At 29.7% G+C, this 230686-nt stretch carries 258 protein-coding genes, 2 pseudogenes and 1 riboswitch (3 of these 261 only partly in view); of the genes and pseudogenes, 94 read left to right on the forward strand and 166 right to left on the reverse strand.

Going from position 1 to position 230686, the window contains the following annotated elements; all coding sequences use genetic code 11:
- From P8F83_RS06860 to P8F83_RS06890, 7 genes are all read left to right on the forward strand, one after another.
- Positions 1-414 carry the 3' end of a PTS ascorbate transporter subunit IIC gene (locus P8F83_RS06860; RefSeq protein WP_326514018.1) on the forward strand. 855 nt of this gene lie to the left of the window's left edge, so only the last 414 of its 1269 coding nucleotides appear in the window; its start codon lies off the left edge, out of view; it ends in the stop codon at positions 412-414.
- A 71-nt stretch (positions 415-485) separates the two neighbouring features.
- Positions 486-2615 carry a BglG family transcription antiterminator gene (locus P8F83_RS06865; RefSeq protein ID WP_326514019.1) on the forward strand — a complete coding sequence of 710 codons (2130 nt, stop codon included), beginning with the start codon at positions 486-488 and terminating at the stop codon, positions 2613-2615.
- 104 nt (positions 2616-2719) lie between these two features.
- A complete protein-coding gene (locus tag P8F83_RS06870; protein WP_326514020.1) occupies positions 2720-3169 on the forward strand; it encodes a PTS sugar transporter subunit IIA in 450 nt (149 codons plus the stop codon).
- 19 nt (positions 3170-3188) lie between these two features.
- Positions 3189-4019 carry a transketolase gene (locus tag P8F83_RS06875; protein ID WP_326514021.1) on the forward strand — a complete coding sequence of 277 codons (831 nt, stop codon included), beginning with the start codon at positions 3189-3191 and terminating at the stop codon, positions 4017-4019.
- Between the two features lie 2 nt (positions 4020-4021).
- Entirely contained in the window at positions 4022-4960 is a 939-nt protein-coding gene (locus tag P8F83_RS06880; protein ID WP_326514022.1) for a transketolase family protein, read from the forward strand.
- 82 nt (positions 4961-5042) lie between these two features.
- Positions 5043-5957 carry a DMT family transporter gene (locus P8F83_RS06885; protein ID WP_326514023.1) on the forward strand — a complete coding sequence of 305 codons (915 nt, stop codon included), beginning with the start codon at positions 5043-5045 and terminating at the stop codon, positions 5955-5957.
- Between the two features lie 122 nt (positions 5958-6079).
- On the forward strand, positions 6080-6592 hold the full coding sequence (locus P8F83_RS06890) for an STM3941 family protein (protein WP_326514024.1): 513 nt from the start codon (positions 6080-6082) through the stop codon (positions 6590-6592).
- 118 nt (positions 6593-6710) lie between these two features.
- Here the strand turns inward: P8F83_RS06890 and P8F83_RS06895 are convergent, their stop codons facing one another.
- Positions 6711-7025 (reverse strand): hypothetical protein, encoded by a 315-nt coding sequence (locus P8F83_RS06895; protein ID WP_326514025.1) that lies wholly within the window; start codon positions 7023-7025, stop codon positions 6711-6713.
- A gap of 232 nt (positions 7026-7257) precedes the next feature.
- Between P8F83_RS06895 and P8F83_RS06900 the strand changes: the two genes are divergently transcribed.
- The 11 genes from P8F83_RS06900 (at position 7258) to P8F83_RS06950 (ending at position 15270) form a co-directional block, all read left to right on the forward strand.
- Positions 7258-7983 carry a CTP synthase C-terminal region-related (seleno)protein gene (locus tag P8F83_RS06900; RefSeq protein WP_326514026.1) on the forward strand — a complete coding sequence of 242 codons (726 nt, stop codon included), beginning with the start codon at positions 7258-7260 and terminating at the stop codon, positions 7981-7983.
- Entirely contained in the window at positions 7976-8314 is a 339-nt protein-coding gene (locus P8F83_RS06905; RefSeq protein ID WP_326514027.1) for a hypothetical protein, read from the forward strand. Before P8F83_RS06900 ends, P8F83_RS06905 begins: the two co-directional genes overlap by 8 nt.
- Positions 8315-8618: 304 nt before the next feature.
- Positions 8619-9266: a GntR family transcriptional regulator gene (locus P8F83_RS06910; protein ID WP_326514028.1), complete on the forward strand. Its 648-nt coding sequence runs from the start codon at positions 8619-8621 to the stop codon at positions 9264-9266.
- Between the two features lie 9 nt (positions 9267-9275).
- The gene (locus tag P8F83_RS06915; RefSeq protein ID WP_326514029.1) at positions 9276-10265 is read left to right on the forward strand and encodes an asparaginase; all 990 of its coding nucleotides are present in this window, start codon (positions 9276-9278) and stop codon (positions 10263-10265) included.
- A gap of 82 nt (positions 10266-10347) precedes the next feature.
- The gene (locus tag P8F83_RS06920) at positions 10348-11124 is read left to right on the forward strand and encodes a transporter substrate-binding domain-containing protein (protein WP_326514030.1); all 777 of its coding nucleotides are present in this window, start codon (positions 10348-10350) and stop codon (positions 11122-11124) included.
- Positions 11125-11202: 78 nt separating this feature from the next.
- Complete coding sequence (locus P8F83_RS06925; protein ID WP_286906195.1) at positions 11203-11868, forward strand: amino acid ABC transporter permease; 666 nt, start codon at positions 11203-11205, stop codon at positions 11866-11868.
- Positions 11849-12589, forward strand: coding sequence for an amino acid ABC transporter ATP-binding protein (locus P8F83_RS06930; protein WP_286906196.1), 741 nt, complete (start codon positions 11849-11851; stop codon positions 12587-12589). Before P8F83_RS06925 ends, P8F83_RS06930 begins: the two co-directional genes overlap by 20 nt.
- Before the next feature lie 157 nt (positions 12590-12746).
- The gene (locus P8F83_RS06935; protein ID WP_326514031.1) at positions 12747-13295 is read left to right on the forward strand and encodes a DUF1697 domain-containing protein; all 549 of its coding nucleotides are present in this window, start codon (positions 12747-12749) and stop codon (positions 13293-13295) included.
- A gap of 11 nt (positions 13296-13306) precedes the next feature.
- A complete protein-coding gene (locus tag P8F83_RS06940; RefSeq protein ID WP_326514032.1) occupies positions 13307-13828 on the forward strand; it encodes a GNAT family N-acetyltransferase in 522 nt (173 codons plus the stop codon).
- Between the two features lie 56 nt (positions 13829-13884).
- Complete coding sequence (locus P8F83_RS06945; protein ID WP_326514033.1) at positions 13885-14061, forward strand: aspartyl-phosphate phosphatase Spo0E family protein; 177 nt, start codon at positions 13885-13887, stop codon at positions 14059-14061.
- A 69-nt stretch (positions 14062-14130) separates the two neighbouring features.
- On the forward strand, positions 14131-15270 hold the full coding sequence (locus P8F83_RS06950) for a hypothetical protein (protein ID WP_326514034.1): 1140 nt from the start codon (positions 14131-14133) through the stop codon (positions 15268-15270).
- Between the two features lie 27 nt (positions 15271-15297).
- On the opposite strand, the gene P8F83_RS06955 is transcribed toward P8F83_RS06950, so the two are convergent.
- Entirely contained in the window at positions 15298-15546 is a 249-nt protein-coding gene (locus P8F83_RS06955; protein WP_021802012.1) for a CPF_0552 family protein, read from the reverse strand.
- A gap of 460 nt (positions 15547-16006) precedes the next feature.
- Here P8F83_RS06955 and P8F83_RS06960 point away from each other — a divergent pair, with 460 nt between their 5' ends.
- The 3 genes from P8F83_RS06960 (at position 16007) to P8F83_RS06970 (ending at position 19659) form a co-directional block, all read left to right on the forward strand.
- Positions 16007-17446, forward strand: a complete 1440-nt coding sequence (locus P8F83_RS06960; protein WP_326514035.1) for an aminotransferase class I/II-fold pyridoxal phosphate-dependent enzyme — start codon at positions 16007-16009, stop codon at positions 17444-17446.
- Between the two features lie 155 nt (positions 17447-17601).
- Entirely contained in the window at positions 17602-18324 is a 723-nt protein-coding gene (locus tag P8F83_RS06965) for an EcsC family protein (protein ID WP_326514036.1), read from the forward strand.
- A 465-nt stretch (positions 18325-18789) separates the two neighbouring features.
- Positions 18790-19659: a CPBP family intramembrane glutamic endopeptidase gene (locus tag P8F83_RS06970; protein ID WP_326514037.1), complete on the forward strand. Its 870-nt coding sequence runs from the start codon at positions 18790-18792 to the stop codon at positions 19657-19659.
- Positions 19660-19694: 35 nt separating this feature from the next.
- On the opposite strand, the gene P8F83_RS06975 is transcribed toward P8F83_RS06970, so the two are convergent.
- Positions 19695-20111 carry a hypothetical protein gene (locus P8F83_RS06975; RefSeq protein ID WP_326514038.1) on the reverse strand — a complete coding sequence of 139 codons (417 nt, stop codon included), beginning with the start codon at positions 20109-20111 and terminating at the stop codon, positions 19695-19697.
- Between the two features lie 105 nt (positions 20112-20216).
- On the opposite strand from P8F83_RS06975, the gene P8F83_RS06980 reads away from it, so the two are divergent.
- Positions 20217-21080 (forward strand): GNAT family N-acetyltransferase, encoded by an 864-nt coding sequence (locus tag P8F83_RS06980; RefSeq protein ID WP_326514039.1) that lies wholly within the window; start codon positions 20217-20219, stop codon positions 21078-21080.
- A 45-nt stretch (positions 21081-21125) separates the two neighbouring features.
- Here P8F83_RS06980 and P8F83_RS06985 read toward each other — a convergent pair whose 3' ends face one another.
- Both P8F83_RS06985 and P8F83_RS06990 read right to left on the reverse strand, forming a co-directional pair.
- Positions 21126-22181, reverse strand: a complete 1056-nt coding sequence (locus P8F83_RS06985; protein ID WP_326514040.1) for a UvrB/UvrC motif-containing protein — start codon at positions 22179-22181, stop codon at positions 21126-21128.
- Between the two features lie 8 nt (positions 22182-22189).
- Positions 22190-23065, reverse strand: coding sequence for a radical SAM/SPASM domain-containing protein (locus tag P8F83_RS06990; protein WP_326514041.1), 876 nt, complete (start codon positions 23063-23065; stop codon positions 22190-22192).
- A gap of 263 nt (positions 23066-23328) precedes the next feature.
- Here P8F83_RS06990 and P8F83_RS06995 point away from each other — a divergent pair, with 263 nt between their 5' ends.
- From P8F83_RS06995 to P8F83_RS07020, 6 genes are all read left to right on the forward strand, one after another.
- Positions 23329-24228, forward strand: a complete 900-nt coding sequence (locus P8F83_RS06995; RefSeq protein WP_326514042.1) for a DMT family transporter — start codon at positions 23329-23331, stop codon at positions 24226-24228.
- 287 nt (positions 24229-24515) lie between these two features.
- Positions 24516-24839 carry a PTS sugar transporter subunit IIA gene (locus tag P8F83_RS07000; RefSeq protein ID WP_073016260.1) on the forward strand — a complete coding sequence of 108 codons (324 nt, stop codon included), beginning with the start codon at positions 24516-24518 and terminating at the stop codon, positions 24837-24839.
- A gap of 45 nt (positions 24840-24884) precedes the next feature.
- Complete coding sequence (locus tag P8F83_RS07005) at positions 24885-25196, forward strand: PTS sugar transporter subunit IIB (RefSeq protein ID WP_021802022.1); 312 nt, start codon at positions 24885-24887, stop codon at positions 25194-25196.
- Between the two features lie 109 nt (positions 25197-25305).
- Positions 25306-26628, forward strand: coding sequence for a PTS sugar transporter subunit IIC (locus P8F83_RS07010; RefSeq protein ID WP_326514043.1), 1323 nt, complete (start codon positions 25306-25308; stop codon positions 26626-26628).
- A gap of 97 nt (positions 26629-26725) precedes the next feature.
- Complete coding sequence (locus P8F83_RS07015; RefSeq protein WP_286906221.1) at positions 26726-27022, forward strand: hypothetical protein; 297 nt, start codon at positions 26726-26728, stop codon at positions 27020-27022.
- Positions 27023-27123: 101 nt separating this feature from the next.
- Positions 27124-27549: a hypothetical protein gene (locus P8F83_RS07020; RefSeq protein WP_326514044.1), complete on the forward strand. Its 426-nt coding sequence runs from the start codon at positions 27124-27126 to the stop codon at positions 27547-27549.
- A 56-nt stretch (positions 27550-27605) separates the two neighbouring features.
- Here the strand turns inward: P8F83_RS07020 and fabF are convergent, their stop codons facing one another.
- Positions 27606-28844: a beta-ketoacyl-ACP synthase II gene (gene fabF / locus P8F83_RS07025; protein WP_326514045.1), complete on the reverse strand. Its 1239-nt coding sequence runs from the start codon at positions 28842-28844 to the stop codon at positions 27606-27608.
- A gap of 120 nt (positions 28845-28964) precedes the next feature.
- Between fabF and P8F83_RS07030 the strand changes: the two genes are divergently transcribed.
- The gene (locus P8F83_RS07030; protein ID WP_326514046.1) at positions 28965-29846 is read left to right on the forward strand and encodes an AraC family transcriptional regulator; all 882 of its coding nucleotides are present in this window, start codon (positions 28965-28967) and stop codon (positions 29844-29846) included.
- A 46-nt stretch (positions 29847-29892) separates the two neighbouring features.
- Here P8F83_RS07030 and P8F83_RS07035 read toward each other — a convergent pair whose 3' ends face one another.
- A complete protein-coding gene (locus tag P8F83_RS07035) occupies positions 29893-31566 on the reverse strand; it encodes a flavin monoamine oxidase family protein (protein WP_326514047.1) in 1674 nt (557 codons plus the stop codon).
- 431 nt (positions 31567-31997) lie between these two features.
- On the opposite strand from P8F83_RS07035, the gene P8F83_RS07040 reads away from it, so the two are divergent.
- From P8F83_RS07040 to P8F83_RS07065, 6 genes are all read left to right on the forward strand, one after another.
- Positions 31998-32987, forward strand: a complete 990-nt coding sequence (locus P8F83_RS07040; RefSeq protein ID WP_326514048.1) for a polysaccharide deacetylase family protein — start codon at positions 31998-32000, stop codon at positions 32985-32987.
- A 197-nt stretch (positions 32988-33184) separates the two neighbouring features.
- The gene (locus P8F83_RS07045; RefSeq protein WP_073016242.1) at positions 33185-33655 is read left to right on the forward strand and encodes a chemotaxis protein CheX; all 471 of its coding nucleotides are present in this window, start codon (positions 33185-33187) and stop codon (positions 33653-33655) included.
- A gap of 210 nt (positions 33656-33865) precedes the next feature.
- Complete coding sequence (locus tag P8F83_RS07050) at positions 33866-35875, forward strand: sensor histidine kinase (protein WP_326514049.1); 2010 nt, start codon at positions 33866-33868, stop codon at positions 35873-35875.
- Between the two features lie 46 nt (positions 35876-35921).
- A riboswitch (TPP riboswitch) is annotated at positions 35922-36020 on the forward strand.
- An 85-nt stretch (positions 36021-36105) separates the two neighbouring features.
- The gene (gene tenA, locus P8F83_RS07055) at positions 36106-36774 is read left to right on the forward strand and encodes a thiaminase II (protein WP_326514050.1); all 669 of its coding nucleotides are present in this window, start codon (positions 36106-36108) and stop codon (positions 36772-36774) included.
- A complete protein-coding gene (locus P8F83_RS07060) occupies positions 36775-37536 on the forward strand; it encodes an ABC transporter ATP-binding protein (RefSeq protein ID WP_326514051.1) in 762 nt (253 codons plus the stop codon).
- A gap of 1 nt (position 37537) precedes the next feature.
- Positions 37538-38305, forward strand: a complete 768-nt coding sequence (locus tag P8F83_RS07065) for an ABC transporter permease (protein ID WP_326514052.1) — start codon at positions 37538-37540, stop codon at positions 38303-38305.
- 131 nt (positions 38306-38436) lie between these two features.
- Here P8F83_RS07065 and P8F83_RS07070 read toward each other — a convergent pair whose 3' ends face one another.
- Positions 38437-39459 carry an IS6 family transposase gene (locus P8F83_RS07070; RefSeq protein WP_326511720.1) on the reverse strand — a complete coding sequence of 341 codons (1023 nt, stop codon included), beginning with the start codon at positions 39457-39459 and terminating at the stop codon, positions 38437-38439.
- 120 nt (positions 39460-39579) lie between these two features.
- On the opposite strand from P8F83_RS07070, the gene P8F83_RS07075 reads away from it, so the two are divergent.
- From P8F83_RS07075 to P8F83_RS07120, 10 genes are all read left to right on the forward strand, one after another.
- A complete protein-coding gene (locus P8F83_RS07075) occupies positions 39580-40584 on the forward strand; it encodes an ABC transporter substrate-binding protein (RefSeq protein WP_326514053.1) in 1005 nt (334 codons plus the stop codon).
- 261 nt (positions 40585-40845) lie between these two features.
- A complete protein-coding gene (locus P8F83_RS07080; RefSeq protein ID WP_286906245.1) occupies positions 40846-42315 on the forward strand; it encodes a family 1 glycosylhydrolase in 1470 nt (489 codons plus the stop codon).
- 77 nt (positions 42316-42392) lie between these two features.
- Positions 42393-42821: a GTP pyrophosphokinase gene (locus tag P8F83_RS07085; RefSeq protein ID WP_326514054.1), complete on the forward strand. Its 429-nt coding sequence runs from the start codon at positions 42393-42395 to the stop codon at positions 42819-42821.
- A gap of 223 nt (positions 42822-43044) precedes the next feature.
- Positions 43045-43473, forward strand: a complete 429-nt coding sequence (locus P8F83_RS07090) for a hypothetical protein (RefSeq protein ID WP_073016227.1) — start codon at positions 43045-43047, stop codon at positions 43471-43473.
- A 151-nt stretch (positions 43474-43624) separates the two neighbouring features.
- Positions 43625-44548 (forward strand): aldo/keto reductase, encoded by a 924-nt coding sequence (locus P8F83_RS07095; protein ID WP_326514055.1) that lies wholly within the window; start codon positions 43625-43627, stop codon positions 44546-44548.
- 224 nt (positions 44549-44772) lie between these two features.
- On the forward strand, positions 44773-44928 hold the full coding sequence (locus tag P8F83_RS07100; RefSeq protein WP_326514056.1) for a hypothetical protein: 156 nt from the start codon (positions 44773-44775) through the stop codon (positions 44926-44928).
- Between the two features lie 160 nt (positions 44929-45088).
- Positions 45089-45397, forward strand: coding sequence for a winged helix-turn-helix transcriptional regulator (locus tag P8F83_RS07105; RefSeq protein WP_073016223.1), 309 nt, complete (start codon positions 45089-45091; stop codon positions 45395-45397).
- 235 nt (positions 45398-45632) lie between these two features.
- Positions 45633-46334: a pirin family protein gene (locus P8F83_RS07110; protein WP_326514057.1), complete on the forward strand. Its 702-nt coding sequence runs from the start codon at positions 45633-45635 to the stop codon at positions 46332-46334.
- 46 nt (positions 46335-46380) lie between these two features.
- Complete coding sequence (locus P8F83_RS07115) at positions 46381-46980, forward strand: nitroreductase family protein (RefSeq protein ID WP_326514058.1); 600 nt, start codon at positions 46381-46383, stop codon at positions 46978-46980.
- 123 nt (positions 46981-47103) lie between these two features.
- Positions 47104-47577 (forward strand): hypothetical protein, encoded by a 474-nt coding sequence (locus tag P8F83_RS07120; RefSeq protein ID WP_326514059.1) that lies wholly within the window; start codon positions 47104-47106, stop codon positions 47575-47577.
- A 24-nt stretch (positions 47578-47601) separates the two neighbouring features.
- Here P8F83_RS07120 and P8F83_RS07125 read toward each other — a convergent pair whose 3' ends face one another.
- The 5 genes from P8F83_RS07125 to P8F83_RS07145 all read right to left on the reverse strand — a co-directional run bounded on the left by P8F83_RS07125 (position 47602) and on the right by P8F83_RS07145 (position 52283).
- Positions 47602-48696 carry a GerAB/ArcD/ProY family transporter gene (locus P8F83_RS07125; protein ID WP_326514060.1) on the reverse strand — a complete coding sequence of 365 codons (1095 nt, stop codon included), beginning with the start codon at positions 48694-48696 and terminating at the stop codon, positions 47602-47604.
- Positions 48697-48715: 19 nt separating this feature from the next.
- Positions 48716-48928, reverse strand: a complete 213-nt coding sequence (locus P8F83_RS07130) for a hypothetical protein (protein WP_326514061.1) — start codon at positions 48926-48928, stop codon at positions 48716-48718.
- Between the two features lie 2 nt (positions 48929-48930).
- Entirely contained in the window at positions 48931-50076 is a 1146-nt protein-coding gene (locus P8F83_RS07135) for a Ger(x)C family spore germination protein (RefSeq protein WP_326514062.1), read from the reverse strand.
- On the reverse strand, positions 50066-51592 hold the full coding sequence (locus P8F83_RS07140; RefSeq protein ID WP_326514063.1) for a spore germination protein: 1527 nt from the start codon (positions 51590-51592) through the stop codon (positions 50066-50068). The genes P8F83_RS07135 and P8F83_RS07140 overlap by 11 nt, the downstream gene beginning before the upstream one ends.
- Before the next feature lie 109 nt (positions 51593-51701).
- Positions 51702-52283, reverse strand: a complete 582-nt coding sequence (locus tag P8F83_RS07145; RefSeq protein WP_326514064.1) for a hypothetical protein — start codon at positions 52281-52283, stop codon at positions 51702-51704.
- A gap of 391 nt (positions 52284-52674) precedes the next feature.
- Between P8F83_RS07145 and P8F83_RS07150 the strand changes: the two genes are divergently transcribed.
- The 10 genes from P8F83_RS07150 (at position 52675) to P8F83_RS07195 (ending at position 62192) form a co-directional block, all read left to right on the forward strand.
- The gene (locus P8F83_RS07150) at positions 52675-53316 is read left to right on the forward strand and encodes a DUF3794 domain-containing protein (protein WP_073016208.1); all 642 of its coding nucleotides are present in this window, start codon (positions 52675-52677) and stop codon (positions 53314-53316) included.
- A gap of 115 nt (positions 53317-53431) precedes the next feature.
- Positions 53432-54091 carry an SIMPL domain-containing protein gene (locus P8F83_RS07155; RefSeq protein ID WP_326514065.1) on the forward strand — a complete coding sequence of 220 codons (660 nt, stop codon included), beginning with the start codon at positions 53432-53434 and terminating at the stop codon, positions 54089-54091.
- 118 nt (positions 54092-54209) lie between these two features.
- Positions 54210-54722, forward strand: coding sequence for a YcxB family protein (locus tag P8F83_RS07160; protein WP_326514066.1), 513 nt, complete (start codon positions 54210-54212; stop codon positions 54720-54722).
- Positions 54723-54824: 102 nt separating this feature from the next.
- Positions 54825-55253, forward strand: coding sequence for a hypothetical protein (locus P8F83_RS07165; protein ID WP_073016203.1), 429 nt, complete (start codon positions 54825-54827; stop codon positions 55251-55253).
- 180 nt (positions 55254-55433) lie between these two features.
- The gene (locus tag P8F83_RS07170; RefSeq protein ID WP_326514067.1) at positions 55434-56177 is read left to right on the forward strand and encodes a nucleoside/nucleotide kinase family protein; all 744 of its coding nucleotides are present in this window, start codon (positions 55434-55436) and stop codon (positions 56175-56177) included.
- Between the two features lie 65 nt (positions 56178-56242).
- On the forward strand, positions 56243-57802 hold the full coding sequence (locus tag P8F83_RS07175) for an FAD-dependent oxidoreductase (RefSeq protein WP_326514068.1): 1560 nt from the start codon (positions 56243-56245) through the stop codon (positions 57800-57802).
- 84 nt (positions 57803-57886) lie between these two features.
- Positions 57887-58843, forward strand: a complete 957-nt coding sequence (locus tag P8F83_RS07180; protein WP_326514069.1) for a methyl-accepting chemotaxis protein — start codon at positions 57887-57889, stop codon at positions 58841-58843.
- 133 nt (positions 58844-58976) lie between these two features.
- Positions 58977-59969 carry a sulfide/dihydroorotate dehydrogenase-like FAD/NAD-binding protein gene (locus P8F83_RS07185; protein ID WP_326514070.1) on the forward strand — a complete coding sequence of 331 codons (993 nt, stop codon included), beginning with the start codon at positions 58977-58979 and terminating at the stop codon, positions 59967-59969.
- Positions 59966-61243 (forward strand): FAD-dependent oxidoreductase, encoded by a 1278-nt coding sequence (locus P8F83_RS07190; RefSeq protein ID WP_326514071.1) that lies wholly within the window; start codon positions 59966-59968, stop codon positions 61241-61243. Before P8F83_RS07185 ends, P8F83_RS07190 begins: the two co-directional genes overlap by 4 nt.
- A gap of 91 nt (positions 61244-61334) precedes the next feature.
- Positions 61335-62192 (forward strand): N-acetylmuramoyl-L-alanine amidase, encoded by an 858-nt coding sequence (locus P8F83_RS07195; RefSeq protein ID WP_326514072.1) that lies wholly within the window; start codon positions 61335-61337, stop codon positions 62190-62192.
- A gap of 26 nt (positions 62193-62218) precedes the next feature.
- Here the strand turns inward: P8F83_RS07195 and plsY are convergent, their stop codons facing one another.
- The 3 genes from plsY to P8F83_RS07210 form a co-directional block, all read right to left on the reverse strand.
- Positions 62219-62815, reverse strand: coding sequence for a glycerol-3-phosphate 1-O-acyltransferase PlsY (gene plsY / locus P8F83_RS07200; RefSeq protein ID WP_326514827.1), 597 nt, complete (start codon positions 62813-62815; stop codon positions 62219-62221).
- 133 nt (positions 62816-62948) lie between these two features.
- Positions 62949-63971: a branched-chain amino acid aminotransferase gene (locus tag P8F83_RS07205; protein ID WP_326514073.1), complete on the reverse strand. Its 1023-nt coding sequence runs from the start codon at positions 63969-63971 to the stop codon at positions 62949-62951.
- 101 nt (positions 63972-64072) lie between these two features.
- Positions 64073-64456 carry a PadR family transcriptional regulator gene (locus P8F83_RS07210; RefSeq protein WP_073016059.1) on the reverse strand — a complete coding sequence of 128 codons (384 nt, stop codon included), beginning with the start codon at positions 64454-64456 and terminating at the stop codon, positions 64073-64075.
- 153 nt (positions 64457-64609) lie between these two features.
- On the opposite strand from P8F83_RS07210, the gene P8F83_RS07215 reads away from it, so the two are divergent.
- Positions 64610-64834 (forward strand): hypothetical protein, encoded by a 225-nt coding sequence (locus tag P8F83_RS07215; RefSeq protein ID WP_238904556.1) that lies wholly within the window; start codon positions 64610-64612, stop codon positions 64832-64834.
- 40 nt (positions 64835-64874) lie between these two features.
- Here the strand turns inward: P8F83_RS07215 and P8F83_RS07220 are convergent, their stop codons facing one another.
- A complete protein-coding gene (locus P8F83_RS07220; RefSeq protein WP_326514074.1) occupies positions 64875-65690 on the reverse strand; it encodes a TIM barrel protein in 816 nt (271 codons plus the stop codon).
- Between the two features lie 160 nt (positions 65691-65850).
- On the opposite strand from P8F83_RS07220, the gene P8F83_RS07225 reads away from it, so the two are divergent.
- The 8 genes from P8F83_RS07225 to P8F83_RS07260 all read left to right on the forward strand — a co-directional run bounded on the left by P8F83_RS07225 (position 65851) and on the right by P8F83_RS07260 (position 74197).
- Positions 65851-66561, forward strand: coding sequence for a pseudouridine synthase (locus P8F83_RS07225; protein WP_326514075.1), 711 nt, complete (start codon positions 65851-65853; stop codon positions 66559-66561).
- Positions 66562-66576: 15 nt separating this feature from the next.
- The gene (mnmM, locus tag P8F83_RS07230; RefSeq protein WP_326514076.1) at positions 66577-67119 is read left to right on the forward strand and encodes a tRNA 5-(aminomethyl)-2-thiouridylate-methyltransferase MnmM; all 543 of its coding nucleotides are present in this window, start codon (positions 66577-66579) and stop codon (positions 67117-67119) included.
- A gap of 92 nt (positions 67120-67211) precedes the next feature.
- Positions 67212-68114: a MurR/RpiR family transcriptional regulator gene (locus P8F83_RS07235; RefSeq protein ID WP_021802066.1), complete on the forward strand. Its 903-nt coding sequence runs from the start codon at positions 67212-67214 to the stop codon at positions 68112-68114.
- Positions 68115-68219: 105 nt separating this feature from the next.
- Positions 68220-69434 (forward strand): BaiN/RdsA family NAD(P)/FAD-dependent oxidoreductase, encoded by a 1215-nt coding sequence (locus P8F83_RS07240; protein WP_326514077.1) that lies wholly within the window; start codon positions 68220-68222, stop codon positions 69432-69434.
- 73 nt (positions 69435-69507) lie between these two features.
- Positions 69508-70164: a (d)CMP kinase gene (gene cmk / locus P8F83_RS07245; RefSeq protein ID WP_390888093.1), complete on the forward strand. Its 657-nt coding sequence runs from the start codon at positions 69508-69510 to the stop codon at positions 70162-70164.
- Between the two features lie 16 nt (positions 70165-70180).
- Positions 70181-72076 carry a bifunctional 4-hydroxy-3-methylbut-2-enyl diphosphate reductase/30S ribosomal protein S1 gene (locus P8F83_RS07250; RefSeq protein WP_326514078.1) on the forward strand — a complete coding sequence of 632 codons (1896 nt, stop codon included), beginning with the start codon at positions 70181-70183 and terminating at the stop codon, positions 72074-72076.
- A gap of 103 nt (positions 72077-72179) precedes the next feature.
- The gene (locus P8F83_RS07255) at positions 72180-73172 is read left to right on the forward strand and encodes a hypothetical protein (RefSeq protein ID WP_326514079.1); all 993 of its coding nucleotides are present in this window, start codon (positions 72180-72182) and stop codon (positions 73170-73172) included.
- Positions 73173-73363: 191 nt separating this feature from the next.
- Positions 73364-74197, forward strand: a complete 834-nt coding sequence (locus P8F83_RS07260; RefSeq protein WP_326514080.1) for a GNAT family N-acetyltransferase — start codon at positions 73364-73366, stop codon at positions 74195-74197.
- Positions 74198-74230: 33 nt separating this feature from the next.
- On the opposite strand, the gene P8F83_RS07265 is transcribed toward P8F83_RS07260, so the two are convergent.
- Complete coding sequence (locus tag P8F83_RS07265; RefSeq protein ID WP_181603805.1) at positions 74231-74404, reverse strand: hypothetical protein; 174 nt, start codon at positions 74402-74404, stop codon at positions 74231-74233.
- A 112-nt stretch (positions 74405-74516) separates the two neighbouring features.
- On the opposite strand from P8F83_RS07265, the gene miaB reads away from it, so the two are divergent.
- From miaB to P8F83_RS07295, 6 genes are all read left to right on the forward strand, one after another.
- The gene (gene miaB, locus P8F83_RS07270; RefSeq protein ID WP_326514081.1) at positions 74517-75896 is read left to right on the forward strand and encodes a tRNA (N6-isopentenyl adenosine(37)-C2)-methylthiotransferase MiaB; all 1380 of its coding nucleotides are present in this window, start codon (positions 74517-74519) and stop codon (positions 75894-75896) included.
- 45 nt (positions 75897-75941) lie between these two features.
- Entirely contained in the window at positions 75942-78551 is a 2610-nt protein-coding gene (mutS, locus tag P8F83_RS07275; RefSeq protein WP_326514082.1) for a DNA mismatch repair protein MutS, read from the forward strand.
- A gap of 16 nt (positions 78552-78567) precedes the next feature.
- Positions 78568-80439, forward strand: coding sequence for a DNA mismatch repair endonuclease MutL (gene mutL / locus P8F83_RS07280; RefSeq protein WP_326514083.1), 1872 nt, complete (start codon positions 78568-78570; stop codon positions 80437-80439).
- A gap of 1 nt (position 80440) precedes the next feature.
- Positions 80441-81385 (forward strand): tRNA (adenosine(37)-N6)-dimethylallyltransferase MiaA, encoded by a 945-nt coding sequence (gene miaA / locus P8F83_RS07285; protein WP_326514084.1) that lies wholly within the window; start codon positions 80441-80443, stop codon positions 81383-81385.
- A 48-nt stretch (positions 81386-81433) separates the two neighbouring features.
- Positions 81434-81667: an RNA chaperone Hfq gene (gene hfq, locus P8F83_RS07290; RefSeq protein WP_021802076.1), complete on the forward strand. Its 234-nt coding sequence runs from the start codon at positions 81434-81436 to the stop codon at positions 81665-81667.
- Positions 81668-81735: 68 nt separating this feature from the next.
- Positions 81736-83025 carry a methionine gamma-lyase family protein gene (locus P8F83_RS07295; RefSeq protein ID WP_326514085.1) on the forward strand — a complete coding sequence of 430 codons (1290 nt, stop codon included), beginning with the start codon at positions 81736-81738 and terminating at the stop codon, positions 83023-83025.
- Between the two features lie 44 nt (positions 83026-83069).
- On the opposite strand, the gene lexA is transcribed toward P8F83_RS07295, so the two are convergent.
- Complete coding sequence (gene lexA / locus P8F83_RS07300) at positions 83070-83669, reverse strand: transcriptional repressor LexA (RefSeq protein ID WP_073016030.1); 600 nt, start codon at positions 83667-83669, stop codon at positions 83070-83072.
- Between the two features lie 138 nt (positions 83670-83807).
- Between lexA and P8F83_RS07305 the strand changes: the two genes are divergently transcribed.
- Positions 83808-84200 carry a hypothetical protein gene (locus tag P8F83_RS07305; RefSeq protein ID WP_326514086.1) on the forward strand — a complete coding sequence of 131 codons (393 nt, stop codon included), beginning with the start codon at positions 83808-83810 and terminating at the stop codon, positions 84198-84200.
- A 184-nt stretch (positions 84201-84384) separates the two neighbouring features.
- On the opposite strand, the gene P8F83_RS07310 is transcribed toward P8F83_RS07305, so the two are convergent.
- Complete coding sequence (locus P8F83_RS07310; RefSeq protein ID WP_326514087.1) at positions 84385-85374, reverse strand: tyrosine recombinase XerC; 990 nt, start codon at positions 85372-85374, stop codon at positions 84385-84387.
- 243 nt (positions 85375-85617) lie between these two features.
- Between P8F83_RS07310 and P8F83_RS07315 the strand changes: the two genes are divergently transcribed.
- The gene (locus P8F83_RS07315) at positions 85618-86511 is read left to right on the forward strand and encodes a coiled-coil domain-containing protein (RefSeq protein WP_326514088.1); all 894 of its coding nucleotides are present in this window, start codon (positions 85618-85620) and stop codon (positions 86509-86511) included.
- A 27-nt stretch (positions 86512-86538) separates the two neighbouring features.
- Here P8F83_RS07315 and purB read toward each other — a convergent pair whose 3' ends face one another.
- Positions 86539-87975: an adenylosuccinate lyase gene (purB, locus tag P8F83_RS07320; RefSeq protein WP_326514089.1), complete on the reverse strand. Its 1437-nt coding sequence runs from the start codon at positions 87973-87975 to the stop codon at positions 86539-86541.
- 143 nt (positions 87976-88118) lie between these two features.
- On the opposite strand from purB, the gene P8F83_RS07325 reads away from it, so the two are divergent.
- Positions 88119-88340 carry a DUF378 domain-containing protein gene (locus P8F83_RS07325; RefSeq protein ID WP_021802083.1) on the forward strand — a complete coding sequence of 74 codons (222 nt, stop codon included), beginning with the start codon at positions 88119-88121 and terminating at the stop codon, positions 88338-88340.
- Between the two features lie 27 nt (positions 88341-88367).
- Here P8F83_RS07325 and P8F83_RS07330 read toward each other — a convergent pair whose 3' ends face one another.
- From P8F83_RS07330 to P8F83_RS07515, 38 genes are all read right to left on the reverse strand, one after another.
- Entirely contained in the window at positions 88368-88628 is a 261-nt protein-coding gene (locus tag P8F83_RS07330) for an HPr family phosphocarrier protein (RefSeq protein WP_021802084.1), read from the reverse strand.
- Positions 88629-88729: 101 nt separating this feature from the next.
- Positions 88730-89923 (reverse strand): pyridoxal phosphate-dependent aminotransferase, encoded by a 1194-nt coding sequence (locus P8F83_RS07335; protein WP_326514090.1) that lies wholly within the window; start codon positions 89921-89923, stop codon positions 88730-88732.
- Positions 89920-90762: a PHP domain-containing protein gene (locus tag P8F83_RS07340; RefSeq protein WP_326514091.1), complete on the reverse strand. Its 843-nt coding sequence runs from the start codon at positions 90760-90762 to the stop codon at positions 89920-89922. The genes P8F83_RS07335 and P8F83_RS07340 overlap by 4 nt, the downstream gene beginning before the upstream one ends.
- Before the next feature lie 118 nt (positions 90763-90880).
- Complete coding sequence (locus P8F83_RS07345; protein WP_073016013.1) at positions 90881-91141, reverse strand: stage V sporulation protein S; 261 nt, start codon at positions 91139-91141, stop codon at positions 90881-90883.
- Positions 91142-91310: 169 nt separating this feature from the next.
- The gene (rny, locus tag P8F83_RS07350) at positions 91311-92843 is read right to left on the reverse strand and encodes a ribonuclease Y (protein WP_315113311.1); all 1533 of its coding nucleotides are present in this window, start codon (positions 92841-92843) and stop codon (positions 91311-91313) included.
- A 249-nt stretch (positions 92844-93092) separates the two neighbouring features.
- Positions 93093-94157 (reverse strand): recombinase RecA, encoded by a 1065-nt coding sequence (gene recA, locus P8F83_RS07355; protein ID WP_073016010.1) that lies wholly within the window; start codon positions 94155-94157, stop codon positions 93093-93095.
- 141 nt (positions 94158-94298) lie between these two features.
- Positions 94299-94886, reverse strand: a complete 588-nt coding sequence (gene pgsA / locus P8F83_RS07360; protein WP_073016007.1) for a CDP-diacylglycerol--glycerol-3-phosphate 3-phosphatidyltransferase — start codon at positions 94884-94886, stop codon at positions 94299-94301.
- On the reverse strand, positions 94873-96207 hold the full coding sequence (gene rimO, locus P8F83_RS07365; protein WP_326514092.1) for a 30S ribosomal protein S12 methylthiotransferase RimO: 1335 nt from the start codon (positions 96205-96207) through the stop codon (positions 94873-94875). Before rimO ends, pgsA begins: the two co-directional genes overlap by 14 nt.
- Positions 96208-96285: 78 nt before the next feature.
- The gene (locus tag P8F83_RS07370) at positions 96286-98577 is read right to left on the reverse strand and encodes a DNA translocase FtsK (protein ID WP_326514093.1); all 2292 of its coding nucleotides are present in this window, start codon (positions 98575-98577) and stop codon (positions 96286-96288) included.
- A gap of 92 nt (positions 98578-98669) precedes the next feature.
- Positions 98670-99413, reverse strand: a complete 744-nt coding sequence (locus P8F83_RS07375; protein WP_326514094.1) for a ClpP family protease — start codon at positions 99411-99413, stop codon at positions 98670-98672.
- Positions 99414-99463: 50 nt separating this feature from the next.
- Entirely contained in the window at positions 99464-100663 is a 1200-nt protein-coding gene (dapG, locus tag P8F83_RS07380; protein WP_326514095.1) for an aspartate kinase, read from the reverse strand.
- Between the two features lie 20 nt (positions 100664-100683).
- Positions 100684-100962 carry a YlmC/YmxH family sporulation protein gene (locus P8F83_RS07385; RefSeq protein WP_073015996.1) on the reverse strand — a complete coding sequence of 93 codons (279 nt, stop codon included), beginning with the start codon at positions 100960-100962 and terminating at the stop codon, positions 100684-100686.
- A gap of 68 nt (positions 100963-101030) precedes the next feature.
- A complete protein-coding gene (locus tag P8F83_RS07390; protein ID WP_326514096.1) occupies positions 101031-102311 on the reverse strand; it encodes a M16 family metallopeptidase in 1281 nt (426 codons plus the stop codon).
- 43 nt (positions 102312-102354) lie between these two features.
- Positions 102355-104460: a polyribonucleotide nucleotidyltransferase gene (locus P8F83_RS07395; protein WP_326514097.1), complete on the reverse strand. Its 2106-nt coding sequence runs from the start codon at positions 104458-104460 to the stop codon at positions 102355-102357.
- Between the two features lie 89 nt (positions 104461-104549).
- Positions 104550-104813, reverse strand: coding sequence for a 30S ribosomal protein S15 (gene rpsO / locus P8F83_RS07400; protein ID WP_021802097.1), 264 nt, complete (start codon positions 104811-104813; stop codon positions 104550-104552).
- Positions 104814-104932: 119 nt separating this feature from the next.
- Entirely contained in the window at positions 104933-105865 is a 933-nt protein-coding gene (locus P8F83_RS07405; RefSeq protein WP_326514098.1) for a bifunctional riboflavin kinase/FAD synthetase, read from the reverse strand.
- Between the two features lie 20 nt (positions 105866-105885).
- Positions 105886-106761 (reverse strand): tRNA pseudouridine(55) synthase TruB, encoded by an 876-nt coding sequence (gene truB / locus P8F83_RS07410; protein ID WP_326514099.1) that lies wholly within the window; start codon positions 106759-106761, stop codon positions 105886-105888.
- Positions 106761-107717 carry a DHH family phosphoesterase gene (locus tag P8F83_RS07415; RefSeq protein ID WP_326514828.1) on the reverse strand — a complete coding sequence of 319 codons (957 nt, stop codon included), beginning with the start codon at positions 107715-107717 and terminating at the stop codon, positions 106761-106763. Before P8F83_RS07415 ends, truB begins: the two co-directional genes overlap by 1 nt.
- Positions 107714-108064: a 30S ribosome-binding factor RbfA gene (rbfA, locus tag P8F83_RS07420; RefSeq protein WP_021802101.1), complete on the reverse strand. Its 351-nt coding sequence runs from the start codon at positions 108062-108064 to the stop codon at positions 107714-107716. The genes P8F83_RS07415 and rbfA overlap by 4 nt, the downstream gene beginning before the upstream one ends.
- 12 nt (positions 108065-108076) lie before the next feature.
- Positions 108077-110137, reverse strand: a complete 2061-nt coding sequence (infB, locus tag P8F83_RS07425) for a translation initiation factor IF-2 (RefSeq protein WP_326514100.1) — start codon at positions 110135-110137, stop codon at positions 108077-108079.
- Positions 110138-110157: 20 nt separating this feature from the next.
- Complete coding sequence (locus P8F83_RS07430) at positions 110158-110478, reverse strand: ribosomal L7Ae/L30e/S12e/Gadd45 family protein (protein WP_326514101.1); 321 nt, start codon at positions 110476-110478, stop codon at positions 110158-110160.
- Entirely contained in the window at positions 110471-110737 is a 267-nt protein-coding gene (rnpM, locus tag P8F83_RS07435; protein WP_326514102.1) for an RNase P modulator RnpM, read from the reverse strand. The genes P8F83_RS07430 and rnpM overlap by 8 nt, the downstream gene beginning before the upstream one ends.
- Positions 110738-110750: 13 nt before the next feature.
- Positions 110751-111803: a transcription termination factor NusA gene (gene nusA / locus P8F83_RS07440; RefSeq protein ID WP_073015984.1), complete on the reverse strand. Its 1053-nt coding sequence runs from the start codon at positions 111801-111803 to the stop codon at positions 110751-110753.
- A gap of 18 nt (positions 111804-111821) precedes the next feature.
- A complete protein-coding gene (rimP, locus tag P8F83_RS07445) occupies positions 111822-112283 on the reverse strand; it encodes a ribosome maturation factor RimP (RefSeq protein WP_315113291.1) in 462 nt (153 codons plus the stop codon).
- 218 nt (positions 112284-112501) lie between these two features.
- Positions 112502-116824 carry a PolC-type DNA polymerase III gene (locus tag P8F83_RS07450; RefSeq protein WP_326514103.1) on the reverse strand — a complete coding sequence of 1441 codons (4323 nt, stop codon included), beginning with the start codon at positions 116822-116824 and terminating at the stop codon, positions 112502-112504.
- Between the two features lie 107 nt (positions 116825-116931).
- Positions 116932-117984, reverse strand: a complete 1053-nt coding sequence (ispG, locus tag P8F83_RS07455) for a flavodoxin-dependent (E)-4-hydroxy-3-methylbut-2-enyl-diphosphate synthase (protein WP_326514104.1) — start codon at positions 117982-117984, stop codon at positions 116932-116934.
- Between the two features lie 11 nt (positions 117985-117995).
- Complete coding sequence (gene rseP, locus P8F83_RS07460; RefSeq protein WP_326514105.1) at positions 117996-119006, reverse strand: RIP metalloprotease RseP; 1011 nt, start codon at positions 119004-119006, stop codon at positions 117996-117998.
- 13 nt (positions 119007-119019) lie between these two features.
- Positions 119020-120174 (reverse strand): 1-deoxy-D-xylulose-5-phosphate reductoisomerase, encoded by a 1155-nt coding sequence (locus P8F83_RS07465; protein WP_326514106.1) that lies wholly within the window; start codon positions 120172-120174, stop codon positions 119020-119022.
- A gap of 116 nt (positions 120175-120290) precedes the next feature.
- On the reverse strand, positions 120291-121085 hold the full coding sequence (locus P8F83_RS07470; protein ID WP_286906357.1) for a phosphatidate cytidylyltransferase: 795 nt from the start codon (positions 121083-121085) through the stop codon (positions 120291-120293).
- A 13-nt stretch (positions 121086-121098) separates the two neighbouring features.
- Positions 121099-121860 carry an isoprenyl transferase gene (locus P8F83_RS07475; protein WP_326514107.1) on the reverse strand — a complete coding sequence of 254 codons (762 nt, stop codon included), beginning with the start codon at positions 121858-121860 and terminating at the stop codon, positions 121099-121101.
- A gap of 52 nt (positions 121861-121912) precedes the next feature.
- Entirely contained in the window at positions 121913-122470 is a 558-nt protein-coding gene (gene frr, locus P8F83_RS07480; protein ID WP_073015976.1) for a ribosome recycling factor, read from the reverse strand.
- A 17-nt stretch (positions 122471-122487) separates the two neighbouring features.
- On the reverse strand, positions 122488-123198 hold the full coding sequence (gene pyrH / locus P8F83_RS07485) for a UMP kinase (protein ID WP_073015975.1): 711 nt from the start codon (positions 123196-123198) through the stop codon (positions 122488-122490).
- A 65-nt stretch (positions 123199-123263) separates the two neighbouring features.
- Positions 123264-124178 (reverse strand): translation elongation factor Ts, encoded by a 915-nt coding sequence (gene tsf, locus P8F83_RS07490; RefSeq protein ID WP_326514108.1) that lies wholly within the window; start codon positions 124176-124178, stop codon positions 123264-123266.
- A 68-nt stretch (positions 124179-124246) separates the two neighbouring features.
- A complete protein-coding gene (rpsB, locus tag P8F83_RS07495) occupies positions 124247-124948 on the reverse strand; it encodes a 30S ribosomal protein S2 (RefSeq protein ID WP_073015973.1) in 702 nt (233 codons plus the stop codon).
- A gap of 233 nt (positions 124949-125181) precedes the next feature.
- Complete coding sequence (gene codY, locus P8F83_RS07500) at positions 125182-125958, reverse strand: GTP-sensing pleiotropic transcriptional regulator CodY (protein WP_073015972.1); 777 nt, start codon at positions 125956-125958, stop codon at positions 125182-125184.
- A gap of 169 nt (positions 125959-126127) precedes the next feature.
- A complete protein-coding gene (gene topA, locus P8F83_RS07505) occupies positions 126128-128218 on the reverse strand; it encodes a type I DNA topoisomerase (protein WP_326514109.1) in 2091 nt (696 codons plus the stop codon).
- 39 nt (positions 128219-128257) lie between these two features.
- Positions 128258-129325 carry a DNA-processing protein DprA gene (gene dprA / locus P8F83_RS07510; protein ID WP_326514110.1) on the reverse strand — a complete coding sequence of 356 codons (1068 nt, stop codon included), beginning with the start codon at positions 129323-129325 and terminating at the stop codon, positions 128258-128260.
- A gap of 2 nt (positions 129326-129327) precedes the next feature.
- Positions 129328-130842 (reverse strand): YifB family Mg chelatase-like AAA ATPase, encoded by a 1515-nt coding sequence (locus P8F83_RS07515; protein WP_326514111.1) that lies wholly within the window; start codon positions 130840-130842, stop codon positions 129328-129330.
- A gap of 93 nt (positions 130843-130935) precedes the next feature.
- Here P8F83_RS07515 and P8F83_RS07520 point away from each other — a divergent pair, with 93 nt between their 5' ends.
- Positions 130936-131301, forward strand: a complete 366-nt coding sequence (locus P8F83_RS07520; RefSeq protein ID WP_326514112.1) for a YraN family protein — start codon at positions 130936-130938, stop codon at positions 131299-131301.
- Here P8F83_RS07520 and P8F83_RS07525 read toward each other — a convergent pair whose 3' ends face one another.
- The 20 genes from P8F83_RS07525 to pta form a co-directional block, all read right to left on the reverse strand.
- On the reverse strand, positions 131302-132120 hold the full coding sequence (locus P8F83_RS07525) for a ribonuclease HII (RefSeq protein WP_326514113.1): 819 nt from the start codon (positions 132118-132120) through the stop codon (positions 131302-131304). It abuts the gene before it with no gap.
- Between the two features lie 10 nt (positions 132121-132130).
- Complete coding sequence (gene ylqF, locus P8F83_RS07530) at positions 132131-132973, reverse strand: ribosome biogenesis GTPase YlqF (protein ID WP_021802121.1); 843 nt, start codon at positions 132971-132973, stop codon at positions 132131-132133.
- A 281-nt stretch (positions 132974-133254) separates the two neighbouring features.
- A complete protein-coding gene (gene rplS / locus P8F83_RS07535; protein ID WP_021802122.1) occupies positions 133255-133605 on the reverse strand; it encodes a 50S ribosomal protein L19 in 351 nt (116 codons plus the stop codon).
- A 122-nt stretch (positions 133606-133727) separates the two neighbouring features.
- Positions 133728-134438: a tRNA (guanosine(37)-N1)-methyltransferase TrmD gene (trmD, locus tag P8F83_RS07540; protein ID WP_326514114.1), complete on the reverse strand. Its 711-nt coding sequence runs from the start codon at positions 134436-134438 to the stop codon at positions 133728-133730.
- Entirely contained in the window at positions 134428-134925 is a 498-nt protein-coding gene (gene rimM / locus P8F83_RS07545; RefSeq protein WP_238904480.1) for a ribosome maturation factor RimM, read from the reverse strand. Before rimM ends, trmD begins: the two co-directional genes overlap by 11 nt.
- 52 nt (positions 134926-134977) lie before the next feature.
- Entirely contained in the window at positions 134978-135205 is a 228-nt protein-coding gene (locus P8F83_RS07550; protein ID WP_021802125.1) for a KH domain-containing protein, read from the reverse strand.
- A 44-nt stretch (positions 135206-135249) separates the two neighbouring features.
- The gene (gene rpsP, locus P8F83_RS07555) at positions 135250-135498 is read right to left on the reverse strand and encodes a 30S ribosomal protein S16 (protein WP_021802126.1); all 249 of its coding nucleotides are present in this window, start codon (positions 135496-135498) and stop codon (positions 135250-135252) included.
- A gap of 31 nt (positions 135499-135529) precedes the next feature.
- Positions 135530-136903 (reverse strand): signal recognition particle protein, encoded by a 1374-nt coding sequence (gene ffh / locus P8F83_RS07560; protein ID WP_073015965.1) that lies wholly within the window; start codon positions 136901-136903, stop codon positions 135530-135532.
- Between the two features lie 10 nt (positions 136904-136913).
- Entirely contained in the window at positions 136914-137252 is a 339-nt protein-coding gene (locus P8F83_RS07565) for a putative DNA-binding protein (RefSeq protein WP_073015964.1), read from the reverse strand.
- Positions 137253-137330: 78 nt separating this feature from the next.
- Positions 137331-138239, reverse strand: a complete 909-nt coding sequence (ftsY, locus tag P8F83_RS07570; RefSeq protein WP_073015963.1) for a signal recognition particle-docking protein FtsY — start codon at positions 138237-138239, stop codon at positions 137331-137333.
- 11 nt (positions 138240-138250) lie between these two features.
- The gene (gene smc / locus P8F83_RS07575) at positions 138251-141811 is read right to left on the reverse strand and encodes a chromosome segregation protein SMC (RefSeq protein ID WP_326514115.1); all 3561 of its coding nucleotides are present in this window, start codon (positions 141809-141811) and stop codon (positions 138251-138253) included.
- Positions 141812-141821: 10 nt separating this feature from the next.
- On the reverse strand, positions 141822-141917 hold the full coding sequence (locus P8F83_RS07580) for a DUF4044 domain-containing protein (RefSeq protein ID WP_197283172.1): 96 nt from the start codon (positions 141915-141917) through the stop codon (positions 141822-141824).
- A 126-nt stretch (positions 141918-142043) separates the two neighbouring features.
- Positions 142044-143075 carry an elongator complex protein 3 gene (locus P8F83_RS07585; protein ID WP_326514116.1) on the reverse strand — a complete coding sequence of 344 codons (1032 nt, stop codon included), beginning with the start codon at positions 143073-143075 and terminating at the stop codon, positions 142044-142046.
- Positions 143068-143757, reverse strand: coding sequence for a ribonuclease III (gene rnc, locus P8F83_RS07590; protein ID WP_286906387.1), 690 nt, complete (start codon positions 143755-143757; stop codon positions 143068-143070). The genes P8F83_RS07585 and rnc overlap by 8 nt, the downstream gene beginning before the upstream one ends.
- A gap of 98 nt (positions 143758-143855) precedes the next feature.
- Positions 143856-144089, reverse strand: coding sequence for an acyl carrier protein (acpP, locus tag P8F83_RS07595; RefSeq protein ID WP_021802133.1), 234 nt, complete (start codon positions 144087-144089; stop codon positions 143856-143858).
- A gap of 112 nt (positions 144090-144201) precedes the next feature.
- On the reverse strand, positions 144202-145194 hold the full coding sequence (gene plsX, locus P8F83_RS07600; RefSeq protein WP_326514117.1) for a phosphate acyltransferase PlsX: 993 nt from the start codon (positions 145192-145194) through the stop codon (positions 144202-144204).
- A 53-nt stretch (positions 145195-145247) separates the two neighbouring features.
- Positions 145248-145430 carry a 50S ribosomal protein L32 gene (gene rpmF, locus P8F83_RS07605; RefSeq protein WP_021802135.1) on the reverse strand — a complete coding sequence of 61 codons (183 nt, stop codon included), beginning with the start codon at positions 145428-145430 and terminating at the stop codon, positions 145248-145250.
- A 2-nt stretch (positions 145431-145432) separates the two neighbouring features.
- Positions 145433-145939 (reverse strand): YceD family protein, encoded by a 507-nt coding sequence (locus tag P8F83_RS07610; protein WP_326514118.1) that lies wholly within the window; start codon positions 145937-145939, stop codon positions 145433-145435.
- Between the two features lie 96 nt (positions 145940-146035).
- A complete protein-coding gene (locus P8F83_RS07615) occupies positions 146036-147226 on the reverse strand; it encodes an acetate kinase (protein ID WP_238904470.1) in 1191 nt (396 codons plus the stop codon).
- A gap of 23 nt (positions 147227-147249) precedes the next feature.
- Positions 147250-148251 (reverse strand): phosphate acetyltransferase, encoded by a 1002-nt coding sequence (pta, locus tag P8F83_RS07620; RefSeq protein WP_238904468.1) that lies wholly within the window; start codon positions 148249-148251, stop codon positions 147250-147252.
- A gap of 209 nt (positions 148252-148460) precedes the next feature.
- Here pta and P8F83_RS07625 point away from each other — a divergent pair, with 209 nt between their 5' ends.
- A complete protein-coding gene (locus P8F83_RS07625; protein WP_326514119.1) occupies positions 148461-149693 on the forward strand; it encodes a nucleotidyltransferase in 1233 nt (410 codons plus the stop codon).
- Positions 149694-149733: 40 nt separating this feature from the next.
- Positions 149734-150771: a sporulation integral membrane protein YlbJ gene (gene ylbJ / locus P8F83_RS07630; RefSeq protein ID WP_326514120.1), complete on the forward strand. Its 1038-nt coding sequence runs from the start codon at positions 149734-149736 to the stop codon at positions 150769-150771.
- On the opposite strand, the gene P8F83_RS07635 is transcribed toward ylbJ, so the two are convergent.
- The 6 genes from P8F83_RS07635 to P8F83_RS07660 all read right to left on the reverse strand — a co-directional run bounded on the left by P8F83_RS07635 (position 150761) and on the right by P8F83_RS07660 (position 156496).
- Positions 150761-151300: an ATP synthase subunit B family protein gene (locus P8F83_RS07635; RefSeq protein ID WP_315114888.1), complete on the reverse strand. Its 540-nt coding sequence runs from the start codon at positions 151298-151300 to the stop codon at positions 150761-150763. The genes ylbJ and P8F83_RS07635 overlap by 11 nt on opposite strands.
- A gap of 12 nt (positions 151301-151312) precedes the next feature.
- Positions 151313-151795 (reverse strand): pantetheine-phosphate adenylyltransferase, encoded by a 483-nt coding sequence (gene coaD, locus P8F83_RS07640; RefSeq protein WP_238904462.1) that lies wholly within the window; start codon positions 151793-151795, stop codon positions 151313-151315.
- 1 nt (position 151796) lies between these two features.
- Positions 151797-152354 (reverse strand): 16S rRNA (guanine(966)-N(2))-methyltransferase RsmD, encoded by a 558-nt coding sequence (gene rsmD, locus P8F83_RS07645; RefSeq protein ID WP_073015952.1) that lies wholly within the window; start codon positions 152352-152354, stop codon positions 151797-151799.
- 66 nt (positions 152355-152420) lie between these two features.
- Positions 152421-154454, reverse strand: a complete 2034-nt coding sequence (gene recG / locus P8F83_RS07650) for an ATP-dependent DNA helicase RecG (RefSeq protein WP_326514121.1) — start codon at positions 154452-154454, stop codon at positions 152421-152423.
- 45 nt (positions 154455-154499) lie between these two features.
- Positions 154500-156134: a DAK2 domain-containing protein gene (locus P8F83_RS07655; protein WP_326514122.1), complete on the reverse strand. Its 1635-nt coding sequence runs from the start codon at positions 156132-156134 to the stop codon at positions 154500-154502.
- 14 nt (positions 156135-156148) lie between these two features.
- On the reverse strand, positions 156149-156496 hold the full coding sequence (locus P8F83_RS07660; RefSeq protein ID WP_021802146.1) for an Asp23/Gls24 family envelope stress response protein: 348 nt from the start codon (positions 156494-156496) through the stop codon (positions 156149-156151).
- A 192-nt stretch (positions 156497-156688) separates the two neighbouring features.
- On the opposite strand from P8F83_RS07660, the gene rpmB reads away from it, so the two are divergent.
- The gene (rpmB, locus tag P8F83_RS07665) at positions 156689-156880 is read left to right on the forward strand and encodes a 50S ribosomal protein L28 (protein ID WP_021802147.1); all 192 of its coding nucleotides are present in this window, start codon (positions 156689-156691) and stop codon (positions 156878-156880) included.
- Between the two features lie 82 nt (positions 156881-156962).
- Here the strand turns inward: rpmB and spoVM are convergent, their stop codons facing one another.
- The 22 genes from spoVM to P8F83_RS07770 all read right to left on the reverse strand — a co-directional run bounded on the left by spoVM (position 156963) and on the right by P8F83_RS07770 (position 175504).
- Positions 156963-157046, reverse strand: a complete 84-nt coding sequence (spoVM, locus tag P8F83_RS23550) for a stage V sporulation protein SpoVM (protein WP_139259290.1) — start codon at positions 157044-157046, stop codon at positions 156963-156965.
- Between the two features lie 49 nt (positions 157047-157095).
- Complete coding sequence (locus P8F83_RS07670; RefSeq protein WP_238904455.1) at positions 157096-157731, reverse strand: thiamine diphosphokinase; 636 nt, start codon at positions 157729-157731, stop codon at positions 157096-157098.
- Positions 157731-158384, reverse strand: coding sequence for a ribulose-phosphate 3-epimerase (gene rpe / locus P8F83_RS07675; protein WP_286906408.1), 654 nt, complete (start codon positions 158382-158384; stop codon positions 157731-157733). Before rpe ends, P8F83_RS07670 begins: the two co-directional genes overlap by 1 nt.
- Positions 158378-159247, reverse strand: a complete 870-nt coding sequence (gene rsgA, locus P8F83_RS07680) for a ribosome small subunit-dependent GTPase A (RefSeq protein WP_326514123.1) — start codon at positions 159245-159247, stop codon at positions 158378-158380. Before rsgA ends, rpe begins: the two co-directional genes overlap by 7 nt.
- A 359-nt stretch (positions 159248-159606) precedes the next feature.
- Positions 159607-161514, reverse strand: a complete 1908-nt coding sequence (pknB, locus tag P8F83_RS07685) for a Stk1 family PASTA domain-containing Ser/Thr kinase (RefSeq protein ID WP_326514124.1) — start codon at positions 161512-161514, stop codon at positions 159607-159609.
- A 1-nt stretch (position 161515) separates the two neighbouring features.
- On the reverse strand, positions 161516-162232 hold the full coding sequence (locus P8F83_RS07690; protein ID WP_326514125.1) for a Stp1/IreP family PP2C-type Ser/Thr phosphatase: 717 nt from the start codon (positions 162230-162232) through the stop codon (positions 161516-161518).
- Between the two features lie 17 nt (positions 162233-162249).
- Complete coding sequence (gene rlmN, locus P8F83_RS07695) at positions 162250-163281, reverse strand: dual-specificity RNA methyltransferase RlmN (RefSeq protein ID WP_326514126.1); 1032 nt, start codon at positions 163279-163281, stop codon at positions 162250-162252.
- Between the two features lie 8 nt (positions 163282-163289).
- On the reverse strand, positions 163290-164606 hold the full coding sequence (gene rsmB / locus P8F83_RS07700) for a 16S rRNA (cytosine(967)-C(5))-methyltransferase RsmB (protein WP_326514127.1): 1317 nt from the start codon (positions 164604-164606) through the stop codon (positions 163290-163292).
- A gap of 7 nt (positions 164607-164613) precedes the next feature.
- Complete coding sequence (locus tag P8F83_RS07705; RefSeq protein ID WP_073015942.1) at positions 164614-165297, reverse strand: zinc metallopeptidase; 684 nt, start codon at positions 165295-165297, stop codon at positions 164614-164616.
- Positions 165298-165309: 12 nt separating this feature from the next.
- A complete protein-coding gene (gene fmt / locus P8F83_RS07710) occupies positions 165310-166245 on the reverse strand; it encodes a methionyl-tRNA formyltransferase (RefSeq protein ID WP_326514128.1) in 936 nt (311 codons plus the stop codon).
- A gap of 11 nt (positions 166246-166256) precedes the next feature.
- Positions 166257-166700 (reverse strand): peptide deformylase, encoded by a 444-nt coding sequence (def, locus tag P8F83_RS07715; protein ID WP_315115472.1) that lies wholly within the window; start codon positions 166698-166700, stop codon positions 166257-166259.
- A gap of 9 nt (positions 166701-166709) precedes the next feature.
- Positions 166710-168911: a primosomal protein N' gene (gene priA, locus P8F83_RS07720; RefSeq protein ID WP_326514129.1), complete on the reverse strand. Its 2202-nt coding sequence runs from the start codon at positions 168909-168911 to the stop codon at positions 166710-166712.
- A gap of 51 nt (positions 168912-168962) precedes the next feature.
- Positions 168963-170153 carry a bifunctional phosphopantothenoylcysteine decarboxylase/phosphopantothenate--cysteine ligase CoaBC gene (gene coaBC, locus P8F83_RS07725; RefSeq protein ID WP_326514130.1) on the reverse strand — a complete coding sequence of 397 codons (1191 nt, stop codon included), beginning with the start codon at positions 170151-170153 and terminating at the stop codon, positions 168963-168965.
- 2 nt (positions 170154-170155) lie between these two features.
- On the reverse strand, positions 170156-170374 hold the full coding sequence (gene rpoZ, locus P8F83_RS07730) for a DNA-directed RNA polymerase subunit omega (RefSeq protein ID WP_073015937.1): 219 nt from the start codon (positions 170372-170374) through the stop codon (positions 170156-170158).
- The gene (gene gmk, locus P8F83_RS07735) at positions 170355-170993 is read right to left on the reverse strand and encodes a guanylate kinase (RefSeq protein WP_021802160.1); all 639 of its coding nucleotides are present in this window, start codon (positions 170991-170993) and stop codon (positions 170355-170357) included. Before gmk ends, rpoZ begins: the two co-directional genes overlap by 20 nt.
- Entirely contained in the window at positions 170993-171262 is a 270-nt protein-coding gene (gene remA, locus P8F83_RS07740; RefSeq protein ID WP_021802161.1) for an extracellular matrix/biofilm regulator RemA, read from the reverse strand. Before remA ends, gmk begins: the two co-directional genes overlap by 1 nt.
- Before the next feature lie 14 nt (positions 171263-171276).
- The gene (locus P8F83_RS07745; protein WP_326514131.1) at positions 171277-172158 is read right to left on the reverse strand and encodes a YicC/YloC family endoribonuclease; all 882 of its coding nucleotides are present in this window, start codon (positions 172156-172158) and stop codon (positions 171277-171279) included.
- A 152-nt stretch (positions 172159-172310) separates the two neighbouring features.
- Positions 172311-173909, reverse strand: a complete 1599-nt coding sequence (locus P8F83_RS07750) for a putative bifunctional diguanylate cyclase/phosphodiesterase (protein WP_326514132.1) — start codon at positions 173907-173909, stop codon at positions 172311-172313.
- Between the two features lie 18 nt (positions 173910-173927).
- Positions 173928-174101 (reverse strand): Spo0E family sporulation regulatory protein-aspartic acid phosphatase, encoded by a 174-nt coding sequence (locus P8F83_RS07755; RefSeq protein ID WP_315115461.1) that lies wholly within the window; start codon positions 174099-174101, stop codon positions 173928-173930.
- 131 nt (positions 174102-174232) lie between these two features.
- Positions 174233-174787: a hypothetical protein gene (locus P8F83_RS07760; RefSeq protein WP_326514133.1), complete on the reverse strand. Its 555-nt coding sequence runs from the start codon at positions 174785-174787 to the stop codon at positions 174233-174235.
- Between the two features lie 101 nt (positions 174788-174888).
- Positions 174889-175080, reverse strand: coding sequence for an aspartyl-phosphate phosphatase Spo0E family protein (locus tag P8F83_RS07765; protein ID WP_021802167.1), 192 nt, complete (start codon positions 175078-175080; stop codon positions 174889-174891).
- A gap of 172 nt (positions 175081-175252) precedes the next feature.
- Positions 175253-175504, reverse strand: a complete 252-nt coding sequence (locus P8F83_RS07770) for a phage holin family protein (RefSeq protein WP_326514134.1) — start codon at positions 175502-175504, stop codon at positions 175253-175255.
- 194 nt (positions 175505-175698) lie between these two features.
- Here P8F83_RS07770 and P8F83_RS07775 point away from each other — a divergent pair, with 194 nt between their 5' ends.
- Positions 175699-175947, forward strand: a complete 249-nt coding sequence (locus P8F83_RS07775) for a hypothetical protein (RefSeq protein WP_326514135.1) — start codon at positions 175699-175701, stop codon at positions 175945-175947.
- Between the two features lie 207 nt (positions 175948-176154).
- Here P8F83_RS07775 and P8F83_RS07780 read toward each other — a convergent pair whose 3' ends face one another.
- Both P8F83_RS07780 and P8F83_RS07785 read right to left on the reverse strand, forming a co-directional pair.
- Positions 176155-177183 carry a sugar ABC transporter substrate-binding protein gene (locus P8F83_RS07780; RefSeq protein WP_326514136.1) on the reverse strand — a complete coding sequence of 343 codons (1029 nt, stop codon included), beginning with the start codon at positions 177181-177183 and terminating at the stop codon, positions 176155-176157.
- A gap of 225 nt (positions 177184-177408) precedes the next feature.
- Complete coding sequence (locus P8F83_RS07785; RefSeq protein ID WP_326514137.1) at positions 177409-178005, reverse strand: peptidoglycan-binding domain-containing protein; 597 nt, start codon at positions 178003-178005, stop codon at positions 177409-177411.
- 156 nt (positions 178006-178161) lie between these two features.
- On the opposite strand from P8F83_RS07785, the gene P8F83_RS07790 reads away from it, so the two are divergent.
- On the forward strand, positions 178162-178530 hold the full coding sequence (locus P8F83_RS07790) for a hypothetical protein (protein WP_326514138.1): 369 nt from the start codon (positions 178162-178164) through the stop codon (positions 178528-178530).
- A 168-nt stretch (positions 178531-178698) separates the two neighbouring features.
- On the opposite strand, the gene P8F83_RS07795 is transcribed toward P8F83_RS07790, so the two are convergent.
- The 4 genes from P8F83_RS07795 to P8F83_RS07810 form a co-directional block, all read right to left on the reverse strand.
- Positions 178699-178977, reverse strand: a complete 279-nt coding sequence (locus P8F83_RS07795; protein ID WP_326514139.1) for a hypothetical protein — start codon at positions 178975-178977, stop codon at positions 178699-178701.
- A 54-nt stretch (positions 178978-179031) separates the two neighbouring features.
- Positions 179032-179286, reverse strand: a complete 255-nt coding sequence (locus P8F83_RS07800; RefSeq protein ID WP_073015925.1) for a hypothetical protein — start codon at positions 179284-179286, stop codon at positions 179032-179034.
- A 467-nt stretch (positions 179287-179753) separates the two neighbouring features.
- Complete coding sequence (locus P8F83_RS07805; RefSeq protein WP_326514140.1) at positions 179754-180266, reverse strand: hypothetical protein; 513 nt, start codon at positions 180264-180266, stop codon at positions 179754-179756.
- Positions 180267-180403: 137 nt separating this feature from the next.
- On the reverse strand, positions 180404-180610 hold the full coding sequence (locus P8F83_RS07810; protein WP_326514141.1) for a hypothetical protein: 207 nt from the start codon (positions 180608-180610) through the stop codon (positions 180404-180406).
- Positions 180611-181132: 522 nt separating this feature from the next.
- Here P8F83_RS07810 and P8F83_RS07815 point away from each other — a divergent pair.
- Positions 181133-181450 (forward strand): hypothetical protein, encoded by a 318-nt coding sequence (locus tag P8F83_RS07815; protein WP_326514142.1) that lies wholly within the window; start codon positions 181133-181135, stop codon positions 181448-181450.
- 270 nt (positions 181451-181720) lie between these two features.
- Here P8F83_RS07815 and P8F83_RS07820 read toward each other — a convergent pair whose 3' ends face one another.
- A complete protein-coding gene (locus P8F83_RS07820; protein ID WP_326514143.1) occupies positions 181721-182299 on the reverse strand; it encodes a hypothetical protein in 579 nt (192 codons plus the stop codon).
- 951 nt (positions 182300-183250) lie between these two features.
- Here P8F83_RS07820 and P8F83_RS07825 point away from each other — a divergent pair.
- Positions 183251-183601, forward strand: a complete 351-nt coding sequence (locus P8F83_RS07825) for a hypothetical protein (RefSeq protein WP_326514144.1) — start codon at positions 183251-183253, stop codon at positions 183599-183601.
- Positions 183602-183963: 362 nt separating this feature from the next.
- On the opposite strand, the gene P8F83_RS07830 is transcribed toward P8F83_RS07825, so the two are convergent.
- The 42 genes from P8F83_RS07830 to P8F83_RS08035 all read right to left on the reverse strand — a co-directional run bounded on the left by P8F83_RS07830 (position 183964) and on the right by P8F83_RS08035 (position 214853).
- Positions 183964-184467: a hypothetical protein gene (locus P8F83_RS07830; RefSeq protein ID WP_326514145.1), complete on the reverse strand. Its 504-nt coding sequence runs from the start codon at positions 184465-184467 to the stop codon at positions 183964-183966.
- A gap of 299 nt (positions 184468-184766) precedes the next feature.
- The gene (locus P8F83_RS07835; RefSeq protein WP_326514146.1) at positions 184767-185639 is read right to left on the reverse strand and encodes an N-acetylmuramoyl-L-alanine amidase; all 873 of its coding nucleotides are present in this window, start codon (positions 185637-185639) and stop codon (positions 184767-184769) included.
- Positions 185640-185691: 52 nt separating this feature from the next.
- Positions 185692-185871, reverse strand: coding sequence for a hypothetical protein (locus P8F83_RS07840; RefSeq protein WP_326514147.1), 180 nt, complete (start codon positions 185869-185871; stop codon positions 185692-185694).
- 20 nt (positions 185872-185891) lie between these two features.
- Positions 185892-186095: a BhlA/UviB family holin-like peptide gene (locus P8F83_RS07845; RefSeq protein WP_181601390.1), complete on the reverse strand. Its 204-nt coding sequence runs from the start codon at positions 186093-186095 to the stop codon at positions 185892-185894.
- Between the two features lie 58 nt (positions 186096-186153).
- Complete coding sequence (locus P8F83_RS07850) at positions 186154-186405, reverse strand: hypothetical protein (protein WP_326514148.1); 252 nt, start codon at positions 186403-186405, stop codon at positions 186154-186156.
- 12 nt (positions 186406-186417) lie between these two features.
- Complete coding sequence (locus tag P8F83_RS07855) at positions 186418-187836, reverse strand: hypothetical protein (protein WP_326514149.1); 1419 nt, start codon at positions 187834-187836, stop codon at positions 186418-186420.
- Positions 187837-187863: 27 nt separating this feature from the next.
- A complete protein-coding gene (locus P8F83_RS07860; protein WP_326514150.1) occupies positions 187864-190410 on the reverse strand; it encodes a hypothetical protein in 2547 nt (848 codons plus the stop codon).
- Between the two features lie 33 nt (positions 190411-190443).
- The gene (locus P8F83_RS07865) at positions 190444-190836 is read right to left on the reverse strand and encodes a hypothetical protein (protein WP_326514151.1); all 393 of its coding nucleotides are present in this window, start codon (positions 190834-190836) and stop codon (positions 190444-190446) included.
- Complete coding sequence (locus P8F83_RS07870) at positions 190823-191071, reverse strand: hypothetical protein (protein ID WP_326514152.1); 249 nt, start codon at positions 191069-191071, stop codon at positions 190823-190825. Before P8F83_RS07870 ends, P8F83_RS07865 begins: the two co-directional genes overlap by 14 nt.
- Before the next feature lie 15 nt (positions 191072-191086).
- Positions 191087-191437, reverse strand: coding sequence for a DUF6711 family protein (locus P8F83_RS07875; RefSeq protein WP_326514153.1), 351 nt, complete (start codon positions 191435-191437; stop codon positions 191087-191089).
- A gap of 15 nt (positions 191438-191452) precedes the next feature.
- On the reverse strand, positions 191453-194185 hold the full coding sequence (locus P8F83_RS07880) for a hypothetical protein (protein WP_326514154.1): 2733 nt from the start codon (positions 194183-194185) through the stop codon (positions 191453-191455).
- A complete protein-coding gene (locus tag P8F83_RS07885; RefSeq protein ID WP_326514155.1) occupies positions 194185-194499 on the reverse strand; it encodes a hypothetical protein in 315 nt (104 codons plus the stop codon). The genes P8F83_RS07880 and P8F83_RS07885 overlap by 1 nt, the downstream gene beginning before the upstream one ends.
- 56 nt (positions 194500-194555) lie before the next feature.
- On the reverse strand, positions 194556-194918 hold the full coding sequence (locus P8F83_RS07890) for a DUF6096 family protein (protein ID WP_326514156.1): 363 nt from the start codon (positions 194916-194918) through the stop codon (positions 194556-194558).
- Between the two features lie 28 nt (positions 194919-194946).
- Positions 194947-195369 (reverse strand): phage tail tube protein, encoded by a 423-nt coding sequence (locus P8F83_RS07895; protein ID WP_326514157.1) that lies wholly within the window; start codon positions 195367-195369, stop codon positions 194947-194949.
- A gap of 18 nt (positions 195370-195387) precedes the next feature.
- The gene (locus P8F83_RS07900) at positions 195388-195744 is read right to left on the reverse strand and encodes a hypothetical protein (RefSeq protein ID WP_326514158.1); all 357 of its coding nucleotides are present in this window, start codon (positions 195742-195744) and stop codon (positions 195388-195390) included.
- The gene (locus tag P8F83_RS07905) at positions 195741-196229 is read right to left on the reverse strand and encodes an HK97-gp10 family putative phage morphogenesis protein (RefSeq protein ID WP_326514159.1); all 489 of its coding nucleotides are present in this window, start codon (positions 196227-196229) and stop codon (positions 195741-195743) included. The genes P8F83_RS07900 and P8F83_RS07905 overlap by 4 nt, the downstream gene beginning before the upstream one ends.
- A complete protein-coding gene (locus P8F83_RS07910; protein WP_326514160.1) occupies positions 196226-196546 on the reverse strand; it encodes a hypothetical protein in 321 nt (106 codons plus the stop codon). The genes P8F83_RS07905 and P8F83_RS07910 overlap by 4 nt, the downstream gene beginning before the upstream one ends.
- Positions 196530-196859 carry a phage head-tail connector protein gene (locus tag P8F83_RS07915; protein ID WP_326514161.1) on the reverse strand — a complete coding sequence of 110 codons (330 nt, stop codon included), beginning with the start codon at positions 196857-196859 and terminating at the stop codon, positions 196530-196532. The genes P8F83_RS07910 and P8F83_RS07915 overlap by 17 nt, the downstream gene beginning before the upstream one ends.
- Positions 196860-196889: 30 nt before the next feature.
- Complete coding sequence (locus tag P8F83_RS07920) at positions 196890-197153, reverse strand: hypothetical protein (protein ID WP_326514162.1); 264 nt, start codon at positions 197151-197153, stop codon at positions 196890-196892.
- A 16-nt stretch (positions 197154-197169) separates the two neighbouring features.
- On the reverse strand, positions 197170-198108 hold the full coding sequence (locus tag P8F83_RS07925; RefSeq protein WP_326514163.1) for a hypothetical protein: 939 nt from the start codon (positions 198106-198108) through the stop codon (positions 197170-197172).
- A gap of 31 nt (positions 198109-198139) precedes the next feature.
- Complete coding sequence (locus tag P8F83_RS07930; protein WP_326514164.1) at positions 198140-198865, reverse strand: DUF4355 domain-containing protein; 726 nt, start codon at positions 198863-198865, stop codon at positions 198140-198142.
- Between the two features lie 104 nt (positions 198866-198969).
- Complete coding sequence (locus P8F83_RS07935) at positions 198970-199458, reverse strand: DUF2829 domain-containing protein (protein WP_326514165.1); 489 nt, start codon at positions 199456-199458, stop codon at positions 198970-198972.
- Between the two features lie 156 nt (positions 199459-199614).
- Positions 199615-199857, reverse strand: a complete 243-nt coding sequence (locus P8F83_RS07940; protein WP_326514166.1) for a hypothetical protein — start codon at positions 199855-199857, stop codon at positions 199615-199617.
- A gap of 98 nt (positions 199858-199955) precedes the next feature.
- Complete coding sequence (locus P8F83_RS07945) at positions 199956-201035, reverse strand: minor capsid protein (protein ID WP_326514167.1); 1080 nt, start codon at positions 201033-201035, stop codon at positions 199956-199958.
- On the reverse strand, positions 201025-202410 hold the full coding sequence (locus P8F83_RS07950; protein WP_326514168.1) for a phage portal protein: 1386 nt from the start codon (positions 202408-202410) through the stop codon (positions 201025-201027). The genes P8F83_RS07945 and P8F83_RS07950 overlap by 11 nt, the downstream gene beginning before the upstream one ends.
- Before the next feature lie 4 nt (positions 202411-202414).
- Entirely contained in the window at positions 202415-203695 is a 1281-nt protein-coding gene (locus P8F83_RS07955; protein WP_326514169.1) for a PBSX family phage terminase large subunit, read from the reverse strand.
- Complete coding sequence (gene terS / locus P8F83_RS07960) at positions 203688-204407, reverse strand: phage terminase small subunit (protein WP_073021890.1); 720 nt, start codon at positions 204405-204407, stop codon at positions 203688-203690. The genes P8F83_RS07955 and terS overlap by 8 nt, the downstream gene beginning before the upstream one ends.
- A 41-nt stretch (positions 204408-204448) precedes the next feature.
- Positions 204449-205063, reverse strand: coding sequence for a recombinase family protein (locus P8F83_RS07965; protein WP_326514170.1), 615 nt, complete (start codon positions 205061-205063; stop codon positions 204449-204451).
- Positions 205064-205631: 568 nt separating this feature from the next.
- Complete coding sequence (locus P8F83_RS07970) at positions 205632-206258, reverse strand: tyrosine-type recombinase/integrase (RefSeq protein WP_326514171.1); 627 nt, start codon at positions 206256-206258, stop codon at positions 205632-205634.
- Between the two features lie 10 nt (positions 206259-206268).
- Complete coding sequence (locus P8F83_RS07975) at positions 206269-206475, reverse strand: hypothetical protein (protein ID WP_326514172.1); 207 nt, start codon at positions 206473-206475, stop codon at positions 206269-206271.
- Positions 206476-206548: 73 nt separating this feature from the next.
- Positions 206549-207577: an Ig-like domain-containing protein gene (locus P8F83_RS07980; protein WP_326514173.1), complete on the reverse strand. Its 1029-nt coding sequence runs from the start codon at positions 207575-207577 to the stop codon at positions 206549-206551.
- Positions 207578-208077: 500 nt separating this feature from the next.
- Complete coding sequence (locus P8F83_RS07985; RefSeq protein ID WP_326514174.1) at positions 208078-209475, reverse strand: Ig-like domain-containing protein; 1398 nt, start codon at positions 209473-209475, stop codon at positions 208078-208080.
- Between the two features lie 17 nt (positions 209476-209492).
- Positions 209493-210524: an Ig-like domain-containing protein gene (locus P8F83_RS07990; RefSeq protein ID WP_326514175.1), complete on the reverse strand. Its 1032-nt coding sequence runs from the start codon at positions 210522-210524 to the stop codon at positions 209493-209495.
- Positions 210525-210888: 364 nt separating this feature from the next.
- The gene (locus P8F83_RS07995) at positions 210889-211353 is read right to left on the reverse strand and encodes a sigma factor-like helix-turn-helix DNA-binding protein (RefSeq protein ID WP_326514176.1); all 465 of its coding nucleotides are present in this window, start codon (positions 211351-211353) and stop codon (positions 210889-210891) included.
- 100 nt (positions 211354-211453) lie between these two features.
- A complete protein-coding gene (locus P8F83_RS08000; RefSeq protein WP_326514177.1) occupies positions 211454-211696 on the reverse strand; it encodes a hypothetical protein in 243 nt (80 codons plus the stop codon).
- Between the two features lie 26 nt (positions 211697-211722).
- Positions 211723-212379 (reverse strand): DUF998 domain-containing protein, encoded by a 657-nt coding sequence (locus tag P8F83_RS08005; RefSeq protein ID WP_326514178.1) that lies wholly within the window; start codon positions 212377-212379, stop codon positions 211723-211725.
- 122 nt (positions 212380-212501) lie between these two features.
- On the reverse strand, positions 212502-212741 hold the full coding sequence (locus P8F83_RS08010; RefSeq protein WP_326514179.1) for an AbrB/MazE/SpoVT family DNA-binding domain-containing protein: 240 nt from the start codon (positions 212739-212741) through the stop codon (positions 212502-212504).
- A 2-nt stretch (positions 212742-212743) separates the two neighbouring features.
- Positions 212744-212869 carry a hypothetical protein gene (locus P8F83_RS08015; RefSeq protein WP_326514180.1) on the reverse strand — a complete coding sequence of 42 codons (126 nt, stop codon included), beginning with the start codon at positions 212867-212869 and terminating at the stop codon, positions 212744-212746.
- Positions 212854-213051: an aspartyl-phosphate phosphatase Spo0E family protein gene (locus tag P8F83_RS08020; protein WP_326514181.1), complete on the reverse strand. Its 198-nt coding sequence runs from the start codon at positions 213049-213051 to the stop codon at positions 212854-212856. Before P8F83_RS08020 ends, P8F83_RS08015 begins: the two co-directional genes overlap by 16 nt.
- An 82-nt stretch (positions 213052-213133) precedes the next feature.
- Positions 213134-213367 (reverse strand): hypothetical protein, encoded by a 234-nt coding sequence (locus P8F83_RS08025; protein WP_326514182.1) that lies wholly within the window; start codon positions 213365-213367, stop codon positions 213134-213136.
- A 12-nt stretch (positions 213368-213379) separates the two neighbouring features.
- The gene (locus tag P8F83_RS08030) at positions 213380-213760 is read right to left on the reverse strand and encodes a single-stranded DNA-binding protein (protein WP_326514183.1); all 381 of its coding nucleotides are present in this window, start codon (positions 213758-213760) and stop codon (positions 213380-213382) included.
- The gene (locus P8F83_RS08035; protein WP_326514184.1) at positions 213753-214853 is read right to left on the reverse strand and encodes a hypothetical protein; all 1101 of its coding nucleotides are present in this window, start codon (positions 214851-214853) and stop codon (positions 213753-213755) included. The genes P8F83_RS08030 and P8F83_RS08035 overlap by 8 nt, the downstream gene beginning before the upstream one ends.
- Before the next feature lie 511 nt (positions 214854-215364).
- Here P8F83_RS08035 and P8F83_RS23560 point away from each other — a divergent pair.
- Positions 215365-215619: pseudogene (locus tag P8F83_RS23560) on the forward strand (hypothetical protein); the annotation flags it as partial.
- Here P8F83_RS23560 and P8F83_RS23565 read toward each other — a convergent pair.
- A pseudogene (locus P8F83_RS23565) lies at positions 215577-216020 on the reverse strand (GTP pyrophosphokinase); the annotation flags it as partial. The pseudogenes P8F83_RS23560 and P8F83_RS23565 overlap by 43 nt on opposite strands.
- A 649-nt stretch (positions 216021-216669) precedes the next feature.
- Between P8F83_RS23565 and P8F83_RS08045 the strand changes: the two are divergent.
- Positions 216670-216987, forward strand: coding sequence for a hypothetical protein (locus P8F83_RS08045; RefSeq protein WP_326514186.1), 318 nt, complete (start codon positions 216670-216672; stop codon positions 216985-216987).
- A gap of 127 nt (positions 216988-217114) precedes the next feature.
- Here the strand turns inward: P8F83_RS08045 and P8F83_RS08050 are convergent, their stop codons facing one another.
- The 5 genes from P8F83_RS08050 to P8F83_RS08070 form a co-directional block, all read right to left on the reverse strand.
- Positions 217115-218110, reverse strand: coding sequence for a ParB/RepB/Spo0J family partition protein (locus tag P8F83_RS08050; protein WP_326514187.1), 996 nt, complete (start codon positions 218108-218110; stop codon positions 217115-217117).
- Positions 218094-218843 carry a ParA family protein gene (locus P8F83_RS08055; protein WP_326514188.1) on the reverse strand — a complete coding sequence of 250 codons (750 nt, stop codon included), beginning with the start codon at positions 218841-218843 and terminating at the stop codon, positions 218094-218096. The genes P8F83_RS08050 and P8F83_RS08055 overlap by 17 nt, the downstream gene beginning before the upstream one ends.
- A 236-nt stretch (positions 218844-219079) precedes the next feature.
- Positions 219080-219271, reverse strand: coding sequence for a hypothetical protein (locus P8F83_RS08060; RefSeq protein WP_021801668.1), 192 nt, complete (start codon positions 219269-219271; stop codon positions 219080-219082).
- Between the two features lie 80 nt (positions 219272-219351).
- On the reverse strand, positions 219352-219813 hold the full coding sequence (locus P8F83_RS08065; RefSeq protein WP_326514189.1) for a helix-turn-helix domain-containing protein: 462 nt from the start codon (positions 219811-219813) through the stop codon (positions 219352-219354).
- A 219-nt stretch (positions 219814-220032) separates the two neighbouring features.
- The gene (locus P8F83_RS08070; RefSeq protein ID WP_181600534.1) at positions 220033-220245 is read right to left on the reverse strand and encodes a hypothetical protein; all 213 of its coding nucleotides are present in this window, start codon (positions 220243-220245) and stop codon (positions 220033-220035) included.
- Between the two features lie 152 nt (positions 220246-220397).
- Between P8F83_RS08070 and P8F83_RS08075 the strand changes: the two genes are divergently transcribed.
- The 4 genes from P8F83_RS08075 to P8F83_RS08090 all read left to right on the forward strand — a co-directional run bounded on the left by P8F83_RS08075 (position 220398) and on the right by P8F83_RS08090 (position 223637).
- Positions 220398-220766, forward strand: coding sequence for a helix-turn-helix domain-containing protein (locus P8F83_RS08075; protein WP_326514190.1), 369 nt, complete (start codon positions 220398-220400; stop codon positions 220764-220766).
- 116 nt (positions 220767-220882) lie between these two features.
- On the forward strand, positions 220883-221338 hold the full coding sequence (locus P8F83_RS08080) for a hypothetical protein (RefSeq protein ID WP_326514191.1): 456 nt from the start codon (positions 220883-220885) through the stop codon (positions 221336-221338).
- A 222-nt stretch (positions 221339-221560) separates the two neighbouring features.
- Entirely contained in the window at positions 221561-222055 is a 495-nt protein-coding gene (locus P8F83_RS08085; RefSeq protein WP_326514192.1) for an ImmA/IrrE family metallo-endopeptidase, read from the forward strand.
- Positions 222036-223637, forward strand: coding sequence for a recombinase family protein (locus P8F83_RS08090; protein WP_326514193.1), 1602 nt, complete (start codon positions 222036-222038; stop codon positions 223635-223637). The genes P8F83_RS08085 and P8F83_RS08090 overlap by 20 nt, the downstream gene beginning before the upstream one ends.
- Before the next feature lie 607 nt (positions 223638-224244).
- Here P8F83_RS08090 and P8F83_RS08095 read toward each other — a convergent pair.
- From P8F83_RS08095 to P8F83_RS08110, 4 genes are all read right to left on the reverse strand, one after another.
- Positions 224245-224541 carry a hypothetical protein gene (locus tag P8F83_RS08095; protein ID WP_326514194.1) on the reverse strand — a complete coding sequence of 99 codons (297 nt, stop codon included), beginning with the start codon at positions 224539-224541 and terminating at the stop codon, positions 224245-224247.
- A 291-nt stretch (positions 224542-224832) separates the two neighbouring features.
- The gene (locus P8F83_RS08100) at positions 224833-225231 is read right to left on the reverse strand and encodes a DMP19 family protein (protein ID WP_326514195.1); all 399 of its coding nucleotides are present in this window, start codon (positions 225229-225231) and stop codon (positions 224833-224835) included.
- 265 nt (positions 225232-225496) lie between these two features.
- Positions 225497-225859 (reverse strand): hypothetical protein, encoded by a 363-nt coding sequence (locus P8F83_RS08105; RefSeq protein ID WP_326514196.1) that lies wholly within the window; start codon positions 225857-225859, stop codon positions 225497-225499.
- A 56-nt stretch (positions 225860-225915) separates the two neighbouring features.
- Positions 225916-226389, reverse strand: coding sequence for a hypothetical protein (locus P8F83_RS08110; protein ID WP_326514197.1), 474 nt, complete (start codon positions 226387-226389; stop codon positions 225916-225918).
- 261 nt (positions 226390-226650) lie between these two features.
- On the opposite strand from P8F83_RS08110, the gene P8F83_RS08115 reads away from it, so the two are divergent.
- Positions 226651-226938, forward strand: coding sequence for a hypothetical protein (locus P8F83_RS08115; protein WP_326514198.1), 288 nt, complete (start codon positions 226651-226653; stop codon positions 226936-226938).
- A gap of 140 nt (positions 226939-227078) precedes the next feature.
- Positions 227079-227465: a hypothetical protein gene (locus tag P8F83_RS08120; protein ID WP_326514199.1), complete on the forward strand. Its 387-nt coding sequence runs from the start codon at positions 227079-227081 to the stop codon at positions 227463-227465.
- Positions 227466-227632: 167 nt separating this feature from the next.
- On the forward strand, positions 227633-228433 hold the full coding sequence (locus P8F83_RS08125) for an ABC transporter substrate-binding protein (RefSeq protein WP_326514829.1): 801 nt from the start codon (positions 227633-227635) through the stop codon (positions 228431-228433).
- A 148-nt stretch (positions 228434-228581) separates the two neighbouring features.
- A complete protein-coding gene (locus P8F83_RS08130; protein ID WP_326514200.1) occupies positions 228582-229343 on the forward strand; it encodes an ABC transporter ATP-binding protein in 762 nt (253 codons plus the stop codon).
- A complete protein-coding gene (locus tag P8F83_RS08135) occupies positions 229333-230142 on the forward strand; it encodes an ABC transporter permease (protein ID WP_326514201.1) in 810 nt (269 codons plus the stop codon). The genes P8F83_RS08130 and P8F83_RS08135 overlap by 11 nt, the downstream gene beginning before the upstream one ends.
- A gap of 182 nt (positions 230143-230324) precedes the next feature.
- Positions 230325-230686 carry the 5' portion of a CidA/LrgA family protein gene (locus P8F83_RS08140; protein WP_021801653.1) on the forward strand. It continues 7 nt past the right edge of the window, so only the first 362 of its 369 coding nucleotides appear in the window; its start codon is at positions 230325-230327; its stop codon lies beyond the right edge, outside the window.
- A protein-coding gene (locus P8F83_RS08145) for an LrgB family protein (RefSeq protein WP_326514202.1) crosses the window boundary here: on the forward strand, position 230686 shows a 1-nt sliver of it. Its footprint extends 713 nt past the window's final position; just 1 of its 714 coding nucleotides falls inside the window; the start codon is cut by the window's right edge — 1 of its three bases falls inside, at position 230686; its stop codon lies off the right edge, out of view. The genes P8F83_RS08140 and P8F83_RS08145 overlap by 8 nt, the downstream gene beginning before the upstream one ends.

Genomic DNA, 230686 nt, shown 5'->3' on the forward strand with positions numbered 1-230686 from the left:
CCTGCATTTAGAGGAATTGCAATGACAATAGTTCCTAATGCTAAACCAGCCTTAGATTGTCCAGTAGTTTATCCTTACGCTCCTAATGCTGTACTTATAGGATTTTTATCAAGTTTAGTTGGCGGAGTTTTAGGAATGTTTATACTAATAGGCCTAAAGGCAACCGTAATATTACCTGGAGTTGTTCCTCATTTCTTCTGTGGTGCTACAGCTGGTGTATTTGGAAATGCCACTGGTGGTAAAAGAGGAGCAATACTTGGAGCATTTATTCAAGGTCTTTTAATAACCTTCCTTCCAGTACTATTAATGCCTGTACTTGGTGGATTAGGTTACGCAGGTTCAACCTTTAGTGATGCTGACTTTGGCGTAGTTGGAATAATACTTGGAAAGATACTTCAATTATTTGCACATTAATATTTATAGCAGCTTTGATTTTGTCAAGGCTGTTTACTCTTGTTTAATTAAAATAAATTGGGAGGTTAACTATGGAACTTAATAAAAGCTGTACTGAAATTATAAAGTATTTGAGAGAAAAAAATGATTATGTTAAAGTTCAGGAGTTAGCTGAAAAATATAAGCTCACTGATAGAGCTATAAGGTATAAGCTTGATAAAATAGAATCCTTCCTTGTTAAAAATGGCTTTCAATATTTAGACAAGCAGCATTTAAAAGGTATTAAAATTGTTAATGAGCCTAAACTCCAAGAATTTTTAGATGGATTTTTAGGAACTCATACCCCCTACAAATATGTTTATTCAAAAGATGAACGTTTCGAATTTATGCTTATGAAAACCATTCAGTCAAATAAACCTACAAAACTTTCTTATTTTGAAAATAAACTCTGTATCTCTAAAAATACAGTTTCAAAGGAGTTTGAAACCATTGAAGCCTGGCTTTATAAAAGAGGCCTTAAAGTAATTAGAAAACCAAAGGTTGGAGTTATTATAGAGGGTGATGAAAAAGCTAAAAGAGATGCAATAATGGAGATTACATCAGAAACTATTACTACAGAAGACATAGTTAACTATGTAAATAAAAAAACATCAAAGTCAAAAATAAATGATCTTCAATTTGAAACCTTATTTTCTAATATAGATATTGATTTTATAGATAGATTAATAAAAAATGCTGAAATAGAATTAAATAAAGAATTTAGTGATGAAGCTTATGGAAGCCTAATTACACATATAGCCCTTATGATAAAACGAATTGAGCTTAATACTAACGTAGCGCTTCCTCCACTAAAATTAGATAATTTAAAAGATAATAAAGAGTATTTAACTTCACAAAATATGCTGATTAAAATTGAGGAACATTATGAAATAAAGGTTCCAAAAGAAGAAATTAGTTATATAACCCTTCATTTATTAGGTGCTCGTGTTCTAAAAACAAATGATCTTTATAAGGATGAATGTAACTCAGATGATTTATATAACATATGCAAACTCATGAGTGAAGAGATAGAAAAAATATATAATGTTAATTTTGGTATTAAAAGAAACAAAATCATAGAAGGACTTGTCTTACATTTAAGACCAAGTATTTATAGAATTAAATTTAATTTAAATCTTATAAATCCTCTTTATGATGAAATCCGTTTAAATTATAATGAATTATTTTTAAATACTAAACTAGTTTCAATATATTTAGAAAATTATATAGGTAAAAAAATTGATGACCATGAAATTTCTTATATGGCTCTTCATTTTGGTGCTGCAATTCGAAATGCAAAAGAAAATAAAATAACAAAGATTGTTTTAGTTTGCGGAACTGGTGTTGGAACAGCAAAGATGATTGCTTCTCAAGTTGAAGATAAATTCAACGTAAAAATAGTCGATACTGTAGCAAGTAGAATGGTTACTAAATTAAATACCATGGAATATGATTTGGTTATAAGTTCAATTGATATTCCAGAAATGAAAAATGATACTTATATAAAGATAAGTCCTATTATGACTAAAAAAGACTACGATAAACTTAGCAAATATCTTAGTGTGAAGCTAAAAAAAGAGAGTAGTTATGAGGATGATATAAATCTTGTAAATAAACTTATGAGTATAGTTAATAAATACTGTACCATAAATGATAAAGAACAGCTAAAATACGAGTTTATGTATGAACTTAAAAAAGAGAAACAACAATTCCCTAAAGATAACTTTAGTTATAATTTAAAGGATTTACTTACCGCTGAATTTATTAGTTTAAATGTTGAGTGTAGATATTGGGAAGAAGCTATTAGAAAGGGTATGAGTGTACTTTTAGAGAAAAATTTTGTTACGAATACCTATGAGGAAGCCGTGATTAATAGTCTAAAGAAAATTGGTCCGTATATGGTAGTTGCCCCTGGAATAGTTCTTTCTCATAGTACACCTGAAAATGGAGTTAATAAGTTATCTATGAGTTTAATGACAATTAAAAATCCTGTTAAGTTTGGTAGCGAATTTAATGACCCAGTTAAACTTTTAATCACCATTGCTCCAAAAGACAGTGAAAGTCATCTTAAAGGCTTATCTCAGCTTATGGCTTTGTTTACAAATAGTGAAGATTTAAAAAAGGTTATGAATGGGAAAAGTAAAGAAGACATCATTAAGATTATAAATAAATACTCTAAATAAAGTGGTTTATTTTTTCCGAATCTCTTAGAAAAAGAATGGAGCTTAGGTCTATTTAAAGTAGATTTAAGCTCTTTTATAATTTAAGTATGGAAGGAGGACATTAAATGCTAAAAAATTTACTGACAGAGGATTTAATAAAACTCAACATTGAATGTAGTAATTGGGAAGAAGCTATTAAAGAGGGTACTACTCTTTTGATGAAAAAAAACTTTGTAAATAGCTCCTATGAAAATGCTATAATTAAAAATTTTTATGAACTAGGACCCTATATGGTAATAGCTCCCGGCATAGTATTGTCACATGCAAGACCTGAAAATGGAGTAAATAATCTTGCTTTAAGTCTAATAACCCTTAAATCACCTTTAAACTTTGGTAATGATGCTAATGATCCTGTAAAACTTATATTAACCCTAGCAGCTATAGATAATGAAGGGCATGTTAATGTCCTAAAAGAATTAATGGATCTTTTGATGGACGAAAATGATTTAAATTTATTAATGAACTCAGACGATACTGTGGATGTAATTAAAATAATAAATAAACATTCCTATTAAAAATCTAGGAGGAGAAAGTATGAATGAAAATGAAATTAAAAATCTTAATGAAAAATGCAGGCATATACGCAGTCTCATTATTGAAGAGATTGGTGAGCTTGGAGTAGGTCACGTTGGAGGAAGTCTTTCTATTGTAGAAGTACTGGTTGTTTTATATAACAAAGTCATGAATATAAATCCTGATAACCCATATTTTGAAGGAAGAGATAGATTTGTACTATCTAAAGGTCATGGAGGCCCTGGTCTTTATGCTGTACTCGCTGATAGAGGCTTTTTTGATATTGAAGAATTATCTACTTTAAATAAACCAAACACTAAACTTCCAAGCCATTGTGATATGAATAAAACTAAAGGAGTAGACATGACTGTAGGATCCTTAGGACAAGGTATTTCCTGTGCTGTTGGCATGGCTAAAGCATCAAAAATAAAAAAAGATAATGCTTATATATATTGTATCCTTGGTGATGGTGAGTGCCAAGAAGGAGAGGTATGGGAAGCTTCAATGTGCGCAGCTCATTTTAAACTTAATAATTTAATAGCTTTTATTGATTATAATAAAATGCAAATAGATGGATTAACTAAAGATGTAATGAACTTAGGAGATATTAATAAAAAATGGGAAGCTTTTGGTTGGAATGTTTTAGATGTAGACGGTCACAATGTAGCTGATATTTATGAAAAGATTATAGATGGAAAAAAATCTAAAGACAAACCAACTATGATTATTTTAAATACTATTAAAGGAAAAGGTATTTCTTTTATAGAAGAGATGGGCTATAAAAATCACAGCATGAATGTAACTGATTATCAAAAATCCTTAGCTTTAAATGAGTTAAGATGGGAGGAATAGAAATGTCTGAGCATATGGAAATGAGAAAAGTTCTTTGTAATGAACTTCAAAAACTTATGGAAATAGATGAAAGGGTTGTTGTAATTGACGGTGATCTAGGAACTGCTATGGGAACCTCAAGCCTTAAAGAAAAATTCCAAGATCGAGCTTTTAATGCAGGAATAGCTGAGCAGAATATGACAGCTATGGCTGCTGGAATGTCAGCCTACGGATTTATCCCTTTTATATGCACTTTTACGGCCTTCGCTAGTAGGAGAATCTGCGATCAAATATGTGTTTCTATAGCTTATGCTAAAAGAAATGTAAAAATAATTGCAGGGGCTCCTGGTATTGCAGCTCAATTAAATGGTGGAACTCATATGAGTTTAGATGATATAGGAATTTTAAGAAGTATTCCAGATATGATTATATTTGAAGCTGTAGATGCTGTTCAGCTTTCAAAGGCTCTTCCACAAATATCTAATCACTATGGACCTGTATATCTAAGATTATTTAGAAAAGCTTCTCCTAAAATCTTTGATGACAACTATAAATTTGATTTATTTAAGGCTGATATTTTAAAAGAAGGAAAAGATGTAAGCATATTTGCTAGCAGAATAATGGTTTCTGAAGCTCTTAAAGCTTATGAAACACTAAAAGCAAAAGGAATAGATGCGGAAGTTATTAATATTCATACCATAAAACCAATAGATAAAGATACAATTATTTCCTCTGTAAAGAAAACTGGATGCGCTGTTACCTGCGAAAATCACAATGTTATTGGTGGACTCAAAAGTGCAGTAGCTGAAGTGCTAATCGAAGAATGTCCTGTACCTTTAAGATCTATTGGTACAAAAGACCACCATGGAGAAGTTGGAACAATAGATTTTTTAAAGGAAAAGTTTCATATGAAGGATAGTGATATAGTTAATGAGGTCTATTCGCTTCTAAGCAAAAAATAGCCTAACTTTATTTATAAAAGATTATGTTATAATTATCTTTATATGTTTAATATAAGATAATCAAGAAAGTGGGGCAAATAAAATGAATCTTAAGCCAAGGATAAAAGGAATAATATTTGTTATACTCGGAGCTACTCTTTGGGGAGTATCAGGATCTGTTGCTCAGTTTTTGTTTAAAACCAAAGGTTTTAATACTGAGTGGCTTGTTACAATTCGATTGTTAGCATCAGGAATACTCTTACTTCTATATTCATACTCAAAATCTAAAAATGATATCTTTAAGGTATGGAAGAATAAAAGAACAGCCTTAGGGTTAATAGTTTTTAGTTTAGTTGGAATGTTAGGATCTCAATACACTTACTTTGCTGCAATAAATCATGGAAATGCTGCAACTGCTACAATACTGCAATATTTATCGCCTGTTTTTATAACATTATACATGATTGTAAAAAACAGAAAACTTCCAAGTATAAAGCAAATAGGTGCAATAGCTTTAGCTATGCTAGGAACTTTTTTCATAATTACTAATGGTAATATTAATGAAATAAATATATCTAAGTCAGCTTTATTTTGGGGAATTGCTGCAGGAATTACAGCTGCTTTTTATACTCTTCAACCTAAGAAGTTATTAGCTGAGTTTGGATCAATACTTCTAGTAGGGTGGGGTATGCTTATAGGTGGAATCTCATTTAGCTTCATACATGCGCCATGGAACTTTCAAGGAGAGTGGACAACTTCTTCTTTTCTAGGGGTATTCTTTGTAGTAATCTTTGGAACCTTGATTGCTTATAACTGTTATTTAAACAGCTTAAAATACATTGAACCGACAGAAGCAAGTATCTTATCTTCTTCAGAACCTCTTTCAGCTGCATTTTTATCCGTCATATGGCTTAAGGAAGTTTTAGGACTAGCTCAGTGGATAGGTACTATATGTATTATTATTACAATTGTGATGTTATCCACAACAAAAGGTAAAACTTCTGAATCAAAATGTTAAAAATCCAAATAGCTTATAATAAAAAAGCCAGTAAATTCTCTGGCTTTTTTATTATTATTTGGTAATTATATGAAGATAATGTTATAATATTTGTAATAATTTATGAAATTGGAGAAGAAAGCATGGATGAAATTATAATAAGAGAAAATTTATCAAAAGTCATAAAAACTATAATTTTTGCTACAATAAATATCTTTTTATGTTTTTGGTATTTTTTTAATGGTACAGTAAATAGTATGATTCTAAATTTAATACTTGGGATACTTCTTTTGCTTTTATGTCCTCTAAGCCTAGCTTTCATAATAAAAAACGTAATTTACAAAAGAGCCTTATTAAAAATAGACGATAACGGAATTACTGTTATATCCTCTTTATCTAGTATAGGTTTTATTGATTACAATAACATTAAATCAGTTTATGCATTTGAGAAGTTAAAACAAAAGTTCTTAGCTATAGATTTAATTGACTTACACAAAGTTATTAATAATATTTCTCCATTTAAAAAGTTAATAATAAAATTCAATCTTAAATTGAAATATCCTGTTATCTGTATTAATCTTGATACTTCTGATATGGATCTTGACGAGGTTTTAAGAATAATTAATGATAGATTAGAAGACAACTTAAAGCCATAGAGTATATTTATTTAAGACGTTTTAATGACATAAAAGTAATTATAGACATTAGTAGAGATATAAATACTAATATTATAGATGAAATTAAAAAACTCCCTGTAAAAAAATTAATCCCATACTATTGTCCTAAAAGCAATATTACAAAAATCAACGCCCAGTTTACAGTTGCTCCACTTACATTGATATAAATAGTTAAAAGTGAAAGTACTAGCATTCCAATTCCAAATACCAGACAATATCTTAATACACTACGATTTTTAAATTTGATGCTTATTAACAATATAAATATCCAAATCAATAAGTAGGAAGAAGTGACTATTAAACTTTTATAATTTGCAGGGCCCCCCATTAAAAATTCTTGAAAATTTAGAAATCCACTTCCAATAACAGCCACAATAGATACTATAACTAATAATAATGTACTAATTCTCATTTTTAACCCCTACCATTCAAATAATTTATAAAGTCCTTTAATATATGACTTGCTTATATTTTAGATGCTTTTTCTATTAAATCCCATAACATATTGTGTATATTATGGTAATTATGTTATAATTTATATCAAATATACTTCGTATTAATAAACCAATCTCAAAGGAATCCTTTCTTTTACATACCTTAATCTAATATCATTATTATATAAAATTTATGGGGTGGGCGATATAATGGATAAAAAAACAACAAACTCAATAAAAATAGGAATAATCGGTGATTATGATAGTGAAAGAATATCACATATAGCTACAAATGATGCTTTAGTTCATTGCGGTAAAGCCTTAAATATACATGTTGAATTTAAATGGATATCTACTGACAGCCTTGAGAAGGATGTAGAAAAACAACTACGTGAATTCAATGGATTATTTTGTGCACCTGGAAGCCCGTACAATAGCCTTAAGGGAGCGCTAAATGGAATAAAATTTGCAAGAGAAAATAACTATCCCTTTATAGGTACTTGTGGAGGCTTTCAACATGCTGTTATAGAATACCTTGTTAATAAACTAAACTTAGGTGATTTAAAAAATGATGAGGAAAAAAGCATATTTATTACTCCCTTATCATGTTCTTTGCTTGGAGAAACCAGTAAAATTTTAATAGATAAAACATCAAATTTATATAATTGCTATAAACAAGAAGAGATTGAAGAAAGATATAACTGCAATTTTGGAGTTAATCCTGAATATGAAAAACTCTTACATAAAGATGGGTTTAGAATAGTTGGAAAAGACCTTTTAGGAGAGGCAAGAATACTTGAACTTCCTAATATGAAATTTTATGTAGCGACTTTATTTCAACCACAATTAAGCTCAATTCCAGAGAATCCTCATAAACTTATAATAGAATATTTAAAATCAGTTATACAATTTAAGGAGACAAATATAAATGAATAGTACAATTATTGATTTCATTAAAGTACTTGGAATTGCTACAATTTTTATGTTATTATTTAGCTTTATTTTTGGTGTACTTAACAACATGATTCTTAATCCTTTTAGGCCAATACAAAAAATCATTGGCAAGTTAAAATATAGGAATAAACTCTATATAATCTTTATTTCTATAGTTATATTTACCCCTGTTGCAATAAAAGATTGGTTAGATTTAGGTGATTTGGGTTTTGGAATTCTATTCGGCTTTCTATATGCTGTAAATGAGTTTCTTTTTTCTAGAAGATGTCAGGTTAACGATAATGAAAATATTATAGATAATGCGGGAATCTAGGATCAACAAATAGCAAAATGAAGGCTACAGCTTCACTTTCTTGCAAAAAAGAAATAAGTTCTTGCAAAAATGAATTGCCAATTATTTTACTTAACAGCTATTTAATTATTAAATTATCACTAATTATGCAAATATAATATATTAACTCATTATTTTTAGACAAAAACTTGACAATTAGTAATTTTTAAAATATACTTTAGTAAGTGAAAGCAATGAAGCTTTAAACATCGTAAGACTTCTTTGCTTTTTTTTATTTACATTTACTGATATATCAGTGGGATTTCAGTGAAAAGGAGGGGAATTTTTGGTACAAGTTGATAAATCATTTGCAAAAGATATTTATGACAAAATTAAATCCGATATATTAGGATTAAAAATAAAGGATGGAGACTTTTTAACTCTTGCTGAACTTGCTAACAAATATAATGTTAGTAAAACACCAGTTAGAGATGCACTTGGCGCTTTAGAAATAGAAGGTTATCTTACTTCATTACCTAGAAAAGGGTATTTAGTAAAACCAGTAACAAATACTAATATCAAAGAGTGTTTTCAAATGAGATTAATTTTTGAAAAAGCAGCAGTGCATTTGCTTTCTAAAACTGCAACTGAAGCAGAATTAAACAAAATTTTACAACTTGCTATGAATTTTCCCGATATACATAAAAAAGATACCTTCAGTGACTTTAATTCCCTAAATGACAGTTTTCATATGTCTATAATAAAAGCCACGCATAATTCTTTATTTACTGAAATGTTTAAAAATATTATGGAGAATCTTTCAAGAATTCTTATTATAGATAGTCAACATTTAATATATAAAGATGAAATTGAAGAACATATAAGTATAGCTAAAGCTTTGATTGATAGAGACAGTAAAAAAGCGGAAGAGCTTATATATAAACATATTTCACATTTAGAAAATAGAGTTTATAGTAGTCAAAGCGCTATTTAGGAGGACAAAATGAAAAAGATACTTTTATTAACAACAGGAGGAACAATAGCTTCTGTAAAAACCGATAAAGGTCTAGTTCCAGGCTTAAGTGGAGAATGGCTAGTAGAGAAGATCCCTGAGGTTAAAACCTTATGTGAAATAACTGTAAAACCTATATTAAATATTGACAGCTCAAACATGTCTTCATCTGATTGGTTGGTTATAGCTAATGCTATACACGAAGGTTTAAATAATTTTGATGGCATTGTAATAACTCACGGTACTGATACTATGTCATATACAACATCTATAGTTTCTTATATGCTTAGAAACTTAAATAAACCAGTTGTATTTACAGGTTCGCAACTACCTATAGATGCTGAGGGTAGTGATGGTGTAATAAATCTATTCCAATCCTTTCAAGTAGCAACTTCTGATTTCAAAGGAATTTGTCTTGTATTTAATGGAAGGATTATAAAGGGAACTAGAGCATTTAAAATACACTCTATTAGTGAGGATGCTTTTGTAAGTTGTAATTATCCATACCTAGGAAAGTTCCAAGATGGTAAAGTTGTTTTAGAACAAAATGAGGAAATTCCTGATAAGTTAGAGTTTTCACCAAAAGTGTGCGATGAAGTGTTTTTGCTAAAAGTAATACCTGGTATAAAACCATCTATAGTTGATTACATAGTTAGTCAGTCTTACAAAGGAGTAGTTGTAGAAGCTTTTGGACTTGGTGGAATTCCTTCTGAATACACAGACTTACTAGAAAAATTTCAAACTATGACATGTGTTCATAAAATACCTGTTATTGTAGTTAGTCAATGTCTTTACGATGGAACTGATTTAAATATTTATAATGTTGGTGTTAGGGCTGAAAAAGCAGGACTTATTTCTGGAAAAGATATGACTACTGAAGCAGCAGTCACAAAGCTTATGTGGGCTCTTGGTCAAACTGAAGAGTATGAAGAAATTCAAAAAATCATGCAGAAAAACTTATCAGGTGAAATTAGTATTTAATAAAATTTAAATAAGTTACAAACTAATAATGTATATCAATTTTATTTTATTATATTTTTTAGATATGAAAGGGGACATAAAAATGAAAAAGAAATCAATAATAGGGCTAGTTCTATCAGCTGTTATGGCTTTTGGTGTATTAGCTGGATGTCAAAAAGCAGATGCTTCTAAGGAGGATGCAAGTAAAAAATACATAATTGCTTGTGATTCAAAATACGCACCATTTTCTTTTGAAGAAGGCGGAAAATATAAAGGTATAGATGTAGAACTTTTAGAAGCTATAGCTAAAGCAGAAGGTTTTGAGTATGAATTAAAACCAATGGACTTTAGTGCAATAATCCCAGGTCTTACTTCTAACCAATTAGATGGAGCTATTGCTGGAATGAGCATAACTGAAGAGAGAAAGAAAGCTTTAGATTTTTCTGAAGGATATTTTGAATCAGGATTATCAATAGTTGCAAATGCTAAGAACTCTTCATTAAATGGATTAAACGACTTAAATGGTAAGTCAGCTGCAATTAAAAAAGGTACAGCAGGATCTCAATTTGCAGAAGATAATCAATCAAAATATAGTCTAAAACTTAACTATTTTGATGATTCTCCAACAATGTTCTTAGATGTTGAAAATGGAAACTCTGACTTCTTATTAGAAGATTACCCAGTTATAGCTTACAAAATAAAAGTAGACGGATCTTCTAAATTAAAGATTGCTGGAGATAAATTATCATCAGTTGATTATGGTTTTGCAGTAAATAAAGGTAAAAATGCAGAATTACTTAAAAAATTCAACGATGGACTTAAAAAGTTAAAAGAAAATGGCGAATACGATAAAATCGTTGGTCAATATATAGGTAAATAATTATTTTTGATAATGATAGGGAATGGATTTTAATTCATTCTTTATCATTAATTATCATTTTAGTAAGGAGAGGAAAATATGCAGCTTTTGGAAATACTAAAAGAAAGTTTGCCAAGCTTAACTACAGGTATTTTAGTTACAATTAGAATATCAATAATATCTTTGATACTTGCATTTATATTAGGAATTATTTTAGGAATCTTTACAATAAGTAAATCAAAGATATTAAATGCAATATCAACAGTATATATCTACATAATAAGAGGAACCCCTTTAATGGTTCAAGCCTATTTCATATACTTTGGTATAGCACCATTAATTGCACAAAGGTCAGACCCAATGGTATGTGCTATTATTGCAATTACTTTAAATGCTAGTGCATATATGTCTGAGATTTTCAGAGCAGGTATACAAGCTATTGATATTGGACAAATGGAGGCTTCTAGAAGCTTAGGACTTGGTTATTTTAAAACTATGCAAAAAGTTATACTACCACAAGCTATTAAAATAATGATTCCTTCTATTATAAATCAATTTATAATAACAATTAAGGATACATCTATTTTATCAGTAATAAGTATACGTGAACTTACAGCTAGTGGACAAATAATAGTTGCTAGAAACTTTAAACCACTTGAAACATATGCTGCAGTTGCTCTAATGTATTTAGTTTTAATTACTTTACTTACTTTATTATCTAAGTATATAGAAAGGAGACTTCATCGTGGTCATAAAAGCGTCTAATGTTAAAAAAAGGTATGGTAAACTAGAAGTTTTAAAAGATATATCACTTGAAATTACAGAAGGAGAAGTTGTATGTATAATAGGTCCATCTGGTTCAGGTAAAAGTACTCTTTTAAGATGTTTAAATAGATTAGAGGAAATCCAAGCTGGAAGTATATCTATCTTAGGAGAAGAACTAGTAAACAACAAAAGCATAGATACACTAAGACAAAATATAGGCATGGTTTTTCAACACTTCAATCTATTCCCTCATCTAACAGTATTACAAAATATGATTTTAGCTCCAGTTGAGTTAAAGAAAATGAACAAAACAGAAGCAACAAAAAAAGCTATTGATTTATTAGATAAGGTTGGATTAAAGGATAAAAAAGATGTTTATCCAGACACTTTATCTGGTGGACAAAAACAAAGAGTAGCTATAGCTAGAGCTTTAGAAATGAATCCTAAAATAATGTTATTTGATGAACCAACATCAGCATTAGATCCTGAAATGGTTGGAGAGGTTCTTAAGGTTATGAAGGACTTAGCTAAAGAAGGAATGACTATGGTAATAGTTACTCACGAAATGGGCTTTGCAAGGGATGTTGCTGATAGAGTAGTATTTATGGATCACGGCTATATATTAGAAGAAGGCGAACCAGATAAAATATTTACAGCACCAACTAGTGATAGATGCAAAGAATTTTTAGATAAAGTTATTAATGCTAATTCAATTGCATAATAAAGCTAAAAAAACTAAAGTTATTAATTTAATTAATGCTTTAGTTTTTTTATTTAACTAAAATCGGTTATTATAATATTATAATGATTGGTTGATCGGTTGACCAGACAACCAGTTGGGTTGTCTGGTCAAGTAATTTAGGTAAAGGAGTTTTTTGATGAATTATATAGCACTACTTAGAGGAATCAATGTTGGTGGGAAAAATATAATCAAAATGGCACAGCTAAAAGCAGTTTTTGAAGATATAGGATTTCAAAATGTAAAAACCTATATTCAAAGTGGTAATGTATTGTTTTCTTCAGATAAAAGTGAAAGCGTCCTTATTAATAAAATTGAAGAAAAAATATATAAAGATGTGGGGTTTAAAGTTTCAGTAATATTACGAAGTGAAGAAGAGTTTAATAACCTTATAAAGAATTGCCCTTTCTCAGAAAAAGAAATATTAGAAGCTCAAGGAAATACTTCTAGCGAGGTACTGTATGTAGCATTTTTGAAACAAGAGCCTTTAGAAGAAAATATTGATAAATTCAGTGTTTATGAAACTGGTGAGGATAAATATAAAATAATAGGCAGAGACGTGTATTTATTATTTCATGACAGCATAAGAAATTCAAAACTTGGGAACAACCTAGGTAAATTAGATAACTCTGCGACTACACGCAATTGGAAAACAATAAATAAGATTAGTGATCTAGTTAATCGTTAGGAGAGTATTATATGAAAGAATTTTTTCTAAAAAGTCTGAGGATAGGATTTTCAACATGGAATATTAAAGATTCGAAAGATGCAATAGAACTTTGGGGTAACCCAGAAGTTACAAAGTTTATTACTTCAACTGGAGTAATGTCACATAAAGATATAGAGCGTAGACTACAAAAAGAAATAGCTACATATAATATTTACAAGGTTCAATACTTTCCAATATACCTCCTTAGTAATCTTGAAAATATTGGTTGCTGCGGGTTAAGACCTTATGATATAGAAAACAATATATACGAAGTAGGAATTCATTTAAGACCAGAATATTGGGGCTTGGGACTTGCTTCTGAAGCATTAAATTCAATAACCCATTATGCTTTTAATAGCTTAAATATAAAAGAATTATTTGCAGGTCATAATCCTTATAATAAATCCTCAGAAGCTCTTCTTAAAAAGATTGGATTTAACTATTTAAGAGATGAGTTTTACAAGCCTACAGGTCTATATCATCCTTCTTACAGTTTAAAAAATGATGAATAACTGAATCGAAATCACCTTCATTGGTAAGAATATATATTAATGGAGGTGATTTATATATGTCAGAGTTAGAGGATTTACTGAAAGATATAGATATCCTCAGAAAGCAATTGGAAGAATTAATAACTTTCAAAGATGGAAATCTAGTAGATCATGAAGTTGTAACAGCAAGTAAAATCTTAAATGCTGCATTAAATCAATACAATAAATTTATAAAAGAAAAAATTACTCCATAAGTTTAATTTCTAAATATTTACTCCTTATTATGTTATAATAGTTCTTATATCATATTGAAAGGAGTCTATATGAGTAACAAACTCAAAAAGTATTCAAAAACAATAAAAAGCCTTATTTTAGGTGCTTTAATCGGACTATTTTTGGCAGTTTTCATTATTAAATCTCTGTCACCATATATAGAAAGTGAAAGTGGATTATTATTTATATTTAAAATCTATGCGCTAATAGGAGCAGTTTTTTTCTTCTACCTAGTTCATATAATAATTCACGAAGCTGGTCACTTAATATTTGGCATTTTGACTGGATATACTTTTGTATCTTTTAGGATTGCTTCTATTACTTTAATCAAAGAAAATAATAAATTTAAGATAAAAAAGTTTAGCATTCCAGGCACAGCGGGTCAATGCCTTATGATGCCACCTAAGCTTAAAGACGGAAAATATCCTTTTATAATATATAATCTAGGTGGAGGATTAATGAACTTATTAATCGCTTTCACTAGTATATTAATAATTATAATTACTGAAAATAGAGTATCTACGCTAAACTTAATACTTACTTTAGAAAGTATATCAGGAATTATAGCTGGCTTGACTAATATTATTCCTCTTAAGGTTGGTGGGGTGGCAAATGATGGTTATAATATCCTATCGATGCTTAAAGATGAATATGCTAGATATGGTTTTTATACTCAACTTAAAACTTATGCTCTTTTAACTAAAGGATATAGAATGAAGGATATCCCATTTAAAGATATTGAGTGTAAAGAAGGGGTTGACCTTAGTAACCCTCTAGTAGCTTCTCTTAAGCTTTTAGAACACTCTTGGTATTTAGATAAGATGGATTTTGATAATGCCAAACTTTGTTTAAAGGCCTTTGATTCAAATACTGATTTAATACCAATTATTAGGTACGAAATAAACTGCGAAAAAATCTTCTTAGAGCTTATAGGTGATTTTGATAAATATGTAGTGGATAAATTATATGATGATAACTTAAAAAAATACATTAAGGCTTCAAAATTTTCTATTAGTAAAAAGAGATTCCTAATGGCCTATGAAGCTTTTTACGAAAAAGATTTAGATAAAGCCCTTGAATATTTTAAAGAAGGCGAAGTATTAGCATTAAAATATCCTGTAAAAGGTGAAGCAGAGATGGAGTTAATGCTTATGAATTGGATAAAAAATTCTATAATAGAAACAACCTGATAGGTACATGCTATCAGGTTGTTTCTATTATAAGGTCATATATTTAACCTTTACTCCATCTATATCTATAAGCTCATCTTCAAGTTCCTTTACCTCTTTTAAATCTGAGCTAAGATGTAAAAGAATTAACCCCTTTTGGGAACAAGAATCTTCACTTGCCTCATGTAATCCTAGTCTAGTTTTTATAGAGCAACCATGTTTTGTTAATACAGTTTGAACTTGCGGTGCATGAGCAGTTCTAGGATCGATGCTTAATGCCATTATTGTTGTTTCCATAAATAATCCTCCTAAATAAAACTTCACTTGATATCATTACCATTATCTATAAAAAAATTCTGATTTTTTTAATCTATTTAAATTTTTTATAGAAAATTTTAGGTTCAAAAATATAGTTATGTATAAATATTTATTTTTATTTATAAATATACGTAAGACCGCTAAAGACATGGGTTTGCGACTATTTTTTAATAGTAATTTTTTCTTAAAACCTAGATTAAAACGATAAAAAAGCCCTTCAAAAACTATATTTTTTTTAAAATACCTTATATATTAAAAATTATTTGTGAACAATACGACAAAATAATATATTATGCTTTACTTTTTAAAAGTTTTGCTGTTAAATAAATGTTGTCGTAATTTTTTATTTTAATTTATACATAATATTATTAAAATTTCTAGTTTCAATTAAATATACAATTGAATATACTAGACTAATTAAATTTAGGGGGACTGATAAATGTTAGAGCAAGAAAGCGTTCCGATTTTGAATGCACTAAAAGAGTATATAAAAGATGATGTAACTCCCTTTGATGTACCTGGACACAAAAATAGAGGGAATGATAATGAATTAAAAGATTGTCTTGGTGAAGAGATATTTAAGTATGATGTTAATTCCAAGATAAATTTAGATAATTTGATAAAACCTACTGGAGTTATTAAAGATGCTCAAAAACTAATGGCAAATGCTTTTGGCGTAGATGAGGCATTGTTTTTAGTTAATGGTACCACAATAGGTATTCAATCCATGATTATGAGCGTTTGTAGACCTGGAGAAAAATTAATAATACCAAGAAATGTTCATAAAAGTGTATTGAATGCATTAATACTATGTGGAATAATTCCAGTTTTTATAGAACCCGAAATAAGCACTGAATACGGGATTTTCATGAACGTTACTGAAGATAAGATGATTAATATAATAAGAGATAATCCCGATGCTAAAGCAGTTTTAGTAATTAACCCAACTTATTATGGCGTAACTACAAACCTTGAACCTATAGTTTATGAAGCTCATAAGCATAATATGCTAGTTTTAGCCGATGAAGCGCATGGAAGTCATTTCTATTTTAATGACAAGTATCCTGCTCCTGCAATGAGGATGGGAGCCGATATGTCTTGTGTAAGCCTTCATAAAACCGGTGGTTCATTAACTCAAAGTTCAGCTTTGTTAATAAATTCTACTAAAGTTGATCCTAAGAAAGTAAAAGCTACTCTTAACTTATTACAAACTACTAGCGGTTCATATTTATTGATGGCAAGCTTAGATGTTGCTAGAAAAAATTTAGCCCTTACTGGAGAAGCTAAATTAGATAAAGTAGTGGAAATATGTGTTGAAGGTAGAAAAAAAATAAATGCTCTAGATGGTTATCATGTTTTGGATGAACAAGAAATAACTAAACACAATATGAAGTCAATAGACTTAAGTAAACTTTGTATATGTGTAAAAGATACTGGACTTAGTGGATTTGAAGTTGTTAACCTTCTAAGAAGTGAATGCAGGATTCAAATGGAACTTGGCGATATGTACAATATATTAGCTGTTATAAGTTTAGATGATACAACTCAGGATTTAGATAAACTTGTAAAAGCTCTTAAGTATATAAGAGAAAATCATAGTAAAGATACAAAATTAAATTTTGATTTTAAGAGCTTAAGCATACCTAAAACCTTATTAAATCCAAGAGATGCATTTTTTAGTGATAAAAAGTATGTAAACCTAAAAGATGCAGTTAACAAAATAAGTGGAGATACTATAATTGTTTATCCTCCTGGAATTCCTATAGTTAGCATTGGCGAAGAGATAAACAAAGAAATTGCTGACTATATTGAGGACATGTTTAATCAAGGCGTAGAGATAATAGGCATGGTTGATGATACTATAGCTATAATTGAATAATAAATTTAGAGTAGAAAGGCACCCTAAGTAGTTAGGGTGTTTTTCTATGGGTTTAAAATACATATTTATTTATAAAATTCTAATAAATATCTAATAATTGTGTAGTAGTATAAGAATTGGTATATAATATAGTAAAAGTTAAGAAGGAGGATTTTATGTCTGAATATAAAAAATCATTAATACCTGAATTAAGTAAATGGAAAATTGAAATGATGAAAAAACCCTCGATTTTTAATAAAGCATCCAAGGGTATTCAAAATAAATTTAATGATATTTTACCTGAAAAATATCATGAAATAATGACAGTTGCAATTAAAAACATGATTAAAGCTGTCTTAGTTGGATCAGAATTTATCGCTAAAGATCCTATTAGAAACTTATCTTTAGAGGAAAGAGATAAACTTGCAAGAGAAAAAATAGAGTTTTATAAGACAACAGCTATCGTTGAAGGAGCTAGTACAGGTGCAGGAGGGTTTTTATTAGGCTTAGCTGACTTTCCATTATTACTTAGTATTAAGATTAAGTTTTTATATGAAATAGCTGCTATATATGGATATGATGTAAAAAACTATAAAGAAAGAATTTATATACTTTATATATTTCAATTAGCATTTTCTAGCCAATCTAAAACTAACAAAGTATTTTTAGAAATGGAAAACTGGGAAGAGACTTCTAGTAAACTTCCTAGAGACATAAATGACTTTAATTGGCGTGATTTTCAACAAGAATATAGAGATTATATAGATTTAGCAAAATTACTCCAACTAGTTCCTGTTATTGGTGCATTTGTTGGAGCTTATGCTAACGCAAAGCTTTTAGATAAACTCGGAACAACCTCAATGAATTCATACAGAATGAGATTATTTCCAAATTTATAATTTCTATAAAATAAAGCCTTCTCAAAATCATGAGAAAGCTTTCTTTTTTTTGCAAATAAGAGGAGGTAGTTATGTTATATGCCGAATTTAAAGAAAAGTAAGGATATAGTACCTTTCTTTGTAAAATAACATCCATTTTGAGAATGTTATTTAAATTATAGACAAAATATAATTAATATATTCATTAATTACTAAATTTAAATATGAGAAGTCTCTTTTGAAATATATATTAAGTTTAAATCAGAAGAAAACTCAATGGCTTTTCATATTTGTACAAAAGAGACTTCCCAAGTATTATATGAAAATTTATATGCAAGCGTTAATTGTTTTTGAACTAAATTCTAAAAATAAAAGAGGAATATTATCCCTGAGGAAGAATATTATATACACATCATAAATTATCTATTCTTTACAAAGATTAATTATTCAATCTTTGTAAAGCTTAAAAAGTTGGGGGGCTTACTAATGTTAATTTTTAAAAACCGGTATAATCAGCTTCGAAGTGGCTGGAAGATCGCTATTTCATTTTTAATTTTATTCATAACAATATTTATTTTATCAATAATAATCGGAGTTTTTGGTGGTATATTCTCTATTAGCCGTAATAATCCTATTTATTCACTGTTAAACATGGGGGTTAGCACAATATCTTTTATTTTGGTTTCTTTGATTTCTTGGAAACTTGTTCAGAAAGAACCTTTTAGAAATATGGGGTTAACTTCAATAAAAAGAGATGGCTTTGATTTATTATTTGGATTATTTTTAGGTGCTCTGTCTATAACCATAGTATTTTTTATACTAATAGCTACTAATAATGCAACCTTGGTTACTTCTTTTCTTAAACCTAATTTTTCTTACGAAATACTTTTAGGTATAGTACTATTTATATTAGTTGGTTTTGGGGAAGAAATGTTTTTTAGAGGATATTTGATGTCAGTATTAAAACAAACAAATAACAGTTTCCTTATAGTTTTAGTATCTTCATTAATTTTTTCTCTGATGCATGCTAGTAATCTTAATGCTAATCCTTTAGGTTTATTTAACATCTTTTTAGTAGGAATAGTTTTTGCATATATGTTTATTAAATCTTCAAGTATATGGATGCCTATAGGTTATCATATAACTTGGAACTATTTTCAAGGGTATGTCTTTGGATTTCAAGTTAGTGGAAACCCTACAAACGGATTATATGAAGCTACAGTAGCTCAGAATAATCTAATAAATGGTGGGGCATTTGGTCCAGAGGGAGGGGCTGCTGTTACCTTTATTTTAATTGTAAATCTTGCTATTTTATATCTTTATTACAGAAGAAAGAAAACCATAAAATATGTATAAAATAAAAGGATGCACATAAAAGCATCCTTTTATCTTTAAGAGGTAATATTATTATTAGCCATTAAATTATGTTCATCTAACTCATTTTTAATTAAGTACACAAATATCAGAATTTTTATTATTGGAATACCAGAACTATTAGAAATCTCTATGTCTTCTATAAAATATTTAGCTCTTATAAAAGTAATAATTTCAAATAGAATATTAGAAATATTTATTATATAGAATATAAGTAAAGCTTTTCTTTTTCCAGTAAAAATAAGAATAGGTGATAAGCAAAATAGTATTGAAATAATAAAAATTATAACTTTAACATTAGTATTAATAGATATATCTGTCCAATTGACTACTAAGTTATTCTTTATTGACTGATACATGAAAAGTGATCCTATAATTCCGCCTATTAAATTAGATATAGCAATAATGTATAAAATCACTCTTTTTTTACTCATATAATCCCCCCTAAAAATTTAAATCATACAACACTATTATAGTACAATAGTATATAATAGTAAAATATTGATATAGATTTATACATAATTAAGGAGATACTTAAAATGATTAAAGAATATATTAATTTAAATGAAGAAGAAAAAAAACTTGCTTTTGATTTTGTAACTAGAAATGACAACAGCATGACTTGGGACAAGTTTAATACCATGTTTGGTTCAAAAGTTTATGATTATGGAAGAGGTGTTCTTTTTTATTTTAATAATGGAAAAGTAATTGGTAAAATTAATATAGTCCTTGAAGTAGTTGAAAAACTAAAAAGTGTATATATACACTTTTTAGATTTACTAGATGTTTCTGAAGAAAAAATTAATATTGCAAAAAAACTTATAGAAAAAGCTATATTAATAGCAAATAAATATAATGCTGAAAGTATACTTTTAGGAGAAAGAAATGTTATTCAACTAAAGCTTTTAGAAAAATTAGGCTTAAATAATTCCTATAGATCTCTTAAAATGAATTTAGATGATGTATCCTTAAACGCACCTCTTTTAGATTTAATTCCACTTACACATGATAACAAAGAAAAATATTTAGAAGTTTTTAACGATTCTTTTAGTGATATGCCTCATGGTACTTATTCAGATATTAGTGGAGTAGAAGAATATATAAAAAAATCAGATGATTGTAACTATTACTTTATGGTCAGCATAAATGATATGATTATTGGGTTTATGAATTGTTCTATAGAGAATAAAGAAGGTTCATTTGATATTGGGCTTTGCAAGGAATACAGGGGAGTTGGTTATGGTAAATCACTTTTAGAAACAGCCATAAACTTCCTAAACAATAAAAATATAGATAAAATCTTTCTAATAGTCATTGAGGAAAATTCTAAAGCTTATACTATGTATAAAAAGAGAGGTTTTAAAGAAGATTCAACATTGAGTTATTGGATTAAAATCAAATAATAAAGGTGTAAGAAATATTACATAAAGTATTTCCTACACCTTAGTTTATTCAAATATTTTTTTAATCTCTCTATTTATGTACTTTGCATCGGATATAAATTCATCAGGAATTACTATAAACTTTAGATTATCTGATTTATTATTTATATAGTTATAGATTATTTGCGCCTCATCTACCTCGTTTTTACCTATAAAAGTCCCATCATTAAGATTAAACTTTTTATAATGCTTTATTATATTTTGAGCTAAGGTCGTTAGTTTAATAAACGCGCCTTTTTCCTTGAATATAACTTTATTTCCCTTTATAAAGAATATCTTTATGTTTTCATTATCCAAGTATTCTACTAAAATTATATTTTTATTTTCTTCAGTAAAATCAACCGCTTTAATACCCACAACTAAATAGTTTATAAAAGTTAAATAATCCCTGTATTTAGCAGCTCTCTCAAAATCAAAGTTTTCAGATGACTGCCTCATTGCTTCTTCGATTTCATTTAATATAGATGAGTCTTTACCTTCTAATAAACTTATAACCTTATTAATTACGTCCATATAATAATTTTTTTTTGAGTCACCTGCACATAATCCAACACAAAGACCAAGAGAGTAGTTTAAACATGAACCTTTTCTTTTAAAGTCATTAGAGCATAATATTTTATAAAATTCCTTGATTCCTTCAACAGCCTTTCCAGGAGAGCTTTTGCTTACGTAAGGTCCAAAATAAAGCATACCATCTCCCGAAGTTATTTCATCCACTATTTTAAAATCAGGATATTCTTTGTTTAGATTTACATGTACATACTTATAAGACTTAGGACTTTTCATAAGCCTATTATAAGCTGGTTTTATATCTTTTATTAATTTACATTCCAGCATAAATGCTTCAAACTCAGTATCCGTAAGCACAAAATCAAAGTTTTTTAAGTTTTTTACTAATTTTAAAGTTTTAGGTGAATGTGCTTTAGAATTAATAAAATATGAACCAACTCTATTTTTAAGATTTTTAGACTTTCCTACGTATATGATATTGTTCAGAGAATCCTTCATTAAATATACACCTGGTGAAGAGGGGAGTCCTTTTACTTTTTCCTTAATATCCATTTATAAAATTACCTCCCAAATCGCTTTCTATACCCACACTTTCTGCAAAGCTCCTCAACAGCTCTTCTATTTGAAAATCCTTCTGTAATATCCTTAGCTCTAGAGCTTTCTATTATTTCTGAAAAACTACTGTTATTTATATTTCCTAAATCTATAATTCCATTTCCATCTAAACAACAAGGAACTACGGTTCCGTCTACTAATATACCAATTTGGTTTCTAAGCCCATGACAAAAACCTATACCATCATCCTCATCCTCCGTTAAAGCAGGCCAATTAAATTCATAATCTTGATTTAGATATATATATTCTAATATCTTAAATCCTCTACATTCGCTTATTTTGTCTTCAATTTTATATTGAAGATTAAATTCTCTCTCTATAATTTCTAAAATCTCTTTGTTTTTATTTAACTTAAGATTTGTATTATTGTTTTCATTTAAGTTCCAAAGTCTAAGTCCAGTTATAATCTTCTTTTCTCTAGCTTCCTTTGAAAATTCAATAACGTTATTAATATATTCTTCTTTATTTACAGCTTTTTCATTACCATCAAAACTATGAAGAGAAATGTTAATCTGCCTTAGAGCAGGGGCATTTAGTAATATATCTTTTACTTTAGTTATAAGCGTTCCATTTGTTGTTAAATTAACCTTGAATCCTTTTTTAAAAGAAATATCTAATAAAGTTTCTAATTCTGGATGGAGTAGTGGTTCCCCTTTTATATGAAAATATATATATTCACCATAAGGCTTTATATCATCTAGTATTTTAGAAAAAGCATCAATCTTTATAAACTCAGGTTTCCTTAGAGTTTCAGGACAAAAACTACAAGAAAGATTGCATACATTGGTTATTTCAATATAGATCTTCTTAAATTTTTTCATTTGTTATACCTCGCTAACACATATATAAATGAGAATATCACTTTTTTTAACTAAAGGAAAGCGGATTCTTTCACTCGTTATAAAAATTCAAGCAAAAAAGCACTTCATACCTACATACTTGAATATCTGCATATCACTGTAATACCATAATTATGGTATTACAGTGATATGCATGTATGGAGATATAATATTGAGTAATAAATGAATTTATAGTATACTTACTCTTTGTAGTTAAATTCAGCTTCAAGAAAGGATACTAAAATATGAAAATAGACAAAAAAATTATTCCGTATTTCACTGCATTAATTACTAATCTTATCTTTGGGCTAAGCTTTTTATTTACCAAAAAAGCTTTAATGGTATCAAACCCTATAACCCTAGTCGCTTTTAGATTTTTATTAGCTTTTATTATTATGAGCTTACTTATAGCATTTAAAGTAATTAAAGTAAATTATAAAAATAAACCTATGAAATGGTTAATAGTTTTAGCTATTATAGAGCCAATAATTTATTTCATTTTTGAAACCTATGGACTTCAAAGGACTTCAAGCTCCTTAGGTGGACTTATGATAGCCCTTATTCCTATAGTAGTAACAATTCTTGCTATATACCTTTTAAATGAAAAACCATCACGAAAGCAAGTATTAAGTATTATTTTATCTGTATCTGGAGTTGTGTTAATCATACTTATGGATGGATCAAAAAACTCTGGAAATTCTATTTTAGGTGTATTATTTTTGAGCGTTGCAGTATTTTCAGCTGCATTTTTTAATATAATAGCTAGAAAAATATCTAAACATTTTACAGCTATAGAAGTTACTTACTTTATGATGTTTTTAGGAGCAATCTTTTTTAATATAGTTTCTGTAAGTAATCATATCTTAAATGGATCATTATCCAATTACTTTGAGCCTTTAAAAAGTTCAAGCTTTGTTTTATCAATTTTGTATTTAGGAATATTATCATCTATAGTAGCTTATTTTCTTGCTAATTTTACATTGTCTAAAATGGAAGCCTCCAAATCGGCTGTATTTGCTAATATTTCTACAATAGTATCAATATTAGCTGGGGTTATTTTCTTAAAAGAGAATTTTCATTTATACCATACAATAGGATCTGCCATGATTCTAATGGGAGTATGGGGGACAAACTATTATAAATAATAAGTCTTTAAAGTCTAAATTTCATTTTACAAAGAAATTTAGACTTTTTTTCATGTAAACAGATTAAATATAAATCCAAACACTTGTAAACATTATCATCTTTTTCGCTAAAACATCTAAACACTATTTAAAATTCTTTAAACACTGTCTTATTTTTCAAAATAATCTTTAAACATTTATAAATTTCTTTTTCAATAACCCCATTATCTTCTACACTTTAGTGTTTTGGCATGGAAATTGCTGTAATTAATTGCATAGGTGTCAAATATTTAATTAGGAGGTTTAATATGGAGGAGTTAGAGAAAATTATAATGGACATCATAATAAATTCTGGTGATGCTAAAGCTTATTCCTATGAAGCCCTTACCGCAGCAAATGATCGAAAATATGACGAAGCAGATGAATTAATAAATAAGGCAAATGAAGTTCTTGAGTTAGCTCACAATTCTCAGACAAGTTTATTACAAAAAGAAGCCGCAGGTATTAAAACCGAAGTTTCAGTATTATTTGTTCATGCACAAGACCATTTAATGACAACTATATCAGAAAAAAACATGATCGAGCAAATAATTGAATTAAGAAAGATAGTTAATGAATTACTAGATAAATAATAATTTGGGTTAATATGAAATTAATTTATTAAGGAGGAAAAATAAATGATTAAAATTACATTATTTTGTGCTGCAGGAATGTCAACAAGTGTTTTGGTGGAAAAAATGAAAGCGGCAGCTAAAACTAAAGGAGTAGAGGCTGTTATAGAAGCTTTCCCAGAATCAACTATGTCAAAAAAATTAGAAGAAGGTATCGATGTAGCTTTACTTGGACCACAAGTTAGATATAAGTTACCTAATGCAAAAAAATTATGCGGTGCAAAAGGAGTACCAGTAGATGTAATAAATTCAGTAGACTATGGAATGATGAAAGGCGATAAGGTTTTAGATTTTGCTTTAAAGTTACTGAATAAATAATGCAATATAGATAATAGTTTTAAGAATTTATTTATAAGAAATTCAATGAGTTAAGCTACAAATTATATTTTAATTTGTCTTATAAAAAAATTTTAAGGAGGACTTATAAATGTCAGAAACACGTGGAGAAAAACTTATAAGTATCGTAATGAAATTTGTTGAACTCAAAGCTATTGTCGCACTAAAAGATGGAATAATATACACTCTACCTATGTCACTAGTAGGATCAGTATTTTTATTATTAGCACAAATCCCATATAAGCCATTTAATGATTGGATGGCTGGAATCTTTGGAGCAGGGTGGACTGAACCATTGTTCCAAGTTTATAACTCTACAATGCAGATTATGGCTATAATAGCCGTAATAGGTATAGCATATACTTATGCTAAAAATGAAGGTCATGAACCATTAGGATCAGGAATCATAGCTTTTGCAGTATTTTTAATAACTTTAAATCAATATACAACATCTGCAGCAGGAGAAGTTGTGTCAGGTGTTATACCTAGAACTTGGCTTGGTGGACAAGGTATGGTTACAGCTATAATTATAGGACTTTTAGTTGGATTCGTTTACTCATGGTTCCTAACTAAGAAAATAACTATAAAGATGCCTGCTGGAGTTCCACAAGGTGTATCAAATCAATTCTCAGCACTTATACCTGGACTTGTAATAATAACAGCTACAATGTTTGTATACATGTTCTTTAGATATGCACTTAATACTACTTTAATAGATTTTATATTTAAAGTATTACAAACTCCACTACAAGGATTTACAGATTCATTAATAGGCTTAATAATTACAACTGCACTTGTACCTTTCTTCTGGTGGTTTGGTGTTCATGGTGCTACTATAGTTGGTGGCGTAATGAGTGGACTTACTGCTGCTAATAGATTAGATAATCAAGCAATTATAGATGCAGGTAAAGAGTTAACTATAGCTAATGGAGGACATATAGTAACAGATCAATTTGGCGCAAGCTTTGTTACTGTAACTGGATCAGGGTTAACAATAGGTTTAGTAATTTTAATGCTTACTATAGCAAAATCTGAGCAAAATAAAGCGTTAGGTAAACTTGCTGTAGGGCCTGGTATATTTAATATAAATGAACCAATACTATTTGGATTCCCAATGGTTATGAATCCATTGATGTTTATACCATTTATATTAGCTCCAACAACAGCAGCTGTTGTTGCATATCTTGCTATGAGAGTTGGATTGGTTCCATTATTTACTGGAGTAACTGTTCCTTGGACTACACCTCCTATAATCTCAGGATTTATCTTAGGAGGATGGAGAACAGCCTTAATGCAAATAATTTGTATAGGAATTTCAGTTGTTGTTTATTTCCCATTCTTTAAAAAGATAGATGCTATGAATCTTAAAAACGAACAACAAGCAGAAGCTGAGGCATCAGGCTTAAATGTTTAGTATGTTATAAAAATTTATGTAAGAACTAAGTATCATATTTATGGTACTTAGTTCTGTTTTATAAAAAATATAATAAAATTAAAGGAGAATAGAACAAATGAAAATGTATAAATTAAGAATTAGAGGAAGCTTGAGTGACTTTAAAATTAGTTATTTATATTCATTAAATTATCTAGATTTTAATGAACTTGATTATGAAGGTTCTGAACAGCAAAAATATTCTTGCTTTGTAAAGGAAATTAAAAATAATATAGCTCCCCAACCCGTATATGTGGATATTAGAATGAGTGATTGCCATTTAGATAGAGTTATATCCAGAAAACAAATTAGCGAAATAAATGAAGTTACTTCATTCATAAATATACTACCAATTTTTATTTGGCATAAAGGGTAAACTTGAGTAATATTCTTATTAGTTAAAAGTATATTACTAGTATTTATCAAATAAATTATGTTATTATTAATTATATAATTTGTATTAGTGAGGTATTTAAAATGGGAGAGGTTCAATTACAACAGTTATTAAACAAAGATAATAAAGTTCAACTTTGCACTCTTGATTTTCCTGAAGATATACTTAATTTAGATAGGAAAAATGAATTTGGTATAAGTTTAATATCTTTAGATGAAGATGTTAGAAATGAGCTTGAACCAAATTCTCCTTCTTATTTAGAAAGAATTAGTTGCTTAAAGGATCTTCACGATTCTGGATTTAAAACATTTGTAAATCTCGAAATTAATCCTAAAATAAAACTTGAAAGTGCAGCTTTAAGTAAGTTGCTTAAAATAGTTTCTTTTGTCGATAAAATTCTGATAAAAAAATCTTCTTTTGACATTGATGGTATTGTTTTTAATGGTTATTACAACACAATAGTAGATTATTGTAACAAAAATTATATAAAATATTCTATATTAGATTAATGTATAAATGCTTTAGTAAGATTTTAAAATCTTGCTAAAGCATTTATATTTTTCAACTAATCTTTATATTTTTTTAAAACTAAGCTTGCATTATGACCACCAAATCCAAGAGAATTAGTAATTCCATATGATATAGCTTTAACTTTTCCTTTATTAGGAGTGTAGTCTAAATCACAGTTTTCATCTGGAGTAGAATAGTTTATTGTAGGCGGAATAAATCCCTCTTTAATTGATAAGGCTGTTATAATTGCTTCTACAGCCCCAGTAGCGCCTAACATATGTCCTGTCATAGACTTTGTTGAGCTTATAGATATATCATAAGCATAATCTCCAAATACAGTCTTTATTGCAGCTGTCTCATTTTTATCCCCAACTTCTGTAGAGGTTCCATGCGCATTTACATATCCTATATCTGTTGGACTTATTTCAGCATCTTCAATGGCCATTTTCATACACCTAGCAGCGCCTTCCCCTTTTTCAGCAGGTGAAGTTATATGATAAGCATCATTAGTACAGCCATATCCTACAATTTCTGCTATTATATTTGCATTTCTTTCTAAAGCTTTACTATATTCTTCAAGAATAAGCATTCCAGCGCCTTCTCCCATAACAAACCCATCTCTATTTTTATCAAATGGTCTAGAAGCTGTTTCTGGATTTTCATCTATTGTCATAGCTTTGCTTGAAGAAAAACCAGCAAGACATAACCTAGTAATGCAAGCTTCGGCGCCTCCGGCAATAATTACATCTGCATCACCTCTTTGTATTACTTTAAACGCATCTCCAATAGTATTCGTAGAAGTTGCACAAGCAGTAACAGCACATTCTACAAAACCTTTAGCTCCATATTTTATAGCAATAAGCCCTGAAGCCATATTAGATATCATCATAGGTACTAAAAATGGACTTACTCTTCCAGGCCCTTTTTCTAGAAGTACTTTATGTTGATTCTCCAAGGTTTCAATTCCCCCTATTCCTGAACCAACAATAACTCCTAGGCGTTCTTTATTTATTATGTCTAAATCAATTTTAGAGTTTTCTATAGCCATTTGTGCAGCTGCTATAGCATATTGCGAAAATCTATCAGTCCTTCTAATTTCTTTTTTGCTTATGTATAACTCACCATTAAAATCCTTAATTTCAGCTGCTACCTTTGTTGGTATGTCAGAAACATCAACTCTTTCTATTTTGCTTATTCCACTTTTACCTTCTTTTATATTATTCCAAAACTCTTCTGTTCCCATTCCTACAGATGATACAACACCCATCCCTGTTATAACTACACGTTTTTTCAAGCTAAAAACCTCCATAAATTTCAGATTTTTATAGTATTATTTACATAAATAAAAATATCATATATAATTTACTCAAAATGAACAGTTATTGCTTTCTACTAGTAATTTATGAGGAGTATTATGCTGAATTTAAAAGATACGTTAGAGGTTTGCGTAGAGTATATTGAAAATAATATATACAATAAAATAACTTTAGATGACCTATCAAAAGAAACGGGTGTATCTAAATATTATCTCCACAGGATGTTTAAATCATTAACAGGGGAGTCCATTATAGAATATGTTCAATCAAGAAGATTAACTTTAAGCATTAATGAATTAGTTTATACTAACAAACGAATAATTGATATAGCTATGGATTTTGGATTTAACTATGAACAATCCTATATAAGATCATTTAGAAAGAAGTTTGGATATACACCCCTTAAAATACGCTCAAAAGATATATCAGTTATTATTACAGAGAAGATTAATACTGATGAAATTCTAACTATAGATAACTCAATTACATATAAACCTTTTTTTGTATTTAAAAAAGGGTTTAATATTATAGGAACAGAACATAAGATTTTAAGTAAGTCTGGGGATAATTCAGCTAATGCTTATGGGCGTGAGTTTTTCTACAATAATAAGAATATCATTGAGAATCCTATTAATCCACATATATATATTGGATATACTGATTGGAGTAAAAATCCAGATGGATACATATATTATATGCCTTCTGTACAAGTTGAAAATCTAAAAAATATTCCTGAAAATATGAAAGGAATAGCAATTCCTGATCATGAATATGTTGTATTTAAATTTATAGGATTTTTTAAGCCTGACTATATTAAGGGCAAACATATAGGAAGAATTTTAGCACACTTATATAGAAAATGGATTTTTCAATCGGACTTTAAATTTGCAGACTCCTTTAGACTTGAATATATAGATAATTCTTTGTCTAAAGATAATTATTGTGAGCTTCACATATATCAACCTATAAAACGTGTATAAACGTAAAATGGAGTCTTGATTAAATAATAATCAAGACTCTAAGAAATTAACCTTTGTTTCTAGCTACCTTAGCTAAATCGTTAGCTGCAAGCTTACCAGTATATAAAGATCCTTGAATCCAGCTAGGGGTTGATGAAATATGCTCTCCGGCAAAGAAAACCCTACAATTGTATTCTGATTTTAATAAACTATCTCCAAATATTCTTTTTTGTTCTGGTGAATATTTGCACACAGCCCCTCTAGACCATTGCTCATTATTCCAAGTTAAATATTTTGAATCCTGAACTATAGAATCTAAATATTCATTTGGTAATCCATGCACAATCTCAACCTGTCTCTTAACAATTTCATTATGAACCGCAGGATCAGTATTCCCCAAATAAATAGCTTCTCTTGCTTGATTATATGATGCTATTAGTACACCAGGATCACTTGACTCTCCACCATAAGCGTGATCAGATGGATATATTATATTAATTATAGACATGTCGGTAAGTGAGTTCCCGCCATTAATCCCTCCATACTCAGCATCTTCCTCCCAAAAACGGCTCTTACACAAAAATAGCGTTTTTTGACTATCTACATAATTTAATTCTTTAATTGCTTGCATTTTTATATTAGAAAATACAGGATTAATTTCTACAGTCCTAAGAGTAGAGTAAGGAATAGCACAAATAACGTAATCAAAATTTTCACAAGATTTTTCTGTAGAGTTTTTATTATTATATTTTATAAAAACTTTATCGCTATCTTCAGATTTATATATCCCAGATACCCAATATCCAAGCTTCCATTTAACAATTCCCAAGCTATCCAATTCCTGATTAGTATATTCTTTTGGGGTTTCTGTAGTTAAAGAATTATAAAATGCTAGAGGAAGATTTGACAAGCCACCCTCAATTCTATATACATATTCTAAATCTACAGGATAATTTTGCGATAAAAGATGATTATACGATATATCCATAAGAGGAGATAAAGTTGGATCAACACTTGTTATAAGTTGAATAGCTCCAGGGCTAAGACCTAAAAATTCAAAATTCTGACGTAGGCTAATATTTAATAGTGGAGCATACTCTGGATTATATACAGATAAAATCTTCAGTATTTCACTTCTTACATAAGGAGATAAGTTTTTCATTGGACTATTCATTGCATAATCATAAAGCTCTCTCCAAGAAGTATTTCTTTCAGTTGGAGTTAAATTAAACTTTGGATAAAAGTGTTTTTCAATTTCTCCATGATAATTTCTAATTCTAGTATTTTTAACATATATAAATCCATTTGGATCTCTTTGAATAAAAACATCTGTATTAAGTTTAAATAAATTGATGTAGTGCCAAACACTTTCATGGGATACTGGGATTCTCATAGCTCCAAGTTCACCGTAAAGTTTTTTTGCCTCATCAAAATAATGAGTATAAATTCTTCCACCAATTCTTTCATCATTAGCTTCAAATATCGTAATATCGCACCCAAGTTTTCTAAGTTCAAATGCGGCCGCCATTCCAGCAATTCCAGCACCAATAACACCTATTTTTCTTCCTTTTAAACTTCCAGCTGGCGAATAATTCAAAATATCAGGCGGCGGACTTAGAAGTTTAATTATGTTCTCAAAGTCTTCTTCTCGTCCTGCTGTTGATAAAGCTCTTTTAAGTAGCTTATATCTGGCTTCATCACTTGGATTTGGAGGTTGATTTATAAAATGATTTGTTTCCATGTACTCAGATTACTCCTAATAATTACTATATTAATAGATATTATTTAAAAGTAATTATTAGACTTAAAATTTCTGTTTTTGATATAATTTTGCCTTTATATTTTTTAATTCACCATTAACTTAATTAAGCATAAAATAAAAAAAGAAATAATCTCTAACCCGATATAGAGATTATTTCTTCTTGACATCAATTGATGTCTTCTTTATCTTACAATAAAGAAAATGTTTAGTATATGGGGGACTAAACTAATAAAGAAAGTAATTTAAAATTTAATATTTTTAGGAGTAACTTTCTCTATTAGCTTTATTATAGCCCTAAATTTTTACATTTATTCAAATAATCAAATATTTATTAAAATTTAATTTTTATGTAATAATAATTTATAATAAAAGGAGTATAGTATAATTATATCATTTTTAGGGGGATAATCATGAAAAGAAGGTCAAAAGCAAGAAAAAAGAAAAAAATTATAGCTAGGTATGTAGTATTTTGTTTATTATTAGTAATCGTTGGTTTTTTTAGTGGTAAATACTTGTTAACAAAGTTTTATTCTCCAAGTAGTCAAGAAGAAACAGTTCTTGCTGGAAACTCTTCTACAGATGAAAAAGATTCATCTAATGACGATTCAAAATCCAATTCAACTGATAAAGATACCAAGTCTTCTAATGAAGAAGCGAACAACAATATTAAAAATGGAGATAAATCTCCTTTAAACCAAAATAATCTACAAGAAATAGATCCTATTTCTGATAGTAAAAAAGTTAAGGACATGCTAAAATCAGGAGTTTATACAAGCAAAGAAAAGAAAATCGCTTATCTAACTTTTGATGATGGTCCTTCAGTAACTGTTACTCCAAAAATTTTAGATATTCTAAATCAAAATAAAATCCATGGGACTTTCTTTATTGTGGGTAGTGAATTAGATAAGTCAGATAAAGCAAAAGATTTATTAAAAAGAATAGTAAATGACGGGAATACTTTAGCTAATCATACTTATTCTCATAACTATAAAACTCTTTATCCAGGTGGACATGTTAATGCAGCTGCCTTTATGGATGAAGTTGAAAGAACAAACAAACTAATAACTGATGTTGTTGGAGAAAAACACAAGCCTAGAGTAGTTCGTTTTCCTGGTGGACACGCTTCTTGGAAGGGTACTGAAGAAGTAGACAGACTATTAGATGAAAAGGGTTATGTTTATATAGATTGGAACTCCTTAGTTGGAGATGCAGAGGGCAAGCATAGAAATAAAGAGGAACTTATTCAAAGATTTAATCAAACCAAAACTGAAAATGCCAAAAATGGAGATTTAGTTGTGCTTATGCATGACACTTACGGAAAAGAATCTACTGCAGAAGCTCTTCCTCAATTAATAAATGAATTGAGAAATGAGGGTTATGAGTTTCATACCTTAATGTAATCTATAAAGATGATTATTTCAAATAGTAATCATCTTTTTTATTTTCTTCAACTTTTTTACAGCATATTGAGACATATTAACCATTCTAGCCTATTTTTTCTTTACATATTTTATTGAGTTATACTTAATTATTTTATATAATTAAATATAACTATAAAAGGAATTAAAAGAGTAGAATTTGAATGAGGTGAAACTGGATGAATGCTAAACATATAGATCCCTTTGTAGAATCTTTTGTTAATGTGATGCCGCAAATAGGTTTATGTAATGTTGAAAAAAAAGGAATAATACTTAAAGATAATTTTATATCAAGTCCAGGAGTTATGATTGTTTTAGATATAATTGGTGATATTAAAGGAAATGTTATTTACGGAACAACTGTAGATAATGCTAAAAAAATTGCTTCTATTATGATGATGGGTATGCCTGTAAATAACTTTGATGAATTAGCTCAAAGTGCCATATCAGAACTTACTAATATGCTTACAGCCAATGCAGCCACTAACTTATCTTCCCAAAACATTTCAATAAACATTTCAACTCCAACCTTAATTGATGGAGACTTTAAGTCTAACTCAGACTTAGCAAAATTAATATCTGCTGAATTGGCAATAGATAATATGGATTTTCAAGTTAGTATTTCTTTGGATCATGGGTATATAAATTAAGCTATAATAGTGGAGAAAAATTTCCACTATTTTTTATTTTATAAATATCTTTCCTAAAGTTTAAATATTCATATAAAATGAAAAATTTACATTATTTTATTATAATTTGTTGTATTTTTGTTATATTATAGAAATAAGTGAGTATATATAATATTATTAATGATGAATTTAAGTTCATACATTAAAATATTTGCTTTAGGGGGTTATAATATGGATAACATCGTAGAAACATCTTATATTATAGAGAACAATGGGATATTAGAATATATAAGTGAAGATTTTTTATGTTTATCAGATTTTAGTAGAGAGGATCTAATTTCAAAAAAAATTTTAGATGTATGGGACAATAAACTTAAAATTAATATAAAACTTGAAACTCTAGGTGAAGTACAAGAAGCCTTTCTATTTACTAAAAACTTAGAGGTTAGATTTGTAGTTATTACTAGAGCCAAAGATAAATTAACGGATGGAACTAAATATTCTATCTCCGAAATACCAGAATCAAGATTTGAGCATAATAATATGTATTTAGAAGAAATATACAAATCCAATATATCTGGAATAGCTGTATATAGTATACCAAACATGATACTTATTAAGGCAAATGAGAAGTATTTGGATTATCTTGAGGAACCCTTTAACAATAAATATATAAGCTTTGGGAAAAAAATTGAATATATAAATACAGGATGGAAAGGCAGCCAACTAGAGAAAACTTTTAAAGAGATCATTGATACTAAAAAAACAGTTCAAATTAAAGAATATCTTCATAAATGTTTCCATAAAGATGCAACATATTGCGATTTAATTATCACCCCCTTATGTGCTAGTGGTGAACTAAAATATTTAGTGATAAATACTTTTGATGTTACTACTCGGGCATTAAATAGGCTAAAAATTTCCGAACAGTTAAATACAATAAAACTTAAAAACTTAGAGCTTATAAAAAAAGAAGAGGAATTAAACCTAAAAAATGAAACATTAAACTCAATATTAGACAATATTTATGATTGTTTAGCAGTTATAGATGGTAATGGTAGATATTTAAGTTTAAGCAAAACTTTAAGAGATTATATTTACTCAACAACAAATAAAGACCTTACGTATATTGGCGAAACTTTAGATAACGGTTCTGAATACTATGACATACATGGCAACCTACTTTCAAAAGAGGATTTACCAGTTTCGAAAGTCATAAAAGGAATAACAGTAAAAAATCAAATAGTTTTAGTAAAAAAAGATGATAAAAATTCTTATTTAAATTTTACTGCAATACCTATTTATAAGGATAAAGATAATATAAAGTTCTGCATATTAGTTTGCTCCGATGTTACTAAAACCTTTGAATATGAGGTTCAATTAAATATAAAAAATAAAACTCTTCTAAAAGCAGAAAAAGAGAAAAACCTTATTTTAGAGCAGTCTATGAAAATAAAAGATGACTTTCTTTATTTTATTACGCATGAGTTTAAAACACCTATGTCTGTAATAAACTTAGCTATACAAGCAATAGAATCTATTTGTAAAAATGATCTTACTCTTAGAATAAATAATTATTTAAAAGTAATTAAGCAAAATACCAATAGGCAACTAAGATTAGTAAATAACCTTCTAGAAGTTACAAGAATTAATTCTGGTTATATTAAAATACACGAAGATACCTTTGATATTGTATATGTACTAAATTCTTTAGTTAACTCAATACAACTATACGCAAAACAAAAAAATATACACCTTATCTTCATATCGCACATCTCTTCAAAAAATGTATTATTAGATGAAGAAAAATTAGAAAGAATTTTATTTAATCTTTTATCAAATGCTCTAAAATTTACTCCAGAGGGTAAGTCTATTACAGTAAATTTATCTTCAGAAGTTATATCTAAAGAAGAATTACTTGTTATTGAAGTTAAAGATGAGGGCATAGGGATACCTAAAGAAAAACAAAAAGTTATTTTTGAACGTTTCGGACAAGTTGATAGTAGTTTATCGAGTCAAGCAGAAGGGACAGGTCTCGGACTTTATCTTGTTTGTCTGTTGGTTAAAGCTCTTAATGGAAACTTGAAATTAGAAAGTGAGTTAGGAAAAGGGAGTACCTTCACAATAAAATTGCCCATTAATTCGTCTGTACCTAAAGAAAACTTTAATGATTCTTTTGTCTCAAGCGATAGCAGAATAATACAAGCTACAGAAATTGAGTTTTCGGATATTTATTTCTAACTTATACAGATAACTTGACATATTTATCTTTAGAAGGTAAAATTTTATTGTGCACTAGGGGAGCTATTAAGGCTGAGATGAATTTATTCAGACCCTTGAACCTGCACTGGGTAATGCCAGCGAAGGGAAGTGAGAAGTAATATGAAACTTAATCTATCTTAGATTAGTTATTAGATTATTAACTCTTTTCGAAGTGGTATTATCACTACTGCTTTGAAAGGAGTTTTTTTATGCAATTTTCTGAAAGATTATTTTTAAAAGGAAAACCTATATGGAATTCTTGTTTAGAGCATCCATTTTTAAATGAGCTAAGCCAAGGTATACTTCCAGAGGACAAGTTTTGTTTTTATATAAAACAAGATTATGTTTATTTAATAGACTATATAAAATTATTTGCTTTAGGAATGGTTAAATCTAGTTCACTTAAAGATATGCAAGCTTTTTCAAAATGTGCACATACTATAGTAAATATTGAGATGGATGGTCATATCGAGTTTGCTAAAAAATTTAGTATATCAAAAGAAGACTTAGAAGGTACAGAACCCAATTCTAGCAATCTATCTTATACTAAATTCATGCTGCAAGTATCAACAGAAGGCGGTCTTCCAGAACTTACTGCTGCTTTGCTTCCATGTATGTGGAGCTATGCTTATATAGGTAAAGCTTTAATCAACAATAAAAAAGCATTAGCACATCCTCTTTATAGGGAATGGATAATGACATATGCAAGTGAAGAGTATAACAATGAAAATAATTGGTGTATAGAGCTTATGAATAGAATATCAGAAGGATTGCCTGAGAGGCAACTACTAAAATTAGAAGAAATTTTTGTATTATCCTCTAAATATGAGTACATGTTTTGGGATTCATGTTACAAAAAAGAAAGTTGGAGCATTTAGATGAAAGCCTTAGAAATAGAAAATCTAACATTTAAATATAATGATACAAATAAGCTAATCCTAGAAGATTTATCTTTTAATATTAATAAAAATGAGTTTATAACAATAATAGCGCCAAGCGGCACAGGTAAAAGTACTCTTTTTAGACTTATTTTAGGCCTTCTAAAACCTAACAGTGGCTCAATAAGAGTTAGTGATATCAAAGGTAAAAATATAATAGGATACATGCCGCAAAAGGATTCTTTAATGCCTTGGAGAACAATCTTAGATAATGCTGCTATAGGTTTAGAGCTAAATGGACTTAGTAAAAAAGAAGCTAGAAATAAAGTTTCTACATATTTTGAGAGCTTTAACTTAAGAGGCACAGAAAATCTATATCCTCATGAATTATCTGGTGGTATGAGACAAAGAGCTTCTTTTTTAAGAGCGATAGTTAATAATCCTTCATTACTTCTTCTTGATGAACCATTTTCTTCATTAGATGCTCTAACAAGGAGAAAAATGCAAACTTGGTTACTAGATCTATGTCAAAAAGAGAAAAATACTGTTTTTATGATAACACATGATATAGATGAAGCCTTACTTTTGTCAGATAGAATACTAATATGTACAGAGCTTCCATATACAAATTTAAAATCCATAGATGTAAGATTACCTAGACCTAGGAATTATGATACAACTTTGACTCAAGACTTCTTAACTTTAAAAAAGCAAATTTTAAATATTTTAGATAGTTTTGAAAACATTAAGGAGGAGTTTTAAAATGACTATTTTTAAGAAAACTTTCCTCCCTTTTATTATTGGAACCTCTATACTCTTAGCTTGGGAGTTTTTAGTGCCGTTTTTTGATATACCAAACTTCATTTTACCAAGATTCTCAAAGGTAATAGAAGCTTTATGGAATCAAAAGGAGATATTATATAAGCATTCATTAGTAACTTTAGGAGAAGCATTATTAGGTCTTAGTATATCAGTAGTAATAGGTGTATTCTGTGCTTTTTCTATATATTCTTCTAAAAGTATTAGTAAAATATTATATCCTATTATTGTGATTTCTCAAACCATACCTATAATGGCCTTATCGCCAATTATGGTAATGTGGTTTGGATATAGTATATGGTCAAAGGTTTCGGTTGTTATTTTATTTTGTTTTTTCCCAATTGTAGTTAGTACCTTAGATGGACTAAATAGTGTAGACAAAGATTTAGAAGATGTCTTAAAAGCATTGGGGGGAAGCAAAACCCAAATATTTATAAAACTTCACATGAATTCAGTACTACCAAACTTTCTAAGTAGTTTTAAAATATCAGCAACCTACAGTATTGCTGGTGCCAGTATAGGAGAGTGGTTAGGTTCTGATAAGGGACTTGGAATTTATGTAAAAAGAGTAGCTGGTATGCTTCAATCGGATGCAGTTTTTGCTGGTATTTTGGTTTTATCCTTTTTAGGATTGTTTTTGTTTTCAATTGGTCTTTTATTGGAAAAGATTTTATTAAAATATAGAAGAGGAGATTCTGTTAGGTTGTTATGAAAAAATAGCTTAACATTTCGTAGAATTACTCGTTCTTTGAAAATTATATAAGTTTGAATAAATTTTTGTATGGCAAATAAGCCTACAAAAAGTTAGATTTTTGCAGGTTAATCAAAGATATTAAGTTGAGATTAAGCAGCGACAAACCAAGATTTACGATCAATGCTATTGCTAGCGAAGCCTGCAACTTCAGCAGGTGTGAGATTATTTAATGAACCATGAGGCCTAATGAAATTATAGTGAAAGACAAATAAGTATATTAAGTTATTTGCTTTCTCAAAAGAGTTAAACCCTTTTTTAGCTTTATACCAAGCTTTAAATGTTTTGTTAAAAGACTCAATTAAATTGTTTGATATGTCGCTAGACATAGGAGCAACAGGCACATGCTTGTTTTCGCCCAATAGCTTCGCTACAGCTTGGTTATATGAAGGTAGTCTATCAGTTATAAAGTTTGATGGCATTCCAAATTGTTTAGCTTGGTTTACTAGTGTAAATGCTGAATCCTCACTACGTGATTTGGTTAGATGAAAAGCTAAAATAAATCTCGTTTCAGAGTCAATAGCTAACCATAAATAATAGCGTTCACCATTTATAAAGACCACTGTTTCGTCAGCATGCCAATCGTCAGATTGGAGATCTAGCTGCTCTTTAAACTTATCAGCTTTTTGTTTGAAAAAAGGTGCAAACTTTTGAGTCCAACTAGCTATTGTGACATGAGAAACCTTTATATTTGAAGTTACGAAAAGGAACTGTGAAATAGTTCTTGTTGATGAGTTGTTTAAAAAATATAAAGTTAATGCAGTCAGAATAGTATGGAGTGGAAAACGCATACCTTTCATAGAAAGGGAACCGGTTAGGTTTTCACTGGAGGCATCATCTATATTTAGGTTATGGTGATGAACAATGATATGATTGCACTTCTTATTACCACATTTATAGCGATTATAGTGTTTATAGATGTGATGCAAGAAAGTTGCTTTACCACACTTTGGACATCTTGGATATTTAGATGTTACCCGCTTTCTGACGGAGTCAGGTGCGAATTGTCGCTTACACTTTTTACATTGATATTTTTGATTAGCCTGCTTATCTAAACCAAACTTATATAGTTGGTCAGAGTTACAACGAGGACATTTTACTTTTGTTTTGTTCATTGCGCTTCTCCTTTCAAGGGGGACATTTAGTTCTAGTCAAACTTATTGTATTTCCTAGGATTGAGAAGAGCAATGTTCATATAACTTAACAGAACGGAAGAGGAATAAAGGAGAATACTTATGAAATTAAAAAAATTTAGTCTTATTTTATGCTTAATCATGTTAGTAAGCTTTACGTTATTGTCTTGCACTAAAAAAGATTCAGAAAAAAATACTGATAACTTAACTGAAATGAACATACTTCTAGATTGGTATCCAAACGCAGTTCATTCTTTCCTATATGCTGCAGAAGAGCAGGGATACTTTAAAGAAGCTGGCTTAAAAGTTAATTTAATAACTCCAGCTGGTACAGAAGACGGGATTAAGCTAGTAGCTACTAATAAAGCTGATTTAGCTATAAGCTATCCAAAACAAGTTATTTTATCTAGAGGAGAAGGAATCCCTGTTAAATCTGTTGGAGCAATTGTTAGAAGTTCTCTAAATCAACTTATGGTTCGTAAAGATTCTGGAATTAAAACTTTAAAAGATCTAGAAGGTAAAAAGATAGGTTTTCCTTCTTTTGAAATTGATAAAGAGACAATTAAAGAAATGGCTAAAAAGGCTGGCGCAGATCCTTCAAAAATAGATTTTGTAGATGTTGGCTATGATTTAATGGCATCTATGCAAACTAAAAGAGTAGATGGAATTATAGGCGGATATATTAACCATGAAAAGATACTTTTAGAAAAAGAAGGTATAGACCTTTTAACTTTTAATCCAGTAGATTATGATGTACCTAATAACTATGAATTAGTATTTATCTCAAGTGATGATTCCTTGACTAAAAACAAAGACAATATCGAAGCCTTCCTAAAGGCTGCAAAAAAGGGATATGACTACACGGTAGCTAATCCTAGCAAATCATTAGATTTAGTTCTTAAAATTCAAAATGAAAGTTTTCCATTAGAAGCGGATATAGAAAAACAAAGCTTAGATATATTAATGCCTTTAATGGAAGATAAATCAGGAAACTTTTTAACACAAGATGAGGAAAACTGGGAAAAAAATATTAAATGGTTAGAAGATAAAAATTTACTTAAAGGTACAATAAATCCTAAAGATGTATATTCTGAACTGACAAAATAAAAAATAGGAGATAGTTGAGCTATAAGTTTCAACTATCTCTTATATATTTCACATAAACTTTACATAGTTATCACATTCGTGAAACATCATAATGATTTAATATATATGTACGTGAGTAATATTTTTTATGATCCCCCTCATAAATATATATTAATAAAAAGCAATTAGAAACAATAACTAATTGCTTTTTATATTTTGAAAATAAAATAATATAAATTATGTTATAATTAATGTAAAAGATTACTTAAAAGGAGATTTACTATGGGATTTTCAAAAGAGTTTTTATGGGGTGGAGCAACTGCTGCTAATCAATATGAAGGTGGTTATTATTCTGATGGTAGAGGATTAGCTACTTCTGATGTTATAACAGAAGGTAATTTACACACTCCAAGAAGAATTACATTTAAGCTTGAAGATGGAACTACCTCTTCTGTTCCACGATTTGATGCTTTACCGGCAGGGGCTATTGGTTATATTGACAAAGACTTTTATTATCCAAGCCATGTAGCAACTGACTTCTATCATCATTATAAGGAAGATATTAAATTACTTGCAGAAATGGGTTTTAAGTGTTTTAGAATGTCTATAAGTTGGACAAGAATTTTCCCTAATGGAAATGAAAGTGAACCAAATGAAAAAGGATTAAAATTTTATGATGAAGTATTTGATGAATGTTTAAAATATGGGATAGAACCTGTAGTTACTATATGTCATTTTGATATTCCTAAATACCTAGCTGACAAAATGGATGGATGGTTAGATAGAAGAGTTATAGACTACTTTGTAACCTATTCAGAAACCTTATTTAAACGTTATAAAAATAAAGTTAAGTACTGGATGACTTTTAATGAAATTAATTTATTAAATGGATATACAACATTAGGTACTAGAAACACAGATGAACAAACTCGTTTTCAAGCAATTCATCATGCATTTATAGCTAGTGCTAAAGTTGTGAAATTAGGACATGAAATAAATCCCGATTTTAAAATTGGAATGATGTTAGCTTATATATTATCCTATGCAGAAACTTGTAATCCTCTAGATGTTCAAGAAGATATTTCTGGCTCTAGAGATCTTAAATATTTCTTTAGCGATGTACAATGTAGAGGTTATTATCCTTCCTATAAACTAAAGGAATTTGAAAGAAAAGGTATTATTATAAAAAAAGAACCTGGAGATGATGAGATACTTAAGGAGGGAACCGTTGATTATTTAGCTTTTAGTTATTATAACTCTCATGTATCTTCTTCTAATAAAGATTTAGAGACTACTGAAGGAAACATATTTAGAGTAGTTAAAAATAAGTATCTTAAAGAATCAGAGTGGGGCTGGCCTATAGATCCAGTTGGAATAAGAGTTTCTTTAAATTATTTATATGATAGATATCAACTTCCTTTATTTATTGTTGAAAATGGTTTAGGTGCTACAGATGTAGTTGAAGCTGATGGTTCAATAAATGATGATTACAGAATCAAATATTTAAAAGAACATATAGAAGAAATGAAAAAAGCTGTTGAAATTGATGGTGTTGACTTAATGGGCTACACACCTTGGGGTTGTATAGATCTAGTATCAGCTGGAACTGGTGAAATGAAAAAACGTTATGGGTTTGTTTATGTTGATATGGATGACAAAGGAAACGGAACTCTTAAACGTAGTAAAAAGAAATCCTTCGGATGGTATAAAAAAGTAATTGCTTCAAATGGTGAAGATTTAGAAATGATTTAATATAAAGTAGGATCTATTCCTACTTTTTTCTATTTTCATTTATGCTATAATTAGCCTTAAGAGGAAGTGATTAATTAATGATTTCTTTATTAGAAAAATCCATAATTATTGCAACAAGGGCTCATAGTGGCCAATTTGATAAAGGTGGAAATCCCTATATTCTACATCCTTTAAGGGTAATGCTTTCTTTAGATAATGATGAGGATAGGATAGTCGGAATACTTCACGATGTATTAGAAGATACAAGTATAACTTTACGACATTTAGAGGATAATGGGTTTCACGGTGAAATAGAAATTCTTGATGCATTAGTTAGCATCACAAGAAAATCAAATGAGTCTTATAAGGACTTCATATTAAGAGTTAAATTAAATCCTATAGCTCTTAGAGTAAAATTAGCTGATCTTAGAGACAATATGGATATCTCAAGAATTAATAATCCAACTGAAAAGGATTTTGCAAGAATAGAAAAATATAAAAAAGCATATAAGCTTTTAACTGATTAAATTAAAATAATAATGGGATATTTCCTAAATAATTAATCAGAAATATCCCAAAACTTTCTAACTATTTTTTGTAGTTTTCTTTTATGCTTACCTTTGCTTAAACAAAATTTTTGAGCGTCCTTATTATTTTTACAAGAATTTAATTTATTATTCTCGCTTTGATTCTATATCTTTTGTTATAATAATTAGATAAAGATGTAAAATTTAATATTAGGAGGAAATTATGAAGCTACTTTATAGAATTCTATTTATATTACATTTAATCATTGGAATTGGCGCTATGTTTGGTGGACTAGCTGCTATTACCAATCCTAATAATCCCGTTGGAGTACCAACTTCAATTCTTAAAAACTCTCCTTTTTCTAACTTTTTGATACCTGGCATAATCTTATTTACAGTTATTGGTCTTGGAAATCTTTTAAGTGCATTAACTCTTTCTTTAAAGTCTAATTATCAAGGATATATAAGCAGTACTTTTAGCTGGGCTTTGGTGATTTGGATTATTGTACAGTGCATTATGCTTGGAGATATTGTTTTCTTACATGTTCTATTTTTTACACTAGGATTAATCCAAGCCATTTTATCAGCCATTATACTATTTAATAAAAATCAATTCCCAGCTAATATAATTAATAACTTTTTATCAAAATAATTTGATTAAATCTAATGTTTTTAAAAACAACTGATAAAATTTATTGGTTGTTTTTATTTGCTTATATATTAAGTATTAAAACCCTTTACATCCATCTGAATATATTGGTAAAATAGTAAAGATGAAATAAAATAACAAGGAGGGTAAAATAATGAAAAATATTAATATTGGTAATGGAAAAGTTCAAGGCTCAGAGATTGCTCTTGGATGCATGAGAATGGGTGCACTTAATAAAGATGAAGCAGAGAACGTAATTAAAACCTCACTTGAAGAAGGAATAAACTTTTTTGATCATGCGGATATATATGCAGGTGGGAAATCAGAAGAAATTTTTTCGGAGGCTATTAATTTAACCTCTGATTTAAGAGAAAAAATCATACTTCAAACGAAATGTGGTATTGTTCCAGGAAAAATGTTTGATTTTTCTAAAGAACATATATTAAATTCTGTAGATGGAAGTCTTAAAAGACTTAAAACCGATTATGTAGATACTTTGCTTTTACATCGTCCAGATACTTTAATGGAACCTGAAGAGGTTGCAGAAGCTTTTTCAAAATTAAAAGAGAGTGGTAAGGTTAAACACTTTGGTGTGAGTAATCAAAATCCAATGCAAATAGAATTACTTAACAAATATTTAGGTGACAATTCTATAATAATCAACCAACTTCAATTTAGCATAATGCATACTGGAATGATTGATTCCGGAATAAACGTTAATATGAAAGTAAATAATTCTATAGACAGAGATGGAAGTATATTAGAATATTGTAGGCTTAAAGATATAACACTCCAAGCCTGGTCCCCTTATCAATATGGATTTTTTGAAGGTGTCTTTTTAGGAAACGAAAAATTCCCTGAACTAAATGATGCTATTGATGAATTAGCTGAGAAAAAAGGAGTAACCAATACTGCCATTGCTACTGCTTGGATTTTAAGACATCCAGCAAAAATACAAACTGTTGTAGGTAGTATGAATTCATCAAGAATAAAAGATATATGTAAGGCATCTAGAATAGATTTAACAAGAGAAGAGTGGTATAAAATCTATTTAGCTGCTGGAAATAAGTTGCCTTAATAAATTATAATAACCTCATAGTTTAAAACTATGAGGTTATTATAAATATTTACTTTACATAAATCCTAATTGTTAACAAGAAACTAAAAAATTCATATACTAGTATTAATAAATAAATCAACAAGCAGATTGTTTTTAGCTCTGCGAGCTTCTACAGCAATAAGGTGTATAAATAATTCATATTATGGGGATGATTATGAAATAATATGAAAAGGAGATTTATTATGAGTAATATAGAGAAAGTATTAGAAAATGAAATAGAACAATTAAAAAAAAGTTTATATAATTCTAATGATAGATTAAAAATTCATTATGAAATCGAAGAAAAAAAACATGAGTTGATTACCTTAAAGTCTGAAAGTAACATCTGTTGCAAATAAAATTTTATCTATCTTTCATTAAAGTCATTTAATCTTCTGGGATCAGTATATTATAATATTATTTGGTAAATTAATTAAATTTTGCATATTACTATAATATAATAAGACACTTACTTTTATACAGTTAATATGCTATACTGAAACTAGGTGGTGATTTAATATGGAAAAATACCATATGTGTCCCAAATTTGAAAATGCTTTTGAATTATTGGGAAAAAGATGGACTGGATTAATTATTCGAACATTAATGAGTGGGCAAAAAAGATTTTCTGATATTGCAGATGCAATTCCTAATATGAGTGCTAGAATGCTTACAGAACGTTTTAAGGAGTTGGAAAAAGAAGGAATAATTACTAGAAAAGTTTATCCTGAAATTCCTGTTCGTATAGAATACGAACTATCAGAAAAAGGTAAAGAATTAGAAGCTACTATGGATGAAATTCAAAAATGGGCAGAAAAATGGAACTAAGTTTTTTCTATGATGTAAATAAAAGATAAAAGATATTCTTAAAATTAAAGAATGTCTTTTATTTTTTATTTTTGATAATTACTATTGACTAATAATTAACCTTATGGGATAATAAACATAAAGATACTTACTTATAGTAACTAAATACTTATAATAAAGTTAGTGATTAATTGTTTATTTATAGATATTTGAGTATTATTTTATAATTAAATGTTTAAACTAAGGAGAGATTTTCATGATAAAAAAAATTGAAAATAAAAATATGGGTAGAAGTAATCTTGGTTGGCTTCAAAGTATTTTCCACTTCTCTTTTGCAGAATATTATAATCCTAAGAACATGAATTTTGGTTCTTTAAGAGTATTGAATGACGATCTTGTAAAAAGTAATACAGGATTTCCAACGCATCCTCATAAAGATATGGAAATAGTATCTTATGTGGTAAAAGGAGCTCTTACTCATGGGGATAGTATGGGAAATGAAAATACTTTAACTCGTGGGCAGGTTCAGTATATGAGTGCTGGTACTGGAGTATATCATAGTGAATATAATCTAGACGATGATACATTAAGATTTCTTCAAATATGGATATTACCTGATAACACAGGATATAAACCCAATTATGGCGATTACAGATTCACTTGGGAGGAAAGAAAAAATAAATGGCTTCACATGGTATCTAGTAAGTCCGGAAATGCACCCATAAAAATCAATCAAGATTTCAATATTTATTCTATAGAATTAGATAACAATGAAGAAATTGATTTTCCTGTAAATAAAGGAAGGCAAGCATATATACTTCAAGTTGAGGGTAGTTCTAGTATAAATGAATTACTTCTAAATGAAAGAGATGCGGCTGAAGTAATTGAGGAAAATATATATATCAAAGCAAAAAACACTTCTCATATTTTAGTTCTTGAGATGAAGAAAGACGAATAAAATTAGAAAATAATAATAATTTATATTATATTGGAGGTAATTTAAAATGGAAAAAAATTTTTATGATGTAGTTAAAGGAAGAAGATCTTATTATGGAATAGGTAAAGACGTTGTAGTATCTCATGATAAAATACAAGAAATTGTAGAACATGCCGTAAAATATGTTCCATCGGCATTTAATTCTCAAACTACTAGAGTATTAGTACTTTTAGATAATGCTCATGATGATTTATGGAATTTAACAATGGAAGCTTTAAGAAAAGTAGTTCCTACAAATCAGTTTAGCTCCACTGAAGATAAAATCAACTCTTTTAAAGCTGGATATGGAACACTTTTATTCTTTGAAGATAACAGCATTGTTGAATCTCTGCAACAACAATTTGCTCTATATAAGGATAATTTCCCTGTATGGTCTCAACAAACAAGCGGTATGCATCAATTTGCTATATGGTCTGCTTTAGAAGCTGAGGGTTTAGGAGCATCCCTACAACACTATAATGAACTTATAGAACAAGATGTTAAGTCAAAATGGAGTGTACCAAATAGTTGGAAACTAATCGCTCAAATGCCTTTTGGAAACCCAACAACAGAACCTGGTGAAAAAGAATACCAACCACTAAAAGATAGAGTTAAAATTTTTAAATAATACAAAATTTAAATCGTAAGATTCAATTCTTACGATTTTTTTATATTTCTAATTCACAGTTTTTTCTCTTTATTCATATTTATAATTACTATCGATATAATTTTTATAGAGAGGAGTAATAAAATGCCTGTAAGTAAAAAAAGAAAGAAGCTAGGTAAGAAAAAAACAGATTACAATAAAAATAAAATAAATAAAGTAATTAAAAATTACAGCAAATTATTAGATAATTACATTCCATTATTAATAGATCTACCTGTAATAGAGCAAACCCCTTATAATTTAAGCAAGCTACATGGACTTGGAGAATTAACTTTAAGCTCACCTCAACTGTCTGCAGTTGTAAAACCTTTAATTAATAATAAATCTTTAGATTTTGAAACTATTCAAAGCAATCTTAAGATTAGAACAATCTTAATGCTGTCAATTCATATACTTTTAGATATAATGCCAGATGATATTGAAGAAAATAACTTTATAGATAAACTAAAATATTATTATTCATTAGTAGACACTTTCTATAAATTAGATTCAATACCATTTACCAAAAACCCTGAAAATACTACTTTTTTTATAAAAGATTTATATTTATCTAAATAGGATAGTTTACGTAGAGAAATAGACTTATTTGGTTTTAAGTTTATTTCTCTTAACTTTTATTTCTATTACTATTAACATTATTAATGGAATTATTATTTGAAACGGGAAGGCATAATACTTATATATCTTTGTTGCCCAATAGCTCATTTCCATTATGCTATCATAAATAAAATAAGCTAAATAACTCATGATTAATCCTGTCTGTATTACAACTGATCTATAGTCTTTTAAATTAAAAAGCTTAGCAATACCATTACTAGCAGCTAAAAGACATAAACTTATCTTTACAAAAACACCTGCTGCAAAAACTATGGATACCGAGCCCTCGACTCTTTGAATAAAATCTCCAATATTTATTTTACTAACAGCTAAATATGCAGGGAAATATAAAGAACCAACAACACTTTCACCTAAAACAAATAAATTTCTAAGGGCAATTACTATTATAAATATCCCTGCCATAATCACACTACTTATGTATATCTTATAGACTAAATCCTTTTTTTCTATACAATATAAAGCTCCCATAAAAACTATACTTTCAGCATATGGAAATGATATAGTAGAAAATGCTCCATCTATTATAGGGATCCATCCATTCTCTACCATAGGTTTAATATTGCTAATATCTAAAATTGGTATAGTACAAAATTGTATTATAATTATTACAGCTATACATGTTATAAATAACACTTTTGAAGTTCTTGCAAGCACTTCTATTCCTGACTTTGCTACCCATATACACAAAACCCCTATACATATAATTGAAATAAAAATAGGTGTTTCTGGCATTGCCAAAACATTCATGAATTCTCCAAAATTACGCATAACTAACGAACCAAGATGAAGAAAGTACCAAACGTAAATTATTGTTAATATATTGCCAAATATTTTTCCAAACAGCAATTCAAATATATCAAATATAGTTTTTCCTGGAAATGTAGTTGCTATTTTAGAGTAAGCAGAAACTATAATTATTGAAACTAAAGTTGCTATAATTATAGCAATCCATGTATCTCTTTTAGCTTCAGGAGCAGTTCCTAAAATTAACGTACTCCCCATTATAAATAAAGTTAACATGCTAAAACCTTCAGTAAATGATATTGTTTCTTTTCTCATTAAAAACTCATTCCTTTATCTATAGTTTTCCTAAAAAAAATTTTACTAAACTTTCAATTGGTTTTGCAGGGCTATATATAGGGATTTTTAATGCTAATAAAACTGCTATAATGAAGGAAATCAAACACATTACTGCACTTACATAAAAATCTCTTTTTTCTCCACTTTTAAATAAAGTAACTTGATCTATAAATACTATAATTATGTATACTATAATTACAATTGCTACCATGTTTATTCTCCCATTATAGGTTTTGAAGTAGTTGCACTATTTTTTATTTGTACCTTTGATATTACCTCAACCTCTAAATTTTCAAAGTTATATTCCCAATTATCCGACAAGTCTTTCCAGACTTTAGGATAATATTTATGTAATGTAATTCCAAATCCGAAAATATCTGATTTATATTCTTTTTGTATCATCTTTATGGAATTGTAAATACTTTCTTCAAGCATATTAGCCAATTGCTTCTCTATTACTTCTTTTTCTTCGCAGGTATTAAAAGGCTGCTGAGCTTGATACTCTGCAATTGATACTGTAGTATCTGTAAAAACTTGAACTTTAATTTTACCTTCATCAAATTTATATTTTTGTTTTGTACGATTTTTAAAAATCTCAAAAGAAATAGGTTCTGAAGATTTCCTTCCCAGTACTAGTATCCCTGTTTTTATTTCATCAGTAGTAAATAGTACATATTTAGCTATATTTCCGTCAACCATACCTACAAGTTTATCCCCTTTAATTAAAGCCATTCCTTCAATTCTCGGAACTTCTTTTTCTCCACTTTTATCTATAAATATCAATGGAAGTGCTGTATTTGCCTCTTTTTGCTTCAAGATATCAAGAAAATCCCATAAATCTACTTTAGGAGCAGTTGAAACATTTTTTTCATTTTGTATTACTTTTGCTAAATCAAAAGAAACTATCATATTTTCTTTTCTTTTAGACATAAGTACCTCTTTTGCCGTTTTTTCCTTTGATATTAGTAAATATATGTCTGTTCTAGTTTCAGCATCTCTAGTATACCAATCAATAGCTTTACTCAAACTCTCAGTTGCTAATTCCTTACTTATAATTACAATTTTAGCGTGAGCAAAATAAAGTCTTCTACTTGATACTGAAATCATGTTTCTAATAATATCAAATAGACTATCTCCGCAAAGAGTTATATATTCCGAGCCAGTATCTACATCACTTCCCTTTTTTATATTAACTATCTCAATAGTAACCTCATATTTACCATTAAGTTCATTTCTATCTATTGCTATCCCGGCTACCACTGAAAGATTGTTGATTTCCCTATAATTCCAACAACCAGTAAAAAGATATGCACTTATAATAACTATAATTATAGATTTAACTTTTCTTTTATTTTTCATCTCTAGTACCTATCTTTTTCCCTTTTAATGTAGTTTTAATTGTAACTTTGTAAGAGTTTAAATTAAGATACCACCATGGACTACGTATAAAAGTGTCTTTGATATTTTCCATTTTTATTGTTCCAACCTTTAGCATGTATGGGACTCCAAAAGAGCTTAATCCCATTGTGTATATCAAAACACCAATTATTCCAAATACAATTCCATACAACCCCATAAAAGATGCTAGAAATAAAAATATGAACCTTAAAAATAAGTTTACACCTTTCATTTTTATATTTAAAAGTGCAACGATACCTGTTAATCCAACAACAATTACTATAGGAGCACTAACAATTCTGGCTTCTACTGCCGCTTGCCCTAGAACTAGAGCTCCAACAATACTTACAGCCTGCCCCATGTCTGACGGAATCCTTGTTCCAGCCTCTCTAAGTATTTCAAATATTATTAACATAGCTAATGCTTCTACTATTGTTGGAAATGGTACACTTTCTCTAGCAGAGGATATTCCTAAAAGTAGAGGAGTGGGCAACATTTCTTGATTATAATTTACTAGAGCAACATATAACGAAGGTACACTTACAGAAAAGAAAAAGCTTAGTATTCTTAATAATCTATTAAAAGATGTGAAGAAAAAATTAGCATAGTAATCCTCATTAACTTGAAAATACTCCATAAATAGAAATGGCAATGTTAATGCAAATGGTGTTCCGTCAACAAGCAAAGTAACTCTTCCTTCGAGTACCTTGCCTACAATAACATCTGGACGCTCAGAGCTTCCAATTGTCTCAAAAGGAGATAGTGGATTATCTGTTATCATTTCTTGAATATACTCAGAATCTAATACTCCGTTTATATCTATTTTATCTAACCTAGAATTTAACTCATCTAAAATTTTTTGTGGAGCTAATCCTTCTATGTAGCATATGCATATTCTTGTATTTGTTTCACTACCAGCTTCCCTAAACTGAAATCTTAAATTAGGATTTCTAACTTTTCGTCTTATTAAAGATATATTTGTTATTAGTGATTCTGTAAAGCCTTCCTTTGGTCCTCTTAATGTTTTTTCAGTACTAGGCTCAGTTATATTTCTCATCTTCCAACCCTTAGTATTGATTACCATGCAATCAGAAAAACCTTCCAAAAATACAAGGGTATCTCCAAGTGTTATTGCTTCTATAATTTTTTGAATATCATTTGTTATTTCAATGTAAGTAGATATTATTATTTCATTTTGTATTAAATCGAATAAGTTTTTGTCACTATCAAAATCTGAAAAATTACAATTCATAATAGGTTCAATTACTGTTGCACTAATAAAGCTATTATCTATCATCCCCTCAAAATATATAACACAACATTGTAATTCTTTATTAAATCTATTTTTAATAGTTCTAACTTTAAACGTACCATCGTCCATAAAAATATCAGAAAATAACTTCATGTTATGTTGTATAGATTTTGTTAAACTAGATTCTTTAGAATTATACTTCGTTTTTTTACTTTCTTTAACCATTACATCACCCAATAATTTTATTATCTAAATTAATATGATTTTATAATTTCCTATATAACAAAAAAATATCCTAAAATAGAAGTGTTTTTTCTATTTTAGGATATATTAACTAACTATTAGGTATTTTTAGTTCTTTTTTTCCTGTTACTGAACTCTTTTCATCCATTTTAAAAGTTGATTGAGCCTCTTCATTTACAAAATATATATTGCCGTCAACTTTTGCATCAACAAGCTCAAAGTTTTTTGAAGCTACATATAAATCTCCTTTGAAAGTACCGCTCTGTATTCTAGCATTTAAACTATTTATAGCTAATTTAGGTGCTGTAAGAGTATATCTAGCAGTAACTTTCTTATTAGCATCTTGAGCATAAAGAGCTAGTTTACGTTGGTATGTTTCATTTCCTTGTTCATCCTTTTTACCATTTTTAAAATCACCTTCTAATGCTATATCATGATCAATAGTTAAATCATTAAGAATAGCAATAATCCATGTTCCATTTTTACTTATTGCTTTATCAAAATCTTCTTCCTTATTAACTATTGAAGGAGTTGTTACTACATCTGTAGTTTCATCCTTTTTAGTATCTTCAGTTTTCGTATCTTTACTTGTATCTGTATTAGCTTTACCACATCCCGCCAATATAGATAAACTTAATACCAATGTTGCAATAATACTTAATATCTTTTTCACTATAAATTCCTCCTCATATTTATATTTATTAATCCTTATTAGGGTTTACTGCCCTAATATTGTGTGAATATGAAACCGGCATTATACATTCTTTTTTATTCTTTAGATATTTGTTACGGAAGTTCTTTAAAAAAAGTTCTTAAACTCATTACATTTTAATACTAAATTAACAATTATACTTAAAGCGGTGATTTAACCAAAAGCATATTATAGCTATATTTGGTAATTTAATACAATTAAAATTATTAAAAAAATTTGTTTTATAAAACATATAATTTGTGTCATTTACGACACCTGAGAATATAATGTAATATAAATAGCTAATGACAAAATTCGATAAAAACTCTTTTATTTTATCGAGACATTATTTTATATGAGGAGTGAAATAATTATGGCATGTAATACAAATCAATGTTATAGAAGTCAATATACTCAAAGAGGAAAATGTCAGCCTAAAAAACCAGAATGCAAAAGATTAATCCAAACTCCAGTTGTTATAGGTTGGGGTGAAAAACAAGAATTAGTTATAGCAGATTTACTAATATCACCACCAAGTCCATCTGTTTTCCGCATAATAGGTGTTGATGAATTTGTTGTTATAACAAGCACAAAATTAATACCAATTTGCAGCAAAAAGGGTGAACATTCTGCAAAAGTAATCGTTGATGGATATATAGATAAAAACATCAACTATAAAACTATAACAGATTTCACTGCAGCTGATATAAACGGTCCAGTATATCACTTTACTACAAGAATACCTTTTAGCACTTTTGTTGAAGTAAAAACATGTGAACCTGTAAGTGATTATTCTGATGCTTACGGAGCAAACTGTAACAAATGCCATCACAGAGAGCATTATGACGTAGAAATATTGGATGCATTTGTTGAAGGAACATCAGATGAATTATTGGATCCAAATCCAGTAGCTGCAGGTGCTCCTGAATGGGCTGTAACCTATAACAGAATTCTTGAAAGAGTTCTTGTTCGTGTAGAATTAAAAATCACAAAAGATTCCCATTTATCAATATAATTGTTTAATACTATTTTTAGGTAGTCTTCGGACTACCTTTATTTTTTAAAATCTCGTATTTTTACAAAGAAATAGCATATTATTTAATAGTTATTTATAAAAAGGAATGGTGAGCATGTATAATTATAGATATCCTATAGATAATTTTGATTTAAAAAAGCCTGGCAATATATTAAAAGTAATGGGTGAGGGCATTGTAAATGTAAAGCCTGATATAGCTCAGGTAGTTATAGGCGTTATAACAGAGAACGTAAAGTTAAAAGAATCTCAAAATGAAAATACTCGAATAGTCAACGGAATAATTTCATCACTAACTAACATGGGAATTAAATCTAGTGATATACAAACTACAAATTACACTGTAAGAATAAAAAACGACTATGTAGATGGAAAAGAAATCTTTAGAGGCTACGAAGTAAGTAACTATTTAAAAATTTCAGTTACAGACATAGATTCTGTAGGTGAGGTTATAGATGTTTCTGTAGATAAAGGGGCTAATTTTATAGATAAAATTAATTTTGTTATTTCTGATACAACAAAATACTACAATCAAGCTTTGAAACTAGCTATTGAAGATGCTCAAAATAAAGCTATTATAATGTCTAGTAAACTAAAAGCAAAAGTTAATATATTACCACTAAAAATAGTCGAAAAGACTCATATAAGTAACGAATTCTCACCATCATTAGCATTAAAAACATCAAGTTCTACACCTATAGAAGCAGGGGAGACTTCTATACAAGCCCTTATAGAAGCAATATTTGTTTATATTTAAAGCCTTTACAAAAGTATTTAGTTTATATGTACTAAATACTTTTGTTTATTTAATTTAGTATCTATGATAAAATCTACTTGTATTTAGCAATAATAATTTTACAAGGAGAGTAGTTAAATTGGATTCAAAAAAAGATATCAAAATTAAAGGAACCTTATCTCTAACGGATTACAGTGATCTTAATAAAATTTATATGCGTAATATTTTCAAAAGGATGGTAGCTATTGTATTTATATCATTTCTAGTTATGTATGGTATTTTATTTTATAAGAGATATGGCGTTACGTTTGTTGTTATAGCTTCTTTATTGGGTTCTGTATTCGTTTATATAGCAATATATATAGCTACAAGCATTAAAACAAAAAGAAGTTTTAAAAAGAATTCTTCAAATAAATTCAATTACATATACACTATAAATAAGAATGGAATACATGTTCAATCAGAGTCAGGCGGCCGTCAGTATTATTGGAAGGATGTAACTGATTCTGTAAGATACAATAATTTATACATATTTTATGTTAGTAGATCTCAAAGCATATTAATTCCCGAAAGATTTTTTAAAGATCCAACTGAGCATGATACATTTAAAAATTTTCTTTTTGCTAACTTTGAAAATCCACAAATAGATTAATCAATAAGAGACCATTTTTTTGCTGAAAGTGGTCTTTTAATTATTTTCTGTGAGAATAAATTTAACTAATTTAGTTAAAATTATTTTTGGAGGTGATTTTATATGGATGGAAATATAGAATTATTAAATTATATCTATCAAAATTCTGAAATGGGAAAAGATACATTAACTCAGCTAATAAAGATGACTACAGATGAAAATTTTAAAAACAACCTACAGTCTCAATTAAATGAATATAATAGTATCTTTAATGAAGCAGATGAAAAATTAAAATCTAATAACAAAGAATCAAAGAGCATAGGTACATTAACTAAAGTTTCTACTTATATATCTATAAACTTTAATACCTTAATAAACAAAACTCCTTCACATATGGCAGAGATGTTAATCCAAGGTAGTACTATGGGCATAATTGATATAACTAAAAAAATTAAAGAGTATAAGAGTCAAGATCAAACAATATTAGGTTTAGCTAACAAGTTACTACAATTTGAACAAAAAAATATTGATGAGTTAAAAAAATTTTTATAAAAATTCTAAAGCTATGCAAATAGTTTATTGCATAGCTTTTTGAATAAAATATGATCAGGGGTCTCAAACCCGTATGAACACTATATATAGTTATATAGTTATCTATATATATTCCTCGAAATTGAAAGATCACTTTAATCTAGTACAAAATTAAAATATTTGATAAACGAGGTAGGTATTTTGAATTTAGAATTAGAAGTTAATGGCTTTAAGTATAATATTACTTATTCAGAAAGTGAAATAAAGAAAATATTTATTCCTTTATTGAATAAATTAATATCCATACGGAGACAACGTAATAATCGTATTATTGTGTTTCTAGCTGCACCACCAGCTACAGGTAAATCTACATTGGCTTTGTTTTTAGAGCAGTTGAGTAAAAAGCTAACAGATTTTTTTTGTGTGCAAGCTCTATCTTTAGATGGATTTCATTATACTAATAGCTATTTGAAAAATCATAAAGCTACAATTAACAGCAAAGAATATATTCTACATGATATAAAAGGTATGCCTGAAACTTTTGATTTTGAGAGTTTATATAAGACTATTAATACTCTTAAAAATAAAAATTTAAAATGGCCTATATATGATAGAACTTTACATGATCCAATATCTGATGCTATTGAAGTAACTTCAGATATAGTTATTATCGAAGGTAACTGGCTTTTACTAGCAGAAAATAAATGGGACAAACTAAAAGAATTATGTGATTATAGTATCTTCATTGAGGCAGATGGTGATATATTAAAGGATAGATTAATTAAACGAAAATTAAAAGGCGGAAGTACCTATAAGCAAGCACTGGAATTCTACAAAAGAACTGACAGTAAAAATGTAAATAGAGTTATGGAACATAGGCTAAGTTCTGATGTTACTCTAAATCTCTTAGAATCTGGGGAATATTCTTTAAAGACAGAGTTATGAAAAGGTTAGTGAATAATTTGGCAAGACAATCAAATAATAACTATAATTATGAAAGGAGTAGTACTATGAAACATACTGAATTGCCAAATGCTCATGAATACCTAAAATCTTATTGGATAGATTCTACTGATACTACTAATTATCTATCACTTCAAGAAGATATAAATGTTGATGTCGCTATTATTGGTGGTGGAATAGTTGGAATAACTGCAGGATATCTATTAAAAAATAAAGGAGTTAACTTTGCTATACTTGAAGCCAGTCAAATTGTTCAAGGAACTAGTGCCTTCACTAGCGCAAAAGTTACTTCTCAACACAATCTTATATATGAAACTATTAAAAATTCCTCCGGCATAGAACACGCAAAACAATACGCAGACGCAAACCAATCTTCTATAAACTTTATTGAAGATACAATAAATCTTCATAAAATTGAATGTGATTTTGAAAGATTACCAGCATATGTATACACAAATGATGATTCATATATTAAGAAAATAGAAAATGAAGCAGAGATTGCCTCTAGTATTGGAATAGAGGCTAAAGTAACTAATTCCCTTCCTATAAATATTCCTATTAAAAATGCTCTAGTATTTGAAAACCAAGCCCAATTCCATCCTAGAAAATATCTTCTAGCGTTAGCTAACTATCTATCAAAGGAATGTAATTGTATTTTTGAAAATACAAGTGTTTTAGACATAGAAAAAGGGAACTCTATCGTAATAACTACTCGTGAAGGAAAAAAAGTAACTGCGTCTAAAGTTATATTATCCTCACATTTTCCATGTTATGATGGGTTAGGTTTGTATTTAGCAAGGCTTAGACCTGAAAGATCTTATATTATAGCCGCTAATATAAAAGAAGCTTTTCCTAATGCCATGTTTATAAGCGCCGAAAAACCAACACGTTCTTTAAGATACCAAAATAACAAAGGAAAACAACTAATACTAATAGGCGGAGATGGACATAAAGTCGCTCATGGAGAAAACTTCAGCACTCATTATTCTAATTTACAGAAATTTGCTCAAGATACCTTTAAAGTTGAAGATTTTTTATATAATTGGTCAGCCCAAGATTATATTACTCTGGATAAAATGCCTTATGTTGGTAATCTATCTTTATCAGATAAAAACATATTCGTGGCTACAGGTTTTGGTAAGTGGGGTATGACAAATGGAACAGCTGCCGCTAGAATACTTGTAGATAAAATTCTATCAGAAAACAATCCTTGGGAAGAAGTGTATAATCCATCTAGATCACTAACTTTACGTGCTTATAAAAACATCGTTACAGAAAACTTTGATGTTGCTAAAGAATTAGTTATGGGAAAATTAAAAAATGGAGAAACTAAGGTTACTTTAAAAATAGGGGAAGGCAAGGTTGTTGATATAGATGGTAATAAATACGGTGCATACAAAGATGAAAATGAGGTGCTTCATCTAGTTGATGTAACTTGTACGCATTTAGGATGCGAATTAAAATGGAACGACGCAGAAAAATCTTGGGATTGTCCGTGTCACGGATCAAGATTCTCATATAATGGAGAAATATTAGAAGGTCCTGCTACCCACAAATTAAATCATTATAAAGAAGGTACCAATAAAATACATCCTAATTTTGTATAATTATTTTATTAATGTGATATGAATCATATTTATAAACTTTTTAAAGCATTATACTATTTCTTATAGAAATATGGAGGAAGTAGTATGCTTATAAATTTTATTAAACCCAAAAAGAAATCTGTTTCTAAGGAAGAACTCAAAGAAACAACTAAAGTCACAGAAAAAAAAGATAGTGATATAGTTGCTTTTATAAAATCTATAAAAGCTTTATTAGAGAAAACTGTAAGTCAACATCATGTTGTAAATAACCAACATAACTCATTATCCAAACTTGCAGACAAGATAAAATTACATATGAGTAACTTATCTGGTTTAGGCGATAAAACAAATATATCAACTCAAAATCTTCATTCTGAAAGTAAGAATTTAGATATCACAACTAATGCTTCAGTGATTAAATCTAAAGAAGGAAAAATTGCCATTGAAGAGATGTCAAGCATAATAAAAACTCTTCAATTAGAAAATCAAAACAGTATGGGCAGCATAAATCAACTAGTGTCTAGATTCAATAAGGTTAATGAAATAGTTAGTTTAATAACTAACATAGCTACTCAAACTAATCTTTTGGCTCTTAATGCAGCTATAGAAGCAGCTAGAGCAGGTGAACATGGAAAAGGATTTTCTGTTGTTGCAGTTGAAATAAGAAAATTATCAGAAATGACTAAAAAAAGTACTACTGATATATCCCTTTTAATTGAAAGTATAAAAAGTGATACTAAAACGGTGTTAAACAACTCCTATAAATCCAGTTCAGTAATTCAAGAAGGTGTAAAAGCCTCTAATATTGCTGTAAATAAGGTTGATGAAAGTTTATCACATATATATTTAGTAGATGAAAGAGTAAAAGAGGTTATTAAAACTCTTAATTCTCAAATAACAAAGATAGAAGATATGCATCTTGAAATTAATGATATTTACGATATTCTCAAAATAACTACTGATACTATACTAAATCATATAGATGAAGCTAGCTTAGTAGATGCTCAGCTTTTAGATATAAAGGAGAAGCTATCTTCTTATGAAATTAATATTGTAAAATAAATAACTACCACCTAAACTAGGTGGTAGTTATTTATTTTATGTCAACTATCTCATTTAAGCTGTATTGAAATTTTTGTAACAATATCTTTTTATTTAAATAAATTATTAATAGAGTACTCTCTATGGAGGAAAAATGAAAGGTGAAAAAATAGATTGTATAGATTCAGGCACAAAATTTTGTCCTTGTCATTTAGCTGAAGCTGGGGAATGTATCTTATGTTCACAACTTCATGGTGAATGCTTTTGTGATTGTTTAAATTGGAAAGGAGTATGTATATATCAAGGATGGATAGCTAACGGAGAAAAAGCAAAAGAAGGAAGAAAAACTTATACTTGTAATATATTAGAGACCGAACTTTACGAAAAAGACTTATTATATATAAAATTTTCTTTACCTGAGGATTTATCTTTAGATTTAATGAATCCAGGTAGTTATATATTCCTAAGAACTGATGAAAATTTCTATTTTGATGTTCCTGTATCTATAATGGACTGCAATATAGATGATAATACTGCCTCTATATTAATTGAAGTAAGAGGAATTAAAACTAAGAGATTATTAAATGCTAAAGCAAATGATCCATTAGTTATTAGAGGCCCCTATTGGAATGGTGTATTTGGATTAAAAAATATAAAAAACACTGTAAATTCTAATTGTTTAATACTTGCCAGGGGTATAGGTGTAGCTCCTATGATACCTGTTATAAAAGCACTTCAAAAACAAAATAATAACTTAAATATTATAATTGATAGAGCTCCTTATAAAGAAGTATATGTAGATGATTTATTATCGTCTTTGAATCTAACCTATACGGAAGCTAATCTTTTGGAAACAGGAAAACTTACTGACAAATGTAAAACTATTATAAGAGATTCTATAGAAAAAGATAATGTTAATCTAATACATTGTGGTGGAGCGGATATACTCACTTTCAATGTTATGAATTTCTTAGATAATATAAAAGCAGATGATGTTAGTTTATCTTGTTGCAATAATTCCAAGATGTGTTGTGGTGAAGGGGTTTGTGGAAGTTGTACCGCTCGTTTTGCAGGTCACGTAGTTAAAAGACTATGCAAAGTACAATCTGATCCAAGAAATATTTTTGAAGGAAGGAGATTTATATGAAAGTTCTCGTTATTGGCGGTGGATGGGCTGGCTGTGCAGCTGCTATTACAGCTAAAAAGGCTGGAGCAGAGGTTCATGTTTTTGAAAAGACAGATTTGTTATTAGGATTAGGAAATATAGGTGGAATAATGCGAAACAATGGTAGGTTTACTGCTGCTGAGGAACTTATAGCATTAGGTGCTCCTGAGCTTATACATTTATGCGATAAAAATTCAAATCATAAAAATATAAAATTTCCTGGCCATGAACATGCCTCTCTTTATGATGTTACATCCATTGAACCCGATGTTAGAAAATTATTAACTGATATGGATATTAAACTTCACCTAATTACTAGGGTTACTGATATAGAACAAAATGAAAAAATAATTAAAGGAGTTCGTCTATCTAATGGAGATTATATAGAAGGTGACGTAATTGTTGAAACCACTGGTTCTACTGGTCCAATGGGAAACTGTCAAAGATACGGAAATGGCTGTGCAATGTGTATCTTAAGGTGTCCATCTTACGGACCTAGAATATCAATTAGTGAAAGAGCTGGAGTTAAAGATTTTTCTGGTGAAAGAAATGATGATAAGCTTGGAGCTTTTTCTGGTTCCTGTGAAGTTGCTAAAGACAGCTTATCAGAAGAGTTAAAGAATCAGCTAGAAACAACAGGAGTAGCAGTCCTTCATGTTCCGTCAGAAGATGTAAATTATGATAAGCTTGAAGCTAAAGTTTGTCAACAATATGCACTTAAAGAGTTTGCTGAAAATCTTGTAATGTTAGACACAGGACACGCGAAGCTAATGACCTCATATTATCCACTTGATAAATTAAGAAAAATACCTGGATTAGAAAAAGCAAGATATGTAGATCCTTTAGCTGGATCTCAAGGTAATTCTATTAGATATCTATCCGTTGCTCCTAGAACAAATGATATGAAAGTAATAGGAGTTGACAATTTATTCTGTGCAGGTGAAAAGTCAGGTTTATTTGTTGGACATACTGAGGCTATTTCAACTGGAAGCTTAGCTGGACATAATGCAGTAAGATTTTGTATAGGTATACCTTTATTGACTCTTCCTTCCTCATTATCCATAGGTGATATTATATCCTTTGCAAATGAAAGATCTCAAACAAGAGAAGGTAGAAAATCGAGATATACTTTTGCTGGATCAGATTACTTTAAGAGAATGAAAGACCTTAATCTATATTCTATAGATATTAAAGAAATAGAAAATAGAGTTAAGAAGGTTAGCCTAGATAACGTATTTAATCAGAAATTAGTCTAAATTAAACTTTTATGTTGTCGAAAACAGTCTCCAAAAATAGTACTTAATAATAGAATGTATTAAGTACTATTTTAAAAGGGGGTATGCATAAATGAAATATGCAATAGCTGTCGGGCATACTTTGTCAGGAGCTGATTATGGTGCTGTCGGATATCTAATCGAAAGCATATGTACTAGACAAATCGGAGAATTAGTTCAAAACTATCTCTTAGCACAAGGTCATACTGTTGTATTTTGTAGAATTGATAATGCTAGCTCAGTTGGGCAAAGCCTATCTTATAGAGTTAATAAAGCAAATTCAGAAAATGTTGATTTATATGTTGAGATTCATCTAAATGCAGGTGGAGGAACTGGTTCTGAAGTATGGATTTACAGAACCGGAAGTACTGCAGAACAATATGCAAGAAATGTTGTGAATAGTCTAGCAGAACTAAATTATCCAAATAGAGGAGTAAAAACAAGCCAAAATCTCTATGTTTTAAGAAATACGGTAGCTCCTGCTATATTAGTTGAATGCTGTTTCGTTGATAATAGAGCTGATGCTGACAGATACAATGCTGATAGCATAGCTAGAGCCATAGTAAAAGGACTAACTGGAACAAATTCAAACACCTCTCCTGAACCATCAATACCGGTTACTCCTCCTAGTACACCAAATGGCGGTAATAGCAATATAAGAACCCTTCAGCAAGAAATAAATACACAGTTTAATTCTGGATTAGTAGTTGATGGAATTGCTGGCCCTAAAACGTTAGCAGCTGCTCCTATGGTTAGTCAAGGGGCTCGAGGTAATATAACTAAGTGGATACAACAGAATTTAGGAATTGCAGCAGATGGTATATTTGGTCCTCAAACTAGACAGTCAGTTATAAGTTTCCAAAGATCTAATGGATTATCTACTGATGGAATAGTTGGTCCAAATACATGGAGAAAATTATTAGGTTTGTAAATTAAAAAGCAGCACAATTGTGCTGCTTATATATTTTCCTTACTAAATAACTGTTTTATATTGCCCTTATGCCTATAAATTAATATGATTCCTGAAATAGTAGTTGTGACTATTATTGGTAAAGGTAATCTCATTATAACACAAGTTAGTGGAATTATTACTCCTAATATTATAGATCTAATAGCTACTATATCTGTAACTTTCTTTAAAACTATATGAAATATAGCTCCTGTAATTACTGGAATAGGGGCTATTAATACAAATGCACCAAGTGTAGTATTTACACCTTTTCCTCCATTAAATGAAAGAAAGGGAGTAAAATCGTGACCTAATATACTTGCTAAAGCTACCACTGAAATATATACTTCTTTATTTATAGATAAATTAAATTTTGTCCATATTAAAATACTAATTAGAACTGGAAGAAGTCCTTTTAATATATCTATAACTTGAGTTATTAGTGATATCTTAGTTCCTGCAATTCTTTTTACATTTGTTGAACCTATATTTCCACTGCCTTTTGTCCTTATATCTATCCCATAAATTCTTTTAATAATAAGATATCCTGTTGGTATAGAACCACACAAAAATGCAACTAAAAAACTTACAATAATAATCATTATGCACCTCAAATAAATAATTTTCATCTTCTCGAGAACTTATTATAGCACACATTACTTAAATATAACATAATAAAAATAATTGTCACAAATTCAATTAAAATCTCAATTAATTTTGTGACAATCTTAAAGTTATCTATTTAACTTTATATATCCATCCTTCTGGTGCATCTATATCACCTACCTGTATACCGCATAAAGTCTCATATAACTTTTTAGTAACAGGTCCCACTTCAGTTTCACTATAAAAAACATGAAGTTTATCATTATAATCTATTCCCCCAATAGGAGTAATTACAGCAGCTGTTCCACATGCACCAGCTTCTTTAAACTCATCCAAATTATCTATTAATACGTCTCTTTCCTCAGTTTCAAGCCCTAAATATTCTTTAGCTACATGTAATAATGAATATTTAGTTATACTTGGCAGAATAGACGGTGAAACTGGAGTAACAAATTTATCATCTTTAGTTATTCCAAAAAAGTTTGCCGATCCAACTTCTTCAATTTTTGTATGAGTTGCAGGATCTAAATATATACAATCTGCATAACCTTTTTTTGCTGCAACTTCATGTGGATATAGGCTTGACGCATAGTTACCACCAACTTTTGCACCACCAGTTCCATAAGGAGCAGCTCTATCATAATCCGATACCATAAAATTAACTGGTGTCATACCACCTTTAAAATATGGACCAACAGGTAAACAAAATACACAGAATATGTATTCTGGAGCTGCTTTAACTCCTATATTGTCTCCAACACCTATTACAAAAGGTCTCAAATACAAAGTTGCTCCAGTTCCATAAGGAGGAACGTATGCCTCATTAGCTTTAACAACCTGCATACACGCGTCTATAAAAGTTTCTACAGGTACTTCAGGAATTAATAGCCTTCTACAGCTTCTATTCAATCTTAAAGCGTTTTGATCTGGTCTAAACAACTGAATTTCGCCATCTTTAGTTCTATAGGCTTTTAATCCTTCAAAACATTGCTGTCCATAATGAAGCGCTGTAGAAGCTTCGCTTACTTTTAGCATATTATCTTCTACAAGATTACCCTCATCCCATTTCCCATCTTTCCAGTTAGAAATAAAACGAAAATCTGTTTTTAAATATGAGAACCCCAAGTTACTCCAATCAATATCAACTTTTTTCATATAAATTACCCCCTTTAGGATTTGTTAGTTTTTTAAATAATTTTATTCTACACCAAAATTCCATATTTTTATATGAAAATTTAAAAAACTTGTTTAAATATTTATAAAAGCATACCTATCATTATGTCTAATATACCTTTGGTCTTCTTTAAATTATCAACATAATCACTTATGTTGTTTTTATAATAATCAATACCTGAATCAGTGATAGTGTATATTTTTTTACTTCTTTTGTTTAAAAACTCATCGCCAAGCCACTTCGAATTAACATACCCACGTTCTTCTAAATCATAAAGGGTATCATATACAGTTGATGAAGAAACAGGATAGGGGAGTGATGCATTTTCAAATTTGTTTCTAAAATCCTCTAAAATCTTGTTACCAAAAACCTCTTCTCCTTTAGATAGTTTTTTTAATATATAAAAAATATATAATTGTTTTGTATTAACTACATTTCTAGGAGCTACAAGTCTATTTCGCTGCATAAATTATCACCTCTAGATTATATTATACTCCAAAAAGATACTGTGGCAAATTTACTCTTATTCTTCACTAAGTAGACAAAGTTTTATTCTTATTAACATTTTATGGTATAAGTGAATAACATATATTATACAAAAGAGATTGGAGTGATTAACATGTCAAGAAGAAGATGTGGCTGTTGTTCTACCACCACTAGAGACTGTTGTACCACAAGAAATCAGGGTATATGTAATCCACCATGTGCTTATAACTCAGGATGTTCACAAGGATTTGGATGCGGTTACCCTTATAACTCAATTTTTGGTACCAATTGTTTCTTTAATAATCCAATGCTTATTTGGTTATTAGTGCTTGGAAGAGGTCGTTTTTTCAACTTTTAATACTAAAAACTCCTTGCTTTAATGCAGGGAGTTTTTAATATTACAATGAATTATATAAATCCTTCATATATAAAGCATCTTTTTCTAATATAGGACTTTCACATATTATGCAGCCTTTTACATTATAGTTAACAAATGCTTTTAGGCAAGCTTTAATATTAAAGTCGCTTTCAGCTAATGGAAGATGATTTCTTTCTCCCTTGTCGGTATAATTTATTCCTGATAAATGAATATGTAAATCCTCTAAAGCATTTTTTCCTAATTCCTCACTTATATATTCAAGAATTTCTGCAAAATCTTTATATTCCTTTAATAAGCCGACACCTCTAGCATGAATATGTGAAAAATCAATACATATGTTACAGCTAGAAACAGCTTTTGCTATGTCTACAAGTTCTTTTATGTCTCCAAACTGTGATGCCTTTCCTGTAGTCTCTAACCTATATGTAACTAAATCTTTAGGTAGAGTTTTAAGTTCATTTTTTATTTTATCTAAAGTGGTCTCTTTAGTAGACTTAAGATAATAACCAGCATGAAAAACTAAGCTCCTACCTCCAACTGAAGCTAAAGCTTCTGCACCTTTTATTATTCTCTCCTTAGACTTATCTATTTTTTCCTCTTCATCTGCATTTAAATTAACGTAGTAGGAACCATGGGCAGACAGATAGAAATTATATTTTTCTTTCATTTTAATTATGTTCTCTCTATTTTTATTGGTAACATTAACAGATCTTACAAAGGGAAATTCCATTGCATCTAATCCAATACTACTAAGATATTCTATTCCACTTGCATAATTAAACTTTTCTCCATTACCTAAAGGTATTCCAGATATTCCAAACAATAATTTATCCATAGCTTTACCACCTATAATTTTTATTTACTCCATAGTATATCAAAAAGTCATATATCTCTTCAAGAATAATTTCCCTGGAAATTCCATTTGGTAATAAATTTGCTTTATTTATTTTTACTTAATATAATTTATTAAGAGAATATAAAGTTAGGTGATGATTATGGAAGAAAGATTACAAAAATATATGGCTAGGTGCGGCGTTGCATCAAGACGAAAATGTGAAGAATTTATTTTAGCCGGCAAGGTGAACGTAAATGGAGTAACGATACTTGAATTAGGTACAAAAATAGATATAAATAGAGATAAGGTTTATTATAACGGTAACTTAATTAAACTTGAGGAAATTAAAAGATATATAATGTTAAATAAACCAACTGGAGTAATAACTTCTGTAAAAGATGAAAAAAATAGAAAAACTGTTATAGATTTAATAAATGTAGAAGAGAGAATTTATCCAATAGGAAGACTGGATTACGATTCATCAGGGTTGCTTTTATTAACAAATGATGGTGACTTATATAATAACATCATACATCCAAGAAAAAATCTCTATAAAACTTATATAGCAAAAGTTGTAGGCTCTTTTACTAATTCAGAATTAGAAAAATTTAAATCTGGCGTCGATATAGGCGGTTATATAACCGCACCTTGTAAAATTTCTGTTTTAGCTTCTGATAATAAGTATAGCAAAGTAAAGATAAGCATAATGGAAGGTAAAAATAGACAGATTAGAAAGATGTGTTTAGCTTTTAATCATGATGTTATAGAATTAAAAAGGATCTCAATTGGAAACATAAAACTTGATAAACTTGAAGTAGGTAAATGGAGAGAGTTATCTACTCAAGAAGTAGACTATATAAAAACGCTCTAAGAAATAGGAGGAAGTATGTTTAATTTAGTTAAAGACATAAGTTCTATATCTCATGATATTATATTTAAATACACTCAGAATAAAGAAATAGCTATTGACTGTACTTTGGGAAATGGTCATGATTGTGATTTTTTGAAAAATGTTTTTAAGAGAGTAGTAGCTTTTGATATACAAGAAATTGCTATAGAGAACTACAAAGCTAAAGGATATGATAATGTAGAGTTAATATTAGATTCTCACGATAAATTAGATTTTTATGTTAATGAAAAAGTTGACTGTATTATTTATAATTTAGGTTACTTGCCTGGAGGAGATAAAAACATAACTACAGTTTCTGAGACAACTTTAAACTCAATTAAACAAGGACTTAATTTACTAAAATCAGGTGGAATAATGACAATTGCCGTTTATTATGGACATTATGAAGGGTTTCTAGAAAAAACTTGCATTTTAAATTATTTAGAAACCCTACCTAAAAATAAATATGGTATTATGAAATTAGAGTATGTTAATAGAGATAATAACCCACCGTTATTGTTAATTATAGAAAAGAAATAAAATTGCTATTTCTTTGTTGTAGGAATTGTAAATAAATGATAAAATGAATTTATATTAATTAATAATTGCAAAAATGATGGGAGTAAAACAATATGGATTATTTTCAAAAACCTAATGAAGAAAATCAAGATTTGATGAGAATCATTCAAATAAAATTTTCTAGAATGAGCAAAGGACAAAAGTTAATTGCTGAATATATTCTAAAATATTATGATAAAGCAGCCTTTATGACAGCTGCAAGACTTGGAACTTCTGTTGGAGTTTCTGAATCTACTGTGGTTAGATTTGCAAATGAACTTGGATTTTCAGGATATCCAAAACTTCAAAAAGAATTACAAGAATTAATTAAAAATAAATTAACTACTGTTCAAAGATTAGAGTTATCAAATGACTATATTTCTGAAGAAAACGCTTTAAAAGGTGTTCTAAAGGCAGATATAGAAAACATAAGAGCTACCTTAGAAAAAATAAATCACAAAACCTTTGAAGATGTTGTTAGATCTATTTTTATGGCAAAAAGAATTTACATAATAGGTTTAAGAAGTTCCACTGCCTTAGCTGAATTTTTAGGATTCTACTTAAATGTAATTTTAGACAATGTTAAAGTTGTAGGTTATGGAATTTCAGATATATTTGAACAGATGATTAATGTTGGTGAGGGTGATTTAGTGATAGGAATTGGATTCCCAAGATATGCAGCTAAAACTATAGACGCTTTATCTTTTGCCCACTCAAGAAAAGCTAAAGTTGTAGCTATTACAGACTCACTGTTATCTCCTTTGGCTACACAATCAGATTTAACTTTAATTTCTCAAAGTAATATGGCTAGTTTCGTAGATTCATTAGTAGCGCCTTTATCTGTTATAAATGCACTTATTATAGCCGTAGGTATGAGAGAAAAAGATAAAATCACAAATACTTTTAACGATTTAGAAGAAATATGGAAAGACTACAATGTGTATTCCTACAATAGAGGAAAGATTTTAGAAGAGTAGCACTTAAATCAGCTTTATTTATGTGAAGCTGATTTTATTATTTATTGACAATATAACATTTTAACATTTATTATTAACATGATTTTATTTATAGAGGTGATTATTTTGAAAAATATAGTAGTAATCGGTGCTGGTCCAGCTGGTATGATGGCAGCTATTTCAGCAGGAAAGCATCACAAGGTTACATTAGTTGAAGGAAACGATAGATTAGGCAAAAAGCTTTTTATAACAGGTAAAGGAAGGTGTAATGTTACAAATAAAAAGGATATTTCAGAATTTTTTAATTATATACCTGGAAATCCATACTTTCTTTATAGTGCTTTATATGGTTATACAAATGAAGATGTCATTAATTTCTTTGAAAGCAAAAGTATCAAACTAAAAGCTGAGAGAGGGGATAGGGTGTTTCCACTATCAGATAAAAGTTCTGATATTATTAAAGGATTAGAGTCGGCTCTAAGAGAAGCAAATGTTAATATTTTATTATCTAGTAAGGTTAGGGATATAAACTTTTCTAACAACAGGATTGATTCTATTATTTTAGATAATAATCAAAAAATATGCGGAGATCATTTCATTTTCTGTACTGGTGGACTTTCTTATCCTTTAACAGGTTCAACTGGAAAAGGTCTTTCTTTATCTAGAAAATTAGGGCACAACATTATAGAACCCAAACCTTCCCTTGTTCCTATTGAAACCATAGATGCTTGGGTTAAAGAATTAATGGGATTAAGTTTAAAAAATGTAGAATTAAAAGTTCTAAAAGATAATAAAGCTGTATTTAAGGATCAAGGCGAAATGCTATTTACCCACTTTGGAATATCTGGACCATTAGTTTTAAGTGCATCTCGTTATGTAGATATGTCAAAATCTATGGAGGTCTCAATTAATCTTAAACCAGCTTTAACAGAAGTAGAGCTAGATAAGAGAATACAAAAAGATTTTCAAAAATATCTTAATAAAGATTTTAAAAATTCTCTAGATGACTTATTACCTAAAAAGTTAATTCCAGTAATCATAAAGTTATCCAAAATCGATGAAGATAAAAAGGTTAATTCTATAACTAAAGAGGAAAGAAAAACCTTAGTTTCTTTACTACAGAATTTAAAAATGAAGGTAAAAGGACTAAGACCTATTGAAGAAGCTATAGTTACTGCTGGTGGAGTTGATACTAAAGAAATAGACCCCTCTACAATGAAATCTAAATTAATTCAAAACCTATCCTTTGCTGGAGAAATTGTAGACGTAGATGCTTTTACTGGAGGTTATAACGTTCAAATTGCATTATCAACAGGCTATTTAGCTGGAAATTCCATATAGAATAAATTAATTTATTTTTGTCATTATTATGATATAATATCTTAGAATACTAATATTGAAAAGGAGAATTACTTTGAATATTTCAGTTGCAATTGATGGTCCAGCAGGAGCAGGAAAAAGTACCATAGCCAAAATCATAGCTAAAAGATATAATTTAATGTATATAAATACTGGAGCAATGTATAGAGCTGTAACCCTTGTAGCTATGAATCAAGATATATCTGTTGATAACATATCTAAACTCATGTCCTTAATGGAAAGTATGGAAATGCATTTTGAAAACGATAATTTAATACTAAACGGTGAAAATATTCAATCACTATTAACTACACCTGTTATAAGTAATAATGTTTCAAATTATGCTCAGATTCCTGAAGTTAGAAAAAATCTAGTTAAACTTCAAAGAGAAATGGGTAAACAGTACAACGTTATAATGGATGGTAGAGACATAGGCACTGTGGTTTTAAAAGATGCAAAATTCAAATTCTTTTTAACCGCTTCTCCTGAAGAAAGAGCTAATAGACGTTATGAGGAATTAAAAAATAATGGTTTAGATGTTAAGTATGATGATATTTTAAGTGATATAATAAAAAGAGATTACATAGATTCTAATAGAGAAGTTGATCCTCTAATTAAAGCCCATGATGCTATAGAAATTGACACTACTGGATTAGATATAGATGGCGTTGTTAATAAAATTTCTAATTATATTAATGGTAGTGTAAAATAAATATAAAGGTGATAAAATGAGAAGAATATTACTAGCTCAAAATGCAGGATTCTGCTTTGGAGTTAAAAGAGCTGTTGACGAAGCTATTAAAAACAAAGAAAAATATAACAAAAAAATTTATACCCTAGGACCTTTAATACATAATAATGACGTGGTATCGATGTTAGAAGATAATAATATCTATGCAATTAGTATGGATGATATTAAAAATTTAACTTCCGACGATGTTGTATTAATAAGATCTCACGGAGTTTCTAAAAAAGTAATTGAAGAACTCGAAACTCATGGAGTTACTACTGTTAATGCCACCTGTCCTTACGTAACTAACATACAAAAAAAAGCTGATAAATATAATAAAGAGGGTTATAAGGTCATTATAATGGGTGACAAAAATCATCCTGAAGTTATAGGAATAAATGGATGGGCTGATGATAATGCCTTAGTTACTAAAGATGGTAATATCGTAGAACCTATACCCGATAAAGTGTGTTTATTATCTCAAACCACAGAAAAACAAGAAACTTGGGAAAAAACACTATCCTATGTTTCAGAACATTCTAAAGATGTTTTAGCTTTCAATACTATATGTTCTGCTACAGAAGTTAGACAAAAAAGTGCAATGGAAATATCAAAAGAAGTTCAAGTGATGATAGTTATTGGAGGTAAAAATAGTTCAAATACCACAAAATTATTTGAAATATGTAAATCTAACTGTTCCAAGACCTATCATATTGAGAACGCTTCAGATATTCCATTTGAATTAATAAATAATAAAAGTATAAATTTAATAGGAATTACTGCAGGAGCCTCAACTCCTGATTGGGTAATTAAGGAGGTAGTTGAAATTATGGAGAATGAAAATTTAGTACAAGAAAATCAATTAGATCTAATGAATTCTATGGATAGAAAACTTACTATAGGTGAGGTTATTGAGGTAGAGGTTTTAAAAGTAGATCACGACGCTGCTTATGTAGCAATTCCTGGTTATAAATTAGATGGAAAAATCCCTAAATCAGAATTTTCTTTTGACAAGGTTGATAACTTTAGTGAATTGGTAGTTGTTGGTCAAAGCATAAAAGCTAAGGTGTTAAGTTATAATTTTGAAGGTTATGTATTACTATCTAGTAAGGAGCTTCAAAGAGAAATAGCATTAGAAGAATTAGCAAAAGCTAAAGAAGATGAAGCTACTCTTGATATAACAGTATCGAATTCTGCAAAAGGTGGATTAGTTTCATACTATAAAGGAATAAGAATATTTATACCTCAATCACAAATATCAGTTGCTTTTGTTAAGAATTTAGAAGCATATTTAAATAAAACTTTAAAAGTTAAAATTCTTAATATTGAAGAGGGAAATGTAATAGCTTCTAGTAGAGTTATCGAAGAAGCTGAAAAGAAGGTAGTTGAGGATGCAGCTTGGAGCGCTATTAATGATGGTGATGTTGTTAAAGTTAAGGTTTTAAGATTTGCAGACTTTGGTGCTTTTGTTAATGTACATGGTGTAGATGGACTTATACCACTTTCATTAATGAGCTATGGAAAAATATCAAAAGCTTCAGAGGTTTTAAAAATAGGTCAAGAGATAGAAGCAAAAATAGTTGCATCAAATAGAGACGAAAATAAGTTAACTTTAAGCATAAAAGATTTAATTGAAGATCCATGGACTAATATAGAAGAAAAATATCCAGAAGATACCATCGTAATAGGTAAAGTAGTGAGACTATCCGATTTTGGTGCTTTTGTAGAATTAGAAAAAGGGGTAGATGGATTATTACACATCTCTCAAATATCTAGAAAGAAAATAAATCACCCATCAGAAGTACTTAAAGTTGGAGATGTAGTAAAAGCAAAAATAATCAATGTTGATAAAGAGAAAAGAAAAATTGGATTAAGTTCAAAAGTTTTAGAGTAAGTCTTAAAAGAGTTCTTTCTAAGTTTTTAGAAAGAACTCTTTGTTATTATCTTCAAACTAATAGAATATACTTAAATAAGGGAAGCAATAGGAGGTACTATTAGTGGAGGATTATTCAAAAATATTGTCTAATTATAATATAGAAGGATATAGTATAAGCTTTAAAGGTAATGACTATATAGTTGACTGCAAAAGCGAAATGTTTATGCTTCATACATATAGAAGCAAAAAAACACAGTTAAAAGACTTTCTACAATTTTACGAAGATTTATATAACAATGGTTTTAGAAAAATAGGTAAAATCATTAAAACTAATAACGGGAACAAGTATATTAAGGCTAGAGATACTTCATATTTTCTTACATCATATTTTAGAGAAGATACTGATTTCGTTTATAACATAGATTTTTTTAAAAATTCAATATTATTACTAAATAAATTCCATAGATGTACCATAGAATTACATCCTGAGAAATATAATTTTAAAAGGGAATATACTAAATATATAAAAAGGTATTTGAAAAGAATAGACTACATGCTTAATTTAAAAAATACTATATCTAATAACATAATTAAATCTTACTTTGATAATCAGGTTTTAGATATTCTAGTAAATTACGATGAAGTACTTACTAACTGCAAAAAGATTTTTAGTAACCTATCTACCATTAAAAATAAAACTCCTCATCGATATAAGTTTTCTGCAAGTGGAATCACAATAGATGATTTTACTAAATCAGATAATAAAATTAAATTAAAGAACATAAATAGGATTAAATATAGTTATTATCATATGGATATAGGATCTCTTTTAAACAGCATTTTAAATCAACCATCAGTAAATTGGGATTACCAAACTTTTAATGACTTAATAGAGATTTATAAGAAAAATTATAATTTTTCTCTTGAGGATATTTATTTGATTTTAGGCTTTACTGCATTCCCCTATAAGTTTTATGATATTTGCAGGGATATTTATAAAAAACACTCTCATAAAAATATTTCAGAATATAAGTTAGAGCTAAATAATATATTATCACAGAATGAAAATGTAAATACATGGTTTAAATTTTATGTAGAAGCTACCGATATATAGATTAAAGTGGATTTCCATATGTAAATGTTAAATTATTCTAAAGAGCTATTTATATGTTTATTAATATAGAGTAAAATTAATGATGGGGCTTGGGAAGAAGCTCCTACAGATTAGCGGTTAAAAGGAATTTAATGGAGCTTAGAAACGCTCCTACAGATTATATGTGTGCACAATATAGGTGGTGATTTAAGATGAAGACTGAAAGACTAAATAAGAATAATAGACCCTTAGTTGAAAAGGCTATTAAAGAAGCTATTAAAGTTAATCCTTTAAATGAAGATTTTTTATCTGAATATGATTCTAAATCTTTTGTGATGAAATTTTTATTAAAGTCTTCTTTTGATATATATATTTTAAATGATTCAGTAGGATATATATGGTATGAACATTTAAGCAATAATGTATTTAATATAAAAAGCTTATATTTTCCGCCTAGTTTTTCTGAACTTCCTATATCATTTTTTACTAAAAATCATTCTTATAGTTATGAAAGTATTGCAAATGAGGATAGTATTTCTTTACTTAAATCATTGGATTTTAACATTTATTCTGAGAGCTATATTCTTGAAAAAACTATTGAAGACTTTTCTTTTAATGATATCGAAGATATTAGTTTTAGATATGTTAAAACTAAAGAAGATATAAATGCTAGAGTTACATTGCAAAACATTATTTTTGATGAGGATAGTAGAATCCCTTTAGAAACTTCTGATATACTTTTTGATATGAAGCAAGAATATTATATTAACGATTTAGCTATTATCATGTATTTTAAAGATAAGGCTATAGGCTATGGACAAATAATAAAAAATAATACTTATACTGTTGTAAACTTTGGAATCTTGCCCGAGTATAGAGGACAGGGCTTAGGCAGACATTTTCTTAATTACATTATATCTCTTGCTAAAAGAAAAAACATTAAAGAACTTTCTATACGTGTTTCTCCTAATAATGTAAAGGCCATGAACCTTTATAACTCTGTAGGTTTCTATTTTAAAGAACATATATTGACTTGGAACAAATAGTATTATTTTAAAACCTAGAGAAATCTCTAGGTTTTAAAATAATCCTTCTGTTGGTACATAAGAACTTTTTGTATACATCAATGAGGGCGTAAGCTTCTCATTGTAGTAACTTCTATCTGCAATAAAGTTCACATCTTTATTACGCAGATGTCCGTTATTAGGATTCATGTATTCATCATTATTCTCTAGTGATTTTAAATCATACATTTAAATCCCTCCTTTTTTTTTAGTTTTCTCAAATTTATAATTTTTATTACTAAATTTTTTATTTTTATGTTATAATTTATATTTGATAAAATACTATTGGAGGAAACAATACATGACTAATTCAATATATATTGATAAGATACAAGGTGAAGAAAATTTATCAACTAATTTAACTCAAACCTTTCATATTTCCACTTATGGATGTCAAATGAATGAAGAAGATTCAGAAAAAATATCAGGAATGCTTAAAAGAATAGGTTATTCAAATACTGAAGTTAAAGAAGATGCCGATATCATTATATTCAACACATGTTGTGTTAGAGAAAATGCAGAAAATAAGGTTTTCGGAAATTTAGGTCAATTAAAGAAACTTAAAGAAGAAAGACCAAATCTAATTATAGCTATTTGCGGATGTATGATGCAGCAAAAAGGAATGGCTGATAAAGTCCTTAAAACTTTCCCTTTTGTAGACATAATTTTTGGTACACACAACTCTTATAAGTTCCCTGAATACCTAGATAGAGTTCAAAAAGATGGCGTTCAAGTAAAGGAAATTATAAATAAAGAGGATGGCATAGTAGAGGGACTCCCTATAGATAGAAAAAGTGATGTTAAAGCATTTGTAACTATAATGTATGGTTGCAATAATTTCTGTACTTATTGCGTAGTTCCTTATGTAAGAGGTCGTGAAAGAAGCAGAAAACCAGAAGATATAGTGAAAGAAGTAGAAGAATTAATCTCTCAAGGATATAAAGAGATAACTGTACTAGGCCAGAATGTTAATTCTTACGGTAAGGATTTAAATGATGGAATGTCTTTCGCAAAACTACTTAGAACTTTAAATGAAGTTAAAGGACTTGAAAGAATAAGATTTATGAGTTCTCATCCTAAGGATTTAACTGATGATGTTATTTTAGCTATAAAAGAATGTGATAAGGTATGTGAGCAAGTACATCTACCAGTTCAAAGTGGCTCTTCAGCTATACTAAAATCTATGAACAGGCATTACACTAGAGAACAATACATCGAGTTAGCTAAAAAGATAAAAGCAGAGATTCCTGAGGTTTCTATAACTACAGATATCATAGTTGGATTCCCTGGTGAGACTGATGAAGACTTTGAAGATACTTTAGAGTTAGTTAAAGAAGTAGAATATGATTCTGCCTTTACATTTATATATTCAAGAAGAAATCATACTCCTGCTGATAGAATGGAAAATCAAATTCCAGAAGAAATAAAGCATGAAAGATTTAATAGATTAGTTAAAACTTTAAACGAAATAGTAGAGAGAAAAAATAAAGCATACGAAAATAAAACTGTTGAAGTTTTTGTAGAAGGTACAAGTAAAAACCAAGAATCAAGACTTACTGGAAGAACTAGAAACGGTAGACTTGTAAACTTTGAAGGTTCAAAAGAATCAATAGGAAAATTAATCAATGTAAATATAACTAAAGCTGGTTCATTCTCATTAACTGGCGAGGAATGTAAATAAAAGCTCTTATTTTAAGAGCTTTTAAACTAATTTAGGAGGGTAATTATGGCTTTAACTCCAATGATGCAACAATACTTTGAAATAAAAGAAAAGTATAAAGATTGTATCTTATTTTTTAGATTAGGCGATTTTTATGAAATGTTTTTTGAAGATGCTGAAGTAGCTTCAAAAGAATTAGAACTTGTTCTTACAGGAAGAGACTGCGGTTTAGAGAATAGGGCACCTATGTGTGGTATACCTTATCATGCTGCTAACTCTTATATTGGAAGACTTATTTCTAAAGGCTACAAGGTAGCTATAGGGGAGCAGGTAGAAGATCCAGCTTTAGCTAAAGGAATAGTTAAAAGAGATGTAATAAAGGTAATAACACCAGGTACATTTACAGATACAGCTTTTATTGATGATAGTAAAAATAACTTTATTATGTCTATATATAAATCTAAAGAAAACTTATGTGCTATATCTTCAACAGATATTTCAACTGGTGACTTCTACTGTACTAGTTTTACATATGATATTTCTTTAATTGGAGATGAAATATCTAAATATAAGCCATCTGAAGTGATATTAAATGATGATTTTAGAGATCACACTTCTGAATTTGCTTTAATATATAATGGACTTATATCTTTTAGAGACAATATGTATTTTGAGAATGACTATAGCTATCTTTATGATCAATTCAAAGATATAGAGTTTAACTTAGTTCAGGATGAAAAAAAATCTTCAATTAATTCATTAATAAAATATATTATAGATACTCAAAAAATGTCTTTGTCTAATATTAATACTATAAACTTCTATAATATAGAGGACTTTATGACAATAGACGCCTCTTCAAGAAGAAACCTAGAGTTAACTGAAAATATTAAAGATAAAAATAAAAAAGATTCTCTACTTTGGGTATTAGATAAAACTAAAACCTCTATGGGGTCAAGAACCTTAAGAAGATGGATAGATGAGCCCCTAATTTCCTTAGAGAAGATTAACCTTAGGCTAGACGCTGTAGATGAGCTTCGTAATACCTTGATTGATTTAGAAGAGCTTAGAGAAGCTCTAAAGACCATATATGATATAGAAAGAATAATAGGTAAGGTATCTAATAAAAATGTATCAGCTAAAGACTTAATAAGCTTAAAATTATCTTTATTTAAGGTGCCAACTATTAAAAATATAATCTCTAAGTTCAATAGTTCTTTATTTAGTACATATTACAATGACTTAGATGAGTTAGCAGATATTAGAGATCTACTAGAAAGTTCTATTTTGGATGATCCTTCTTTATCTATAAAAGAAGGAAACATAATAAAAGACTCATATAACGAAACTATTGATAAGCTTAGAGAAGCTAAATTTAAAGGTAAAGAGTGGATTGCCGCTTTAGAAAACCAAGAAAGAGAGTTTACAGGGATTAAATCCCTAAAGGTTGGATATAATAAAGTTTTTGGATATTATATTGAAATAAGTAAAGCTAATTATTCAAATATACCTGAAGGTAGATATATAAGAAAGCAAACCCTTGCAAATGCAGAAAGATTCATAACAGATGAGTTAAAGAAAATTGAAGACGATATATTAGGTGCAGAAGAAAAACTTATCGCTTTAGAATACAATGTCTTCTGCGAAATTCGTGATGAAGTTGAAGCTGCTGTTGATAGATTAAAACTAACAGCAAAAATTATATCTGAACTAGATGTAATTTCAACCTTCTCAAAACTAGCTATGGAAAATAACTATGTTAGACCTAAGCTAAATAATTTAGGAAAAACTACTATTACAGAAGGTAGGCATCCTGTAGTTGAAAAGGTAATTGATAGAGGAGAGTTTGTATCTAATGATACAAAACTTGACATTAAAGATAATCAATTATTAATAATTACAGGTCCTAATATGGCTGGTAAATCTACATATATGAGGCAAGTTGCTCTTATAACTTTAATGGCTCAAATAGGGTGTTTCATCCCTGCAACATCTGGTGATATAGGAATATGTGATAAAATATTTACAAGAATAGGTGCTTCAGATGATTTAGCTGGCGGTAAATCAACATTTATGGTTGAAATGTGGGAAGTTTCAAATATATTAAAAAATGCAACGTCGAACTCTCTAGTCCTTTTAGATGAGGTTGGACGTGGAACATCAACTTATGATGGTTTAAGTATAGCCTGGTCTGTTATAGAATATTTAAGTAAAGGTAAACTAAAACCTAGAACATTGTTTGCAACTCACTATCATGAATTAACTCAACTAGAAGCTGAGATTAATGGGGTTAAAAATTTCTCTGTTTCTGTTAAAGAAATAAACGATACTATTATCTTCCTTAGAAAGATTATTCCAGGTGGAGCAGATCAATCTTATGGAATAGAAGTTGCAAAATTAGCTGGCTTACCTACTGAAGTTATAGAAAGAGCCAAAGATATACTTGAAGGTTTAGAAAAAAATCAAACCTCAAAATCTAAAATTGAACCTAAAGAAAAACCTAAAGCTAAATCAAAAAATAATGTAGATACTTCCATGCAGATGGATTTTGGGTCCTTGGCTAAAGATGGTATGTTAAGCAAATTAGCTAACCTTGATATATTAAATATGACACCAATGGATGCTATGAATAATCTACACAATATTATTAAAGAAGCTAAAGAGCTTTTAAAATAAAGGAGGTGTTTCTCCCTTGAAAAGAATAAATATATTAGATTCACAAACTTCAAATAAAATAGCTGCTGGTGAAGTAGTAGAAAGACCTTTTTCTGTAGTTAAGGAATTAGTAGAAAATTCTATAGATGCTTCTAGCAAAAATATTATAGTTGAAATAGAAAATGGTGGAGAAACTCTTATAAAAGTTATAGATGATGGTGATGGTATTCACAAAGAAGACATATCAAAAGCCTTCTTACCTCACGCAACTTCTAAAATTAAAGAAGTAGAGGATATATATAATATAATGACCTTGGGCTTTAGAGGAGAGGCATTAGCATCTATTGCCTCTATATCTAAAACCATACTAAAATCTAAAACTTCCTCAGAGGATGTTGGAGTTGAAATATCTTTAACTGGGGGAAGTATAGATCATATTGTAGAGAGTGGAGTAAATAAAGGAACCTATATAGAGGTTAGAGATTTATTCTTTAATGTACCCGCTAGAAAAAAGTTTATGAAATCTCAATCAAGAGAAAGTGCTTTAATTAATGATATATTAACTAGGATTGCTATAGCTAATCCTAGTATAGCCTTTACTTTGATTATGAATGGTAAAAAGGCTTTTCAAACTTTCGGAAGTGAAAAAGAAGAAGATGTTCTTAGAACCATTTATGGTAAAAACATCTTAGAAAATTTAGTTTCCTTTGAAGCCTCTACAGATATAATAACGGTTCATGGTTTCGTTGGAAAAGAAGAGATTGCAAGAGGAAGTAGAAATAATCAAAGTATTTTTATTAATGGAAGATATATAAAAAACAAAACTATCACAGCTTCAATAGAAAATGCTTTTAAGTCCTTTGCTACAGTTAATAAATTTCCATTTTTCGTAGTATATATAGAAACTTATCCTGAATTTATTGATGTAAATATACATCCAACCAAAGCAGAGATTAAATTTAAAGATGAGAGAATTCTATACAAGGTAGTTTTTGATGCAGTTCATAATGCTTTAAAAGAAAATGTAAAAGCTTCTTTTATGGATGATGAAGTTTCAAAAGAAGAAATATATGAAAATGTACACTTTGAAGATACCTCTTCTTTTAGTGAAACTATTCCTAAAATAGTTCCAGAGGTTGTTACTAAGCCTATATATCCTGAATACTCTGCTGAAACTTATACAGAGCAAAAATCAGTTGAATTACCTGTAGATCTTAAAAGTTCAAAACCAGAGATAAAAGAGATTACTGAATCCTATGAAATTAGTACTCACTCTGCACCTATCTCTACAGAATCTAACAACTATGACAGTACAACACCTGAACCTAAGCTGCCACCGTATAGGGTTATAGGTCAATATAACAAAACCTATATACTATGTGAATATAACGAAAATCTATACATTGTAGACCAACATGCAGCTCATGAGAAGTATCTCTTTGAAAAGTATTATGATTCTATAAAGAATAAGGAAGTAGAGATTCAGCCTCTATTAATTCCATCTGTAATTCAGCTTACTTTAGATGATTATGTTTATTATGAAGATAATTTAAAAGTTTTTGAGGATGCTGGATTCACCTGCGAACCCTTTGGTGTAAATACCATTGCTATAAAAGAGGTTCCGTACTTTTTAGGTAAACTAGATCCTAAAGGCCTATTTTTAAGTATTCTAGATAACCTTAAAGCCTTAGGAAGTGGCACTACCTTAGAAGTAAAATATAATAAAATAGCAACCTTATCTTGTAAGTCTGCTGTAAAGGCTAATAATGAGTTAACCTTAGAAGAAATGAAAGAACTTATAAATCTTATGAGATTTATGAAAGACCCTTATCATTGCCCTCATGGAAGACCTACAATAATAAAAATATCTAACTATGAACTAGAAAAAAGATTTAGGAGAGTTACCTAAAATGAATAAAACAAACAAAAAGAAATTATTAGTTATAGGTGGTCCTACAGCAGTTGGGAAAAGCGATATAGCTGTTAAACTTGCAAAAGAATTAAATGGAGAGATCATTTCAGCTGATTCCATGCAAATCTATAAACATATGGATATAGGTTCAGCTAAAATTTCAAGAGAAGAAATGTGTGATATTCCTCACTATTTAATAGACTTTCTTGATCCAAGAGAAGAATTTTCAGTTTCGGATTTTAAAGATATGTGTCTAAAGATTATGGAAGACATCTATTCTAGAGGAAAGTTACCTATAATAGTTGGTGGTACTGGATTATATATAAATTCTATAATTTGTGATATGACTTTTACTGAAAGTGAAAAAGATGATAAGTATAGAGCACAGCTACTTAAGCTATCAGAAGAGCATGGAAATGAATTTATACATAATATGCTTAAAGAAGTAGATCAAGTATCCTCCGAGCAGATTCACTATAATAATGTAAAGAGGGTAATCCGCGCTTTAGAAGTGTATCATTTAACAGGAAAACCATTTTCATCTTACAATCTAGGAGAAAGTATATATAACTGTGATTATGATTTATATTATTATGTTTTGAATATGGATAGATCTAATCTTTATGAAAGAATAAATTATAGAGTAGATCTTATGATGTCAAAAGGTCTTCTTGATGAAGTTAAAACTCTAAAAAACATGGGATTAACAAGTGATATGCAGTCAATGAAGGGTATTGGATATAAAGAGCTTCTAGATTACCTTAATGACAAAACCTCTTTAGAATTTGCTATAGAATCAATTAAGCAAGGAAGTAGAAACTATGCTAAAAGACAGCTTACTTGGTTTAGAAAAGATCCTAGATCTATATTTATAGACAAGGATACTTTTGATGGTGATATAGATATTGTTAACAAAATAACTGGTGACATAATACAATCTTAAGAGTATAATAGAATTAATTTCTTATGGAAATATGGAGGATGAGTTTATATGAATAAGCAAAATAATAACTTGCAAGATATCTTCTTAAATGGCGCAAGAAAAAATAAAATAGCTGTAATTGTATACCTTACAAATGGCTTTCAATTAAAAGGATACGTTAAAGGTTTTGATGCATTTACTGTAATTTTAGATTGTGATGGAAAGCAGATGATGATATATAAGCATGCCATTTCAACTATAAACCCTGCAAAAATAATTTTATTTAATAACGAGAATGTATAATATATACTCTCTATGCAGTGCATAGAGAGCTTTTATTTGATGAAGTATTTAAAAAACGGAGGATATAAATGTTAGATTTAACAATAGAATATATAAAGAGTCAATATAATATAAGTGAAGAAACTATAAATCTATATAATAAAACAATAGTGGATATTCAAGATCAATTTAAAATCTATGATGAGATAAGAGAGTATAACCAAATTAAAGTCTTAAAAGCTCTTCAAGAAGAAAGAATAAGCGACTCTCATTTTACCAATTCTTCTGGTTATGGTTATGGAGACATTGGTAGAGATGCTCTAGATAAGGTATATGCACACATATTTAAGGCAGAAAGCGCTCTAGTAAGACCACACTTTGTAAATGGAACTCATGCAATAGGTACAGCCTTGTTCGGTAATCTTCGTCCAAATGACACTATGCTTGCCGTAACAGGAACACCATATGATACACTACATAATATAATAGGTCTTGATGAAGGCAAAAAGATAGGTTCTTTAAAAGAATATGGAGTAAATTATAAACAAATTGATTTAACTGAATCAGGGGATTTTAATTACGATGAGATAGAAAAAATATTAAAAGAAGATTCTTCTATAAAATTAGTACACTTACAAAGAAGTACAGGTTATGGTTGGAGAAATTCTTTTAGTTTAGACGCCTTAGAAAAAGCTATACACTTTATTAAAAGCATAAAAAATGAAGTAATTGTTTTTGTTGATAACTGCTATGGAGAATTTATAGATACTAAAGAGCCTACAGAAGTAGGTGCAGATTTAATAGCAGGTTCATTAATCAAAAATATAGGTGGTGGAATCGCTCCAACAGGAGGGTATATAGCAGGTAGAGAAGAGTATGTTACTCAAGCTGCCTACAGACTAACTGTTCCTGGAATAGGAGGGGAGTGTGGTTCAACTTTTGGCGTAATGAGAAGCTTGTACCAAGGATTGTTTTTAGCCCCACATATAGCAATTGAAGCACTAAAAGGAGCTATTTTCTGTTCAAGAATATTCGAACTTGCTGGATTTGAAGTGCTTCCTAAGTTTAACGACAAAAGAAGTGATATAATTCAAGCTATAAAGTTTGGAAACAAAGAGAAGCTTATTGCTTTCTGTAAGGGAATACAAAAAGGCTCTCCTATAGATTCATTTTTAGAGTGTGAGCCATGGGATATGCCAGGATATAATGATCAAGTTATAATGGCAGCTGGTGCCTTTATTCAAGGATCAAGTATAGAATTATCTGCTGATGCACCAATTAGAGAACCATACATAGCATACCTTCAAGGTGGTTTAACCTTTGATCACGCTAAAATAGGTATACTTATAGCTTTATCAAAGGTATTAAATATACAGTAATCTATAATTTGCATAATATAAAAAACTGGCTTAACGCCAGTTTTTTAATATGCTCTAAATAATCCTACAAGTTTACCTAATATAGCACAGTCATCAACTATAATAGGCTCCATAGTTTTATTTTCTGGTTGAAGTCTTATATGATCTTTTTCCTTAAAAAATCTCTTAATAGTAGCTTCATTTTCTATTAAAGCAACTATTATCTCTCCGTTTAAAGCAGTAGTGCATTGTTCAATAATAGCTAAATCACCATCATTAATTCCAGCATCAATCATACTTTCACCAGAAACCTTAAGCATAAATAATTCTCTATCATGTTTTATATATTCAATAGGTATAGGAAATGAATCCTCTATATTTTGTGTAGCTAATATAGGAGTTCCAGCAGTAACCTTACCAACTATAGGTATGTTAAGCATTTCTCTTTTCGCTGCATTTAATTCAACTATTTCTAAAGCTCTTGGCTTAGTAGGATCCCTTTTAATAAAACCCTTTTTCTCAAGTCTCTTAAGATGACCATGAACAGTTGAGGTTGACTTTAAATCTACAGCCTCACATATTTCTCTTACAGACGGTGGGTATCCTTTGTTTTCAGTATAAGTTTTAAGAAATTTATATATTTCTGATTGTTTATCCCTTGTCATTATTAACACCTCTCTAACTGATTCCTATTATAACATACGTATTTCAAATATTCAAACCTATGTTCCCATAAGTTAATTTGATTAGTTTATACTAATTTGATATAATCTTGTTTGTAATAAAATAAAAGGAGAATTATAATGGATAAGACCAATGTTTTTAATGATTCTGAATTTGTAGATGACGATAATTGTATATATGATTCAAATAAAATCTGTGATAATTGCGGAAAATGTTTAGAAGCTGAGGGAGTAGACATCAGGGCTATTAAAATCGAAGAAATAGCTAAAGTATCTGAAGAAACTTCAATAAAAGCAAGTGAATCCCTTACTCTTGAAGAAGAAATAGATGATCAAGAAGATAGTGTAGAAGTTTTTGATGAATCCAACTTTTTTGAGGAAGAAGAGTACGAAGATGCATGGGATCACATCGAATATATAGATGATGTTCAAAATATTTTAGATGATGATATTGCATTAGAAGAAAACTCAGAGGAGATTTACCCAGGATTAATTAGGATAAAGAGATTTTAAAAAAAATCTCTTTATCCTTTTTTATTTGATTTTTCATTTAACCAGAAAACTGTTTAAGAAGTTAACCAGTTTTCTGGTTAAATGGTTAACTGGTTAACTGCTTATAAATCATTTAAACAAGTTTCTTATTAATACTGAGCCTAATGAAGTTTATAAAAAGAAAAAACTTCTACAAATCAGATGTTTATAACTTTGATAAAGGATTTTGTTTTACAGCTTCTCTTAAGACCTCATCATCAACATGAGTATATATCTGTGTTGTAGATATGCTATCATGACCTAAAATGCTTTGAAGGCTTCTTATATCTACATTTCCATGCTTATACATGAGAGTAGCAGCAGTGTGGCGTAATTTATGAGGAGTGTATTTTTGCTCAGTTAATCCAGCTTCTATCGTATATTTCTTTACTATTCTTTCGACGCTTCTTTTATTTATTCTCGTTCCCTTTGAACTTATAAAGAGAGCATCATTGTCGTTTTCGGATATATTTTTTGTTTTTTTTCTTTCTATCATATAAGAATCTAAAGCTTTAATGCAAGCTTCGTTTAAATAAACTGTTCTCTCCTTATTACCTTTTCCTATAATAGTTAATATATCTCCCTTAATTTTAGATATATTTATACCACAAAGCTCTGAAACACGCACTCCACAATTTAAAAATATAGTTATCATGCAATAATCTCTAGCATAAAATTTATAACTTCTATCCATAGAGTTTAAAAGCTTAATAGACTCATCCAAAGTTAAATAAACAGGGTGGCGCTTATTAAGTTTTGGAGATTCTAACTCTTTAGCTGGATTATTTCTAACTATTCCTTGTTTTCCTGATAAAAAATTAAAAAAAGACTTTAAAGCGGCCACTTTCCTAGCTCTAGCATAAGTTCCGTTTTCTCGTTGTTTTTCTGCAAATGAAACAAATGCATATAAATCCGAAAGCTTTATACTATTTATAAAAGCCTCATCTATAAAACTTAAATCAATCTCATTAAATTCAGTATTCTTATGAGCTTTACCTTTATATATTGCTATAAATCTAAAAAACATCATAATGTCAATTCTGTAGCCATCAATAGTATTAGGGGATTTCCCTCTGATTGTACTTAGATAATTTAAAAAATCAGCTAATAATTCAGGAATTTTCTCATCGTAAGCTATATTTATATCATATTTCATTAAATTTTCTCCTTTGTCACCTTAATAATTAGTATTTTATACCTTTTTCGCTCTTTTTTCAACTAAAACACGTCGCTAAATAAGCATTTAGCGACATTATCTTTGCGCAAATATATTTTCAACTTAAAATCATAGTGATTTTTTACGTTTAATCGAATTTTCAAATCAATTTCTTTAATTAAACTTGATTTTTGTAATACATATATATTACAATGTATTCATATGTATTACAGGAGGCGTATTATGGGAGAAATAAAGGCGACAACGTTTAGGTTATCAGAAGAAACTACAAAATCATTTAGAGAAACAGCTGAAACACATGGAATGACACAAGAACAATGTTTAGCAAACTTATTACATGTATTTGAACTAAAGGAAGCAAAAGAAATCTTTAAGGATAGAAAAAAAGAAATTGAAATTTTTGAAGAATACATTTCTAGAATACAAAATTTGTATTTAACTTCTTTAGAGATTAATTTAACCGAAGAAGAAAGATTTAAAACAGAATTTAATAAAGACTTAGAGGAAAAAAGCAATATAATAATTTCATTAAATAAAGAGATAAAAAATATTAAAGATAAAAATGAAAAATTACAAGAACAAATTTCAGAACTTAAAGAATCATTAAATAAAAAAGAGACTTCATTAAAAGTTTATGATGAAATGCAAGCTCAGAATAAATTTCTGATAAATAAAATAACAAAAGATAACGAATCTTTATCTTTTAAAATAAAAGAGCTAGAAGAAGAAAATCTCAAAGCAAAAGAATATGAAATTTTAAATAAAGATCTTCAGGAAAAGATAAACTTATCAAACAACACTATTATAGAAAAGAATCTATATATAAACTCTATAGAAAGCAAATTAGAGTTTTTACAATCATCTTTAATACAAGCAAAAGATGAAATTACTACTATAAAAACCACTAACAAAGACGAAATATCTAAAATGAAAGATGAATTTCAAAGAGAAAAAAAACTTACAGCTGATGAACTTAAAGAAAGCTTAGAAAAGTATTATAATTTAAAGATTTCCACCGAATTAAAGTTCTCATTAAGCGAAAAAGATAATGAAATCGAGAAATTAAAATCAGAAATTAAAACCTTAAAAGAAAAAAATAAGGAGAAGACTAATTAACAGTCTTCTCCTCTACTTCATCTTCATCTAAACATTTATTTCAGCTTTTAAATTAAGTGCTTCAGAATTGTTTTCTAATATAGGATTTATGTACTCTTCTATAAACTCTTCTACTTGACTTGGAGATCTTCCTATAAACTTATTAGGATCTATTATATCTCTAATTTCATTTTCAGTTAACCCAAATCCACCATCAGCTATTATTCTATCTATTAAATCATTATTTAACCCTTCTCCTTTTACTCTTTGAGAAGCTTCCATAGAATAACCTCTTATCTTTTCATGTAATTCTTGTCTATCTCCACCTTTTTTAACAGCTTCCATCATTATGTTTTCAGTCGCCATAAAAGGTAATTCATTATTTACATGAGCCGCTATTACCTTCTCATAAACCACCATACCTTCAGATATATTCATATATAGATTTAATACTCCATCTAAAGCTAAAAACGCTTCTGTTACTGCTATTCTTTTATTTGCAGAGTCATCTAATGTTCTTTCAAACCATTGAGTAGCTGCAGTAACTGCTGGATTTAGTGAATCTACTATTACATACCTTGCTAAAGCTCCTATTCTTTCCGATCTCATAGGATTTCTTTTATAAGCCATAGCTGATGATCCTATTTGATTTTTTTCAAATGGTTCCTCTACTTCCTTCATGCTTTGTAAAAGTCTTAAATCATTAGAGAATTTATATGCACTTTGCGCAACTTCTGATAATGTATTTAAAACTATAGAGTCTAATTTTCTTGGGTAAGTTTGACCTGTTACTCCATAACTTTTCTCAAAACCCATTCTTTTAGCTACCATAACATCTAAAGCTTTAACTTTACTTTCATCACCCTCAAAAAGAGTCATAAAGCTAGCTTGAGTTCCAGTTGTACCTTTAACTCCTCTAAGCTTCAATGTACTTAATACATGATCTATATTTTCAACATCCATAACCAAATCCTGCATCCATAAAGTAGCTCTTTTCCCTACTGTAGTTAACTGAGCAGGTTGAAAATGTGTAAATCCTAGTGTAGGCATATTTTTATATTTTAAAGAAAATTCTTTAAGCAGTGCTAAAACACTTACAATCTTTTTCTTTATTAATAATAAAGCTTCCTTCATTATTATAACATCAGTATTATCGCCTACATAACATGATGTAGCCCCTAAATGTATTATTCCTTTAGCAGAAGGACATTGCAGTCCATATGCATATACATGACTCATAACGTCATGTCTCACTTCTTTTTCTCTTTTTATAGCTTCCTCATAGTTTATATTATATATATTAGCCTTTAATTCGTTAACTTGTTCTTCAGTTATATTTAGCCCTAATTCTTTCTCACATTCAGCTAAGGCAACCCAAAGTTTTCTCCATGTAGTAAACTTCATATCATCTGAGAATAAAAAACTCATCTCTTTAGATGCGTATCTTGAATTTAATGGTGTGCTATATAAATCAGTTCTAGTCATAAAAACCTCCATACGAATATATTTGTTATTTTATTGATTTTAGTTCGCATTTTATTATATCATATTTTATAAAAAATATCAGTTATATTACTAATTTTCATGAATATAAATTAAACATATATTATATTATGGGAGATGGTTATATGTATAAAGTTAATCTATTAGACAAACTTTCTTTTTTATTTGTTATTATAGGCTCTATCAATTGGGGTTTATACGGTCTATGTAACTTCAACCTTGTTCATTATCTATTTGGATTTGCCCCACTATTAGAACGCATAATATATATTATAGTATTCGTTTCAGGATTAAATTTAGTCGCACTAGTTTTTAGAAGTAAAATGATATTAAAAAGAGAGCAATAAAAAAAGGTTCTATACGAACCTTTTTTATTATTCTTCTAAAGTTTCTATTAATTTAACAACTTCTTCTACTGCTAAAGTTTCGTCATCGCCTGAAGCTATAACTTTTACTAAAGCATCTTTAGTAACTCCTAAAGATAATACTCCAATTAAACTTTTAACGTTTGCTTTTTTTCCATTATACTCGATTTGAACATCAGACTTAAAAGATGAAGCCTTCTTTACTAATAAAGTAGCTGGTCTTGCATGTAATCCAGTAGCGTTTTTTACTAAAACTTCTTTAACTACCATCTAATTCACCTCTTTGCATTTATTTCGTTATGTTTATCAATAACTTATTTCATTATATATTGTTTTGTAGTTAATTTCAACACTATAAATTAAAATATTGCTTAATTTAAAGCCAATGTAAATGATTTTATTCTTTTTATTCCTTCTATTATGGCATCGTTTGAAGTAGCATAAGATAATCTAATGTAGTTTTCTAGTCCAAAACCTATTCCAGGGACTACTGCTACCTTCTCTTTTTCTAAGAGCATATCTGAAAAAGTCAAAGAATCTTTTATAACAACAGAATCAATAGACTTACCTATTAATTTTTCAATATCCACCATTACATAAAAAGCTCCTTGAGGATATATATAATCCAAATCCTTTATATCATCTAATAATTTAACCATTAGATCTCTTCTACTATGAAAAACTTCTATCATGTCATGTAATTCATCTTGTGGACCTTCAAGGGCTTCTAATGCAGCATATTGACCTATAGTAGACACATTTGATGTCATATGACTTTGTATACTACTCATAATCTTAATTACTTCCTTAGGCCCAGCTGCATATCCAACTCTCCATCCTGTCATTGCATAAGACTTAGACATTCCGTTAATAACAATAGTTCTATTGTAAGCATCTTCGCTTAAACTTCCAATGCTAATATGTTTATAATCTCCGTAGATTAATTTTTCATATATTTCATCTGCTATTATAAACAAATCATGTTTTTTAGCAAATTCACCAAGCTCTATTAATTCTTCTTTAGTATATATAGTTCCCGTAGGATTATTAGGTGAATTTATAAGAATAGCCTTTGTTTTCTCGGTAACATACTTTTCTAAGGTATCTATATTAAACTTATATCCATCTTCTTGTAAACACTCAACAAACACAGGATTACCATCTGCAAGTTTTACAAGCTCCGGATAACTAACCCAATATGGAACAGGTAATAAAACTTCATCACCTGGATTTAAAATTGCCAAAAACAAATTAGCTAAACATTGCTTTGCTCCTGTAGATATAATTACCTGCGATTCATTATAAATTAAGTCATTATCTTCTTTTAATTTCTTAATTATAGCTTTTTTTAGTTCAGATATACCAGCTGCTGGCGTATATTTTGTTTTGCCTTCTTCCATAGCCTTTATAGCTGCCTTAATAATATTAGAAGGTGTATTAAAATCCGGCTCTCCAACACCAAAACTTACTACATCAACCCCACGACTTTTCATTTCTTTAGCCTTAGCAGTTATAGCCAAAGTTATTGATGGCGATAATTGCTCCCCTTTTTGCGATAATTTCATATTTTACCTCCATATCTTTTGTCTAAATGTAATAATTTATTTAAATGTATTTCATTTACCCCATATTGACCTATAAGACTTGAACTTTTATTGCTTATTGAATGACAGTCACTCCCACCAGTTATTATAAGCTTGTGTTTTTTTGCTAGATTATAAAAAGTATTTATCTTCTCATTATTATGACTTGGATGATATATTTCTACACCACTTAAACCATGACATTTCAATCTTTTAAATAGATTATCTAGTTCCATTTGTCTTGGTATATCGCCAGGATGAGCTAAAACCGCTATACCTCCTGATTTTTTTATGATATCCAAAACTTCCTTATAGTATATTTTTTCTCTTTTAACAAATCCAGCCTTTCCTTCAATCAAATAATTCTTAAAAGCTAATTTAAAATTCTCACTGTATCCTTTTTTAACTAATAACTGAGCTATATGAGATCTTCCAAGTGTAGATATACTATTTACACATAAATCATTTATATCTATATTTATTCCTATATCTTTTAATTTAGTTATAATACTTTCTACTCTTTTTATTCTTGAAGTCTTAAGTTTTTCTACAACATTTTTAAGAGTAGGGTTATCTACATCTATGCAATAACCTAATATGTGTATCTCTATATCATCTTCATACTCAGTAGAAAATTCTATACCTGGAATTATGTTTATGTTTGAATAGTGGTATTTAGTAATATATTGTGAAGACAATGTGTCATGGTCTGTTATAGAAATGTATTTTACATTTCTTTCAATTGCTATATTTATAATTTCTTCTGGCGTTAAGTTACCATCGGAATATGTAGAGTGAATATGCAAGTCAGCATACTTCATAATCTTCACCTATTTTCTATATCTTTATAATAAAAATATATCATTTTATTAGATGGATGTAAATATTCCATAATTATTAATAAAACTAAAAAAACCCCATAAAGGGGTTGTCTCTTTGTTATCTTGGTTGAACAATTAATTTTATGGCTGTTCTTTCTTCACCATCAATTATTATATCTGTGAATGCCGGAACACATACTATATCTTTTCCACTTGGCGCAACAAATCCTCTAGCTATAGCTATAGCTTTAACAGCTTGATTTATAGCACCTGCACCTACTGCTTGAATTTCTACGATATTTTTCTCCTTTATTATTGCCGCTAAAGCACCCGCTACTGAATTTGGATTAGATTTTGTTGAAACTTTTAATACTTCCATTATTTTGACCTCCTAGATTAATAATGTACCCGCATACGTTTACATTAGAAGTTAACTATTATTTCTTTCCCTTAATATATATTCTATATGTATTTTAAAATTCCTTCTTTTATTATAAATAATTTTAAAAAAAATACATTTTGTTTTAACAAAATGTATTTTCTATCGATTATTTTGCGTATTCCACAGCACGTGTCTCTCTAATTACATTTATTTTAATTTGGCCAGGATATTCTAGCTGTTCTTCTATGTTTTTTACGATATTACGTGCCATTTCAATAGCCACAGCATCATCGACTTGATCTGGTTTAACCATAATTCTAATCTCTCTTCCAGCTTGAATGGCATATGACTTTTCTACACCTTCATATGAGTTTGCAATCTCTTCTAATTTTTCTAATCTCTTTATATAAGCTTCTAAAGTTTCTCTTCTAGCACCAGGTCTCGCTGCTGATATAGCATCTGCAGCCTGAACTAATATTGCCTCTAGAGATATCATTTCCACATCTCCATGATGAGCAGCAATAGCGTTTACTATTACTGGGGATTCATGATACTTCTTAGCTAGGTCTCCACCTATCAATGCATGTGGTCCTTCATATTCTTGATCCACTGCTTTACCTATATCATGTAATAATCCAGCTCTTCTTGCTATATTTACATCTAAGCCTAATTCCGAAGCCATTAAACCTGCTAAATAAGCAACTTCTATGGAATGTTTTAAAACATTTTGACCATAACTTGTTCTGTATTTTAATCTACCTAACAATTTAATAATCTCAGGATGTAAACCATGTACCCCTGTTTCAAAGGTAGCTTGTTCTCCCTCTTCCTTTATATCGTTTTCGACATCTTTAGTAGCTCTTTCTACCATTTCTTCAATTCTAGCAGGATGAATTCTTCCATCCACTATTAATTTTTCTAATGCTATTCTTGCAACTTCTCTTCTTATCGGGTCGAAACTAGAAAGTATTACCGCCTCAGGAGTATCATCAATTATTAAATCTACTCCAGTTAAGGTTTCTAAGGTTCTTATATTTCTACCTTCTCTTCCTATTATTCTACCTTTCATTTCATCATTTGGAAGCGCCACTACATGTACTGTTGTCTCAGAAACATGATCTGCTGCACATCTTTGAATAGCTGTAGTAATTATTTCTCTAGCTTTTTTATCAGCCTCTTCTTTAGCTTTCATTTCTACATCTTTTATCATCATTGCACTTTCATGTTTGATTTCTCTACTAATTTCATCAAGAAGAATTTGTTTCGCTTCTTCAGATGATAATCCAGAAACCTTTTCTAATTCATGTCTTCTTTTAACTAAAATTTCTTGAGCATTTACTTCCATTAAATCAATGTCTTGTAATCTTTTATTAATTGTTTCTTCTTTCTTTTCTAAGACTTCACCCTTTTTGTCAAGAGCTTCCTCTCTTTGGATTAATCTTCTCTCTAATCTTTGTACTTCATTTCTTCTTTCTCTTGATTCCTTTTCGAAGTCAGTTCTTAATCTATGAACCTCTTCTTTAGCCTCTAAAATAGCTTCTTTTCTTAAGGAATCTACTTCTTTTTTGGAATTCTCCAAAAGATCATTTGCTTCTTTTTCTAAATTATCAATTTTATTTTTTGAAACTTTATTGATTACTATATATTGTAATCCAGCTAAACAAACTAGAACCACTATATCTATTAAAATAAGTTTCATTTCCATACAAACACCTCCTTCGCAATCTTCAAAATATAATATATTAAATAAAAATAAGATAGCGTAAAAAGATGTCATATTAAATTCTAACTGTTCTTTAGTAATATGATAAACCAGTATTTGTTATTATTGTATAGCAATTTATTTCTTATGTCAAGCAGTATGCTTTACTATAAAAGTTACTATATTTTTATTATTCCCTGTTTTTTAATAAAAATAAGCAAAAAAATAAATAAATCGCAATGCGATTTATTTATTTTCAACTTTTTTTTCTATTTTTTCAGTTTCAGGCTTTTTAACCTTTTTAACTTCTGTTAAAGGAAGACCATATTTTTCTCTAATTTTATTATCTATTTCTAATGCTAAATCTGGGTTTTCTTTTAATGATTGTTTAGCATTTTCTCGCCCTTGGCCAAGTCTTGCTTCTCCATAAGAAAACCATGCACCACTTTTTTGAATTATACCTTCTTTAACTCCTACATCTATTAAGTTACCCTCTCTAGATATACCTTCATTATACATTATATCAAACTCTGCATTTCTAAACGGTGGAGCTACTTTGTTTTTAATAACTTTAACTCTTGTTCTGTTTCCAACAACATTTTCACCTTGCTTTATTGAATCAATTCTTCTAACGTCCATTCTTACTGATGCATAAAATTTAAGTGCTCTTCCTCCTGGTGTTGTTTCAGGATTTCCAAACATTATACCAACTTTTTCTCTTAGTTGGTTTATAAATATAGCTACACACTTAGATTTGCTAATACTTCCCGCTAATTTTCTCAATGCTTGAGACATTAATCTAGCTTGCAATCCAACGTGGGCATCTCCCATTTCTCCTTCTATTTCTGCTCTTGGTACTAAAGCTGCTACAGAGTCTACTACTATTACATCAATAGCGCCTGAACGAACTAGAGCTTCTGCTATTTCTAGTGCTTGTTCACCAGTATCAGGTTGAGATACTATTAAGTTTTCTGTATCAACACCTAAGTTTTTAGCATAGCTAGGATCCAAAGCATGTTCAGCATCTATAAACCCTACAGCTCCACCTAACTTTTGAGCTTCAGCTACAATATGTAATGCAACCGTTGTTTTTCCTGAACTCTCAGGTCCGTATATTTCAATAATTCTTCCTCTTGGAACACCACCTATGCCTAAAGCAATATCTAGGTCTAAGCAACCTGTTGAAATAGAATCAACACTCATTCCATGATTTTCGCCTAATTTCATAATTGAACCTTTTCCAAATTGTTTCTCTATTTGTCCCATAGCGGCCTCTATAGCCTTAAGTTTTTCCGTATCTAAATTAGCCATTAAATCTCATCCTTTCACGAACATTTGTTCTATTTATATTATAAAATACATATTATTTAATGTCAACATATATAACATAAAAGTTCCAATTATTAGTTGGAACTTTTATTAGAATTATAGACCATATTTATTTATTTTATTCTACTTATTCGTATTAATAGTATGTTTATTTTTATTAAAATAATCAATTCCGGATAATATTGTTATTACAACTGCAATATATAACAAAACTTCAGGTAAATAAACATATAACCCATGTAATACATTATTAGAAGTGAATTTTTCTAATAATATCTGTGAGTTATTTATATTCACTTTTAGTAGTAAAGCTATGATTGCTATAATCTGAATTACCGTTTTAATTTTTCCCCACCAAGATGCTGCAATAACAACACCATCACTAGCGGCAAGGGTTCTTAATCCAGAAATAGCAAACTCTCTTGCAATTATTATAACAGCTGCCCAACCAGGCATTACTTGTAGTTCAACAAGTGAGATTAATGCAGATGTTACTAAAAGTTTATCTGCTAAAGGGTCCATAAATTTTCCAAATGTAGTTATTTGATTTCTACTTCTAGCTATATATCCATCTAACTTATCTGTTAAAGATGCCAAAATGAATATAAATGTTGCTATAAAAGTTCCATAATCAATTTTAAGTGCAATAAAAATTAAAAATACAGGAACTAAAAAAATTCTAATAATAGTTAATCTATTAGCAAGATTCATCACAAACAACCCCTAGTAAATCATATTCCAAAGCTTCAGTTATTTTAGCTTTTAAGTATTGTCCTATCTCAATGTCTTTTCCTTTTATAAGTATATTTCCATCGATATCTGGTGCTAATTCTTCGCTTCTAGCCGAATAAAATTCTCCATCATATCCTTCTACAAGAATATCATAAATTCTTCCAACTTTCAATTTGTTTATTTCAGTTGAAATTTCCTGTTGTAAAATCATAAGCTCTTTTTCTCTCAACTCTTTTACCTCTTCAGAAATCTGCTCCTTCATATTAGCAGCTGGAGTATCTTCTTCTTGTGAGTATTTAAATACACCTACTTTTTCAAGTTTATACTCTTTTAAGAAACTCTTTAGTTCTTCAAAATCTTCATCAGATTCTCCTGGGAATCCAACTATCAAAGAAGTTCTTAGTGTAATGTTCGGCATAGCTTTTCTAAGTGAATCTATCTTATTTGTTATAGTTTCTTTTGTTGTCTTTCTTCCCATTAGCTTTAATATTTTATTAGAAATATGTTGAATAGGAAGATCTATATACTTACATATCTTTTCTTCAGTTGCCATTACCTCTATAAGTTCTTCCGTTATTTCTTCTGGGTAACAGTACATGATTCTTATCCATTTAAGGCCTTCAATTGTGCATAGCTTCTTCAAAAGGGTAGGTAGTTTCTTTTCTCCATTATATATATCAACCCCATATCTAGTTGTATCTTGGGCAACTAATATAATTTCTTTAACGCCATTTTCAACTAATTTTTCTGCTTCAACTATGATACTGTCTATTGGTCTACTTCTAAATTTGCCTCTTATTTTGGGTATAATACAGTAAGTACAGAAATTATCACAACCTTCTGCAATTCTTAAGTATGCCGTGCTCTTATCTGTAGTTATTACTCTTTCTCCTTCATTTATATTGTTATCTGAGTAATCTACGGATAATATTTTTTGTTCATTTTCAATGTAATTAGAAATATGCTCATTAATTTTTTTATAGTCATTAACTCCTAGCATTATATCTATCTCTGGCATAAGTTCACTTAATTCTTTTGAATACCTCTGAGTTAAACATCCTGTTGCAATTAACAACTTACAATTATATTTATTTTTATATTTAGCCATTTCTAAAATTGTATCAATAGATTCTTGTTTTGCTTTTTCTATAAATCCACAAGTATTTACAATTATTATATGAGCTTCTTTTGGATCATTAGTGAAATCATAATTTGTCTTCATTTGTCCCAATATAATTTCAGAATCAACCCTATTTTTGTCACAACCTAAGCTAACTAAGCCTACTTTATATTTTGTCAAAACAACTCCTCCTGTGCTTAAGTAATAAATTACAAATTTAATTTTAAATCTCTTTTTAACTTAAAACAAGTATTTTATCTAAAAATCTTCTATTTCTTCTCTAGTTATTAATACTTGTCTCGGTTTTGAGCCATCTTTTTTAGTAATAATCTCTCTTTCTTCAAGTTGCTCTATTATTCTTGCCGCTCTATTAAATCCAATTCTAAGTCTTCTTTGTATATATGAAGCTGACGCTTGACCACTCTCTACTACAACCTTTATTGCTTCATCTAAAAGCTCATCTACATCCTCATTATTTGATGAACTACCATTAGAAGAGCTCTCACTATTTATATGTTCAATTATTTGCTCATCATAATTAGCCTCTTCCATTTCAGATTTAATTGAAGAAACTACTTTTTCCACCTCTTCTTCACTTATAAATGCCCCTTGTATTCTTTGAGGTTTAGATTCCCCAACTGGATAAAACAACATATCACCTTTTCCAAGAAGTTTTTCTGCTCCAGATGAATCAAGTATTGTCCTTGAGTCAATTTGAGATGATACAGCAAAAGAAATTCTAGATGGAATATTTGCCTTTATTACTCCTGTTATTACATCTACAGATGGTCTTTGGGTTGCTAATACTAAATGCATCCCAGCAGCTCTAGCCATCTGAGCTAATCTTGCAATATACTCTTCAACATCATTTGGACATACCATCATTAAGTCAGCTAATTCATCTACTATTATAACTATATAAGGTAGTTTTTCTTCTGTTTCGCCTTTCTCCATTAGCGTATTATATGATTGAATATTCCTTACTCCAGTTTCAGCAAATAACTTATATCTTCTAGTCATTTCATTTACAGCCCAATTAAGTGCTCCAGCAGCTTTTTTAGGATCTGTAACTACAGGAATTAATAGGTGCGGTATTCCATTATAGACGCTTAGCTCTACAACCTTAGGGTCAATCATTAAAAGAGATACTTCTGATGGTGAGTATTTGTACAATATACTCATAATTAGTGTATTTATACACACAGATTTACCTGATCCTGTTGCCCCTGCTATAAGTAAATGAGGCATCTTACTCAAGTCTGCCACAACACATTGTCCTGCAATATCTTTTCCTATTGCAAAGGCTACACTGCTACTACTTGACTTAAACTTTTCCTCATCTAAAACCTCTCTTAGAAATACAGCAGTTATAACTTTATTTGGAACCTCAATTCCTACCGCAGACTTTCCAGGTATAGGCGCTTCAATTCTTACCCCTGAGGCAGCTAAACTAAGTGCTATATCATCTGAGAGATTAACTATTTTCGATACTTTAACGCCAGCACTTGGCTGCAATTCATATCTTGTTACCGCAGGTCCTTTAGTAACTTGAAGAACCTTCGCTTCAACTCCAAATGAACTTAATGTTTCTTCTAACTTGGTTGCAGATGCAATAAGTTCCTTTTTATCTTCTTTATTTATATTTAAATTATTGTTTGTATTTAGGTATTCCAACTTAGGTATATTGTATTTTACATCTGCTTTACTTTCTGTTATTTTCTCTGTTATCTCTCTATTAACTACTTCTTTTAAGTTATTGTCTAGTTTTTTACTTTCACTCTTTGACTCACTTTTGGTATCACCCATTTGAAACACAGCTATCTCTCTAGGCTTCTCTCCTTCATCTGAGTGAATAGATGAATTTTTCATAAAGTCTAGTATCTTAATCTTTTTATTTATTCCTTCTATATACCCATCCTGCTCAACATAGGGCTCTATTTGAATATTTTCTTTCTTTTTTTCTTTAATATTGTTTTTTGAACCAACCTTATCCTTTATGCTTTTACTTTTAGTTTTTAAATTTAATCCTATATCAAAAATTGATAAATCAAATATCAGTATTAGGCATATAGCATATATAAGCATATATATAATAATTGATCCTATTATTCCTAAAAGCTTGTACAAAGGATAACTAATTATTACTCCAAGTAAACCTCCATTGTTCCACGAAGGATTATCAAAAACTTTAAATATAAATTCCATTAAAGAAATATTTTTATCTTCTATGCTATCAATACTTAAAGAAGATACCATTAAAATTGTATTAATCATAAAAAAAGTTACCGGATATAGATTTTTATTAATACTTAAATTCCCCTTAGATTTTATTATTAATGCTCCATAATACATTATGTATAATGGAATAACATATGCTCCTATTCCAATTAAAACAAATAAAATATTCTTAGATATATTTGAAAAAAGTCCTGCTAAATCTGTATAAACTCCTATCATTAAAATAAATCCAGCTGCTATCCAAAGTAGTCCTTTTATATCTGAATTGCTTTTATTTTTATTTGATGTTTTTTTACTAGATTTCCTCGCCATTTTATCACCCCTAAATTTGTATTCTACATTTTAGTCAAATATCCTCTTTAATATAAATAAACCACAGGAAACCCTATGGTTTATTTATATATTTATTCTATCATAGATTCTAACTTATCTAAAGCGGCTTTTATTCCCCCAACCTCATCTATAAGTCCTATATCAACAGCTTCTTTACCAATAAGTATAGTTCCCATATCATTTAACAGCTCATCAGTTTCCATCATAAGTTTTGTTAACTTTTCCTTATTAACCTTTGATGTTCTCACTATAAAATCATTTATTCTATCCTGCATCTTATTAAAATACTTAAATGTCTGAGGTACTCCTATTACAAGTCCATTCATTCTTATAGGATGAATTATCATAGTTGCCGATGGAGATATAAAAGATACTTTGGCAGATGTTGCAAGCGGTACTCCTATAGAATGGCCTCCACCAATAACTAAAGAAACTGTAGGTTTTGAGAGACTGTTTATCATTTCAGCAATAGCAAGACCTGCCTCTACATCTCCTCCCACTGTATTTAAAATAATTAAAATACCCTTAACTTCTGGATTTTGTTCCATAGAAATAAGCTGAGGAATTACATGTTCATATTTAGTCGTTTTAGTATTAGGAGGCGAAACCATGTGCCCTTCTATCTGACCTATTATAGATACAATTTGAATTCTTTCGTCTGGTTTAGAAACCGAAGTATTTCCAAATTCTTTTATAGACGCAATATCATCATTTTCTTCTTTAGTTTCTTTTTTTTCATTACCGTCATTTTTATCTATAATTTTATCATCATCTTTTAACTTTTTATTATCTATTTCATAAAAATTATTCCACATAAACATACCTCCTGTACTTTTATATTTTGTACAGGAGGATATATTTTATACTAACTTAATTCAAAAGTTCTATGTAATGTATTAATTGCCTTCTGAACATTGTCAGTGTGAATTAAACACCATATTGTCATATGAGAATCTGCAGTTTGTAAAACTTCTATATTACTATCACTTAAAGCTTTGATTATTTTAGCCATTACTCCAGGAATACCAGTCATTCTAGAACCTACAATAGCTAAGTTACTACAGTTTTCTATAATAGTATATTTTATATTAATATCTTTAAATATCTTCTCTAATCTATTTTTCATTGAATCATCAATTGTAAATATTTTTTCCTTTGGGAAGATATTGATTAAATCTAAACTTATGCTATTATTTGCTAATATATCTAAAAGTTCTTTATAATGATTATTTCCTTGATTATCCTCACTCTTTATAGATACTTGAGTTCTTCCACTTAGATGAGTTATACCTGTTATAATTCTTGTGTTTTGTATATCTCCAACATTGTTAATTAATGTTCCCTTACAATCACTCATAGTATTTTTAATTATAAGAGGAATATTGCCTCTCATTGCAGCTTCAACAGCTTTTGGATGTATAACCTTAGCCCCTTGTTCAGCAAGTTGGAAAACTTCATTATAGCTTATAATATCTATTAATGTGGCCTCTTCTACTATTCTTGGGTCAGCTGTCATTATACCATCAACATCTGTATATATTTCAATAGCTTCAGCCTTTAGTGCTGCACCTATTAATGCAGCTGAGGTATCACTTCCCCCTCTTCCTAATGTAGTTAAAAATCCATCCTGAGTCACTCCTTGGAATCCAGTAACAATTGGAACCTTTCCTTGAGATAATATATCCATTAGGATTTTAGTACTTACATTTAAAGATTTTGCATCAGAGAAGTTATCATCAGTTAGTATGCCTGCTTGTCCTCCAGTTAAAGGAACTGCAGCTATATTATTTTCATAAAAAACATTACTCATTACAACCGAACTGATTATTTCCCCACAACACATTAATAAATCAGCTGCTTGTTTGTTTTCATCCTTAAAATCACTGCTTAAAAGTGATAATAGTGTATCAGTTGCATAAGCCTCCCCTTTTCTTCCCATAGCAGAAACTACTACTACAGGACTATATCCTTCGCTTATTGCATTTTTAACTTTATCAACTACAGACTTTCTTCTCTCTGGAGTCGAAACTGACGTTCCTCCAAACTTTTGTACTATAATTTTCAAAATACCACTCCCCCTGTTATTTAAAGCCTTGCTCTTTTAATGTTTTCCTCTTCTACATCTAGTATAATAGTTTTTGCCCCAATTTTTTTTACATAATCCCATGGTATTTCTAAATATTCATTTCCACCAAAAAAAGTGAATTTAGAGTTACTTAGATTGACAATTAGAAACTTTAGTCTTCCTTCGCCATCCACTATTATGTCATTATTAGAAAGATAGTTATACTTCTCTCCATCATTTACGTTAATTATCTCAAAGTTTTCAATTTCACTTAATGTTTTAATTGTATTATCATTCATGTTAATCCCTCCTCAAAAATTAATATTCATTAAGAAGGGATTTTATAACTAAAATATTAAGAGGATTTTTATTTATTAAAAGATACAACATTATTTTGACATAAACTGCTAAGAGTTTCAAGTGAAACATTTCTACCTACAAATGCCCCGTTTATAATGCCATCATTAAAACAAATTTCTTGAACTTCTTTAATAGAATTTTTGTTTATAGCATCTATTTTCTTTATTAAATCATCAGGCGTAACTATCTTATTTTTATACAAAACAGATTTACCATTGTTGAACATTCTAGAGGAAGTGCTCTCTAGACCAAGAATATAACTTGCTTTTATTTTCTCTTTATTTATGTCGATTTCTACTTGAGTAAATTCTCTACCTCTAAAATTATGTAGTTCTTCTTTTATTACATTAATAGCTTTTTCAGCATAAGATGGACTTAATCCAGTATATATATTTAAAGTACCTGTATTTTGATATGTAAGAAGATACGAATATATTGAGTAACATAATCCTAACTCTTCTCTTACCTTTTGGAAAAGTATAGAAGATGCCCCACCACCTAATATATTATTTAGTAATAAAAGGCTATATCCTCTTTCATCTCCCTGCTTAATTCCTGTAAGTCCAAAATTTATATGTAGTTGTTCTATATTCTTTTCAGTATATAGAAAACTTCTCTTAATCTCCGGAGTATTGTATTCAAATGCTTCTTTATTAGATGCACTCCAATCACCAAAATATTTTTCTATAAGTTGTTTCAATTTAATTTCATCAAAGTTTCCACATATTGATATAACAGTATTACTTGGAGTATACATTTCTTCAATATAACTTCTTATCTTGCTTGAATCAAAACTTCTTACAGTTTCTGGAGTTCCTAAAATAGGATAAGCTAAAGAATCCTTATAAAAGGCTGAAACAGCATGAAGATCTCCTAATACATCTTCTGGAGAATCTTCACTCATATAAATTTCTTCAACTACAACACTTTGCTCTTTTTTTATTTCCTCATCATCAAATTTAGAATTCAATATCATATCTGAAAGTACATCTATAGATAATTCTAAGTGCGTATTTAATGCCTTAATATAGTAACATGTAGATTCCTTACTAGTATATGCATTAATTTGACCACCTACATTTTCTATTTCTTCTACAATACTTTTAGCTGATCTTTTGTCTGTTCCCTTGAAGAGCATATGCTCTATGAAATGAGAAATCCCATTTAAATCTTCCGTCTCATTTCTAGAACCATTTTTAACTATAACCCCAACACTTATGGAGTTTACATGTTCTATTTGTTCAGTTACAATCCTTAGACCATTCTCTAGTGTATATAAATTGTACATAATAACCTCCATATTAAAAAATAAAAAGGCAATTTATGCCCTTCTATTCTTCATCTTTTTTCTCTGTATTCACTATTGCATCTTTTCTTGAAAGATTTATTCTTCCTTGAGCGTCTATTTCTGTTACTTTAACAAGAATTTCATCTCCTACCGATACTATATCTTCAACCTTGTTAACTCTATTAACATCTAATTTTGATATATGAACTAAACCTTCTTTACTTGGAAGTATTTCTACGAATGCTCCAAAATTAGCTATTTTAGTAACTTTACCTAAATAAACTTCTCCAGCTTTAACTTCTTTAGTTAATCCCTCGATTATTTTTAAAGCCTCTTTTACTCCTGTTGAATCAGATGAAGAAATAAATATCTTTCCATCTTCCTTTATATCTATCTTAACACCAGTATCAGCTATTATTTTATTAATAACTTTTCCGCCAGCTCCGATAACATCTCTTATCTTTTCTGGATCTATAGACATAGTTGAAGTTTTAGGAGCGTATAATGAAACCTCTTCTCTATGCTCTGGTATGCATTCTTTTATCTTATCTAAAATTTCCATTCTTGCTTTTCTTGCATTTGTTATAGCTGTTCTTATTACATAATCAGAAAGACCTGCAATTTTTGTATCTACTTGAATTGAAGTTATTCCAACTTCAGTTCCTGCAACTTTAAAGTCCATGTCTCCAAAGAAATCTTCTATACCTTGAATATCTGTGATTACACCTTCTTCAGTTAAATCTTCTGAAGTTATTAATCCCATAGCTATTCCTGCAGCAGGTCTCTTTAATGGAACCCCTGCATCAAGTAAGGCTAAAGTAGATGCACATACTGAAGCTTGGGATGTAGATCCATTTGAACTTAATACTTCTGATACTAATCTAATAGTATAAGGGAAGTCTTCTTGTGAAGGTATTAATGGTTCTAAAGCTCTTTCTGCTAATGCTCCATGTCCTATTTCTCTTCTTCCTGGTCCTCTTAATGGTCTAACTTCTCCTACACTGTATGATGGGAAGTTATAATGATGCATATATGTTTTAGAAACAGATTCTCCGATTCCATCCAATATTTGAACATCTCCTATAGCTCCTAAAGTTGCTACAGTCATTACTTGAGTAAGTCCTCTTGTAAATAGACCAGTTCCATGAGTTCTAGGTAAAATATCAACCTCACAAGATATCTTTCTTAATTGGTCAAATGCTCTTCCATCCGGTCTTTTCTTTTCTTTAAGTAGCATTTCTCTAACTACTTCTTTTTGAATTCTATACACTACATCGTTAACATCACTCATGTTGTCTGGATATTTTTCTTTAAACTCTTCTGAAATTTTCACTTTAACATCATTCATTGATAAGTTTCTCTCATCTTTATCAATAATATGCATAGCTTCATTAATTATGTTAAATGAAAAATCTCTTACATTCTTTTCTATCTCTTCATCTACATGATATAAATTTGGAACCTTTTTTTCTTTTCCAAACATTTTCACAGCTTCTTCTTGGAAAGCAACTATTTTCTTACACTCTTCAAATCCAAAAGATATAGCATTAATCATTACTTCTTCTGGAATTTCATTTCCCCCAGCTTCAATCATCATTACTCTTTCCTTAGTAGCACATATAGTTAGCTCCATATCAGAAATTTCTCTTTCCTTTGAAGTTGGATTTACTACAAACTTATTATCTATCAATCCTATTTGTACAGCTGCAACAGGTGTATCAAATGGAATACTTGATAAGCATAAAGCTGTAGATGCTGCATTTATAGCTAAAATTTCCGGAAGATTGTCGTTTTCCACAGAAACTACTGTACAAACTACTTGAACATCATTTCTATATCCTTTAGGAAATAATGGTCTTAATGGTCTATCAACAGCTCTACCATTTAAAATAGCATTTTCTGAAGGTCTTCCCTCTCTTTTTATAAACCCACCTGGTATTTTACCTACTGCATATAATCTTTCTTCATACTCTACACTTAGTGGGAAGAAATCAATTCCTTCTCTTGGTTTTTCAGATGCATTAACATTTGTTAATATAACTGTATCTCCGTAGCTCATAAATATAGCACAATCTGATAACATTCCAACTTTACCAGACTCAACTTTCATAGTTCTTCCAGCTACAGTCGTTTGATGAAAATTATTCATAAACTAACCTCCTTTTGGTTAATATAAATTCTACATATTTTTACAAATTTTGCCTCATTAAAATAATAGAGCGGATAAACCGCTCTAAATTATCTTCTTAAACCTAAGTTCTCTATTATAGCTCTATATCTTTCAATATCTATTCCAGATAGATAGTTTAATAGTCCTCTTCTTTGACCAACCATCATTAGAAGTCCTCTTCTTGAATGGTGATCCTTTTTATGAGTTCTTAAATGATCTGTTAAAGAGTTTATTCTTTCTGTTAATAAAGCTATTTGCACTTCTGGAGATCCAGTATCTCCTTCATGTCTTGCATACTTTCCTATAATTTCTGCCTTTTTAATTTTATCCATGTAAAACACCTCCGTAATTTATCCCCTACTACCAAGAAAAAAGTCGGCTACTCTTAACACTTAGAAGTAGGTTCCTAAAGGGTATTATAGCAAAATCATCTTTTTTTGTAAATGTATTTTTAAAAAGATATTTTTATTTCCTCATTTAACGCAAAATTTCTATCGTCTTTTAGTTGATTTATTAACTCTTCCATAGAATTAAATTTTTCTTCATCTCTAATCCTTTTAATGAAATATACTTTCATTTGTAAATCATATATTTCTTCACTAAAATCCAATATATACGTTTCAACAGTAAGTTTTTTATCTCCACTTACAGTTGGATTATATCCAACTGAAGTTATACCCTTATATATTTCATTATTAACCAAAACATTTGTATAATATACACCTGTTTTAGGTAATACATAATTACTATTATACTCTAAATTTGCTGTAGGGAATCCTAGCTGTCTCCCTAACTTCTTACCATGTATAACTTTGCCTTCTAAAAAATATTCTCTTGAGAGCATTCTATTAGCTTCCTCTAAATCTCCATTGGATATTTCTTCTCTTATTCTTGAAGAACTAACTACTTCTTCCCCATAAGAATAAGCATCCAACACATAAACTTTATAGCCATAAACAGCTTCAAGACTTTTTAAAAGGTTAATATCACCTTTATTTTTGTATCCAAATTTATGATTAAATCCAACTATTATTCCTTTAGCTTTATACTTTTTACTCAAAAGCTCTACGAAATCTTCTGGCTGCATTTTCATAACATTCTCATTAAAATCTATTAGACAACAGATATCTATCCCTAACTTTTCTAATACTGATAATTTTTCATCTTTACTCATTAGTAATTTAGGGGCAGATTCTGGCCTTATAAAACTTAAAGGATGATTTTTAAAAGAAAAAACCATACTTTTCCCATTAAACTTATCAGCTAGCTCAATAGCCTTATTTATTAATGTTAAATGTCCAATATGTAGACCATCAAAGCTTCCAAGTGCTATATATGTGTCTTCAGAAATAATTCCTTCGTACTTCTCATCTATTACAACCATTCATATACCTCTTGATTTTATTACATTAGATTTTTTTCCAGTTTAAAACCATAAGAATCCATTTTACCTATACCTATAAACGTTTCTTCACTGGTATATACTCTAAAAAGCTTATCCTCTTCAACTCTTGCTTTACAAAATCTTTTATCTGAAACTTTAACCCCGTTTAAAAGTAACTTTTCATATCCATTTTCTATAATAATTTTATCATAGAAATCTAATGTTTTATCCATAGTCATTAAGTTATCTTCTATAATAACATTTTCCAAATCATCGTAATTTATAGCATCATCTATTGAAAACGGACTAGATAAAGTCCTTTTTAATTCAGTCATGAAAGCCCCTACTTCAAGTTCTTTACCTATATCATAACACAAGCTTCTAATATAAGTTCCTTTGGAGCACACGACATCCATCGATATTTTAGGAAGTGATATTTGTATATTTTCTATACTGTAAATAGTAATTGGTCTTTTTTTTCTTTCGACCTCTATTCCTTTTCTTGCTAACTCGTATAATCTCTTACCATTTTGTTTTAGCGCTGAATACATTGGGGGTTCTTGCATTATAGGTCCTTTAAAAGAAGCTATAACTTCAAGTACTTTATGTTCGTCAATTCCAATAATTGATTTTTCATCAATTACTTTACCTTCACTGTCGTAAGTATCAGTAATTTTTCCAAGCTCAAAAGATACACTATAACCTTTTTTACCTTCCATTATATAATCAATTATTTTGGTAGCTTTTCCAATACAAATAGGCAAAACTCCTGTCGCCAAAGGATCTAAAGTACCAGTATGACCAACCTTTTTTACTCCAACAATCTTTCTTACCCTAGAGACAACTTGAAAAGATGTTATCCCTTTAGGTTTATTTACAATAATTACACCATTCATTATATCAACTCTTTTTCTATTGCGCTAAGAAGTAATTCTTTAGCTTCATCTATTGATTTCTCCTTGAAAAATACACCTGAGGCCTTAGAATGTCCGCCTCCTCCAAAAAGTCCTGCAATATTTCTAACATCGAAATTATTTTTACTTCTTAAACTTACTTTAATCCCGTTAGAAGCTTCCTTAAGTAATACCGCAACTTCTACTCCTTTAACTTGTAATCCAAAATTAACGACATCTGCTACCTCTTCAGGAGGTATACCTATAGAATCACATATACGATTTGTTATTTCTAAAACCGATACTTTACCATTAAAATATGTTCTTATGTTTTTTATAACCTCACCTAATAGAATCAAACTCTCTATAGGTTTATTATCAAAAAGTTCTGAATGTACTACTGAATTATTTATACCTAAGGATATTAATTCCCCAGCTATCTCATGGGTTCTCTTAGTTACATTCGAATGCCTAAATGATCCTGTGTCAGTAACAATAGACGTATATAGACATGTAGCCATGTCCTTATTAACGATAACATTCATAGCCTTAAGAAGTGAATAAACTATCTCTGCTGTAGCTGAAGCGTTAGTATCAACATAATTAATTTGTGCATATTTATCATTTGATAAGTGATGGTCTATATTTACTGTAGTTCCTTTATAATTACCTAGCTCTGCTGATACTCTTTCAAGATTGCCACAATCTAAAATAATCACTAAATCTGTATCATCTTTAGGTTCATAGACTTCGTTATCTATTTCGGAGGAACAAGGGAGAAACCCCAAGTCCTCTGAAATAACATCTTTTGAAAGTATATAAGAAATTTTACCTAGCTTCCTGATTCCTTGTAGTAAAGCAAGAGCACTTCCTACAGCATCACCATCAGGAGATACATGGTAAGTAATCCCTATTATAGAAGATTCATTGATTTTCTTTATTATATCTTCCATGATTATTTCTCCTTAGTCTTTTCAATCAGAGAATCTATATACATTCCTCTAGAAATTGATTTATCCTCTTCGAATATGATTTCTGGAGTATATCTTAAGTTTATTCTATGACCTAATTCTCTTCTTACAAACCCACTAGCGCTTTTTAAAGCGTCTAATGTTGCTGCTTTTTCTTCCTCATTATTTGTAAAAATTGAAACGAAAATCTTAGCATATCTTAAATCTTTAGTTACATTTACATCAGTAACAGATACCATTGCTGAAAGTCTAGGATCCTTTATTTCATATTGAATCAGAGAAGAAACTACCTTCTTTACTTCTTCATTAATTCTGCCACCTCTATAATTAGCCATAAAATCACCTCTTTACAGTTCTTTTCTCTTTATAGCTTCCATAGTATAAGCTTCTACTATATCGCCTTCTTTTATATCATTAAATCTCTCAATTGTTATTCCACATTCGTATCCAGCATTAACTTCTTTAACATCATCTTTAAATCTCTTTAATGAGCCTAATGTTGATTCGAAAATTACAATGCCTTCTCTTATTACTCTTACATCTGAATTTCTAACAAGCTTTCCATCTAAAACATAAGATCCTGCGATAGTTCCAACGTTAGAAATTTTATAAGTTTGCCTAATTTCCGCTTTTCCAAGTATAACTTCTTTATATTCTGGATCAAGCATTCCTATCATAGCAGATTTTATATCTTCAATTGCATCATATATAATTCTATATGTCTTCATATCAACATTTTCTTTTTCTGCCGCAATAGTTGCATTAGAATCTGGTCTAACATTAAATCCTATAAGTAATGCATTTGATGCAGCTGCTAAAATAACATCACTTTCAGTAATAGCTCCAGCGCCTCCATGTATAACTCTAACTTTTACATCATCTGTTGATAATTTTTCTAATGAAGATCTTATTGCTTCAACAGAACCTTGAACGTCAGCTTTAACAACAACAGATAATTCTTTGATTTTTCCTTCTTTGATTTGAGAGTATAAATCTTCTAAAGATACTCTGTGACTTGAATTAAGTTGATCAGTTCTATCTTTATCTTTTCTTGATTCAGCCATTGTTCTAGCAGTTTTTTCATCTTTAACTACGTTGAATCTATCTCCTGCTGATGGAACTTCTGAAAGACCTAATATCTCTACTGGTATAGATGGTCCTGCTGATTTTATCTTTTTACCCTTATCATCAAACATTGCTCTAATTCTACCATAAGTTGATCCAACTATTATAGAATCACCTACGTGTAAAGTACCATTTTGAACAAGAAGACTTGCAACAGCTCCTCTTCCTTTATCTAATTTAGCTTCAATTACAGTTCCTTTAGCTCTTCTATCAGAATTTGCTTTTAATTCTTGTATTTCAGCTGTAAGAAGAACCATTTCTAGAAGAGAATCTAAATTTTCTTGTGTTTTAGCTGATACAGGTACACATATAGTATCTCCACCCCAGTCTTCAGATACTAATCCATATTCTGTTAATTCTTGTTTTACTCTCTCTATGTTAGCACCAGGTCTATCTATTTTATTAATTGCTACAATCATTGGAACTTCTGCTGCCTTACAGTGATTTATAGCTTCTCTAGTTTGAGGCATTATTCCATCATCAGCTGCAACAACCAATATAACTATATCTGTAATTTGAGCACCTCTTGCACGCATAGCAGTAAATGCTTCATGTCCTGGAGTATCTAGAAAAGTAATTTTTTCATCATTTACCCTTACAGTATAAGCTCCAATATGTTGAGTTATTCCACCAGCTTCTTTTTCTGTAACACTAGATTTTCTTATAGCATCTAAAAGAGAAGTCTTACCGTGGTCAACATGACCCATTACTGTTATGATTGGTGGTCTCTTAGAAAGATTTTCTTCCTTATCAATATCTTCTTCTATTTTCTCTAAAGTTAAATCATCAGCTTTTCTCTCTAAAATTATTTCAAATTTCTCTGCAACCTTTTGAGCTGTTTCAAAATCTATCTCTTGATTTAATCCAGCCATAACACCTTCAAACATTAATGTTCTAATTACTTCTGTGCTTGGTTTCTTAAATTTATCAGCTAAATCCTTAACTGTGATGCTGTCGCCAATTTCTATAACTTCTTCTATTGACCCATCATTTAGTTCTTCATCACTTTTCTTGTTTCTGTTCTTTTTCTTTTTCTTAGCTTGATTATTAACTTCTTCAGCAATTCTTTCTTCATATTCATCTACTATAGTTTTTTTCTCTTCATCACTTACTACAGTAGTTGACCCTGCTAAAAGTTCCTTAATTAATGCAGCATCTTCATCTTCAATTACACTCATATGATTTTTTACTTCAACAGCGAATTCTTCGGCTAGTAAGGTTATCAAATCTTTACTTGAAATACCTAGCTCTTTCGCTAATTCATACACTCTAATTTTAGACATGTATTCACCCCCGAATATTATTAAATTTTATTATTTTTATTTTCTTTATAGTTAATCAATAATTTATCTGCCATATTTTTATCAGTAATTCCGATCACATTTATCTCAACTCTTCCTATTGCCATTCCTAAATCTTCTTTTGAAAATTCATCGATAAATGGTATGTTTTCTTTTATGCAATAAGTAGAAAATAATTTGTAGGATCTTTCTGATAAATCATTTGAAAATATAAATAGATGTATTTTCTTTTTTCCTAAGGAATCTTCACATTTATTATATCCTTCAATAACTTTACCGGCTCTTTTCACCAATCCTAAAAATTGAAAAAATTTATTAACCATTTGAAATCACTTCTTTCAATTTTTCATAGATTTCAGCGTTTATTTCACTCTCTAAGTTCTTATTTAAGCGCTTTGCTTTATATGACTTCTCTAAACATTCAACATTTTTGCAAATATATGCGCCTCTTCCTGACTTCTTGCCAGTTAAATCGACAGAAATCTCTCCTGTAGGAGATTTCACTATTCTTATTAACTCTTTTTTAGGCTTCATCTCCATACAACCATTACACATTCTCATTGGAATCTTTTTAACTTTCATTAATAACACCTCTCTATTCTTTTATCTGAGATTTGCTTTTAATGTCTATTTTCCAGTTAGTTAACTTTGCTGCTAATCTAACATTTTGACCTTCTTTACCTATAGCTAAAGAAAGCTGAGAATCGTCAACAACTACTTTTGCTGATTTAACTTCTTCATCTATTGTTACATCAAGTACTTTTGCTGGGCTTAATGCATTTGCAATAAATTCTTCTGGAAGCTTACTCCATTTAATTATATCAATTTTCTCATTTTTAAGTTCATTTACAATATTTTGTACTCTTTGACCTTTTGGACCAACACATGCACCCATAGGATCAACATCGTCTTCATTTGAATGAACTGCTATTTTAGTTCTTGAACTAGCTTCTCTTGATATTGATTTAATCTCTACTATTCCAGTATATATTTCTGGAACTTCTAATTCAAATAATCTTCTTACTAAACCAGGGTGAGTTCTTGAAACCAAAACTTGAGGACCCTTAGATCCATTTTTAACTTCAACTATATATAATTTTAGCATTTCATTAAAATTATACTCTTCTCCTGGCATTTGTTCATTTGGACCTAAAATTGCTTCTAATTTGCCTAAATCAACAAAGACATTGCCTCTGTCTTTCCTTATTACAGTTCCTGTAATAATATCAAATTCTTTTTCTTTAAACTCATTATAAACAATTTTTCTTTCAGCTTCTTTTATTCTTTGAAGCACAACTTGTTTTGCTTGCATAGCAGCTATTCTTCCAAAATTTCTTGGAGTTACTTCTATTTCAACAATATCACCAAGTTCATATCTTGGATCTATTTCTTTTGCATCTGGTAGCTCTATTTCAGTTAAAGCATCATAAACGTCTTCAACAACTTCTCTTTGTGAGTAAACATGTAGCTCTCCAGTTTCTGTATTTATACTTACTCTAACATTTTGAGCCCCTCTGTCACTTCCAAAAGAATAGTTCTTTTTATAAGCATTAATCAAAGCATCTTCTATAGTTGCAAATAGTAGCTCTTCACTTATTCCCTTATCTCTAATGATTTCTTTTAATGCACTAATGAATTCCTCATTCATTGATATACCCTCCTTAATCTATATCTCCCCTTCAATATTTATGGACTTGATTTTATCTTTTGGAATTATAATACTATTATTATCCCTTAAAATAACAATTTCATCCTCTTTTATTTCGGATAATGTCCCTTTAATAACTTTTTCACCATTAACAGCCTTTAAAAGTCTTGCAACTACTTTAGAACCTACACTTTTAAGCATATGTTCATTAGTAAATAGCTGTCTATCAATGCCTGGCGAAGATACCTCTAGATAATATTGACCTTCTATAGGATCTGATTCATCCATTAAGCTGCTTACTAATCTACTGATTTTTTCACAATCACTTAAGGATATACCATTATCTGAATCAATATATACCCTTAAATAATACTCATTATTTTCTTTTACATATTCAACATGATAGAACTCATATCCTTGTTCATCTACCAAAGGTTTTATAAGTTCTTTAAGCTTATCTTCCAATTCAATCTTTTTCATCTTTTAACCTCCTTTACTAGCCTTACCGTTTAGTATAGCCAATAGTTAGTTTATTAATATAAGCTATATAAAAACGCAACATTTATAGTTGCGTTTTACAAATAGAAAGAGCGGACAAATTGTCCACTCCCTTCTACGCTTCTATTTAAATAAACTTTCTATTTTTATAATAACATAGTAATAATTGGATTACAACCTTTATTTGAAATTATCTTTTACTATCCAAATAACGAAATTTGATTTGTTTCACCAAGACCCTCTAGACATCCATGAATCGATAAAGTTTCTATAACTGTTTTTGATATTTTAGCTCTTATTCTTAAATCTTCTTTTGATATAAATTCTCCATCTTTTCTTACCTCTACTATACTTTTTGCTGCATTATCTCCAACACCTTGAAGAGAATTAATAGGTGGTCTTATCATACCATTTTCTATTTTAAATTTTACAGAATCTGATTCGTAGAGATCTACTTTTAAGAACCTAAATCCCCTCTTAATCATTTCAAAAGCTATTTCTAATATAGTCATTAATCCTTTATCTTTTTGGGTTACATTATTCCCCATCTGATATATCTCTTGTAGCTTATTTTTAATAGCTCCCTCACCTTTACATATAAGCTCAGCATCAAAATCATCTGCTCTAACTGTAAAATAAGTTGCATAGTAAGCTAAAGGATAATAAACCTTAAAATATGCTATTCTTACTGCCATCATAACATAAGCAACAGCATGCCCTTTTGGGAACATGTATTTTATCTTTTTACAGGATTCTATGTACCACTCTGGAACATTATTCTCCTTCATTATCTGTTCATATTCCTCGGATACACCTTTTCCTTTTCTCACTTTTTCCATTATATTAAACGCCGTCTTAGGAGGAACCCCTTTGTAAATTAAGTAAACCATAATATCATCTCTTGTAGAAATACATTCACTTAATGTAGTATATCCTTCTTTAATGTAATACTGAGCATTATTAAGCCATACATCAGTACCGTGTGATAGTCCCGATATTCTCACTAAATCTGCAAAAGTTTTGGGCTTAGTATCCAAAAGCATTTGTCGAACAAATTTAGTTCCAAACTCAGGAAGTCCATAGGTTCCCACCTCACATTCAAGCTCTTCTTTTGTTATTCCAAGTGCATCAGGACTTGTAAATAAACTTAATACTTTTTCATCATGAAGAGGAATTGTTTTAGGATCTATACCCGTTAAGTCTTGAAGCATTCTTAAAACTGTTGGGTCGTCGTGACCTAATATATCTAATTTTAATAGTCTACCACTTATTGAATGATAATCAAAGTGCGTTGTAACTACATCAGAATCACGATCATCTGCTGGATGTTGTATTGGACAAAAATTATGAATATCATTGTCTCTAGGCACAACCATTATACCACCTGGATGCTGGCCTGTAGTTCGTTTTATCCCTGTACATCCTAGTGTCAATCTCTCTATTTCTGCCGACGATGCTATTATGTTTCTTTCATCTAAGTATTTTCTAACATATCCATATGCAGTTTTTTCTGCTACAGTTCCAATAGTTCCTGCTTTAAATACAAACCCTTTTCCGAATAAAACCTCAGTATATTTGTGAATTACACCTTGATTATCTCCAGAAAAGTTTAAATCTATATCTGGTTCTTTATCTCCCTCAAAACCTAAGAAGGTTTCAAATGGAATATCATGACCATCTTTTTTATATAAGGTTCCGCAATCAGGACAATTTTTGTCAGGTAAATCAGCTCCAGAACTTATAGATCCATCTAAAAAGAATTGCGATTTTTTACAATTTGGACATACATAATGGGGTGGTAGCCCATTAACTTCTGTAATATCAGACATAGTTGCTACAAATGAAGAACCAACAGATCCTCTTGAACCAACTAAATATCCATCAGAAATTGATTTAGCAACCAATTTTTGAGCAATTAAATAAAGCACTGCATATCCATTTGATATAATTGAATTAAGTTCCTTATCCAATCTCTTTTGAACCACTTCTGGTAAATTATCTCCATAAATACTATGAACCTTATTTAAAGTCATATTTTTAATATCGTCCTCTGCCCCATCAATTTTAGGTGGATAGGTTTCATCTGGTATTGGCTTACAGCCTTCTATTTGATTTGCTATAAAATTAGTATTTTTAATAACAACCTCATAAGCCTTATCTTCACCTAAATAATCAAATTCCTTTAACATCTCATCAGTTGTTCTTAAATACAATGGTGGCTGACTATCAGCATCACTAAAGCCTTGTCCCGCTAATATTATTTTTCTATAAACTTCATCTTCTGGATCCATAAAATGCACATCACAAGTAGCTACAGTAACTTTTCCTAGTTTTTGTCCAATATCATATATATTTCTATTTATTGTTTTTAATTCTTCTCTATCTTTTACATTTCCCTTTTCAATTAAAAACATATTATTGTCTATAGGTTGTATTTCTAGATAATCATAAAAACTTGCAATTTCTTCTATTTCATTTTGAGATTTACCATCTAAAATAGCTCTATATACTTGACCAGCCTCACATGCAGACCCAATTATTAACCCTTCTCTAAACTCAGATACAAGTGTTTTTGGTAATCTAGGTTTTCTATAGAAATTATCTAAATGTGCTTTACTAACTAGTTGATATAAATTTTTAATCCCCACTTGATTTTTAGCAAGTATTATTACATGGTACATAGGCAGCTTACCAATATCAACATTATTTAAAAACTCTTCATTTAGCTTATCTAGGTTATCTATATTAAAATCTTCTACTAATTTCTCAAAACATTTTAATAAAATCTCAGCTGTTGCCTTTGCATCATCCACTGCTCTGTGATGATTTTCTAAAGAAATACCTAAATGTTTCGCTATTATATTAAGTTTCACTCTTTTTAAGTCTGGATATAAAAATCGCGCTAAAGGAACAGTATCTAAAATACTAAAAGAAAATTCTAGTGATAAATTGTTACAATTGGTTTTAATAAAAGAGCAGTCAAATCCTGCATTATGAGCAACCAAAACTGAACCTTTACAAAAAGCTAAAAATTCTGGCAACACTTTATCAATAGTAGGTGCATCCATCACCATACTATCTTCTATTGATGTTAGTTCAGTAACATTAAAGGGAATTGGTCTCTCTGGATTAACAAAACTTGAAAATCTATCTATTACTTTACCATCACATACTTTAACTGCCCCTATTTCTATTATTTTATCATTTTTAGGTGAAAACCCTGTTGTCTCTATATCAAAAACTACGTAAGTATCTTTAATACTTTGATTTTTAGAGTTTAGAACTATAGGAACCCCATTGTCAACTAAATATCCCTCTAGTCCATATATAACTTTTATTCCATGTTTTTTAGCAGCATCCATAGCTTCAGGATAGGCCTGAACTACACCATGATCAGTTATTGCAATTGCTGGATGACCCCACTTAGCTGCCCTTTCTATAAGTTTTGAAGGTGATGTGACAGCGTCCATCGTACTCATTGTAGTATGACAATGAAGCTCAACTCTTTTTTCAGAAGCCAAATCCTGTTTTACAATTTTCTGCATCTTTACTATATCTCTAACACTAAAGGTTATTTCTCTTGAGTAATTATCGTATCTTGCCTCTCCCCTAATCTTGCAGTATAATCCTTTTTTAACATTCTCCAAAACTCTCTCTTGAACTTTAGAATTTAAGAAGGCTTTTACAACAATAGATGATGTATTATCTGTAATAAAGAAGGTTAGAAGTATTTTTCCACTTTTAGTTTCTCTTGTTTCTACTTTAAATATCTCTCCTGTTAACGCTACTATCCCTAATTCCTCATTTACACTCTTTATAGGAATAGATTCTTCTACAATAGCTCTTCCCATAATTATATTTTCATTATCTATTTTTACATCTTTATTACTATAATCTTTCTTCTGTATTTCTGCTGCTTTTACTGGCATTTTTGGTCTTTCAACCTGGACATTGCTTTTTATTTCTTTTATTATTTTTTCTGTCTCTTGCTTTTTATAGACTTTATATTCTTCACTTATCTTTATGTCAATTTCACTATCAAATTTTAAACCAACTACTGCTTTAAATCCAAATATAGAATTAATATATTTTCTTAATAAGTCTTGCATCTTCTGTTTTTTCGCAAAATTTATTAGTATCTCTGAGCCATAAGAAATTATTAAAGAGTTATCTATAACTTCTTTTTCTCCGGACAATAAAATATTTTTAGTTAATGGATGCTTTTTAATTATTTCTTCAATCAATTCGTTCCAGTGCTTATCTACAATCTCTTTTAAGCTTATATTGGATATATCTATAATACATAAAATATCTATGTCAACATTCAAATTCAACTTTTTTGTAATTATCTCTCTAACACTTAATTCTTCCTTACTACTTAAGGCTTCTTTGCTTCTTAAGATAACCTTTAATTTATTGCTTTTTTTCATATATTGAAAACCTGAAATTCTAAGAGCTTTTTCCTCAATATCTTCAAGTTTATAAATTTCTTTATTTATTGACTCTATAAATTCCTTACCCAAGGAAAATTCCTCCTAGCATAATTAAAAATAATTTTGAATACCAAAAGCAAAAGAAGAAATCCAGCGTGCTGAATTTCAACTATACTTTTTCTATTTTAACTTGTTATCTAAAGTTTATCAATTTCTTTCATTAATTCTTGAACTAAATCTTCCTCTTTAACTTTTTTTAATATTTCACCCTTTTTGAAGATTATACCTTCACCTTTTCCTCCTGCAATTCCTATATCAGCTTCCCTAGCTTCTCCTGGGCCGTTAACAACACACCCCATAATAGCTACCTTTATATCTTTTTTGCAGCTTGAAAGTTTATCTTCAATCTCTTTAGCTATTCCTATAAGATCAATCTGAGTTCTTCCGCATGTTGGACAAGAAACAAATTCTATACCACCTTTTTTAATTCCTAAAGCTTTTAGAATTTCATTCCCAACTTTAATTTCCTCAACAGGATCACCAGTTAAAGATACTCTTATTGTGTCTCCAATCCCCTCAGCAAGTAAAGTTCCTATTCCAACAGAAGACTTTATTGTTCCTCTCCAAGGAGTTCCAGACTCTGTAACTCCTAAATGAAGAGGATAATCTGATTTTTCACTCATAAGTCTATAACTATTTATCATAGTTTGAACATCAGAAGATTTTATAGATATAACAATATTTCTAAAATTCATCTTTTCTAATATATCTGCACTTTTTAAAGCACTTTCAACTAATGCTTCAGGACATGGCTTTCCATACTTAGCTAGAAGCTCTTTTTCTAATGAGCCTGAGTTAACACCTATTCTTATAGGTATGTTTTTATCATTACATGCTTCAGCAACCACTTTTACTCGTTCAATTGAACCAATATTGCCTGGATTAATCCTTAAAGCTGAAACTCCATTTTTTATAGATTCTAAAGCTAGTTTATAATCAAAATGAATATCTGCAACTAGAGGAATACTTATTTGTTTAGCAATTTCTCCTATAGCTTTTGCCGCCTCCATATCTGGAACTGCACATCTTATAATATCACAACCAGCAATTTCTAAGTTTCTTATTTGATTTACTGTACTTTTAACATCTCTAGTATCTGTATTGGTCATAGATTGGACTGTTATTCTACTATCTCCACCTATAAATGTTTTATTACCAATCTTAATCTTTCTTGTTTCTTTTCTAAACATATTCTACACCTCTAAAATTGAACTGGAAAAAGTATATCCTTAATTGTTACTAAAATCATTATTCCTAATAAAAGTGTTAATGCCACACTATTAACGTAATTTAATATTCTATCAGGTATTTTTTTGCCTGTAATTAATTCTATTAATATAAAGAATGCCCAACCACCATCTAATGCTGGGAAAGGTAATAAGTTAAATACAGCTAAATTTACTGAAATAAATGCAGTAAAATATAGAAGACTCCAAATACCTGCTTTAGCAGCTTCTCCACTCATTCTTACTATTGTTACAGGTCCGCCAATATCTGTTTTCAGATTAGCTTTGCCTGAAAATAACATCTTAAATCCTAAAAATGTCTGCTTAACTAATGAAACTGTTTGATTTGCACCATATTTAATTGATTGAGTAAACGAAGGATTATCAACTCTGCCAAAGTAGAATCCGATTTGATAGTTTCCTTCCTCGGTCAACTTAGGTGTTATATTAAATTTTCTTGTTTCATTATTACGATTAATCTCAACATCCAATGGATTTCCTTTAGCTAATGCTACAGCTACAGATACATCTTCAGCTGTTAGTATTTTCATATCATTTATTTTAGTGAACTTATCTCCTGCTTTAAGACCAACCTCTTTTGCTGGGGAATTATCAACTATATCCTTAACCTCTGGAGTACTAAAACCTAAATTCATACCCATGGTAATAAAAATAACTATTGCTAAAAGATAATTCATAACAACACCAGCTACTATAATACTTATCCTTCTTAGTGGGGATTTACTTGTAAGGCTTCTTTTATCATTAACCTCTTCTTCCTCCCCAAGCATAGCAACTCTTCCACCTAGAGGGAGAATCCTTAAACAATAATCTGTCTCACCAACTTTAACACCTATAACCCTAGGTCCAAAACCTATAGAAAACTCCTCAACTTTTACCCCATTTACCTTTGCCATTATAAAGTGACCTAATTCATGAACAATTATTAGCACAGAAAATGCTAATATAGCTGCTACTATATACATCTATTTCCTCCTTCTAACTATATTTCTCATAAATATAGCTTCTAACTAATTTGTCAGTAGATAAAATACCCTCTATAGTTAAATATTCATCTACATAAAATCTATTCATACACTCTTCTATTATTTCTGGAATTTCTAGAAACTTTACTTTTTCTTCTAAAAATAATTCAACTAAAACTTCATTAGCTCCATTTAAAATTGTAGGCATTATGCCACCAATTTTTCCTGCATCAAAAGCTAGTTTAAGGCATTTAAATGTTTCAAAATCAGGTTTTTCAAAACTTAAATTAGCTAAATTCCAAAAATCTAACTCTTTACATATATTACTTTCCCTATTAGGATAGTTTAATGCATACTGTATAGGTAATTTCATATCTGTAGAACTTATTTGAGCGATTACGCTTGCATCTTTAAATTCCACCATAGAATGTACTAAACTTTGAGGATGAACAACAACTTGTATCTTTTCAAACGGTACATTAAATAGCCAATGAGCTTCTATAACCTCTAACCCCTTATTCATTAACGTAGCAGAATCTATAGATATCTTTCTTCCCATACTCCAGTTAGGGTGTTTTAAAGCCTCCCTAAAAGTTACATCTTCTAGTTCTTTAGAAACTTTACCTCTAAAAGGACCCCCAGATGCTGTAAGAAGAATTTTGTTAATATCTTCATACTTTTCTCCATTTAGACATTGAAATATAGCCCCATGCTCTGAATCTACAGGCAATATTTTCACACCATATTTTTTTGCTTCCTCCATAACAATAGCTCCCGCTACAACTAAAGTTTCTTTATTTGCTAGAGCTATATCCTTACCAGCTCGTATAGCTTCTAATGTAGGTTCAAGACCTATCATACCAACTACAGATGTCAAAACGACATCAATTTCACTTAAAGATGCTATTTTTTTTAGTCCATCTATTCCCTTTAAGAGTATAACCTCTTTATTGTTATCTTTAATATAATTTTCGAATTTATTGTAAGCATCAGCTTCTTCTAATACAATATATTTAGGTTTAAATTCCTCTAATATTTCTATCATTTTTTCAAAGTTTTTAAATGCAGATACAGCTACAAGCTCCATAGTTTCTTTATGAAATCTAATTACGTCTAAAGCTTGCGTTCCTACGGACCCAGTAACCCCTAATATCGATATTTTTTTCATATTTTGCCTCCTATATTTGCCTTTCTAAAAAGTCAATCATATTCTTATTATATCAAAAATGTTCCAATTTAAAAGAAAAATAAAAAAGCTTGCAGTTAAAACACTGCAAACTTAAACTACAATCTTATTATAAATGTTAAATAATAAAATACAACTGTTGCTGAAAAAAGTATGGAGTCGAATCTATCTAAAATCCCTCCATGACCTGGAATTAAATTAGAATAATCCTTAATTCCTACATATCTTTTAACTGAAGATGCTACTAAGTCTCCAAATTGAGAGAAAACTCCACAAAATGCTCCTATAAGAAAGTAATGATATATAGCAATACCAGGTACATAGCTACTTATAAAATATCCAAATATCCCACAAAATATAGTAGCTCCTAAAAGTCCGCCTACTGATCCCTCTATGGTTTTTTTAGGGCTGACTTTAGGATTAAGTTTATGTTTTCCTAAGTATCTTCCAGCATAATAAGCAGTAGTATCACACATCCATGAACCTATAAATATGAGCCAAACTAAATATTTACCTCCATAACTTTGATTTACAAGGTATATGAAAGAAAATAGTACACAAACGTACATAAAACCTAAAAGAGTTAAGGCCACATCTATAAAGGTTATTTCTAAGTTTATTACTGGTATACACAATAATATAAAAGCAGCTAAGATAAGCATATACATTAAAATCAAAAAATCATTATTAAACATATAATATGCTACTAAAAGTACATATCCTGCTATGCTTATAGGTTTATAATTTTTGGATTTAAGTGCTTTATAAAATTCATGTAGTCCCATTATAGATAACAAAAGTATTAGGTATTTTAAATAATCCCCCCCTAGATAAACAAATATTACACAAGGTGCAATTATTAACGCTCCTAAATACCTATTATTCGATTTCATAAGGATACCTCCACTATTTGATTCCCCCATATCTTCTATCTCGGTTCTGATAATCAAAAATAGCTCTATGTAAATCTTTCTCTGTAAAATCTGGCCAATTTATGTTAGAATACCAGAACTCAGAATATGCACATTGCCACAATAGAAAATTACTTAGCCTTTGTTCTCCAGAAGGTCTTATTACTAAATCTGGATCAGGCATTTTTTTAGTATAAAGATAATTTGAAAAAAGATTTTCATCTAAAGAATATTTAGATATTTTTTTATCTTCTATGTCTTCAATTATATCCTTAACAGCTGAAATAATTTCATCTCTACCGCCGTAGTTAAGTGCAAGATTCATTACAACACCAGAATTATTTTTGGTTTTTTCATAAGCTGAAACCAATTCATCCCTACATGGCTTTGGTAACTTAGTTATATCCCCAATATGATTTATTACCACTCCATTACTATTTAATTCTTCGAACTCATTTTTCAAATACTCTACAAGCAGGTTCATAAGTGCACCAACTTCATCCTTAGGTCTCTTCCAATTCTCTGTTGAGAATGCATATAAAGTTAGGTATTTTACACCAATTTTATCACATTCTTTTATTATTTTTCTTATGGTTTCAACCCCTGCTCTGTGTCCAAAAGTTCTAGGCAAACCTTTAGCCTTTGCCCATCTACCGTTACCATCCATTATAATTGCAATATGCTTAGGAATTCTATTATAATCTATATTTACATCATTAGGTTTATTATCTTTTTTACCTTTTAGCCACTTAAACATTTACTATTCCTCCATAATGAATATGGTAAAAAAACCTGCTAGAAAGCAGGCTTTATATTGACATTATCTCTTTCTCTTTGTCCGCTATAATCTTATCTATTTCTTTAACATAGCTATCTGTTACCTTTTGGATATCATCTTCTGCTTTTTTGAATTCATCTTCTGATATATCTCCATCTTTCTTTAAAGACTTAAATTTATCATTCCCATCTCTTCTTATTGATCTTATAGCTACCTTAGAATCTTCTCCAGCCTTCTTAACATTCTTAACTAGATTTCTTCTAGTTTCTTCAGTTAATTCAGGAACTAATAATCTTATTACAGAACCATCATTAGATGGATTTATTCCCAAATCTGATTTTAATATAGCTTTTTCTATATCTTTTAGTAAAGTTTTTTCCCAAGGTGTTATCATAAGAAGTCTTGGTTCTGGAGCAGAAACACTAGCCACCTGACTTAATGGACACATACTTCCATAATAGTCAACTTCAATTCTGTCTAACATAGTTGGATTAGCTCTTCCAGCCTTCATTGTTGAAAGATCAGATTTTAATACCTTAATAGATTTACTCATTTTTTCTTCAGCAGACTTAATAACATCTTTTATCATAAAGAGAACCTCCTTTATTATTTACAAACCATAGTTCCTATTTCTTCACCCATTATAGCCTTTTTAATGTTTCCAGGCTCATCTAAAGCAAATACTAAAATAGGAATATTATTATCCATACATAATGAAGTTGCAGTTGAATCCATAACTTGAAGACCCTGCTCTAAAACTTGTATGTAAGATAGAGAATCATATTTCTTAGCATCTGAATATTTATGTGGATCTTTATCATAAACCCCATCAACCTTCTTAGCTAATAGTATAACTTCCGCTTCTATTTCAGCAGCTCTTAATGCAGCTGTTGTATCAGTAGAAAAATATGGATTTCCAGTACCTGCAGCAAAAATAACTACTCTACCTTTTTCTAAATGTCTCATAGCTCTTCTTCTAATAAAAGGTTCAGCCACTTCCTTCATTTCTATAGCAGTTTGAACTCTTGTCATAACCCCTAAACCTTCTAAGGAATCTTGTAATGCTAAAGCATTTATGCATGTTGCTAACATACCCATATAATCCGCTGTAGTTCTGTCCATATCAGATCCATCTCTACCTCTCCATATGTTTCCGCCACCAACAACAGCGCCTACTTCAACACCCATTTCTACTAATTCTTTTATTTCCATAGCTATTCTTTGTGCAACATTAAAATCTATTCCAAATCCATTAGCTCCGGCTAAAGCTTCACCTGATAATTTTAACATTACCCTTTTAAATTTACATTTAGACATTAGTTAACCTCCATATCTTTCAAGTTATTTTTAAAAAAAGAGAACACTTTGTGTTCTCTTTTAAATTATTTTGCACCGATTTGTCTTGCAACTTCTTCAGCAAAGTTTTCTTCTTTCTTTTCTATACCTTCTCCTCTTTCAAACCTTACAAATTTGTTTATTGTAATTGGAGAACCTACTTCTTTAGATTTTTCTTGAAGATGTTTAGTTATTGACTTATCTCCATCTTTAACCCAAGCTTGCTCTAAAAGACACACTTCTTTATAATATTTTTGAATTCTTCCCATAACCATTTTTTCAACTATATTTTCTGGTTTGCCTTCGTTTAAAGCTTGAACTCTATATATTTCTTTTTCTTTATCTAAAGCTTCGTTATCAACATCATCTTTGCTTAAGTATGATGGGTTTGCAGCAGCAACTTGCATACAAACATCTTTAGCAACTTCTGCAAGAACTGGAGAAGCTGTATCACATGCTAGTTCAACTACAACTCCGATTCTTCCGCCACCATGTATGTAGCTTTGAACTACTCCATTTTCAACTGCGAATTTTTCAAATCTTCTTACTGTCATATTTTCGCCTAATTTAGCTATTAAAGCTGTTAAAGCTTCTTGAACAGTTTGAGTTTCATTGAATTTTTCAGCAACAAAGCTTTCTATATCTTTAGCTGCACTAGTTGAAGCCATTTCTGCTAATTTTCCAGCAAAACCTACAAATTCTTCATTAGCTGCAACGAAATCCGTTTCACAATTTAATTCAACTATACCAGCAACTTTTTGTTCTTCTGATATATAAGTTTTAACTACACCTTCTGCTGCAACTCTGTCAGCTTTTTTAGCTGCTGCTGCCAATCCTTTTTCTCTCAATACTTCTATAGCCTTTTCCATATCTCCGTTAGTTTCAGTTAAGGCTTTTTTGCAGTCCATCATCCCTGCACCAGTTTTTTCTCTTAATTCTTTAACTGATTGAGCAGTAATCATTATTATTCCTCCTTAATATCATTAAGGTAAAAGGTAAATGGAATATATCCACCTACCCTTTACTAAAATTATTCAGTTACTTGTTCACCTTGTCTTGATTCGATTATTGCATCTGAAAGTCTAGCAGTTATTAATTTAACTGCTCTTATAGCATCATCATTACCAGGAATTACGTAGTCAACTTCATCTGGATCACAGTTTGTGTCAACAATAGCTACAACTGGAATACCAAGAATTTTAGCTTCAGATATAGCATTTTTTTCTTTTCTTGGGTCTACAACAAACATAGCACCTACGTTGCTAACATTTAAGTTTCTTATTCCACCTAAATTTTTAACTAATTTTTCTTTTTCATTCTTTAGGTTTGTAACTTCTTTCTTAGGAAGAACTTCGAATATTCCCTCTTCTTCCATTTTTTCTAATTCTGTTAATCTTGCTATTCTAGTTTTGATTGTGTTGAAGTTAGTTAGCATTCCACCTAACCATCTATTGTTAACGAAGTGCATGTTTGATCTAACAGCTTCTTCTTGTATAGCTTCTTGAGCTTGTTTCTTAGTACCAACGAAAAGAATATCTTTTCCTTCTTCAGAAACGCTTTTAACAAATTGATAAGCCTCTTCAACTTTTTTAACTGTTTTTTGAAGATCTATTATATATATTCCATTTCTTTCTGTGAATATATATGGAGCCATCTTAGGGTTCCATCTTCTTGTTTGATGTCCGAAATGAACACCTGCTTCTAATAATTGTTTCATAGAAATTACTGACATTTTGTTACCTCCTTATGGTTAAGCCCTCCATTATCTTCATCCATTGTAGATCTTCCTTTTATAAAGGCACCACTCTACAAATAAGATAATGTGTGTATTTCTTACCTCTGATAGTATATCACAGTGTTTTTTATCATTCAATATACTTTTTTAATTATTTACATATTTTTTAATAAAATAATCATAATTTTACTTCTAGAACATAAAAAGAAGGCCAAAAGCCTTCTTTTTATCTATTTTATCTTCTTTAATTCGTCTAATAGCTTGTCATTTAAAATCTTAATATGAGTTCCCTTCATACCTAAAGACCTTGACTCTATTACCCCTGCACTTTCAAATTTTCTTAATGCATTTACTATAACAGATCTTGTTATACCAACCTTGTCCGCAATTTTCGATGCAACTAGAAGTCCTTCACTACCTTTTAATTCATCAAAGATGTGTTCTACAGCTTCTAATTCTGAATAAGAAAGGGTACCAATTGCAAGTTGAACTACAGCTTTTTTTCTTGCCTCTGCTTCTAATTCAACTTGCTTACCTCTTAACATTTCAATTCCTACAATAGTAGCAGAATATTCTGCTAAAACTAAGTCATCATCAGTAAATGGCTTACCAAATCTAGCTAATAATAAAGTTCCTAATCTTTCTCTATTGCCTATTATAGGCACTATAGTAGATATTTTGTTATCCATATCGCATTTAATTTCACCTTCAAAAACGCAAGTTCCTCTATTATAAAGATTTGAAAGTGATTCTTGTACATTTAGTAGTTTATTGTTGTATTCTTCAGGAAATTTTTTATCCTCAAGAACCTTCTTTTTCATTATTTCGCATTCAAATCCACTAGCGAATGTATGTCCTAACATTTTTCCTCTTCTGCTAACAATATAAACATTGCATTCTAAAACGTCACTTAATAACTCACATATGTCTTCAAATGCTACTGGTTCAGTACCTGATTTTTGTAAAATCTTATTAAGTTTTCTTGTCTTAGAAAGTAGTGTAGACATAAAACTCCTCCTCATGTATCCATATTCATTATCCATAATTCATTTAACTATAAAATATTCTAAAATTTTTGAATTTTTTAAATTTTTAAAATTTTTAAAAAAGTTCTACATCAATTAATATATCATAGGATTTTTTTATTTTCAACACCCTTTTTCTATTTTCGACAAATCATTCTTTTTCTTCACTCTTTATAGTAACCTTATTTTTACATTCTCCATTAGTACATTCCAAGTATTTGCCTTTAGCTTTTGAGAATCTATATACCATAAATGAACCACATTTATCGCACTTCTCTTTAGCTGGTTCATGCCAACTTACAAAATCACATTCTGGGTAGTTAGAACATCCATAGAATTTATTACCTTTTTTACTTCTTTTAAGTAATACCTTTCCCCCACATTTAGGGCAAGGTGCATCAACTTCATGTACTATAGGTTTTGTATTTTGACACTCTGGATAACCAGGACAAGCTAAAAAGTCACCAAATCTACCATGCTTAATAACCATCATTCTTCCACATTTATCACATGGTACATCAGACACCTTATCTTCTAAAACTATTTTAGACATTTCACTTTCAGCTTTCTCAAGGGATGTCTTTAATGGAGTAAAAAACTCTCCAACAATCTTAGTCCAGTTTTCTGTTCCCTCTTCTACAGAATCTAGCTTAAGTTCCATTTCAGCTGTAAAATCTGTATCAACTATTTCTTTAAAATATTCAGACATTATATTATTAACAATAAACCCTAATTCCGTAGGCACTAATTGTTTTTTATCTCTTACAACATAGTTTCTACTACTAGTTAATGTTGATATAGTTGGAACATAGGTACTAGGTCTTCCTATACCCTTTTCCTCTAGTAATTTAACAAAAGATGCTTCAGTATATCTACTAGGAGGCTGAGTAAAATGCTGTTTTGGAGTTAATGAATCTTCCTCTAAAACTTCATCCTTCTCTAACTCTGGAAGTAATACATCTTGATTTTCTTCTTCTGTACTATACTCATATATCTTCATAAATCCTTCAAACTTAACTATTGAACCTGTTGCTCTTAATTTATAATCACCATTAGTTATAGTTATGGTATTAGTATTTAATAAACAAGAACTCATTTGGCTTGCTACAAATCTCTTCCATATTAAACTATAAAGTTTATAGGCATCATTTGTAAGATTTTCTTTAGCTATTTCAGGAGTAATTTCTATATATGTTGGTCTTATAGCTTCATGAGCATCTTGGATATTCTTTTTACCTTTATACACTCTAGGTTTATCTGGAGTATATTTTTCTCCGTAAGCTCCTTTTATAAAATCTAAAGCTTTTTCCTGAGCTTCACTTGATATTCTAACAGAATCTGTTCTCATATAGGTAATTAAACCTATAGTTCCATGACCCTTTATCTCAACGCCTTCATAAAGCTGCTGAGCTATCATCATAGTTTTCTTTGTCATATAGTTTAATTTTTTATTGGCATCTTGCTGCAAAGTGGAAGTTGTAAAAGGCGGTAGTGGATTTTTTTGTTTATCTGCTTTTTTAACATCCTTTACAACATAATTTCCAGATTTTAAATCTTTAATTACCTTATCAGCTTCATCTTCAGTATTTATTTCTAATTTTTTATTTTTATATTGAACAAGATTTACAGGAAACTTCTTTTTATCTTTTATTAATTTACATTCTACTGTCCAATATTCTTTAGGTACAAATGCTTTTATCTCTTCTTCTCTATCACAAATTAATTTTAGTGCAGCAGACTGAACCCTTCCTGCACTTAAACCCCATTTAATATTCTTCCAAAGTATAGGGCTTATTTCATATCCCACAAGTCTATCTAAAATTCTTCTTGCTTGTTGAGCATCTACTAAATTTTGATTTATTTCTCTTGATTTCTTTATTGAGCCTTTAACAGCTTCTTTTGTTATCTCATTAAACTCAATTCTACATTTTTCAGTAGTAGGTATCTTTAATATGTGAGCTAAATGCCAAGAAATAGCTTCACCTTCCCTATCAGGGTCAGTTGCCAAATATACTTTATCACTTTTTTTGGCTAACTTCTTTAATTTATCTAAAAGATCACCTTTACCTCTTATTGTTATATACTTAGGAGAAAATTCATTATCTACATCAACTCCTAATTGACTCTTTGGTAAGTCACGTAAATGTCCCATTGATGCTTCAACGATATAATTTTTTCCCAAATACTTTCCTATGGTTTTGGCTTTAGCTGGCGACTCAACTATTACTAAATTTTGTCCCATTTCTCACTCCTAAATTAGGAGTCTTCACCCCCTTATAAATCAACTAATCCTTGCATAATAGTTTCCTGATAAACTAATAATTTCATTTTCAAGTTGCAATTCAAATAATATACCATAAATTAGAGAAATGTCAATATTACATCTTCTAATTAAATCATTAATATGTATTGGATTCACTCCTATTTCTTTTAGTACTACCCCTTTTTCACCTGAAAAATTCTTACTTGAAGGATCTTTTGATGTTATATTTAGCTCCTTTAAGACATCTTGTACTTCATATAATGGATTAGCTCCATCTATTATTAGTCTATTTGAACCTTTAGCCTGAGGGTTTATAGGGTTTCCTGGAGATACAAATATTGTTTTGCCAAGATCTAAAGCGTATCCAGTAGTGATTAAGCTTCCACTTCTTTCAGCCGCTTCTGTAACAATTAATATTTCACATAATGCAGCAATTATTCTATTTCTTCTTGGAAAATTATAAGAAGCTGGTTTCTCATACGGTAAAAACTCTGATATAATTACTCCATTTTTTATAATATCATTATATAATTTGTAGTTTGATTTTGGATAGACTACATTTATACCACATCCAAGCACTGCACATGTAACACCATTACCTCTTAAAGCCCCTCTATGTGCTGCTGTATCTATTCCATACGCTCCCCCGCTTATTATCATGACTCCATTTTCAACTAACTCTTTTGATATATGTTCTGTTAACTGAGTTCCTTGCAAAGTTGCCTTTCTTGAACCAACTATAGATACTTTCTTATGAGACTTAATTTTAGAAATATCCCCTTTATAAAAAAGTACATATGGGGGCTCATAAACATGATATAATTCATCCATATAATCTTCATCTCTATAAAATACAGCACCAATATTATTCTTGTGCATAATATCTAATAGTTTTTCAACTTCTTCATCATTGACTTTTTTTATTCTGTCAGAATAATCTTCTTTTATATAATTTGATTTAGATATTTTATAAAGATTATAGATTTCCTCTTCATTATTATATCTGTCTTTTAAAAATCTTTTACAACTCTCAGGCACATTTGAGATAGCCATCCAGATTTTATAAAACATTTCTTCTCTTTTCATATTTATATCACCTCACCATCTATAAATTTTCTATAACTTAATGCCTCATATATATGACTAGCTTTTAATGCTTCTTCCCCATTTAAATCCGCTATAGTTCTTGATATTTTAAGTATTTTATAATATCCTCTCATTGATAAATTAAATTTATCATATATTGACTCTAATTTATCTAGAGCCTCAGTATCAACGTTAAAAAGCCTCATTATATCCTTACTTTTTACATTAGCATTATGTTTAACTTTTTCATTTTGGTATCTTATAGTTTGTATCTCTGTAGCTGATTTTATATTTTTTATTATCTTTTTACTTAAAGCCTTCTGATTTTTAATATTTCTCTTACTTATATCAACTCGAGGAACATAAGTAAATATGTCTATTCTATCTAATATGGGTTTAGATAATTTACTTAAATATCTCTTTTTTTCTAAATCAGAACACATGCAATCCTTACTAAAGCTCAAGTTCCAACCACAGGGACATGGATTAAAGGCAGTTATTAACATAAAATTAGCTGGAAGTTTAACATTGTTATTTAGTCTACTTATCTGAACTTCTCTATTTTCAAGAGGTTCTCTCAGTTGGTTTATGCACTCTTTATTAAACTGCAAAAATTCATCTAAAAATAAGACACCATTATGAGCTAATGTTACTTCTCCAACTTTCCCTATACCTCCACCTATAAGGGTTGCTGAAGTGCAGGAATGGTGAGGATTTCTAAATGGTCTTCTCACATTTTTAAACATCTCTTCTGATATATCTGTTGTACTATATATTTTGAATATTTCAGCCGCCTCTTCATAGGACATTTCCGGTAGAATATTAGCTATTTTATTAGCTATTAAGGTTTTTCCTGCTCCCGGAGGTCCATAAAAAGATATATTATGAAAACCTGCTGCGGCAATTTCTGCTGCTCTAAGCACACTTTCCTGACCTATTATCTCACTTAAATCTTCTGAAGATACTTTATTAATTTTGAAGGGTATTTTTTCAGAAGGAAGCTGATCTTTGTAAGTTAAATAATTTATCACACCATTTAGTTCATCAAAGTCAAATATATCTCCCTTATAGAAAAAGCTGCTTTGATAAGAGTTTTCTCGTGGAATTATAAATTTATTAAATCCGCCATCTATTCCTGCTTCTAATATAGGAAATAAGCCTTTTATCTCTTTTATGTCACCACTTAAGCTAAGTTCCCCTGCTATTATATAATCTTCAACCTCCTCTGCTTCAATTTGCCCACTTGCAATCAATATGCCTATGCTCATAGGTAAGTCTAGTAAAGAACCTATCTTCTTTAAGTTAGCAGGTGCAAGGTTTATTACTATTCTTCCTAGTGGAAACTTAAAACCCGAATTAACAATAGCTGCCCTAATTCTTTCTTTAGATTCTTTTATAGATTGATCGGCTAAACCTACTATGGTAAAAGAGGGTAGTCCCTTGAATATTTCTACCTCTACCTTTATAACAAAACCATTCAAATTATTTATTGTGGCACTATTTATAATTACCGCCATAAAACCACCTCTAAATTTTAATACTAATATTTTTCTACATTATTAACTTAAAAATATTTTTTTAGTCAATAATTTTAAAGGAGGTATAAAATTATGATAAATAAAAAATCTTTAGGGAATTACGGTGAGGATTTAGCTTGTGAATTTCTCACTAAAAATGGATACACAATATTAGAAAGAAATTTTAACTGTAGACTGGGAGAGTTAGATATAATTTGTATGTATAGAGGACTTCTTGTTTTTATAGAGGTAAAATGTAGATATTCATTAAATTATGGTGTTGGAATTGAATCCATAAATTTCACAAAAGTTAAAAGAATTATATCATCCTCAAAGTTATATATTCACCTTAAAAATTTATACAATCTAAACGTTCGTTACGATATTATAAATATAGATTTAAATCTAGAAGAAAATAAAAAAAACATCCAACATTATGAGGATGCTTTTAGACTTTAATTAAGTATTTAATATATTTCTTAAAAAACTCATTCTGTGTATATCGCAAGGACCATGGGTTTTAATTGCTTCAACATGTTTAGGTGTCCCATAACCTGCATTTTCATCAAAATTGTATACAGGATATTTTTTATGGTATTCTTCCATAAGATTATCTCTATACACTTTAGCAACTATTGATGCACAAGCTATTGACGCACTTTTTGTATCCCCTTTTATAACAGCTTGATTTTTTATTTTTATGCCTTTGATAGGATATCCATCTGATAATATTAATTCTGGATTTATTTTAAGATTATCACAGGCGTCTATGAATATCTTATTGTTGCAGACACCAATTCCTATATTATCTATCTGTTCATTTGTACATAAAGCTATTGAATAAGCAAGAGCCTTTTCCTTTATTTTTTCAGATAACTCTACTCTTTTTTCATGTGAAAGCTGCTTAGAATCTTTTATTTCTAATAATAAATCGTCAGTAGATGCATTTAAATCTAAAATCACAGCACAAGACACTATGGGACCTGCTAAAGGACCCCTTCCTACCTCGTCAACTCCTGCAACATACTTATAATCTCCAAATCCTTTATCAAAAGAATACATTCCTTGTACTCTTTTTATTTCCACTATGTGGTTTTCACATCTTTTTAGAAGTCTACTTCCTAAAGAAGATACATTTTTTCTTTTGTCCTTTATAAGAGACTCCATAAGAAACTTAAATTCTTCATTATTATAATAATCTTTAATTGATATATCTTTTAATGAATCATTTATACTTTTATATGGAAGTTTATCTAAATCTTCATTAAATAAAAACATTTTTACTCCTTTAAGGTAACTCTAAAGTTATATTACCTATTTTTCCACCTCTAAATTCATCTAATAATATTACAGAAATTCTATTGTAATTTATTTCTCCACCTGAGATTATACATCCTCTTTTTCTAGCTATCATATCCATATTTTCTAGAGGAGTTTCTTGTAGATTCTCAAGCTTATATCTTAGTTTTAGATTTTCAGGATAGTTAGTTTGAAGTCTTTCTATTAATTTAAGCGCAAGTTCTTCAATATCCATAATTTCATCTTTTATAGCTCCAGTAAAAGCTAAATTTAAAGCAACTTCTTCATCCTCAAACTTAGGCCATAAAACTCCTGGTGTATCCATAAGTTCTACCCCAATAGATGTTTTAATCCATTGTTTACTTTTTGTTACCCCTGGTCTATCACCTGTTTTAGCTATATTATTTTTTGCCATTTTATTAATAAATGTAGATTTTCCTACGTTAGGAATTCCAACAACCATTACTCTCGTAGTAATTTTTACTAAACCCTTAGCTCTTAATCTAGCATGTTTTTCTTTTAGAAGTTCATCTAAAGCAGGTTTTATTGATCGTATCCCTTCGCCTTTCAAAGAATTTAAGGCAATTGCTTTTGTATTTCCTTTGGATAAAAATTCAATCCATTTTTTAGTTAACTGAACATCTGTTAAATCACTTTTATTAAGTATTATTAATCTAGGTTTATCTTTACATAAAACATCTATATCTGGATTGGCAGAAGCTCTAGGTATTCTGGCATCTCTTATTTCAACTACTACATCTACAAGTTTTAAATTTTCTTTTATTTCTCTTTTTGTCTTTACCATATGCCCTGGGAACCAATTTATAGCCATGATATCATCTCCTTTTTGTTAAAATCTATCTTTTATGTTTTAATATTAAAATGTATCTTCTTTAGTATTATCTAAACTCATTAAATTCTTTTATATTCTTAAAAATATAAGAATATAAGAAGAAATATTTTTAACTATATAACTATATAACTATATAACTATATATAGTGTTCATGCGGGTTTAGGCTATTTATTCATAATTCACAATTATTTTCATGAATATTTTAAATTCTTTTTATAAATAAAAAAATGGAACTCTAAAGCCCCATTTTTAAGTTCAATTATTTCTTTATTAACTCTTTAACTTTAGCAGCTTTACCCACTCTGTCTCTTAAGTAGTAAAGTTTCGCTCTTCTTACTTTACCGTATCTTACGATTTCAACTTTTTCTATGATTGGGGAGTTAATTGGGAAAGTTCTTTCAACTCCAACTCCATAAGCTAATCTTCTTACTGTGAAAGTTTCTCTAGTTCCACCGTTTTGTTTCTTTATAACAGTTCCTTCGAATACTTGTATTCTTTCTCTGTTACCTTCTTTAACTTTTACGTGAACTTTTACAGTATCACCTATACTGAAGTTTGGTAAATCACTTCTTAATTGTTCTTGTTCTATTAATCTAATTATTTCGTTCATGTGCATTCCCTCCTAAATATTAATTTGACGTTCTTAACAAATTATTTTGCCAGAGGACCGCCCGTACTAGCACAACGATAATTGTAACATATGAAAATGCAATGTGCAACATAATTTTACAATCAGTTTTCTTTTAAAAGCTTTATATCCTCTTTTGATAAAGTTATTTTTTTAAACATGTCTGCTCTTCGCTCTTTTGTTATTATTAAAGACTGCTTTCTTCTCCATTTTCGAATGTTCTCATGATGTCCTGATATTAATACGTCAGGTACCTTTTTTCCTTCAAATACTTCTGGTCTAGTATATTGAGGATACTCTAATAATCCATCATAAAAAGATTCCTCTTGATAACTTTCCTCTTTTCCAAGAACTCCTGGAATAAGTCTTACTATGCTATCTACAATAGGAATACAAGCCATTTCTCCACCAGTTAAAACAAAATCTCCAAGGGATATTTCCATATCTATATAATCATAGACTCTTTCATCTATACCCTCATAATGTCCACATAAGAAAATAAGTTCACTCTCTTTTGATAACTCTTTAGCTAGACTTTGATTGAATGTTTTTCCTTTAGGTCCTAAAAAAATCACTTTACCGTTATTATTTTTTTTGGTTTCTATTATAGAAGATACTATTGGTTGAGGTGCCATCACCATTCCAGCTCCTCCACCATAAGGATAGTCATCAACTTTTTTATGTTTATTTAAGCTATAATCTCTAATATTTATAGGCTTTATAGATAATATTTCTTTCTCTTGAGCCTTACCTATTATAGAGTAATTAAAGATATTAAACATATCAGGAAATAAAGTTAATATATTAATCTTCATCTTGCCATTCCTTCACAGGTTTAATAACTATCTTTTTATCTTCTACATTAATGTCTAATACTATTTCCTTAAGTACAGGAATTAATAATTCTTTTATCCCTTTAACCCAATAAACATCGTTACTTCCTGTTTTTATTACATCATAAACCTCACCTAATGGAGTTTCATCTGTATCAAATACAGAACAACCTATTAAATCTGCTATGAAATATGTATCTTTAGGTAGCTTAACAGCATCTTCCCTAGATACTTTAAGATACTTCCCTTTAAGTCTAATAGCGTCATCCATAGTATCTACGCCTTCAAGCTTCAATATAACACGATCTTTTTGGAATTTATAGCTAAGTATTTGTACTTCTTTGTTATCTATAATAACTTTTTTTAATTTTTTAAATCTCATAGGATCATCAGTTAATGGGAATACCTTAACTTCTCCCTTAACCCCATGAGTATTTACTATTTGACCAACATTTAAAAATTGTTCCAAGGATATTCCTCCTCAATTAAAAATAAAGAGCTAGGCCAATACCTAACTCTTATTAAATAATTTCTACTACTACTCTTTTGTTTTCTTTAACTGCTGCTGCTTTTACAACTGTTCTTATTGCTTTGGCTATTCTTCCTTGTTTTCCTATAACTTTACCCATGTCTTCTGGGGCAACCTTAAGTTCAAGGATAAGGGATTGCTCACCGGCAACCTCCTTAACTTCAACAGCATCTGGATTGTCAACTAAAGACTTGGCGATGATTTCTACTAAATCTTTCATATTGACTGCTAGGGATATCCTTAGCAGAGTTCACCTCCCAGATATTATTTGTTAATTCCTGCTTTAACGAATAACTTTTTAACTATATCAGTTGGTTGAGCACCATTACCTAACCATGCAGCTGCTTTATCAGCATCAATTTTGATTTCTGCTTCTGGTTTAGCTACTGGATTGTAGTATCCTATTTCTTCGATAAATCTACCATCTCTTGGACTTCTTGAGTCTGCAACTACTACTCTATAGAAAGGAGCTTTTTTTGCACCCATTCTTCTTAGTCTTATTTTTACTGCCATGCTTTTCACCTCCTTTAAAAGTTAAGGTATACTATTTCAAAAAGGGAAGATTTCCAAATAGTCCATTTTTGCCTTTTTTACCTTTTTTCATATTTTGAGTTAAACCCTTAAATTGCTTCATTTGTTTTCTCATAGCTTCGAAACCTTTAAGAAGTTTATTAAGTTCTTGTATGCTTGTTCCTGAACCATTTGCTATTCTCTTCTTTCTAGATGAAGAAGATGAAACAAGCTGTGGATTTTTTCTTTCTTTTGATGTCATGGATTGAATTATAGCCTTAGATCTAGCCATTTGCTTTTCTCCAGCCTCTAAATCAACTCCTTCAAGTTGTTTAGAATTCATTCCAGGTATCATTTCTAAAACTTTATTTATAGGACCTAACTTATTCATTTGTTCCATTGCCATTAAGTAATCTTCAAAGTTAAAGTCCGAAGTTAACATTTTCTTTGATAAAGCTTCTGCATCTTCAGTGTCTATAGCTGCTTGAGCTTTTTCTATAAGAGATAATACATCTCCCATTCCTAATATTCTCGATGCCATTCTGTCTGGATAGAACACTTCTAAGTCGCTCATTTTTTCCCCAACACCAACAAATTTAATTGGTTTTTGAGTCATGCTTCTTATAGAAAGTGCAGCTCCACCTCTTGTGTCACCATCAAGTTTTGTTAAAATAACTCCTGATATGTCTAAAGAGTTATTAAAGGTTTCAGCTACATTTACTGCATCCTGTCCTGTCATAGAGTCTACTACTAATAATATTTCATTAGGTTTTACTCCTGACTTTATATCTTGTAGTTCTTCCATAAGAGTTTCATCTATATGAAGTCTACCTGCTGTATCTATTATAACTATATTGTTACCATTTTCTCTTGCGCTCTTTATACCAGCTTTAGCTATGTCTACAGGACTTATCTTATCTCCCATAGTAAACACTGGAATATCTATGCTTTTACCTACAACCTCAAGTTGTTTTATAGCTGCTGGTCTATAAACATCACAAGCTACTAAAAGAGGTTTTTTATTTTTCTTTCTTAAGGATAAGGCTAACTTACCACACATGGTAGTTTTACCTGCCCCTTGAAGTCCTACAAGCATAATTACTGTTGGACCTGCATCGGCATAAGATATCTTACTTTCAGCTGTACCCATTAGTTCTGTTAATTCATCATTAACTATTTTTATTACTTGTTGTCCTGGAGTTAAACTTCCTAAAACTTCTTCTCCAACACATTTTTCACTAACTTTTGATATAAAAGATTTTACTACCTTAAAGTTAACATCTGCTTCTAATAGAGCAAGTTTAACTTCTCTCATGGCTTCTTTTATATCTTTTTCATTTAATTTTCCTTTTCCTCTTAGCTTTTTTAAAGCGTCTTGCAACTTTTCTGATAAACCTTCAAAAGCCATGACAAACCTCCTATAGACTATTTATATTCTCAAAAATTTTACCCATATAATCTATGATTTCATCTGATGCATTAAATTTCTCTTTTAGATCTTTTATAGCATCTTTAGTTATGTTAATTCTTGAATTATTTTTACTCATCAATTGAAGCTTTTTCTCATATTCTAATAAAATCTTATAACATCTTTTTATTAAATCATGAGTAGCCTGCCTTGAGGTTTCATTTATCTCAGATATCTCCGAAAGAGAAAAGTCTTCATTATAATAAAGATCCATTATATTCTTCTGCTTTGGAGTCAATAAATTGCCGTAGTGATCTAGCAGAATAGAAACTTCAAACCTGTCTTCCATATAACCACCTTACCTACCTAAATGATAATAACAGATAAAAATAATGGTGTCAAGTATTTTTACTTAACACCTTTAAATTTAAAATAAAGCTTCAACAAAACCTTCAGCATCAAACTCTTGAAGGTCGTCAATCCCTTCACCTACACCAATATACCTCACTGGTACGTTTAAATGTTGTTTAATAGAAATTACAACTCCACCTTTAGCTGTTCCATCTAATTTAGTTAATATTATGCCATCAATAGGGCATACCTCTTTAAATTGTTTAGCCTGAATAACAGCATTTTGACCTGTGGTTGCATCTAATACTAAAAGAGTTTCCCTTTCAGTATCTCCCATTTCTCTATCTATAACTCTGTTTATCTTTTCAAGTTCATTCATAAGATTTTTTTTGTTATGAAGTCTTCCAGCTGTATCTATTAATAATCTATTTACTTTTCTAGATTTCGCAGCTTGTAGAGCATCATACACAACTGCTGCTGGGTCAGATCCTTCTTGATGTTTAACAATATCAACCCCTGATCTTTTGCTCCATATTTCTAACTGGTCTATAGCTGCTGCTCTAAAAGTATCTGCTGCTGCTAATAAAACCTTTTGTCCTTCATTTTTCATTTTAGATGAAAGTTTTCCAATAGAAGTAGTTTTTCCTACTCCATTTACACCTATAATTAAAATTATTTTATTATCAGGTTCTTTTTTATCTTCAACATCCTTAAGAAGCATATCTCTAATAACTTCTTTAAGAGCTGGTCTAACCATCTGTGGATCTGCAATTTTTTCTTTTCTTATTTTTGCTCTTAGCTCTTCTATAATATCCATTGTAGTTTCCATACCTATATCTGAAGTAATTAGTATCTCTTCTAATTCCTCATATAAATCTTCATCAATGGTTACAGCCAGGTTTAATACCTCATTTATTTTATCTGTAAAATTATCTCTTGTTTTACTTAATCCTTGTTTTAATTTGTCAAAAATTCCTCCAAACACTGTACATCCTCCTATCTGCCTTGTAAATTTACTGAAACTATTTTAGATATTCCTTTTTCCTCCATAGTAACCCCATACATTATGTCTGACGCTTCCATAGTACCCTTTCTATGAGTAACTACTATAAATTGAATGTTTTCAGAGAACTTTCTTAAAAATTCTGCATATCTATATACATTTGCATCATCTAAAGCAGCCTCTATTTCATCTAATATACAAAATGGAGTTGGTTTCATCTTAAGTATACCAAATAATAATGCGATTGCTGATAAAACTTTCTCTCCACCAGACATAAGATTTATATTTTGAACTTTTTTTCCTGGGGGCTGAACGTTAATTTCTATATTTGAAGTTAATTCATCACCTTCTCCAAGTATAAGTTCTGCACTTCCACCTTTAAATAATTCTCTAAAGGTTTCACTAAAATATCCATTTAATATCTTAAAGTTCTCTATAAATACTTCTTTCATTTTTGAGGTCATGTCACTTATAACTTCTAATAAGTCTTCTTTTGCTTTTTCTAAATCTTCTTTTTGACTACTCATAAAAGTATACTTTTCTTTAACTTCTTTATATTCTTCAATAGCACCAACATTAACAACCCCAAGAGCTGTAATTTGACTTTTCAATGTTGTTATTTCTCTTTTATGGTCAACTTCGTTTATAACATCATTAGCTTTTTCAAAAGCTTCTGCATAAGTTAAAGAAAATTCCTCATTTAATCTGTTATAATAATTTTCTTTTTCTATATCATATTTAGCTTTACCCATCTCTAATTTATGATATTCATTTTCTGATTTTTGAAGAATTTGATTTAATTCATCAACTTCAGTTTGTACCTTGTTCATATTTTCTTTTATAGAAATTCTTTTGATTTCACTTTGCTTCCATATTTCTTCAAACTTTTCTACTAAAGACCTTAAGTTCTCTATTTCTTTAGCGTTTTTTTCTATATCTTCATTAGATATTTTTTTAGTAGCTATCCCATTTTTTATTGAGGTTTCTATTTCACTTATTCTATTTATACAGGAATTTTGTTCTTCTTCTAACCTATTTAATTCTCTAAGTTTACCTGATATAAATTCTTCTAAAGAAGCCTTTTTTATTCTATTATCAGTTATTTTATCACGATTTTCAGTTATTGAAGCCTTTGCATCTTTTAAGTTTTCTTCAATTGATTTTATTAAAACCTTATTATCTTCCTTACTTTCAGAAGTTTTAATAATAATCTCTTTTATAACTTTAAAATTATCATTTAGTTCTAACTGCTCTTTAATTAATCCCTCATATTTAACTTCTATATCTTCTATTGAACTTTGCAATTTTAGTTCTTCATTTTGAATGTTTTTAATTTCATTTTGAAGTTTTGCAATTTCTATATTATTAAAATGAATTTGATCTCTTTTATTTAAATTATCCTCATCTAGTTTTTTAAGATTCTCTCTTAATGAAACCAGTTCAGTTTTAAGCTTTTCTGATTCCTCTTCTAAAGATGCATATCTTATCTTTAACTCTTCAAGTTCTCTTTTTCTGCTTATTATAGAGCTGTTTTTCCCACCATAGTTTCCACCTGTTAATGCTCCACCTGGATTAACAATTTCTCCAGTTAAGGTAACTATCTTATAAGAGTAAGAGGTTTCCTTTGCAACCCTTAAGGCTCCATCCATAGTATCTGTTATTATAGTTCTTCCTAAAGAATAATTAATAGCATTATCGTACTTTTTATCAAAGCTTATTAAGTCAGAAGCTAATCCAATATAACCTTGAATTTTAGTTATTTTTTCGTTTATTGAAGCCTTTTTCCCCTTTATTATAGATAAAGGTAAAAAGGTGGCTCTTCCTAGTTTGTTATCCTTCAAATAATTTATTAATCTCTTTGCTATAACTTCATCTTCAGTAATAATATTAGAAATTGTTCCTCCTAAGGCAATTTCAATGGCTGTTTCTAAATTTTTAGGAACAGAAATAATTTCACCAAGGATTACACACTTATCGCTTAAATTCCCAATACTACCTTTAGACATATGCTCCATAAGAAGCTTTACAGATTTATTATATCCTTCAAAATGCTTTTCTAAATTATTAAGCATTTTATAAGTTGCATCTGTTCTATTTATCTCTATGTTTATTTCTCTATACTTTTTTTCATTTGCATTTAAATTTCCTTGAAGTTTTGTCATAGAATTTTTATTTTGTAGTATTTCTTTATCTAAAATTTCTGTTTTTTCCTTAAACTTTTCTACTTTTTCATTTATCATTAGTCGAGTAGAATAATTAATAGCTATTGAACTATTTAAATTTTCTTTATCCGTTTTAAGGTTAACTATTCTTTCCTTAATTGTTTCAATAGAATTTTCTATTATATTACTTTCTTTTTCTAGTTCTGCAACTTTTTTATAGGTATCAATTTCTTGTTGTTTTAAACTATTTACCTTATCTTCTTCTTTAGATATTTCTTCTAAAAAAATGTTTGTTTCTTTATCTAAATTCTTTATAACTTCTTCTATTTTTGATATATTTTCTTTTTCCTTACTTATCTCTTCTAAAAGTACAGCCTTACTTTTTTTAAGTTCTTCACTTTTTTCTAAAAGACTTATCTTTTCTTTATTATTATTCTCTATAAGTTCTTCTATGTTTGTAATTCTTTCTTTTAAAATCCTAATTTCTGAATTAAGTTCTCCTATTTTCTCTTTTCCTTGAAAATACTCAATTCTTTCTTGATTTGTTTGACTATCTATCTTCTCAATTTCATTTTGATAAATATTTAATTTACTTCTTTTATCTTTTATTTCTTCTCTTAAAGAATTATTTTTCATTTCTATATCATATATATTTTCAGCATATACTTTTATATTTTTTTCTATGTTATTTATATGATATATGAGTAAGTCAACTTCTTTTTCCTTTAGTGAATTTGAAAAATCAATAAACTTTTCAGCCTTTATACATTCTATCTCCAAAGGCTCTATACGTTCCTCATAAGTAGAAATTATGTCATTAATTCTAATTAAATTCTCATCTGTATTAGCTAATTTTTTTTCTGATTCATCTCTTCTAGATTTAAACTTAACAATACCAGCTGCCTCTTCTAATAAAGATCTTCTCTCATCGGCTTTACCACTTAAGATTGCATCAATCTTACCTTGTCCAATTAAAGAATATCCTTCTTTACCTATACCAGTATCCATAAATAAAGTAGTTATATCCTTTAACCTGCATTGAGAGTTATTAATAAGATACTCACTCTCTCCAGATCTATATATTCTTCTTGTAATAGTTACATCTGAATAGTCTAAAGGTAGTTCCTTATCATAATTATCTAAAGTTAAAGATACTTGTGCTACTCCTACAGGTTTTCTGTAATGGGTTCCTGCAAAAATAACATCCTCCATCTTACCGCCTCTTAAGGTTTTAATACTTTGCTCACCTAAAACCCATCTAACGGCATCAGAAATATTACTTTTACCACTCCCATTAGGGCCAACAACAGCAGTAACCCCTTTATCAAATTTCAATTCTGTTTTGTCTGCAAAGGATTTAAATCCTCTTATTTCTAACGACTTTAAAAACATATAGCACTCCTTACCTTAAAACCATTGGAAGTAAACCAATTAAGAAAGTAATAATAATAAAAATAACTAATATATATTGAGCTTTTTCTCTAGTTTTCTTTTTCATTATAAACACTCCATTCTTTAATAAGTTTAAATTAATCTAATAAAAAAGTAAATATTAAACAATAGTATTTAAGCCCTTTGGCTAACCATAGGGCTTAAATTTCTAAATTTCTACGTTTGTAAATTTCTAAATTTCTAAAAGTTCATTAAATTCCTGAGCTTTAATAAAAAGGGTTCCCCTTTTTATATTTTCATTAACAGCTACATTTATATTTTTAAATTCTTTTTTCATTTCATTAAAATATGTTTTTTTATTTGCATAAAGTTTAGATAAATCTCTTGGATTTATTTCTATAGTTATATCCGCTCCCATTTCATACTTTTTAGAAATCAGCTTATCTTTTATCATCTTGCTTTCTACAAGCTCTCTAAAGGCTGGATGGAATGGACCTGCTATCATATCTTTTCCCTCAGTAATATTATCGGTAGGTTGTAGACCTATTCTTATAACCTGAACATTATTATTTTTATAATGTTCATAAACTTTTCCTATTACTTCAACAGCATCCTCTAAAGAATATGGTTTATAGATCCCTCTATTATACATAAGCTCCATAGGAGTATCTTTTATAACTAAGGCTGGATATATTCTTGCAATATCAGGTTTCATCTCTATGGATTTTAAAACGGATTTAATATCCTTTTCAAAAGTATCATGAGGTAAACCTATCATAAGTTGATGCCCTAAAATAAATCCATATTCCTTTATTAATTTAGAGGCTTTTTCAACATCACAAACATCATGACCTCTTCCGGAATATTTTAAAACCTCTTCATCTAATGATTGAACTCCTAGTTCAATAATATCTACTCCGTATTCTTTTAAGTAATCTAATATGTATGTGCTTATATAATCAGGTCTTGTACTTAATCTAATATATTTTATGTAACCTTTATCCTTATAACCCTTAGCTACACTAAGAAGTTCTTTTTGCTTCTCCTCTTTTATAGCTGTAAAAGTTCCTCCAAAAAAAGATACTTCAACTGTCGAGTTTTTATAATCTATAGTTGTTAGATATTCCTCTATTATAGAAACAGCAGTTTCTCTAGTAACTTGCTCTTCCTTGCCTGTTATCTTTGACTGATTACAAAACACACAGTCATGAGGACAACCTTCGTGAGGAACAAATAGTGGGATTATATAATGTTTTTTACTCATGGTCATCCCCCAAAACACTTAAAGCATGTTTAGCTGCATTTTGCTCAGCCTCTTTTTTTGAATAACCTTCTCCATACCCCATGTCTTCACTATTAATAAGAACCTTAGTGAAGAATTTTCTCCTGTGAGGAGGCCCTTCAAATTTTATAAGATCATAGCTTATATCAATTTCACCCTGTTTTTGAAGAAGTTCTTGCAACTTTGTTTTAAAATCTAAAACAATTTCATTTTTAATAGCCTTTTCTATTATATCGTTAAAATTATTAAGGATGAATTCTTTAGCAAATTCAATTCCCTTATCTAGATATATAGCAGCTATTACCGCTTCTACACAGTCTGCTTGCAATGCTGTTCTTTCTCTTCCGCCAGTCATCTCTTCCCCTTTACTCATCTTAATAAAGTTTGAAAGACCTAAACTTTGTGCTACTTGAAATAAAGAATTTTCGCATACAATTAAACTTCTAATCTTTGTTAACTCACCTTCACTTTTGTCTTTGAACTTTTTATATAAATATTCAGTAATAGTTAGCTGTAAAACGGCATCTCCTAAAAACTCCAGTCTTTCGTTGTGCTCAAAATTCTTATACTGGTGAGCGTAAGAAGAATGGGTAAATGCTGTGTCTATTAGCCTCTTGTTTTCAAAAACAATTCCATTTCTAACTTCAAAGTCTCTTATATTCATAAATATCTCTCCTTGAAGTTTATTCTTCAATTTGCTGAATTAACAAATTCAAGAATAAACTAGATTAAAATTAAAATCCCGCCATAGCGGGATATTGTTTATTCTTCAGTTTGTGATTTAATATAATCTACTACATCACCAACAGTTACAAACTTTTCTGCTTCTTCGTCTGGTATTTCCATTTCAAGCTCATCTTCTAATGCCATAATTAGCTCAACTATATCAAGTGAATCTGCACCTAAGTCTTCTATAAATGATGATTCTTTTGTTATATCGTCTCCATTAACACTTAGCTTATCAGCTATAATTTCTTTAACTTTATCAAACACCATAAATATCACCTCCACTTCTGTCTATTTAGATAATATTATATATAGATTTGCACGTCAATATTCTATATTTTAAATATGATTTTTTTTGCTAATAATTAAGTAAATTGCTTTATTATTTCTGAATTTCTAATTTAATCTTATTTAAAATATCATTTTCACAGAAAATTTTTCCTTGCCTAATAGCATTTTTGAAGGCTCTGCCATCAGAACTTCCATGAGCTTTTATACATACACCATCAACACCTAAAAAAGGTGCACCACCTTCTTCTTTATAATCAAAACGTTTTTTAATAGTTTTAAACACTGGTATTAAAAATACTGCTCCTATTTTACTTAACAAAGATGAGTTTATTTCGTCCTTTATTATTCCTAACAAAGTAGATGCAACCCCTTCATAAGTTTTAAGTAATGTATTTCCAACAAAGCCATCACAAACTAGGACATTTACGTCTCCTTTTGAAGCCTCTCTTGGTTCAACGTTTCCTATAAAGTTAATAGGCATATCTTTTAAAAGAGGATATGCGGCCTTTGTAAGCTCATTTCCTTTTCCTTCTTCTGTTCCTATATTGACTAATCCTACTGATGGGTTGGTTACACCCATAACATTTTTATAGTATATTTCTCCCATTAAAGCAAATTGAGGCAGATAATGAGGTTTTGAGTCAACATTAGCTCCTGCATCTACCACCATAAAACGTCCGTTTTTGCCTGGCATAATAGGTGCAAGTACAGGTCTCTCTATTCCCTTTATTCTTCCTACAATCAATGTACAACCTGCTAAAAAGGCTCCTGTACTTCCTGCTGAAATAATTCCATCACACTCTCCACTTTTAACTAAGTTAAGAGCTTTTACTAAACTAGAATTTTTTTTCTTTCTAAGAGCCATAACCGGATGTTCATCTGGTGTTATGACTTCAGTACAATCAACAATTTTAAGTCTATTCTCATCATAGGTATAATTAGATAATACTTCTTTTATTTTTTCTTCTGGTCCAGTTATGTATATTTGTTCTATGTCTTTAAATTCGTTTAAAGCCTCAACTACACCTTCAACAACTGCTTTAGGAGCATCGTCTCCGCCCATACCATCAACAACAAATTTCATAAATTACACCTCTTTTATTTGTATATAAAGAAAAGAAAGTCATATGACTTTCTTTAGTTTTCAGAAGCAACAACTTCTTTTCCTTTGTAATATCCGCATTTTTTACATACTCTGTGAGCAAGTTTCATTTCATGACATTGTGGACATTCAACTATTCCAGGAGCACTTACTTGGAAAGTTTGCGCTCTTCTTGAATCTCTTTTAGCTCTATAAGTTTTTCTAGCTGGATTTCCCATTATTACACCTCCTTATCAGTGAAAAAGCTTTTTAAGACTTCTAGTCTAGAATCAACTTCCAAATTCTCGCAATTACATTTATGATGATTTAAGTTAATTCCACAACTGTGACAAAGACCTTTACAACTCTCACTGCAAAGTCTCTTAATAGGCAAGGTTGATATAATACTATTTATAACTACTTCAGCGATATCTATGACATCACCTTCTACAAGGATAATATCCTCAGTCTCTATAGTAGATTTATTTGTAAACTTTTCATTTAAAGTAGTATCTACCTCAAATGAAAAGTTTTCTAAACACCTTGAACAAGAATCTTCTAAAACAGTATTAACCTTTAGGTTAAGTTCTAAAATATCCTCAAATGCCTTCATTTCACCATGAATACTTATATCTTTTAATGGAGTTATTAAACCACCCTCAAATTCAAAAGGTTCTTGATGAATTTCACAGTTAATTTGTTTTTTCTTTTCTCTCTTACTAAAGATTTCTGAAAGTTTAATTATCATAACTTCACCCACACTCCTTAGTAATATATTTCAACATAACCACAATTTATTATATAGAGGCAACTAATAAAAGTCAAGTAGCTTAAGGTAAATATTTTATACTAAAGCTAATGTATCTTTAGCTATCATAAGCTCTTCATTAGTTGGGATAACAAAAGCTTTAACCTTAGATCCTTCTTTTGTTATCTCTGCAAGTTTTCCTCTAACCTTATTTTTTTCTTTATCAAAATCTACTCCAAGGAATTCAAATCCTTCTAGTATACTTTCTCTCATTTCAACTGAATTTTCTCCAACTCCTGCTGTAAATACTATGGCATCTACACCACCCATAATAGCAGCATATGAACCTATATATTGTTTAACTCTATAAACAAACATATCTAAAGCAATGTTAGATCTATGTTCTTTTTTATTCCATGCAGCATCTTCTACATCTCTAAAGTCAGAACTAACTCCTGATACTCCTAAAACTCCTGATTTTTTGTTTAGTATATCATCAACTTCGCTAGCTGAATATCCTAATTCTTTTATTAAGTAAGTAACTACAGCTGGATCCATATCCCCAGTTCTTGTTCCCATAACTAATCCTTGAAGAGGAGTAAATCCCATACTTGTATCTACTGATTCACCATTTTTAACTGCAGAAACAGAAGCTCCATTTCCTAAGTGACAGTTTACGATTTTCAATTCTTTTATGTCTTTTCCCATAGCTTCAGCAGCCTTCATTGATACATACTTATGTGATGTTCCATGGAAGCCGTATTTTCTTATATGATGATCTTTATATAATTCATATGGAAGTGCATAAAGATATGCTTTTTCTGGCATAGTTTGGTGGAATGCAGTATCAAATACTCCAACCATTGGTGTGTTTGGCATTAAAGCCTTACATGCATTTATTCCTATTATGTTTGGTGGGTTATGAAGTGGTGCTAATTTTGCACATTCTTCTAACTGTTTCATTACATCTGCATCTATAACTACAGATGCAGCATATTTTTCTCCACCATGAACAACTCTATGTCCTACAGCTTCTATTTCATCCATAGATTTAATTACACCATGATCTTTATCAACTAATGCAGCAAGCACAAGTTTTATTGCATCTTGATGATCTTTCATAGCTTCTTCAACTATATATTTTTCTCCATTAGCCTTTTGAGTTAATATAGATCCTTCTATCCCTATTCTCTCAACTAGACCTGTAGCTAAAGCTTCTTCTGTTTTCATATCTATAAGTTGATATTTTAATGAGGAACTTCCACAGTTTATAACTAATATGTTCATTTTATTTCTCCTTTATTTCACTATTATTTTGTACTTTGAGCTTGAACAGCCGTTAAGGCAACAACATTTACTATATCTTCTGAGCTACATCCTCTAGATAAGTCATTTATAGGTTTTGCAAAACCTTGACAAATAGGTCCTATAGCTTCAGCATTAGCAAATCTTTGAACTAATTTATATCCTATATTTCCTGCTTGTAAATCTGGGAATATTAATACATTAGCTCTACCTGATACTGGACTGTTAGGTGCTTTTTGCTCTGCAACTTTTTGAACTATAGCTGCATCTAATTGCATTTCTCCATCAATTAATAAATCTGGTCTTAACTCTTTTGCTTTTGCAGTTGCATTTCTTACCTTATCTACAACTTCATGATCTGCTGATCCCATTGTTGAAAATGATAGCATAGCAACTCTTGGATCTATTTTGCAAAGATTTTTTGCTGTATCAGCTGTAGCTATAGCTATAGCTGCTAATTGATCCGCATTTGGGTTTGGGTTAACTGCACAGTCTGAGAATAATAACATTCCTTCTTCGCCGTATTGTGAACCTGGTACCATCATGATAAAGAAACTTGATACTACTGAAACTCCAGGTGCAGTTTTTATTATCTGAAGACCTGGTCTTAATAAATCTCCAGTTGTGTGTACTGCTCCTGAAACCATTCCATCTGCATCATTTAATTTTACCATCATAGTTCCAAAGTATAATGGATCTCTAACTATCTTATCAGCTTTCTCCATTGTCATACCTTTACTTTTTCTAATCTCGTAGAAAGCAGTAATATATTCATTTAGTTTAGATGAAGTATCTGGATCTTGTATTTCAACACCCTCCAAATTAACTCCTAAACTTTCGGCTTTCTTATTTATTTTATCAAGGTTGCCTACAAGAACAACATCAGCAAGTCCTAGCTCATGTATTCTTTGAGCTGCAACTACTGTTCTATCCTCGTCTCCTTCTGGAAGCACAATTCTCTTTCTATCTGCCTGTGCTAATCCCCATATTTTTTCCATAAGTTCCATGTTCATTTCTCCTTTCAATAGCCACACTGTACTACACACTTACTAATATACTCCTAATTGGCAACACATTTCAACATATAAACATCAAAAAACCCCTATAAACCATATAGTTTAACTATTGTCAAAAGTATCAATTTTCAAACAATTTACTTCTCTTTTGTATTTTAGCCATTATTTAAGGTATAATACATTTTGAGAGAGGTGGATAAATGAACATTGCAGGTATAATAACAGAATACAATCCTTTTCATTTAGGACACAAGCTCCATTTAGATACAACTATAAGTTTATCTCATTGTGATGGGGTTATTTGTGTTATGAGTGGTAATTTTATGCAAAGAGGTGAACCAGCCTTCATAGATAAGTGGACTAGAGCGGAAATAGCTTTAAGAAATGGAGTAGATTTAGTTATAGAACTTCCTACTGTATTTGCTTTATCTTCTGCAGAATTTTTTGCCTTTGGCTCAGTTTCATTATTAGATTCTTTAGGAGTTGTAAACTCAATATGTTTTGGAAGTGAAAGTGGCGATGTTTCTATCTTAAAAGAGATCTCTTCACTACTTACCGATGAGTCTCTAGAGTTTAAAAGCCTTCTAAAAGAAAAACTTAAAAAAGGTGAATCTCTTACAACTTCAAGAAGCAAAACTGTATTAGAAATTTTGTCTAAATCTAATGGTAGCATTAACTTAGATGAATTAGATAAAATACTTAATTCCTCAAATAATATCTTAGGAATTGAATATATTAAAGCTATAAATCGCCTTAATAGCGGTATAACTCCTCTTACTTTTAAACGTAATGGAGGTAGCTATAACTCAAAAATTCTAGATAATAATATTTCCTCAGCAACTTCTATACGGGAGTTTCTTAAAACTCATGGAAATCTAGAAGATTTATATAATCATTTACCTTCTGAAACTTATAAGATGCTTCATAATTTATTTAAAGAAAATTATGATTTTGTAGATAAAGAAAAAATATTTTCTTTCCTAAAATATAAATTAACAACATCTTCTAATAGGTTAAAAGATATCCCAGATGTTAAAGAAGGGCTAGATAATAAGATTTTAAAGGAATTTATACAAGCTAAAACCTTAGACGATCTTATTATGAATGTAAAAAGCAAAAGATATACTTACACTAGAATCAGTAGAATACTTTCTCAATTCTTTTTAGGTTTTGAAGAATACCCTATAGAGTCTCTAAGAACATCAAGACCTGATTATGCTAGAGTACTTGGTCTTAATAAAAGAGGTGCAGAAATTCTTAAAGAGATAAAAAAGCACTCTGACTTAGAAATAATTAATAAAGTACCTAAACACCCAAATACTATGCTTTCTATGGATATTAATGCTACCAATGCCTATAGCCTTATATGTAAATCTATTAATTTTAATGATGACTATAAAAAATCACCTATAATAATTATGGATAATTATTGACTTTACTTAATATAAATACTATATAGCAGGAGGTAATCTTATGTATAGTGTTTATATTTTATTTTTTATAATTATCCTTCTTTGTATTTCTTTAGTAATACAGATAAAAGGAAAAATAACCTTATTTCCAACTATTTTGATTTCAATATTAATATTATATTTTCTTTTAAATCCTAAATCTTGTATCGATGCATCATTATCTGGAGCTAAACTATTTGTACAGGCCGTTCTCCCTACCATATTGCCTTTTATGGTTTTATGCAACCTCCTTATAGCCTATGGCGGTATTGACATCTATAGCAAGCTTTTGGGCCCTTTATTATGCTCCCCACTAAAACTTAGCAAAAATGCTAGTTTTCCACTAATAGCAAGCATAATTTGTGGGAACCCCTTAGGTGCAAAGTATTCAACAGATGCCTACGAACAAAATTATTATGATTACGAAGAGTATACTAAAATGATTTCCATAGCTTCTAATACCGGTCCATTGTTTTTAATAGGTTCCGTTGGCAATGTAATGCTTGGTGATAAAAACCTTGGTTATATCCTTTTAATAAGTGGATATTTATCAATGTTCTTAATGGCATTAATAACTTCTGATAGCAAAAAAACTTTAAAAGAAAAAAAGCTAGTCCCTCAAAATAAAGTTATTAAAAACTTTGGGACTAACTTAAAAGATTCAATTGAAAATGCTGTATTAACTTCTATTAACGTAGCTGGTTACATCATGATATTTTCAGTAATAATATCTATTTTCAATAATTCAACATTTTTTAATGAAAGCATAAAAAATATCAGTTCCCTTTTTAATATTTCTTCCGACCTTATAAAAGGACTGCTTTTAGGAATGATTGAAATTACTAATGGCTCCAGCATCATAGCTAATAGTACCTTATCAACAGTATCAAAGGTATCATTAATAAGTTTTATATGTTCTTTTAGTGGTTTATCTGTTATGGCACAAGTAAGCTCTTTTTCTTCAAAATATAAAGTTTCTATGACAAGATTTTGTATGTATAAATTACTTCAAGGAGTAATATCCTTGTTTATCACTTATATAATCTTTATTATTTCATAGTTCTAAGTTCTTTTATATTTTCTTTTATAGTAGTTCCTATACCATCTAAAGAAGTATCAAGAGACACAGCAAAGCCTTCTACGGATGTTTTTAATGCATTCATTAAGGCTTCTTTTCTTGTTTCTAATTGCCTATCTACGTCGCATAAAAGCTCATCTGCATAATCTCTTGCACCAAGTCTTATAGACTTAGCTTCTCTTTGTGCTTGAGCGATAATCTCTTGAGCTTTAACCTTTGCTTCTCTTACAAAATCATGATTTTCTACATTTTTTCTCATAAGTTCGCTGGTTTCTTTTCGAGCCTCTTCAAGCTCTTTACCAGCTTCTTCTAATATTCTTTCCCTCTCATTAACAACCCATTGAGCTTTCTTAAACTGATCTGGAAGATAGTGAACTATTTGCTCTATAACATCTAAAACTTCTTTTTTATCCAAAACTACTTTACCTGTGATAGGCACTTTTGCAGAATTTTCCACCATATCTTGAAGATATTCTAATAATTCAACAATATTAACATCCATCTTCTCCATCTTTACACTCTCCTACTCCCTTTTAATTTTTAATAAGATATCCTTTATTATTTCATCTGGAACTAGTCCCTCAATACACCCACCAAATTTAGCTACTTGCTTTACAGCTGTAGAACTTAAATATGAATACTTACCCGAAGTCATCATAAATACAGTCTCTACTTCTGGATCTAGTTTATTATTCATAAGAGCCATCTGAAACTCATACTCAAAATCAGCAACTGCTCTTAATCCTTTTAAAATAACACGTGCATTTTCATGCTTCATAAAATCTATTAATAAACCTTCAAAACATTTCACTTCAACATTAGGGATATGTTTAGTTACTCTCTTAATTAACTCTACTCTTTCGGAATAATCAAAAAGTCCCTTTTTTTCAACATTAACCAAAACTCCAACTATTAATTTATCAAAAACTTTAGCGCCTCTTTCTATAATGTCTAAATGTCCTTTGGTTATAGGGTCGAAGCTGCCTGGGTAGACCCCTATTCTCATGTTACTCCTCCACAAACTTATAGAAACATACTGTTGTATTTCCATACTTTCTTTCATTTATTAGTTTTATATCTTTATAGCCTTGACAGATTTCCTCACTGGTATCTATTTTAGTAACTACAATACCATTATCGTCTAGCATATTTCTTTCTTTAACTATCTCTAGTGCTTTTGGAATCATATCCTTTAAATAAGGTGGATCTATAAATATAATATCAAAAACTTTCTTTTTATCCGCTAAGTGATTTAATGCAGAATAAGCATCAGTATTTAAAGCATGACAAAAATCTTCAAACCTTAAATTCTCTATATTCTTTTTTAATATAGGAAATGTTACAGGGCTTTTATCTACTAAAAATACCTCTTTAGCTCCTCTACTTGCCGACTCTAATCCTAAGGATCCAGTTCCTGCAAATACATCAACTACAGTTGCATCAATTATGTATCCTTGTATCATATTAAACATAGCTTCCTTAATTCTGTCTAAAGTCGGTCTAGTTTCATCTGTTGCGGGAGAAAGTAATTTATGTCCTCTTCTTTTTCCTGCTATAATTCTCATATAATAACCTCCTCCTAATTACTTCCTTAACATTTTATCATATAGCTTTATAATCTACAATTTAATTTAATTAAAACAAATGTATTTAGAACTTCTTTTTAAATTTTTAAGAATTTCGTTACATAAATTTGTATATTCAGGTTCTGTAGAAAGAACTGCTTTTTTTGCTTCCATGTTAGCATATTTAAGAATATCCATATCCTCAACTATATTGGCAAGAACTAAACCATCTTCACCACTTTGCCTAACTCCAAACATCTCTCCAGTTCCTCTTATTTTAAGGTCCTGCTCAGATATATAAAAACCATCATTACTTTTAACCATTATTTCCATTCTTTTTTTAGTAACAGGATTATTGGCTTTTCCTATAAGAAAACAATAGGATTGATATTCTCCTCTTCCTACTCTTCCCCTAAGCTGATGAAGCTGTGCTAATCCAAATCTCTCAGAGTTTTCTATTATCATTATAGAAGCATTAGGTACATTTACTCCAACTTCAATTACTGTTGTAGACACTATTATCTTAGTTTCATTATTTTTAAAATCTTGAATTATATCCTCTTTTTCTTTTGAAGTCATCTTTCCATGAAGCATTTGGACTTTAATGTCCTTAAATATGTCACTTGCCAGTTCATTATATACCTTTTCAACAGAATTTAACTTAATTTCATCATTTTCATCTATAAGAGGACATACAACATAACACTGACGCCCCTTTAATATTTCTTCTCTAACTCTATTATAGGCAAGCATTCTATTATTATCAGAGAAAAATTTTGTTTCTATAGCTTTTCTTCCTGGAGGAAGCTCATCTATTATAGAAATCTCTAAATCTGAATATAAATATAATGCAATGGTTCTTGGTATAGGAGTTGCACTCATAACTAAACAATCAACTTCCTGTCCTTTATTTATAAGCCTACTTCTTTGCTCTACACCAAATCTGTGTTGTTCGTCTGTAACTATAAACCCAAGATTACTAAACTCAACATCATCTTGTATTAAGGCATGAGTTCCTATAACCATAATAGGTTTATCTTCTTTTATTTTTTCCTTTATTCTAAGCTTCTCTTTATTGGGTGTGCTTCCTGTTAATAGCTCTATTTCAACATCAAAATCTTTAAAAAGCTTAGTTGCTTCAACATAATGCTGTTTTGCAAGTATCTCTGTTGGTGCCATTAACACCACCTGATAGCCATTTCTATAAACATTAAACATGGCTATTAAAGATACTATGGTTTTTCCACTACCTACATCTCCTTGGATTAACCTATTCATAGGTGATGGCTTTTTCTGATCTAATAAAACCTCTCTTATAACCTTACTTTGTGCATTAGTTAAGCTATATGGTAAAGATTCCTTTAAAAGAGCTAATTCCTCTGACATTTTAAACTCAATTCCTTTAGAAGATTTTTTTAGATGATATTTAAGCATCATAAGCTTCAAGGAATAAGTGAAAAGTTCTTGAAATTTAAGTCTTATTATTGATTTTCTTAAATCCTCTTTATCATTTGGAAAATGTATATTTCTAATACTAAAATCTAAGGATTCTAGCTTATATTTTGAAATAATCTCTAAAGGTAAGTTTTCCTTAATATCAATAGATTTAAATATTTCACTTATAAGTTTTATTATAACTTTATTATTAAGATCACCTTTTAAGGGATATACAGGTATTATTTCAGCCTTTAGAGCTTCTACAGGAGTTATTATAGGGTTTATTGTCTCAAGTCCCCCATTTACCTTTTTATATCTCCCCATAAGATTATATGAGTTTCCAAGTATAAAGTTCTTTTTTATATATGGTTGATTAAACCATATTCCAGTAATTTTTATATCATTATAACTAAACTCTATAGTGGTCATTCTTTTTCTACTTTTAGACATATAATCACTTTTAAAAGCTACAACCTTACATGTTAAAAGCTGTTTTTCTTTTTCATCAATCTCTTCATATTTACTATTACCATTTATGAATTCATAATCTCTTGGAAAATATAAAAGCAAATCCAGAAGTGTATAGACACCACATTTATTTAGTTTTTCCTTTAATTTAGGCCCAACACCCTTTAAAGAAGAGATTTCACTATATAAATTCATTTTTACCTCCACTTTACAAAGAAAAAAGCGACTAAAGTCGCTTTTTTACTCAACAGAAATTATATAATAGTATAAAGGCTGACTTCCTTTATAACATTGAACATCTAAATCTTCATATTTAGCTTCTAACTCAGCTGCAAATTTCTCTGCATCCTCGTCCTTAACATCTTCACCATAAAAAACAGTTATAAGTTCTGAATCTTCATCAACGATGTTATCTATAACCTTCTTAGTTACAGAAGTTACCTCATCTCCAACTTCGTTTATCTTACCTTCAACTAATCCTAATATATTACCTTCTTTAATTTCAATTCCATCCATCTCTGTATCTCTTACAGCGTAAGTTATAGATGCAGATTTAACTGCACTAAGTGAATCATTCATAGAATCTACATTTGATTCAACCTCTCCATCTGGATTAAACATGGTTATAGCAGTAATACCTTGAGGTATAGTTTTAGTTGGGATAACCCTTACATCTTTTTCTGATATTTCAGCTGCTTGTGTAGCTGCCATTTGTATATTCTTATTGTTTGGCAATATGAATATATGATCAGCATTTATCTTTTCTATAGCTTCAATCATATCTTGAGTAGATGGATTCATTGTTTGACCACCCTCAATAATATAATCAACACCTAAATCTTTAAAAATATCACTAATTCCACTTCCCATAGCTACTGAAATAAAGCCATATTTTTTCTTTTCAGCTTCTTCCTCAACAGCTATTTCTGTAGGCTGATATCCTTCTGTTAATAAAGCTCTATGTTCTTCTCTCATATTATCTATTTTAATCTTAGATAATTCTCCAATTTGAACCGCATGTGATAAAACAGCTCCTGGATCATTTGAGTGTATATGAACTTTTATAACATCTTCATCTCCAACAACAATCATTGAATCACCTAAAGAGGTTATCTTTTCTTGTAATTGTTTAGCTTTAGAACCATCACCTAATACTATAAATTCAGTACAATATCCAAACTTAATATCTTGATCTACTAGTTCTTGTGCTCTTTTAACTTCTCCAGCTTGAACTTTAGTTACATTTCCTATTTTAGCTTCTATGTTTTCATCAATAGCTTGATACATTCCCTTTAGGATTATTAATAACCCCATACCACCTGAGTCAACAACTTTTGCTTGTTTTAAAGCTGGTAACATATCAGGGGTTTTATTTAACATATCTTCTGATTCTTTACATACATCTTTCATAAGTGCAGTTATATCTACATTAGTATTAGAAACTGCAGCTTCTCCAGCTGTTCTTATAATAGTTAATATAGTTCCCTCTGTTGGTTTCATTACAGCCTTATAAGCTGATTTAGCACCTTCTTGAATAGCTAATGAAATTTCTTTTGAAGTTACTTCTTCCTTTCCTTCTAATCCTCTAGATATACCTCTAAGGATTTGTGAAAGAATTACTCCTGAGTTACCTCTAGCTCCCATAAGAGCTCCTTTAGCTAACTTTTTTGATACTTCACCTATATTAGTTGAATTTATATTTTCTATTTCCTTTACGGCAGCTTTAAAAGTCATTGACATATTAGTTCCTGTGTCTCCATCTGGAACTGGGAATACATTAAGTGAATTTACATATTCACTTTGCTCTTCTAGTTTATTACTTGCATTTACAACCATATTGTAAAATTGCTGCCCATTAATCTTAGTGTACTTCATTGTAACTTTACCTCCTAGACTCTAACTGCTTGAACGTTAACAGTAATAGAAGAAACCTTTAATCCTGTATAGTTTTCAACATTATATTTAATTTTTTGGATTATGTTATTTGATATAGTAGATATATTAGTTCCATATTCTATCATAACAAAAACTTCTATGTTAAGTTTTTCTTCTTTAAAAGCTATTTTAACACCCTTGCTTAAATTCTCTATTCTTATTAATTCCCATAGTCCTTCTGTAGCATTCTTGGAAACCATTCCTACTACACCATAACATTCCATAGTTGAAAGACCTACTATCTTTGAGATTACTTCTTCAGAGTAAGTCACATTCCCATTATTATTGATTAATCCTAACATGGTAATTCCTCCTAAATCTTTATCCATATAATCTATTCTATATTAATTGATAGCATTATTCAAGATTTTCATTTTCTTGCTTTTATCTCTTCATTTAATTATATATTTTACTTGCATAATTTATACATAATATGTTAGAATAATAAGGTCTTATTTAAAGCCTATCTTCATAAAGCAAGGAGGTGCTTTCGTATGTCAAGAAAATGTGAAGTTTGCAATAAAGGTGTAATTGCTGGAGCGCAATATAGCCATTCTCATAGAGCTTCTAAGAGAACATGGGCTCCAAACATAAAGAAAGTTAAAGCTATAGTTAACGGAACTCCTAAAACTGTTCATGTATGCACTAGATGCCTAAGATCAGGAAAAGTTCAAAGAGCTATATAGCCTTACAAAGCGTCTAAAGACGCTTTTTTCTTTTTCTCAAAATTAAAAAAAGAAAAGACCCCTAAGGGTCTTATGTAGTTTATTATTTCTTTCTATAGAAAATTCTTATTATTTTTGATACAAACTTAGGTAATTTTATTGCAACTATTTTCATTTTTCCTCCCATATATAATAGCTTCCTGTTTTATTATATGAAAGTTTAGGTAAATTGGTTACTAATCATTTGTATAAAAAACTAAAACTTTTCCACTTTTAAATGTTATGGATATATCCCCATCTATAAACTCGTTAGATACAGTTCTTCCAGTAAATCCATCAAATCTATAATCAACTAAAGGATATTTCGCTCCTCTTATATTAAATTTTTCTACCACAGTATTATAGAAGTTAAAAGAAATAGTTTGTCCTTTTTTTCCTTTTAATATGGTATTCTTATCTACTAGAAATATTCTATTATTATCATCTAGAATTTCACATTTAATCCCTAAAGCTAAAGCTTTATCTAAAAGTCCTAAATTAGCTAAAACATGATCTAATCTAGTTCCTGTAAATCCTAAAAGAACAATTTCTGTAGCTCCAAGTTCAATAGCTTTTTCAAAAGCAAGTTCACTATCTGTAAAATCCTTCTCAGGATTAAATTCAAACATCTCAATCTTTAAGTCCCTTAACTTTTTATAAACTTCCTTATCTATAGAATCAAAATCTCCCATAATATAGTTTGGAAAGATTCCATTTTCTATTAAAACTTGGCAGCCTCTATCTGCTCCTAGAATTAAAGATGAGGTTACAACTTGTTCCATCAAAAGTTCCCTAGAAGGTGCTTTACCTCCAGAGACTATTAAAATTTTCATTACTCTAAACTCTTTCTAAGTGCTGCTATATTTTCTTCAACTTTTCCATCCTTAAATACAGCTGAACCAGCAACTATAACATTTGCCCCTGCATCTACCACCTTTTTTATATTAGAGACGTCAATTCCTCCATCAACCTGTATAAGTAGGTCTTTATTGTACTTTTCACTTAATTCCTTAACTTCAGCAATTTTATCTAAAGAATACTCTATAAACTTTTGTCCTCCAAAGCCTGGATTTACTGACATTATAAGTACCATATCTAAAGCTGGAATAAGATCCTTTATCATGCTTACTGGAGTACCTGGATTTAAAACAATCCCTGCTTTTATTCCCTTACTTTTTATATATTGAATAGTTCTGTCTACATGTCTATCTGCTTCATAGTGTACTGTAATTAGATCTGCTCCTACAGCTATAAAATCATCTATAAATCTACCTGGTTCCTCAATCATTAAATGTACATCAAATGTTTTTTCTGTATATTTTCTTATTGATTTTATTACAGGTAATCCAATGCTTATGTTAGGAACATAGTTTCCATCCATTACATCTATATGTATAAAATCTGCTCCAGCTTTATCTATAGCTACTATATCCTCTCCAAGTTTTGCGAAATCTGCTGATAATATTGATGGTGCTATTTTTACCATTTATTTTTCCTCCCGTTTGTTACTTCTTCTAAAGTTTTTATATAAAAATCATATCTTGATTTATTAATATGACCTTCCTCAAGAGCTCCTTTAACAAGGCATCCTGGTTCTTTATGATGAACACATCCTGTAAACTTACATCCATCGTTATATTCATTAAACTCAGGAAAATAATATTTTAACTGATCTCTTTCTATAAAAGATATATCTAAAGTTGAAAATCCTGGTGTATCAACAATAAACCCTTCCGCTGCCTCTAAAAGCTCACTATGTCTTGTAGTATGTTTTCCTCTACCTATTTTTTCGCTAACTTCACCAGTTTCCATTAGCTTTCTTTTGCCTAAAACATTTATTAAAGTTGACTTTCCTGCTCCAGAAGGACCACAAAGAACAGTAACATTATCATTTAATTTTTCTTTTAATTCATCTATTCCTTCTTTAAACTTAGCCTTAATAAATATAACTTCATAACCAATATTATTAATTTTATCTTTTAAAACTTCTTTCTCTTCTGCAGATATTAAATCACCTTTATTTAAACAAACCACAGCTTTTATTGAATTATACTCACATAACAATAAAAACTTGTTAAGTAAATCAAAATTTAAATCTGGATTCTTTATAGCAAAAACCACAAAAGCTTGAGTAACATTAGCAACTGTTGGTCTAGTTAACTCAGAAGTTCTATCATAAATCTTTTCGATTACCCCTTCTTCGTTATCAACCTCAATTTCTACCCAATCCCCTACCATAGGCTTTTGTTCCTTATGACGGAATATACCTCTTGCCTTACACTCAAATGTCCCTTCATTAGTTTTTATATAATAAAAACCGCCAATACCTTTAATAATAATTCCCTTCATATATCCTCCAAAATTTTTATTTACATACTTATAATAAACACTTTTAGGTATAAAATGCAAATAAATTACTCATTTATTTGAAAACTTTTCTTAAATTCTTACACTCCTGACCTGTAGGAGTTTCTTCTCAAACTCCATTAGATTCCTTTTTTCTTAAATTCTTCTATAAAAATACAGACGGCTCCTGCCGAGCCGCTGTATTTTTATAGGGGTTTGTTTTTATCTATAATTTATTTCTTTAACTTCATTGACATCTTTCATTCAGTTTAAAGTTTCAGATTTTAAATATAAAAAGGTATTGCTGAAAATAATTCTTTAAAATTATTTTGCAATACCTTTTTCTTAAAATTTATTTAATACTATGATGTTGCTGGTGGTTTTACGTCAGATTTTTTGCTTGTAATCTTTATAGTTTCACCTTTTTTAGCTTTGGGTTTGCTTAGCGATACTACAACATCCCCTATGCCATCTGGATCTGGGTTTATACCTTTGGATTCCATATAATCAGCTGCTTCTTGAACAGTTTTTCCAACAAGAAAACCTAGTTCAATATCAGGATTATCATCTTTATATCTTCCTATAGTGAGAGTTATAGTAGAGCCTGCATCCGCAGTATTACCTTCTTTTACACTAGAATCTATAACTTTTCCATCCTTATTCTTATCTGTGGTTTCAGCTTCCTTAGAATCGCCATTTAATCCTACAGCATTAAGGGCATTTATTGCTTCTTGTTTTGATAAACCTAATAGCTTTGGAACAGTAACAGGTTTCTTTCCTTGACTTACAGTCAAAGTAACTTTAGTATCTTCTGTTATCTCCGTATCTCCCTTTGGATCTTGTTTTATTACTTTACCTTTTTCTACACTGTCAGAATATTCTCTATTAACTGAAACTTCTAAACCCGCATTACCTAAAAAGGCAATTGCTTGATTTTCGTCTAATCCAGTTACATCTTGAAGTTTTTTCTTTGTTTCTTTGCCACTTACATAAACTCTTATAGTTTCACCTTTTTTAACAGTATCACCTTCATTTTTGTTAGCTTTAACTACTGTTCCTGCTGGTTCAGTACTTTTTTCTTCCCCAGCTACTAGCATTTCAAGTCCCATATCTTTAAGAGTTTTTTCAGCATCATCTTGTTTTAGCCCTATTACCTTAGGCATTTTAAGATCTTCTGCTTTTTTATTATTTGTTGTAAGGAAATATGTTGTAATAGCTGCTCCAGCTAAAATAAGCACAGCTACAAGGGCTAATATAATTCCTAACTTAGTTTTATTTTTCTTTTTCTTTGAGTCATCCTCTTCCTCGTCCCAGTCATCTTCATCTTCTTCCCAATCATCATTACTTTTAGAAGTTGAGTTTTTTACAGCCGCAACATTTGCTGGGTTAACTGATGGCATGACTCTTGTAAAATCATCCTCTGTAACAGGTACTGTACCTATTATAGCATTAGGATCATTTTTTATTTTGTCTAAATCTACTATCATTTCTTTGGCAGATTGGTATCTTTTTATCTGTTCTTTTTCCATCGCCTTTAATATAAGCTTATTTAAAGACTCAGGTACTGCTGAGTTTATATTCTTAGGAGGTACAACCTCTTCTTGTATATGCTTTAAGGCCACAGAAACAGGTGAATCAGCATCAAATGGAACTCTTCCAGTTACCATTTCATATATAACCACACCTAAAGAATATAAATCGGTTCTGCTGTCTATATAGTTCCCCTTAGCTTGTTCTGGAGAAAAGTAATGAGCTGACCCTATTACATTTGATGTATTAGTAATAGTTGAAGAGTTAGTTGATTTTGCTATTCCAAAATCAGTAACTTTTAAACTTCCTTCTTCAGTAACTAATATATTTTGAGGTTTAATATCTCTATGAATGATGTTATTTTTATGTGCACAATCTAAAGCTTTAGCTATTTGAGTAGAAAAATTTAAAGCTAAATCATATGAAATTCTACCTTTTTCTCTTATAAATTCTTTCAAGGTTTTCCCCTTAACATATTCCATTACTATATAGTTATAGTCTTCTTGAGAACCTACATCTAAAACATTAACTATATAAGGGTCATTTAAGTTAGCAATTGCTGTTGCTTCCTTTTTAAATTTATCTACTATATCCTCATTATCTATAAACTCATGCTTCAATATCTTCACTGCAATAAAACGATTTAGCTTTTTATCTCTAGCTTTGTAAACTAAAGACATTCCGCCCTCTCCTATTTTCTCTTGCAGTTCATATCTGTCTCCTAATATAATATTCTCCATATTATAACTCTCCTCCAAACACTAAAACTGTAATATTATCTCTGCCTTCTCTCTCATTTGCTAGTGTAACTAGCTGTTTAGCCGCCTCTTCATTATCATAGTTATTTAGAATATCTTCTATCTCATCATTAGTTACTTCATTTAATAATCCATCTGAGCACAGTAAATACTTGTTCTTCATTACCTTAGGTAATTTAAAGATATCTACCATAACCTCTTCATAAGCTCCAACTGCCCTTGTTATTATATTCTTCCTTGGGTGAGTTGATGCCTCTTCTTCTGTTATACTTCCACTATCAAGGAGTTCTTGTACTAGCGAGTGATCTTTTGTAACCTTAATAAGTTTATGATCTTCTAGCATAAAGCAACCACTATCACCAACATTAGCTACGTATAAATTTGATTCAGTTATTAAACATGCTGCTATGGTTGTTCCCATACCTTTAAACTCTTCATCTTTATTTGAAACGCTAAAGACTTTTTTATTTGATGCTTTAATTGCATTTTCTAATATACAATCTTCTTTAAAGGTATCCCAATTATCCTTAATATACTCCAAAATGATTTCAGTAGCTAGCTTACTTGCTATTTCGCCAGCATTGTGTCCACCCATGCCGTCTGCTACTATAAAAAGTTTATACTCGTCTGTTTCATGGTAGTCAGCATAGTCTTCATTGACTGGTCGCCTTTTCCCGACATCGCTAATTAATCCAATCATGAGAATTCCCCCTCATTTTAATTACTAATCTCCAGATAACTTCTTCGTAATTGACCGCATGCAGCATTTATATCAGCTCCCATCTCTCTCCTTACAGTAGCCTCTACACCATATTTCCTTAAGGTTTTCTCAAATATGTCTATGTCTTCTTTTGTTGATTTTCTGTACTCTTTTTCTTTAATCTCATTTACAGGAATAAGATTAACATGACAAAGTTTTCCCTTTAACAAGTTTCCTAAAGCTTTTGCATCTTCTTTGGAGTCATTGATTCCTTTAACTAAAGAATACTCAAAGGTTATTCTTCTGTTAGTCTTTTTTATGTAATATTCACAAGCTTCCATAATCTCACTTATGGAATACTTATTTGCTATAGGCATTATCTCTTTTCTTTTTTCATCTGAAAATGCATGTAAAGAAATTGCTAATGTAACATTTAATCCTTTATCCGCAAGTTCATATATTTTAGGTACTATCCCACAAGTGGAAAGAGTTATATGTCTTTGCCCAATATTTAGCCCATATTCTGCATTAACTATTTCTAGAAACTTCATAACATTATCGTAATTGTCTAAGGGTTCTCCACTCCCCATTAGAACTATGTTAGAAATTCTTTCTTTCATTAGATTTTGAGCTAGTAAAACCTGTCCAAGCATTTCTCCTGATGTAAGGTTTCTTATTCTTCCATCTATTGTTGAGGCACAAAATTTACATCCCATTCTACAACCTACTTGTGTTGAAATACATATGGTGTTTCCATGGTTATATTTCATAATAACACATTCAATTAGATTATTATCTTTTAGTGAAACTAAGAGCTTTTTTGTTCCATCACTTGAAGATGTATATTCTTCAACTATTTTAGGTAGAGATAAATCAAAACTCTCTTTTAACTTACTTTTCAATGGACCTGGGATGTTTTTCATATTTTCAAAATCATAAACCTCTTTATATATCCATTGAAATATTTGTTTTGCTCTAAAAGAATTTTCTCCTATTTTAACTAATTCCTCTTTGAACTCTTCTAGATTAAAATCTAATAGGTATTCCATTTTTACACCTACCTTTTCTTAAGCTTAGCCATATAGAATCCATCCATGAATTCATTAGGTAATATTGTTAAAGTTCCATCTTCATTATAAATAAAATTAGGTAAATTCCCAATAAATATCTTTTCAACTTCACAGTTTTCATGTTTTCTTAAGAATTCTTTAACATTATATTCATTTTCTTCTTTATTTAATGTACATGTGGAATAAACCATTATTCCACCAGACTTTAAGTAACTCCATGCATTTTCCATTATATCTATCTGGATATCTCTTATATCTTTTAAGTCTTTTATTGTTTTTTGGTATTTAATTTCTGGTTTTTTTCTAATAATTCCAAGCCCTGAACAAGGAACATCTAATAATATTCTATCTGCTGTATTTACTAAGTCCTCATTTAGCTTAGTAGCATCCTGCTGTCTAGCATCAATTATATTTATTCCTAATCTCTTTGCATTTTCTCTAATTAAAGAAAGTTTATTTTTATGAATATCAAAGGATAAAACCTTTCCTTTATTATTTAATAGTTCTGCTATATGGGTAGACTTCCCCCCTGGTGCAGCGCATAAATCCATAACTGTCATATTTTCTTCTAAATCTAGAAGTGGAGATACAAGCATTGCACTTTCATCTTGAACTATTATTTTTCCTTCTTTAAAAAATTCATTATTTTCTATAGAACTACCTCGATCTATTGAGATAGCTTCTGGCGATATATATCCTTCACTTACCTTGTAGCCCTTTTCTTTTAGATTATCAAAAACTTCTTGATAATCCCCTTTTAAATTATTAACTCTAACGGTTAACTTAGGTGTCATATTAAGTCCTATTAGAATTTCTTCTGCTTTTTCATTTCCATATTGCTTTATAAAGAAATCTACCATCCATAAAGGAAATGAGTATTTAAAGGCTAGTTTTGAGTTAAACTTTTTAAACTCTGGCTCTTTATCTAGATTTCTTATAAAATTCCTAAGTACTCCGTTAACAAACTTAGAGGTAGAAAGAGAAAATTTCTTTGCAATTCCTACTGCTTCATTAACAGCTGCATATTCTGGAACTTTATCTAAGTATTTTAGCTGATAGATAGAAGATCTTAAAATATTTATAACTCTTCTATCTATCTTATTAACATCTTTTACATACAAGGATATTATGCTGTCTATTGATTCTTTATACTTAATTGTTCCATAAACAATCTCTGTAATAAAGCCTCTATCTTTTTGTTCTAGTGAAGCATCCTTGAAAGCGTTATTCAAAGCTAAGTTTGAATACGCTCCCTTATTTAATACTTCATCTAATACCTTTAGTGCAATTTTTCTACTATTCATTTTTACCTCAATCATCCGATCTATTTGCTATATATAAAAGTCTTACTAATTGCATAATAGCTGTAGCTGCTGCTGCAACATAAGTCATAGCTGCTGCCTTTAAAACTTTTCTTGCCCCATTAACTTCATCACCTATTAATATACCTCTTGTATCTAATAAAGTTATGGCTCTTTTAGAAGCATCAAACTCTACTGGTAAAGTTACTAATTGAAATATTACTACTCCAAGGAAAAATATTATTCCTAAGTATATTAAATTAGTCATAGAGAAGAAAATCCCTATAAGTATTAATATCCATGAAAAATAGTTACCAAAGTTAGCAACTGGAACAATAGCATTTCTAAATAATAGTGGAGCGTACTTTTCGTTATGTTGAATAGCATGCCCTACTTCATGAGCTGCAACCCCAATAGATGCTACAGATGTGTTTCCATAAACATCTCCTGATAATCTTAACACTCTAGCTCTAGGATCATAATGATCGGATAAAGAGCCTGGAACCTGCTCTATTCTTACATCAAAAAGCCCAGCAGCATCTAATAAACTTCTAGCAACGTCAGCACCAGTTAGCCCGTTAAAGCTCCTTACTCTTTTATACTTTTGAAATGTTGATGTTACCATTCCTTGCGCCCAAAGAGAAAGTATTATTGCTGGTAACAAAATAATCATTGTTGGATCAAACCAATACATAAATATCACCTCTTATTTTCCTATTATAATATTTTTCTCGATCTCATTTCCATTTAAATATTGACTTATGTCTAGTGGCTTTCCATTTGGAAATTGAACTCTTTTTATAAGAAGTATTCCTTTTCCACAAGAAACCTTTATTCCATCTTTAGTTACATCTATTATCTTACCTATATCTTCTGAAGTTTTATCTTCATCTATTACTTCACTTTTAAAGATTTTCATATTTTGTTCTTTATAAGTTGTATATGCTATAGGCCATGGATTTAGTCCTCTAATCATGTTATGAATTTCTAAGGCAGTTTTATTCCAATCTATTTTAGCAATTTCCTTATTTAACATAGATGCATAGGAACTTAAGCTACCATCTTGCTTTATAGGAATAATTTCATTATTAGTATAACCTTTAATTGTATCTAATAATAGTCCTGCTCCTCTATCCATTAAAATATCATGAAGTTCACCAGATGTCATATAAGGTGTTATTTCCACATCATCTTTTAATAACATATCTCCTGTATCTAATCCCACATCCATAAGCATTGTGGTATTTCCTGAAGTTTTTTCTCCATTTATAACTGCCCAGTTTATAGGAGCAGCACCTCTAAACTTAGGTAATATAGATGCATGAAGATTTATGCAAGCATATTTAGGTATATCTAGTATTTCCTTAGTTAATATTTGACCATAAGCTACTACAATTATGTAGTCTGGAGCAATATCTTTAAGGGCTTTTATATGTTCTTCATTATTTTTTATTTTCTCTGGTTGATATACTTTAATAGAATGTTTTAAAGCCTCTTCTTTAACTGGGGAAAAGGAAAGCTTTTTCCCTCTTCCTTTTGGTTTATCAGGTTGAGTGAAAACTGCCTCAACCTGATGATTTTCTATTAAAGCTTTTAGAGAAGGCACCGCAAAGTCTGGTGTTCCCATAAAAACTATTTTCATCTATTTCCCTCCTACTTGCTTTTAATTTTATCTGTAAATAATATACCATCTAAATGATCATTTTCATGGCATATAGCACGTGCTAATAATCCTTCAGCTTCTAAAGTGAATTCCTCACCTTTTTCATTTATAGCTTTAACCTTTATTTTTTCTGGTCTTTCAACTTCATCCTGCTCATTTGGAATAGATAAACATCCTTCAATATCACATACAGCACCTTCTGTACTTAATATTTCTGGATTTATAAAAACTAATGGACCTTCTCCAATATCTATAACAAACAACCTTTTTAGTATACCTACTTGTGGTGCTGCAAGCCCAATTCCATTTGCAGCATACATAGTTTCAAACATATCTTTAATTAATGTAGTTATTCTATTATTAACTTCATCAATCTTTCTACTTTTTTTTCTTAATAGTTCATCTCCGACTATCCTTATGATTCTTTTAGCCATAATTTCCTCCTATATTAAACTGTTTGGGTTTATATCAATAGATACTCTTATTTCATTATATACATTAGAGTAGGTTTCATAAACCCTATCTTTGATAAATTTACATGTTTCCTCTGACAAATCACCTTTTAATACTATCTGCCATCTATAGTTTTCTTTTATTTTTGATATTATAGAAGAACAAGGCCCAAGCATTTCTAAATCATATTCCCCTAAGGTCTTATTAAGATGATCTCGAAGTTCTTTCATAAAGTTTTTTAATAGCTCCTCATTTTTTGATGAACAATGGATAAGAAATATCTTTCCAAAAGGAGGATAATTAAAATCTTTCCTCATTACTATCTCTTCCTTAAACAAAGCTTCATAGTCATTATTCATTGAGTGAATAATTGAATAATGTTCAGGAGTATAAGTCTGTACTATAACTTCCCCTTCTTTATCTCCTCTACCCGCTCGTCCTCCCACTTGAGTTATAAGCTGAAAAGTTCTCTCAGCCGATCTATAATCAGGAAGGTTTAAAGACATATCAGCGGCTATTACACCTACTAAAGTAACATTAGGGAAATCTAAACCTTTTGTAATCATCTGAGTTCCTATTAAAATGTCTGCCTCGCCATTTTTAAAGGAATTATATATCTTTTCATAAGAATTTTTATTTCTAGTAGTGTCAACATCCATCCTTAAAACTCTTGCTTTAGGGAAAAGTCTTTTTATTTCGCCTTCAATCTTTTCAGTACCTGCACCAAAATATTTAATATACTTACTACCGCATTCGGGGCAATTATTATCTATCTTTTTAGCAGTTCCACAGTAATGACATATTAGGTATCCATTATTATGATAGGTCATAGATATGTCACAATGATGACATTTATACACATACCCGCATTGTCTACAAGATACGAAAGTCGAATGTCCTCTTCTATTTAAAAAAATAATGCTTTGATTTTTATCCTTAAGATTTAAAGATATTTTTTCATATAATTCCCTAGAAAACATGCTTTTATTATTGTTTTTAAGTTCCTGCCTCATATCTATAATCTTCATCTTAGGCATTTTTTTACTTGCAACTCTATTTTTAAGTTCAATTAATTTGTATTTTTCAGTTAAACCATAATAATAACTTTCTACAGAAGGTGTTGCTGATGCAAAAACAACCTTACACTCACTTATTTCACTAAGATATTCTGCCACTTCTCTTGTATGATATTTCGGGTTCTGTTCGGATTTATAAGTTCCCTCATGTTCCTCATCTACAACAATAAGTCCTAAATTTTTAAAAGGAAGAAATATTGCACTTCTTGCTCCTACAACTAGTTTAACTTTTCCTTCAGATACCCTATGCCACTCATCAAATCTTTCTCCTTGAGATAATTTGGAATGAAATACTGCTACTGAATTCCCAAATCTACCTTTAAACCTTTCTATCATTTGAGGGGTCAATGAAATTTCTGGAACCAATATCAGGGTGCTTTTTTCTTCTTCAAGCATCTTTTTAGCTAATCTCATATATACTTCTGTTTTTCCGCTTCCAGTTACCCCTTTAAGTAAAAATAACTTTTCTTTTGAAAAAACTATATTATTAAATGCATTTTGCTGCTCTTCATTCAACTCAAAAGTATCATAAAAGTCATATTCTCTATTATCCAACCTATTGACTTTTTCATCTAATTTAATAAGATATTCTTCAGATATCAGTTTGTTAATCATATAAGAAGAGTAATTAAAGTCATTTATTAACTGACTTTTCATATACTTACCATTATTTATTTTTATAAAATCTACTATTTTTATGTATTCTTCTTTAGATTCTAATTTGCCATCAAGTTCTTTATTAAAGCATATAACTTCTTTCTTTTTTTCTTTTACCCCTCTCATTATTCCCGTAGGGATAAGAAGCCTTATACTTTCTATTTTTTTACATAAATATCTATTAACCAGAAATTCAAATAGTAGAAGACTTTCGTTTTTTAGTATAGGTTCTTTATCTAAAATATTTATTAAAGACTTAATATTATTAAATCCACTTTCATTATTCTCCTGAATACCTATAACAAAACCTTCATAAAACCTATTTCCCATACCAAAAGGAACTAGAACTCTATGTCCTAGCTTTATATCATTAACAAACTTTTCTGGGATTTTATATGTAAATAACTTATCTACACTAACTGCATCATTATTTATAACAACTTGAGCAAACAACTTCATCACCCTTTATAAAAAAACTCCCTATGGTTACATAGAGAGCTTAAATATTTACTAACCCTTAATTTTTATAATTTCATCAAATAGTTTCTTCGCTACTTCCAGTTTACTCATCTTATCAAGTACAGTTTTCTCTCCTGTTTTTGAAATAAATATAACTTTATTATCATCAGATCCAAATCCAGTTTCTTTAGATATAATATCATTTCCAACTATCAAATCTAGATTTTTTTTGATTAATTTTCTTGTAGCATTTTCTTCTAAGTTACTACTTTCAGCTGCAAAGCCTACTAATATTTGCGAAGTTTTCTTTTCGCCTAGAATACTAAGTATATCACTATCTCTAGTAAATTCCAAGTTTAAATTCCCTTCACCTTTTTTAATTTTCTGCTCTGAATAGGTTAAAGTTTTATAATCTGCAACAGCTGCTGACTTAATAACTATGTCAGTTTCATCAAAATATTTTAAAACTTCATCTTTCATTTCTTCATTAGTAGAAATCTTTATAGTCTTTACTCCATATGGTGGCTTTATATTAGTAGGTCCAGAAATTAAAGTAACTTCTGCACCTCTATTTCTTGCTTCCTCAGCTATAGCATAACCCATTTTTCCAGTACTTCTATTTGTAATAAATCTTACTGGATCTATTGGTGATATAGTTGGTCCAGCTGTTATTAACACCTTTTTACCTTCTAAATCGCTAGTTTTATATAAAGTTTTTAAAACAAACTCATAAATATCTTCAACATCTGCAAGTTTTCCAGCTCCTACATCTCCACAAGCAAGCCTACCTGAAGCCGGTTCAATAAATTCATATCCAAAACTTTTTAGTTTTTCAATATTATTTTGTACAATAGGATTTTCATACATATTTGTATTCATAGCAGGTGCAAAAACTACTGGTGCTTTTGTGGCCATAATTGTAGTTGATAGCATATCATCTGCAATTCCATTTGCTACCTTTCCTATTATATTTGCTGTAGCAGGTAATACAAGCATTAAATCTGCTTTTTTAGCTAAAGATATATGTTGAATTTCCCAAGCCTTAGGCTCATCAAACATGTCTGTAGTAACCATATTTTGACTTAAAGATTGAAAACTTAGTGGGGTTACAAATTTTTGTGCTGATTCGGTCATTATTACTCTAACTTCAATATCTTTTTTTCTTAACCTAGATATTACTTCAAGGGCTTTATATACTGCTACCCCTCCTGAAACTCCAATAACCACACATTTATTATTCATTTTTATTTATAACCTTCTTTTATTTGTTCAAAACTTATTGTACCCTCATTAACTTCATTAATAGCAATAGTTAATGATTTTTTAGAATCAACCTTAATAGTTGGTTCTTGACCGTCTATTAATTGTCTAGCTCTTTTTGAAGTAACAATAACAAGTGAATATCTATTATCTACCTTTTTCAATAAATCTACTATTGATGGATTAATCATAGAGTTGCTCATGGATTACGCCCTCCTTAGAATCTAATATATTTTCTTTTATTCTGTCTACTCTACATTTTTCAGCAGTAAGTATTGCTTCAATCTTTTTAACTGCTTCTTCTACTTGGTCATTAACTACTGCATAATTATATTTTGATACATAATTAATCTCTTGATATGCAGATTTAAATCTAGTCATAAGAGATTCCGTAGTTTCACTACCTCTTTTTATTATTCTTTGTTTTAATTCTTCCATAGATGGAGGAAGAATAAACACAAAAATACCTTCTTTTGAGTTTTCTTTTACTTTAAGTGCTCCTTGAATATCAATTTCTAATATAACATTTTTACCACTTAAAAGCATTTCTTCAACTTTAGATTTTGGAGTACCATAAAAGTTACCATAAACTTCAGCATACTCTAAAAAATCATCTGCTTCAATTTTTTTCATAAATTCAGATCTATCTATAAAGTAATAATTAACTCCATCTATTTCTCCATCTCTAGGATTACGTGTAGTTGCAGAAACAGATATGTATAAATCATCATTTTTATCTAATAATTCCTTACATATAGTACCTTTTCCAGCTCCTGACGGTCCAGAAATTACTATTAATAAACCTCTAGTAACATCTGTCATTATTCATCAACCTCATCTACAACCTCATCCTTAGCTGATAATCTATGAGCCACTGTTTCTGGTTGTACAGCTGATAATATAACGTGATCTGAATCAGTAATTATAACTGCTCTCGTTCTTCTTCCGTATGTAGCATCTATTAACATACCCCTATCTCTTGCCTCTTGTATGATTCTTTTGATTGGGGCAGATTCTGGGCTAACTATAGCAACTAATCTATTAGCAGAAACTATGTTTCCAAACCCAATATTAATTAATTTAATACTCATTTCTTTCCTCCTAGTTACTCAATATTTTGAGTCTGCTCTCTTATTTTCTCTATTATATTTTTTATATTAATAACTATGTTAGTTATTTCAATATCGGATGATTTTGAAGCTATAGTATTTGCTTCTCTATTCATTTCTTGAATTATGAAGTCTAGTTTTCTTCCAATAGGTTCACTTAAGTCAAACGTTTCAACCACTTGATTTATGTGGGAATATAGTCTAGTTATTTCCTCATCAATAGATGCCTTGTCAGCAAAGATAGCTATTTCCATTGCTATTCTACTATCGTCAATATCGACGATATTCTTTAGCTCTTTAAGTCTATCTTGTAATTTTATTTTATAACTTTCAACAATAGTACCTGATTTATCTTCTACTCTCTTAACTAGCTCTTTTATTTCTCTAGTTTTTAAGATAATATCTTCCTTTAGCTTAGTTCCTTCTTTTTCCCTCATATCTACCATCATAGTCACGGCTTCATGAAGTAGAGGTTCAAGACATCTCCATAACTCTTCTATGTTTTCTTCTTTTTCTTCAACCATTATAACATCTGGAAATCTAGCAATTAGTGAAACAGATATATCATTTTTTACATCATATCTATTTTCTATCTCTAATAAGGATTTAAAATAGCTATCAGCTAAACTCTCATTAAATTTAGTAACTTGATCTCCTTTATGATAATTTTTTAAGTTTACGAATAAATCAATTTTACCTCTATTTAAACTCTGAGATAATATTCTTCTTATTCTATCTTCAAAACTTATCATAGACTTAGGCATCCTGATATTTATATCTAAATATCTGTGATTTACACTTTTCATTTCTAGAGTAAATATTTTATCGCTACCTTCAGCGCTAGTGGATCTACCAAATCCAGTCATGCTTCTTGCCATTTTTTATCCCCCTTAAGAGTTTGTTTATTAAGCTATATTAAGATAATATACCCTTATGACACCTTAGGTCAATGGTTTGTTAACAGAAAATTTACAATTAAATTTATAAAAAAATAGCTTTAAAAGCTATTTTCTAAAATAATTATAAATGTTTAATGATTTTTTATAATATGTATACACTCATCTTTTGGTACAGGTTTACTAAAATAATACCCTTGGCCAAAATCACATTGATTAATTTTCAAAAAATCTAGCTGCTCTTTTGTCTCTATTCCCTCTGCTACAATTTTCAACTTTAAATCCTTTATAAGATTTATTACAGACTCTACAACTATTTTATCTTGATCACTTGAAAAAATATTATTTATAAACTCTTTATCAAGCTTTACCATATTCATAGGTAACTTTTTTAGATATGTTAATGAGGAATATCCTGTCCCAAAATCATCAAGAGATAATTGTAATCCCATAGACCTCATTTTTCTAAGTACTTTTATAGCTTCTTCTAAATTAGTCATTATTGCCGTTTCTGTAATCTCTAATTTTATACTTTCACTATCTATTTTATATAAATCTAATAGCTCAGCTATATAACCTACTATATCATCATTTATTAGTAATTTTCCTGATATATTTATGCCTATAACTAAACCACTTACTCCATTTTCTCTCCACTCTTTTATTTGCTCAAAAGCTGACTTTAACACCCACCTACTTATTTGGTCTATATACCCTATCTCTTCAGATAAAGGTATAAAATTCATGGGAGATATAAACCCCTTATTCGGTTTATACCATCTTATTAAGGCTTCAAAACCATAAACGGTATTGTCTTCTAATCTTATTATAGGCTGATAATACAACATAAATTCATCCTTACCAATAGCATATTTCATTTCATTAATTAAATTAATTTTTTCCAAAATTCTTTTTTCCATATCATGATTATAAAAAGCATATCCATTTTTACTCCTACGCTTTACTTCAAACATAGCCGTATTAGCATTTTTAAGAAGTTCATTAAAATCACTTCCATGATCTTTATAAATAGCTATTCCTACACTGTAGGAAATAAAAAACTCCTGCCCTTCTAGTTTCCAAGGTCTTCTGAGTATATTTAAAAGCTCTTCTATTTTATAAACAACATCAACATTCTTTTCTATATTAGTAAAAAGAATTGTGAATTCATCTCCACCAAACCTAGACACAAAATCCTCTTCTTTAACTTGATATTTCAATATATTTGATATATATATTATAAGTTTATCGCCTAAGGTATATCCTAAAGTATTATTTATGTTTTTAAAATCATCAATGTCTATATATACTAAAGCAAACTTGTTGTTTTTTATATTTTTATTATCTATTAACTCATTAACTGTAAGTTTTAAAAAAGCACTATTAGGTAGATTACTTAAGGTATCATAATAAGCTAATTTATCTAATTTTCTATTACTATTATTCAGTTCAACAAAAGCTTTCTCTAATAACAATATTTTTTTAGCAATTAAAATATAAATTACGCACATAGTAATTAAGACATATATCCACCCTTTATATGTTTGTATTGCCCAATAAACTCTATTATCTTTTGTAAATCTTTCTAATAAGAAGTCTGATATTTTAATCCAGGATACTCCTAATATTAAATAAACTAATGCTATTTTCAGGGCTTCTTTTCTTGGGTTTATTCCAGCTCCTAATTCTTTATCTTTTTTAACTTTTCTTAAGTTAAATGAATTTTTAAACATTTCGTCACCTATTCAGAATTAAATCTTTACGTTATGAACCAAATTATTATATTTATTTAAAGCTTCATTTAAAAGATTACTAGCATAAATAACTTCTTCATCTATTAAATTATTTTCCTTTATCTCTATTAAATGCTCCAGTCTTTCTCTTAATATATCTATATGAATAGATACAATTTCTTCTTTTTTCACTTTAAACACCTCCTAAATATAATTTTATCCATAAATGAATTAAATACTCACATATATTAAATTATAAAAAAATAGACTAAAAGCGCTTTTTTATAGTACTCTTAGTCCATTTATATAGGTAAATGTTTTCATTAGAATGCTGAATTTATTAACCTTACATTTAATTTCTCTTCAAATAAATCTTTAGCTACAATAATTAGTTTTATATCTTCTCCTTCTTTAAAAATAAAATCAAATCCTAAATCTCTTATATTATTTCTTAATTCTTTAAATTCTTTACTTGGATACTCATCGAGTATTTTTAGCCTATATGTTAACTCCTTTCTCTTTAAATGTTCTACTATATCAACCATATAAAACGTAATGTTCATTTTTAAATTAATATTTTTATGAAACACATCATATATACTTATTTTATCTATTATGTTTTGTAATACTTCCATAATATTATTACTATCATATAATTCCATAAATATTTTCTTAAGTTCAGAATAACATAAAGGATTATGAGTGTATTTATCATTCATAAAAACAACATCTAAATTATCTTTACTCTCTTCATAATAACTACTTAATCCAGAATTGCAAAATATTTTCTCCCAAACCTCTGCTGTAGGTACCAGTATATCACCTGTTGATAATATATCAGCTATTTTTGAAATTGCTATTGTACTTAGATTGTCCATAAATAACACCTCCAAAATTAATTAGTTTATTCACCTTAACAAGTTAATTATACCATATTATGTATATAAAAAAATAGCCCCTAAGGGCTAAGAAGGTATCTTTATTTTACCATATTAATTTTAGTATAAAATCCAGTATATGCTAGCCATAGCCTCATCCTTTGTTCTATAGTTATCAATTTATCAAGTTCTTCACTTATAATTAAAACTCTATAATCATTAATCCCAAATATCTCTATAGCTTTATTTAGTTCAAATCTTTTTTTCTCTATTAAAAGAAGTATTCTTCCCATGTTTTCCTCCTAAGTTTTTACTATAAACTTATTTATAGGTTTAATACTTATACACATTCTCACTACTATATTATTCATCTCTTTAATATTTGAACATTATTTATGTCAATTATAATAATATTTTTATAAATATCTAAAATTCAATAGTTTAAGGGAGGATATCCTCCCCCAATTATTCATCTTTTTTAAATTGTTTAACCAATTGATTAGCATAAACAGCTGCACCAACTACTAATATCCCTTGTATAAATCCTTGTACACTAAATCCTATTAACGCAATTGCACCAGCTATTCCTATTGGCAATAATATCAAAGGTATATATTTATCTTGTATCTTTTCAGTTCCCTTAAATATCATTCCTAAGACATATAATGCAGGCACTAAAATAAGTGCATTATCTGTAATTAAACTTACAAAATCCATATTAGACTCACCCCTTATATCTTAAAGTGAAAATTTTATAATAAGGTATATTCTTTAGTAAAAAAATTTCCTTAATAATTATATATTCAACTTTAATTAATTTGTTGCTTAAAATTGAACTCAATTCTATATTTAACATATTAAATATATACTAATACTATAAGCCTTATTATTAGTTAGAGGAGTGTCTATAATTGGAAGATAAAGATTTACTTGAATTGCTAAATAAGATCTATTCTGAATTAGATTTTGGTTATAAAACAATTAGTGAAGATATAGATAATTTAAAAGATGATCAGTCTAATAATACTAAATTATTAAAAAATTTGGATCCAAAAATAAAACAACTTATTAAAGTAAAAGAAAAATTTAAAAAGCAATTAGATGAATTAAATGATAAAATTGAGGCTCTTTCAAGTCCCCCAAAAAGTAATAAAAAATAGTATAAATTTATATATTTCGATTAAACTATAGATGTATCATCTTCCTAAAAGTAATTTTACTAATTGGCATGTATTTCGTTTCAAAGCATTGGTATCCTCTCGATACACAAATATATAAATTACCCCTTTTGTAGAGTCATATTTGTTGAAGCTTCGGCTTCTTCAAATATGATTTTCTATAATAAAAAAGTATACCAACTTAATATCTTATATAATATAATTTTTATAATATCCTGTTTCATTAAGAATAGAGTATACATTATTTTTATCAACTAATATAGGATTAGTTAGTATTGAAGGGACATTTATCTTCCCATTATTAACTGACTTATACGTGATTTTCTGTTCACCTTTTATTAATTTAATTGCGGCATTTATAGCAACCCAGGCTAATTCATTAGTATCTTTAAGTACTGTCATGGATTGAGTCCCTTCAATAATCCTCCTAATTGCAGAAATATCTGCATCCTGACCAGTTACAGCAACTTTTCCAGCCAAATTTTCTTCGTCCAATGCCTCTATTACAGCGCCTGCTATTGCATCGTTCGGGGCCAAGATAGCATCAATATTATTCTCATATTGAATTAAAGAATTTTTTACAATATTATAAGCGTAATCAGGACTCCATCTTTCTACCTTTTCTTGAGTGATAATTTTTATATTTCCTGTATAAACTAAGGGCATAATATACTCCATTGCCCCTTCTATAAAAACCTCTCCATTTGGTTCCCCTAATAAAATAATGTAGTTACCTCTAGGTACTTTTCCTATAAGATATTTACCTTGGAGTTCTCCTACTCTCATAAGGTTAAAAGAAACAAATAAATCTATATCACTATTCATTGCTAGTACATCATATGATATTACTTTAATGCCTCTATTTTTAGCCTTCTCAATGGCCTCTGGTTCTCCTGCTCCATTTATTGGACATATAATTAATACGTCCACCTCTTCTAATATTAATTTGTTAATTGCTTCAATTTGCTTATCCATTTCAAAATCGTTATACTCAAATATCAAACTTAAATCTCTTATCTTTCCTTCTTTCTCCATAGCAGATTTATCTCTTTTCCATCTCTCTTCTCGCTGATTAGGTAAAATAATACCAACACGTTCGTTATCTCTATTTTCTTTTATATTCATAAAATTACATTCTCTAAATTGTTCTATACCTAATTCTCTTAAATCTATATATTTAAATGACCCATTTAAGGTTTTTGAAATGAAACTTTTCATACTATTCCCCTGTTAATTATTTTATATATAATTAAAATATTCTTTTAAGCCTTTTTAAGATACTTTTTATTTTTTCTTCACAACAAATTGACCACAAGACATATCTCTAAAAAAAATAAGTTTATAAAATATAAAAAGACATCAAACCCTTTATTTATTTAGGTTTTGATGTCTTTCAGTTTTCTTAAAATATTAAAAAATTTATTAAATATTTAGCTTTTATATTTACCACCAAAAAGAGCTCCAGGTATTTTGTCCACATATTGCATCTACAGATAACCCTCTACTACTTTGATAATTAATTAAAGCACTATGGGTTTTAGTCCCAAAAACTCCATCCATTATTCCAATATCATACCCCTTCAATATCAATAGATGTTGTAATAAGTATACTGGAATCCCACTAGTTGTATAGTTATATCCAACATAGGTGCTTTTATAAACAGTATACCAAGTTCCTCTTAAATAGAATTCTATTCTATTTCCATTATCAAGAGCCCACGCATTATTAAGATATGTAGAGTTGCTATTACTATACATCACTTCGTTTAATTTATTTACAGAAGGGACATAAATAACATCATCTAAATTAACAGTTTTACCTATTGATATACAGTTTTCTTCATGCATCTTACGAATATCTTCTGGAGCATTTATGTATGTATATTGAGTTAAATTCAGCCCAAGTTCAGAAGATTTTCCTGACTGATATTGTGAATCTAAAATAATTTGATTTTCGTTTTCATTTGTTGCAGCCAAAGCTGTTGTTCCTGATAAAATACTTAATACTAAAGTTATCGTACATGCTTTTTTTAAAATCATTGAACCACCCCTCATAAATATTAGTATACAAGATAATTAATTCAATATCCCCCTTTAAATCCCTTCTTTTTTCACCAAATATCATAATGTTTTTATTTCACATATGCCTATTAGTTTCATATATAAATAATGTGATTTATTTTATTGAAGGATAATATGGACACTAAAAAGTCCTTAAATCAAGATACAAAAGAAAACTTAGAATATATTGATTCACATACGCTTCCAGGACTAATGCATGAAACAGGATATCCTGAAGAGTATTATGAGCTTATGGGTAATTTTCTATTTATTAATCCAAACTATAAAAATATTCCTATTAAACAACCTATAGATCTCGAAGTTATATCTAATACTAATAGACCCTATAATTCTGATTTCCCTAGACCTTATTATAATCAGTTAGGATACCTCTACAATCCTAATCCTTATGGATACTATCCTCATTATTATCCATACTATACCTACCCTATATATGGATTTAATCCACTACCTTTGTTCTTGCTTGGGTCTATTATAAGGTAATTGAAAAAGGTAGCTTAAACTACCTTTTTCAATTTAAGCTACCTGTGTATATAAAATTAAGAATACATCTTAAAATTTTATTAATTAACTAATATTTCAAATAATTTTATTAAAAAAATTTTCTTTTTATTAAGTTATTTCACCTTTTTGTCCACCTTATTTAAGCATTTATAGTTCTTCAAATCCTACACACTCTTTTGTATTTTTTAAATATGCAATCTTATATTCATATCCTTGTTTGATTTTACCTTTAATAAAGACTTTGGTTTCATAAATTTTAAGACCATTTACAAATATTATATTATTACTTCTTCCATTTCTAACTTCATAAACAATACCAGTAGTGTACTCATAATCATTAGTTATTAATTTAGGTACATCTTTTACCCCTAGAATCATACCATCTTTTATATAAAATATTAGTATACTAAAATACAATACAAACATAATTGAACAAAATATTGATCTTCTTTTTAATTACAATTTATAACTATACGTAGGCTACTTAAGAACATATTTACCACCAGAAGATTTCTCTATTACACCATTAATTCCATTACTACTTTTAATAGAATATCGTTTTCCTTTAGAAAAGAAACCTGAAATATCCTCTAGCTCATAATCTTCACCAAAAATATTATTAGTTTTCAACTTACCTGTAAATGTTGTCTCTAATTCACCTAAATCTTCATCAATAAACCCATCTTCACGATAAAGGTGTGTTTTCCCACCAACATTTTTAAAATAAAATTCCATAGTACCCCTCCATAATTAATATATTTCTTTTTTACTCTTTATGATAATTTACCATTCTTATTATATTTTAACATGATATTCTTAGGACAAGAATATAGATTATAAATTAAAAGCCACAACTGTTGAACTTAATCCTAAAATTCTTTATTGAGTTCTCTAAATAAATATAATCATTTTACGTTTATGGTTAACAGCACTTTCATAGATTTCATAGAATTGTTGAATAAAAATACCGCATATCATTTTATTAAATAATACGACACTTTATTTTTATATTTATCTGCAAAAATCCCTAAGACTAATTCACAATCATCTTTCTAAATTTCTTATTAAAATCAGTAGGTAAATAATTTGCTTTTCTTATCTTATAATAAGCTTATTCAGTGATTAAATGAGGTATATCTTTATTAATGAGTGATTCAACATGTAGAATCTTTTTGAATGATGCCTCTTTATCTTTTTCACCTCTATAACCAATGAAGTTGCATTACATTTAAATCTATTTTTCTCCCATCTTTCATTATTAATAAATATCTTAACTTACTACCCTTTGTGAATTTCTTTATAAATACTTCAACCTTAATAATATCATCATAATTGTATCTCTTCCCTAAAAGATTAAACATATTTCTATATATTATTTTATCCTTCTCAAAGATACTAAAAGAGAAAAATGTTTCACAAAAACATATCACCAATATAACAATTAAAAATGCTATTATCTTTCTATCACCTCCAATGCCTACATTGTGTGGATTAGACAAAATGCTATAAATAAGAAATCCGGTTATAAATATAGTATATATAAAAATTAAAAATCCTCCGTAGAATGAAAATAAAGATGGCACTATAATTATAGTTTTATTGTTGAAAAAAAACTTTTTTATAACCCAATAAGAAAATTGTCCACCCACGAAAAATACCAATAGAACTACTCCTAGAAAAGCTATGAAACCTAAACACATTATAAAATCAGTCATATACCCTACCCTCCAATATTAATATATATTATATTTCAATCGGAACATACTTACAATCTGATGATAAAGTTTATCTGCATAGTCATAAAACTTGGATATAACATCAAACTTTTTATAACTTAAAAAACTGACTTCATTTAGAACAGCTCTGCAATCTTTTCAATGCTTTTAAGTTTTCTATAAAGGTATTTCATAGACTTATCACGAGCTTTGGACCTAACCTTAACTTTAGGTAAAGACTTACAGATAACATTATACTGAGCTATGATTTCTTCATATGAAACTTTGTTTGTATCATTTGAGGATGATATTTCTGATGTTTCATTTGAGGAAGTGTCTTTCACACTATGAGGATTAAAGTTTGTATCGTTTTTTACTATAGTTTATATATTTTTTTATTTTCCCAAATTCTGTATAGCAACCTCACTAGTATCATTCCAAAACTCTGTATAAACATATCTAAATTTAGCTATCATTACCTCCTATTCAAAAATTTTTATTTTCTTTTGTTTTCTGCTGGTTAACTGGTTATATGGTTATTAAACATAATATTTTACAAATTCTAATGAATGGCTTATATAGGGCATTCAATCCTAATTCTATTAATTTCTAGTATAGGTATCTATTTTTCGCTTAAACCATTGATGTACCATCTTCCTAAAAATTTTTCTTACTAATGTGCTGAAACTTAATCCCAAAGTGTTGGTATCCTATTATATGCTAATATATAAATTACCCTTCTTAGAATCATATTTGAAGATTAACCTCCTTCAGATATGATTCTTTTATGTTTTTAAGGTTTCTTCCAACTTATGAATATTTATATTTACTTATTCTCACAATAAACATGAAAGGTGGCTATGCATATGAGGAAATTTACTAGTACTTTTTTAATTGTTTTGCTCTTATTTTTAACTCCATATAAAGCTAACGCAGTTCCAAATTCGAATACTTTTAAAGAAGGGGTTTATAAAGTATCTGATTTTAATTTTTCAGAGGACAATCTTCACTATATTCAAAATATATCTGAAAAAGGCTCTCTCTTATTGCAGATTTATGATAAAAATCAGATTGCACAACAAGCTATACGCCTACCTCCTAAATCACAAAAATTTAATTTAATATCATTAAAACCAGAGCACAGAATAGTGATTATAGGTGATGGAGAAGCCTATATATCTTAAAAAGTACTAATAAGCATCTTTAAAATTGCTTTAATATTTGCTATTTTATAATCGTATTTGTTGAAGCAAATCTAGTTACAGTATAAAATGATATAGTTTCTCCAACTAGTGTTAATTGCCTTACCGATGCTGCTGGTGTTGCTGAAAATAATAGATTACTTTATTGAGTATGTTAGATAGAAGTATGGAAAGGGGAATAAAAGATAAAGGTGTCCGTCACGGACACCTTACTTTCTTATGTACATATTTACTATCTTTTTTAACCTGGTATTAATTCACTATCTCAAAAGTAAATACGACTGGATTTATCATATTTTCGATGAGTGGAGATACGTCAACTGACTTAATCTTCAATTTTATTCCTAATGCCTTTTGATATTCATACAAGCGCCCACCTGCACATCTTTCAAAATATGTTTCAATGGATTTTGGAAATTGAAACGTTCCTTTTGGTGCATGCTTATAGTATCCATGATTACAAGCAAAAGTAACCGTAATTGTATTATCCTCATTTAAAACAGCTGTTCTTCTAAATTTATTAGTAAATAACCTCAATCTCTCGCCAAGAGGTTTATCAGCGTGTTCAAGCGCAAAGGCTTTTCTCTCTTTATCGTACCCAGTACCTCTACAACTTCCATTTTGCTCATATAAGTAGAATCGTTGCTCTTTAGAGAGATGCTCTTCCATAGCTATCATAAACTTTTCTTCACATTCGTCTCCCTTATATGTTTGAACAATGTCCTCAAACAAAGGTACTATATCGACTGGAATTTCATTTTTACTCATTCTCATACTTTTCATCATACTTTTCATTTTCAGTACCACACTCCCTTTTAATACCCATTTCATAATAAAATTAGTATACCATACCCCCTATTTATTTTCTATAGATTACATATTATCCAGTAAATGTTACTATAGACTTTTTCTATCTCTTCAAACTGGTATGATGTTAGGGGGATACTTGCTACTCTACTATTGCAGCAAGGTACTCATCCCAAAATAGTTAGTGAGCGTTTGGTGCACGCAAATATCAGTATGCCTTTAGATATTTATTCTCATGTTCTTCCTAATATGCAGCTAGAAGCAGTAAGAAAACTAGGAAATATTTTTAATTAAATTTTAGTTTCGGCCACTAGTTGGCCACTGACTCATATTCCCACAAAAACACAAACCCTGCAAACGCTCATGTTTACAGGGTTTTAATCTCATTTTTGGTCTGAGTAGCGGGACTTGAACCCGCGACCCCAAGAACCTCTAAAGACATAAAATTATAAAATACTAAAAGCCATCAAAGTCTTTGTTTATCTATTTTTGTGGGCATTTCTTGCTTTTCTAAAAATACTAAAAAAAGCTATAAATCATTAAGTTATGGCACCTTTTTGTCCACCTTATTTTATGATTTTTGATTACACTTTTACACAAAACATTGAACAACTCTATTAAAAGGCTATTATTATGTATAACCCATTGCAATTCTATGTTCTCATTGTGTATAAATATTTTAACAGTTTTTTGACTAGTTACTTTTAAATACAGATATAATATCCAGACTTCATATTTTTTGCTTTTTATAGGTCTACTTAACAAGAATCAGTTCATATTTTTTGATTGTAACAATAAATTTATTAACATTGCAATATTATTTTTATCTGAGTAGTTGCAATCCAAAAACCTTTAATAGTATAAAATTAGATGATTATCCTGCAAAATAAATATATTTTCTTTATTATGTTATATGTATTATATATAATTAAACTATAAGTTAATTTATAAAAATTTAAGGATGTGATACTTGTTATGAAAAAAATAGTTTATTTCTTAATTTTTTCTATAATTACAATTTCTTTAGTTGCCTATTTCAAAAATAATCAAAGCGTATTAAAAGAACCAGTTACTAATGATATAATAAAAATTGTTTATAATCAATTACCTGAGGAGCAAAAAGAATCTATAGATTTGGCTCAAACAAAAATTCATAAATCTCTTCTCAAAGACGGTACAGGTTCAATATATGATAAATCTTATATTGGAGAAGAAGTATATACCATTGATTTTACTGTGAAAGAGAAAAATATAATACCTAGTAATAAAATATTGTTTGCAACATTAGATGATTATAAAATAATTGGATATGGATATGTTGAGTAAGCAATCCTTTTAGTAAATCAATAATTCTATAAGTGTAAAAATTTAAGTTTCACTTTTTAAGGTTGGGATTAGATATATATTTCCAATCTTATTTTAATTTTCTTTGATAAGTTATATTTAAAAAGAACTACTCGTATAACTATTATGTTTTTAGAAAAATTAATCTTTACTTCCTTCTTTATTATATTGCTACAAAGACATAATGATTCAATTCAGTGATTATTCCATAGGTATAAAATACTTAAAGCTGTCAAATCTTTTGTTTATCTATGTTTATAATCATTTCTTACTTTTCTCAAAACACTATAAAAAGCTATAAATTATTAAATTGTGGCACCTTTTTGTCCACCTAATTTAAGTAATTATAGTTCTTCAAATCCTACACACTCTTTTGTATTTCTTAAATATGCAATCTTATATTCATGTCCTCGTTTGATTTTACCTTTTATAAAGACTTTAGTTTCATAAATTTTAAGACCATTTACAAATATTATATTACTACTTCTTCCATTTCTAACTTCATAAACAATCCCAGTAGTGTACTCATAATCATTAGTTATTAATTTAGGCGCATCTTTTATTGCTGGAATCATAACATCTTTTATATAAAATATTAGTATACTAAAATACAATACAAACATAATTGAACAAAATATTGATTTGCTTATCAAGTGTAATTTAGATTTAGATGGAGAATATGTATATAAATATCCTATTGAAGAATCATTATTTCTAAAGTCTTTAAAATTCTTCTTTGATAAATGAAGCATAAATAATAGGACTACCATCATAGGTATTAATGCTACTATAAGCATAAAAGTATGCATTGTTGCAATATATTTCAAATTAAACGCTATTTTACTCACCTCACCAAAGATATTACTTTTCAATTACTACTATTCTTAAGTTTATTCTTTTAAAATAACTGAAATTTCTATTATTAATTGTGTTTAAATCACTAAGCTTATTTTAATATATTACTACTATATTTTCTATACAGATATTTAATTTTTATAATCAAAAAAGCCATAACCAAGGAAATTCATCCTCCGTTGTGGCAATAAGCTTTTAATTTGCATATATTATATTGAGTGTTAGAATTAAGCTAAGTTTCATTTTCAGAAGTTTAGCCCCTGTATCTTAATTGATGCAGGGGCTTTCTATTTTATAGTCCTAAAAGTTTTCTCCAAGTATTTTGTCCAACAATACCATCTGCTGATAATCCTCTTGAATCTTGGAAAACCATTACTGCTACTCTAGTATTTTCTCCAAAAGCTCCATCTACAGCTCCACAATTAAATCCTAATGCATTTAACTTTTCTTGTACTAGTCTAGTTATATTCCCACTAGCACCTATCTTTAACATTGGGCATTCTGACAATGTTATTGGACCAGCCATATTGTCAACAACTTGATTAGAAAATCCTTGTGCATTACATTCATTTTGTAATCTAGCAACCCATCCATTAATATCTACTGTTGATTTAGGTGTTTCTTTAACTGGTTCAGGAGCTTTAGATACTGGAGTTGTTTCTTTAGCTTGTGTTACTGTTAATCCTTTTACTATAGCCTTAGCTATTGTATCTGGATTATATCTATCTGCATCTTCCTTGGTATCAACAAAACAGCACTCTATTAACATAGCTGTCATATTCGTGTTTCTTATTACATATAGACTTTTACCATCCTTAATACCTCGGTTCCTGAATCCTAACTCTACAATAGCATTTAGTACAGCTCTAGCTTGTGGTACTTCTTTAGCTCCATAAGTATAAACTTCTGTTCCTAATCCTCTCCCAGCATTTAAGTGTATCTCTGCAAATAGATCTGCATCTGATTTATTTGCTAATTCTACTCTATAAGCTAAATCATTATCACTTAAATCTACTCTACAATAAGTAACTTCATGGTCTTGAGCTTCTAACATTGATTTTACTCTTTCACCTATTTCTCTAGTACATATACTTTCATTCAAAAATCCTACTGCTCCTGTACCTTTGCCTGTAAGTGTGTGTCCTATTGATATTGCTATTTTCATAATTAATCATCCTTTCTCGTTTTAAATTTAGAAGGAGCCATAAGGCTCCTAATTATTCATTCTTAGCTTGTCTTGCTGTAGATTGTCCAAAGTAGAAAGCTATTACTAAACTAAATACTGTTAAAAACTCTTGTGAACTAACTTTACCTTTAGCACTTAGTACACAAAATACTATAGTAAGTAACAATGCAATAAGCTTCTTCACTTGTAATAAACCTTTTAATTCTTTCATTTGTAAACCTCCTTTTGAAATTATTTTAAAATTATTTCTTTTATGTCCTCTACGTCTTCCTTAATATCTTCGATAGTCCCTATTGAGCTTGCAAGCTTATCAATCGTTTCCTGATACTTCACTTCCCTTTCCTTTGAATCCTTTCTTGTATCCATTAATAACCATACAAACAATACACAGAATATCCCTTGGGTTATGATGTATTTAACTATTTCACTTTCCATCTCTTCACCTCTTAATATTTTTTAATATAAAAAGAAAGCTGCTTTCACAGCTCTCTCCTTACATGTATTTACTTAAGTCCACAGATTCTTTTAGTTTTACAGATCCATCTATTACCTTAAATTTATCTCTATTTTCTAATACATAAGTATCTTTTTCTAATACAATAAAGTCCCATATTATCTCATAATCTTCTTTATTGTCTCCAAAGAAACTCATATCCTGTATTCCAGTTGAGAAAGCTGTTATCTCTCCAGTTCTTTTCGAGTAATACAATGTCATTGACTTTTCATGTTCCTCTAATGATGCCATTCTATCACCTCCTTAAGCTATTGCTATCCAAGAGACTTCCATTATTGAGTAGAATGATGCTCCTTGATTTATATAAGTATTGTCATTTAGTAGCCAATATCCATTTATATAGCTAGTGAATTTTTGCAAAGTTGGTTTAGGATAATTAATCATCCAACCAATTATATTAAATTTACCATTCACGATGTCTTTTCCTCCAGCACTACAAGTAAACTTAGAAATCGAAGTTTCTGTTAATGCATCTGCTGTTTTAACTGAAACTAACACTTCAAAATTTTTCCCTTTAAACTCATCTGGAAGTTGTACTGTTGCATTTGAACTAGATGTAACCGAAGCTACTCCAGTTGCCATTAAGTAATGATAGTCTTTACCTGATGAGTCTCCAGAGTTTTTATGCCATTTAAGTCCTGTAGTTCCTGGTGTAAATTCTGTGTAACTTCCATCTTGATTAGTAAATCTAGCGTAACTATCATTTACTTCAAAACATCCCGATTTAAGTTCATTAGCATTTGGACTCCATGATGTAGAGTTCTCTCCTTCTTCAAGCTTAGGATATGTTAAAAATATAAGATATCCGCCTCCTGAATTATAACTTCCTTGATGCAGCATTCCCCCTTTAGCACTAGCAAAGTTACTAGGAGTTGTAAAAGTATATGAATGTCTTTTACCATCATAGTTAAGGGTTATTCCTGTATTACTAATATTGCTTCCACTGTAATCCATATATTCAAATATGAATTGACCGACTTTAACATTTGACTCTTTTGTTACTGCTAAAGATAGAGTGTATTTTGTATTAGGCTTTAAAGGTATATTAGATTGCCATAGTCCCCCCGATTCTGATGTTGGGTTTTGTATACATATAGTTCCTGCATTATTATAACCAGATGCTCCTTGATTCACATATGTTGAAGCTGAACCCCAATACCACCAACCTTGAGGAGTTTTACTTCCGATTAAACCAGAGAAGTCTGTTCCTTTTAATAAGTTCGTGCCTCCTATTTGACCTACTGCAACTCTTACACTGCTAGGGTTCTGTTCTATCAGAGAACTAAAATCTACTGCATTTACTTTAGCTGCTATCTGATTTGCTGTCTGAATTTTATAAGTTTCAAAATCTGTTGTGCTTACCTTTGAAGTTATTTGATTGCTAAGTAATGATAGGCTAGATACTGCACTATCAATTTGGGTTTGAGTTTCCTTTAAGACTTCAAAACAATCTATTAATACCGCTGACTTGCAGCTTCGATCTTTTGTACCTTTTACTATAATTTCTATAGTATGCTGTCCATAAGAGAGTCCTAACTTTTCAAAGGCAACAAAGTTTGTTACTGTAGGAGCTGCTGAGTAAGTATCTATATTTGTAGCAACAATAGTACCATCTATTTTATATCTGCATAACCCTAGCCGTATTCTTTTGATGTTACCCATCTAATGCCTACTCCTCAAAAGTTAATTTTACAGAAGATTTGCAGTGGCACTATAAGAATACGTTGTATTATAGTGCCCTGGATCATTTCCTCTTGTCCATGTTCCTGTATAAATTAAACTTGCATCTCTATCATCAATTTTTGTTACTAATCCAGCAATATTATAAATGTCTGCTTTTTCAACCTTTAAAAATATCTGGTCTTTCATTGTACTTATAGAGCCCTCTGCTGTCCCTATTCTTGTCTCGTGTCCACTAATGGAAGTTTGCATACTTCCAACTGTTGTATTTATTCCGTTTATTGTTTGAGTTATTGATGAATAGTTTTCACTTATTTTTGTATCTAAATCCTCTAAAGCTCTTGTCCATGTAGTTTTTTTATTTCCTTTTTCTATCATAAGTGACTTTACTGATATTGTTCCACCAGTTATAAAGTCTGTTCTAAAGTTTATATCCCAAAAGGAGTTTAAAAGATGATCTGCTGTAATTATCATTCTATATGATACATTTATTTCTCCAGTTCCAGCATTAAAATCTATTGGTATTGAATAAGAATTAAAAGCTCCATTGCCCCATCCTGTTACATTTCCTCGACCTTGAATTCTCATTCCTCTAGAAGTATTATTGTAAGTTAAATTAGAATACTTAAATGTAAATGATACAGTTACGTTATCACCAACATTTAAATCTCTAATTAAAACAGTATAAGGAAACCTTCCATCATTTGTAGCTCCTGTAAATCCTGTAGCATCTATATAAATATCACTTGTTTTTTGTGCTAAATTCCTTCCGCCAATAACTACATTGTTTATAGCTGTAGTTATATCTGTTTGCCATATTTTTGTGGTTATCTGTCCTTGCAGTGTACCAATTAAAGTACCTTGAGAGCTTACTGTTTGCCCTGTATCATATATAGTTGTTTTAAGTGAATTAAACGCAATATCTAAAGTCTGGTTAATATCATCAAACCTTATTTTAGATGCCTTTAGGGTTGTAGTTGCTCCATTTATTTGACTTACTAGGCTTTCTTTCTCTATTTTATTACCGCTTATATTAGCGGTGTCAGATACCATATCATCACGAATTATTTTAGACTTAATACCACTTGCTTTAAGTCCAGTTGCATCAAACATTAAGTTTCCTGTGCTATCCCACACATACATGTTATAGTCATTAGATGCATCCTTACCTATTTGAACTCTTACTCGTGAGCTGTCTTTAATCTGTATTGTATTATCTGAAATAAGCATATTTCCACTATCAGAAATAATCTTAAACTTACTTGTAGATAAATCTCCTGCTAGAAGTTTTCCCACTTTTAAATTTGCTATCTGGGCATCTCCTATAGCTTCATTTGCTATTATTGAACTTCCAGCAACTATCTGTCCTACTGTAGCTAGCTCCGTAAACACAGATTTAGATAAGATTGTATTTATATTTCCTACCTCTGCCTCAACTATACCTATTTTAGCTGTTTGAGCCTTTAAATTAACAATATCAGCATCATTAATATGGGCATAGTCTACAAAGGCCTTATTAACTATGGCAACTTCTGTAACAACTCTATTTAACTTTTTCGAAGTATCTCCAGAACTTGAAAAAGAGTTCTTATTTTTATTCTCTCCCTTTGCTCCTATCTCTGCAGTAAGTCCACCAGTATAATTAAATTTTTGAGACAGTACTGGATGCTTTCTAACTACTCCTTTAACATCTGTGACTGTAATTATATCTCCAACATCAACACTTAGATCTCCTTGCCATTTCATTGAGTAGCCAAGATAATTAAAGCCATTTAATTTATTATAAATATCCTGGAGAATTGCATCAGTAACCCAAGGATTTTCAAATCCTAATTCCATAGAATCAGTGCCCAAAGATCCTTTAGATAGTTCCTCTTCTCCAACCTTACAAGTAACCTTGCCAACCTTATATTTAACTTCTTCTCTCTTGTAATTTATATAGTTGCTACCATCCATTGATAAAGATACATCAGCAGGTGCTACTGTAGTAAACTTTCCATCCCTAGTTATAACAGCATTACCACCGCATATACTAGCTACATATCCCACTATTTCTCTACAAGTAAAGCCTTCCAATTTCTTAACTGTGTAAGCTGGAAGGCTTCCTGTAAATTGTACTCCTGTTTTAGCAGCTAATTCATTAACTACTTGTTGTAATGTTGGATTATCTCCTAAGATACTAAAATAAGCACTTTCAAATTTTATCATGTTATCAAATGCTGTTATCTTTGTTGTATAATCAGTCTTTTCTATATCATCAATATTAAATAGTCCCATAGGAATGTATTCTATTGTGGCACCAATCTTAAGCCCTATTTCTACCTTAATCTGGCTAGTGGAATAAATAGTATCTCCAGAGTTTATTAAAGTTAAATCTAAGGTTTTAGATACTGTAGTTCCTATCATAAAACCATCTGAAGGTTGGATATTACTATCAATGACAACATTAACTATGTCAGAATTATTATAAATTCTATCTCCTATAGTAATCTTACATTCAAAAGATCTACTTGGCTTTTTAATTTCTGTCTTATATGCTGAACTTGTACTATACATAAGTCTACCTCCTTTCTAAATTAAGATTAGAGATTACTTATTCTCTTTTATCATGTATTCTACATCAATTAAAATAGAAGGAGATATATTACATGATGCATTAATAAGATCATCCTCTTTTATTAAATGTATATCTATATCATTTTCTATTTCTAAAAGTTCATTAAGTTCCATATTCCATTCCTCTAGCAAATCCTCTTGAATACTTATAGTATAGTCCTCATTTATCTTAGGTTTTCCATCCTTATCTTTTATTGAGTATTTCTGTATCAACTTTTGTCTTTCAGAATTAAATACTTTAATTTCTTTATTTATTTTATTAATGTTTTTAGCAATAGCATAACTTACCTTTACTGGTAGCTCCATTAAAGATAACCTAGCTAACGAATTAATACTATTTTCTATAGTTTTATTAGTTAGTTTCATCTATGTTTCCTCCCATTATTTCATCTTCTGTTTTATAAAGCTCTGCTTCAAAGACTGCAACATCAGCTCTAACTTCAGTCTTATTTTTCGAGTAAAGTTCTTGATTGGTTATTGTTTTAGTAACACTTGTATTATTAATCCCGTCTGTATTAATGGTTGCGCCTATATATGCAACCTGTACACCATCTATCTCAATAACTCCATTTAAACTTATATTTTTATTTATCTTTATCATTATTCATCATCCTTTCTATTTCTCTATAAAATTCATAGCTAGACCTTTCCACTTAACCTCTTTAGTGACTTTATCATAAGAATATGCTGCAGCTTTTCTTGGGCCTACATACATAGTTTTAGTTACCTCTCCTAACTCTGGATCTGGATATGTGACTGTAAAGTTAACCTCTTTTACTGCTTTTAATAAATTCATCATTTGCGTATATGTTAATGGCGGCCACTCTAGTATTAACTTTCTCTTAACAGCAATCCTATCTCTTAACATATCTCCGTACCCATTTCTATTGGTTTCTCCATCTATATCTTCTATATCTGGTTCATATTTTGAAGGAGTAGGTACATCTACTCCATTTATCTTGAACATGTTACCTCTCCTTTCCTATGATGGTATTAATGTTATACCACCACTTCTTTGCATCTTTCTTAATTGATTTAAGGCTACCTTCCCAATTGCTGATCCATCTATCATTATAGTTAAATCTCCACCATTTTGATCTGTTCTACTACCTAATGCATCGCTTATTGCTCTAAATGTTTGTTCATAAATTTTACTCTCAGGAGAGACTATTTCACCTTCTCTTTTGTTATCGCCAATTACAGCTAGTCTAGGATCATTTGCTCCAACATATCCACCTTGTGCTAAATAAGGTATGTTAGGTAAACTTACACCGAAGTGTTTTCCTCCTCCTGCCCATAATGGAACCCAATCAGGAACGTCAAAAGATATTTTATTTATCCCTCTTATAGCTCCATTAATTAATCCAATTACCGCATTTAAAGGAGATTTAGCTATATCTCCAAGAGCTCCAAATATCCCTCTGAAAATATCTCTTACCCCTTGCCAAGCTCTGCTCCAATTTCCTGTAAATACACCTGCAATGAAGTCTATAATTCCTCCAAATATTGTTTTGATATCACCCACGATATTTTTAATACTTGTGGCCACACCTTCAAAGGTACCAAGGAATACACTTACTAAAAATGCTATAAAAGGTTTTAATGCATAATTCCATAAAAACATTATTATGTCTATAACTGTTTGTATTGCAGGTTTCCAAGCATAATAAATATCAATAACAGCTTGTATTTCTTTTACGAAAATATCATCTAGAAAATCTATAAGTGGTTCAAGTACGTTTTTCCATAGAATTTTTGCAATCTCAATAACAGCACTAAATGCCATTACAAAAACATCTTTTAAAATTCCTGATAAAGGCTCTATAACCATATGCCAAATATCAAGAAGCGCAACACCTAAAGGAACTAATGCATTGTTCCAAAAGTCCAGTACCACCTCTTTTAACTTTTCAAAGACTGGAGATAAGAACTCTCCTATAGCTCTACCTACTTCATTTACTTTATTTCTAAAGTTTTCATTACTTGCATATAACAATCCAAAAGCAACTACTAATGCAACTATAGCTCCAATAACCCCAGTTGTGATTAATACCGTTGTTGATAGACCTTCTATTACTTCTATAATTGCAGCAATCCATTTTACAACCTTTAATACTATTGCCATCGCTTTAAAGCCTGCAACTAGTCCAAGTATCACACTAATCATTCCAGTTATAGCTCCTGGACTATCAGATATCTTATTAATAAAATTAACTATCCAATCTAAGAGTGGATTCAATCCCTTTGAAATGCTTGGGAATATAGAAATAACCCAATTAATTATTGGTAGAATAAAGTTATTGTATATAGATAGTGCTAATTTCCCTAATGCTATTCCTAATCTCCCTATATTTTCTAAGAATTCTTGAACTGGCGGAGTAGCTAACATATCAAAGAAGCTTCTTAGAGTTGCTTTACTCTTTTCTACAACTTCTCTAAATTCATTCATAGCTCCATTTCCATCTCTTGCCCAAGCTTCTTTAAATGGATTAAACATCGTTCCTAAGATTACTTTCATCTTGTTTGCTAGTACATCTGTTTTCTTTTGAACATCAGAAATATCTATATTAGGTGAAACTATTTGTGGTATCTTGCTTGAACTATCATCACCAGAATTCTTATCGTTATTAAGAAGATTAATTTCATCAAACCCTGCCAAAGCACCTTTTGTTTCTTTTCCAGCTTTTTTAGCAGCATCCCCATAGGCTCCCATAGCTGTTTTAGCTTGTATCAATCCTTTAGCTGCATTCTGCGATTGTCCAAATGTTTTCCCAAAGGCTGAACTGATAAAACTTGCTATATATGCGGTTGCTGTACTTAAAGAACTCATGAGAGTATTTATAGCAGGTAAGATAGCTTGATATATTGGCATAAATGCAGTATATAAGTTACTTTTAATTTGAGCCAAGGAATTAGAAAATTGATTGTTGGTAACTAATGATTGTCCTAAAAATGTTGTTAATGCAGTGATAGACCTCATTATTAGTGGCAATATAACCATCCATGTTAAAAACTGTCTTGCTATCATTGCTACTCCATTACTCATTTTACTTATGTTCTTATTAGAATTTCCCAAACCATTAAGGCCTTTATTTATCTCTTTTATCTTTTCACTAAGCCGCCCAGCCCTTGTTGTTGCACTCTGAGATGAATTATTCACAGAGCTATATTTTGAGTTTAATGAATTTAATTTTCCCTTAGCAACATCTGCTGAAGCACTTAATTTATTTATCCTTGTCTCAACTTTTAATATCTCTTCCCTAACTTTAGCTGTATTAATACTTGATGGCTTTTGTTCCTTTGCTTTCAACTCCTGCAGCTTAGTATATAAATCAATCTGCTCTTGTATTAAAGCAGGATCTGCTACATTGGTTTTACTTGTACTACCTAATATACTGTTTATCTCTGCATACCTGGCTCTTAGTCTATCTGCTTCTCCAGTATTACCTGCTAACTGTACTTGAAGTTGAGCCAATTTATCTTTTTGTATATCTATCTGAGCATTGGTTAATCTTATCTTTTCAGCTAAATTATCCATCTGATTTTTTACGGCTTGAGTTCCTGGGTTTATGCTGCTTGTAGCTTTGTTTATTTTATTAGTTACATTTACTGCTTCTTGGCCAACATTCTTAAACTTTTCTTTTATTCCACTTAATTGAGCTGTGGCTTCTTTTGTTTTTACAGAAATGAGTACTTTTAACTCTTCTAATTCCACTAACTAACCCCCTTTCTGTTTGAATTATGGAAGTTAGCAAAATCAAGCATTCTTTGTTTGTGAATTATGGCTTCTTGATTAATTTTCTGATTCTCAAACTCCTCATATTCTTCTTTATATAGATCTCTATAAACCTCTATAAAGGGAACTGGTTGACTTTCTTTAGATAGGATTGCAGCAACATTTATTCCTATACATTCAGCTAATTTATAATCCATAAAGGCTCTATTTTTTGCATCTCTTAAAATCCTTTTTTGATATGCTGAAATAGAATCCTGTATTTCTTTTAGTGTTAATTCCCAAAAAGAAAGCACTGGAATTTCACACTCCAATGCTATTGGTAATAACTCATCAAATACTTTAATTAGGCTTAAATTGCTTTCAGCTCCTCTTTCTTCTTGTCCCCCTCCTTCAGAGCATCCTTCTTGAAAAAACCGCTAACCTCAAACACATCTATTAGCTCTTCCAGTAAGTCTGTCACAGTCCCTCCATTTTCTATATACTCATCATAAAGATCATAAGTTTTGTCTGTATTATAACCATGTTCCAATGCTTGTAATGAAGCGTGTAGAACTGAAATCATAAATGTTACAGAAGGTACTTTTCCACTTTGACATTCTATTAGTTTATTTAAAGGAGATTCTCCTATGCTGCTTTCTAAAGCAACACAATCTCTCCCTCTTAATCTTAGTTTTAGTTCCTTATCTCCTACCTTAAATGTTTTAAATAACATCTATATCATCATCCTCTCGTTTTTTTAATTAAGATCCTGAAGATGGATCTGTTACTGTTATACTCGATTGTATTGCCAAGTTTAAAGTGAACTCCATAACTGCATTCACTCCTCCTCCACCAAGTTTCACACTACATTGTGCTTTAAATGTGAATTTAGTACCATCTGGATATGTTTGTTGAAATGAAACTACCTTTTTTTCATCTGCAAGTTTTCTCAAGATTCTGTAACTTGAACTAGTGCTACCATTTTCATAATTAAATTTATAAGCTAAATCACCATAATCCCCGATTCCATATTCATACTCTTTGTTTATTGACGCTAAATCTGTAACATCTACCTTTTCAGGATCAGCACCCATCTCAGGAACTTCTTTAAGTCCTTCTAAGTTTGTATAAGTTGTAGCTGCATCCGTTTCTTTAAATGCAAGCTCAATACCATTAGCTAACATCTTCATCACCCTTTCTTTTTAAGGGTTATAAACCCTCATATTATTTACATCAATGATTCCTTCAAACCTCATCACCTTGTGTTTTAATTGATTAGGTTCTGGAGTATCAATGCATTGTATTCTTTTTAATCCTAAAGAAGAAAGCACCCCATCAACTGCGACTGCAATATCAGAAGTACTCCCTTTATTCCATATATCTATTTTGTATCTTATATAAGCTAATTGCTCTTTATCATCTGTTTTGGTATGGGTTTTATTATCCTCTTCAATGTATTGAATAATAGGGAACTTAGCCCAATCTGAAGGGTAAGCATCATTAATATTTTCAACTATCTTCTTTAACTCAGTTCTAATTAAAGGCTTTATATTTATCATTCTTTTGCTACCCTCCTTATAGTTTCATTTAGATCCTTTTTAATATTATCAACTATTTTTTCTTTGTTGTTTTTAAGTGCTGGGTATAGATAAGGTTGTGCCATTTGTCCCTCAATCCATCTATACCCAACATCAGGAATATTAACAAGCCATTTATCTTGTTTGTAGCTTAAAGCTCCTGGATATTTATCTTCAACAGGTGTAGTTTCTCCAGTCTTTCCAGTTCCAAATTCAACATATGCTGCATGATCACTATTAGTACTTACAGTTCCAGTAACACCTTCATCGGTTACTTCTACTTTCTCCGTTATGCTCTTTTTTAAATCTTCTTTATCTACTGGAGCTACATCTCTAGCATCATCTTTAACCCTTTTAGTCTCTTTTTTAACTGAATCAACTATAACCTCTTCAAAACTAACTCCTAAAGAATCTAGTTTTTTTAATATACTATCAAATCCACTAACATTGATACTACTTATACTCATAATAACTTCTCCAGTTCAATAAGCAGGTGAGAATATCTTTTTATGCTAATGATTTTATAATCAGGTTTACTTTCTTTAGGTACATAAACACATATTCCATCACCTTCAGTCATAACTTCATTTTCATCATAAAGCATGTTAAGTATATAGTTTAATCTCTCTCCGTATATTTCTGCTTGTAGCTTACCACTAGCAGGAGCTATATTAGCCTTTATTTGAATTGGTTCCTCTAAGTATCCTGGATACTTGCCACCTTCATTATCTACTATTACTGTTTTTCTTTTTAAGTAGTAGGGTCTCTTATTCTTTATTCGCATTAGTAACACCCACTATCTTTAATCTTCTAAAAGCATTTAAGCGTGATTTAATCCCCTCTGGTATTTCAGTAATATAGCTAACAGATACTCCATTTTCACTTCTAGAAACTTCTCCCTCAGAGCCTTGTCTATTATAATAAGTAATGGCTAGTTCTCTTTGTAAGCCCTGCATTTTATCTAATAAAATATCTCTATTACAGTAGTCTACAATTTCAGCTGCTGCATCCTCTAAAAGCATATTTAATAGATCATCTTTACTTGTATCATTCTTATCTATCCCTAATCTTATCTTAAGTTTTTCTAACTGAGTCATATAAACACCTCCAAGATTAAAAGGAAGGGATTACTCCACTTCCTCTATCATCTTAATTAACTCATCCTTCTTTATTTTAGAAGGTATTTGAAGACCCTTTTCTGTAGCAAATTTCTTCAAATCATCCATTGTTAAAGTATCTAAAACAACTTCTTGATTTTCATTTACTATTGTAGTATCTTCACATCTAGATTCATTACTTAAATCAGTAGACTGCTGCTTTTCTTCTACTAATTTAAATCCTTCATCAATTAATACCTTAGCAATGTGTTCATCATCAGTTATTCGCTCCACATTTAAGCGAATTAGTTTATGAACCACTCTTAGTATCCTTTATGTTTGCAAATATTGAGTTAGCAGCATTATCTTTTACCCATATATCATGATATCTTCTATAGTCCATAGCCCATGCATTAGCATCTTGATAAGTTTCAGGATCAAATATTCTCATATTATCCTGCTTTGTTACAGCTATAGGAGTTGTTCTTGGTACGATTATAAAGTTAACATCTTTTGCAGTAGATCCTTTAACATATCCCCCTTGAGTTTGTCCTACTGTCTTACCATCAAATAAAGTAATTGCTGTATACAATCTGTTTTGTGGGGTCTTTATTATAGGACATCCATCTAAAACTGGAACTTCAGTATCTATACCGCCTTGAGAGAATGTTGTATTAGATATTTTCCCAGCCATAGCTAGTTCAAATTCAGTTGCTACATCATAGTTAGCATGAATAACTAACTGACCATTATATCCATTTTCTCTAATAACTTTTATTGCATATTTTAGTTTTTCAAGAACTGTATCCTTAGAAGGAGTATAACCATACTCCACATTCTTATCTTGAGCTATTCCCATTGCAGTTGCTGCTAACAGAGATAATCTATAGGCATCTATCTCTGGAGTAACCTTAGTTCTTTGAAACTCACCCATGATAGTTGATGCAGTTACTACAAATCCAGTTTCATCTACATCATTTGCATCAATAACAAACTTTCTTCCTCTATCTTGAGTCATTTCTTTAGTTTGGTATGAGAAACTTACATCTCCATCTGCAAATCCTGAATTACCTGCTCTTCCGTAGTTTCCTAAGCCATCCATAGATAATTTAGGTATCTTAACTTCCTTTCCTCCAGTGTACTTAACTTGTCCAGCGTTAGCATCCATCCAGCCTGTTAACATCTCTTGTAATGCTATTTTATCTAACTCCTTTTGAAATAGAGTTGCATACTGTATAGTATTTGCCATTTTTACATTCCTTCTTTCTTATAAATATTTTTTATTGTCCTCTCATGGCCCTTGCTATTTGAGCTTCAAGTGTATTTTCAGTTCCTAAACCAGCCTTAGGAGGTTTACCACCTCTTAACTTGTCATTTACAGCTTTCTCTACCGCTTGTTGCCAAGACCCTTGAGCTTTAACCCAAGCTTTTTCAATTGCTTCAATTGATTTTTGACAAGACTCAGCACTTTCATAATGAAGTACTTCCACTAGTTCTATTGGTAAGTTTTTATCTGCTAAGGTTTCAGCTGAAGTAATTTTTAGTTCTCTAGTTGTGATTTCTTTTTCTCTTTTAGCTAAATTATCATTTAACTCAGCTACTCTTTTTTCCTCTGCATCCTTAGCCTTTTGAGCTTCATATTTAGCCTTTTCATTAGCTGTCATAGCTGCTAACTTTTCGGCTTCTGTTTTTGCTTCTTCTAGCTTTTGATTGTATTCTGTTTCCCATTTAGTCTTGGCAGTTTCAAGGGCCTTAGATACTCTCTTATCAAACTCACTTTGATATTTCTTATCTTTTAATACATCATCAAAGGTTTGATCACTACCATCTTTACCATCACCAGCTCCATCTCCACCTTCGCCAGTACCAGTTGAAGTATCACCTTCACCTGTTCCTGCTGCTCCTGCTCCTCCATCACCAGTATCTGGTGCCATAAATCTCCTTGAATAAGGATTACTTAAGACTCCAAAAAGTTGTAGATTCATAATTAATTTTCTTCTTTTCATAACTTCCTCCTTACCCCTAATGTTCAATGCCCACTAGGTTTAATTATTTTTAAACAGTTTATCGTCTTATTTAGGACAAAAGAAAAAAGTCTTAAAAGTAAGACTTAATCAACAAAAGTATAATCTTCAGCAAGTATATCTGTTTGACTCGCTAACCAAGGGACAAATTTATTATCAGCTGTCTTCATACCTATCCAAGGTAGTAGTCCTTCGCAAGGCTCCTCAACAATTGATAACCCAACATCATAATAGCCATTAGGAACTAATTTTAAATGCATCCCTTTTCCATTCCAACCGCTTCTGGCAACTTTTAATCCTCTCTTTAAATACTTAATAGCTTCACCAAAATTAAAAGTTGCTGTTCCACCTAAAACAGGAGTACTACCAGCATCAGCTATAATCCACTCATCGCTTAATATATTTTGTAATGTGTACTCCACTACTTGTGTTTCTCTTATGTCAACTTTCTTACCATCCTTACAATGCATTATTATAGTTTCTTTTTGATTATCCCAAAACCAATATCCTGCCCATGATGGCAATTTAATACCAAGTCCATCTTTCATTAACTTAAAAGCTTTGTCAAAATTCATTTATATATCCTCCCTTTTCATGTCGCTAAACATTGATTTACCGACACAAATTAATATTTATGATACTTTTCAACTTGTTTTTATAAGATTTTCTGCATAAAAATAATAAATACACAATCAAATTGCATATTTATTCTAATTTTTATTGAATATTATTCAACAAGGAACTAATTTTATATTCTTATGCTTTTTCTGTTCTTCATTTATAGCTTTTATCAGTTCCTTACCATCTATATTTATAGATACTTCACTAGTCTTTTTCATTTCTTCTAGTTCTCTTTTCATACCTTCAGTAACTTCTGCCAAACTGTCGTTTTGTTTTTTAACATGATAATTTATATAGATGTCATATACACTTGAAGCAATAACTATTAAAGCAGCAATATTGATTAAAATCACTTATTTCTCACCTCCTTGGAATATCATCATTCATAATCAATTACTCCCTTATTTTTGGATATAATAAAAGCACCTACTCATTTTCTAAGTAAGTGCTTCTATTTATCATGAATTTTCTTTTCTAACATCTTTGTTTGCTCTTTACCATACTTTTTTACAACAAACTTATCATACCATTCTTTATAATTCATGTTGCCAGGTATTATATAAGTTTTTCCTGTCACTGGATCTCGAGCTCTTCTCTTCAGTCTTTCTATATTTTCAAAATAGGCTCTTGTGGTACTTCTGCAATATGGATGTAATGGAGGAAGATTTACACCAACTTTAGCCTTATCAACTCTTATTATCTTTCCATCCATTTCTCTACATTCATCAGATGTTCTTAAGTCTAAGGTTGCTACATATATGTATCTTTCTATGCCTAGCTCTTTATAGCTTTCTAGTTCAGCTGCATTTACAATATAAGTAGTTTCAGTTCTTATTAATCTTTCTGCAGCAAACTTACCATAGTCGGTTAATTCCCTTAGTTCAGCTGCCATTCTCCTTGAACTCTTACCAGCCATAAGTCCACTAGTTATTACTTCTTCTAACTTCTCCACTAATACATCTGTATTATGCCATATACGCCTAGAGTAATGTTTACCACTCCATTTATTCTTTAATATCTCTTGAATTGTTTGTACAGGCATTTGAGCAACATTAAAGCCTACTCCTATGCCTTTCTGAACATCAAATATATTCCTATGATATGACTTACTTGCGGTATCTGTATATAGCTGAGTGCTTGTATTAATCTCAACATCAGCTGCTAATTTTGTATTAATATAAATGCTTTCTTTTATAGCTTCAAGCCTTGTTATTCTTGCTTTATAGGCTTTAGCATTAAGTTGAGACATTAAATACTTCTTTAGATCCTCATCCTGGATTCCTTTAATTTTTAATCTAATAGAATCTAATTCTTTTTGAGAAACTCTAGTATTTAACAAATCCATAGCTTCAGATTGAGTTAAGCCACCATCTAATACAAACTTATTAAATATCTTCTCTATATCCTTATTTATATCTTTAATAGCCTTATCATAAGCAAGATTGATTTTATATATAGTTTCATCAGACGATTTATGATATTCAGCCATTCTTTCATTAGCTCTATTTTCCCAATAGGTATTACTCTTCATCTACCTCACCATCTTTTTTGATATCTTTAAAGTCATATGATCCAAAAGACTTTTGATGTTGCTCAATCTTTTTCTCATTCTCTTTATCAAGGTTTTCTCTTTCCTTATCTACATCAAGCTCTTCATCAAACCTTTTAACCCTAGTTTCCCAACTTATGAATCCTTCTGTCATTTCAGCTATCCTAGCAAGTAATTCATCATCTACTGGTAAGCTACGTTTCATAGTGATATCTATATTGTTAGAATCTATATTTTTAGCTTTAATATTCTCTATATTACTCATAAGCTTTAACCTTTGCCTTAGTCCTTTTTTAAAGTATCTTTCCTTTATTTTACCTAACTGCTCAAAGGCTAGAAGCTTGTACTTCATAGCTACACCACTTGCATTACCTACAAAGTTTTCATCAGTTAAACAAGGAACTTTTGAAAACTCGTGAATATCATCCTTAAGGCTTTTCTTTAAAACTTCTATTTCAGTTTCATTTAGACTTTTAACTAACCACTTGGCATCTCCACCTGGATCAAGTTCTAAAATTTTAAGTTCTTTTAATAATTTTCCTGTCTTGATCTTTTCCTCTTCATCATCACCTAGAGTTGCTCCTATAACTGCCAAAAGAGCATCAACCATCTGCTCTTTATCATTTACTCTATCTGATTGTAAAAGGTTATATGCATCTATTAGCGTTATTACTCCTTCAAAGTCACCTTTGCTTTTCTTATTATTTTGATACTCTATAAATGGTATCTCTCCAAAATAGTGTTCATTTAAATCAATTTCCTTTGGAGTTTTGCTACTTAAATCTTGAAAGAAGTAATGATATATTTCCGTATCAGTATATATGTGAACATCATACCCTGTTTTCTTATCATCAATATCCTTTTTTTCAAAATAAGTAACTGCAAACATAGGTTTATGCTTTACTGTACTATCTACAACTAAAAATCCATTGAATGGACTTACTACAGCTAGATCTGGATATGGTACTTCATCATCATTCATATATAAAAGCTCATTGCCTAATCCAAAAATACTAATATCTATTGCTAACTCATTATTGTGTGAATCTTCATCTATATCTGTAAATATATCATTCAATGCTTCTGAATCATCTCCAGAGTAACTTATTGGAGTTCCAAATACATACCCTACTCCCATATCAGTTATATACTCAGCATGATTACAAACTAATTTATTGTTAGGTAGTGCATTACTTGATAATGTTCTTCTTTTAATATCATGTTCACCATCATAATAATCATTTAGTTTCTTATATCTAGTAATCAAATCTTGATGATTATCCAAACATTTAACCAATAACTCTATTGGTACAGAACCATCTTCGTTTAAGAGCTCTCTGTCTTTTATAATTGCCATTTTATCACCTCAATCCTATTTTCGCTTTACTACTAACCTTAATCTTCTTACTATTAATTTCATCTTCCATTCCATATCTAGCAGCATCAATAGTGTGGTTATTCTTATCAGGATATTCACCTTTTAAGTTTCCATTCTTATCTTTCTCTATTTCATATTCCATGAACTCTCTTTTTGTATTAGGGCATTTAACAGGATCTATTATTATTTCTTCTATTTCTTCAGATAAATATTTAAGACCATGTTCAACTGAATCTGGTCCTTTCTTAGCTCCTATAATATTTAACCCTAACTTCTTGAATTCATTTATTGTTCTTGGCTCTGTATCTGATGTTACTCTTTTATTTAAGGGGTTCAGCTTCTTAATTGCTTCAACAGCTTTACTATTACTTAACTGAACTTTATATATCTCACCAAAGATATAGAGCTTCTTTCTTGTTTTATCATAATGCATCAATAAATAAGCTAGTGGATCAGCTGCATAACCAAAGTCTAATCCATTCTTTAATCTATCAAATACTTTTATTTCATCATCTGTTATTTCTCTAATGGTTAAGTTTCTAAATACTTCTCCACCAGTACCAGTTACAGCTCCTAAATAATCATGTTCATACTTAGTGGGATTAACTTTCTTCATGTGTTCAGCTTCAATTATGAATTGTTCTCCTAGCCATTCTCTTGGTACACTTCTATAATCACTATGATGGACATATTTATCTTCTCTAGCCTCAAGAACTTCTTGATTACACCAATTCCTCTGTGACTCTGGAGGGTTGAATGAATAGAATACAAAAAACTTAGGGCCACCTCTCATTAGTGATTGGTTTATAGTGTCTATTTTAGGTTTTCCTTCAAACTCATCTACTTCTTCATACCATATGTATTTAATATATCCTTTAGGAACTTTAGTAGATTTAACTTTCTTAGGATTATCTGCACCTTTAAATCTTATAACTTGTCCAGTAGGCTTATATGTTATAGTTAGCTTAGATTCTGGTACATGCCACTCATCACTTACACCTAAAATATCTATTGCCCACTTAATTTGATCTCTTACCGATTCAGATAATGTATCTTTTACCCTTCTCAGTATAAGAGCGTTTGACATTATCCCTTGCTCTGCATCTTTCATTATATTAAGAACTATTTCAATAGATATCCATGAGGATTTAGTGCTACCCCTTCCACCTTTAAGCCAATAATGTGTATGTAGTCCTCTCTTTAGGTCGTTATGAAGCGCATAGAAACTAGATGCAATTATTGATTTAAGTCTTACTTTAATCATCTATATCATCTACAATAACTACATTACTTGAAGAACCTTCTGTATTTCCTAGTTTTGCTTTCAATACTTCAATACGTGCTTTTTGTTCTTCTGTAGCTAAATCCCAATTCTTATGAAGCATTTCATCATACTGCTTTATCATGTTGCTTAATGTTCTCATAGCATCTGACTGTGCCCTTAAGAATGTTGCTTGTCTATCCCATGCGAATTGAAATTCATATTCAAACTCTTCTTCAGATTCATTACTTGAAGTTTTTTCTGTGCTTCTATCTTTAGTTTTTACTTTTGATTTCTTAAGCTCTTTTATCATTTCACTTTTACTTTTAACATGCATTATCTTTTGCGACCTTATTATAGCAGCATATTTCATTTTTATATTATTCCATAGTATTTCTAATGGACTCATTTCTTCTATAGCTTCAAAAATATCATATGCTTGCTTAGGAAGATATTTAGAGTAGAACCCATGTTTATATCTGTTTTGATTCTTCTCAGGAGCTCCACCTTTATTTCCTAGTGCATTCTTATTCCCTTTAGGTGCACCAGCTCTCCCTTTAAGTTTATATTTCCATGTGTCCTGACTTCTCCATGAGTTTATATTACTTACCTTTTCATTTAATAAATCAGCTATTTCCTTTGAAGATATTCTTCCACCATGCTCTTTATATATTTCAAAAGCTTTATCTCTGTTTGGACTTCGTACTCTACTCATATTAATTACCTCCACAATAAAAGGTGTCCATCCTGGACACCTTACTTATAATTCTTTTCTTCGTATCTTTTTATATATTTATATAATGTTGTTCTACTCTTCAATTTAAGAAGGCTAGTAAATTGTATTGCCGTAATTTTATTATCTTTCCATTGTTTATATAACTTTTCGAATCCTTCTGGCAATTCAGCTTGTGGTCTACCTTTATACTTACCCTCTTTTTTAGCAAGCTCTATTCCTTCCCTTTGTCTGCTTCTTATTTTATTTCTTTCTTCTTCTGCAATAGCTCCAAGAACCTCAATTAAAATATTATTAATCATTTCAAACACCCACTCACTACCTTCAGGGAAATCCATTAATGTAGTTGGTATATTTAAAATTTTAACCCTAACTTTCTTTTCTTTGTAGTAATCAAGTTCATCTTTTATACTTTCTTTATTTCTTCCAAGTCTATCAAGTTCTTTTATTATTAATGTGTCGCCCTGCCTTAATAGCTTTTTAAGTTCCTGGTATTGTTCTCTATTAAAATCTTTTCCACTTTCTTTATCCATATAGATATTCTCATCTTTTAACTCATTGCAAAAATCTTTAAGAGCTTTCACTTGTCTATTTTCATTTTGTTCTTTAGTTGAAACTCTTACATATCCAAAAATCATAATCTCACCCCTAATTATATTATAAGTGTTCATTTTAAGTATGTAAAATTCACTGAACACTTTTGAAGGCTATTTGATTAGATTTTAGTATGTTTATCTATTAATTTCTTTATTTATTTCATGTACTCTTTAGAGTTTACCCAAAATGAACATATGAAAAGTGTCCATAACGGACATCTTTTTCCTTTTATTTCATTATCTTATTTTAAACTATAACTTTTCTCCCAGAGCTTTGATGTTTAAACGCATATAAGGCACTGATTGAGTTAATCCTCTTCAAAATAACTATAACTTTTGATTTTTTAGGTTTCAATTAAGTCCTCCAGAACCCTTATTAGAGCCCTCCTGGTGACCTAAAAAAATCCGCCAAAAGCAATGATTTCATAAAACTGGTTCTATCCATTGATATGACTAACTTTAAAGCACTTTTTTAATTTATCTTTAAATCGGTAATAAGCTATAGGATTACGGATATCATTTTTTATATACATATAATAGTAGGAATTTTTTATTTTCTCTTTGAATCTGCATACCCCACTTTTTTACCGATTATAAGGTCAAAAAAAAATTAAAGCTTGTCATCAGCTAAAGCAGCTGCATCATCTTTAATCTCATTATCTAATCCTAAATACCTCTTAGTTGTTTCAATATTCATATGCCCTAAAGCTATTCTTACATATTCTAAATCTCTTTTAGCCTCCCACAATCTACTTGCATAGGTCTTTCTCATACTATGGCCACTTATATTCTTAAGTCCTAAACTCTTACCAACAGCATTTAAGATTTCAGAATATGATTTAGCTGAGATGTGTTCATTCTTATTTGAGGGGAAAGCATATTCAGATTTACTTTTGCCTTTGATATATTCCCTTAATAACTTTCTTAGATTTGGTTTAATCATAACTTCTCTTGGTGGTGGTCTTTTCTTTTTAGAGTTAGGATAATTCTTTATGTGAGTTTCCCAAGCTTTGTATTGCTTCTTCTCCTGGATCATAAATCTCTCATCCTCAAGAGATTCTTTAATCTGACCTATAGTTAAATCCACTATATCTTGCGTTCTATATCCAGTAGCAACACCTATATAAAACATCATAAGATTCCTATCTGGATATTCCTTACTCATTTCTTCTAGTTTATATTTAAACCTATTATAGCTTCTCTCTGGTATAGAATTAGCTGGAACCTTTCTTGGCACATCATCTCACCTACCTTTGCCTTATGGCTCCTTTTTCTCTTTTGTAGCTCCTAGACTTCATACATTCATTTATTCCCTCAAAAGGATCATAAAATAATGTCATGTTTTCACATGACCTACTATCAATACACTTCTTACATTCAATAGGAGACTTAGCACATATCACTTTATCTCCATGAAATTTGACGTTTAAATTAAGTTTTCTTTTCGTTGACATTTACTAAGCCTCCTTGATTTAGGATATAAAAAAAGACACCCAATAACTTGAGTGCCTATCTATAATTATTTAATTAATTACTTACTGTGTATGTTCTAACTTCATATGAAGATATCTTATCAAATACAACATACTCTTTTACTTCTTTGTAAGGTTGAATCTTCTTATTGAATCCAAACTTAGGTTGTCCTTTACCATTGCTGCTATCAAACCAGTTAGTGAAAGCTTCTATTTCACTATTAGGTAAATCATATTCTTTAGTTTGACCATTAGTCATTGTTATAGCTAATATACCTCTATCATTACTAGGTTGAACTACTGTTACATCACAAGTTGCAGTTAAATTAGTTCCATCAGTTGTTTTAGCTGTTATTGTTACATTACCAGCCTTTATTGCTGTAACTTTTCCATTTTCATCAACTGTAGCTACTGTTTCATCACTTGATGCCCATATAACTTTCTTATTTTCTGCATTGTCTGGCTTTACTGTCGCTATCAAGTCTTCAGTTTGTCCTATGTTTAAACTTAAAGAAGTTTTATTTAATGATATTTCATTTATAACAACTGTTGATGCATCTATCAAATATCCTGTTTCATCTATATCTATTGCATCAAAAGTAAAGTAAGATAGCATATTAGTTGTTATCTCAACAATATGATTTCCTGTTTCTAAACCAGTTTTCTCAAAGCATAAACGTTGCCCAAGAGGGGTTCCATAAGTTGCATAATTGCCAACATTAATCCCATCTATACTTACATTAAAAACTTGTGAACTTGATCTATTTGAATTTCTATCTGTTATCAATCTTAATTTCGAACCATAAAACTTAAAACGTATTTTGGCATTAGAATCAGTTACATTATAATTCATTGTAGAATTGTATTCTACTGAGTTATTCTCTATCTGCCATCCATTTCCTGAATATATTATTTTACTGTCAGTATCATCATATCTTCTCCAACCAGCTTCTGGAGATTTTAATTGTTGTCCAACTGTTGCAGCTGAAACTCTATCTCCTTGTATCCAAGTTAAAGAGAATATAGTTGCTAATATTACTACTAAACTAAATGCGATAAATTTCTTTTTTGATTGTATTTTCATTATTGTGTCCCCCTCAAATTTAATCTACTTGTATTATATCTTGTACTATTTTGTAAATTCAAGGATTTATTTACTACATTTTCCCACATATTATTTTACTTTTTATAATATAAGTAAATTTTGTAAGAATACTTTATATTGCTATTAAAATAGATAACAAAAAGCAGCCTCCCAACAGCAGCTGCTCTATTAAAAGGGAGAACTAAATAATGAAAAACTTAATTTCAACTTATGAATTTATTATATAAACATTATGTGTCTCTTATGTGTCATGACAATAAATATTATGTTAACAACTATTAATTTACTTTAATAAAATAAAGCACCTACCCACTTATAGATGCTTTTAAGGAATCAACTTATCATCACATTTTAAATGATATCACAAAGAAATGAAACTATTCTACATACTAAAGTGATATTATTCTGCTACTTTTATGATACTTACTTAATATCATTAGTTTTAAGTATAAAAAAGAGCCTAAAAAGACTCTCTTCAATTAGTTATTTGGTTCATATTTATCATTTTTAATCATTTGCTCTGCTATTTCTGCTAAGTCAGCATCATCAATAACCCCATTAGATATTACATCAGCATCATACTTAGTTTTGTCAGTATCAGCCACATTTTTTCCGTAGTAATATGCATCAATACCCAGATCAATTAATGTAAAATCTCCTGTTCTATTGACATCAGCAAATATCTCAAACTCTTTCTCTCCGCAATTCTCTTCTAATATGTCTTTTTCAAGAGCTTCATTATCAGATATACGTGTTTTTAATACATCTATTTTACCTTTGCCACTTGCTTTAGTTTTAAACTTAAGTTTTACCACTGCTTTATCTTCATTTATTCCATTTTCCTCACCTAAACTAGCAACTATAAATCTAAGTTTTCCATTATCAGTATCTTTTATTTCTTTAAATACTTTTAGTCCTTCTATATCTTCATAGCCTACATATTCAAACAAATCTTTGTCATATGCTACAGTAAAGTCTTCTGCATAAATATTTTTAACATTATGTAGAACTATATCTGTAGTAAATTCACTGTTAAGCGCTAGTTTATCTTTTTCTGACTCTACAGTTACACTCTCATTATTTGTAATTACATTAACAGCACAAGTTGCAGTTAAGTTTGTTCCATCTGCTGTTTTAGCTGTAATAGTAACACTACCTTCTTTTATAGCAGTAACTTTTCCATTCTCATCTACTGTAGCTATGCTTTCATCACTTGATGACCATGTAACACTTTTATTGTCTGCATTATCTGGTTTTAAAGTAGCTATTAAGCCTTCTACTTGTCCAACATTTAAACTTAAAGATGTTTTATTTAATGATATTTCGTTTGCAGCAACTGTTGATGCATCAACTAAATATCCCTCTGAATTTACATCTATTGCATCAAACATCATTTCCTCAGTTGCTGTCATTTCTATAGTATGTACTCCAAGTTCCAAATCAGTTTTTTCATATACAAGAACTCTTCTCGTTGTACTTACAGTAAGATTATCTGTAAAATTACTAAAAGTTCCTGACTCAACTCCATCTATACTTATCAAGTTGTTTTTTCCAGAATTATTCCATCTGGTTGCTATTATCCTAAATTTAGTCCCATAAAACTTAATTATTATTTTATCTCCTTGCAAACTTAGATGTCTAGTTCCATTATAATCATGACTAGTATCCTTTATTCTTCCATCATTAGTTTCTATATATTTAATTTTACTATCTGTATCATCAAATCTTTGCCATCCAGCTTCTGGATTAAATAACTGTTGACCTACTGTTGTAGCGAAAGCATTACTCCCTTGTACCCAGATTAAAGAAAATATAGTTGTCAATATTACTACTAAACTAAATGTGATAAATTTCTTTTTTGATTTTATTTTCATCATTATGTCCTCCTAAAATACTAATTGCTTATTGTATATGATCTAACTTCATATGAAGATATTTTATCAAATACTACATACTCTTTTACTTCTTTATATGGTTGAATCTTCTTATTGAATCCAAACTTAGGTTGTCCTTTACCATTGCTGCTATCAAACCAGTTAGTGAAAGCTTCTATTTCACTATTAGGTAAATCATATTCTTTAGTTTGACCATTAGTCATTGTTATAGCTAAGATAGCTCTATCATTACTAGGTTGAACAACTGTTACAGTACAAGTCGCAGTTAAATTAGTTCCATCAGTTGTTTTAGCTGTTATTGTAATATTACCTGGCTTAATAGCCATAACTTTTCCATTCTCATCAACTGTAGCTATGCTTTCATCACTTGATGTCCATGTAACATTTTTAATAGATACATTATCTGGTTTTATACTTGCTATTAAATCTTCAGTTTGTCCCATATTTAAACTTAATGATGTTTTATTTAATGATATTTCATTAGCTAATACAGCTGAAGAATCTATCAAGTACCCATTTTCATCTATATCTATTGCATCCCATGCAGAAGAATTTCTATTCTCGCTAAAATTCTCTGAGTTATAAACCTCTACCATATGTCTTCCTTCTGCTAATCCTGTTTTTTCAAATACTAAATATTGTCCGTCTATTAATGAACTGTTATATGTACTAAAATCATAAATATCATTATCTATTTTTATATATTGCTTTACTCTATCCGATGTATAATTTCCTATTATTCTTAATTTAGTCCCATAAAAATCAAATTTTACAGATGCTATTTTATTGTGAGTATATCTATTTGCACCTTTATATCTACCTGAATAAGTTGCTAATGTCCAATTTCCTGTATATTTAAAATTACTATCAGTATCATCAAATCTCTGCCATCCAGCTTCCGGCGCTGTTAATTGTTGTCCAACTGTAGCAGCTGAAGCATTACTTCCTTGAATCCATGTCAAAGAGAATATTGTTGCTAATATTACTACTAAACTAAATGCGATAAATTTCTTTTTTGATTGTATTTTCATTATTACGTCCCCCTCAAAATTAATCTGTTTATATTATATATTGTATGTTTTTGTAATTTCAAGGATTTATTTACTACAATTTCCCACATATTATTTTACTTTTTATAATTTAAGTAAATTTTGCACATATAATTATACTCACATTAAAATGGACAGCAAAAAAGCAGCCACCTAACAGTGACTACTCTATAAAAAGGAAACAAATAATGAAAAAAACTTATGGTCATCTTATGATTTTATTATATTATTTCTATGTGTCATCGCAATAAACATTCTGTTAACAACTATTTATTACTCTTAAAAATAAAAGCACCTACCCACTCATAGATGCTTTTAAGGAACTTGAATATTATAAGTACTAAAGTTATATTATTTTTCTACTTAATTCATTCTTACCTGGATAAACTATTGTAATCATCTTATCAATAGCTTTATCTCTTAATCTTCTTACCCAGGCTTCACTAAGATCCATCTGCTTGGCTACAAAACACCAGGACTTATTTCTATACTTCAGATATTTAAAGTAAATAACATCTCTCTCATTATCACTTAAAACATTTAGAGCATTATCTATTCTTTCTTTTCTTATTTCATTTGATCTTTTAAGTTCTCTTAATCTTGTTAGTTTCTCATCCTTGCTTAAGACTTCATTTTCTGTTGGTCTATTTATTTTATATGTATGACTAGACTTTTCCCCCATACTTATTGATGATATACCCACATAATCATTTTCTAGTTCCTCAATGTCTAGTTCTAAATTCTTTATTGAGTTTTCTAAATCAATATAATCATTTAACATTCCTTCTATTAACTTTCCTTGGCTTATCAAATTTCTTCCTCCTTAATCACATCTATGTTATAATATATGTAACTAAATGAGGTTTAAAGAGAGCTTATATGTCTGGAAACTTGCAGCTCTCTTTTTTTGTTTAATTAAAATTGTTTATTCCCCATACATAACCTTCTCTTTGAGTTATCTTACCTTCTAGGGATAAATGCATTAGCAGCATAAAGACTTCTTCACAGCTTCTTTTTAAAATTCTAGACATTTCTTTTATGCCTGTACCATAATCCCAAAGCCTTATAGCTCTATCTATTTCTTTTGAATACCAACAAAAATCCATATTAGGCAAGATGGTTACTAGCTTATCAGTATTCCTTTTTCCTTTCATTTTTACCTCATTTCTAATCTATTTAATTACAATGTTATTCTGTATTTATTATTTCTTGCTAAGAAAAATGATAGTATAAAAATCATTAGTTGCACTGTAAAAATATTTATACGCTCTATTAATCCTAAAATAGGAATAGAGTTTGATATAATAATTCCTGTAGAAGCTCCCGAAATTGTGATTATACATCCACATACGATAACAAATGACCCTAGCTTTCTCATATTTTCTATTTTTCTAAAGCCTGTCCCAATAAGAAATGTTGAGCCAATAGTTGAAATTACAACTATTACAGTTACAATAATATGCATTAGATTTTGAAATGTCATTCCTGCATTTGTCTCATCAAGTGGAAATAATGAATATCCAAGAAATGATGAAATCTCCATTATAATTAACAAAATCATACCTATCTTAGAAGGCATATTTGCATATTTTTTTATGCTTAAATATAAAGTAATAGCAAAAACTATTGTTAATATTCCATATATACTAGTAAAAATCCTAAGAAGTTCAGCATTTGGAGCTCCTTCTCCAGTTAAATCACTAATTGGCTGCTTTATAGAAGAATATTCTCCCCACATATTGGCCCCTAAGAATACATGAAAAATATATACTATGGAACTTAACATTCCACATATAATTCCGATTTTTTGAACCAACTTTGTTTTGTAATTTATCATATTTAAGTGACCTCTCATTTCATAGTTAAATTACCTAATTATATCATATAACGAGTAACCAAAATATATTTCCTAATGCCACACTATTCATTTTTTCCAAAGATCCAATAAAACCATATAAGCTACTCCCCAATCCCTTTTATACAATCCTCACAAACATATTTCCCTTTAAAGCTTTGTCCACCGTTTATGTGACCGCAGATAGTGCAGCCTGGATTATATTTTCTTAGGATCATTGTTTTATCTTCAGTGAATACCTCAAGTGAGTCTGCAATGTCTATATTCATTACTGTTCTTAGCTCCTTTGGTATTACTATTCTTCCGAGCTCGTCCACTTTTCTTACCATTCCTGTGCTTTTCATAATTATCCTCCTAAAATTTCTTCTTCTATTTCTTCTTTTTTCAAGTCTTTGCTTTCATGGCAGTTATGACATTCTGCACTACATACAACCTCATAACCTTTGATAATGTCTTTTACTTCGTTGCACATGCATTGAAAGACTTGGCAGTATTTAATATACATAATCTTCTCCTTTGCTCTATAAGTATCAGCTTATCAAGCTCTATACTTTTAGTTAATACCCTATTATCACTAATTCCATACATATCCATAGCTTTATGTAAACTTCTTCGCTTTCTCTCTATTATCGATAGTACTTTTCTCATCTTCATTCTCCTCCCCTAATGTTAACTGATATTTAATTATCTATATTGTATATTTCTTTTCTTAAAGTAAACTAAAGTTTTTGTTAATTTATTTCACTAAATTCTTAAAGTGTCCGTCACGGACGTTTTTTGATTCTTGCTGCTTTTTATCTAAAATTTCTTTGGTTAATTGCTTATATCTTAAAGTGGCGAGATAGTTTATCTTTTCACCTTTGTACTGAGTAACTAACTGCATTTCGTCTGCGTGATGATAAAGTTTATCTGCATGGTCGTAGAACTTGGATATAACATCAAACTCTTTATCACTTAAAACTACTGACATTTAACCCCTCCCCTAAAATGGTATATCACCATCATCTGTTGGAGTCATATCATCAAAACTTGGTATAGATTCTTGTTTTCTATAGCTTAAAAAACTGACTTCATTTGCAACTACTTCAGTGACATATCTCTTAGTACCGTCTTTCCCATCATAAGATCTTGTTTGAATTCTCCCACTAATAGCCATCAAGCTGCCTTTGGTCATATAGTTAGCTGTGTTCTCAGCCTGTTTACCCCATATAGTCACTGAAATAAAATCAGCTTCTCTCTTACCTGTTGATGAATTAAACTTGTCTACTGCTAGTGTTACTGTGGTTACAGCTGTTCCATTACCTGGTGTAAACTTAAGCTCTGGATCTTTTGTCAATCTCCCTATAAGAACTACTTTATTCATCTTTATCCTCCTCATCATCCCAGCCTAATAACTTTTTCTCTAAGGCATCATAGTCATATTGACGGCCAGTGAAATTGTCAAACCTTAACTTGCCCTTATTAGAGCTTTGATAGTTTGTATTATTACTTGGGTTCACGATTTGAGTCTTTGATTTATTATCGTAGTTACCCTCAAGAATTTTTATATAGTTAGACTCTTTTAATACCCAATCAAAACCACAATTTGACCATTTTCCATCCCTACCAGATAGAAAATCACTAGATTCAACCTTTGAGAATAGCTCTGCAATCTTTTCAAGGCTTTTAAGTTTTCTATAAAGAGCTTTCATAGACTTATCACGAGCTTTTGACCTAGCCTTAACTTTAGGTAAGGACTTACAGATAGCATTATACTGAGCTATAATTTCTTCATATGGAACTTTGCTTGTATCATTTGGGGATGAAGTCTCAGATGTTTCATCTGAGGAAGTGTCTTGCACACTATATATATTATTTATATTTTCTTTTATATTTTTATTTTCATTTTTATTTTCCCCACGTATCGTAGTACGTGCCGTAGGAATGGCTTGATTTCGCCCTTTGTTATTTTCTTCCACATTTGCGATTTTACTTGATTCTTCTGTTGACGTATCGTGGTACGTGTCGTCATAGGTGCCGTAGTACGTACCGTATTCTTTTAAGCATTCAATGATGAATAACTTTAATTTTTCATTCTTCACTCCATCAAGTACATATAAGACGAGATATTTATCATCTATAGTTTTTAATTCGGACTTTATACAACATTCAATAGGTAGTCCACCATTAACTAGGTTATATTTACCCCAATTTTTTATAGCCACCTCACCAGTATCTTTGTTATATTTAATCAGCTTATAATTGTACTCAAAGCGTTCTAGTAACGATGTAGTAGCTTCTATACTATACCCAAGCTCAAAGGCTAAAACCTTCCTAGGGATTCTGTAAACTCCTATTTGTTTTGTATGTGAATTAGTCAAAAGATAAAGCCAAAATAACTTATCTTCTGGTGTAAATCTTTCTATAACTTTTGTATCATTCCAAAAATCTGTATAAACATATCTAAATTTAGCCATAATTTCATCCCTCTCTTCTGTAAAATCTTAAAAATATAACTTTATATATTCTTATAAATATAACAATATAACTTTATATATTGATAAGAATATATAGTATTCATGCGGGTTTACAGCATTTTAATGCAAAAAAACACCGTAAATTCATTTCTGAATAATACGGTGTTTAACTGTTTATATATCTCCACTTTTTAAAATTTCTTTATATTTCTCTTCAACATCATCTAAAGGCAATCCACTCTTAGGATATGATTCTAAACACAGCCCTAAAATCGCTCTAACAATTCCCTCATGATTCCATAGCAATTCATCATCAGTATCATTTTCATCTTCTTCCATAGAAAGAAGAATGGGCTTTGTTTTATTATAAAATTCTCCTAACATTTGAATACTAACTCCGTAAGAATGTAATTCATTAAGCAAATCTCCTACATCATCAATACACATTTCACCTCTTTCAGGAAAATTGAAATTCAAAAAAGCACACAAATTCTCTGCATTTAATTTCAAATTACTAATTTCTTCGCTCCTCAATCTTAATAATTCAACATTTCCTTCTCTATATTGGTTAATATCATTTTTTAAAGCTTCAAACTGCTCATCAGCCTCTTCTAGTTTTGCACTTAAAAAGGAAAATCTTCTTTTGAACTCCTTTGGTATATCCTCATCTTTTTTGTACTCAAGTTTATGTTCTATTTCAGCCCAAGTATGCATTAAATTTGTTCTTACTTGTATTTCAGCTTTTAAGTCCTTTAAATCTCTATAGTTAGGGATTTTAAGCCAATCTTCTTTAACTTTTATAATAAAATGATGTGACCTATATCCAAACTGATCATGATTTAATAACTCTTCTTTATCCTGGGATTCTAAAACCTCAAATTCTCTATTAATTATTTCACATATTTTTTCAATATCACTTCTATAATAGCAAATTATCCTTATGCCACATATGTCTTCTATTTGCACAAATGGATTGTCATAATTTTTTCTACTAATTTTTTCATAAAATGAATCAACATCTTTTACTCTACTAATTACAGATAGATAACTGATTTTTTCTTCCTCTAATAAAATTTTCAAGGCTTGTTCTAGATTCATACGTAATTTTTCATAATTATTTCTTACTTTAATATACTTTTCTTTAATTCTTTTATTAAATATTCTCATATATTCCCTCACAGTCTAACCCAATCATGGAAATTATAGCATATTTTCCATATTAAAACAATTAACTGTAAACACCGTATTATTCACTTTTCAAAGAACCCTGTTACAAGCTCACTCTCCCTAGCTTCAGTCATATATCATAACCTTTATCTTTATGGATTGTGAGTTATGTTTTTTCTTATTTCCTGTATTTCTGTTTAACTGGTTTTCTGGTTAAATGGTTAACTTCTTATCCAGTTAACTGGTTTTCTGGTTATCTTCTTATCTGGTTAACTTCTTATCTGGCTAATCGTCTATTAAACTTCATAAAATGTGCGTATTTAAGTTACTTCAACTCTTTTTCCATACATTTCTAGTATAAATATAGCTCCATAGAGAAACCTATTATTGAATACCTTGCTTATAAGAATTGTATCTTGATTTGAAATTTTCTCCTTGGTACAATTCAGTTAAGGCAAAATGTTTTTTAATTTCCACGCATTTAACCCTTTCAATAGTTTAATCTGTTTCTTTACTCAAAAGGTGAATCATATTTGTTGATGTTTAGGCTTCTTCAGATATGATTCTTTTATGTTCTTAAGATTTTTTCCAATTTATGAATATTTAACTTTTCTTATCCTCACAATAACTATGAAAGGTGGTTATGCATATGAGGAAATTTACAAGTACTTTTTTAATTCTTCTGTTCTTATTCTTAATTCCATATAAAGCTAACGCAGTTCCAAGTAAAAATACCTTTAAAGAAGGGGTTTATAAAGTATCTGATTTTAATTTTTCGGAAGGCAATCTTTACTATATTCAAAATATATCTGAAAAAGGTACTATATTTTTGCAGATTTATGATGAAAATCAGGTAGTACAACAAGCCATACGCCTACTGCCTAAATCACAAAAATTCAATTTAATATCATTAAAACCAGAGCACAGAATTGTGATTATAGGTGATGGAGAAGCCTATATATCTTAAAAAGTACTAATAAGCATCTTTAGGAACTACTTTAATATTTACTATTTTAGAATCATATTTGTTGAAGCTTAGGCTTCTTCAGATATGATTCTTTTTAATTTTAATTTTGCCCTGCGGGTAAAGGGGCTTAATCTTCTTCACAACTTTCTATCCCTGGTATCTCATATACCAACCCATCCGAATACTCGCTATCTCTCAACGTCATTCTCATTAAGTCAAAGGCATCAAATTGACCTTTTACTTCATAGTCAAATTCAGTCCATTTCTGACCTTCCTTTGGCAGCATAGCCTTTAATGTTTTTACTCTTTCATCACAAAGCACTTCTACTATTTTTAGCTGCTCTTTATCTTTAAAGATGAACTTATCCGATTTAGGTTTCTTTTCTTTAGCTTTAGGTTCTGGATAAATCTCTTTTAGCAGTTCTCTATCTCGCTTTCTTTCCACTGGCTGCTTAATTCCTTCTATGAGGATGTTGATTTCTTCTTTTGATTCTTTAGGATCTAATTCCTTAATTTGTTTAGCTATTTGCTTTTGTTCTTCTGGTTCTAGGTTTGATACTACTTCTGCTTGGGACAGAGTTATCTTGTCTTTATCTAAGTCCTCTTTAAGTTCCTCATCAAGCTTCTTATCAATCTTCATGTATCTGCCTATTTGAGTACCTGATAGTCCCATAGCTTCTCCTATAAGGTCTCTAGTTTTACCCTTAAGGTCACCTATTGTTCTTTCACTTTTATAAAGTCTTTCTAATCTTCTTACCCCTTTCATCTTTTCTGTAGGGGTCAATTCTCTTGTTTCTTTATTTGTAATTATCAAAATAATCTCAGCCTGTTCATCATTAATATTTTTTAAAACATTGCATTTTGCTTCTGCTTCTCCTAATTGCTTTAAAGCTGTATATCTCCTATGCCCTGCTAGTATTTCAAAATATCCTGTGTTCATTTCTCTAACCACCAAGTTTTGTAATAACCCTTGTTTTTTAATAGACTCTGCCAATTCATCAATATTTCTAATTCCATAAAAGTTCTTAGTTGAGGGTATAAGCTTATCTAAGCTTATACTCCTCTCCTTAGAAACCTCATCTTCCTTATTAATCTTATTAGCTATATCATCTAGCCAAGACATCTAAAATCTCCTCTGTAAGTTTTCTATAGTCTCTTGATGAAGCAGCTTTTCTATCTAAATAAACAACAGGTTTTTGTTCAAAGGTACTTTTAGTTAAAGATACATTCTCTCTGATTGTTTGGTTAAGTATCCTATTTCCTAAGACTTCTCTAAGCTCTTTCTTCTTTTGCTTATTCAAGGTAGTAGCTCTATCCATAGTTATAAATATTCCTGCCATCTTAACTTCTGGATTGTATAGCTTGCCTATCTGATCTACTGTACTTAAAAGATATGAAAGCCCATCAGCTGAAAACTGGTCTATCTTCATAGGTACAAATACATGAGTACTAGCTATCAATGTATTTAAAGTACAATTATTTAAAGATGGTGGACAATCTATTAAAATGTAGTCAAAGTTATCTTTAATACCAGTTATCCAATTTGTAAGCATAAACTCAACAATCCCATCTGGAGCTGTACCTTGAATACCTAGAAGCTTCATGTTAGAAGGCATTAAATACAAGTTCTCATAATCAGTCTTTACATAGTCACCTTTTCCATTAGCTAAAATACTGTATACTGAATTTTGTGTATTTCCTTCCCTGCCTAAGTACCTAGTTGCATTGGCTTGAGAATCCGTGTCTATAATTAATGTTCTGTAACCTTTGTTAGCCAAAACAGCTCCAATATTAACTACAGAGCTTGTTTTACCTACTCCACCTTTTATGTTTAAAAAACTAACGATTTTAGTCATAACCCTACTCCTCCTAAAAATTCTTTCCTACAAAAGCAACCCTTTTATTGCCATGATTATCTGTCCAAACAATTCTCTCTAACTTAATTTTTTTCATTTTTTACGCTCCCTCACTTTACATATTTCAATATAAAAGTTATAATGGAGCTACGATGTTGGTAGCATCGTAGCAAAATACTCGTATGTGTAATAAACTCTTTTATAAGGGTTTATTTTTTTATGTTCTATATAATAAATCACCCATTAGTTGACTCCTCTTTTATCTGCTTCTTAAGCATTTCTATGACAAGTCTTATCTCTTCGTCAGTGTGTTTAGTCTTTAATCCCATGAGTACTCCTCTGGCTTTTGCTTCTTCAAATTTTCTTATGCCTTCTTCTGTAGTTGGATAATTAACTTCAACTTTAAACTTTGTTCTTAACTTCCCCATGTAAATCCCTCCTTTTTTCCATCTTATGAAACTCATTATTAATAAGTTACTTACCTTACTTTTATATAAATTGAAGTTAACTACGCTAAATTTACTAAATATTTCTCAGCCCAAAGCTTTAACTCGTTAGCTGCTTGACTGACTTTATCAAAATAATTAACCACTTCTTTTAATCTTGGTAGTTCATCTTCTGTTATTACACCGTCTTCTGTTACATCAAGCAATGTGCCTTTTACGCTTTCAACTTTTCTTAAAATACTTATCATTTGTAAAGTTACTATCTCTAAGGACTTAATTTCTAATTGCTTTATCTTTTTATGTATCCCTATTGGGCATTCCTTGGAACAATAGTAATCCAATAACTCAGGCGAATTATATTTTCTAGCCATTATTGCAACTATCTCATATGGAACCCTTGTTTTTTTGTTCTCATAGTCCGATATAGATCTTTCACTAACTCCTAATATCTCAGAAGCTTTAGCTTGGGTTAAACCTGCATTCTCTCTGCAAGTTTTATAGTAATTTACGCAAGTTTCATTCATTCCTTTTATACCTCTCGACATTTATAATTAAATTATGTTAATCACATCTAAATACATATAAATTTCATTCTTGCAGAGTTCCCACTTACTCTGCTCTTTTCTTTAAGTTAAATTCAAACTCATGCAACTTAAAACTTTGTTAGTGCTAATCCATAATTTTAAGATTTTCAAGAAATATTTTAAAATATAAATCTCAGCACCATTTCTTTGAAGAAACACTTATCTTAAAAAAATAAAATCCTCGAATTTATACTTTTTTGAATTACAAAATAACATAAAATTAGCAATAAATTTTTCCCCAGCATTGGATCTTCCAGTTAAAATTCTATAAACTGTAGTTGAATTTACGTTGATTTCAGTAGCAAACGCCTTATAATTCCCACTAAAGTCTTCATTTATAACTGTAGAAAGTTTATTTATGTTAAACTTCATTTTTAACCACCCCCATTTCTTAAAAGCGTTTCTTTAATGCAATTATAGCACTAGCATTTCTTTTGTGCAACACTTTTTTTTGTAAAATATTGCATTATTGTTGCGTTAGTGCAATAACAAAAATATACTATTTATAGTGAGGTGATTTGCAGGTGGATAATGAACTAATAAAGCTTTTAAAACTAGCTCAAGGTGATAGGACTTTAAATGCGTTCGCAAGACATTCTGATGTAAGTGCGGGCAACCTATCTAGGATAATGAATGGACAAAAACCTACTCCAGAAGTATTAAAAAAATTATCCCTAAAAGCTCATAATGGGATTAGATATGAAGATTTGATGATGGCGGCTGGATATATTGAAGATAATGAAATACTGTCAATAAAAGAAAAGGATGATGGAGAATATACCATAGCATTACATAACTCTGATGGTTATGATGCTGATCTTCCACCTGAAGCTATAAAAGAACTTAAAGAGTATATAGAGTTTTTAAAACATAAGTATGGGAAAAGTAACTAATGATAAATTTAGTCCTTAGATTTTTTATTAACACAATCTATTATTTTAAAACAAAACCTCATATAAAATTTTTCGATAAATACGAAAAACATGTCAATTTATATGAGGATTCTATTGTGAATTTTAGAACTAATGCACGTGAATCAAGAAACATTGATGAAAAAATAGAGTTTTATAAAAAAACAATTGACTCATATTACGATTTCAAAGAATTCTGTATATCAAAAGGCTCGAGAGGTAAAAAGTATTTTTCAATACGGTGGCAACATCGCCATAATAGCAAAAGCCCTGATTTTGATTATATAGATATTGTTAAACAAGAACTAGACCATATACTATTAAACTATGAAAATCTTAAGTTCCAGTATGAATTTGAAAAAAATGCAAAAGAAATTCTACTTGATTTTATTAAAAAAAATCCTGGAATAATTCAAAAAGATATTTATTCTTTTTTTGATGTACGTCTAAAATCTATCATTCAATATACTTTATATTTATTAGATAAAGAATATAAAGTAGAAAGAATAAGAAAAGGTACTAGCTATATACTTAACACAAAAGGGTGTCCATAACGGACACTTTTTTAAGGAGTGCTTTTAATGAAACTTTGTATATCCTTTTTAAAAGAAAAACTATCAAAAAAATTAAATACTAGAATTCAATTAAACACTCCATTTAACTAAGGTGTCCATAAAGGGCACCTTTTATATTTGCATAAATTTAAAATTAAGAGAACATAAGTTCTCATTTTTATGGTATACTATTTTATCATATGACTTTAAGGGGGAATTAGAATGATCACGCTATTAGATATTTATAATATTATCGAAGAAAATGGCATAGTTATTGATGAGGTTAAGTTTGTTTATAAAAACATGATAGGTGCTTACATAAAGTATCCTGGTCTCCCTCCAATCATAGGTATTAATAAAAAAATACTTAAAGATGAAAAAACTTTATTATCAATACTAGCTGAAGAATTAGGTCACCACTTTACTTCTATGGGTGATTTAACTGTTGAATGTATAACTTACTCTGAGAAATTAGAGAAATCAAAGCAAGAACTTAAAGCTCGTACTTGGGCTTCTAATTTCTTGATTAGTGACTTTGATCTTGCTCAGGCTATAAATAAATCTATTAGCCCATCTATAGGAGAACTAGCTGAGTACTTTAGGGTTACTCATGAAATTATTGAATGCAAACTTAGATCTGTTCTCTTTTCAAAAACACGTTTCAATTACATAACTAATCAACTTATGGAGGGAATTTATGATAGCTGCAATATATAGTAGAAAAAGCAGACTCTCTGAGAAAGGAGAATCTGTAGAAAATCAAATAGAATTGTGCAAGCAGTATGGTAACAACCTTGGAATAACTGATTTTCTTATCTATGAAGATGAAGGTTTCTCTGGAGGCAATACTAATAGACCCAACTTTCAAAAGTTATTAAGTGATGCCAAGAAAAAGCGTTTTAATTATTTAATATGTTATAGGCTTGATAGAATCTCTCGTAATGTTGCTGACTTCTCTACTACTCTTGAAATGTTACAGAAGAATAATATTGAATTTGTTAGCATAAAAGAACAGTTTGACACATCTTCTCCTATGGGTAGAGCTATGGTCTATATCTCCTCAGTTTTTGCTCAATTAGAGCGTGAAACTATAGCTGAAAGAATAAAGGATAATATGCTTGAACTTGCTAAGACAGGGCGTTGGCTTGGTGGTACTCCTCCACTTGGCTTTAAATCTGTTCCTGTTGAATATTCAGGTAAGGAAAATATAAAGAAGATGTATAAGCTTGAAGTTGTTGATAGCGAGATGTCTATTGTTAAAAATATCTTCTCTCTATATCTTGAAAAAAGAAGTACCTCCACTGTATCAAGGCACCTTTGCACTAACAATGTTAAAGGCAAAAATGGTGGAAACTTCTCTAGGAATACAGTTCTCCAAATCTTAATTAACCCTGTATACACCTTTGCAGATGATAAGGTCTATAGTTACTTTAATGAGTTTGGAGCTACTCTATGCAATGAATTTGATGGTAAACATGGGTTAATGGTTTATAACAAACGTGAAGGTGGTAGGAAAGATAAACCTGTTAATGAGTGGATAATATCAGCTGCTCTTCATCCTGGTATTATTCCTTCTTCAGAATGGCTAAAATGCCAGGAGATTTTAAAGAGTAACTCATCCAAACCTTCTCCACGATCTAATACCAGCAATAGATTCTTGTTATCTGGTTTAGTTAAATGTGCTAACTGTGGTAGCAGCATGACTGCATGGAGCCACTTAAATAAGAAGATAAATAAGCTTGAGAAATACTATAGATGTGAACTTAGAAATAGAGCTAGTACCAGATGCTCCACTAAAATGTTAAATGCCTATGCTGCTGAAGATGCAATAATAAATGCTCTAAAAAACATAGACACCAAAACTATAGTTAACTTATACTCCAGTAATGAAAACTCTGAAGCAACAAAACAAGAATTACAAAACGAGTCAAACAACCTTAAAAAGACCATCTCCCATAACAACATGCTAATACAAGGCCTTATAAGAAAACTTGCTTTAATTGAGGACTCTGACACCATTAAACTTATAGAAAGTGAACTCAAGACCATAAAAAGCGAAAACCTATCTCACGAAAAAAGATTAAGTCAGATTAACTTAGATCAAATGGCCGCTGAAGACATAGACTCTAAAATCATAAGCATCTCATCACACATAAAGACCATAAAAGAATTTTTTGACTATATAGAAGACATAGATGCAAAAAGGGTTATCATCAAAGAAGTTATAGAAAATATAACCTGGGACAATGAAACCTTAGAGATAAACTTGGTTGGAGCTACTGCTTCGTTGAATGTGTAGGGAGTGTAAAATATTGTAACCATATGCTTTCATACTGTATAATTAAATAAAATACAATTATGGTTTAGATATAACTAATCCAAATACTATTTTTAGAGGTTGTTTTATTATGTTTGAAAGTTTATTTAATGAATTGGTGAAAAAATATGGTGAAGACTTTAATTGGTCTTATATACCTTATACAAATAAATATTTTATAGAAGAAGCAAATCGTGAGATATAAGAAGGTCATCCTTTATATGGGAAAATCATACATTCAATAATTAAATGTGATTCTAATGACGATGTTATGTATCTGATTAGTGGAGAAAGATATGTTATCATTCATTTAACTTATTCTGAAAATATAGACAATAGTTATCCTAATTTTATTTTATTTCCCAATATTGATAAAGCATTAGTCTACGTTGAAAATAAATACTTGCAAGAATATTTATAAAAAAGTTTAAAGTAGATACTTGTGTTATATTCTCTTCTTATGCACAACAGCTTTAAAATACTTGATGTTATTTTGAAATTCAAGTTAAAAGACACCGTAAATTCTTTTGAATAATACGGTGTTTTTATATCTTCATATTTACTTTTATTTACTTAAATAATTGAATTCTTATATACTTTCAAGAATCCTATATGGTCTTGATAATGGCAAAGAGCATAGATATAGTATTAGTTCTTCGTACTCTTTTTGCGTTATTTCAAAAGGTTCCCATTCCCCTGCACGAGGATATTCCCCTTTTAAAAACATTTCATTCAATATATTAAGTTTGGGAATCACTTTGTCAAAATCAGAATTTTGAAGCATTCCAGTATCAATTATCAACTCTGCTGAAGTACCTTCTTTAGCCATAAATCTACCATTAGAACCATACGCTTCTGGGAATAGATCATACTTTAATATTTTCACTTTAACACCCCTAATAAAAACTATTAAGTTTAAATCTCAGTTCTCAATCTTTGCATTTATGAGTTGATTATATCATATTTATCCATCTTTTAAAGAACCATTTGCTTCTCAATGATTTCAATATACTTGATATTATTTTTGTATTGCGAACTAAAAAATACCGCATATTCATTTTTGATTATTACGGTATTATAATAACTTTATATTTAGTTCTACTTGCATAATATAGGAAATATACGCCATAACTGATTCTAAAATTGTGTTATATCAACTCTATAAAATAAGAATCTATCATTCAATGATAAAAAATTCATTAATATTATCACTAACATATTTCTCAATAATATCAGTTAATACAGGAGCTAATTCTCCAAATTTATTATCTTCATTTATATAATCATTATTTTCACCTATTTCAATAGCAATTTTGAAATTTTTTGCATATTCTTCTGCTCCAATGCTAATAAGTGACTTTTCAACTTTATCAAAATTTTCATCTGCATAACAATCAAAATAGCCACTATGACCACCATTATTCATTTCTGTATCATACCAAAAACAAAGTTTTGCTACTTGTTGTATTTGAGACAAATCAGCACCAAACTCTTCATTAATCAAGCATTCTATAAATCTATTCCATAAATAATATTCATAATTTTCCACATCTTCTTTTTTCACTATAATTTTCAATATATTCACCTCTATAAATTACTATTTTATCTGTATATTTTTTAACAATCCTTATTTTGCATAAACTTACAATTATAAATCTATTATATCATATTCACCCAATACCGCATTATTCAATTTTCAAAGAACCATTTACTTCGCAATAATTTCAAATTACGAACTAAAAAATACCGCTTATTCATTTGAACAATACGGTATTATCATAACTTAATATTTAATTTTATCTGTATAATATATAAGAAAGTTACGAACTTAAATTGAGCACTTAATCTTCTCCCCATCCTATCATACCTGGTTCTAGTGTAACATAGTGAGCCATCCAACAGTCCGAGTTTTCAGTACCAATTTCATGATTATTAATACAAACCGTATTTATGCCATCTAACCCATCAAGCCCACAACATCCATTTAATCGAGATGTATCAGAGTGATATTTTGAATTGATTAAATCATTCAAATTAATAATTATCTTCCCTTTAGAGTTACTATCATATCTTCCATCTCCAACTATATAAAAACCAGAAGGAATATAATCTTCACCGTCATTTTCATTTAACAAACTCAAATTCTGTAGTTCTACCAAATGCTTTGTTATTTCAATATTGCATAGTTTACATACCATTTTCATATTTATACTCCTCAATAAAATATTTTTCTTACTTCGTCATATTTTAATATTATGACTTAACTAATATATTGCTCTGCCTGTAACCCATCAACTGGAAAATCTTCATCTATCATAGCTTTATAATAAAATTCCCCAATTGTACAATTTAAACTTATAAGTATATCTCTAGGATTTATGCTTTCATCTTCCCATAAATCGTCATGAAATACATAGCCCACCTTCTGATTAATCAAATCAAAAACTATTAAGTCTCCATTTAAGCCTGAACCTATTATTAACAAACCTTCTGATATACATTTTATATTACTTTCATAAGTATTATTATCAGCAATATCATTTACTTTATCAAAATATACATGTTTAAATCTTAAATTTCTATTAAAGGAAAATGTTCTTAAAAATTCTAAAACCTCATCATGAATATTAAATTTATTAATAAAGGTTATTGTCAAATCATTTAATAATTCTTTACAAAGTTGTTCTCTTCCATCATTTAATTCTAAAGCTTTCTGAAACAATTCCTTATCCATATTAAGTCCATTCTCCTTTACTTTTTATTACTTTGCAATTATAAATAAATTGTATCATATTTATACAATAAAGGAAGTTATGGAGAATATAAACTAGGCCAATAAGACTTTATAAATCAACTTAGTTGTCTACAATGTAAAATATTGTAACCCACTGCTTGTATACTGTATAATTTATTTAAATGAGTATTGTAAGTAATATTACTAAAACAATTTCACTTGGTAATATAACCATATTTAATAAGGAGTTTTAGCATACATATGAATTATTTAAAAATAAAAATTACTGTCTTAGATGCCTTCAAGTATGAAGAAGAAACTATTTTTCATGTAGAAAATTATTTAAAAAATACCGGAATTCAGATTGAAAGATACACCGTTATAAGTATTCTTTCAGAATTATTAAAAGAAGGCTTAATTGAGTTATTTGATGATCCAAGCAATGGTCAAGTTAAATTTGAAAATTGTAGTGACAATTATGTTGAGGACTACTGGTTTGCCTTAACTGATAAAGGATACAATGAATTAAGTATGCATAAAGAGGTGTAATTTAGTTTTCGTTGCAGAGAATATAGTTATTTTTGATTAAGCTGGTCAAGTAATTGAAATAGATGAACTAAATGAAGTTTGTAATTTATACTGGAATAAACCTAAATTAAATGAAAGTAAAATATGAGAGGATGATCAATATGAAGGGTTTTGAAAAATATCCTTCTATCATTACTGATAAAGATTTTTGTTGGTATGATTTAAAGTATATTTCTGATATACACTATCATCAAGATTTAAATGAGTATTATGAGGATATTTTTGTTTTAGACATTGAGTTTATTGCTATAACAAATAATCAACTACAGTATAAATTAAATATAAGATTTTCAGAGGTTGAAAATGCGAATTTCTATATTTCAAATTCATATGTTCAATTAATCTCATTTCAAATACTTGACCTAAAAGATGATGGTTGGTGTTCGGCTCGATATTGGATTAGGGATGCTGAAAGTGAAAATATAGAGTTTTACTGTAATAAAATTGAAATCTTATCATTTGCACAAAACAATAATAAGATCTTATGATTTACTAAATAAGCCCTGAATAACATAGCATCTCTACTTAAACCTAATCTAAATTTTCAATCTTGCTAATTATTGTAGAATATTTTATAATTATTACATAGGCAGAAACCTTGTTTTTATCAGGGTTTCTGTCTACTTGTATTTTAGAAGGGGTTGCAGACAAAACAATGCAGCAAGTTCTTAGTAAAAATGCTGATATAGGTTTTGCAGGTCCAGAACAAGTTGTTTATATTAATAATCAAGGTAGAGAAGATTATCCTGTACTTTTTGCAACTTTAACTCAAAGAGATGGTTCATTTTTGGTTAGCAGAAGTGATGAGAAGATTTTTGATTGGAGTTCATTAAAAGGTAAAACTGTAATAGGAGGAAGGCCTGGTGGTGTTCCTCAAATGACTTTAGAATATGTTCTTAAGAATCATGGATTAAAGCCTGGCGTTGATGTTAATTTTGTTACTAATTTAGATTTTACTGCAACAGCAGCTGCTTTTAAGGCAGGTACTGGAAATTATGTTGCTTTATTTGAACCTACAGCTTCTGTTTTAGAAAAAGATGGCGGCGCGTATATTGTTAGCTCTATAGGAAAAGAAGCAGGTCCTATTGCTTATACTGGATTCTTCGCTACAAAATCTTATATGGATAATAATCCTGATACCATTCACTCCTTTACTAATGCCATTTATAAGGGTCAATTATGGGTAGCTAAAGCTTCAGATGAAGAAGTTGCAAAAGCTATAGCTTCTTTCTTCCCTGGAACAGATGAAGGAATCTTAGTTAATGTTGTTAAAAATTATAGGGAAGCTGAAGCATTTGCAGAGCTTCCAACAGTTAAGGAAGAAAACCTAACTAAGTTAATGGATATTATACAATCTTATGACAGCTCACTTATGCCTAAACGTCCTGAATTTAATAAAATAGTTAATAATAGTTTTTCTGAAAAAGCAGTTAGTGAAGTTAAATTAAGTAAATAGTATTCTTATGTTCTGATACTAAATAATAAAAAATTTATAATTTATAGTTAAGAGTTAAATGTAGTCGAATTTCATCCTTAACTCTTAACTATTCTCTCTTCACTATTAACTGTTCCTTGTACATATTATTTTAAAGGCAGGTGAGAATATGAGTTTATTAAAACTTAAAGATATAAATTTAAATTATCATTCAAAATCTGGAGAAGTTAAAACTCTCAATAATATAAATCTTGAACTATCTGAAGGTGAATTTATAACTATTTTAGGCCCTTCTGGTTGTGGAAAATCTACCCTATTAAACATCGTAAGTGGACTTATAGCTCCCTCCTCTGGTGAAATCACTTTTAATGGTGAGCCCATAGAACTACACAAGGATAGAATGGGATATATGTTTCAAAAGGATCATCTATTTCCATGGCTTTCTGTGTGGAATAATGTACTTCTTCCATTAAAGATAAAACATCAACTTAGTGAGGAAAAGCTTCTTAAAGCTGAGGAACTTCTTAAGTCCTACTCTTTATGGGAATTTAAAGATAGATTACCTTCTGATTTATCTGGAGGTATGAGGCAAAGAGTTGCCTTAATTAGAACTTTAACTCTAGATCCAGAGTTATTGCTTTTAGATGAACCTTTTTCTGCTTTGGATTATCAAACTAGACTTAAGGTTTGTGATGAAGTTTATGAAATAATTAAAAATGAAGGCAAAACTGCTATTATGGTTACTCATGATATAAGTGAAGCTATATCTTTAGCTAAAAGGGGAATTATATTATCAAAAAGACCAGCTTATATAAAAAGAGAATTAAATCTAATCTTCTCTCCTAATGCAGATACTCCTTTTAAAAGAAGAAAAGAGGAAAACTTCAGAAAATATTTTGATGAAATATGGAGGGATTTAGATGAACAATAATAAAGCCGAAATATCTCAAAGTCAAAAACTTTATCTTAGAAATTTAAAAATTGAAAAATTCAAGGTTGGATTTGTTAGGGTTTTTATTCTTGTTGCCTTTGTGCTATTGTGGGAGATAGCTGCTGTCAACAAATGGATAGATCCTTTTTTAACCTCTTCACCAAGTAGAATTGTAAAGTCAACAATTTCACTTTATAATAGTGGCATATTACTAAGGCATATATGGGTAACTTGTTATGAAACCATAATCGGATTTACTTTAGGTACAGTTTTAGGTACACTGGTTGCTATAGTACTATGGACTTCCCCCTTTACAGCTAAAGTTTTAGATCCGTATTTAGTTGTTTTAAATGCATTACCTAAGGTTGCATTAGCTCCTATTATAATATTCTGGGCAGGTAATGGAATTAAGTCTATAATAGTAATAACTCTTTTGATTTCTATAATAGTTACTATTATAAGTGTTGCCTCTGGTTTTAATGAAGTTGATAAAGAAAAGATTCTTCTATTAAAGACCTTTGGGGCAAATAAGTTTCAAATTCTCAAACACTTAATTATTCCAGCTTCTATACCAACTTTAATCTCTGCATTAAAAATAAATGTAGGACTTTCTTGGGTCGGTGTAATTATGGGTGAATTTTTAGTTGCAAGAGAAGGTTTAGGATTTTTAATAGTTTATGGTGGTCAGGTAGCACAACTTGATATGGTTATGATGAGCATAATATTACTTTCTATAATCGCTTATTTAATGTATAAAGCTGTTTGGTTTGTAGAGAAAAAGATAACTAACAATTTTTAAATTAGATGTTTTTATGTAAAGAGAACCTAACCCTTGGTTCTCTTTAGTTTTTATTAAATTACCCCTTGTCCCATTAAAACTTCAAAATGTAATTGTTTTAGCTATATATTCTATATCAATTTGAAATTTTACTTATCTTCTCTATGGTGATAAAGTTAACTGTATACTTAAGGAGGATTAATATGAAATTATTTAGAGAATTGCTGATCATTTTAAGTGTATATTTTTTAGGTGAATTTTTATCTAAAGCACTTAATTTACCCATACCAGGAAACATATTAGGAATGTTAATTTTACTTACTTTATTATTAACTAACATTGTTAAAGTTAATCAAGTTGAAAAAGTATCAAATTTCTTTCTTGATCATTTAAGTTTTTTCTTTATACCTGCAGGAGTTGGATTAATAACCTCTGTAGCTGTTATTAAAGATTCATGGTACAAGCTTCTTGTTGTATGTATTTTAACTACTATTATAGTAATTATATCAACTGGAACCATAGTACAATATCTATCAAATAAAAAAACTAAAGGAAGTGAAAAAAG

Origin of the sequence: Clostridium intestinale (assembly GCF_035905475.1) — a bacterium.
Classification (GTDB): Bacteria; Bacillota; Clostridia; order Clostridiales; family Clostridiaceae; genus Clostridium_T; species Clostridium_T intestinale.

Excerpts from the sequence above, each read along its gene's own strand:
- P8F83_RS07835 (WP_326514146.1), bottom strand. The coding sequence starts at position 185,639 with ATGAAAATAGCAATATCAATAGGACACACACTTACAGGCAAAGGTACA.
- P8F83_RS06970 (WP_326514037.1), top strand. The coding sequence starts at position 18,790 with ATGTTAATTTTTAAAAACCGGTATAATCAGCTTCGAAGTGGCTGGAAG.
- P8F83_RS07155 (WP_326514065.1), top strand. The coding sequence starts at position 53,432 with ATGTATAATTATAGATATCCTATAGATAATTTTGATTTAAAAAAGCCT.
- nusA (WP_073015984.1), bottom strand. The coding sequence starts at position 111,803 with ATGAATGAGGAATTCATTAGTGCATTAAAAGAAATCATTAGAGATAAG.
- P8F83_RS06980 (WP_326514039.1), top strand. The coding sequence starts at position 20,217 with ATGATTAAAGAATATATTAATTTAAATGAAGAAGAAAAAAAACTTGCT.
- P8F83_RS08035 (WP_326514184.1), bottom strand. The coding sequence starts at position 214,853 with ATGGCTAAATTTAGATATGTTTATACAGATTTTTGGAATGATACAAAA.
- ylbJ (WP_326514120.1), top strand. The coding sequence starts at position 149,734 with ATGTATAGTGTTTATATTTTATTTTTTATAATTATCCTTCTTTGTATT.
- P8F83_RS06995 (WP_326514042.1), top strand. The coding sequence starts at position 23,329 with ATGAAAATAGACAAAAAAATTATTCCGTATTTCACTGCATTAATTACT.
- P8F83_RS07935 (WP_326514165.1), bottom strand. The coding sequence starts at position 199,458 with ATGAATTTTGACAAAGCTTTTAAGTTAATGAAAGATGGACTTGGTATT.
- P8F83_RS07430 (WP_326514101.1), bottom strand. The coding sequence starts at position 110,478 with ATGGTTAATAAATTTTTTCAATTTTTAGGATTGGTGAAAAGAGCCGGT.
- P8F83_RS07070 (WP_326511720.1), bottom strand. The coding sequence starts at position 39,459 with ATGAACAAAACAAAAGTAAAATGTCCTCGTTGTAACTCTGACCAACTA.
- P8F83_RS08105 (WP_326514196.1), bottom strand. The coding sequence starts at position 225,859 with ATGAAAATGGTATGTAAACTATGCAATATTGAAATAACAAAGCATTTG.
- terS (WP_073021890.1), bottom strand. The coding sequence starts at position 204,407 with ATGAGTAGAGTACGAAGTCCAAACAGAGATAAAGCTTTTGAAATATAT.
- P8F83_RS07165 (WP_073016203.1), top strand. The coding sequence starts at position 54,825 with ATGGATGGAAATATAGAATTATTAAATTATATCTATCAAAATTCTGAA.
- P8F83_RS08130 (WP_326514200.1), top strand. The coding sequence starts at position 228,582 with ATGAGTTTATTAAAACTTAAAGATATAAATTTAAATTATCATTCAAAA.
- P8F83_RS07900 (WP_326514158.1), bottom strand. The coding sequence starts at position 195,744 with ATGATAAATATAAAGCCTTTAATTAGAACTGAGTTAAAGAAGATAGTT.
- smc (WP_326514115.1), bottom strand. The coding sequence starts at position 141,811 with ATGTTTTTAAAGTCGTTAGAAATAAGAGGATTTAAATCCTTTGCAGAC.
- rpsB (WP_073015973.1), bottom strand. The coding sequence starts at position 124,948 with ATGTCAGTAATTTCTATGAAACAATTATTAGAAGCAGGTGTTCATTTC.
- P8F83_RS06890 (WP_326514024.1), top strand. The coding sequence starts at position 6,080 with ATGGATGAAATTATAATAAGAGAAAATTTATCAAAAGTCATAAAAACT.
- P8F83_RS07295 (WP_326514085.1), top strand. The coding sequence starts at position 81,736 with ATGTTAGATTTAACAATAGAATATATAAAGAGTCAATATAATATAAGT.
- P8F83_RS07465 (WP_326514106.1), bottom strand. The coding sequence starts at position 120,174 with ATGAAAAAAATATCGATATTAGGGGTTACTGGGTCCGTAGGAACGCAA.
- P8F83_RS07370 (WP_326514093.1), bottom strand. The coding sequence starts at position 98,577 with ATGGCGAGGAAATCTAGTAAAAAAACATCAAATAAAAATAAAAGCAAT.
- acpP (WP_021802133.1), bottom strand. The coding sequence starts at position 144,089 with ATGGTGTTTGATAAAGTTAAAGAAATTATAGCTGATAAGCTAAGTGTT.
- P8F83_RS07660 (WP_021802146.1), bottom strand. The coding sequence starts at position 156,496 with ATGTTAGGATTAATCAATAATAATGGGAATGTGACTTACTCTGAAGAA.
- P8F83_RS07910 (WP_326514160.1), bottom strand. The coding sequence starts at position 196,546 with ATGCGAATAAAGAATAAGAGACCCTACTACTTAAAAAGAAAAACAGTA.
- P8F83_RS06865 (WP_326514019.1), top strand. The coding sequence starts at position 486 with ATGGAACTTAATAAAAGCTGTACTGAAATTATAAAGTATTTGAGAGAA.
- gmk (WP_021802160.1), bottom strand. The coding sequence starts at position 170,993 with ATGACAGATGTTACTAGAGGTTTATTAATAGTAATTTCTGGACCGTCA.
- P8F83_RS07610 (WP_326514118.1), bottom strand. The coding sequence starts at position 145,939 with ATGATAATTAAACTTTCAGAAATCTTTAGTAAGAGAGAAAAGAAAAAA.
- codY (WP_073015972.1), bottom strand. The coding sequence starts at position 125,958 with ATGTCTACACTACTTTCTAAGACAAGAAAACTTAATAAGATTTTACAA.
- P8F83_RS07870 (WP_326514152.1), bottom strand. The coding sequence starts at position 191,071 with ATGATAAAGATAAATAAAAATATAAGTTTAAATGGAGTTATTGAGATA.
- rny (WP_315113311.1), bottom strand. The coding sequence starts at position 92,843 with ATGAAACTTATTTTAATAGATATAGTGGTTCTAGTTTGTTTAGCTGGA.
- P8F83_RS07345 (WP_073016013.1), bottom strand. The coding sequence starts at position 91,141 with ATGGAAGTATTAAAAGTTTCAACAAAATCTAATCCAAATTCAGTAGCG.
- P8F83_RS07985 (WP_326514174.1), bottom strand. The coding sequence starts at position 209,475 with ATGATGAAAATAAAATCAAAAAAGAAATTTATCACATTTAGTTTAGTA.
- P8F83_RS07385 (WP_073015996.1), bottom strand. The coding sequence starts at position 100,962 with ATGAATGATAATACAATTAAAACATTAAGTGAAATTGAAAACTTTGAG.
- rlmN (WP_326514126.1), bottom strand. The coding sequence starts at position 163,281 with ATGGAATACCTATTAGATTTTAATCTAGAAGAGTTCAAAGAGGAATTA.
- recA (WP_073016010.1), bottom strand. The coding sequence starts at position 94,157 with ATGGCTAATTTAGATACGGAAAAACTTAAGGCTATAGAGGCCGCTATG.
- P8F83_RS07915 (WP_326514161.1), bottom strand. The coding sequence starts at position 196,859 with ATGACTCAGTTAGAAAAACTTAAGATAAGATTAGGGATAGATAAGAAT.
- P8F83_RS08125 (WP_326514829.1), top strand. The coding sequence starts at position 227,633 with ATGCAGCAAGTTCTTAGTAAAAATGCTGATATAGGTTTTGCAGGTCCA.
- rnc (WP_286906387.1), bottom strand. The coding sequence starts at position 143,757 with ATGAATATAAGAGACTTTGAAGTTAGAAATGGAATTGTTTTTGAAAAC.
- spoVM (WP_139259290.1), bottom strand. The coding sequence starts at position 157,046 with ATGGGAGGAAAAATGAAAATAGTTGCAATAAAATTACCTAAGTTTGTA.
- P8F83_RS07035 (WP_326514047.1), bottom strand. The coding sequence starts at position 31,566 with ATGGAAACAAATCATTTTATAAATCAACCTCCAAATCCAAGTGATGAA.
- P8F83_RS07925 (WP_326514163.1), bottom strand. The coding sequence starts at position 198,108 with ATGGCAAATACTATACAGTATGCAACTCTATTTCAAAAGGAGTTAGAT.
- P8F83_RS07625 (WP_326514119.1), top strand. The coding sequence starts at position 148,461 with ATGAACATTGCAGGTATAATAACAGAATACAATCCTTTTCATTTAGGA.
- rpoZ (WP_073015937.1), bottom strand. The coding sequence starts at position 170,374 with ATGAGCAACTCTATGATTAATCCATCAATAGTAGATTTATTGAAAAAG.
- dprA (WP_326514110.1), bottom strand. The coding sequence starts at position 129,325 with ATGAAAAGAGAAGAAATGTTTTATAAAATCTGGATGGCTATCTCAAAT.
- priA (WP_326514129.1), bottom strand. The coding sequence starts at position 168,911 with ATGAAGTTGTTTGCTCAAGTTGTTATAAATAATGATGCAGTTAGTGTA.
- P8F83_RS07050 (WP_326514049.1), top strand. The coding sequence starts at position 33,866 with ATGGATAACATCGTAGAAACATCTTATATTATAGAGAACAATGGGATA.
- remA (WP_021802161.1), bottom strand. The coding sequence starts at position 171,262 with ATGAGTATTAAATTAATTAATATTGGGTTTGGAAACATAGTTTCTGCT.
- ylqF (WP_021802121.1), bottom strand. The coding sequence starts at position 132,973 with ATGGCTATAAATTGGTTCCCAGGGCATATGGTAAAGACAAAAAGAGAA.
- P8F83_RS06895 (WP_326514025.1), bottom strand. The coding sequence starts at position 7,025 with ATGAGAATTAGTACATTATTATTAGTTATAGTATCTATTGTGGCTGTT.
- P8F83_RS07405 (WP_326514098.1), bottom strand. The coding sequence starts at position 105,865 with ATGGTTGTAATAGATGAGAAGTACGAAGGAATTATTTCTGAAGACACA.
- P8F83_RS07330 (WP_021802084.1), bottom strand. The coding sequence starts at position 88,628 with ATGGTAGTTAAAGAAGTTTTAGTAAAAAACGCTACTGGATTACATGCA.
- P8F83_RS08090 (WP_326514193.1), top strand. The coding sequence starts at position 222,036 with ATGATAGCTGCAATATATAGTAGAAAAAGCAGACTCTCTGAGAAAGGA.
- P8F83_RS06880 (WP_326514022.1), top strand. The coding sequence starts at position 4,022 with ATGTCTGAGCATATGGAAATGAGAAAAGTTCTTTGTAATGAACTTCAA.
- infB (WP_326514100.1), bottom strand. The coding sequence starts at position 110,137 with ATGTCTAAAATTAGAGTGTATGAATTAGCGAAAGAGCTAGGTATTTCA.
- P8F83_RS07470 (WP_286906357.1), bottom strand. The coding sequence starts at position 121,085 with ATGAAATCGAATAATAGGTATTTAGGAGCGTTAATAATTGCACCTTGT.
- P8F83_RS07045 (WP_073016242.1), top strand. The coding sequence starts at position 33,185 with ATGAATGCTAAACATATAGATCCCTTTGTAGAATCTTTTGTTAATGTG.
- P8F83_RS07215 (WP_238904556.1), top strand. The coding sequence starts at position 64,610 with ATGTCAAGAAGAAGATGTGGCTGTTGTTCTACCACCACTAGAGACTGT.
- recG (WP_326514121.1), bottom strand. The coding sequence starts at position 154,454 with ATGAATTTATATAGTGAAATCTCTTCTTTAAAGGGTGTTGGGCCTAAA.
- P8F83_RS06875 (WP_326514021.1), top strand. The coding sequence starts at position 3,189 with ATGAATGAAAATGAAATTAAAAATCTTAATGAAAAATGCAGGCATATA.
- P8F83_RS07020 (WP_326514044.1), top strand. The coding sequence starts at position 27,124 with ATGGGAGAGGTTCAATTACAACAGTTATTAAACAAAGATAATAAAGTT.
- P8F83_RS07525 (WP_326514113.1), bottom strand. The coding sequence starts at position 132,120 with ATGTTTTTATTTAATGAAGATTTAGATAAACTTCCATATAAAAGTATA.
- pyrH (WP_073015975.1), bottom strand. The coding sequence starts at position 123,198 with ATGTCTAAATGTAAATTTAAAAGGGTAATGTTAAAATTATCAGGTGAA.
- P8F83_RS07095 (WP_326514055.1), top strand. The coding sequence starts at position 43,625 with ATGAAAAATATTAATATTGGTAATGGAAAAGTTCAAGGCTCAGAGATT.
- rpsP (WP_021802126.1), bottom strand. The coding sequence starts at position 135,498 with ATGGCAGTAAAAATAAGACTAAGAAGAATGGGTGCAAAAAAAGCTCCT.
- P8F83_RS07705 (WP_073015942.1), bottom strand. The coding sequence starts at position 165,297 with ATGTATTGGTTTGATCCAACAATGATTATTTTGTTACCAGCAATAATA.
- P8F83_RS06935 (WP_326514031.1), top strand. The coding sequence starts at position 12,747 with ATGAATTATATAGCACTACTTAGAGGAATCAATGTTGGTGGGAAAAAT.
- P8F83_RS08070 (WP_181600534.1), bottom strand. The coding sequence starts at position 220,245 with ATGAAGTTTAACATAAATAAACTTTCTACAGTTATAAATGAAGACTTT.
- P8F83_RS07850 (WP_326514148.1), bottom strand. The coding sequence starts at position 186,405 with ATGGCATCATTAGAGGAACATGAAAAGTCAATGACATTGTATTACTCG.
- trmD (WP_326514114.1), bottom strand. The coding sequence starts at position 134,438 with ATGAAGATTAATATATTAACTTTATTTCCTGATATGTTTAATATCTTT.
- P8F83_RS07750 (WP_326514132.1), bottom strand. The coding sequence starts at position 173,909 with ATGTTTAAAAATTCATTTAACTTAAGAAAAGTTAAAAAAGATAAAGAA.
- P8F83_RS07760 (WP_326514133.1), bottom strand. The coding sequence starts at position 174,787 with ATGGACAATCTAAGTACAATAGCAATTTCAAAAATAGCTGATATATTA.
- P8F83_RS07565 (WP_073015964.1), bottom strand. The coding sequence starts at position 137,252 with ATGGAAGACAGGTTTGAAGTTTCTATTCTGCTAGATCACTACGGCAAT.
- P8F83_RS07260 (WP_326514080.1), top strand. The coding sequence starts at position 73,364 with ATGAAGACTGAAAGACTAAATAAGAATAATAGACCCTTAGTTGAAAAG.
- P8F83_RS06955 (WP_021802012.1), bottom strand. The coding sequence starts at position 15,546 with ATGGAAACAACAATAATGGCATTAAGCATCGATCCTAGAACTGCTCAT.
- P8F83_RS07205 (WP_326514073.1), bottom strand. The coding sequence starts at position 63,971 with ATGAAAAAAGTTGATATTGATTGGAGTAACTTGGGGTTCTCATATTTA.
- P8F83_RS07175 (WP_326514068.1), top strand. The coding sequence starts at position 56,243 with ATGAAACATACTGAATTGCCAAATGCTCATGAATACCTAAAATCTTAT.
- plsX (WP_326514117.1), bottom strand. The coding sequence starts at position 145,194 with ATGAAATTTGTTGTTGATGGTATGGGCGGAGACGATGCTCCTAAAGCA.
- pta (WP_238904468.1), bottom strand. The coding sequence starts at position 148,251 with ATGGAACTTATGGAAAAAATATGGGGATTAGCACAGGCAGATAGAAAG.
- P8F83_RS08050 (WP_326514187.1), bottom strand. The coding sequence starts at position 218,110 with ATGTCTTGGCTAGATGATATAGCTAATAAGATTAATAAGGAAGATGAG.
- P8F83_RS07125 (WP_326514060.1), bottom strand. The coding sequence starts at position 48,696 with ATGAGAAAAGAAACAATATCATTTACTGAAGGTTTTAGCATGTTAACT.
- P8F83_RS08020 (WP_326514181.1), bottom strand. The coding sequence starts at position 213,051 with ATGAAGATGAGAAAAGTACTATCGATAATAGAGAGAAAGCGAAGAAGT.
- P8F83_RS07875 (WP_326514153.1), bottom strand. The coding sequence starts at position 191,437 with ATGTTCAAGATAAATGGAGTAGATGTACCTACTCCTTCAAAATATGAA.
- P8F83_RS08055 (WP_326514188.1), bottom strand. The coding sequence starts at position 218,843 with ATGACTAAAATCGTTAGTTTTTTAAACATAAAAGGTGGAGTAGGTAAA.
- P8F83_RS07795 (WP_326514139.1), bottom strand. The coding sequence starts at position 178,977 with ATGTTTGTATTGTATTTTAGTATACTAATATTTTATATAAAAGATGGT.
- fmt (WP_326514128.1), bottom strand. The coding sequence starts at position 166,245 with ATGAAAATAGTTTTTATGGGAACACCAGACTTTGCGGTGCCTTCTCTA.
- P8F83_RS07150 (WP_073016208.1), top strand. The coding sequence starts at position 52,675 with ATGGCATGTAATACAAATCAATGTTATAGAAGTCAATATACTCAAAGA.
- P8F83_RS06940 (WP_326514032.1), top strand. The coding sequence starts at position 13,307 with ATGAAAGAATTTTTTCTAAAAAGTCTGAGGATAGGATTTTCAACATGG.
- P8F83_RS07265 (WP_181603805.1), bottom strand. The coding sequence starts at position 74,404 with ATGTATGATTTAAAATCACTAGAGAATAATGATGAATACATGAATCCT.
- P8F83_RS07005 (WP_021802022.1), top strand. The coding sequence starts at position 24,885 with ATGATTAAAATTACATTATTTTGTGCTGCAGGAATGTCAACAAGTGTT.
- P8F83_RS07670 (WP_238904455.1), bottom strand. The coding sequence starts at position 157,731 with ATGAAAATTTTAATAGTCTCTGGAGGTAAAGCACCTTCTAGGGAACTT.
- P8F83_RS07305 (WP_326514086.1), top strand. The coding sequence starts at position 83,808 with ATGGATAAGACCAATGTTTTTAATGATTCTGAATTTGTAGATGACGAT.
- lexA (WP_073016030.1), bottom strand. The coding sequence starts at position 83,669 with ATGACAAGGGATAAACAATCAGAAATATATAAATTTCTTAAAACTTAT.
- P8F83_RS07840 (WP_326514147.1), bottom strand. The coding sequence starts at position 185,871 with ATGAAAGAATTAAAAGGTTTATTACAAGTGAAGAAGCTTATTGCATTG.
- rbfA (WP_021802101.1), bottom strand. The coding sequence starts at position 108,064 with ATGGCTAATTATAGAGGTGGCAGAATTAATGAAGAAGTAAAGAAGGTA.
- P8F83_RS07190 (WP_326514071.1), top strand. The coding sequence starts at position 59,966 with ATGAAAGTTCTCGTTATTGGCGGTGGATGGGCTGGCTGTGCAGCTGCT.
- P8F83_RS07235 (WP_021802066.1), top strand. The coding sequence starts at position 67,212 with ATGGATTATTTTCAAAAACCTAATGAAGAAAATCAAGATTTGATGAGA.
- P8F83_RS07770 (WP_326514134.1), bottom strand. The coding sequence starts at position 175,504 with ATGGATTTTGTAAGTTTAATTACAGATAATGCACTTATTTTAGTGCCT.
- P8F83_RS07550 (WP_021802125.1), bottom strand. The coding sequence starts at position 135,205 with ATGAAAGATTTAGTAGAAATCATCGCCAAGTCTTTAGTTGACAATCCA.
- P8F83_RS06925 (WP_286906195.1), top strand. The coding sequence starts at position 11,203 with ATGCAGCTTTTGGAAATACTAAAAGAAAGTTTGCCAAGCTTAACTACA.
- P8F83_RS08120 (WP_326514199.1), top strand. The coding sequence starts at position 227,079 with ATGAAGGGTTTTGAAAAATATCCTTCTATCATTACTGATAAAGATTTT.
- P8F83_RS07225 (WP_326514075.1), top strand. The coding sequence starts at position 65,851 with ATGGAAGAAAGATTACAAAAATATATGGCTAGGTGCGGCGTTGCATCA.
- P8F83_RS07060 (WP_326514051.1), top strand. The coding sequence starts at position 36,775 with ATGAAAGCCTTAGAAATAGAAAATCTAACATTTAAATATAATGATACA.
- miaA (WP_326514084.1), top strand. The coding sequence starts at position 80,441 with ATGAATAAAACAAACAAAAAGAAATTATTAGTTATAGGTGGTCCTACA.
- tenA (WP_326514050.1), top strand. The coding sequence starts at position 36,106 with ATGCAATTTTCTGAAAGATTATTTTTAAAAGGAAAACCTATATGGAAT.
- P8F83_RS07655 (WP_326514122.1), bottom strand. The coding sequence starts at position 156,134 with ATGAAGTACACTAAGATTAATGGGCAGCAATTTTACAATATGGTTGTA.
- rplS (WP_021802122.1), bottom strand. The coding sequence starts at position 133,605 with ATGAACGAAATAATTAGATTAATAGAACAAGAACAATTAAGAAGTGAT.
- P8F83_RS06915 (WP_326514029.1), top strand. The coding sequence starts at position 9,276 with ATGAAAAAGATACTTTTATTAACAACAGGAGGAACAATAGCTTCTGTA.
- P8F83_RS07785 (WP_326514137.1), bottom strand. The coding sequence starts at position 178,005 with ATGATTTTAAAAAAAGCATGTACGATAACTTTAGTATTAAGTATTTTA.
- P8F83_RS08005 (WP_326514178.1), bottom strand. The coding sequence starts at position 212,379 with ATGATAAATTACAAAACAAAGTTGGTTCAAAAAATCGGAATTATATGT.
- pgsA (WP_073016007.1), bottom strand. The coding sequence starts at position 94,886 with ATGAATCTTGCTAATAGATTAACTATTATTAGAATTTTTTTAGTTCCT.
- P8F83_RS07080 (WP_286906245.1), top strand. The coding sequence starts at position 40,846 with ATGGGATTTTCAAAAGAGTTTTTATGGGGTGGAGCAACTGCTGCTAAT.
- rsgA (WP_326514123.1), bottom strand. The coding sequence starts at position 159,247 with ATGAAGGGAATTATTATTAAAGGTATTGGCGGTTTTTATTATATAAAA.
- P8F83_RS08045 (WP_326514186.1), top strand. The coding sequence starts at position 216,670 with ATGAGGAAATTTACAAGTACTTTTTTAATTCTTCTGTTCTTATTCTTA.
- P8F83_RS07090 (WP_073016227.1), top strand. The coding sequence starts at position 43,045 with ATGAAGCTACTTTATAGAATTCTATTTATATTACATTTAATCATTGGA.
- P8F83_RS07520 (WP_326514112.1), top strand. The coding sequence starts at position 130,936 with ATGATAAATAAAAAATCTTTAGGGAATTACGGTGAGGATTTAGCTTGT.
- frr (WP_073015976.1), bottom strand. The coding sequence starts at position 122,470 with ATGATAAAAGATGTTATTAAGTCTGCTGAAGAAAAAATGAGTAAATCT.
- P8F83_RS07075 (WP_326514053.1), top strand. The coding sequence starts at position 39,580 with ATGAAATTAAAAAAATTTAGTCTTATTTTATGCTTAATCATGTTAGTA.
- rsmD (WP_073015952.1), bottom strand. The coding sequence starts at position 152,354 with ATGAGAATTATAGCAGGAAAAAGAAGAGGACATAAATTACTTTCTCCC.
- P8F83_RS07220 (WP_326514074.1), bottom strand. The coding sequence starts at position 65,690 with ATGGATAAATTATTGTTTGGAATATCTGGAATACCTTTAGGTAATGGA.
- rpe (WP_286906408.1), bottom strand. The coding sequence starts at position 158,384 with ATGGTAAAAATAGCACCATCAATATTATCAGCAGATTTCGCAAAACTT.
- P8F83_RS08065 (WP_326514189.1), bottom strand. The coding sequence starts at position 219,813 with ATGAATGAAACTTGCGTAAATTACTATAAAACTTGCAGAGAGAATGCA.
- truB (WP_326514099.1), bottom strand. The coding sequence starts at position 106,761 with ATGAATGGTGTAATTATTGTAAATAAACCTAAAGGGATAACATCTTTT.
- P8F83_RS07615 (WP_238904470.1), bottom strand. The coding sequence starts at position 147,226 with ATGAACATATTAGTTATAAACTGTGGAAGTTCCTCATTAAAATATCAA.
- P8F83_RS07040 (WP_326514048.1), top strand. The coding sequence starts at position 31,998 with ATGAAAAGAAGGTCAAAAGCAAGAAAAAAGAAAAAAATTATAGCTAGG.
- P8F83_RS07990 (WP_326514175.1), bottom strand. The coding sequence starts at position 210,524 with ATGAAAATACAATCAAAAAAGAAATTTATCGCATTTAGTTTAGTAGTA.
- purB (WP_326514089.1), bottom strand. The coding sequence starts at position 87,975 with ATGACTAGAACTGATTTATATAGCACACCATTAAATTCAAGATACGCA.
- P8F83_RS08010 (WP_326514179.1), bottom strand. The coding sequence starts at position 212,741 with ATGAAAAGCACAGGAATGGTAAGAAAAGTGGACGAGCTCGGAAGAATA.
- P8F83_RS07955 (WP_326514169.1), bottom strand. The coding sequence starts at position 203,695 with ATGATTAAAGTAAGACTTAAATCAATAATTGCATCTAGTTTCTATGCG.
- P8F83_RS08110 (WP_326514197.1), bottom strand. The coding sequence starts at position 226,389 with ATGGATAAGGAATTGTTTCAGAAAGCTTTAGAATTAAATGATGGAAGA.
- P8F83_RS06870 (WP_326514020.1), top strand. The coding sequence starts at position 2,720 with ATGCTAAAAAATTTACTGACAGAGGATTTAATAAAACTCAACATTGAA.
- P8F83_RS07110 (WP_326514057.1), top strand. The coding sequence starts at position 45,633 with ATGATAAAAAAAATTGAAAATAAAAATATGGGTAGAAGTAATCTTGGT.
- P8F83_RS07100 (WP_326514056.1), top strand. The coding sequence starts at position 44,773 with ATGAGTAATATAGAGAAAGTATTAGAAAATGAAATAGAACAATTAAAA.
- P8F83_RS07010 (WP_326514043.1), top strand. The coding sequence starts at position 25,306 with ATGTCAGAAACACGTGGAGAAAAACTTATAAGTATCGTAATGAAATTT.
- P8F83_RS07335 (WP_326514090.1), bottom strand. The coding sequence starts at position 89,923 with ATGAAATTATCGCAAAAAGGGGAGCAATTATCGCCATCAATAACTTTG.
- P8F83_RS07120 (WP_326514059.1), top strand. The coding sequence starts at position 47,104 with ATGCCTGTAAGTAAAAAAAGAAAGAAGCTAGGTAAGAAAAAAACAGAT.
- P8F83_RS08060 (WP_021801668.1), bottom strand. The coding sequence starts at position 219,271 with ATGGGGAAGTTAAGAACAAAGTTTAAAGTTGAAGTTAATTATCCAACT.
- P8F83_RS07105 (WP_073016223.1), top strand. The coding sequence starts at position 45,089 with ATGGAAAAATACCATATGTGTCCCAAATTTGAAAATGCTTTTGAATTA.
- P8F83_RS07845 (WP_181601390.1), bottom strand. The coding sequence starts at position 186,095 with ATGGAAAGTGAAATAGTTAAATACATCATAACCCAAGGGATATTCTGT.
- P8F83_RS07135 (WP_326514062.1), bottom strand. The coding sequence starts at position 50,076 with ATGAAAAATAAAAGAAAAGTTAAATCTATAATTATAGTTATTATAAGT.
- P8F83_RS07950 (WP_326514168.1), bottom strand. The coding sequence starts at position 202,410 with ATGGCAATTATAAAAGACAGAGAGCTCTTAAACGAAGATGGTTCTGTA.
- P8F83_RS07895 (WP_326514157.1), bottom strand. The coding sequence starts at position 195,369 with ATGTTAGCTAATGGTATTGAGCTTGCATTTAAAGAAACGGATGCAGCT.
- P8F83_RS07250 (WP_326514078.1), top strand. The coding sequence starts at position 70,181 with ATGAGAAGAATATTACTAGCTCAAAATGCAGGATTCTGCTTTGGAGTT.
- P8F83_RS06945 (WP_326514033.1), top strand. The coding sequence starts at position 13,885 with ATGTCAGAGTTAGAGGATTTACTGAAAGATATAGATATCCTCAGAAAG.
- P8F83_RS07765 (WP_021802167.1), bottom strand. The coding sequence starts at position 175,080 with ATGGGAAGAATACTTCTTTTAATAGAGAAAAAAAGATTTGAACTAAAT.
- P8F83_RS07315 (WP_326514088.1), top strand. The coding sequence starts at position 85,618 with ATGGGAGAAATAAAGGCGACAACGTTTAGGTTATCAGAAGAAACTACA.
- P8F83_RS08000 (WP_326514177.1), bottom strand. The coding sequence starts at position 211,696 with ATGAAAGGAAAAAGGAATACTGATAAGCTAGTAACCATCTTGCCTAAT.
- P8F83_RS07790 (WP_326514138.1), top strand. The coding sequence starts at position 178,162 with ATGGACACTAAAAAGTCCTTAAATCAAGATACAAAAGAAAACTTAGAA.
- P8F83_RS07015 (WP_286906221.1), top strand. The coding sequence starts at position 26,726 with ATGAAAATGTATAAATTAAGAATTAGAGGAAGCTTGAGTGACTTTAAA.
- P8F83_RS06960 (WP_326514035.1), top strand. The coding sequence starts at position 16,007 with ATGTTAGAGCAAGAAAGCGTTCCGATTTTGAATGCACTAAAAGAGTAT.
- P8F83_RS07690 (WP_326514125.1), bottom strand. The coding sequence starts at position 162,232 with ATGATTGGATTAATTAGCGATGTCGGGAAAAGGCGACCAGTCAATGAA.
- miaB (WP_326514081.1), top strand. The coding sequence starts at position 74,517 with ATGACTAATTCAATATATATTGATAAGATACAAGGTGAAGAAAATTTA.
- P8F83_RS07580 (WP_197283172.1), bottom strand. The coding sequence starts at position 141,917 with ATGAAAAAGAAAACTAGAGAAAAAGCTCAATATATATTAGTTATTTTT.
- rseP (WP_326514105.1), bottom strand. The coding sequence starts at position 119,006 with ATGTATATAGTAGCAGCTATATTAGCATTTTCTGTGCTAATAATTGTT.
- P8F83_RS07780 (WP_326514136.1), bottom strand. The coding sequence starts at position 177,183 with ATGAAAAGTTTCATTTCAAAAACCTTAAATGGGTCATTTAAATATATA.
- P8F83_RS07905 (WP_326514159.1), bottom strand. The coding sequence starts at position 196,229 with ATGAGTATAAGTAGTATCAATGTTAGTGGATTTGATAGTATATTAAAA.
- P8F83_RS06905 (WP_326514027.1), top strand. The coding sequence starts at position 7,976 with ATGAATAGTACAATTATTGATTTCATTAAAGTACTTGGAATTGCTACA.
- P8F83_RS07855 (WP_326514149.1), bottom strand. The coding sequence starts at position 187,836 with ATGGGTAACATCAAAAGAATACGGCTAGGGTTATGCAGATATAAAATA.
- P8F83_RS07140 (WP_326514063.1), bottom strand. The coding sequence starts at position 51,592 with ATGGTTAAAGAAAGTAAAAAAACGAAGTATAATTCTAAAGAATCTAGT.
- P8F83_RS07000 (WP_073016260.1), top strand. The coding sequence starts at position 24,516 with ATGGAGGAGTTAGAGAAAATTATAATGGACATCATAATAAATTCTGGT.
- rsmB (WP_326514127.1), bottom strand. The coding sequence starts at position 164,606 with ATGAATAGTAGAAAAATTGCACTAAAGGTATTAGATGAAGTATTAAAT.
- P8F83_RS07130 (WP_326514061.1), bottom strand. The coding sequence starts at position 48,928 with ATGGTAGCAATTGTAATTATAGTATACATAATTATAGTATTTATAGAT.
- P8F83_RS07805 (WP_326514140.1), bottom strand. The coding sequence starts at position 180,266 with ATGACTGATTTTATAATGTGTTTAGGTTTCATAGCTTTTCTAGGAGTA.
- P8F83_RS06920 (WP_326514030.1), top strand. The coding sequence starts at position 10,348 with ATGAAAAAGAAATCAATAATAGGGCTAGTTCTATCAGCTGTTATGGCT.
- P8F83_RS07395 (WP_326514097.1), bottom strand. The coding sequence starts at position 104,460 with ATGAATAATTTTCATCAAACGACTGTAGCTGGAAGAACTATGAAAGTT.
- rpmF (WP_021802135.1), bottom strand. The coding sequence starts at position 145,430 with ATGGGAAATCCAGCTAGAAAAACTTATAGAGCTAAAAGAGATTCAAGA.
- P8F83_RS07815 (WP_326514142.1), top strand. The coding sequence starts at position 181,133 with ATGAGGAAATTTACTAGTACTTTTTTAATTGTTTTGCTCTTATTTTTA.
- P8F83_RS06885 (WP_326514023.1), top strand. The coding sequence starts at position 5,043 with ATGAATCTTAAGCCAAGGATAAAAGGAATAATATTTGTTATACTCGGA.
- P8F83_RS07195 (WP_326514072.1), top strand. The coding sequence starts at position 61,335 with ATGAAATATGCAATAGCTGTCGGGCATACTTTGTCAGGAGCTGATTAT.
- P8F83_RS08025 (WP_326514182.1), bottom strand. The coding sequence starts at position 213,367 with ATGTCAGTAGTTTTAAGTGATAAAGAGTTTGATGTTATATCCAAGTTC.
- P8F83_RS07745 (WP_326514131.1), bottom strand. The coding sequence starts at position 172,158 with ATGGCAAGAAGCATGACTGGATTTGGTAGATCCACTAGCGCTGAAGGT.
- tsf (WP_326514108.1), bottom strand. The coding sequence starts at position 124,178 with ATGATTACTGCTCAATCAGTTAAAGAATTAAGAGAAAAAACTGGTGCA.
- pknB (WP_326514124.1), bottom strand. The coding sequence starts at position 161,514 with ATGGAGAATATTATATTAGGAGACAGATATGAACTGCAAGAGAAAATA.
- P8F83_RS07820 (WP_326514143.1), bottom strand. The coding sequence starts at position 182,299 with ATGAAATGGGTATTAAAAGGGAGTGTGGTACTGAAAATGAAAAGTATG.
- P8F83_RS07585 (WP_326514116.1), bottom strand. The coding sequence starts at position 143,075 with ATGAGTAAAAAACATTATATAATCCCACTATTTGTTCCTCACGAAGGT.
- P8F83_RS07210 (WP_073016059.1), bottom strand. The coding sequence starts at position 64,456 with ATGCAGCGAAATAGACTTGTAGCTCCTAGAAATGTAGTTAATACAAAA.
- P8F83_RS07030 (WP_326514046.1), top strand. The coding sequence starts at position 28,965 with ATGCTGAATTTAAAAGATACGTTAGAGGTTTGCGTAGAGTATATTGAA.
- P8F83_RS07325 (WP_021802083.1), top strand. The coding sequence starts at position 88,119 with ATGTATAAAGTTAATCTATTAGACAAACTTTCTTTTTTATTTGTTATT.
- P8F83_RS07860 (WP_326514150.1), bottom strand. The coding sequence starts at position 190,410 with ATGTATAGTACAAGTTCAGCATATAAGACAGAAATTAAAAAGCCAAGT.
- mutS (WP_326514082.1), top strand. The coding sequence starts at position 75,942 with ATGGCTTTAACTCCAATGATGCAACAATACTTTGAAATAAAAGAAAAG.
- P8F83_RS07085 (WP_326514054.1), top strand. The coding sequence starts at position 42,393 with ATGATTTCTTTATTAGAAAAATCCATAATTATTGCAACAAGGGCTCAT.
- P8F83_RS06900 (WP_326514026.1), top strand. The coding sequence starts at position 7,258 with ATGGATAAAAAAACAACAAACTCAATAAAAATAGGAATAATCGGTGAT.
- P8F83_RS07310 (WP_326514087.1), bottom strand. The coding sequence starts at position 85,374 with ATGAAATATGATATAAATATAGCTTACGATGAGAAAATTCCTGAATTA.
- P8F83_RS07390 (WP_326514096.1), bottom strand. The coding sequence starts at position 102,311 with ATGTACAATTTATATACACTAGAGAATGGTCTAAGGATTGTAACTGAA.
- P8F83_RS07180 (WP_326514069.1), top strand. The coding sequence starts at position 57,887 with ATGCTTATAAATTTTATTAAACCCAAAAAGAAATCTGTTTCTAAGGAA.
- mnmM (WP_326514076.1), top strand. The coding sequence starts at position 66,577 with ATGTTTAATTTAGTTAAAGACATAAGTTCTATATCTCATGATATTATA.
- P8F83_RS06990 (WP_326514041.1), bottom strand. The coding sequence starts at position 23,065 with ATGAAAAAATTTAAGAAGATCTATATTGAAATAACCAATGTATGCAAT.
- P8F83_RS06965 (WP_326514036.1), top strand. The coding sequence starts at position 17,602 with ATGTCTGAATATAAAAAATCATTAATACCTGAATTAAGTAAATGGAAA.
- P8F83_RS07635 (WP_315114888.1), bottom strand. The coding sequence starts at position 151,300 with ATGGAGAAGATGGATGTTAATATTGTTGAATTATTAGAATATCTTCAA.
- P8F83_RS07945 (WP_326514167.1), bottom strand. The coding sequence starts at position 201,035 with ATGAAGAGTAATACCTATTGGGAAAATAGAGCTAATGAAAGAATGGCT.
- P8F83_RS06950 (WP_326514034.1), top strand. The coding sequence starts at position 14,131 with ATGAGTAACAAACTCAAAAAGTATTCAAAAACAATAAAAAGCCTTATT.
- P8F83_RS07975 (WP_326514172.1), bottom strand. The coding sequence starts at position 206,475 with ATGTCAACGAAAAGAAAACTTAATTTAAACGTCAAATTTCATGGAGAT.
- P8F83_RS08115 (WP_326514198.1), top strand. The coding sequence starts at position 226,651 with ATGAATTATTTAAAAATAAAAATTACTGTCTTAGATGCCTTCAAGTAT.
- P8F83_RS06985 (WP_326514040.1), bottom strand. The coding sequence starts at position 22,181 with ATGGATATTAAGGAAAAAGTAAAAGGACTCCCCTCTTCACCAGGTGTA.
- P8F83_RS08030 (WP_326514183.1), bottom strand. The coding sequence starts at position 213,760 with ATGAATAAAGTAGTTCTTATAGGGAGATTGACAAAAGATCCAGAGCTT.
- rimP (WP_315113291.1), bottom strand. The coding sequence starts at position 112,283 with ATGAAAAAGATTGAATTGGAAGATAAGCTTAAAGAACTTATAAAACCT.
- def (WP_315115472.1), bottom strand. The coding sequence starts at position 166,700 with ATGGCTAAAAGAATCATAAGGATAGTCGGAGATGAACTATTAAGAAAA.
- ispG (WP_326514104.1), bottom strand. The coding sequence starts at position 117,984 with ATGTTTAGAAAAGAAACAAGAAAGATTAAGATTGGTAATAAAACATTT.
- P8F83_RS07185 (WP_326514070.1), top strand. The coding sequence starts at position 58,977 with ATGAAAGGTGAAAAAATAGATTGTATAGATTCAGGCACAAAATTTTGT.
- P8F83_RS08015 (WP_326514180.1), bottom strand. The coding sequence starts at position 212,869 with ATGTGCAACGAAGTAAAAGACATTATCAAAGGTTATGAGGTTGTATGT.
- P8F83_RS07825 (WP_326514144.1), top strand. The coding sequence starts at position 183,251 with ATGAAAAAAATAGTTTATTTCTTAATTTTTTCTATAATTACAATTTCT.
- topA (WP_326514109.1), bottom strand. The coding sequence starts at position 128,218 with ATGGGACAAAATTTAGTAATAGTTGAGTCGCCAGCTAAAGCCAAAACC.
- P8F83_RS07115 (WP_326514058.1), top strand. The coding sequence starts at position 46,381 with ATGGAAAAAAATTTTTATGATGTAGTTAAAGGAAGAAGATCTTATTAT.
- P8F83_RS07475 (WP_326514107.1), bottom strand. The coding sequence starts at position 121,860 with ATGTTTAAGTGGCTAAAAGGTAAAAAAGATAATAAACCTAATGATGTA.
- P8F83_RS07865 (WP_326514151.1), bottom strand. The coding sequence starts at position 190,836 with ATGAAACTAACTAATAAAACTATAGAAAATAGTATTAATTCGTTAGCT.
- P8F83_RS07965 (WP_326514170.1), bottom strand. The coding sequence starts at position 205,063 with ATGATTTTTGGATATGTAAGAGTTTCAACTAAAGAACAAAATGAAAAT.
- coaBC (WP_326514130.1), bottom strand. The coding sequence starts at position 170,153 with ATGAATAATAAATGTGTGGTTATTGGAGTTTCAGGAGGGGTAGCAGTA.
- P8F83_RS07930 (WP_326514164.1), bottom strand. The coding sequence starts at position 198,865 with ATGAAAAGAAGAAAATTAATTATGAATCTACAACTTTTTGGAGTCTTA.
- hfq (WP_021802076.1), top strand. The coding sequence starts at position 81,434 with ATGAATAAGCAAAATAATAACTTGCAAGATATCTTCTTAAATGGCGCA.
- rpsO (WP_021802097.1), bottom strand. The coding sequence starts at position 104,813 with ATGGATAAAATTAAAAAGGCAGAAATTATAGGAAAGTATGCAAGACAT.
- P8F83_RS08085 (WP_326514192.1), top strand. The coding sequence starts at position 221,561 with ATGATCACGCTATTAGATATTTATAATATTATCGAAGAAAATGGCATA.
- ffh (WP_073015965.1), bottom strand. The coding sequence starts at position 136,903 with ATGGCTTTTGAAGGTTTATCAGAAAAGTTGCAAGACGCTTTAAAAAAG.
- P8F83_RS07515 (WP_326514111.1), bottom strand. The coding sequence starts at position 130,842 with ATGGCGGTAATTATAAATAGTGCCACAATAAATAATTTGAATGGTTTT.
- P8F83_RS07375 (WP_326514094.1), bottom strand. The coding sequence starts at position 99,413 with ATGTGGAATAATTTTTATGAAATAGATAATAAAAAGTTAAAAGATGAT.
- rnpM (WP_326514102.1), bottom strand. The coding sequence starts at position 110,737 with ATGAAAGTTAAAAAGATTCCAATGAGAATGTGTAATGGTTGTATGGAG.
- coaD (WP_238904462.1), bottom strand. The coding sequence starts at position 151,795 with ATGAGAATAGGGGTCTACCCAGGCAGCTTCGACCCTATAACCAAAGGA.
- P8F83_RS07800 (WP_073015925.1), bottom strand. The coding sequence starts at position 179,286 with ATGGAATTTTATTTTAAAAATGTTGGTGGGAAAACACACCTTTATCGT.
- P8F83_RS07340 (WP_326514091.1), bottom strand. The coding sequence starts at position 90,762 with ATGAAGTATGCTGACTTGCATATTCACTCTACATATTCCGATGGTAAC.
- P8F83_RS07890 (WP_326514156.1), bottom strand. The coding sequence starts at position 194,918 with ATGTTATTTAAAACATTTAAGGTAGGAGATAAGGAACTAAAACTAAGA.
- rpmB (WP_021802147.1), top strand. The coding sequence starts at position 156,689 with ATGTCAAGAAAATGTGAAGTTTGCAATAAAGGTGTAATTGCTGGAGCG.
- P8F83_RS06975 (WP_326514038.1), bottom strand. The coding sequence starts at position 20,111 with ATGAGTAAAAAAAGAGTGATTTTATACATTATTGCTATATCTAATTTA.
- P8F83_RS07065 (WP_326514052.1), top strand. The coding sequence starts at position 37,538 with ATGACTATTTTTAAGAAAACTTTCCTCCCTTTTATTATTGGAACCTCT.
- P8F83_RS08135 (WP_326514201.1), top strand. The coding sequence starts at position 229,333 with ATGAACAATAATAAAGCCGAAATATCTCAAAGTCAAAAACTTTATCTT.
- P8F83_RS07980 (WP_326514173.1), bottom strand. The coding sequence starts at position 207,577 with ATGAAAATACAATCAAAAAAGAAATTTATCGCATTTAGTTTAGTAGTA.